This window comes from Salinicola lusitanus, from assembly GCF_003206045.1.
Taxonomy (GTDB): Bacteria; Pseudomonadota; Gammaproteobacteria; order Pseudomonadales; family Halomonadaceae; genus Salinicola; species Salinicola lusitanus.
In genome coordinates this window covers 1-164801 of sequence record NZ_PZJM01000015.1, presented here as the reverse complement: position 1 = coordinate 164801, position 164801 = coordinate 1, and the positions used below count along the sequence as shown (strand labels likewise).

Sequence of the window (164801 nt, the reverse complement as noted above, 5' to 3'; positions counted from 1 at the left end):
CGTCGCTCGTAGCCCATAGCTCGTCGCCCGTCGCCCGTAGCCCGTCGCCCGTAGCCCGTCGCTCGTAGCCCGTCGCTCGTCGCTCGTCGCCCGTAGCCCGTAGCTCGTAACCTATTCGACGAAATCCTCTACCGTGTGGCGGTATCCCAGCATCAGCGAGTCGGCGACATGCCGGAACGGGCTGACGTCGACATCGGAACGGCCCTCGGCAATCAGTTCGGCGAAACGCGCATAGAGTCCGGCGTACTCCGCATCGGGCCCTTCCTCCTGCAGTTCGCCGTCGATCAGCAGCCGCCTGCCGCCCGCTTCCAGCGTCAGCCGCCCGGCGTCGGTCTCGACATGAATCTCCCAGATCGGCGGGGTGCCCTGCTGGCGGAAGTCGAACTCGGCGTGGATCGGCACGTCGTCGCCGTCGATGAAATCCAGCGACGCCGCGATCGGCGTCTGGCAGTTGCCGGGCACCTGCAACTGGGCGTCGACCAGGTGGAACGGACGCGGCAGGATCTCGGTGGCGATCGACAGGGCGTTGATGCCTGGATCGAACACGCCCATGCCGCCCGGCTGCCAGATCCAGGCCTGCCCCGGATGCCAGACCCGCACGTCCTCCTTCCATTCGATCTCGACACCGCGAATCTGGCGCTCCACCAGCCAGCGCTTCGCTCCCGCCACCCCGTGGGCATGCCGGGAGTGCCAGGAAGCGAACAGCGTGACGCCGTGGCGCTCGGCCTCCTCACGCAGCGTCTCGATCTCGGCCAGCGTGGCGCCGGGCGGCTTCTCCAGCATCACGTGCTTGCCGTGGGCCATCGCCAGCCGCGCCTGCTGGGTACGAACCCCGGCCGGCGTGCACAGCGAGACCGCGTCGATCTCCGGCCCTTGGTCGAGCAGCGCCTCGAGGCTTTCGAAATTCGCCACCTCGGGCACGGAGGCGTTGCGGCTGGCAACGGCCGTCAGTCGATGGCGGGGGTCATTGGCGATGGCCGGATGGTGCTGGTCGCGGGCGATCTTGCCGTAGCCCACGATCGCGAGGCGAAGGATGTCCATGACAGGTCCTTGTGAATAGCAGCCTGGAAATCAAAAGCCGCTCGGCATTGGCATGCCGAGCGACCCTGGAAAGAGAAGCGGCCCCGGCGGCGCCCTCAGCGCAGCAGATAGACGATGATGGCGGTGAGCACCGAGACGATGGCGATGCCGATCATGACATCGCGAGGTACCCGCTCCAATCCCTCTTTGGCGATGACCGCGATATGCGCATCGTCGCGGCTTGGCCGATCGCTGGCACCGAGTCGTGTCATCCAGAACCAGGTGAACAGCGCCGTGGCCGCGAACAGAATGCCGCCGATGATGGTGAAGTGAATCGGCAGCACGCCGGTCTCCACCAGCACGAACAGCACCGCACTGAGCGCGTGACCACTGGCCAGCCCGCGCAGTGCCGCCGACGACCCCAGCGACTTGATCCACAACCCCATCAGGAAGGTCGCCACCAGCGGCGACGCGACGAAGGCGAACACCTGCTGCAGATACGCCCACAGCCCCGAAAAGTACTGGATCATCGGCCCCCAGAGGGCAGCGATGGCGGCCAGGATAAAGGTACAGATGCGCCCCCATCTGGCCAGTTGGGCATCGCTGAGGTTGGGCCTGGCCGGCTTGATGAAATCCAGTGTCAACAGGGTCGCCGAGGAGTTGAGCGTCGAGGAGAGCGTCGACATCAGCGCCGCGATCAGGCCGGCCAGGATCAGCCCGGTAAGGCCGGTCGGCGTGAACTCCTGGACCATCTTCGGATAGACCTGATCGGGGTGTTCGAGCCCCGGCAGCAGCGGGATCACCATGGCCCCAGGGATGGTCATGATGAAGATCGGCAGCAGTTTCAGCGCCGCGGCGAAGATCGAAGCCCGCCCCGCCGCCTGGATGTCCCGCGCCCCCAGCAAGCGCTGCACGACATACTGGTTCATGCTCCAGTAGTAGAAGCCGACGATCGGCACCCCGGTGATCAGGCCGAGCCATGGCACGCTGGGGTCGTCCAGCGGCCGAATCAGCGACAGTTTTTCCGGGCTCACCGCCTCCTTGACCGTCGACCAGCTGTAGTCGAAGTGGCCGAAGATGATCCAGGTCATCGCCGCCGACCCGCCGATCAGCACGCAGGCCTGCATCACGTCGGTATAGACCACCGCGCGCAGCCCGCCAAAGGCGGTGTAGATGCTGGTAAACAGCGCCAGCAGCGCACACACCTCCCACAGGTTGGTGCCGGGGATGAACGTGGTCACGATCAGGCCACCGGCATAGAGGGTGCCGGCGGTATCGAGGATGATCGACAGAAACAGCGTAATGACCGAGAGATACTTGCGCAGCCTGGAATCGAAGCGCCGCTCCATCAATTCCGGCATGGTGGTGACACGGGCCCGCATCAGTACCGGCAGCACGAAGATCGCGGTGAACATCAGCACCACGCCCGCCATCCATTCGTAATTGGCGGCGGAGATACCGTGCTGGTAGGCGGCCCCGGGCAGGCCGATCAGCGTGTCCGAGGAGATATTGGAGGCGAACAGCGAAAAGCCGATTGCCAGGGGGCCGAGGCTTCTCCCGGCCAGAAACAGCTCTTCCGGCGTCGTCTTGCCCCGGGCCGTCTTGTAGCCGATGAAGGTGACGATCACGAAGTAGGCGACGATGACCGCGAAATCCCAGAATTGAAGATCTTCCATGAGAGCGTTCGCTTTTTGTCACTGGCTATTGTCATAAGCGATAACGGCGGCGGCGAGCGTGGGCGCTCCGCGCCGTTGGCGGGCACGAGCGTCCCGCTAAGGCTTCAGAGTAGCCAGCGACTCGGCAGAATTCCATTTCGTGACAGCGAGTTGCACCCTGCAAAGACGCACAGGGCGCCCGCCGGAACCCGACGAGCGCCTTGATATCGCCGATGGCAGAGCCTGCCAGGCCAGGCGCGCCCGGCAGCCAAATACGACCAATGTCTAATCAGGCTAAGCCGGCAATGCCGCCGCCAGCACCCGGGCAACGTGCAGCGCCTCGCGCCGGGCGCCGTCGAGAATCTGGTGCCGGCAGCTGGTGCCGTCGGCCACGATCCAGGTGTCCTCTCCCGCCTCGCGCACCGCCGGCAGCAACGAGAGCTCCGCCATCTGACGTGAGGCATCGAGGTGTTCCGCCTCGTAGCCGAAACTGCCGGCCATGCCGCAGCACGAAGAGACGATCGCCTCGACCTCGAGTTCCGGGATCCAGCCCAGCACCGTCATCACCGGGGTGAAGGCGTCGAAGGCCTTCTGATGGCAGTGGCCGTGAACCTTGGCCCGGCCGACCGCCAGCGGCGCGAGCTCCAGCTTCAGCCGTCCCGCCTGCTTCTCCGCCACCAGAAACTCCTCGAACAGCATGGCGGCATCCGCCAGCCGTGTGGCCTCATCACCCAGGCCCTCCTCACCAAAACCAAAGTGCAGAAACTCGTCGCGTAGCGTGAGTAGGCAAGAGGGCTCGAGCCCGACGATCTTCACGCCCCGCTCGACGTAGGGCATCAACGCCTCCAGCGTGCGCCGCGCTTCCTGCCTGGCGCGATCCACGCGCCCCGCCGCCAGATAGGTCCTGCCGCAGCACAGCGGCCGTTCACCCTCGAGGACGTTGAAATGGACCCGATAGCCGGCGGCTTCCAGCACGCGGCGTGCCGCCGCCACGTTGTCACCCTCGAAATAGTTGTTGAAGGTATCGACGAACAGCACCACTTCTGCGACCGCAGACGACCCCGGGCGGGGCGCGTCATCCCTCGCCGCTCGCCGTGTCGTTCGGAGATAGTCGCCGGCAAAGATCGGCAGCGATCTCGCCTCGGCGAAACCGAGCCAGCGCTTGGCACGTCCCCCCAGCCAGGAGACGTTCTCGACACGCGCGGCGACACGACCGACATGACGCATCCAGGGCGCGTAGCGCGGCAGCTCGGAGATCAGCCTGTCGCGCCACCCCAGGCCTCGCTCCCTGATCCGTGCCGCGCGGGCCTCGATCTTGAACTTGGCCATGTCGACGCCGGTCGGGCAGTCGCGCTTGCACCCCTTGCAGGAGACGCATAGATCCAGGGTCTCGGCGACTTCGTCGCTGGCCAGGCCGCGATCGCCGATCTTGCCCGACAGTACCAGCCGCAGCGTATTGGCGCGGCCCCGGGTCAGGTGGCGTTCATCGCGACTGATCCGATAGCTGGGGCACATGGTGCCCGCATCGAACTTGCGGCAATGGCCATTGTTGTTGCACATCTCCACCGCCTTGGCGAGGCCGTGCGCCGGATCGCCGCCACTGCCGGGTTCTCCCAGCTCGCCGCTCAGCGGATCGCGGGTCACGTTCCAGGCCGACCAGTCGAGTTCGGTGGCCACCGCAAGGATCTGGTGATCGGCGGGGAAGCGGAACAGCCGGGCGTCGTCCATCCTCGGCGTGTCGACGATCTTGTTGGGGTTGAACCGGTTGTCCGGATCGAACAACCGCTTGATCTCGCCGAAGGCGGCATCGAGCTCCGCGCCGAACTGCCACGCCACCCATTCGCCGCGGCAGATGCCGTCGCCGTGTTCTCCCGAGTAGGCCCCCTTGTAGCGGCGAACCAGTTCGGAGGCTTCCTCCGCAATCGCACGCATCTTGGCGGCGCCACCGCGGCGCATGTCGAGAATCGGCCGCACGTGCAGCGTGCCGACGCTGGCGTGGGCGTACCAGGTGCCCTCGGTACCGTGGCGATGGAAGACGTCGGTCAACTGCTCGGTATATTCGGCCAGGTGCTCGAGCGGCACGGCGCAGTCCTCGATGAACGAGACCGGCTTGCCGTCGCCCTTCATGCTCATCATGATATTGAGCCCGGCCTTGCGCACATTCCACAGCGCCGCCTGCTCGGCTCCCGACTCCAGCCCGACGACGCTGCCCGGCAGACCCAGGTCGCCCATCAGCGTCTCCAGCGCTTTCAGCTGATGCAGCTGCGAATCGAGACTCTCGCCAGCGAACTCCACCAGCAGCAGCGCGTCCGGACGCCCGATCAGCGACTTCTCCACCGTCGGCCGAAACGCCGGATTCTCCAGCGCCAGTTCGATCATGGTGCGATCGACCAGCTCCACCGCCGCGGGACCCAGCTCGACGATGTGCTGGGTCATGTCCATCGCCTGGTAGAAGGTCGGGAAATTGACCACGCCGAGTACCTTGTGCACCGGCAGCGGCGACAGCTTCAGGGTCAGCCGGCGCGTGAACGCCAGCGTCCCCTCCGAACCGATCAGCAGGTGGGCGAAATTGGCCCTGCCTTCGGCGTCGTAGGGGATCGGATTGCGGCAGTCGAGCAGGTCCAGGTTGTAACCCCCCACCCGCCGCAACACCTGCGGATAGTGTTCGCGGATCGCCGCCGCCTCGCGCTGCATGATCGCCGCCACCGAGTCGGCCAGCCCCGCCAGGGCCGAGCCGGGTGCGATCTCGTCGAACCGGCCGAAAACCGCCTCGCGGCCATCCGCCAGCGTCGCTTCGAGCCCCAGCACGTTGTGAACCATGTTGCCGTAGCGGATCGAGCGTGAGCCGCAGGAGTTGTTGCCGGCCATGCCGCCCAGCGTGCACTGCGCCGAGGTGGAGACGTCCACTGGAAACCAGAGTCCGTGGGGCTTGAGCCAGGCGTTGAGATGATCGAGCACCACGCCCGGCTCCACCGAGACGGTGCGCGCCTCGACATCCAGCTCGCCGATACCGGTCAACCAGCGACTGGTATCGATCACCAGCGCCTCGTTGACGGTCTGCCCGCACTGGCTGGTGCCGCCGCCGCGCGGCAGCACCGGCGCCCCGAAGTCGCGCGCGACCTCCAGTGCCAGCGACAGGTCCTGGGGATCCCTCGGCACCACCACGCCCAGCGGCATGATCTGATAGATCGAGGCGTCGGTGGCGTAACGCCCCCGCGACCCGGCGTCGAACGCCACCTCGCCCTTCAGCTCGCGCCGCAGCCGCTGTTCGAATTCGCTCATGGCGGCACGTCTTGGCTGCCGCGCCACCGGGCTTTTCGGCATCACGCTCATGGCGATCTCCTGTCAGGCGCGGACGGCATCCGCCTGTGGCTGCCCCGTCGGCGCATCAGCCGCCAGCTTACGGGCCGCCGGCGTGCCGGGCGCCGGGTTGTCGGCGAAGAAGTCGAGCGCGGCCTGCATACCGCTGCCGAACAGTTCGACCCCGCAGAGCTTGAGCCCGGCTTCGCAACCGCCGAGGGTGGCGATCAGGGTCAGGTCGTTGCAGTCGCCGAGATGGCCGATACGGAACATACGCCCCTTGGCCTTGCCGAGTCCCGTCCCCAGCGACAGATCGAACCGGTCGTAGATGGTCCGGCGAACCTCGTCGGCATCGATACCCTCCGGCGTCACCACGCCCGTCAGCACCGGCGAATAGAGCGCTGGCTCCTGGCACTGGATCTCCAGTCCCCAGGCGTTGACCGCGCGCCGGACGCCCTCTCCCCAGCGCTCGTGACGGGCGAAGACCTGCTCCAGCCCCTCCCCCAGCAGCATGTCCAGCGCCTCGGCGAGGCCGTAGAGCAGATTGGTGTTCGGCGTGTAGGGCCAGTAGCCGTTGGCGTTGGCGGTGAGAATCTCGTCCCAGGCCCAGAATCCCCGGGGCAGGGTCGAGCGCTGACTGGCTTCGATCGCCTTGGGCGACAACGCGTTGAAACTGACTCCGGGTGGCAGCATCAACCCCTTCTGGGAACCGGAGACGCTGACGTCGACGCCCCACTCGTCGTGACGGTAGTCGGCGCTCGCCAGGCCCGAGATGGTATCGACCAGCAGCAGCGCCGGATGGTCGGCGGCATCGATGGCCCGGCGCACCGCGGCGATATCGCTGGTCACCCCGGTGGAGGTCTCGTTGTGCACCACGCACACAGCCTTGATTCGATGCTCGCGGTCTTCCTGCAGGCGCGCCTCGATCAGCTTCGGCTGTACGCCATGACGCCAGCTCTGCGATTCCGGCAGGGAGAGGAACTCCGGCTGGAGCCCGAGTCGCAGAGCCATCTGCTTCCACAGCGTGGCGAAATGCCCGGTCTCGAACATCAGCACCGAATCGCCGGGACTGAGGGTATTGGAGAGTGCCGCTTCCCACGCCCCCGTTCCCGATGCCGGGTAGATGATCACCGGGTGCTGGGTCTGAAATATCTTGCGAATGCCTCCCAGTACCTTCAGGCCCAGTTCGCCGAACTCCGGACCTCGATGATCGATGGTCGGCAGGCTCATCGCCCGCAGGATGCGATCCGGCACGGGCGACGGTCCCGGAATCTGCAAAAAATGGCGACCGGAGGGGTGTTGGTCCAGCTCGAGCATGACGGCATCTCCAGAGGTGAGGCCAGGGGTGGAGCCTGGGAAGTGAAGCAGAGGACCTGCTCCACATTGTTTTTTGCATTCATTACGCAATATGCCGAATAATCGTGCGCCGACAAACCACGACATAAGTCGCAGGCCACGATCAAGTACGAAAAAAGGCGTGTGGCAGCCGCTCACGGGCTCGAAGAAGGAGCCGATCATCCCGTCATGGGCAGTAGCCACGATCGAGCGCTTGCGATAGAAAGAAGGAAACCGACAGGGTTCAATGCATGCAGACATCCGACGATACCGCGCTCGATCTCACCGCCCGACCACTGCGCATCGAGCGCGCCGCGCTGCACGACAAGATCGTGGAGCGACTACACGACCTGATCACCGAAGGCGGCCTGGAACCCGGCGAGCGGATCAACGAGCGCGAACTGGCCGAGCGGCTGGCGGTGTCGCGCACCCCGCTACGCGAGGCGCTGCGCGTGCTGGCCGCCGAGAAGCTGGTGACGATCTCGCCCAACTACGGCACTTTCGTGACCCGCATGACCCGCCAGGAGATTCACGACACCTTCGAGCTGATGAGCGCGCTGGAGCGTTTCTCCGGCGAACTGGCATCGCTCAGGATCACCGCGGAAGAGCTGGCGGACGTGCGCGAGGCCCATGAGGCGATGCTGGGCCACTGGCAGCGCCATGACCTGCCCGCCTACTACCATGCCAACCAGCGCATTCACGACCTGATCAACCGGGCCGCCCGCAACGACGCCCTGCGCCAGACCTACCTGTCGCTCAACCGGCGCCTCCATCCGCTGCGGCTCTCTTCCAATCGCTCTGAAGCCAAGTGGCGCAAGGCGGTGGAGGAGCACCGCGACATGATGAGTGCGCTGGAAGCGCGTGACGGGCCCGCCTTGGGCGCCTTGATGGAGCGCCACCTGCTGGAGAAGCGCGACGCGGTGCTGGCCGACTGGGCCGACGGCTGAGCCAGCCGGAGCCGGCCGGAGCGTCAGTCGAGCCGCTGAAGGAAGGCGGTGCCGCCGAGATTGCGCATCTGGCGCTGGATCCAGGCCGCCCGCTGCTGGACGTACGCGGAGGGCCGAGACGCGCTCCAGCCGCGCGGGTTGGGCAGAATCGCGGCGAGCCGACTCGCCTGCGACACGCTGAGATTGGCGGCGGAGGTGCCGAAATAGTGCTGCGCCGCGGCTTCCAGTCCGAACACGCCGGTATCCCACTCGGCAATATTGAGGTAGACCTCGAGGATGCGCTGCTTGGGCCACAGCGCCTCCAGCAGCAGCGTGAACCAGGCTTCCAAGCCCTTGCGGACCCAACTGCGGCCCGTCCACAGGAACAGGTTGCGGGCGGTCTGCTGGCTCAGCGTGCTGGCGCCGCGCAGATCGCCGCCATCCGACCACGAGGTGAGCGCGCGGCGAATCTGGTCGGTATCGAAGCCCCAGTGATCGGGGAAGCGCTGATCCTCCCCCGCCATCACCGCCAGCTTGGCGTTGTCCGAGAGTCGCGACCACGGCTCCCACTGCTGTTCGATGGCCAGGTTGTCACCGTGGAACCATGAACTCACCTTGCGCTCCACCATCACCATCGAGCCGAATACCGGCACGAAGCGAAACACCAGCACGAACAGCACCGACAAACCCACGAAGGCCGCGATGGCGATCACCAGATAGCGAAGAAGCGTGCGCGGCCAACCTGACGGCATGAACGGGAGCTCGTGTTCGAGGAAGTGGACACCCAGTATAACAAGGGCTTGCTGGCAGGGGTTGGTCGCGATCGTCTCGACGCAACGCAGGCGCTGGCGTGACGCCAGTGGGCCGACTACCGTGTTGGCCGCAGCCACCGAGAGAGGATACCCGATGCGGATCGAGGATTTCATCCACCAGTTCAGCCTCGGCGAGGCCGATCCCGAGGCGCCGGTGACGACGAAACGTCGGGAGTATGAAGCCCTGCACGCCCGCAGGCGCCCCGCCGACCCGGCTGGGATGCGGGTTAGCGACGAGCGTCTCGCCGCCGTCAAGGTCCGCCGCTTTCAGCCGGCTCGCTGCCACTCCGGCGTTGTCGTCTACCTCCACGGCGGCGGCTGGTACCTGGGCTCGGTCGACAGTCATCACGGCATCACCGCCGATCTGGCCGAGCGCCTGCAGCGCGAGGTCGTCAGCGTCGACTACCGGTTGCTACCGGAAGCGAGCTACGCGGAGGCGCTGGCGGATTGCCGGGCCGTCGTCGAGATCTCCGCCCCTGTCGCCGTCATTGGCGACAGCGCGGGTGGCCGGCTGGCGATCGATGTCGCCCATGATGGTGAATGGCAAGGCTTGCTCGGCCTGATCTATCCGGTGGTGGGAACGCCCACCGCGGAAACGCTGGGCGAGGATGCCCCGCTGCTGTCGCGAGCCGACGTGCTGTCGCTGTGGCGGATGGCGGCGCCGGACGTGCCGGCGATCCCCGGCGGGCACCCGCCCACGCCAGCGATCGAGGCACTGGCAGTCCAGCGCGACCCGCTCACTCGCCCGCTGGAGGCGGCGGTCGAAGCGTGGCGCCACGCCGGCGCCTCGGTGGGCTATCGCTGCGCGCCCGGCATGGTCCACTCGGCGCTGCATGGCCACGCGGAGTTAGCGCCAATGCAGATCGCCTGGCAGGACTTCTGCCAGGCGATCGCGCGACGGCTCGAAGACGCGTAGCCATTCCATCTGGCTGTCTTCGACGCCTTCAGCGCACGGCCGGTCGTCGAACGATCGTCCGCATTCAGCTATCCAGCTGCGCCTTGACGGCGTCGATGGCGGGTTCGCCATCCTTGGCCGTCACGCCCTCCAGCCACTGGCTCACGGTATCGTAGTGGGCACGAATCCACTCGCTGGCCACCTCGTCGGCGGGGCGCTCTTCGTGGCTGTACTGGTAGACCCAGTCGTTCTGGTCGGCGATATCGACCCGGTACTGGGAGAAGAAGCGGTAGAGATTGGCATCCTGCTGCTCGAGGTCACCCGGCACCAGGGTCCATACCGTGCTGATGATATCGGCGACCCCGCTGTCGTCGGCATCCTTCAGGTAGTAGAGGTCGTAGTTGACGTTCATCCAGTGCGGCTCCCAGCCGACGAACGTCACCCACTCGTGATCGGCGATCTTCTGCCCGGCAAAGGCCAGCATCGCCGCGGTGGAGCTCTCCTGCAGTTGCCAGTCGCCGAGTCCGGCCTTGTCCTCGGCGATCGCCTTCAGGATGGCGTCGTTGATGCCGGTGCCCGCTTCGATGCCCTGGATCTTGCCGTCGAATCGATCCTTGAAGCGATCGAGATCGGCCACGCTGTCGACCCCCGCCTCGTGGACGTAGGACGGCACCACCAGCCCCGCGTTGGCGTTGCTGATGTTGGCCGCGGCGTGGGCCAGACGCCCCGAGTCGAGCAGCGGTTCGGTCATCTCCTGCTGCACCGGATACCAGTTGCCCAGATAGGCATCCAACTGGCCGTTGGCCAGTCCGTTGATGATGACCCCCACCGCCAGCTCCTTCCGTTCGGTACGGTAGCCCATGGCGTCGAGCAGTTGAGCGGCAATCTCGGTCTTGACCGTGACTCCGGGCCACGGCGAGACACCTAGACGCACCTGGTCGAGATCGGCCTGCGCCGATCCTGCTGTCAGCAGTGCCAACGGCAGCACCGCGGCCACCAGACGACGCTTCGCCCTCGAGCGTGTTGCTCTGGTCATGAGTCCTCTCCCTTGAGTTGTTATTGAATGACCCCTTCTACTGTGCCCCTCCCGCGGGCCAGAGTTTGACATCAAGCGACGCGCAATAGACACAAAGCGGCAATAGCGGCGGTGAATTGTCGATATGGATATGAGCAATATGTATTAAAGGGAATAAAAACCCTGATTTATATTCCACGATAACTGTCTTCACCGGTACCGCCATGAACTTCCAGCAGCTACGCATCGTCCGCGAAACCGTGCGCCAACGCTTCAACCTGACCGAGGCGTCGAACGCGCTCTTCACCTCACAATCCGGTGCCAGCAAACATATTCGCGACCTCGAGGACGAGCTCGGCGTCGAGCTGTTCGAGCGTCGCGGCAAGCGGCTGCTCGGGCTGACGACCGCCGGCGGCACGCTGCTGGAGACGATCGAGCGCATCCTGCTCGACGCCGAAAACCTCAAGCGCTCGGCGCATCAGTTGGCGAACCGGGACCAGGGCCGGCTGGCGATCGCCACGACGCACACCCAGGCGCGCTACTCCCTGCCGCCGGTCATCGCTCGATTCAAGGAGAGCTTTCCCAAGGTCCATCTGGAGCTCCACCAGTGCAGCCCCGGGGAGATCGTCTCCCTGTTGAGAGCAGGGGCGGTGGATATCGGCATCGCCACCGAAGCCGTCAACGAGGATGGCGCATCGTTCGTACGTTTCCCGTTCCATCACTGGCACCACAGCATCGTCGTGCCCGAGGACCATCCGCTCACCAGGATCGCCCCCCTGACCCTGGAGGCCGTAGCCGACTATCCCATCGTGACCTACCACGAAGGTTTCACCGGCCGCGCCAGCATCGATCAGGCGTTCGAGAAGGCCGCGCTGGCGGCCGATGTCGTCTTGACCGCGCTGGATGCCGACGTGATCAAGACCTACGTCGAGCTCGGCCTGGGGATCGGGATCATCGCCTCACTGGCCTATCACCCCGATCGCGACCGGGGATTGACGCTGCTGTCGGGCGAGTCGTTGTTCCCTCGCAATACCGCTTATCTCGCCCTCAGACGTGGCCACTTTCTCCACGCCTTCGCCTATGAATTTCTTCGGCTGTGCAGCGCCACGCTGGACGAGGAGACCGTGCAGCAGGCGCTCGCGGGGCACTGACCCACTAAGTAAAAAATGCGATAACCAATTCGTTTTTTATTACTTTTTCAACGAACAGTCCCTCACCTAGAGTCATCGCTCCACACCGCCTAACGATCGACTCCAGGGAACGAGACCAATGAGCCAACTGACTTCGTGGACCTTTGCCGGCGCGCTGGGACTTTCCGCGCTGGCCGCGACGACATTCGCCCAGGCGGAAGAGATCGAGCTGCTCAACGCCTCCTACGATCCGACGCGGGAGCTGTACCAGGCCTACAACCCGCTGTTCAGCCACTGGTACCGCGAGCAGACCGGCGACAACGTCACCATCGAGCAGAGCCATGGGGGATCCGGCAAGCAGGCGCGTTCCGTCATCGACGGCCTACCGGCGGATGTGGTGACGCTGGCGCTGGGTTACGACATCGATGCCATCGCCGATCGCACCGGCAAGATACCCGAGGCGTGGCAGAGCGCGCTGCCGCACAACAGCGCTCCCTACACGTCGACGATCGTGTTTCTGGTTCGCAAGGGTAACCCCAAGCACATTCGGGATTGGGATGACCTGACGAAGGATGGCACCGAGGTGATCACGCCCAACCCCAAGACCTCCGGCGGCGCGCGCTGGAACTTCCTGGCCGCCTGGATCTACGTCCTGAAGGAACAGCTGGGCGACCTGGGCAAGCTCGACGATCCCCGGTACACCAATGAGGTCAGCGCCGCACAAGCGGCAGCGCGGCAATTCGTCGGCGATCTTTACCGCCATGTGCCGGTACTCGACTCCGGCGCCCGTGGTGCCACCAACACCTTCGTCCAGCGGGATATCGGCGACGTGCTGCTGGCGTGGGAGAACGAAGCGTTCCTGACCACCGAAGAGCTGGGCGACGGTCAGTTCGATATCGTGGTGCCCTCGGTCAGCGTCGTTGCCGAGCCGCCGGTGGCGGTCGTCGAGGGCAACGTCGAGAACAAGGGCGAGGCCGCCGAGAGAGCCGCCCGCGCCTATCTCGAACACCTCTACTCTCCGGAAGCCCAGGCCCTGGTCGCCGCCAACTACTATCGTCCGGTCGATCCAGAGGCTGCCTCGAAAGAGGATCTCGCGCGCTTCCCCGAGCTGGAGCTGCACACGGTCGATGAAGTCTTCGGTAGCTGGCGCGAAGCGCAGGCGACCTACTTCGACGATGGCGGTGTTTTCGACAAGATCTATCAGCCCTGACCGCGTGGAAGCCGACCGCTCATGAGCCATCGAAAGACACGCTTACCGGGGTTCGGGCTGAGCCTGGGCATCACGGTATTCACGCTCTCGCTGCTGGTGCTGATCCCGCTATCGGCTCTCGTGACCCAATCCGCCGAGCTCAGTCTCGGCGGCATGTGGCACGCGCTGGCGGATCGCAGGGTGCTGGCGGCATTTCGCGTCAGCTTCTCGACCGCCTTTGCCGCGGCCTTCACCAATGTGCTGCTGGGATTGGTCGTCGCCTGGGTGCTGGTGCGCTATCCGCTGCCTTTCAAGCGCAGCCTCGATGCCCTGATCGATCTGCCGTTCGCACTCCCCACGGCTGTCGCCGGGATCGTGCTGACGACGCTGTACGCCCCCAACGGTTGGCTGGGGCAGTTCTTCACGGACTGGGGGATTCGCATCGCTTTCACGCCAATGGGCATCGTCGTGGCCTTGATCTTCATCGGGCTGCCGTTCGTCGTGCGCACGGTCGAACCCGTACTTCAGGAGCTGGACCGACAGCAGGAGGAAGCCTCGACCAGTCTGGGCGCATCACGCTGGCAGACCTTCTACCGCGTACTGCTACCGCCCTTGGTGCCGGCCATTCTGACCGGGTTCTCGCTCGCCTTCGCGCGAGGACTGGGGGAGTACGGGTCGGTCATCTTCATCGCCGGCAACATGCCGATGAAGTCCGAGATCGTGCCCCTGCTGATCGTCACCAAGCTGGAGCAGTACGACTACGCCGGCGCCACCGTCATTGCGCTGGCGTCACTGGTCGTGGCCTTCATCATGCTGCTGGTCGTCAACGGCCTGCAGCACTGGACACGCCAGCGCACCGGACAGGATTGAGGAGAGCCTCGTGAATAGCACCCCCCACCGCCACATCGTGGCTCGACCGCAGGCAGATGAAACGCCTCTCGTCCGCTACCTGCTGAGCTCGCTGGCAATGGCGATCATCGGATTGTTCCTGATCCTGCCCCTGGTCGCCGTGCTGGTCGAAGCCTTCCGGGATGGCTGGCAGACCTACATGACCGCCATCACCGATCGCTACACGCGCCACGCGATTGGGCTGACACTATTCGCGGCGCTCGTCTGCGTGCCGCTGAATACGCTTTTCGGCGTTGCCGCCGCCTGGTGTATCGCACGGTTCGAGTTCCCGGGCAGAAGCCTTTTGACCACGCTGATCGACCTGCCCTTTTCGGTATCGCCAGTCATCGCCGGCCTCGTCTTCATTCTGATCTTCGGCGCGCAGGGCTGGTTCGACGGTTGGTTCGCCGCCAACGGTTTTCCCATCCTCTTCGCCCTGCCGGGTATCGTCCTGGCCACGATGTTCGTCACCTTGCCGTTCGTCGCCCGCGAGCTGATACCGCTGATGCAGCAGCAGGGCGCGGAACAGGAAGAGGCGGCGATCATGCTCGGGGCCAGCCCGTGGCGGATGTTGTGGACGATCACGCTGCCACGCATCAAGTGGGGACTGCTGTATGGCGTGATTCTCTGCAACGCGCGCGCCATGGGCGAGTTCGGCGCGGTGTCGGTCGTTTCCGGTCATATCCGGGGGTCGACCAACACCCTGCCGCTGCACGTCGAGATTCTCTACAACGAGTATCAGTTCAGCGCGGCCTTCGCCGTCGCCACGCTGTTGGCCGGCCTCGCCATCGTGACCCTGATCGCCAAGTCGATCGTCGAGTGGCGCCAGCAGCGCCAATGGGAGAGTGCATCGTCATGAGCATCCACGTTAACCAGTTGACCAAACGCTACGGCAACTTCACGGCACTGGACGACATTTCGCTGTCCATCGACGATGGCGAGCTGGTGGCGCTGCTCGGCCCCTCCGGCTGCGGCAAGACCACCCTGCTGCGCAGCATCGCCGGCATGGAGTTCGCCGACAGCGGCAGCATCCTGCTCGAGGGACGGGACATGACATTCGAGCCCATCCGCCACCGCCAGGTCGGATTCGTCTTCCAGCACTACGCCCTGTTCAATCACATGAGCGTGTTCGAGAACGTCGCCTATGGGCTGCGGGTCAAGCCGCGCGCTCAACGCCCGCCGGAAGCCGAGATTCGTCGTCGGGTCCACGAACTGCTGGACCTGGTACAGCTCGACTGGCTGGCCAGGCGCTTTCCGCCCCAGCTCTCCGGCGGCCAGCGTCAGCGCATCGCGCTGGCCAGAGCGCTGGCGGTGGAACCTCGATACCTGCTCCTCGATGAGCCTTTCGGCGCGCTGGACGCCAACGTTCGCAAGGAGTTGCGAGGCTGGCTGCGTCGCCTGCACGAGGAGCTCCACGTGACCAGCCTGTTCGTCACCCACGACCAGGAGGAGGCCATGGAGGTCGCGAGTCGCATTGTGGTCATGAATCATGGCCGAATCGAACAGCTGGGCACGCCCGCGAAAATCTACGACACCCCCCGCACCCCGTTCGTCTCCACCTTCATTGGCAACGTCAATGTGTTCAGGGGCTGCGTTCGCAATGGCGCTTTCCACAGTGGTAGCTGGCGTCTGCCACTACCCCGGACGCTGGATACGCTCCATCTGGCCGAACAGAACGCCTACATTCGGCCCCACGATATCGAGATTCTCCGGGGTCCGGCGGCTGACTGGCAGGTGAGCATTCGTCACGTCCAACCCATGGGCAGCCGCTATCATCTCGAAGCCGTCCCCGTCGCCGATGCCAGTGGCGGACCTGGCCCCGAGACCGAGAGTGGCAGGATCACGATTGAACTGACGCGACAGGCTTTCAAGGCGCTGGCACTCGACGTAGGGCATCGAGTCGGCCTCAGGATTCATCACGTTCACTGGTTTCATGGAGCCGCCACCCCGCAGCAGCCGATCGACATACCGGCACCCGCTTGACGGGAGTCCACCGCGACGCCTCCAGTCGGGCCGCCGTCCCAGGCCGGCCAACGAAAAAGCGGCACGCCTGGGGCGTGCCGCGAAACGATCGACTCTCGGTCCCGACGAATCAACGGAACCGCGATCCCACTCAGCGCTTGGCGTAGAGCCTCTCGGCGTGATAGCGCAGGTGCTCGTCGATGAAGCTGGCGATGAAGAAGTAGCTGTGATCGTAACCGGGGTGGCGACGCAGCGTGAGCGGGTGGTCGTGCTCCTCGCACACCGCTTCCAGCCGCTCGGGCTTGAGCTGCTCTTCAAGGAAGTTGTCCGCTTCACCCTGGTCGATGAACAGCGGCTGGCGCGACGAGCCCTTGGCGACCAGTTCGCAGGCGTCGTACTGGGTGCGCAGACCGACATCGTCGCCCAGGTAGTTCTCGAACGCCTTCTGCCCCCACGGCACCTGGGTCGGGTTGACGATCGGCGCAAACGCCGACACTGCCGAATAGCGTCCAGGCTGGCGCAGGGCCAGTACCAGCGCGCCATGGCCACCCATGGAGTGGCCGCTGATCGACTCGCGCCCGTTGACCGGAAAGTGCAGCCGCACCACCGAGGGCAGCTCCTCGGTCACGTAGTCGTACATCCGGTAGTGCTTCGACCACGGCTCGCGCTTGGCGTTGAGGTAGAAGCCCGCGCCGGAGCCGAAATCGTAGCTCTCGTGCTCGCCGGGCAAGTCCAGCCCGCGGGGGCTGGTGTCCGGACAGACGATTGCAATGCCCAACTCGGCGGCGGTCTTCTGCGCCCCCGCCTTCTGCATGAAGTTCTCGTCGTTGCAGGTCAGGCCGGAGAGCCACCACATCAGCGGCACGCGCCCTTCCTCGGCCTGCGGCGGCAGATAGATCGCGAAGATCATGTCGCAATCCAGCGCCCGGGAGTAATGCTTGTAGCGCTTGACCCAGCCACCGAAACTCTTGGTGGCCGAGACCAGCTCCAACTGCTCGCTCATCGACATGGTTTTCTCCTTGCAGCACCGGCGGTATCACCGCCGGTGGATGGGACGCGTATCGGACGCGGTTCGCGCGGCCTCAAGCGCGTGTCGAATGCGCTTCGCGCGGCGTCTTGACTGTTTTTCGCGCGGCTTCGGGCGCGTGTTGACTGTTTTTCAGGCGGCTTCGGGCCCGTATCAAAAGTGCAGCACGGTGCGAATGCTCTTGCCCGCGTGCAGCAGTTCGAACGCCTCGTTGATCTGATCGAAAGGCATGTCGTGGGTGACGAACTCGTCGATCTTGATCTCGCCATCCATGTAGCGCTGGACGTAGCCCGGCAGCTCGCTGCGGCCCTTGACGCCACCGAAGGCGGAGCCCTTCCAGACCCGACCGGTGACCAGTTGGAACGGGCGGGTCGATATCTCCTCGCCGGCACCGGCGACACCGATGATGATCGATTCGCCCCAACCCTTGTGGCAGCACTCCAGCGCCGAACGCATCACGTTGACATTACCGATGCACTCGAAGGAGTAATCGACGCCGCCGTCGGTCAGATCGACGATCACCTGCTGGATCGGATCGCTGTAATCCTTCGGGTTGACGAATTCGGTAGCGCCGAACTGCCGCGCCAGCTCGAACTTGTCAGGATTGACATCGATCGCGATGATCCGCGACGCCTTGGCCATCTGCGCGCCCTGGATCACCGCCAGCCCGATCGCCCCCAGGCCGAACACGGCAACGGTGGAGCCCGGCTCGACCTTGGCGGTATTGAGCACCGCGCCAATCCCGGTGGTGACGCCGCAGCCGAGCAGGCAGATCTTGTCCAGCGGGGCCTCCTTGGAAACCTTGGCCAGCGACACCTCCGGCAGCACGGTGTATTCGGAGAAGGTCGAGCAGCCCATGTAGTGATGCAGCGAGGTGCCATCCTTCGAGAAGCGGGTCGTGCCATCCGGCATCAGCCCCTTGCCCTGGGTCGCACGCACCGCGCCACACAGGTTGGTCTTGCCCGAGAGGCAGAACTTGCACTTGCCGCACTCGGCGGTATAGAGCGGGATGACATGATCGCCCGGCTTCAGGCTGGTGACCCCCTCGCCCACCTCCTCGACGACGCCGGCGCCCTCATGGCCCAGCACCGACGGGAACAGGCCCTCGGGGTCCTTGCCGGAGAGCGTATAAGCGTCGGTATGGCAGACGCTGGTGGCGACCATGCGCACCATCACTTCGCCCGACTTGGGGCCCTGTACATCGATCTCTTCCAGCGAGAGCGGCTTGCCTGCTTCCCAGGCGACTGCGGCACGCGATTTCATATCAGGTCTCCACTATGAGCTTGAGGAACTTCGATGGGTCGCTCGACAGCCGGCCGGCGCCATGGCGACTCTCATGGTCTCAGTCTAGGCGCACGCCGCCAGGCAATAAACCAGGCATTTCGCAGATGATTGTTGCCATGCAACAATAATGGGTCTGCAGCGCGAAGGGAGGAGTCGGCATGTCACGCTGGGATGGTATCGAGGCATTCGTTGCCGTGGTCCGGCTGGGCACGTTCTCGCGCGCCGCCCAGTCGCTGAAGGTCTCCAACTCCCATGTGAGCCGACTGGTGAGCCAACTCGAGCAGGAGCTGGGAACGCCGCTGCTTTACCGGACCACGCGCCAGATTCGGCTGACCGATGGCGGCGCCGTGTATTACGAACACTGCCGCTCGCTGCTGGACGGCTTCAAGGAAGCCGAGGCCGCACTCAACGAACTTCAGTCCCAGCCCCAGGGGCGGCTCGCCATCAGTTGCGCCACCACGTTCGGGGAGCGCTTCATCGCGCCGCTGGTCAATGACTTCCACTGTCGCTATCCGCAGCTCGACGTGCGTCTTCACTTCACCAATCGTACGGTCGAGCTGATCGACGAGGGTTTCGACGTGGCGATTCGCATGGGCGTGCTCAGGGATTCGAGCCTGTTGTCGCGGCGGCTGTGCCAGCGTCGCGAATACGTCGTCGGCGCCCCCGCCTATTTCCAGCGCTATCCGACGCCGCACAGTCTTTCCGAGCTGCCGCACCACAACTGCCTGGTCGGATCGCGGGACAGCTGGCTGTTCAGCGTCGATGGTCGACAGCGGGAGGTTCGCGTGGAGGGGAACTGGCGGGGCAATTCGGGGCCGGCGCTGCTGGATGCCGCGTGCAAGGGCATCGGCCTGGCCCAGTTGCCGGACTACTATGTGGAAACGGCAATCCGTCAGGGCCTGCTGACGGCCGTGCTGGACCGCTACCAGTTCACCGACACCGCGGTGTGGGCGGTGTATCCCCGTCACCGCCAGCTCTCCTCGAAGATACGTCTGCTGGTCGATTTCCTGGCCGCACGGCTGCCGGAGGCGATTGCCGCCGGCTAGCCGTTCGCGCCGTGACTGCCAGCCGGGCCGGCAACGTCCCGACCCGGTACCTCGTGAACCGTCGACTCAGTGATGGAAGAAGTGATCGATACCGTCGTTGAGGTAGGCATCGCCGAATTCCGCTTCCCGCGCCAGCGCCTCGGGATCGGGCAGCTCCACACGCTGGCGCGAGCGCAGCAGCAGCCCCTCTTCCCGGAATGCGGTCAGCGTGCGGCTGACGTGCACCGACGACAATCCCAGGGCGTCGCCGAGGTGCTGCTGGGAGAGCGGCAGGCGAATGCTGTTGCCGTCCCGCGCCTTGGTGCGCTCCAGTCTCACATACATCTCGTAGATCAGATGGGCCAGGCGCTGGCGCGCGCTGCGCCGGGCCAGGTTGACCAGCCGCTCGGTCAGCAGCGCCTGCTGGTGCGAGGAGATGGCGAAGAAGATGGCTGACAGGGTCAGCGATTCCCGGAAGACATTGATCAACCGGCGATGCGGGAAATGACAGACGACACCATCCTCGAGCATGGCGACGCCGGTCAGCCGCTCCTTGAAGGCGAACTCCCTCAGCCCGATGATATCGCCGGGGAGGTAGATCTCGAGAATCTGACGGGAGCCATCTTCCATGTGACGGAAGGAGTAGGCCCAGCCTTTGCTCAGGGTACAGAACTCACGGGCAACATCACCTTCCTGCCACAGTATCTGGTCGCCCTTGATTTCCGTTGGGCTCTGCTCGAGTTCGGCCAGCAGGGCCTCGTCATTATCGGAAAGCTCACCGTAGTGCTTGAAATGACAGATAATGCAACTGTCTTGGCTCATGACCCTTGCCCTTGTTACGTGCTTCCTGGGCCACCGTGTCAGGCCCTGATTCAGGACGTCGATATTGGCACAGCCAGAGGCGATTGTCGTTATCACGCATTAGGGTGAACGGCCTGGTACAGGGCCGGGATATCGGTCCGTCTCACCCCGGCCGTTCAACACTCGATCGTATTGACAGCCAAACCGCCACGGGACGTTTCCTTGTACTTGTCCTGCATGTCACGCCCGGTATCCCGCATGGTGCGAATCACCTTGTCGAGGGAGACGAAATGCTCGCCGTCGCCACGCAGCGCCATCTGGGCGGCATTGATCGCCTTCACCGAGGCGATGGCGTTACGTTCGATACAGGGCACCTGGACCAGCCCCGCGATCGGATCGCAGGTCAGCCCCAGATTGTGCTCGAGGCCGATCTCGGCGGCGTTCTCGACCTGCGCCGGGCTACCCCCGAGCAGCTCGGCCAGCCCCGCCGCAGCCATCGCGCAGGCCGACCCCACCTCCCCCTGACAGCCGACCTCGGCGCCGGAGATCGAGGCGTTGGTCTTGCACAGAATGCCGATCGCGGCGGCCGCCAGCAGAAAGCGCACCACATCCTTCTCGCACGCTCCGGGCTGGAACTTCATGTAGTAGTGCAGCACCGCCGGCACGATCCCCGCGGCGCCGTTGGTGGGGGCGGTGACCATGCGTCGTCCGGCGGCGTTCTCCTCGTTGACCGCCAGCGCGAAGAGGTTGACCCAATCCATCGCCGAGAAGGTGCTGGCGATCAGCCCCTTGTCGTCGTCGAGCGCCATCAGTCGCCGGTGCAGATTCGGTGCCCGCCGACGCACGTTGAGACCGCCCGGCAGCACGCCCTGTTGATCCAGGCCGCTGTCGACGCAGGCCTTCATCGCCTCCCAGATGCGCCACAGGCCGGCACGGGTCTCGGCCTCGCCACGCCAGGCGCCCTCATTGGCGAGCATTACCTCGCTGATCGACAGCCCCTCGCGGCGACAGATCTCCAGCAGCTCCACCGCATTGCGGAACGGAAACGGCAGGCGCACGCCGCGGGTGGCGCTCTCGCCGTGCTCGGCCTGCTCCTCGTCGACCACGAAGCCGCCGCCGACCGAGTAGTAGGTGTTGGCGTAGACCGTCGCGCCGCGGCGATCACTGGCCACCAGCCGCAGCGCATTGGTGTGGTACTCGAGGATCTCGTCGCACCACTCGACGTCGCGGGCGGGATCGAAGTCGATAGTGTGCAAGCCGGCCAGCGACAACTGATGATCGCGGTCGACGGCGGCGAGCTTGAGCGCCAGCTCGTCGGGATCGACGCTCACCGGCTGCTCGCCCATCAACCCGCCGAGTACCGCGCTGTCGGTGTTGTGGCCCTTGCCGGTGGCACTGAGCGAGCCATAGAGGGTGACCGTGACCCGCTTGACCGGCTGCAGCAGCGCCTGCTCGCGCAGCGTGGTGACGAAGGTGTGGGCGGCCTGCATCGGCCCCACGGTGTGCGAGCTGGAGGGCCCGATGCCGATCTTGAACAGGTCAAACACGCTGAAGGTCATGGTCGTCCCCCCTGGAGGCGTCGCACTGGAGTCAGAAAGCGTCGTTACGAGAACCGATGCTTGGTGTAGTTTGACTTCAGTGTGCTCGCCAGTTACACCGGTCTCAATCGAATATATCTGCCCAGGGTTTTAGCCAGGCTAAATCATGACCCAGTCTCTCAACGCTCAGACCCACGCCTGGCTAAAGGTCTTCGCCGTCAGCGCCAGGCATCTCTCCTTCACCCGTGCGGCGGAGGAACTGCACGTGACCACCGGCGCGGTCAGCCAGCAGATCAAGCAGCTGGAGGAGCGCCTGGGGTTCCGGCTGTTTCGACGCCTGCCACGGCAGTTGGCGCTCACCGAGGAGGGTGAGCGGCTGGCCGGGGTCGTGTCGCAGGCCTACGAAGCCGTCGGCCTGGAGGTCGACCGCCTGCGCGGCGGTGTCATGAGCGGCGTGCTGCGGCTGCGCTGTCTGCCCTCGTTCCTGGCCAAGTGGCTGATGCCGAGGCTACCGCGCCTGCAGGCCCGCTTTCCCGATATCGATCTGCACATCACCGCCGAGGACAGCAACCTCTCGCTGCTCGACGGCGGCTACGATCTGGCCATCGATCTCAACGACGGCCACTACCCCGGCCTCCAGACAACCGCCTTGATCGACGAGAAGATCTTTGCCGTCTGCTCGCCGCAGCTGCTCAGGAGAAGGCCCCCGCTCACGCATCCCGAGGCGCTGGGCTACTACCCCCTGCTGCACGACGTGACGGCCTGGCGCGGCAGCCACGATTATGCCGAGTGGGAGCACTATCTGGGGGCGATCGGCGGCGAGCGGGTCAATGTCCGGCGGGGTTACACCTTCAACCGCAATCAGTTGACCGTGGAAGCGGCGATCGCCGGCATGGGGGTGGCGATCGCCCGGCGCACGCTGATCGGCGATGAACTGGCCAGCGGCCGCCTGATCGCGCCGTTCGCCGGCTCGGTCGCCACCGGCAAGCGCTACGGGCTGGTCTACCAGCAAGGCGCCCTGGACGACCGCCGGGTGCAGGCGGTTCACGATTGGCTGGAGGAGGAAGCGAGGCGATCCCAGGAGACCGCCTCACTCTCCGGCGCTGTCGACTGAACGTGGCGCGAGCCCGGCGTCAGCGGACGACGCCACGCTCGCGCAGGGCGGCGAGACGCTCCCCTCCCACGCCCAGCGTGGCCAGGACCTCTTCGGTATGCTGCGCGAACACCGGCGCCGGGCGTCGGATCTGGGGAGGCGTCGCCGACAGCTTGCTGGCGAAGCCGATGGTCTGCATGCGCCCGATCACGGGATGATCGAGCTCCTGGACCATTCCCCGCTCCCGGTAGTGCGGGTCGTCCATCGCCTGGGCGAAGTCGTTGATCGGCCCCGCCGGGACCCCGGCTTCGTCGCACCGGCTCAGCCAGTGCTGGGTGTCGGCCGTGCACATCAACTCCTCCAGCAACGACTCCAGGACGTCGACGTTGCGACCGCGATCGCTGTTGGTGAGGAAGCGAGGATCCTCGGTCAAGTCGGGACGTGCCAGCACGTCGTGACAGAACCGCTCCCAGGTACGCTGGTTGGCGCACCCCAGCATCATGTAGCCGTCCTGGACCTTGACCGCCTGATAAGGCGCGGAAACACGGTGTCGCCACCCGGTCGGCTGCGGGACCCGCCCCTCCGCGAAGTAAGCGGCCGCTTCCCAGGTGAACCACGGCAGGCCGCACTCGGCGATCGCGACATCGACCAGTTGCCCTTCGCCGGTCTTCTGCTTGTGGATGTAGGCCGCCAGTATCGAGTAGATCGCGGTGATCCCGGCCCCGATGTCATAGACCGCGACCCCGGTCTTCAACGGCCGTCGCCCCGGCTCGCCGGTCATCGACATCAGCCCCGTCATCCCCTGGGCGACCAGGTCGAAGCCGCCCTTGCGCCGATACGGCCCGGTCTGGCCGTAGCCGGATATCGAGCAGTAGACCAGGCCGGGATTGATCTCCTTGAGCGTGTCGTAGTCGATCTTCAGCGACTGGGTCACTCCGGGCCGATAGTTCTCGACCACGACGTCCACTTCCTTCGCCAACTGGTAGAACAGCGCCAGCCCGTCGGGCTCCTTGAGATTGAGCGAGATACTGCGCTTGTTGCGATTGATCTGCGCGAAACAGGTGGATTCGTCATTGACGTAAGGACCCATCTGACGGCTGTCGTCGCCGCCATTGGTCTTCTCCACCTTGATCACGTCCGCGCCCATGTCCCCCAGCACCATGGTGCAGTACGGGCCGGCCATGATCTGCGAGATGTCGAGTACTTTCATGCCTTCCAACGGTAACATGGCGATTCCCCCTAACGGCCTTCGAATGGCGAGCAGCACGGCTGCGAGTGGCGTGGCAGGTCGGGCGCGCACGTTCCCACCGCGGGCGGGTTCGGCGTCCGCGTTTTCCGGCGAGTGGGAACGGGGTGGCGTCGCTGTGGCGCCTAGCGGCCCTGCCAGGTGTACGGTGTCTTGTCGACGAAACGCCTGACGGCACCGCGAAAGTCGTCGCTGGTATAGCAGAGCGCGATCAGGTCATCGGCGGCATCATGCGCGGGTCGACGCGCCTCCAGGATTCGGTTGATGCAGGTCTTGGCGGCTCGCATCGTCAACGGCGCATGGCCGGAAAGCTTCTCGGCGAGTTTCTCCGCCGCCTCGTCCAGGGCTTCACTCCCGACGACGGCGTCGATCAGGCCGATGGACGATGCCTCCTCGGCCTCGATCGTCTGCGCCAGCATCAGCACCCGCTTGGTGCGCGGGATCCCGATCAGGTCGACCAGCCTCGACACGTTGGTGATCGACATGCAGTTGCCCAGGGTCCTGGCGATGGGAATCCCGAACTTGAGATTGTCGTTGGCGTAACGGAAATCGCAGGCCAGGGCGATGGCCGCGCCGCCGCCGATACAGTAACCATCGAGCAGCGCCACCGTCGGCGTGGCGAGCTGCTCGAGGCCGCCGATCATGCGGTCGATCCGGCGCTCGTAGTCGATGCCATCCTCGGGCCCCTTGAAGTCGGCGAACTGCTTGATATCGGTACCCGCCACGAAGGCTTCGCCACCCTCGCCGCGGAAGGCGATCAGCCTGACCTCTTCATCCTCGTCGAACTGCCGGCAGGCTTGATGCATGGTCTCGTACATGTGCCAGGTCATCGCGTTGCGAGCCTCGGGCCGGTTGAAGCGGATCCAGCCGATCGCGCCGCGCTTGTGACAGCGAATCGAATCCTCTCGGGTCATGGTGACGGGTCTCCAGCTTGGTCGGGTTCCGGTCTCAGCTGCCGTAGATCAGGTGCACCAGCAGCAGCGCGAAATCCGGGACATAGGTGTTGAATATCAGCACGATGAACAGCACGCCGAGGAACCAGAGATTGGTTCGCGTGGTGCGCCAGATGTCGGCCTTGGCGATGGAGCACGACGCGATCAGTACGCTTGCCACCGGCGGGGTCTGCTGCCCGATGGCCAGGTTGAGGGTAACGATCAGGCCGAAGTGGAGCGGATCGATACCCACCTGGATGATCAGCGGCAGCACGATCGGCACCACCAGGATGATCGCCGCTGCCGAGTGCAGGAAGATCCCCAGGATCAGGAAGATGATGTTGAGCAGCGCCAGGATCACGTACTTGTTGTCGGTCAGTCCGGCAATCGAGTGAGCCAGCTGTTGCGGCAGCTGGGACTCGGTGAGATAGAGTCCCACCAGCGCGGAGCTGGCGACCAGCAGCATCACCACGGCGGTCTGGACGCCCGCATCCAGGCAGGACTTCCACAGCGTCTTCAACGAGAACTCGCGATAGATCACCGCGCTGATGAAGATGGCGACCACCACCGCCAGCGCCGCACCCTCGGTGGCGGTGACGATGCCACCGAAGATCCCGCCGAGGATGATCACCGGGATCAGCAACGCCCAGATCGCCTCCTTGAACGACTTCCACACCCGGCTGGCCTGGAAGCGCCCTTCGGAAGGGAAGTTGTGCTTGCGTGCCAGGAAGTAGCAGACGACAGCCAGGCCCAGCGCTCCCAGCAGCCCCGGGAAGATGCCGGCGACGAACATCTTGACCACCGACTCTCCCGACATCACCGCGTAGAGGATCATCGGGATCGAAGGCGGCAGGATGATCGCCAGACTCGCGGCGGACGAGGAGATCGCCGCGGCGAACTCCTTGGAGTATCCCCGGTTCTTCATCGCCGGGATCAGCAGGCTGCCCAGGGCAGAAACGCCAGCGACCGCGGAGCCGGAGATCTCGGCGAAGAAGATCGAGGAGCCGATGGTGACCATGGCCAGGCCGCCCTTGACGAAGCCGACCAGCGAAGCGGCGAAATCGATCAGGCGACGCGAGATGCTCGACGCATTCATGATCGCCCCGGCCAGGATGAACAGGGGAATGGCAATCAGCGGGAAGTTGGTCGCCCCCTCGAACATGGTCAGCCCGATGTTGGGCAGCGCATAGACGCCGTAGCTGGAGTACACCGCAACGGCGCCCACCAGCCCGAGCGCGATGGCGATCGGCACGTTGAGCACGATCAACAGCAGCAGTCCTGCAAACATCAAGGCCAGAATCATCGTGTCGCACTCCCCGCATCGGACTGACTTGCCATGTTCGGGCTCAGGCCCACCTCCTCCAGCTCGTGATCGACGAAGCCTTCGCCACGCGCCTGACGGATGACTTCCGGCAGCCGCAGCAGCTCGGCGACGATGAACAGGACCGAGGCGATCGGCAGCGCCGACTGGGTGAACTGCAACGAGACGCTGGTCAGGCTGATCATGGTGGAGCCCGCCAGGATGTGGACGACCTGCCAGCCGGTCACCGCCAGCAGCACGAAGAAGGCGATGGTCACCGCTTCTCCCATCAGCGCGACCGGTAGCCGCACCTTCGGCGGAAAGGCATTGACGATGCTGGGGCAGGCGATGTGCGCGCCCTTGGCCGCAGCCAGCGCCGCCCCGTAGTAGGTCAACCAGGCCAGGCTGATCGAGGCGGCCTCGTCGTACCAGGTGAAGGGCGACCCCACCAGCCGCGAGAGGAAGCCGACGATGACGATGCCCGCCAGCATCAGCATGTTGATGACGACGATGACCTCTAGCAGGCGGCTGAAACCATCGCGCAGCGTATTCAGGGTTTTCACAGGCGGCTCCTTCGTCCGCCGCCCGGCCACGCCCGGTCTGGCGGGCGCGACCGGACGCGCGAGTTAACTGGCGGGTTGCAGTTCACGCACCTTGTCGAGCATCTCCTGACCGCCGTCGACGTCCTTGATGAACTTGTCGTAGACCGGCTTGGAGGCGTCGATGAAGGCCTGGCGATCGACCTCGTTGATCTGCAGGCCGGCATCACGCATCTTGGCGAGCGTCTCCTCGTCGAGCTTCGCCCCCTGCTCCAGCGCATAGGGTTCCATCTCCACGGCCGTCTCCTTGAGTACGTCACGGACGTGCTGGGGCAGCCGGTTCCAGCTCATGCCGGCGGTCACGAAGGCTGGGGTGTAGATGTGGTCGGACAGCGAGAGGTACTTCTGGACTTCCTGCAGGCGCGAGGCGTAGGTCTGGACCAGCGGGTTTTCCTGACCATCCATCGCCCCGGTCTGCAGGGCGACGAACACCTCGGAGAGCGCCATGGGTGACGGGTTGGCACCGTAGCTCTTGAACATCTCGACCCGCCACACGCCCTGCGGCACGCGCAGTTTGATGCCGGAAAGATCGGCCGGCGTGTTGATCGGACGGACGTTGTTGGTGATCTGGCGGAAGCCGTTCTCCCAGACGCCGATGATGTGGTAGCCACGGCTCTCGGCGACCGGGTAGAGCTGAGGCCTCACCACCTCGTCGCGGACCTTGGCCATATGGTCGCGATCGGCGATGAGATACGGCATCTCGAATAGCGCGAACTGCGGTGCCACGCTGCTCATCACGGTCGAGGGAAGCGCCAGATCGACGGTGCCCAGCTTGAGTTTCTTCAACAGTTCGGAGTCGCCGCCGAGCTGGCTCGAACCGTAGACGACCACCTTGGCTTCGCCCGCCAGCTTCTCGTTGGCGCGCTTGGCATATTCCTGAGCGACATCGGCGAAGAGCGAATCCGGCTCGCCGACATGGGCAAACTTGACCTGGATTTCCTGAGCGCTGGCGTGGCCGACCCCGGCCAACAGCGCGAGCGCTACCAGTCCAACCTTGAGACTTTTCATCACTGGCGTCCTTCTGTCTTTTTATATTGGCTCGCCTGAACGATGGACCGAGAAAGCGCCGTCCGACTCCTGGCAACGCTCGGCCGATACCCCGCAACGCGAGCACCTTGGGATCCCGCCATCGAATTATGAATTCATAATTCAATTGCAACCAATCCAACATTTGTCTATTGGCGTAAAGTCTCACCACCGCCATGGGCCTGGCCGCCGGGAGGCGCCGACCTGACGCGAGGTCAAAGAGGTAATGAATTCAATTCGAGTGCTCGTCATGAACGACGCCGACACTCGCGGCAATCCCGTTCGACTCACCGACCCTCGATCGGGGTCGGGATCGGGACCGGGATCAGGGTCGGGAGAGAGCCAACAGAGGAAGAAAAGAAGACCGGCAGCAGAATCGGATACGCCCCACCCAGGGCTCGGGTGAGACCTCGATGGGCGGCGGAAACAGCGCGACATGAAAGCCGACCGACGGTGGGAGCGGGCCGGCGTGGATGGCGGTGCGAACCACCGTAGGGAACGGATGAGGCCGGCTTTCAGTGCCGCCCGGCCGGGTACCGGCAGCCTTCGCGCGCCCCGGTGGAACTGCTACTCAGTAGGAATCGACGCGATCGTCGTCGATCACGCCGCTAGCCGCCGCCACCACGAGCTTGTGGCGCAAGTGTTCCCTGAGAATGCTGCCCAGGCGCTCGCCATCACGGGCCAGCAAGCAGTCGATCATGGCCTCGTGGTCGGCAACGGCCTGTTTCCAGTACTCATCGGTCATGTTGGTGGCATATCGCACACGCTGAATTCGATAGTTCAAGCTGGCGTGAGTCTCCCGCAGCACCTCGTTTCGAGATGCCAGCATGATCGCGTCGTGAATCCGCTGGTTGAATTCGAAATAGGGACGAATCTCCCTGCGCTTGTAGTGCGCCATCATCTGGTAATGCAGCGCCTGAATATCGGCGACCTCCGCTTCGGAGATGTAACGGCAGGCCAGCTCCCCGGACAATCCCTCCAGGGCTCCCATCACGCTGTAGGTCTCTTCCAGCATCTGCCGGGTCAACCGCACCACTCGCGCGCCGCGGTTGGGCAGGAGTTCGACCATGCCCTCGGACGCCAGGACCTTCAGCGCTTCCCGGAGTGGCGTTCGGGAAATGCCGAACTGCTCGCACAATTTTTTCTCGGGAATGCGGGTGCCGGGAAGCAGTTGACCTTCATTGATCATGTCCCGGATGCGGGCTGCCGCCTCGCCGTATAGCGTACTCTGCTGAATCTTGATCATGGGGCGCTCATGACGGGTTCGTTTTCCCTATTCTCCCAATGGCGCATGGATAGCGCCACCCAAAATGAATTATGAATACAAAACAGAAAAAGGAGAACGATGGAATGCGTAACGTCTACCCGACTCACCAGACCCTGTCGCTGACCCAGGCTCGTCGCATCATTGACGCCGCTCTGGCCTATGCCGCGTCAGAGGCGATGAACCCCATCACCGTAACGGTGATGGATACCAGCGGACACCCGCTGAGCTGCGACAGAGCCGACGGCTGCGCCACGCTGCGCCTGGCGGTAGCGCATGGCAAAGCCAGGGCGGCGCTGGGCTACGGTGTTTCCAGCGGAACCATCGGTCAGCGCAACGAGTCGCGCCCGGCGTTCCTCTCGGCCGTTGCGGCGGCATCCCAGGGGGAGTTCATTCCCGTTGCCGGGGGCGTGCTGATTCTCGACCCGCAGGAGCGCGTCATCGGCGCGGTCGGCGTCAGCGGGGACAGCTCCGAGAATGACGAGAAGGCCGCCATCACAGGCATCGAAGCGGCCGATCTGGGGGTGGGACTCGCCCCAAAAGATTAAGAAAAGCTTAAAAAAAGAAGGTCAGCCCGTTCCTTAAGAAACTTAAGCCTGATATTCTTAGCCGGCTATCAATTTCTGGCAGACATGGAATATGACCAGGTTCTCCTTTGGCGCCGTTTCTGCAAGAGCGGGCGCTTACATCATCCTTCTCGCGGGGCTCATGCAAGCGGTGCTGATGATCGATGCCAGGCATGCTGGAGCCCCCGACTTCAGCGAGACGTCACTGACCGAACTGACCCAGGCGCTGCTGCTGCTGATCTGCGCCATCGTGATGGGATTTCTACGTTATCGCTACCGGGTGCTGCGCTCGATCAGCCTGCTGATGGGGGCTTTCTTCACGGTGTCGCTGATTCGCGAAAACGACCTGTGGCTGGATACCTACGTTTTCGATGGGGCATGGGAGTGTCTGGTTGCACTGGTCGGGCTGCCGGCGATCTTCGCCACGATCCGGGCTCGCCGCGACTTTCTCGAGGAGTTCGCGCAAGTCAGCAACAGTCTGGGCTTTGGGCTGTTCGCGGGTGGTTTCCTGACCACCTACGTATTTTCGCGTCTCTACGGGCGTAGCGAACTGTGGCACGCCTTGATGGGCGAGCACTATCTACGGATCGTCAAGGATGCGGCGGAAGAGATAACGGAGCTGACCGGCTACAGTCTGCTGCTGTTCGCGAGCATCGAACTGCTGCTGATGGGACAGGCACTCCATCGGGCCAGGGCGGTCCCCGCCGAACGATCACGAGCCTCGATCGAAGATGGCGACACGGGACTCGCGGCGATAGCGACTTGCCATTCAATGCATCCCACGCCCGCTAGCCCAGGCACGGGGAATTCGCTCTGAAACTCTGAAACAATAAAGCCGCCGATCCCGGGGGATGCGACGGCCTCGAAAAACCCCAGAAGACAAGGGTCTCAGTTGTCGGTCACCTTGGGTGGTTCGATCTCCAACTTCTGGGCGGCGATGACGGCCTGAGTTCGAGAGTGCACCCCCAACTTGCGCAATATCGCGGTCACGTGTGCCTTGATGGTCGCCTCCGACACGTTGAGCTCGTAGGCGATCTGCTTGTTGAGCAGACCTTCCGTCAACATGTTGAGCACCCGAAACTGCTGCGGCGTCAGTGACGCGATCGCCTCGGCGAAGCGGGCATCTTCCTCGCTCCCCTCCCCCATGGCATCGGCCAGTTCCGGGGGCAACCAGACTTCCCCCTTGAGCACTTCGCCAATGGCTTCGGCAATGGTGTCCAGCGAAGCGGACTTGGGAATGAAACCCGAGGCACCGTAGTCGATGGCGCGACGAACGACATCCACCTCTTCACTGCCCGATACCACGGTCACCGGAATATCCGGCATCTGCCCGCGAAGCTGGATCAGCCCTGAAAACCCGTGAGCGCCGGGCATGTGCAGGTCAAGCAGGATCAGATCGGCATCGGGGTGGCGGGTGACGACCTCCGTCGTCGCTTCCATGGTATCCGCCTCGACGATTTCCGCTTGCGGCGACACCTGACGCAATGCCTGATTGAGCGCCGCCCGGAAGAGTGGGTGGTCATCGGCAACGATGAATTTCTGGGCAAAAGCCATTGATTCTCCTCCGGCGCTGTCGAGATATGTGGCGAGATAGCCGGTTCACTATCGCCATCTGGACAAAATAATCCAACTATCGATTAACGGCATGTTACCCCATGCGATCGTGGAATCCCAAGCCTCAAATCAACGCGGAAAAAATCCCGCGATAATCCGTAGGTGGGAACGTGCCGAGCGGCTAAAAAAAGTTCGGTCGTCTCGGAAAGCTGGCGCGCTTCCCTCCCTCAGGAGTGGCAGCAAAAGCACCGTGAGGAAAGCCTCTTTCAAGACGACCGAACGATAATCATCAGTCAAAATAAGCTATCATGGCTCATATCAACTAGTCATATAGTTGTTACCTTGCCGATCGAAAAAGCCACGCGCCTCTAATCCCGGGCAGATCGTTTCAGGTGCGAACATGACGATGTTCGATCAGATCTTCCACGACCCCCGGATCGGCCAGTGTCGAGGTGTCGCCCAGACCGTCGCACTCGTTCGCGGCGATCTTGCGCAGGATGCGACGCATGATCTTGCCGGAACGGGTCTTCGGTAGCCCCGGTGCCCACTGGATCACGTCAGGGGTGGCGATGGGGCCAATATCCTTGCGCACCCACTGCTTGAGCTCCTGCTTCAATTCGTCGCTGGGCTCGACGTCGTCATTGAGCGTGACGTAGACGTAGATGCCCTGGCCCTTGATGTCGTGCGGGTAACCGACCACGGCCGCCTCCGCCACATCCTGGTGCGCGACCAGGGAAGACTCGATCTCCGCCGTACCCATGCGGTGGCCGGACACATTCAGGACGTCGTCGATGCGCCCGGTGATCCAGTAGTCGCCATCCTCGTCGCGACGGCAGCCATCACCGGTGAAGTAGACGCCTTCGTAGGTAGAGAAGTAGGTCTGCACGAAGCGGTCGTGGTTGTTCCAGATCGAGCGGGCCTGTCCGGGCCAGGAGTCGAGAATCACCAGATTGCCATCGGTGGCGCCTTCCAGACGCTTGCCATCGTTGTCGACCAGTGCCGGCTGAACGCCGAAGAACGGCTTGGTCGCGCACCCCGGCTTGAGGTCGGTCGCGCCCGGCATCGGCGTGATCATGTGGCCGCCGGTCTCGGTCTGCCACCAGGTGTCCATGATCGGGCAACGAGAGTTGCCGACGACACGATAGAACCAGTCCCAGGCCTCCGGATTGATCGGCTCCCCGACCGAGCCGAGGATCCGCAGCGAGTCGCGCCGACTGTCGTCCATGATGTGCTCGCCATGCGCCATCAGCGAACGAATCGCCGTCGGCGACGTGTAGAGGATCGAGACATTGTGCTTGTCCACGATCTGGCCGATTCGCCCATGGGACGGATACGTCGGCACGCCCTCGAACATCAGCGTGGTGGCACCGTTGGCCAGCGGTCCATAGACGATATAGCTGTGCCCCGTGATCCAGCCGACATCGGCGGCGCACCAGTAGACCTCGCCCTCGTGGTAATCGAAGACCGTGCGATGGGTCAGTGCGGCATAGAGAAGATAACCGCCTGAGGTGTGCTTCAACCCTTTTGGCGTTCCCGTCGAGCCCGAGGTGTAGAGGATGAACAGCGGGTCCTCGGCGTTCATCGTCTCGGCGGGGCAATCGGTGGGTTGCTGATCGACGACATCGTCGAACCAACGGTCGCGGCCCTCGTGCCACTGGATGTCACCGCCGGTGCGCCGGACGACCAGCACCGACTCGACCACATCGGTGCCTTCCCGGGTCAACGCCGCGTCGACGTTGTCCTTGAGCGGCACCTGCTTGCCACCGCGTACCGACTCGTCGGCGGTGATCACGACGCGAGACTGGGAGTCGACGATACGTCCCGCCAAGGCATCCGGGGAGAACCCGCCGAACACCACCGAATGCACCGCACCGATCCGGGCACACGCCAGCATCGCCATGGCCGCTTCCGGTACCATCGGCATGTACAGCGTGACCGTGTCGCCCTTTTTGACGCCCAGGGACTTGAGGCCATTGGCGAGCTGCGACACGCGCTGATGCAGCTCACGATAGGAGATGGTCTTGTGATCTTCGGGGTCGTCGCCTTCCCAGATGATCGCCGGCTGATCGCCGCGGGAGTCCAGATGTCGATCGAGGCAGTTATGGGCGACATTGAGCTCGCCATCCTCGAACCAGCGGATATCGACGTTATCGGAGGCGAACGACGTATTCTTGATGGTGGCAGGCTTCTTGCTCCAGCTCAGGCTGTCGGCCTGTTCCCGCCAGAACCCCTCGGGGTCTTCCACCGACTGGCGATAGAGCTTCTGGTAACGATCGCGATCGATCCAGGCATCGGCTGCCAAGCGCTCATCGACAGGATATATGCGCTGCTGTTCGCTCATGCTCCAATCCCCCTTCGTTCGAACCCATTCGACGATGAAAGCCTAGTCGACTCAATGTGATAGACCCTCGCCTGCGCGGTCAGTCAGCATATAACGGCGGCACCGGCCACCCCCTATTAGACCTTCGTAGCACCGAGTTTCGATCAACTTGCACTATCGCGCCATCCCGTCGGCGCGGCGATGGAGGAGAGATTGGCGGAGGGGGTTCGCGTCAGCCCGGACAGCGGACGCGCTACTCGGGGGTTTCCCGGTGGGCAAAGCGCAGCGGCGCCCGGCAGTGACGGCAGCGATAGCGGCTGCCCTTCAGTACCTGAGAATGGCGACGACCGGTAAAACGGTGCACTGTCTCGCAACGGCAGCGATAGAGATAGGGCGCGGGACTGGCAAGCGCCACGTCGAAGCGATGGGTGACGACTGGCGCCAGACCGTACAGGTTTCGCATCACCGTCTTCCACTCGTGTCCGTGGGGGCGGGCCTGCCTCCCCTCCTCGAGATGGAACACCAGCCAGTGGGCCATCTCATGAGGCACGATCTCGTCGATGAAAGCCTGCCGATTCTCCTGCAGCAGTGTCCGGTTGAAGCGCAGCCCGCCACGCTGGTAGTGGGCCTGCCCAGCGCTGCGTCCGCGCAGATCGAACCAGATCCGCGGCCGGGGCAGCGCCGGGTGTACCTCCCGCGCCAGTTGCCAGGCCGCATCCGCTTGGCACAAGAGCCGTCTTTCGAGCGCGGCCGGGTCGAGCGCATCCAGCGCCTGGGCATCGCTTTCCCCGAGTGCCGGGGCGGGAGAGGAGGAACGCAGATTCGTCATGGGGTGATAGAATGCCGACGACAGTCACGGGCGTCCAGCCCGCCAACGCCATCACGTCCCGGAGAGTGACATGCCCGAAGCCCAGGATGACGCCATCGACAGCCAGTCGCCCTTGGACGATGACGCCCTGGCCAGGCTCGACGATTACCTGGCCTCCGAACACCTCGGCGAGGAAGCGCCCGATCTGATCGGCGCGCACGGCTATCTGGTCGCGCTGGCGGTCTCTCCCGGCCAGATCCCCCCGGACGTCTGGCTCGCCGAGCTGTTCGAGGGCGAACCGCCGTTCGCGGATGCCACCGAGCGCGACGAGATCCGGGGCCTGCTCGAAGCGCTCAAGACCAACGCCGGCAGCATCATGGAGCGTGGCCACCGGATCGAACTGCCTTTCGATACGGAACTGGACGAGGACGGAGAGATGGTCGCCGCCATCGAGGACTGGTGCGCGGGCTTCATGCAAGGCGTGTTCGTGGACGAGGCGGCATGGTTCTCCCAGGACGAAGCCCATGTCGCCGCCCTGCTGCTGCCGTTCATGGCGCTGTCCGGGCTGTTCGACGATGAGCCCGAAATGGCGGAGCTGGTGGCCGACGAAGCGCAGTTTTCCGCCCTTGCCGGGCAACTGGCCGAGCTGACGCTCGATCTCTACCTGCATTTCCGGGTCCCGCCGGAGCCGCCGAAAGGCAAGGGCAGTGCCACGAAGAAGCGTGCCGGAAGCGGCAAGCGCGGCGGCAAGCGCTGAATTCGTCGAGGCCTACTTGAGACGCGTCACCCAGGCGTTGAGCGTTCCGAACAGCCACTCTCTCGCCCGCTGCCACCATGGGCGCTGCGCCCAGCTCGCGGCATCGATGCGCCGGCTGGTAGCGAAGTTGCGCTCGAAGAGCCGAGCCACTTCGGTGGCAAACGCCGCGTCGTCGATCTCCTGATTGGCTTCGAGATTCCACTGGAGGCTCCAGTGGTCGAAATTGCACGAGCCCAGCGAAACCCAATCGTCGATCACGCTGAACTTGGCATGAATGAAATTGGGCTGAAACTCGTAAATCTTGACCCCCGCCTTGAGCAGCCGGCCGTAGAATCGCTGACCGGCGTAACGAACACCGGGATGGTCGTGATGGCCACCGGCCAGCAGCAGGCGCACATCGATACCGCGCCGCGCCGCGCGTGCCAGCGCGCGGCGAAGACTGAGCGTCGGCACGAAGTACGGGGTGCACAGCCATAGCCGGCGGCGGGAGGTGCCGATCCGGCTCTGCAGCGAGACACGAATGGCCTGATAGCGATGCCCTCGACCCCAGATGGCTCGGCCGCGCATGCCGTCGGCCGACGGCGCGGGCGGCGGCAGGGCCTGCAGAGACGATGCCAGGCGCGTTCTGGCCCCCTCCCCCCGGGTCAACGGCGAGTCCCAGACGTGGACGAACAGCCGCATCCAGTCTTCGACGACCGGCCCCTGGATGCGCACCGCGACCTCGTACCAGGCGTCGATGAACTCGTCGACGATCCCGAACCCGCCGGTGAAGGCGGTGCCGCCGTCGACGATCACCAGCTTGCGATGATCGCGCATCAGATTGCCGCCCAGCCGCGTCACCGACAGCGGGTTGAAGAACCGCAGCTCGACGCCGCCTTCGCGCAACCGCTGCCGATCGCTGCGCGACAACCCCATGCTTCCCACGCCGTCGAGCATCAGCTTGACCTCGACACCGCGGGCCACTGCCGCGACCAGCAGCTCGATGAAGCGGTCTGCCAGCGTTCCCGATTCCATCAAGTAGAGCTCGACCCACAAGCGGTGGCGGGCGCCCTCGATGGCTTCCCGCATGGCCGGCCAGAAGCGCTTGCCTTCCGGCAGCAGTTCGAATCGATTGCCATCCTTCCATGTCGCTTGCATGAACCGCGCCTCCCTGGTCGCTGCCGATTGACGCACGTTTGGCGTTTCAGGGAAAGCCTGCCGATCCTGTCGTCGCTGCGCCGCGGCGATATCGCTATACTCGTGGATTTGCGGGGGAAATGGCGTCGATGCAGGCATCCATGGGACTTCAACGGCTGTGGCACCGTCTGGCCAGCCGTCTGCTCGATCGCTGGCTCGCCTTTCGTCTGGTCGAGCCGGAGTCATTCCGGCTAGACGCCACGTGCCCCACGCTCTACGTGATTGCCCGCCCCGCCTTGACCGACGAGATCGCCATCGACCGGCTGTGCCGTGACCTCGATCTCCCCGATGCCAGCCAGAGGCATCAATTCGGCCACGTCTCGCTCCCCGGCTGCTTTGCGCTGCCCCGTCTGCGAAGCAGCCGAGGCGCGATCCAGGGCCAGCACTCGACTCACCTGCAGCATCTGCTGGATGCGCTCGAGGCCGACACCACACTGGACGCGCAACTGGTGCCGGTGAGCGTCTTCTGGAGTCGCGCACCGGGCAAGGATTTCGGCTTCTGGAAGATGCTGGTCGCCGACGACTGGGCCTGGAGCGGGCGACTCCGGCGCCTGCTGTCGGTGATCGTCAACGGCCGCCATCTGGAAGCGCACTTCGGCGAGCCGATCCGACTGCGACCGCTGATCGACGACCCTGAGGTCAGCTTGACCCAACGCAAGGTGGCCCGCGTGCTGCGGGTCCACTTCAGGCGCATTCGCGCACGTGTGCTGGGCCCGGATATCTCCCACCACCGGACGCTGATGCGCGGGGTGGTCGACAGTCGTCCGGTGCGGGAGGCCATTCAGGAATCCGTCACGGCCGACGGCAGCACCCCGGCCCGAGAGCGGCGGCGGGCCGAGCGCTACGCCCGCGAGATCGCTTCCAACATGTCCTATCCGGTCATGCGCTTCCTCTACGAGTTGCTCAAGCGACTGTGGAACCGGCTCTACGAGGGCGTCGACGTGTACGGACTGGACGCGGTCAAGGCGATAGCCGGCGAGCGGACACTGATCTACGTCCCCTGCCACCGCAGTCATATCGATTACCTGCTGCTCTCCTACGTGCTCTATCGGGAAGGGCTGATGCCGCCCCATATCGCCGCCGGTCGCAATCTGGACATGCCGGTGATCGGCGCGCTGCTGCGCCGTGGGGGCGCCTTCTTTCTGCGCCGGAGTTTCAAGGACAACCGGCTCTACGCCGCGGTCTTCAACGAATACCTGCACCGCCTGATCGCGCGCGGTCACCCGGTGGAGTATTTCATCGAAGGCGGCCGCTCGCGCACCGGGAGAATGCTGTCGCCCCGCCCCGGCATGCTGGCCATGACGCTGCGCTCGTTCGCTCGCGACGCCATCCGGGACGTCGCCTTCGTGCCGGTCCACGTCGGTTACGAGCGGGTCCTGGAGAGCAACAGCTATCTCCGCGAGCTGCGTGGCGGCCAGAAAAAGAAGGAGTCGCCCCTCGACCTGCTCCGCGTGCTGAAGCATCTGCGCGAGCCCCACGGCCGGGTCACCGTCAGCGTTGGCGAACCGCTGTCGCTGACGGACTTCCTGAACGAGACCGTTCCGGACTGGCAGGACGATTCGGTTTCGGCGCGTCCGGCTTGGTTGAATCGCGCGGTACCGCTACTGGGGAAAACGCTGGCCCGGCGAATCAACGACGCTGCCAGCCTGAATGCCGTCTCGCTGGTCGCCATGACCCTGCTGGCGACGCCCCATCACACCATCGAGTCCGATCTTCTGGCCCATCACATCGGCCTGCTGGTCAGGCTGCAGCGCAGCCTGCCGGGTAGCCGGCACTGCCAACTGCCGGCAGGCGAACCGGCCGACTGGATCGAGCACGTGGCGAGTCTGGGTTTCGTGACACGACAGCCACAGGCCCTGGGCGAACTGGTCACCGCCCGCCCGGAACAAGCGACGCTTTTGACCTGGTATCGCAACAACGTCTTGCACCTGTTCATGCACCTGGGGCTGGTGGCGTTCGCCTTTCGCAATAACGCGGCCTTCACGCTGGACGATCTCGATGCGCTACTGTCGCCGGCCTGGCCGCTGCTGGCCAATGAGCTCTATTTCGCTCCCCCCGTCGATCCCCGCGAGCGTCTGAAGGCCACGCTCGCCGTACTGACCGAGGAGGGCCTGCTGCAGGTCACCGACAACGGCTGGCGCCGACAGCCCGGTCACCTCGAATCCAGTGAGCACCTGAGGCTGCTGGGGCAGCCGGTGCAACCCACCCTGGAGCGCGCCTACCTGTTGCTGGCGTCGCTGTTGCGCTACCCCAGCGGCGAATTGACCCGCCAGGCGCTCGAGGAGCACAGCCGTCAGTTGGCCGAGCGCCTGACACTGCTGTCGGGGCTCAACGCACCGGAGTTCTTCGATAAGCGACTTTTCAGCGGCATGCTGGAGACGCTCGAACAGCAGGGTTGGCTGCGCGTCGAGAACGAAAGACTGTTCTACGACGAGTCGTTGCGACTAACGCAGATGCGCAGTCGGGCCCTGTTCGACCCGGAGCTGCGCCATCGACTGGTCAGATTGACCCGACAGTAAGCGGCTTGCACCGCGCGAGCCGCCTCAGGCAATTCGCCTGGCGGCCTCGCGACGTCGCTTGAGTTCGTAGATTACCGCCAGCCCCACCGTGAACAGGATCATCACCAGCGCCAGCGCATTGACCGCCGGGGTCAGGCCGGTACGCACCTTGGAGGCGATGTAGACGGTCAGCGTGGTGTCGTAGCCGGCCACGAAGAGCGTGGTGTTGTAGTTCTCCAGCGACTGGAGAAATGCCAGGACCGCCGCCGACAGGATGGCCGGCCTGAGGTACGGCAGCAGGATGCGGCGGAACACCTGCCACTGGCTGGCCCCGAGATCCATCGCCGCGCGCTCGAGCGTGCGATCGAAGCGCTGCAGCCTGGCCGCCACCATCAGCATGACATAAGCCGCGATGAAGGCGCTCTGGGCAATGATGGTCAATGCGATGCCCCCATTCACCCCCCAGTCACGCCAGAAGATCAGCGTCGAGATACCGATGATCACGCCCGGCGTCAGCAGTGGCGACAGGATAAGCGCATAGATGAAGGACTTGCCACGACCCTCCACCGTGGTCAGGAACAGTGCGCTGGCCACGCCGATGGGCAGGGCCAGACACAGCACCCCCACGGCGACCAGCAGGCTGTTGGCCAACGAATCCCACATGCCCCCGTCGGCCCACAGGGCCGAGAACCAGCGCAGGGTCGTTCCGGTCCAGGGTGTGACGGTGGGGAAGCGGCTCTCGTTGAACGTCGCAGCCGCCATGATCAACAGCGGCAGGAAGAGGTAGGCGAAGAAGATCGCCAGATAGGCCTTGAGCGCCCAGGAGAAGAATCGCGAAGAGCTCATTCAGTACCGTTCCTATTTGGCGATATCGCCGAGACCGACCTTGAAGATCCGCATGATGACGGTGACGAAGACGATGCACAGCACCAGCAGCAGGAACGCATAGGCCGCCCCCTGGTTCCAGTCGCCACCCTCGAAGAACCAGTTGTAGATGATCTGCGTGAACCAGCGGCTCCCCGGTGACCCCAGCAGCGCCGGTACCGCGTAACTGCCCGCGGCCAGCATGAACGTCATGATGCATCCGGTGGCGATCCCCGGCTTGGCGTGAGGGATCACGATACGCCGGTGAGTGCGCCCCCAGCCGGCACCGAGATCCCGTGCGGCTCGAATCTGGTTGGTATCGAGGCTCTCGATGGCGTTATAGAGCGGGAAGACCATGAACAGAATGTAGGCATAGACCATGCCGACCAGGACGCCAGTGTCGCCATTGAGAAAACGGATCGGCCGATCGATCAGCCCCACCGCCAGCAACAGTTCGTTGAGCGGCCCCCGAAACGCAAAGATGATGTACCAGGCAAAGGTGCGCAGAATCTCGTTGATCCAGAACGGAATGATCAACAGCAGCAGGCAGAGGGCCGCCTGACCCGGTGTCGCCACCTTGGCCAGATAGTAGGCCAGCGGGTAGCTGACGATCAGGGTCAGTGTGGTCACCAGGACGCTGGACCATATCGTCTTGAAGAAGATCGCGAGATGGATCTCGTTGCGGAAGAAGGTGGCGTAGTTGGTCAGCGACCAGACATCCTTAGCCCCGCCGCGTTCGGCCGGCAGCAGCGCCGGATGAAACGAGTAATCGATCATCTGCCACTGTGGCAGCAGCACCATCACGATCAGCCAGATCCCCATCAGCGAGACGATCGCCATGGTCAATGGCAGTCCGAAGCGGTTATGCAGTTGCCGCCACATCGGCGCCCTCCTCATCCGACTGCCCGCGCTCGACGCCCGGCAGGACCAGGGTCCCACGCGGCGAGTAATCCAGGCGGCAGGCGCTGCCCACCTTGAACGAAGATTCGACGCCGTCGCTCTCCAGCGCCTGCGGCACGTGCGCCCGTACCGTCCTCCCCTGCTCCAGCGCGATCTCGAGCGTCAACCAGGCGCCTTCGAAGTGCTCCGCCTGGATCACGCCGCCGAACGGTAGCGAAGAATCGCTGGCGCTACCGACCCGCCACTGCTCCGGCCGCACATAGAGCGTGGCCTCGTCGCCGGGCTCGAGCGGCGAGGCGGCGGCTCCGCGCAACGGTGCGGGCAGCCCCGCATCCAACGTCACCATCCCGCCATCCACGGCCGTGACACGCCCCGGAAAACGATTGTTCTCGCCCACGAAGCCGGCCACGAAATCGGTCCGGGGTTGTCGGTACAGTGTCATCGGATCGGCGACCTGCTGGATACGGCCATCACACATCACCGCAACCCGATCGGACATGGTCAGTGCCTCGCCCTGATCGTGGGTAATATAGATGAAGGTGATGCCCGTCTTGCGCTGAATCGCCTTGAGCTCGGTGCGCATGTGCTGGCGCAACTTGAGATCCAGGGCGGAGAGCGGTTCGTCCAGCAGCAGCACTCGGGGCTCCACGGCCAGCGCACGGGCGATCGCGATCCGCTGCTTCTGGCCTCCGGACAGCTCCGCGACCGGCTTGTCACCACTACCGCCCAGTGCCACCAGGTCCAGCAATTCGTCAGCTTTTTCCCGGCGCTTCTTGCGATCGACGCCACGGACTTCCAGCCCGAATTCGATGTTCCGATAGACGCTCATCAGCGGAAAAAGCGCCAGATTCTGAAAGATCATTGCGGTGGGCCGGCGGTTGACCGGCACTCGCGTCATGTCCACACCGCCAATGGCGACCAAACCTTCACTGGGCGTGAGGAATCCGCTGATCATGTTCAGAAGTGTGGTCTTGCCACAGCCGGAAGGGCCAAGAAAACTGAAGAATTCGCCCGACGCTATCTCCAGGGAGGTCGGCTGAATCGCCGTGAAATCGCCGAATCGCATCGCGACTTGGCTCAAGTTTACGCGACCGTCCATGACGTCCTCTTACCCATTGTCTGAAAAATGCCTGCGCTCAACCACACGGCGTTGAAAATCGGCTGGTGCGCAAGCCCGAGCTCGGCGATCCCGTCAAAATGCCCATTCATCCCGTGTAGACCGGGACGTCGGCGCGGTCCGTTTTTCGCCGATTTCTGCCGTGCGACCCACAGGGATGTGGGTAGTGCGTTGGCACGTCGGGAACGGGCCTAGGCACTGTCTGAAAACTGCCTGCGCTCGCCCATACGGCGTTAAAAATCGGCTCAAGATGCTCATTTACACCGCGTAAACTGCGCTCTTTCATCGATTTTTGCCTTGTCTGGCCTTTGCTCGTCGACTTTTCAGACAGCGCCTAGCCCTGGCTGTCGCTCGTCGACTTTTCAGACAGAGCTTGGCGTAATAACCGAGCCGGGAAACCGCCGAATTGCGGCAAGCCCCGTGCCCGCCAGCACGGGGCTTGCCAAAAACGACGCTCACGCCGACAGGTATCGATCCTGATACTCGTTACGCAACGCGACGTACCAGGGGTCCTGCACCGGCCACCACCACAGGTTGTCCAGATCCTGTTGCGTGTAGGAATCCTTGAAGAATTGACGCGTCGCTTCCGGCAACAGCTCCTCGGCGCCGACGGCGGTCGAGTTGTAGCCCGTGGACTTGACGAACATCGCCCCCGCTTCCGGAGTGTAATACCAGTTGATCAGTTCGTAGACTGCGTCGACATTTTGCGCGTTCTGGGGAATGACGAAACCTTCCATCCAGGCAAGCGCCCCTTCCTTGGGCGCCCCATAGGCGATGGGCTCGCCCTCGCCCTGGAGTCGAAACGCGGTGCTGTCCCAGGTCTGGCCAATCAGGGCGCCATTGGTGCGGAACGCGCCCTGGGCCTCGTTCTCGGTGGACCAGAACTGGATCACCATGTCCTTGTGCTTGACGGCTTCGGCCAGGATGACGTCGAAGTTGGCGCGCATCGCCTCTTCGGTCTTGAACGAATCCAGCAACGGGCGCGGCAGCTTGCCCTGGGATTCGAGCCACAGGCCGATGCCGATCAGCGCCGAGTGCGCACGGACCGTGACCCCCTCGCCGATGTCGGGATTCCAGAGATCTCCGTAGCTGAGCTTGGAACGGTCGATGTCGGTATAGCGGGTGTTATAGGCGATCGCCTCGGTGCCCCAGTCGGAAGGCGCGAAGTAGCGCTTGTCATCGATCACGCCACCGACTTCCGACCCCTTCATGGCGGTATCCAGGCAGCCGTCCCAGTGAATACGCGACGTATCCAGCGGCTGGATCAACTGATAATCCAGATAACCGGGCACCCGATCCACCGTCGGCATGATGACGTCGAAGCCAGAGCCGTCGGTGGCCCGCAGCGAGTTCATCAGTTCATCGTTAGTGCCATAAGGCGTGAAGGTCGCCTTGATACCGGTCTTGGCGGTGAAATCCGACAGCATCTCGTCGGTGAAGTAACCGGCCCAGGCGTAGATGCGCAGAACCTGATCCTGGGCCACGGCACGATTGATGTAGAACGGTACCGAAGCGGCGGCGCCGACAGCCGCGGCACCCTGCAAGAAACGACGACGGGAAAGGGTCATCGAAGGTCTCCTGTTGTTTGTCGATCCACTTCCCGGCTTCGTCATGAAGAGGCGTGGAAAACGTTGTTATACGACAGACCTGTTACGACGGCGTGACGCTCGATGGTTTTTGAACGTCCACTCAACAAGAGATTACCAGCCTGTCATCCTAATGACATCTAGACGAAGGAGAACCGGTAGCGGAAAGCGGTGAATGGCGCTCGCCGACCGGATAGGCGGCGCTCGCGGCCCGTCGCGATCGAGCATAAAAAAAGCCGGCCCCCAGGAGGGGCCGGCTTCGTTCGATAGCGCAGCGACGTCAGACGGTCACCGCACACATCGGGGTCAGCTTAGAAGCTGTAGACAGCACCGACGGCAACACCGTCGCCGACATCGTGGCTACGACCGTACATCGCGCCTTCGACGAAGGTGTACATCGCCGGAGAGATGTTGTAAGTCGCGCCGAGGATGAACTCGTTGAAGTGATCATCGCCAGCGTAGTCGCCGCTGGAGTTGATCGCACCGCGGTTGGTGGCCAGAGCAACTTCTTTGTCGGCATCGACGTACTGGTAAGAACCGTAGAGGTCACCAGCGAAGTTGTCGGACAGCGCGTAGCCGTAGCGAGCGCCGATAGCGTAACGCATGATGTCGCCGTCTTCGCCGTCGACCTTCATGTCGGTGTTTTCGACCTTGGCTGCCAGACGCAGGGTGTCGATGGTGTACTGAGCAGTCAAGCCGTACGCCTTGGCTTCGGAATACTCGCCAGTAGCGTCGTTCTGCAGCTTGTAGTTGTTCAGGTCATCGTAGACAGCCGCGACGGAGAACGCGCCAACGGCGTACTTCAGACCACCGAAGAAGGAGGCGTTCGAGCCGTTGTTGTTGGTGTAACCAGCAACGTCGAAGTCATCTTCAGCATCGCCTTTGTACTGCGTACCGATGGCGAACTGCAGGCCAGCCCAGACCGGAGACATGTACTGGAACTTGTCGCCTTCACGATCGACATTCTCTGCGGTGTTGTAACCGTAGAGGCCGCCCAGATCACGAGTGGAGTCGGTGTTGTCGAAGTATTCGTTGTTGGAGATCGGATCCTGGACCCAGTCGTCGATCAGCGGATCCCAGGAACCCAGGCGTGCGTCACCGAAGTTGCCTTTCAGACCCAGGTAGGCCTGGTCGCCGTTGCCAAGACCGTTGCCGATCTTCTCTTCGTCGGCATTGTGCTCGAACTCGGCCTTGAAGTAACCGGTCAGGCCCGGGTTGATGATATGCTGACCGGAGAAACCGACGGTCGAGCCGTTGTCGAACAGCTCGTCTTCGGAGTCGGCGCCAGTGATGCGACCACCTTCATAGCTACCAGTCTCGATGGACTTGTAGGCGATCTGGATGTTGCCGTAGATGTCGAGCTGCGTGCCGTCCTGGTTGTAGACAGTCGCTGCCTGGGCAGCGGCGGAGGCGCCCAGGGCACCAGCAATAGCAGTCGCTAAGAGCGTCTTTTTCATCGCGATAGGTTCCTTAACTAGCTTACTGTTCGATCGTGTCTGCAGATGCAGTCGGCTTCAGCACCTTCAACCAGCTTCGTCACGCGAACGAATGACGGCTGCGGAACTTAGAAGCCTTGTTATTGTCCAATGCTCGCCCGGAAACCTTATACCGGACGTTGGAGGAACGCAACAAGAAAAAAACACTGTTTTCGTTCCCTGCTTTTCTCACCGGTTGCGCTTCTCGTCGCAACCGGGATTCATGGCGTCGACGGCACAAACCGGCTGCCGGCAGCCTAGCCACGGGGCATGACACTCTCATGACACGCCCCTCCAGGCAAGGAATCGGACACGATTATTCTTCCCCCGGCCCCTCTTACCTGCCTTTCGATACCAAAGTTCAAGTCGACACGAATGGCCTCGCCACGACTCGTCAATCCTGCGGGGACTGGCCATGCTTGGCCAGCAAAGCCCCGATCTTGCGATCCAGCTTTGCCGATCGCTCCTGTGTCTCGCGAGCTTTCTGCTTCTTCTGTAACGCTTCCAACTGACGCTTGGCGTGCTTGGCCTCCTCGGCGGTCACCACCTCGCTATCCTCTCCCACCAGATCCACGCGTTTCGCGCCTTCACGAACCGATTTCAGGTAGCGCGGCAGATGCACGTAGCAGGCCAACGCCCGACGAATCAGCTTCTCGGGCCAGGGTTCGAGCTCGCACAGATCGAGATGAATGCCAGTCTTCAGCGGCCGCGTATGCCCCTTGAAGAAGGTCCTGGGGTAGCGCTTGTACCACTGGGCGAGCAGCGCCTGCGGCGACGGCACTTCATGCTCGGCGCCGAACGCCAGTGAACTCTGGGGAGGCGACTCGCCAGCGATGGACGGCGCTACGGGCGTGGAGGTGTCGGGAGGAACCTCGGGACGGGTTCGAGTGTATGAAGAGTCGGCCTCCCCCTCCGGGGGCGCGGAGCGCTCCGGCTCGGTGCGCTCGACTGCCAGCGGCCGAGCGATCTCGGAGCCCCCCTTGTCATGAGCGGGGGAAGAGGTCAGGCGCTGCAGCGGAGAGACCTGACCGTGACGGGCCGTTCCGGTGCCGGCATCGCCATCCGGTTTTGGCCGAGGCCGTCGAAATGCCAGATTGCCCAGGCCGCGTGCACGCGTGCCGCCATCGGGGTCCTCGCTGTGATCCTGGCCCTTGACCACCATCGGGTCCAGTTCGGCCAACGCGAGTAGACGCTCCTTGAGGGCTCGATTCTCGGCCTCCAAGGCCTTGCACCGCTCTTTCTCGGCTTCCAAAGCGGCCTGACCCGCTTCGACCTGGTGCTCGATGGCAGCCAGGAGCGCCTGTGTTCGATCCGTCAACACGGCACAACTCCTCTCAAGTCCTCTCAATCAACGTCGGGGCATGCCGTCGCTCATCCTGACGACTGGCACGCGGTCCCTCTTGGCTGCAACGCCCTGCCGAGACTCAGCCAGAACTGGCCATCCGGTGGTATTGGACGAAAGCATAATCCGGCTGACCTGGCTGCGGCGACATCACCGTACGCTCGACCTCCTGCCACTCGTCACTCCGGAAGTCGGGGAAGAATGCATCCCCATCGATCTCGACATCCACCTCGGTAAGCTGGAGGCTGTCGGCAAAGGGCAGCGCCTGCCGGTAGATCTCCCCGCCACCCATCACCACGATTTCGGCCGCGTCGTCGATCACCGCTTGATGATCGGCAAGTTGCAGCGCCTCGTCCAGAGAGTGACACACTCTTGTCCCCTCCCGACGATAATGGCGGTCGCGCGTGATCACGATATTCAGACGCCCGGGCAGCGGCCGACCAATCGACTCGAACGTCTTGCGCCCCATGACCAGGGGCTTGCCCAGCGTCAGCGCCTTGAATCGCTTGAGATCCTCCGGCAGGTACCAGGGCAGCCGATTATTCACGCCGATGACGCGATTGCGGGACAGTGCCGCAATCAGGGTGATCGGCGTTTCCGGCTTCACGGTCGATGTCACGTCACTCATACGGCAATGGGCGCCTTGATGGAAGCGTGGGACTCGTATCCCTCGATGGCGATATCCTCGAAGCGGAAAGCGAACAGGTCGTCGATCGCCGGGTTGAGCTTCAGGGTCGGCAACGCCAGCGGTTCACGCGAAAGCTGCAGCCGGGCCTGATCGAGATGATTGAGGTAGAGGTGGGCGTCGCCCAGGGTATGCACGAACTCGCCGGGCGCGAGCCCGCAGACCTGAGCAACCATATGAGTCAGCAGCGCATAGCTGGCGATGTTGAACGGCACACCCAGAAAGATATCGGCACTGCGCTGATAGAGCTGGCAGGACAACTTGCCATTGGCGACGTAGAACTGGAACAGCGCGTGGCAAGGCGGCAGCGCCATCTCGTCGACCAGGGCGGGGTTCCATGCCGAGACGATATGCCGGCGGGAGTCCGGGTTGCGGCGTATCTGCTCGACCAGTCTGGCGATCTGGTCGATATGACCGCCGTCGGGCGTCGGCCAGCTTCGCCACTGGTAGCCGTAGACGGGACCGAGATCGCCATTGGCATCCGCCCACTCGTCCCAGATCGAGACGTTGTGTTCGTGGAGATAGGCAACATTGGTATCGCCACGGAGAAACCACAGCAGCTCATGAATGATCGAACGCAGATGCAGCTTCTTGGTGGTGACCAGAGGAAAACCCTCGGCCAGGTCGAAGCGCATCTGATGACCGAAGACGCTAAGCGTACCGACGCCGGTCCGATCGGCTTTTTCGACGCCGCTATCCAGCACGCGCTGCATCAAGTCGAGATAAGGCCGCATGGGCACGCTCCTTTCCAGTGACGGGCTCATCGCGTGCGACGAACCCGTCGAAACACTTTCCATTTCGAGGCCGCCGGAGTCCGAGCGGCCATTCACTCGACGTCGCCCGTTCAGGCCGCGGGCTGCCCCTGACGAGCGTCATCCACCGCATTGTGACGCGACCAGGCGATCAACGCGATACCCGCAACGACCATCGGCAGCGACAGCAGTTGCCCCATGGTCAGCCAGTCGAAGGCGATGAATCCCAATTGCGGATCGGGCCGACGGAAGAACTCCGAGAGAAACCGAAACGCGCCATAGCAGACCAGAAATAGCCCCGAGATGAAGCCGCGCCGTCGCGGGGTCAGGGAGGCCATCCACAGCACGACGAACATGACGACACCCTCGAGGAAGAACTGGTAGAGCGACGAGGGATGGCGTCCCTGGCCGCCCATGCCGGGGAAGACCAGTGCCCAGGGGACATCCGTCACGCGCCCCGGCAATTCGTGATTGATGAAATTCCCGATACGACCGGCCCCGAGGCCAATCGGCACCAGCGGTGCGATGAAATCCGTGAGCTGGAAGAACGCCAGACCGTGCTTGCGCGCGAACAGCAATGCCGCCAGCAGCACCCCCAGCAGCCCGCCATGGAAACTCATGCCGCCGTCCCAGACCTGGAATATCCACAACGGGTTATCCACGAATCGGTCGAGACCATAGAACAGCGCGTAGCCGATACGGCCGCCGAGCACGACTCCCAGCGCCCCGTAGAACAGCATGTCACCGATGTCGTCGCGCTTGAGCCCCAGGCGATCGGCACGCAGACGCCCCAGCCACCAGGCCCCTACGAAGCCGACGACATACATCAGCCCGTACCAGTGTACCTTGAGCGGGCCCAACGAAACGGCGATCGGGTCGATCTCGGGATAAGCCAGCATGCATTCTCCTTGGCCAGGAAAGAGTTAGGGGAAACGCCGAATCCATTGACGAGCAGGATGAAGTGGGCGGCACTCCGTCGCAAGGCGCACGGAGCGCAGGATCGACATATCAGGGTCTCTGACCGGGCGCGCGCCAGCATCGCGTCAATGAGCCACTTCACCCGGGCAGACAGTCGTACCGTGTTTCCTTAGCCGATCATCAGCTTGATCCCTACCACGATCAGCAGGAGGGCAAAGATACGTCGCAGCGTCCTGGCAGGCAATGCATGGGCCACCTTGACGCCGACTCGAGCCATCGGAACGCTGGTCACCATCAAGCCAAGGAACGCTGGCCACATCACATAGCCGGTCGCCCCCGCCGGCAGGGTCATCTCGCCCCAGCCCACGACGACATTGGTCGCGGTACCGATCAGTGCGATTGGCAGGCCGATGGCCGAGGAGGTGCCCACCGCCTCCGTCATGCGGCTGGTGAAACGCGACAGCCACGGCACCGACATTACCCCGCCGCCAACGCCGAACAGCGTCGAGACGCCGCCGATCGTGGCCCCGGCCACGGCCATCGGCCAGCGCCGCGGTTCCCGCCCCAGGGTCGCGGGCGGGCGAGTCAACAGCATTTTCAGCGCCATCACGACCGCGAAGATCCCGAACAGGCGCGTCAGCGCATGACCGGGCAGTACCGAGGCCAGCAGTACGCCGAGAATCCCGCCAACCAGCAATCCCGGCATCATCAACCGCAGCCAGTCCTGACGCACGCCACCCCGGCGCCAGTGTCCCCAGGCCGAGGAGGCGCCGGTGACCACGATGGTCGCCAGCGAGGTTCCGACGGCGAGATGGGCGACCACCGCCGGATCGAAACCCTGGGCGAGAAAGGTGAATACCAGCGCAGGAACGATGACGATACCCCCGCCGATCCCGAACACGCCCGCCATCAAGCCCGCCGCGGCGCCAACCAGCAGATAGATCGCAATAGCCGTCAGCATCGGGTGCCTCCCCACCTGACGAATGGAGGAAAGGGAAGGAAAGCAGGCCCTGCCGCCGGTGTGGCGGTGGTGGAGAGTGGGACAATGAGCATGTGACGGTCCTGTAGAGCGCGAGGCAACGGCGGAAAGCTCGCCCGGGTCGCTAGCGCGCTTATGGTACGCTGCCGACGGGGCCGTGTCATGGCGGACCCCGACCGCTCACTCCTACGCCCACCCCCGCTGGAGGTCGCCGCATGTGCTTGATCGTGTTCGATTGGCAGCCGCAGGCCGCGACGAGATTGCGTCTCGCCGCCAATCGCGACGAATTTCACGCCCGCCCGGCCGACGCGCTGCATCGCTGGCCCGACAGCGACCTGACCGGCGGTCGTGACCTGGTGGGAGGGGGAACCTGGCTGGCGGCGACACCCACGAGGGTGGCCGCCCTGACCAACGTCAGGGAGGGGCGGAGTTCCCCGCCAGCCGCCGGCCCCAGTCGCGGCGAGCTCGTGCGTCGAGCTCTCGAGGTCGACGATCTGGCCACCTGGCTGGACACGCTGGCAGCGGGTGGCGCCAAGGCCTACGCGGGGTTCAACCTGCTGGTGATGTCGGAGATGCAGCTGTGGACGCTGCATCACAGTCGTCAGGACACTCGTCTCCAGCTCGTACCCCCCGGCCTGCACGGCTTGTCCAATGCCAGCCTCGATACGCCCTGGCCCAAGGTCGTTCAGGCACGAGACGCGCTGCGACGGGCGCTGACGACGCCGGATTGGCGGGTCGGCATGCGCTCGGCCATGGCCGACACGCATCAGGCACCGCCCGCCGAACTCCCCCACACCGGGGTTGGCCGGGACCTGGAGCGCGTGCTCTCGGCTGCTTTCATCGTGGGGCAGGATTACGGGACACGAGCCACGACCCTGGTCACGGTCTCGGCGACGGCAACGACGCTGGAGGAGCAGCGATTCGCGGCGAACGGCATCCCGGCCGGCGACGTGACACGGCTGACGACACCGCCGACGGGCTAGTCCTGGGGTGGCAGCAGATGGCCGATCTGCCAGTCCGTCAGCCGCTGACGCAGGTGTGCCCTCACCACTGCCGTGGTCGGCAACGACAGCGTTTCCGCCACCAGCGCGCGAGCGTCGCCGATGCCGACCCGCCGGATCGCGGCTCGCACCCGTGGCAGGCTGGGCGCATTCATCGACAACGCATCGAACCCCATGCCCATCAGCAGCAATGCACCGGCGGGATCACCGGCAAGCTCACCGCAGACGGAAGCGGGCACGGCGAGTTGCCGGCTCTCCTGGGCAAGGCGCGAGAGGGCGTTGAGCACCGCCGGATGGCAGGCATCGTAGAGCCCGGACACGCGGGCGTTGTTGCGATCCACCGCGAGCAGGTACTGGGTCAGGTCGTTGCTTCCCACCGAGAAGAAGTCGACCCGCTCCGCCAGGGCTGGCAGTTGGTAGAGTGTCGCGGGCACCTCGATCATGACGCCAACCTTGGGCGACGCGACCTCGATCCCCTCCTCGGCAAGCTCTTCACGCGCGCGCGCCAGCAGGCGTAGCGCGGTATCGACCTCGTCCACGCTGGTAATCATCGGCAGCAGGATGCGCAGATTGTCCAGCTCTCGCGACGCCATCAACATCGCTCGCATCTGCACCATCAGCACTTCCGGATGATCCAACGTGACGCGAATGCCGCGCCAGCCGAGAAACGGATTGGCCTCGTTGATCGGGAAATAGGGCAGATCCTTGTCGCCGCCGATGTCGAGCGTGCGCATGACCACCGGCAGAGGGGCGAAGCTGGCCAGTTGCTCGTGATAGAGCCGGGTCTGCTCCTGCTCGCTGGGGAAGCGCTCGTTCATCATGAACGGAACTTCCGTTCGATAGAGCCCCACCCCGCTGACACGTGGCTTGAGCTGGGCAACGGCATCTACCGCCAGCCCGGTATTGACCAGCAGCGGCATGGGGTGTCCGTCGGAGGTCTCGCTGGGCAGATGCTGCTCGTGCTCGAGCACCTCCGCCAAGGCTCGCTCTTCCTTGATCAGACGTTCGTAGCGCTTGGCCAGCTGAGGCTCGGGTCGCACGAAGAGCCGTCCCCGGTGGCCATCGAGGATCGCCTTGGCTCCGTTGATCCTGGGCAGCGGCAGGTCGACCATCCCCAGCACCGTGGGGATGCCCATGGCTCTGGCCAGGATGGCGACATGGGAATTGCTGGACCCCCGAATCGAGACCAGCGCCGCCAGACGTTTCCTGGGCAGTTCGCCCAGCGTTGCCGCGCTGATCTCGTCGCCGACCAGAATGGCGTTGTCGGGATAGGTCGAGGGAGTGCGCTCGTTGCCCTCCTGCAGGTGGGCCAGCACCCGACGGCCCAGATCCCGGATATCCGCTGCCCGTTCGCGCAGATAGCCGTCGTCGACCCGTTCCAGATACTGCGTGTGCCGACGCACCACATCGGCCAGCGCACCCGGCGCCCACTGGCCCTCCCGGATCCGCTTCTCCACCTCGTTGCCCAGCGCCGCGTCTCCCAGCATCTGCTGGTAGACGTCGAAGAGCGCGAGTTCCTGGGTGGAGATACGGCTGGCCAGGCGGGCACCCGCCTTGCGGATATCCTCGCGGACATGGGCCAGCGCGGCATGGAGACGGACCACCTCGGCATCCGGGTCGGTCGGGATCAGGTCCGGCACGCTATCCAGGTCGGCAGGCGGGGCGACCACCACGATCTCGCCGATCGCCATCCCCGGCGAAGCCGCCACGCCCGAGAACATCGCCTGTCCGTCCGGGCCCGTGGGACGACTGAGCGTGCCCGACACCAGCGCATGGGCCAGAACACCCGCCAATTGCGCCGCCATCGTGACCAGAAACGCCTCGTCACCCTCGTCGAAACGGCGCTTCTCCTGCTGCTGGACGACCAGAACCCCAAGCATTCGACGCTGGTGAATGATCGGCACGCCGAGAAAGCTCGAGAAGCGCTCCTCCCCCGTCTCCGCAAAATAGCGGAATTGCGGATGGGATGGCGCGTCTTCCAGATTCAGCGCCTCTTCACGCTGCCCGACGAGCCCGACCAGCCCCTCCCCCAGACGCAGGGTCACGACCCCCACGGCCTGCGTCCGCAGGCCGATCGTATCCATCAGCACCAGGCGATCGCGCTCGCGATCGAACAGATAGATGGAGCAGACGTCGGTGCGCATCGCCTTGCGGATTCGGCGCACCATGGTTGCCAGCGCGGCATCCAGGCTACGAGCGCCATTGACTTCCTGAACGATGCGGCGAAGGGTATCGAGCATGGGCCTTTTCTTGTGGGCGAGGAGATCCTCGTCTTGGCATCGGTGGGCCGGTATGACGCCATCCCCGGACGCGCTTGCAGCGAGCGTCGCCATCAGCGATGGAGTCATTCCGTCATGAATCGTGCTGCCTACCTTAGAGCCTGGCCATTTCCTCCAGGGACAACCGATGGAATTCGGGCGCCAACTCCCGCAGCGCGCGCCGGTAGACTTCGCGCTTGAAGGAGACGACCTGTCCCAGAGGATACCAGTAACTCACCCAGCGCCAGCCATCGAATTCAGGCTTGGGCGTGCTGTCGACGCAGACCTGACTGTCGTGACAGCGAATTTTCAGTAGAAACCACTTCTGCTTCTGGCCGATGCAGAGCGGTTTCGAATGCGTTCGGACCATGCGTCGGGGGAGACGGTAGCGCAGCCAGCCTCGCGTACAGGCGACCACATCGACATCGTTGGACGTCAGCCCGATTTCCTCCTCGAGTTCCCGGAAGAGCGCCTGATCTGGCGTCTCGCATGCCTTGATCCCTCCCTGCGGGAACTGCCACGCCTCCTGACCCGCCCGACGCGCCCAAAGCAGTTGGCCCTCACAGTTGGCGATGATGATGCCAACGTTCGGCCGAAAGCCATCGGCGTCTATCACAGCGTTCACCTTAGCTCAATCGTCGTTGGGATCATTCTTCCACAAAGCGAGAAAGGGCATCAATACGCCTTAGGCCAACCAGCGATAAAACCTCGACATCAGCGTGCCACGACACCAGCGCTTGCAGCCACGTCCTTGGCGACAGGAAATCATTGCCCGGCAACCGCCAAGGGCGTCATCGTGGGCAAAACGGCGGGAGTTTGCGATACTGCCGACCGCTCGCGCTCACGATCCGAACGGCAACGCTGTTGCCCCAACGACACCCGCAAAGACAGGAGCCAACCTTGAGTCTGGCCATCTTCGATCTCGACAACACCCTGCTGAGCTGTGACAGCGACCACGCCTGGGGCGAATTCCTGGTGGAACAGGGCGCGGTGGATGGCGAAGCCTACCGGCGTGCCAACGACCAGTATCTCCGCGACTATCGGGCGGGCGAGCTGGACATCATGGCCTACCTCTCGATGGCGCTTAAGCCGCTGGCCGAGCATAGCGAAGAGCAGCTCAATGCCTGGCACCAGCAGTTCATGGCCTGCAAGATCGAGCCTCACGTTCTGCCCCGGGGCGAGGAGCTGCTGGCGTGGCACCGCCAGCGCGGCGATTTCCTGCTGATCGTGACCGCCACCAACCGCTTCATCACCGGCCCCATCGCTTCACGGCTCGGTGTCGACGATCTCATCGCGATCGAGGCGGAGCGGGAGAACGGGCGCTACACCGGGCGCGTGGAGGGTGTCCCCAGCTATCGCGAGGGCAAGGTCACGCGAGTCAGGCAGTGGCTGGAGCAGAACCCCACCCTGACGCTGGACGATGCCTGGTTCTACAGCGATTCGATCAATGATCGCTACCTGCTCGAGGAGGTCGCCACGCCGGTGGCCGTCGACCCCGACGAAGAACTCGAGAAATTGGCTCGCGAGCGCGGCTGGCGCGTGCTCTCCTTGCGAACGCCATCGGCATAGCTGTCCGAGGGCAGAGCAGATGGCGACGCTCTGGCGAGAGCCAGGGCGTCAGGGAAACGAGACGAGCGGATGGCGGCGCGGGAAGAGGGCACTCACTCCGTTCGCAGCGATTGACCATCAGGGGGCGTTGCCACTTCCGACGAGGGGGCGTGCACCGCGTGCAGCCGGCCGATCAACTGATCCTCGAGATCGAAACGTTCGGCCATGGTTGCGCCCAGTTTTCCCAGCCAGCCGGGAAGCCGATCGATATAGTGCTGACAGCGCGATGGGGTCGCGTACTCGTTGTCGAAATCGAGCACCAGTTGGGTCGAGGCATCGACGCGGGCCAGGAGCTTGTCGGCCACCGTCAGGGCTTCCCGGTCATCGAAGGCCTTGGCTTCTTCCCGCAACTGCGGATAGATCTCGAAGTGGCCGGCACTGATGTAGTCCATCAGTGCTTCACTGAAAGTATCGATTCTCGCCTTGGGCACCGCCGAGAGATCGGCATCGCAGAACTCACGGAGATCGACCAGTGTCACGAGCATGTCGTAGCGCTGCTCCAGCCATCGATCGATCAGCGTGTGCACGCCGCCCCACCGCTCCCGAGCCGTCTTGCAGTCTTCCAGCATGATCACTCTCCTCCTGGGGCTGCTGACGTTTCAGCACGACCCGCGCTACTGCATCACCTGTTACCGGACAAGGCCCCGGATGCCGACGCCGGCGGCGCCGTCGTCAGATCCCGCAGCGTCGTCGGGCGGCATTGCCGTGCGAACCGGAAGGTGCGCTCTCAAGAGGTCTGCGCTGCCGGTTCGCGACCCGTCCTGCCACTGTAGCGCAATCGGGATATCAACATCATCACCGGAATCGTGCCCATGACGACGAAACCGAGCAGCGTCCACTGCGGCAGCGTGACGCCCCACAGCGCCCCCTCGACGGCCGCGCACTCGCCGGAGCCGTGGAGCACGCGAGCCATGACATCCCACAACGGCAGCATGTCCATCATGTAGTCCAGGCCCGGCCCACAGCTGGGCACGCTATCCGGTGGCAGGGTCTGCAGCCAGACATGCCGCCCCGCCACGCCGATGCCGGCCAGCACGGCAACCAGCGCGAGCAGGGCATAGACAAGGCCCCCGGATTTCGCGGGATTGTGAATCGCCCCGATCAGGAAGATGACACCCGCCGAGATCACCGCAACGCGCTGGAAGATGCACAAGGGGCAGGGTTCGAGGCCAACGCCGTACTGCAGGTAGAGCGCGACCGCCATCATGAAACAGGACATCAACAGCCCCAGCAGGCACCATTGACGCATACTGGTTGTGGCCACCCAACGCTTGATTTGCATATCTCATTTCCACTGAGGGCCAATTCGGTCCAGCACTGGCCTTGCTTCCATTTCACGACAGCCGACCGCAGGACTCTCGCCGAACGTTAACGATTCACTGACTCACGCCGCCGAACGAGGTTCCCTCGCCCGCTGGAAATAATCGGTGATGAACCGAGCGAACGATACCCGGTCCTCGGCCTCGATATCGTGCTGCTGCTGATGCGAGGTCTCGACCAGTTGGGAAAAGAGTTCGGCGCGCGACTCGTCCATCGGTGTCGACCGCCAGTGATGCCCCTGCTCCTTGGCCAGGTCGGCGATGAAGTCGGCCCACTCCCCACCATGCGCCTCCAGCGCCCGCAGCATCTGTGCCGAGGGGGTGAGTTCCGGGTCGTCCAGCCGCCGGGCGATCGTCTCGATGGCGGCCGCGTGAAGATTGTCACCTTCGATGGCGTCGAGCAGCCCGGCAACCTCGCGCAGCCCCTCGACGATTTCGTGCCCCCGAGTCCGCAACGGCACGTGACGATCGCCGATTCGCAGTTTCAGATCCGGATCGCGTCCCCGTTCGACCACCAGCCGGCGGTTGTCGTCCAGCCGATCGCACTCCTCGTCCGGAATCCAGGGGCTTTCCGAGAGCAGGCACCAGAGCAGGAACGTATCCATGAACCGCATCTGCGGCTCGTCGATTCCCAGCGGCAGGAACGGATTCAAATCCAGACAGCGCACCTCGATGTATTCGACACCGCGGGCCTCCAGCGCCTGCGTGGGCGTCTCGTCGTGTCGCGCCACCCGTTTCGGGCGGATGTCGCTGTAATACTCGTTCTCGATCTGCAGGATGTTGGCGCTGAGCTGTCGCCACTCGCCGTCGACCTCCACCCCGATCCGACGGTAATCCGGCCACTCGGCAGAGATCGCGTGGCGAAGCGTGCCGACATAGTTGGAAAGCGAATTGAAGCAGATCTTCAACTGCTCCTGGACCTTGTTCTGGTAGCCGAGATCGGACATCCGCAGGCTGGTCGCGTAGCGCGCGTAGCGCGTCTCACGGCCCATCGCCTCGAGCTTGTCGCAGCGATTATCGCCGTCCTCCTCGCCGAGGAAACTGCGGTCCAGCGCCGGTGACGCACCGAAGAGATAGAGCAGCAGCCAGCTGTTGCGGCGGAAATTACGGATCAGGTCGAAGTAGCGCGCCGAGCGATACCCCTGCAGCGATTCACCTTGCCGGCCTTCCTGTGCCTGCAGCAGCGGCCAGATGTCGTCCGGCAGAGAGACGTTGTAGTGGATGCCGGCGATCGACTGCATGATGCGGCCGTAACGCACATCCAGCCCCTTGCGATAGACATGCTTCATGGTGCCGACGTTGGACGTGCCGTAGTCGGCGATCGGCACGCTGTCGTTGCCGGAGAGCCGCGCCGGCATGCTGGCCGGCCACAGCCACTCGTCGTCGAGCTGGCGGTAGGTGAAGCGAACCAGGTCGCCCAGGAAGGAGAGCGCATCGGCGGGACGGCAGTAGACCGGAGTGATGTACTCGAGCAGCGCTTCCGAGTAGTCGGTCGTGATGTGGGGGTGGGTCAACTTCGAGCCGAGCGAGTGCGGATGGAGGGTCTGCGCAATGGCGGCCTTCGAGTCGACACGCAGCCCCTCCTTTTCGACGCCCCGCCGTAGACGACCAAGCAATCCCTTCTGGGCCGGCGCCATCAGTTGGCCGACGTTCGTGGCGAGTTGATCAGACACGCTCAACACCTTATTTCGTGGGAAGAGCTCTGCTCCCCCGTTTGTCCGTGCGTCGACGGCTCCGGACGCCATTGCTGTCGCCGGAGCCGCCGCGAGCCAAACCTCATTATGGAGCCGACGATAGCGCTTTCAAGGCTAACGACTTCGTGGCCCGAGATCCGGGCTCGTGCGTGAAACGTCAATAGCCCCTAGCGTCGTCGCTGTGCCTTGAGCAAGGCCTCGGCCATCGCGCCCCCCGGCTGCGCGGATTGGCGGTCACCGCTGCCCTGCCGCGGTTGACGGCCCCGTGCCGCGCCATCAGGCTTGCCGCCGCTCGACCGACGCTGGCCGGGAGCCGTTCTCTCGCCGGGTGCGTCACCGAGTCGCATCGTCAAACCGATCCGCTTTCGCGTCACGTCGACCTCCAGCACCTTGACCTTGACGATATCGCCGGCCTTGACCACTTGCCGCGGGTCGTCGACGAACTTGTCGGCCAGTGCGGAGATATGCACCAGCCCATCCTGATGCACGCCGATATCGATGAAGGCGCCGAAATGGGTCACGTTGGTGACCACGCCCTCCAGCAGCATGCCCGGCTCGAGGTCGCCGATCTTCTCCACGCCCTCACGAAAGGTCGCTGCCTTGAACTCGGGACGCGGGTCGCGGCCGGGCTTGTCGAGCTCAGCCAGGATATCGATGACCGTCGGCACCCCGAACGCCTCGTCGACGTAGTCAGAGGGCTTGAGCGTCTTGAGATAGCGGCTGTCTCCGATCAGCCCGGCCAGTTCACGCCCGTTGCGTTCGGCGATACGCGCCACCAGCGGATAGGCCTCCGGGTGCACCGCGCTGGCATCGAGCGGATTGGTACCGCCCATGATGCGCAGGAACCCCGCACACTGTTCGAACGTCTTGGGGCCGAGCCTGTCGACGCCGAGGAGTTCCTGGCGGGTACGGAACGGCCCCTCACGGTCACGCCGCGCGACGATGTTGTCGGCGAGCATGGTGCTGAGGCCGGATACCCGGGAGAGCAGCGCGCTGGAGGCGGTGTTGAGATCCACCCCCACCGCGTTGACGCAGTCCTCGATCACCGTCTCGAGGCTCCGGGACAGGTTCACCTGGGAGACGTCGTGCTGATACTGGCCGACGCCGATCGACTTGGGATCGATCTTGACCAGCTCGGCCTGCGGGTCCTGCAGGCGCCGGGCGATCGACACCGCCCCGCGAATCGAGACATCGAGATCGGGAAACTCCCTGGCCGCCAGTTCCGAAGCCGAGTAGACCGAGGCGCCGGCTTCACTCACCATCACCTTGGTCAGCTGGCGTGGCGCCACGCGCTTGACCAGTTCGGCAGCCAGCTTGTCGGTTTCACGGCTGGCGGTACCGTTGCCGATCGCCACCAGCGACACGTCATGGCGTTCGACCAGCCCGGCCAGCGTCGCCAGCGCCTCGTCCCAGCGCTTCTGCGGCGCGTGCGGATAGATGACGGCCTGCTCCAGGAAACGCCCGGTGGCATCGACGACGGCGACCTTGCAGCCGGTGCGCTGGCCGGGGTCGAGTCCCAGCGTGGTGCGGGGGCCGGCCGGCGCCGCCAGCAGCAGGTCCTTGAGGTTGGCGGCAAAGACATCGATCGCCTCCTGCTCGGCCCGCTCGCGCAGACGACCCATCAGCTCGGTTTCCAGATGGGTGTAGAGTTTCACCTTCCAGGTCCAGCGCACCACCTCCTTCAGCCATCGGGAAGCGGCCTGCTCGGCCCCCAGGTCGATACCGACGTGCCGGGCGATCGCCACTTCGGCAGGGTGAATGGGCGCATCGTCCTCGCCGGCCATGACCAGCGAAAGGGCCAGCACCCCTTCCTTGCGACCCCGGAACATCGCCAGCGCCCGATGCGAAGGCGTCTTGGCCAGCGCCTCGTCGTGCTCGAAATAATCCGAGAACTTGCTACCTTCCGCCTCCTTGCCCTTGACCAGACGGGCGCGAAGCTGGCCATCCTCCCATAGCCGCTCGCGTAACCGTCCGACCAGCTCGGCCTCTTCGCTGAAGCGCTCCATCAGGATCTGCTTGGCGCCGTCCAGCGCGCCCTTGGCGTCCTCGATACCATGGCTGGCGCCGGTCGCACTATCGACGAACGCCGCCGCCTCGCGCTCCGGATCCAGATGCGGCTCGGCCAGCAGCCGATCGGCCAAGGGCTCCAGCCCGGCTTCCCGGGCGATCTGGGCCTTGGTCCGGCGTTTCTTCCGATAAGGCAGATAGAGATCTTCCAGCCGCTGCTTGGTGGTCGCCGCCAGCAGCTCGGCCCGGAGCGCCTCGCTCATCTGCCCCTGCTCCTCGACCGCCTGCAGAATCGCTTCGCGGCGCTCTTCCATTTCACGCAGGTAGCGCAGGCGCTCTTCCAGCGTGCGGAGCTGGCCATCGTCGAGCCCGCCGGTGACTTCCTTGCGGTAGCGGGCGATGAACGGGACGGTGGCGCCGCCATCCAGCAGTTCGACGGCGGCATGGACCTGAGGGGGCCGAACACCGAGCTCGTCGGCGATCAGCGCAATGATTGCGGATTGGGTGTTGGACATGAAAATCATCACGATGGACAAGATCGCGCCACGTTAGCACAGCGACGCGCAGGGCTCACTCTCCGGGGCGTTGCGGCGCCGGACACGAAGAGGGGATGGCCGATGGCCATCCCCCTGATGCGATGCCGAGTGGGCCGGGACCACACTGGCGGCTGGAAACCGTCTTTCGACGGGCCGGTCAGAGCCGCTGCGGGCCAGCGGCCAGAATCGCCGAATCGATATCGTCGAACTTGGTGAAGTTGTCGGTGAACTTGGCGATCAGCGCGTTCATCTGCTCTCGATAGGCTTCCCGGTCCTCCCACGCATCGCGCGGGTCGAGCAGCTTGGCATCGACGCCCTCCACCGCCACCGGCACATCCAGATTCAGCCCTTCGATATGGCGCGTCTCGACATCCTTCAGGTCACCCTCCTGAATGGCGCGGATGATCGCCCGGGTGGTGGGAATGCTGAAGCGGCTGCCACCCTGACCGTAGGCGCCGCCGCTCCAACCCGTGTTGACCAGATAGACCCGGGATTCGAACGCTTCGATACGCTTGATCAGCAGCTCGGCATATTCGTGGGCCGGGCGTGGAAAGAAAGGCGCCCCGAAACAGGTCGAGAAAGTCGCCTCCAGGCCGCTGGTGGACCCCATCTCCGTCGACCCGACCTTGGCCGTGTAGCCGGAGAGGAAGTGATAGGCAGCCGCTTCCTTGGAGAGCAGAGAGACCGGTGGCAGTACCCCGCTCATGTCGCAGGTCAGGAAGATGATCGCGCTGGGTTCGCCGGCGCGATTCTCTTCCACCCGTTTGGCGACGAACTCGAGCGGATACCCCGCCCGGCCGTTCTGGGTCAGGCTGTCATCGGTGTAATCGGGAACACGGCCTTCCGTCAGAACCACGTTTTCCAGCACGGTGCCGAACCGGATGGCATCCCAGATGATCGGCTCGTTCTTGCGCGACAGGTCGATGGTCTTGGCGTAGCACCCCCCTTCGAAGTTGAAGACGGTGCCCTCCCCCCAACCATGCTCGTCATCGCCGATCAGATAGCGCTCGGGGTCCGCCGACAGGGTGGTCTTGCCGGTGCCTGACAGGCCGAAGAACAGCGTGGTTTCGCCATCCTCTCCGACGTTGGCACTGCAGTGCATCGGCAATACGTCCTTCTCCGGCAGCAGAAAGTTCTGAACCGAGAACATCGCTTTCTTCATTTCGCCCGCATAGCGCATGCCGGCCAGCAGTACCCGGCGACGGGCGAAGTTGATCATCACCGTGCTTTCGGAGCGAGTGCCATCGCGCTGTGGCTCGCAGACGAAGTCAGGTGCGCTCAGCACCGTCCACTCGCTCTTGTCCTTGGTGTTCCAGTTTTCGGGACGCACGAACAGATTGCGCGCATAAAGGTTGTGCCACGCCTTCTGGGTGATGACGCGAATCGGCAGATAGTATTCAGGATCGGCACCGACGTGGAGTTCGGAAACGAAGGTCTCGCCCCCCGCCAGATAATCCTCGACCCGCTCCCACAGCGCATCGAACACGTCCGGCCCGATCGCTCGGTTGACCTGGCCCCAGTCGATCAGATCCGAGGTCGAGGGCTCCTCGACGATGAAACGGTCCAGCGTGGACCGGCCGGTGCGCTCGCCCGTTTCCACCACCAGCGCGCCATTGTCGGCCAGCACGCCCTCGCCCCTCGCCAGGGCATATTCGACCAGCTCGGCCGCGGTCAAATGAGTGTGCGCTTTCGCGCCAGCAGCCTGGGAGATGGCTTGAGAGGTGGTCATTATCCAATCCTGGGCTCGAAGGCCTCTGTTTTCGTGTCGTTTCACAGCGTTGGGAACCCGCCGCCCCGACGACACCGTTCTCGATGGGACCGGCGACCTCGGCGCCATGGCAGGCGAAAAAGGATCGCCATTATGGCAAAAAGCGCCCAGCGCGCAAACGCTGGACGCTCGGTGTCAATGCGGCTTTGATCAAAGCTCTGCTTATCCCCCAGCAACCCGCTCCACTCGGCGCGTGGCGGCTTCCCTAGTGAAGCGTCGGCGATGGCGCCTCGGGGGAGTCGATGATCGCCTCGATGTCTGCCGCACTAAAATGGTACTGCGTATGACAAAAATGGCACTGCGTATCGACCGCTTTCTGCTCGTTCAGAATGCTTCGCAGCTCGTCGGCACCGAAGGTGTGCAGCGCGTTGGCAATGCGCTCCCGCGAGCAGGTGCAGCCGAACGCCAGCGCCTTGGGGTCGAAGACGCGCGTGGTCTCTTCGTGGAAGAGGCGATACAGCACGTCCTGCGCCGGTAGCGTCAGCATCTCGTCGGCAGTGATCGTCGCCGCCAGATGAACCACCCGGTCCCAGGCATCGGGATCCTGGTTGGACGCATCGTCCGGCAGTTGCTGAAGCAGTAGTCCAGCGCTGCGCTGCCCGTCGGCGCTCAGCCACAGTCGCGTCGCCAGCTGTTCCGACTGGGCGAAATAGGCTTCCAGGCAGCCGGCGAGCTGGTCATGCTCCAGCGCCACGATCCCCTGGTAGCGATTGCCTTCGGCGGGATCGAGGGTGATCACGATCTGCCCGTCGCCCACCAGCTGCCGCAGCGAGGCATCGTCGGCGAAGATCTGGTTCTCGTCGTACCGCGCGATGGCCCGCAGTTGACCGCCGGGGTTGGATTCCGCCATCAGCACGTCGACTCCCTGCTTGCCGCGCACCTCCAGGCTGACGGTGCCATCGAGCTTGACGGTTTCGGTCAGCAAGGCGACGGCGCTCAGCAGTTCGCCCAGTTGGTGGCGAATCGGCGCGGGATAGTCCTGGCGGGCGAGCACCTCCCTGTAGGCGGTTTCCAGTTGCACGATCTCGCCGCGCACATTGGTGTCGTCAAACAGGAAGCGTTGGATTTCATCGTTCATGGATCGGATCTCGTCGGGCACCGGGCGAGTCACAGGATCGCCCGGTGAGGGCAGGTAGTGGGCGACGTCACAAGCGTGGGGCGTCAGTCATCGGTGTGCTGGCGCTGGAATCGATGGATATCGCGACGCTGGCGCTTGTCGGGCCGCTTGATCGGCGGTTGCATCACTTGATTGGCGAGCTTGCGCTGATGCGCTTCCCGCTCCCGCCGATCGAGGCTCTCGGCTGTCTCGGCGTAGAGCCCTCGAGCCTCCGGGGCGCCGCGGCGTTGGGCCGAGAGCGCCACGACCTCGACGGTCACGTTGTCCCAGCCTTGCGGCAGCTCGATCAGCGCGCCGACCTCGACGTTCCTGCTGGTCTTGACGCGGCTGCCGTTGTAACGGACCTTGCCGCCCTCGATCGCTTTCTTGGCCAGTTGACGCGTCTTGAAGAAGCGCGCCGCCCATAGCCACTTGTCGATACGTACCGTTTCACTCATGGATCAATTACCTCGACCGAGCTAGATGGGGGTGGGCAGTGCCCGCTTCAACCCGGCCGCGCGGGCATCAGCGATGCAAATTGCTCGACGACGGTGAACGACGGATGGGCGCTACCGACCTTGCGACTGTCCGGTTGATGGATACCCAGCAGATGGCGAATGCCATATCGCCGGGCACTCTCGAGCACGTCGGCGTTGTCGTCGATGAACAGGCTGCGTGCCGGCTCGAAGGGGTGCAGCGTCTGCATGGCCGACCAGAACGCCAGCTGCTCCTTGGGAACCCCCACATCCGCTGATGACACGATCCGATCGACATAGCGATCCAGCCCGGTCAACGGCAACTTGAGACCGAGGCTCTCACGATCGGCATTGGTCGCCAGGACCACACCCAGCGGCGACGCCTTCAGCCACTCCATGAAGGCCAGGGCATCGGCCCGCCATCCGATCAGATGTGCGACCTCGCGCTTGAGCGCGACGATATCCAGCGACAGCTCGCGACTCCAGTAGGCCAGGCTGTACCAATCCAGCGTTCCTCTGGTATCGCGGATACGCGACTCCAGTGCCGTGCGATGAGTGTCGTCGAGCCGATGCAGCTCGACATAGCGGCGCGGCAGATGCTCGAGCCAGAAGTGGCTGTCGAAATGGAGATCGAGCAGCGTACCGTCCATGTCCAGAAAAACGGTGTCGATGGCGCTCCAGTCGATCATCGAAGAACCCCGGCTGTCGGTAAAGGAAATCGTCTCATGTCACGCCCCTCCCAGCGCAAGGAGGTATCGGGGCATTTCCCACGGAGACAAGCGTCGATTATTGTACCCAGTGCAACCCGCCCGATGCACGGAGGCCGCATGGCGCCGACTGATTCCCCCCCGCCCGTCTTGACCAGGCCGACGCTTCTCGCGCGGCGCAACGTTGCCCAGAGCGAACTGTTTGCCATCGAATCGCTCGACCTGCGCTTCGCCAACGGCGCCGAACGGACTTTCGAACGCTTGAAGGGCAAGGGTCGCGGCGCGGTGATGCTGGTCGCCATGCCCGACCCCGATCATGTGTTGCTGATTCGGGAATACGCGGCGGGCTTCGATGAGTACACGTTGACGCTACCCAAGGGGCTGGTCGATCCCGGCGAAGACATCATCACCGCGGCCAATCGAGAGCTCATGGAAGAGTGCGGCTATGGCGCCAATCGCATCGAGCCTCTGGTAGAGCTGTCGCTGGCACCCAACTACATGAACCACCGTATTCAGGTAATGCTGGCCAGCGATCTCTACGAAAAACGCCTGGAGGGCGATGAGCCCGAGCCGCTGATCGTGGAGACCTATGCCATCGACGATATCTCTGGACTGCTGGCGCGGGATGATTTTCACGAAGGGCGCGCCATTGCCGCGCTGTTCATCGCACGTGAAAAACTGCGCAGCGAGCAAACTTCCGGGAGCTGGTGGTGAGGACCACATCGGCGGGCACCTGAGAAACGCGAGTGGCAAACGACGATCGCCCCGCGAGGCGGGGCGATCGAACGGCGGGGCCGGTCTTGCGAAACGTCTATCGCGAGCTGCGACCCGATCAGTTGGGATTGACGTCCTGGGCGGAATCGACGCCGTGGTTGCCTTCCATGTCATCGGCCATCGGCCCCTGCGCTGCCGACGTGTCCTGAGCGGTGGCGCCTTCGACTTTCATGCTGCCAGGCTGGGTGTTGGCGGAACCGGTCTGCCCGTTGTTTTCATCGGGCAGGTTGTTCTCGGTCGGCAGTTTCTTATCGGCGCTGTCCGATGCGGTCGCCCCCTCGGCCATCGTCGGCGACGCACCGCCGGACTGGGTATTGGCGGAGCCGGTCTCGGGGCTCACGCTGGGTGCCCCGTCCTGGGCGAACGCGCCGGCAGTGGGAAGTGCGATGAGCGCGGCGAAAATGGCTGCATTCAATGTCTTCATGTGAATCCTCCTTAATTCATCTTTACGTGTGACGCCGATCCAACGGAATCTCTCTTTTCCGTTTGCGTCACCAGGCTTGCCTCAACAATCTATACAAAACCTAGACAAAAAATCGTCGGTTAGCAAATATCGGCATCACCCTCGACGCCACCGTCATAGCATTCGAGGAATCTCCTCGCGGCGGGAGACAACTCCCTGTCCCGGCGCCAGAGCAACTCGAACGCGGGATTTTGCGTTCTGAGCCGATAGCGGATCCGCGCCACCTGCCCCCGCCTCACCTGCTCCCGAGCAATGCGCTCCGGCAGCAGCGCCAGGACGCCCGCATCCTGCTCCAGCATGGCCAGGATCGCGTAGGTCGATGAAATCTCGATCGACTGCACCGGCTGCGAAAGCCCCGCGGCAACGAACTCCTGCTCCAGCATTCGCGGCATGCTGACGGGGTAGACGATCCAGGCCTGTCTGGCCAACGTGGTGAAATCGGGCGCCTCGACGTCGACCAACGGATGTCCGGGATTGGCAACGACCCAGAGCGGCTCGGGGAAATGTCCGTGACAGTGGTAGTCGGCGGGACGCCTGCCGAAGCTGGAGCGACACAAGGCGACGTCGATTCGCCCCTGGTCGAGCAGGCGCAGCAGCCCTTCGCTGGTATCCTCGATCACCTGCAATGACAACGAGGGCTGCTCGGCACGCACCTTGACGATCGCCTCGACGATCGCAGCGATGGCGCCCATGGTACCGCCGACGGCCAAGTGCCCCCCATGCCCCTGCTGAATGCCGATCATCTCCTCGCGCAGATGCGCCACGTCGGTCTGGATCAGCCTCGCGTAGCGCACCACGCAGCGCCCCAGATCATTGGCCTCGAGCCCTCTCGCGCTACGCAGGAACAGCGGCGCGCCCAGCGTCGACTCGATCTCGTTGAGCGCCCGCGTCGCCCCCGGTTGGGAGATCGACACCTGCTCGGCAGCCTTGTGAATCGAGCCGCACTCATCCAGCGCCATCAGCAACCGCAACTGGCGCAAGCGCAGCCTCGACATCAGTGTCTCCAACGTCGGTGGCATCGACGACTCCTTTCGCTTACGACGTGACCGGAATCGGGCCTGGTATGAAAACTGCCCACGCTCGCCATGACGGGGTTATCGATCGGCGCACTGAACGACATTCAGAACGTCCGCAGGAAGGCCCGGCGGGCGCCGCGAGTCACATGCTCATTGACACCCCGTAAAGAGCGCCGGCCTGGTCCGTTCTTCGCCAATTCTTGCCTCGTTCTGCCCGCGCTCGCGGGCGTTCCGTACGGACCCTAAGACTTTGGGCGAATGCGCGGTCGTTATCATTCGATCAGCAACTCTCAGTAGTGCGATACAGGCTGACCGGATAGGGTGTAATCCACACGGAAATCATAATAACCGACTGATTCAAAAAGACTTAAAGATAAAGTCTCATAGACCAAAGTGGCACGACCCGACCGAGGAGCCGATTGATGGCATTGATCGAACACACCACCGAGGCCCCCGCCTCGATCATCCGGCTGCACGAACGCGATGACGTGGTCATCGCCCGCGTCCCGTTGCCGAAGGGTAGCGAGATCCTGCCAGGCATCGTCCTGACCAGCGCCGTGCCGGCCGCGCACAAGGTCGCGATCCGAGCGCTCCAACCGGGCGACATGATCCGACGCTACGGGCAGATCATCGGCCGCGCCACCCGCATCATCGCACCCGGAGATCATGTTCATGTCCACAATCTCGGCATCGCCGATCTCGAGGGTGACGGCCACGAACAGGGCGACGCCAAGGGCTACGTCAAGGAGTATGCCATCGGCAGCGAGGTCACGCCTGTCGAGCGGGTCTCCCCTGCCGCCACGTTCATGGGTATCCAGCGTGCGGATGGCCGGGTCGCGACGCGCAACTACATCGGCATTCTCACCTCGGTCAACTGCTCGGCCACGGTCGCTCACGCCATTGCCGATCATTTCCGCCGGGATGTCCATCCCGAAGCGATGGCCCCCTACCCCAACGTGGATGGCGTGGTGGCACTGACCCACGGCGTGGGATGCGCGGTGGCCGCGGATGGCGAGGCCCTGGAGATGCTCCAGCGCACCCTCGCCGGCTACGCGCGTCACGTCAACTTTGCCGCCGTACTGGTCATCGGCCTGGGCTGCGAGACCAATCAGATCGACACCCTGATCGAATCCCAGGGCCTCAAGCCCGGACCCAGGCTTCATCCGTTCACGATTCAGCAGGTCGGCGGCACCACCAAGGCCATTGCCGAGGGAATACGCCATATCAAGCAGTTGCTGGTGGAAGCCAATCAGGTCGAACGCACACCGTGTTCCGCCGAGCATCTTCGGGTCGCCCTACAGTGTGGCGGCTCCGACGGCTATTCCGGGATCACCGCCAATCCGGCGCTGGGTGCCGCCGTCGACCGCCTCATTGCCCATGGCGGCAGTGCGGTGCTCGCCGAGACGCCGGAAGTCTACGGCGCCGAGCACTTGCTGACACGACGGGCGGTGAGCCCGGCGGTCGCCCACAAATTGATCGAGCGCATCCACTGGTGGGAAGCGTTCTGCCGGGTTCGCGGCGCATCGCTCGACAACAACCCCTCCGCCGGCAACAAGGCGGGCGGCCTGACCACGATCCTCGAGAAATCGCTGGGCGCGGTGGCCAAGGCCGGCACCACACCGCTGGTTGAAGTGCTCGAGTACGCCGAACCGATGCGCGAGCGCGGTCTGGCGTTCATGGACTCTCCCGGCTTCGACCCGGTCTCGGTCACCGGCCAGGTTGCCAGCGGCTGCAACCTGATCGCGTTCACCACCGGTCGCGGCAGTGCCTTCGGCTGCGCGCCGGTGCCGTCCATGAAGCTATCCACCAACAGCGCGCTGTGGCGCCACCAGTCGGACGACATGGATATCAACTGTGGCGCCCTGATCGATGGCGACATCGACATGGAGCAGCTCGGCGAGCAGATATTCCAGCGCTTCCTGACCCTGGCTTCCGGTGAGCGCAGCCGCAGCGAACGCCACGGCTACGGCCAGCAGGAGTTCGTGCCCTGGCAGATCGGCGTCATCACCTGAGTTCGCAAGGCCCTCGGGCTCTCAGATAGCCCCAAGCCGTAGGCCATGTCCACCGGCGCCGTCACCGACGGCACCCCCCCTTCGCTCTGGCATGGAGAAAATCACATGTCGATTCCGGTATCGCGCGTTCCCATCTACGACGCGCTCAACCGCATCCCCGGCGGTCTGATGATCATTCCGCTGATTCTCGGATCGATCGTCGGCACGCTCGCGCCCGCCGCGCTGGAGATCGGCAGTTTCACCACTGCGCTGTTCAAGGACGGCGCCATGGCGTTCATGGCACTGGTGATCTTCGCCACCGGCATGCAGATAACGCCGCGCAACGCCGGTCCTATCGTCGGCACCGCCAGTGTCATACTCCTGGCCAAGAGCCTGATCCCCGGTGTGCTGATCGCGATCCTGGGTCTGACTACCGGTATGCAGGGCCTGTTCGGGATCTCGATCCTGGCCATGCTGGCCGCGATGGACAACAGCAACGGCGGTATCTGGCTCGCCTTCACCGGCCGCTACGGCGACCAGCGCGATCGCGGCGCCTATATCGCCAGCGCCATCAACGACGGCCCCTTCTTCACCCTGATTCTGATCGGTGCGTCGGGCCTGGCCGATATCCCGCTGGAAGTGTTCATGGCGGCGATCATCCCGCTGCTGCTGGGGATTCTGGCCGGCAATCTCGACCCCAAATGGACAGAGGTCATGCGCCCGGTGCCGGAGATGGTGATTCCCTTCTTCTCGTTCGGCCTCGGCACCGGCATCAATCTGGCCGACGTGCTGCACGGCGGACTGACCGGGCTGGCGCTGGGCCTGCTCGTCGCTCCGTTCACCGGTGGACTGGTCTATCTCGGCTATCGATATCTGCTGAAACGCGGCAGACGCAGCGGAATCGGCTTTGCCGCCGGCACCACCGCGGGCAACTCCATCGCCACACCGGCAATCGCCGCCGCGGCCGACCCTTCGCTGCAAGCCTATGTCGGTGTCGCCACGACCCAGGTCGCGGCCTGCGTGCTGGTCTCGGCGCTGATGGCGCCGGCGATCGCCTCGTGGCTGCTCAAGCGCAATGGCGAACTGCGATCGCCGGAGGAAATGCCTGTCAGAGCGAGCGCCCATGACAAGTCTTCTGCCCATCTGGCGGGCGATCTTATCCCGAAATGAGCCACGCCGGAGGCCGCCCCCGGTATCACGACGCATCGAGCCAGCGAATTCGCTGGCTCGATGTCATTGCCCCCAGGTCGAGATGTCAGCACGATCTCACGACAGCGTGACGACCTGCCCCGACTCGGCGCTGCGAATTCCCGCTTCCAGCAAGCGCATCACGTCCAATGCGGCTTCGGCCGTCACGGGCAGCGGCGCGTCACCCCGAATGGCGTCGCGAACACCCGCGTAGTAGGCGAGATAGTCGCCGGGCAGGGTCGGTATCTCGTGCAGTTCCGGCTGAATGCCTTCGCGTACCTGGCCGATCGTCAGCATGCCGTGGCGCCAATCCTCTCCCCAGTGGGGCGACGGCTGCCGATCACCGCGCTTGAGCATGTCCTCCTGCGGATCGAGACCATGCTTGACATAGCTGGCGCGGGTACCGTGAACGGTGAAGCGGGCGCCGGGCGCGGCAACCAGGGTACCGCCGTGGAGGATCACGCGGCACTCCCGATAGTGCAGCACGGCGTGAAAATAGTCGTCGACCTTGGCACCCTCTCGCTGGCGGGCCAGATCGAGCGAGATCGACTCCGGCACACCGAACAGCACCAGGCTCTGGTCGAGCAGGTGTGAGCCGAGGTCGAACCAGGCACCGGCACCGGGAGCGGGATCCTCACGCCAGCGCTGGGCGACCTCGGGCCGGAAGCGATCGAAATGGGACTCGAAATGGACGATCCTGCCCAGCGACTGGCTGTCGATGAGATTGCGCACCGTCAGGAAATCCGAGTCCCAGCGTCGGTTGTGGAAGACCGACAGCAGGCGTCCGGCCCTGTCAGCCTGATCGCACAGCTTGCGGGCTTCGTCCGCCGTCACCGTGAAGGGCTTGTCGACAACGACATGCTTGCCTGCTGCCAGTGCCTCACTGACCAGGGAATAGTGCGTTGCGTTGGGCGTGGGTATGACGACCAGATCGATATCGGCGCGCTGGAACAGTGCCTGCGGTGTCGCCTCCACCGGCACGCTCGGCCAGTCGGCGTTCACCTTGCCGGCGTCCCGGCTTGCCACGGCAACCAGAGAGAGGCCGTCCTGAGCGTCGATCAGCGGCGCGTGGAACCGTTTGCTGGCCATGCCGTAGCCGACCAGCCCCACACGGATGGATCCCTTCATGCTGCGTCCCTTAGAGATGAATTCGCTTCGCTTCGCGGGCAAGCCGGCGAGGCACCCTCACTTATTAGGGTATCGCATCTCGAACGGCAAGGTTCCATGGCGAGGGAGAGTCGATAATATTAGCCCTGAACGACTGGGAGATACGGTTCGCCGAGGCGCACGTTTCGGCATGGTCCTCGTCGCAATGACCGACGGTCTCACCCCTGCCCTGCGAGACCGGGGCGTGGTCTCCGACCCCATGCTTCGCTGGCGAACTCACGCCCGGACCGCTCTCGATGCCGATCGCCGCTGCCAAGCCGACGGCAATCGCGCTTCCAGCCATCGACGAACCGGTGCGACCACAAAGCGCTGCATCAGGAGCGCCAGTACAACGATCATCGCGAGATGGAAAGCCATGGTCCACAGCGGGATCGCGAACTTGAGCGCCACGTTGCTGCTGTCCACGACCCAGCTCTCGTGCCATCGCTGCAGAAGCCAGCGGGTCGCTCTCGCGGTCGGCCCGATCAGCGGCGTGTGCAGCGCAAAAATGCACAGCGCGGACTCCCCCAGTCGCTGAGCCCAGGCCCGGATCGTTGCACTTTGCGGCGCCGAGAAGGCACACACGCTGAGTAGCACCAGCGCCTGGAATGGCAGCAGCAGGCCATTGTGAGTCAGGTAGTAAAGGTGCAGTCCATCCATTTTCAGTAGCAGGACCCCGACCGGCACGCCGCACAAGCCCAGCGCCAGCAGTGGATAGCGAAACCGGCGTACCAGATCGCCCACGCGTGGGGACTGCCAGGCGCGATAGAGCACGATACCGGTCAGGAACTCTGGCAGGCGAAACAACGGGTTGCGATGAAGCACGCCAACCGTTACGTAATCGAACGACCCCGCCAGCGTGGCGACGAGCGGTCCCAGCGCGTAGAGCCCCCAGAGACCCAGCAGTACCAGGCCCCAACGCTGGACCCGCATCAGTCGCGGCGCCAGCCACGGGAAGCAGGCGTAGAAGAAGAGCAGCGCGGAGATCGACCACGAGGCCCCGTTGAGCCACAGGAAGCGCGGCTCCCAGGCCTGAAGGAGCGTCAGTTGCAGCGCGATATGGCCAATGGCGCTGGGCCACGACAGCCGCTCGGCGAAGTCGGCTCTCACGGCATCGCTCAGCGGGTAATAGGGGTGCGTATTAAAGTAGACATGGACCCCTTCGGGGCGGATGGGGTACTGAATCAACAGCAATCCGACCGACAGTAGCATTGTCATTACATGAATCGGATAGAGATTGCACAAGCGTTTGGCGACGAACGCTGGGCCGTGCATCTTCATCTCTCCGGCATGATCCAGCGCCACGTGGGCGAGCAGGAATCCGGACAGCATGAAAAACGTGCTGGTCGCGAAGAAGCCCATGCCGATGAAGCTTCTCAGCATCGCCGGCATGTCGCTGTAGATGCCGCCGAAGTGATAGGCGACCATCCACAACGCCATCAGAAAGCGCAGCCATTCGAGGCCGTAATATCGCTGTCGTTTGCTAGTGGACATCCTGCCACCTCCTTTCTTACCGCCGGACAGTACCTGACGACGTGATCGACGAACGAGGCTTCGAGACGCATCTGACGCCTGTGAGCGCGATTCCCGAAACGGCGCCGTAAAAGACGGCCCATGCTCAGCGAAGCGATTGCGCGGGGTTGCTATAGGGTTATTATCGAAGGGTGGGGGCACGCCGCGACGGTAAGCGCGGATCGTGTCATGATCGTCGTCAAAGTGTAACAAGATCGCAACGAAAACCGTGCCACGGCCCCAGGAATCACTCGTTTTTACACAAACGCCCTGATGCTGTCGCCATGAAGCGACGCTTGGCCACCGTCTTGACGGGTCGTCGGCTCACCTACGCCATGCCTGACGCTTCGGCGTCTTGCCCCGGGGTTCTCTCTCCACGCCCCATACTCATTTCGATCAGGAGTCACCATGGATCAGCAATCCCCCGTCGCGTTCATCACCGGTGCCACCTCGGGGTTCGGGCGTGCCTGTGCCCATCGCTTTGCCAAAGCGGGTTGGGCACTGGTGCTCAGCGGTCGCCGCCAGGAGCGCCTGGAAGCGGTCAAGAAGGAGTTGGAGAGCCAGGTCCCGGTTCACGTCGCCACCTTGGATGTGCGCGACCGGGATGCGGTCGCTCGAGTCGTCGAGGAGCTGCCATCGGATTTCAAGGCGGTGAAGGTGCTGGTCAACAACGCCGGACTGGCCTTGGGTGCCGGCCCGGCCCAGGAGGCCAACCTGGACGACTGGCAGACGGTCATCGACACCAACATCACCGGTCTGGTCAACGTGACGCGCACGCTGCTGCCGACGCTGATCGATGTCGGCCGCGGCGCAGCCATCATCAATATCAGCTCCACCGCGGCGCTATGGCCCTACCCCGGCAGCCATGTCTACGGCGCCTCCAAGGCGTTCGTCAATCAGTTCTCCTACAACCTGCGCTGCGATCTCAAGGGCACCGGCGTTCGCGTCACCGATATCGCCCCCGGCATGTCGGAAACCGAATTCACGCTGGTCCGGATGAAGGGTGATCAGAGTGCTCACGACAAGCTCTATGGCGGCGTCGAGCCGATCCAGCCGGAAGATGTCGCCGAGCAGGTGTTCCTGGCCGCAACGCTGCCACCGCATCTCAACATCAATCGTCTCGAGCTGATGCCGGTGTGCCAATCCTGGGCCGGTCTATCGGTGGATCGAGACTGAGACACCCAGGCACGAAAATCCCGGCACGGCCTTCAGCCCTCTTCCGTGGAGGGCCGATAGTGCGGGCCTGCGGGCGACGCCACCAACACTTCCAAACGGGATCGACATGACTGAACGCTCCACGGCAGCGGCGCCCGCTCGCGGGCATCAGCCGCTCTGGCTCGCGACGGCGCCGGGGCTCTTCCTGCTGCTGTGGTCACTGGGATTCCCGGTCGCCAAGATCGGCACGCAGCATGTCGACCCGCTGCTGTTCCTGGGGCTTCGATTCACGCTGGTGCTACTGATCATGTTGCCGATCTGGCTATGGCTGCGCCCACCGATGCCTACCAGGCTCGCCGCCTGGGGTCATCAGGCGATGGTCGGCTTCCTGATCCAGACCATCTACTTCGGCTGCTGCTACAGCGCCTTTGCCCTCGGCAGCTCCGCCGGCGTGGTGGCGCTGATCGTGTCGTTGCAACCGATACTGGTCGCCCTCGCGGCCCCGGCCATGGTGGGCGAAACCATCGGCAGGCGGCGCTGGATCGGCTTCGTGCTGGGCTTCGTGGGCGCGGTGGTGGTCATCGTCGGTCGCTCCACCGTGGAAGGCACGACGGTCGGCGGCTTGTTGCTGGCCTTGGCCGCCCTGCTGGGCATGAGCGGTGCGACACTCTACGAGAAACGCTTTGGCGAGCCGCTCCATCCGATCAGCGCCAATCTCATCCAGTATCTGACCGGCTTGATCACGACCCTGCCGCTGATCGCGCTGTTCGGCCACTTCACGCTCGAGCTGAACGGTGCGCTGGTCGGATCGCTGGCCTACCTGGTCATCGGCAACTCATTGATCGCCATCTCGCTGCTGCTGGCGATGATCCGCCGCGGCGAGGCCTCCCGGGTCTCTGCCCTGTTCTACCTGGTGCCGCCCTGCGCGGCCCTGTTTTCATGGTGGCTGATCGACGAAGCCATGCCCCCCGTTGCCTGGCTGGGCATGGCCATCGCCGCCGCCGGGGTGGCCCTGGTCAGTGGCCGGCGCCAACGCCGCTGAAGGGACTCGACGTTGACGCCACCAGGCTCGCGACGCAACATGAGCGGGATTCAGCAATCGCTTCACGATCAGGCCAATTCCACCATGTCCACCGCCGACGAGCGCCAGGCGCTCCACCTGCCCCAAGGGCACGCCAAGCTGCTGCTTCACTCCTGCTGCGCCCCCTGCTCGGGGGAGGTCATGGAAGCGCTGCACGCCTCCGGTATCGACTACGCGATCTTCTTCTACAACCCGAATATCCATCCGGAGAAGGAGTACCTGCTGCGCAAGGAGGAGAACATCCGCTTCGCCGAGCAGCACGACATCGAGTTCATCGATGCCGACTACGATACCGACAACTGGTTCGCCCGCGCCAAGGGCATGGAGTACGAGCCGGAGCGCGGCATTCGTTGCACCATGTGCTTCGACATGCGTTTCGAACGCACGGCGCTCTACGCCAAGGAGCACGGCTATACGCTGATTTCCAGCTCGCTCGGCATCTCGCGCTGGAAGGACATGAACCAGATCAACGACTGCGGTCACCGCGCCGCGGCGCCTTACGAGGGGATGGAGTACTGGGATTACAACTGGCGCAAGAAAGGTGGCTCGAAACGCATGATCGAGATCAGCAAGCGCGAGCGTTTCTACCAGCAGGAGTATTGCGGCTGCGTCTATTCGCTGCGCGACTCCAACCTCCACCGCAAGGCTCAGGGCCGTGAGCTGATCAAGCTCGGCGTACAGTACTACGGCGACGACGAGTGACGAGGGCCAGGTGGCCCTCGCCGTCAACTTTTCGCTATCAGCAGCGCGCCAGCGCCGATCATCAGCGATCCGGCGCCCCGGTTCAATCGGCGCTGCGCGCGGGGCGAACGCAAGGCTCGCCGCGCTCTGGCCGCACTGGCAGCGATCAGGCAGAGCCCTGCCATCAAGCCAGCGACCGTCAGCACGACCAACAGCGCCAGGGCGGAGCCGCCGAGCCGCTCGAGGTCGACGAACGTGGGCAGGAAAGCGATATAGAACAGGATCACCTTGGGATTCGAGGCAGAGATAAGAAATCCCTGCGCGACCCCGGCCAGATTACCCCCCGACTGACCGGGCGACGCCACCTCGGCGCTTTGCACCGGCGCTTTCCACAACTTCCAACCGAGATAGAAAAGATATAGTGCTCCCAGGATCCGGATCACGCCGAAGACTTCCCCCCAGTGCTCGGCGATGGTGGCCAAGCCGAAGGTCGCGAGCAGCAGATAGAGCACGTCGCTGAGTATCATGCCCGCCGCCATCGGCAGGCATCGACGAAATCCTGCGTTCATGCCCGTGGCGATCAGCGCGAACACGCCCGGACCCGGCGTGATGGCGAACAGGAAAATGGCCAGCAGGTAGGTGACGGCACTTTCGAGAGACATGGCGTGGACCCACAATGGAGGCGATGAAGCGCGATTGTCGGCCTGACGCCCCTGCGGCGCAACCCGTCAACGCAAGCGGCGGCGCATGATGCGCCGCCGCTTGTGACCGGTCGAGACAGCGAATGTCTCAGCAGTTCCCTTTTTTCGCCTGCCCCGGCGGACAGAAGTCACCGTCGCCGTGACGATGATCACCGTCACCAATGATTACCGCGGGCTCGGACTCGATGCGTGCCGGATGGTAACTGCAGGCACTCAGCATCACCATCGCCAACACCGCCCAAGTCGCCATGATCAACCAGCGCGATCGTTGTATTGCCTTGTCGTTTACCACGTCATGCTCCTCGTTCCTTCGCCGATCGTCACGCCGGCGTCGCCTTCAGCGTACCATGACGCCCTTGTGCGGCATGCCAGCGGCCAATCTCAACGCCCGAACACGACCTTGGCGACATCCTGGTAGACCTTGGCGAAATGCACGGTCATTCCCGCCTTGAGATAGTCCGGCAACTCGTCGTAATCGCGCTTGTTGGCCTCCGGCAGGATCAGCTCGAAGATTTCGCTGCGCCGGGCGGCGATCACCTTCTCGCGGATGCCGCCGACCGGTAGCACCTGGCCGGTCAGCGTCAGCTCGCCGGTCATCGCCAGCGGCCGGTTGATGCTCTGGTTCCGGGCCAGCGACATCAGCGCCGTGGTCATGGTCACGCCCGCCGAAGGGCCATCCTTGGGGGTGGCGCCCTCAGGCACATGGAGGTGGACGAAGGCGTCGTTGAAGAAGTCGGCGTCGGCGCCGTACTCGCCCAGGTGACCCAGGGTATAGCTGTAGGCGATATTGGCCGACTCCTGCATCACTTCGCCCAGCTTGCCGGTGAGCTTGAAGCCACGCGTCAGCGCATGCACCTTGGTCGCCTCGATCGGCAACGTGGCGCCCCCCATGGCGGTCCAGGCCAGTCCGGTGACCACGCCGACGCCCTTGAGTACCTTCTCCTTGCGGAACAGCGGCGCGCCCAGGAACTCCTCCAGGTTGTTGACCGAGACCTTGACCGTCTCCTGGTTCTGCTCGAGCATCTTGACCGCCGCCTTGCGCACGATCCGGTGCAACTGCTTCTCGAGCTGGCGAACGCCGGCCTCGCGGGCGTAGCCCTCGATCACCTGCTTGAGCGCGGCATCGGTCAGGTTGATGCGCTTCTTGGGAATGCGGTCACGCTTCAACAGTTTCGGCCAAAGGTGATGCTTGGCGATCGCCACCTTCTCTTCGGCGATGTATCCCGACAGCCGGATCTGCTCCATGCGGTCGAGCAGCGGCCCCGGAATGGTGTCGAGCTGGTTGGCGGTACAGACGAACAGCACCTTGGAGAGATCCAGGCGCACGTCGAGGTAGTGATCGAGGAAGTCGACGTTCTGCTCGGGGTCGAGCACCTCCAGCAGCGCCGAGGCCGGATCGCCCTGGAACGACTGCCCCATCTTGTCGATCTCGTCGAGCATGATCACCGGGTTCTCGACCTCCACCTCCTTGAGCGCCTGCACCAGCTTGCCCGGCATGGCACCGATATAGGTCCGGCGATGGCCCTTGATCTCCGCCTCGTCGCGCATGCCGCCAACCGAGAAACGATAGAACTTGCGTCCCAGGGCATCGGCGATCGACCGGCCGACGGAGGTCTTGCCCACCCCGGGGGGGCCGACCAGCAGCACGATGGAGCCACCCACGTCACCCTTGAACGAGCCCTCGGCGAGGAACTCGATGATGCGTTCCTTGACGTCGTTCAAGCCGTCGTGATCGCGATCGAGCACGCCGCGGGCCCGCTTGAGATCGAGCTGGTCCTCCGACGTGATCCCCCAGGGAAGCGACGTCAGCCAGTCGAGATAGTTGCGGGTGGTGCCATATTCCGGCGAGCCGGTCTCCAGCACCGACAGTTTGTTCAGTTCGTCGTCGATGCGCTCCTGGACCCGCTCCGGCACCCGCAGCGCCTCGAGACGGCCGCGAAAGGTATCGACATCGCTCTCGCGATCGTCCTTGGAGATACCGAGCTCTTTCTGGATCACCTTGAGCTGCTCGCGCAGGAAGAACTCGCGCTGGCGCTCCTGCATCTGCGAGTTGACCTGCTCGCTGATCTGGTTCTGCAACTGGGCGACCTCGATCTCCTTGCGCAGCAGCGGCAGCACCTTCTGCATCCGATCCATGATCGGCAGGGTCTCGAGTACGTTCTGCAGCTCCTTGCCCTTGGCGGAGGTGATGGCTGCGGCGAAGTCGGTCAGCGGGCCCGGCTCGTGGGGACTGAAGCGGTTGAGATAGCTCTTCAGTTCCTCGCCATAGAGCGGATTGATAGGGAGCAGTTCCTTGATCCCGTTGATCAGCGACATCGCGTAGGCGCGCGCTTCCTCCGCTTCGGCATCGACCGGCTCGCGAGGATAGGAGACCTCCACCAGATAGGGCGGCGTCTTCGACAGCCAGCGGTGAATGCGAAAGCGCCGCATCCCCTGAGCGATGAACTGGATCTGCTGCTCCTCGGTCTGGTTGCGATGCACCTTCACCGCGGTACCGATCTCCGGGAAGCTGCCGGGGTTCAACTCCTCCATGCCCACGTCGCCCACGAACGCCACCCCCACCATGTGATGGGGAGTATTGGCGACGCGCTTCATGGTCTCCTCCCAGCGCTGGCGCTGGATGATCAGCGGTTGCACCTGGGCGGGGAAGAAAGGCCGGTTGTGGATGGGAAGGAGGTAGATTCGTTCCGGCAGATAATCACCGGAGGGGACGACGGCACCGGCGGCGTGCTGCGACTGGGGGTCGTCTTCAGGCGCGGTCTGGCTGGCTTCGAAGTAGTCCGTGGCGTCGCGGTTGTGTTCGCTCATCATTCACCCTGAGTTCGAGGCCAAAGCTGGCCGAATGACCAAGGGATGTGGGCACCGGGGCGGGAGTTCAAGTCAGCGATGGGAGATCGGCGTGGAAATCATCGGGCCGCGCCCGCAAGCGCGGCCCTCCAGGCGTCCGAAAAACGTCAGTTCGAATCGTTCGCCAGCGGCAACAGCGGTATCCGCTGACCATCGATATCGAGGACGCCATCCGCCAGCTCGACCTGCAGCGGATCGCTGCCCAGCGGCAGGCCAAGCGACATCAGCAGCACGGCCGGTGCGCCCTCGAGGGTCAGACTGCCCTGCAGGCGGCGAACGAACTCGCGCTCGAGCGCCGCATCGCTCATGGTCTCGGGATTCCACTCCTCGATCCCGGCGCCATCGATACTGAGCTCCCCTTCACCGCGCAGCTTCATGCCCAGCATCGGGCTGTCAGCGTTAAGGCTCTCCAGCGACAGGCGTGGCGATCCTGCGAGCAGCGCCTGAATCGATGGCTGCAGCGGCGCCAACGCGGACTCCAGGGCCCGGTCGTCGTCAGCGTCGGCCGCAGTCTGTATCTCGGTCAGATTCTCTTCCAGCGCCTTGGTCAGTGCCCGATAGGCGTCACCATCGACCCGATCCAGCGCCAGCGTGAAGCCGCCGCTGAAAACCGATTGATCCTGAATCCGGGTATCGCCCAGGTCGGCCTTCAACTGCATCGTCAATTGATCGGCGTCGAGCGCCGCCTTCACCGTGTAGCCGATATCCCGGGTGATCACGCTGGGGCTGCCGCTGGGCGTGACCGTCGTGGTCGGGAACGTCAGCGCCATCTGCTGACGGAAAGCCTGGTCATCGCCCTCGAACGTTCCGGAAACCGTCGCTCCCTCCATCAGGACATCGGCCTGGTCGTCGGTCAGTCGCAGCCGCGGCATCGCGCCTTTCAACGTGACATGATCGTCGACCTGCTCGATATCGAGCGTCGCCTCGGCAGACTCGAGCTGCATGTCGCGGGCCGGGGTCACCTCCCCCGCGACCTCTCGCGCCGGCACGGTGACCGTCTGCGAGAAACTCGGCAGGGTGAAGTGACCCTCCAGCTTCTGTTCGCGGGTCAGGAAGCGCCCACTCCAGGTCATCGGCCCCTGGCTCTCGAGCACGTCGCCGAACAGCGTCTGACCGCCGCCGTCCGTCACCTGCGCTTCGCCATCCAGCGTCGTCTCGAGCAGGCCATGATTCGCCCGATACGGGACCTCGATGGAGACGGCGTCCGCGTCCCGCGCTACCGCCACGTAGCGGGCCTCGATGCGACCCGAGGAGTGGAACCAGCCGCTGTCGACATCCTCGCGCGAGACGTGCCAGTCGGGGCGGGCGTCGAGCCGCGCGACCAGCTTGTCCATCTCGCTATCGAAGCGCTGGCTGGAATAGGCCTGAGCCCCCAGGTAACCGCCGCCAGCCAACACGATCACGACCGCTCCTGCGATCATCCATTTACGCATGCACTGCTCCAGACGTTGACGTGAGAAACGCTGTTAGGGAACCACTGCCTAAATGCCTACAGGCGCGAATGGCTGTGTTGCGCGGTACCGGTGCGCCGGTGCGATCGGAACTCGCCTAACCCCATGTCATGTCCCGTTCTCTGCGTGCCGTGCGCCTTGCGCTTCATCGCCTTCGGCAATTTATTCAGCGTTTCCTTAGATCCACACTGACTCGGCCTGCATGGGGCGTCGCCTTGTTTCGCTCGTGGCTCGTGGCTCGTGGCTCGTGGCTCGTGGCTCAATGCAGCCAGAACCAGAGATGCATCGTGCTCCAGGCATACACGCCGGCCAGGATATCGTCGAACATGATGCCGATCCCCCCGGCGACGCGGCGATCCACCCAGCGAATCGGCCAGGGCTTGAGAATATCGAAGACCCGGAACACCACGAATCCCCACAGCGCGGCCTCCCAGGAAAACGGTACCGCCGCCATCGTGAGCCAGTAGCCCACGAACTCGTCCCAGACGATACCCGAATGGTCGTGCACCCCGAGATCGCGGGAGGTCGTCTCGCAGAGCCAGATCCCGACCAGCGTGGCCACACCCATCAGCCCCATGTAGATCGCCAGCGGCAGGCCCGACATCAACCAGTAGAAGGGTATCGCCGCCAGCGTCCCGAAGGTCCCGGGCGCGAACGGCACGGCGCCACTGCCCAGCCCGAAAGCCAGGAAATGGGTCGGTCGACGCCAGACACTCGCGGGAGCCCGGTTCATGAGAGAACCTCCGGAAAGTGATTCCAGCCCTGACGCTCGAGATAGCAGGGATCGATGCCGTGAATGCCCTCGGCATCGACGATTCGCCCGATCGGCGTCAACGGCAGATGGAGCGGCGCCAGGCGGCGCTGCGCCTCGGCAAGATCAGCGGCAGCCACCGTCACCAGCAGCTCGTAGTCATCGCCACCATTGAGCACCCGCTGCCGCACGTCGTCCAGCTCCAGCGTCGCGCGTAGCGGCGTCGCCAGCGGCAACGCCTCGAGATCGAGCCGCGCGCCTACCCCGGAGGCCGAGAGCAGATGCTGGAGATCCGCCAGCAAGCCGTCGGAGATATCGATGGCGCTGGTGGCCAGCCCTCTCAGCGCCTCCCCCGCCGCCAGCCGAGGCTCGGGACGCAGATACGCCTCGAGCAGAGGATGCCCCGGGTCGCGCTCACCCTGCTGCCAGCGGGCAAGCCCTGCGGCCGCGCGCCCGGGATAGCCGGTCACCGCGACCAGATCGCCCTCGCGGGCTCCGCGACGCCTCAGCGCCTGTCCGGCCGGGACTTCGCCGTGGACCGTCACACCGATCGTCAGCGCACCACGAGTGACATCGCCGCCGACCAGTTCGCAGCCGCTGCGTTCGGCCAGTTCGCGGAAGCCGTCGGCGAAGGCCTCGAGCCACGCCGGATCGGCCGCGGGAAGCGTCAGCGCCAGGCAGCACCAGCGGGCTCTCGCGCCCATCGCGGCAAGATCGCTCAAGGCCACGGCCAGGGCGCGATGGCCAATGGCGGCGGGTGGGGCGTCATGGGGGAAATGGATATCGACCACCGAGGTATCGACGCTGACCGCCAGCTGCTGCCCCGGGGAGAGTGCCAGCACGGCGCAGTCGTCGCCGTTGCCGACGACGACATCGCTACGCCCGGCTGCCGCGGGCCGCGACAGGTAGCGAGCGATCAGGTCGAATTCGCTCAAGGAGGTGCGACTCATGTCAACGACGGCGTGCAGCGACCTCGGCGCCCCGCAGCCGCGAGGCGAGCTTGTCGAGTATGCCGTTGACGTATTTGTGGCCGTCGGTGGCGCCGAATATCTTGGCCAGCTCCACCCCTTCGTTGATCACGGCCCGGTAGGGAACCTCGGGACGGCGGGACAACTCGTACGTGCCGAGGCGCAGAATCGCCAGCTCGATGCGGTCCAGATCCTCCAGACGCCGATCGAGCAGCGGCGCGATCGCCGCGTCGAGCTCCGCGCGGTTGTTGGCCGTGTTGTGGAGCAGGTCATGGAACAGCGCCTTGTCGGCAATCTCCATGACCTTGTGCCAGTTCTCGTGATCCTCGAGATCCTCGTCGGCGATCTGGGAACGGAACTCGGCCTCTACGGCCGTGATCGACTTGCCGGTCATCTGCCACTGATAGAGCCCCTGGACGGCAAGCTCCCGGGCTGCGCGGCGGGACTCCTGGGCCGGCGTCGGCTGGCGTGACGGTGAACTCATGCCTCGCCTCCCAGTCGCTTGAACAGCGATACCATTTCCATCGCTGCCATGGCCGCCTCGGTGCCTTTGTTGCCGGCCTTGGTGCCAGCACGCTCGACGGCCTGGTCGATCGAGTTGACCGTCAGCACGCCATTGGCGATGGGCGTCGCGAACTCGAGCTGCAGGCTGCTCAACGATGAGTTGCAGTTGCCCGCGACATACTCGAAGTGCGGCGTGCCGCCACGGATCACCGCGCCCAGCGCGATGACGGCGTCGGGCCGGGAAACCTGGAGCACGCGCTTGACCGCCAACGGCAGCTCCCAGGCGCCGGGGACGTGGATCAGCTCGATGTTCTCTTCACTGATGCCGTGCCGCGTCAGGCTGTCGACGGCGCCCTCGACGAGGCTGTCGACGACATGGTGATTGAAGCGGCCCACGACGATGGCGTAACGGCCATCGACATCGGTGAACTGACCTTCCAGTTGCGCGATCGGTTGCATTGTCGGGTTCCGGATACACTGCGTCAGGTTCGTCATTCACTTGAACCTGAACGCGAAAAACAGACTGATTGGCCGGCGCCAGAACCTAGCGCTCGGCGCGCGAAGCCGGCCATCTTACCATGGCCGCGCGGCCATACCACGCTCACACGAACGGTGACTCGAATCTCGGTCAGGCGTCGCCGCTGACCAGCTCGACCACCTCCAGATCGAAGCCGGAGAGCGCCGAGAAGCGCCACGGCGAACTCAACAGTCGCATCTTACCGACACCGAGCTGACGCAGAATCTGCGCCCCGGTGCCGATGGAGAGGAAATTCCCCGCCCCGTCGGTAGCACTGTTGCGCGGCGATGCTCCCCGCCCCAGGACGTCGTCGAGCTGCTGCTTGAAGTCGCCTGGCGGGCGCGCATCATCCAGCAGCACGAACACGCCCGACTCCGCCCGGCCGATCTCGGCCAGTGCCGTGTGGGCTGTCCAGTGGCTGTCCGCCCGGCACAGCGCCAGCAGATCGCGAAGGGTATCGCCGCCATGCACCCGCACCGTCGTCGGCGTGTGCCGGGAGGGCTGCCCTTTGACCAGCGCCAGGTGATGTCTGTCCTGAACGTTGTCGTGGAAGACATGCATGGTCATGTCGCCGAAGGCCGTTCGCACCGGCATCTGCTCGATGGCATCGACGGTGCGCTCGTTGAGCATGCGATAGTGGATCAGATCGGCAATGGTACCGATCTTGATGTCGTGCTCCGCGGCGAACCGCTCCAGTTCCGGCCGCCGAGCCATGGTGCCGTCGTCGTTCATGATCTCGCAGATCACGCCCGTCGCTTCGAAGCCGGCCATGGCGGCCAGGTCGCAGGCCGCCTCGGTGTGGCCGGCACGGCGAAGCACGCCCCCCGGCTCCGCCATCAGCGGGAAGATATGCCCCGGCTGCACGATGTCTTCCGGCTTGGCGCCACGGGCCGCCGCAGCCCGGACCGTCAGGGCGCGGTCAGCCGCCGAGATGCCGGTGGAGACCCCCCTGGCGGCCTCGATGGAGACGGTGAACTTGGTGCCGTAGCCGGAGCCGTTGTCGCTGACCATCAGCGGCAGCTTCAACTGCTGGCAGCGCGATCTCGACATCGGCTGGCAGATCAGGCCGCGAGCATGGCGGGCCATGAAATTGATGTGGCTGGCCTCGACACACTCGGCCGCCATGATGATGTCGCCCTCGTTCTCGCGATCCTCGTCATCCATCAGGATGACCATCCTGCCCTGCCGGATCTCTTCCAACAGGACATCGATGCCGGCCAACTGATTCGATTTCGCTGTCGTCATTGATGATTCGTCCAATGAAACTGCCGTCTACTGAAACCACCAGGGGTCGATGCGGCACAGCCTACCTGTCGCGGGACGCGGACGCTACTGTCGGGTGCCGGTGACACAGCGCGCGACTGCCGACGCCCCCGTTCCGCCAGACTCAGCCCTCCCTGAGCGGGCGTGCCGAGATGCGCCAGTCGTCACCCAGCGCCCGGATATCGTCGATCTTCAGCCGCCGCTGCTGGCTCATCGTCGCCAGCCCCGGCAGCGCGAATAGCGGCCTCGCCTCGCTGCCCAGCAGCGTGGCCGCCATGAACAGTTCCAGCCGGTCGACACAATCGGCCTCGAGCAGCGCGCCGGCCAGAGTGGCACCGGTCTCGACCAGCACCTCGTTGCAGGCTTCCTGGGTGGCGAGATAACGCAGCAGCGCGGTGAACTCCACGCGCCCCTCGGCATTGGCGGGCATCACCACGACCTCTGCGCCAGCGGCTTCGAGCCTGCGGCGCCGCTCGCTCGCCTCCGTTTGAACCGTGAACACCAGCGTTCGCCCGGGCTCGCTCAGGCATGCCGCGGCCAGCGGCATGCGCAGATGACTATCCAAAACCACCCGCAACGGCTGGCGACGGGCGATGGATTCGGCGTCGTCCAGGCCGAGCTGCCCGGCCCGCACCGTCAGCCGGGAGTCGTCGAAGATGATCGATTCGACGCCGGTCAGAACCGCGCTGGACTCGGCCCGCAGTCGCTGAACCTGGCGCCGCGCGGCCGGACCGGTGATCCACTGGGACTCCCCGTCCGCCATCGCCGTACGGCCGTCCAGACTCATTGCCATCTTCAACGTGACCCTCGGCAACCCTTCGCGCATGCGGCGGATGAAACCGGGATTGAGCTGGCTGGCAGCCTCTTCCCGCAGCCCCACGGCGACTTCGACGCCCGCATCGCGCAGCATCGCGAAGCCCCGACCCGATACCTGCGGATTGGGATCTTCCATTGCCGCGACGACCCGAGTCACGCCCGCCTCGATCAAGGCCAGGCTGCAAGGTCCGGTACGGCCAGTATGCGAACAGGGCTCGAGGGTGACGTAGGCGATCGCTCCTCGAGCTGCCTCGCCGGCCGCCCGCAGCGCGTTGATCTCGGCGTGAGGCTCGCCGGCCCGGACGTGAAAGCCCTCCCCGACAATCCGGCCGTCCTTGACCAGCACGCAGCCGACCCGTGGGTTGGGATCACAGCTGTAGCGGCCCTGCCAGGCAAGCTGGATCGCCCGATCCATGCAGGATTCCTGGGAGAGGGGTTCGAGAATAGATGAGGACATGAGGGCTCGCTCGATGGAGGAGGGAAAGCGAGGGGACGGTAGCGACAAAACAGGCGCCGATTCAGCCCTGGCCGCCCTCGTCACCCGACGAGAGACTCGGCTCCTGGGACAACCGATCGATCTCGGCTCGAAATTCGTCGAGATCCTGGAAACGGCGATAGACGGAAGCGAAACGAATGTAGGCCACGTGATCGAGACGCTGCAGCGTCTCCATGACTTCTTCACCCACGTCTCGCGCTTCCACTTCCCGGTCGCCTCTGGCGCGCAACCGCTGGCGAATCCGTTCCACCGCTGCCTCGAACGACTCCACGCTGACGGGGCGTTTCTCCAGCGCACGCGCCATGCCCGCCCGCATCTTCTGCTCGTCGAAGCTCTCGCGGGAGCCATCGGACTTGACCACCCGCGGCATCACCAGCTCGGCGGTTTCATAGGTCGTGAAGCGCTCTCCACACTCCGCGCACTGACGACGACGCCGCACCTGATCCCCCTCGGCCACCAGCCGGGAGTCGGTCACCTTGGTATCGTGCGTACCACAGAAAGGGCAATGCATCGTCGGGGTCTACCTGTCAGCGTGGGCGATGAGCGTAATCGCCCCTCTTGTTGATGAATGCGGTAACGGTGCCGTATGAGAGAGCAGAGTGTACCGGTTTGGGCAACATAGCGGAAACACGCGGAAAAACCTTGGCGATTTTGATGTTGGCCCATCTTCTGCAAGGATGTTGTGACAATCCTTAACAACGAAGCCTTGAATCCCAGGCCGCGTACGTCAACCGCCGATACCAAGGAATCGCCCATGCCCAGTCGTGCCGCGAATTATCCCGCCCTTTCCGAGGAAGCCTTCATGGCCCGCGCCAGCGCGCGCCTGGAAGAGGTATATGGACCCCGCCGCGACGAGATCATGCGACGCCTGATGACGTTGCTGATGCACCAACGCAGTGCACTGGATACCTTGCCACGCCCCACCTGGAGTGAGCGCGATCAGATTCTGATCACTTATGGCGACACCATCATCGATGGAGAACGGCCGCCACTCGAGGTAATGGATGACTTTCTCGCCACTCGTCTGAACGGGACGTTCAGTGGCCTGCATATCCTGCCGTTCTTCCCCTGGAGCAGCGACGACGGCTTTTCGGTGATCCATTATCGCGAGGTGAACCCCAAGCTCGGAGACTGGCAGGATATCCGCCGGCTCGCCTCGCGAGTGGACTTGATGGTCGATCTCGTCATCAATCATGTCTCGCGCGATTCACTCTGGTTCATCGACTACCTCTCGGGCACGCAGCCGGGGCGCGACTACTTCATCGAGATGGACCCGGAGACGGATCTCTCCATGGTTACGCGGCCACGCAATTCGCCTCTCCTGGTGCCGGTATCGACACGTCGCGGAACACGCCACCTGTGGGCGACCTTCTCCGAAGACCAGATCGACCTCAATTTCGCCAATCCGGACGTACTGCTCGAATTCATCGGCATCCTGCTCTATTACGTCCAGCAGGGCGCGCGCATCATTCGCCTCGACGCCATCACCTACCTGTGGAAGGAGGTTGGTACCCCCTGTGTGCATCTGCCCCAGACGCACGCCATCGTCCGCCTGCTGCGGGCGATTCTCGACTTCATGGCACCGGGAACGCTGCTGATCACCGAGACCAACGTGCCACATCAAGAGAACATGAGCTACTTCGGCCTGGAACGCCTGGCTCCGGAGCCTCAGGCCGAGGGCCACGACGAAGAATCGCCGTCGATGCCCGACGAAGCGCACATGATCTACCAGTTCACGCTGCCGCCTCTGCTGGTACACACGCTGACCAGCGGAGACGCCACCACGCTGGCCGACTGGGCGCGCAGCCTGCCGACGCTGCCACCGGGCTGTACCTACTTCAACTTCACCGCCAGCCACGACGGTATCGGCGTCAGGGCCCTCGAGGGTCTGCTGCCATCTCACGAACTGGAGATCATGCTCGAACTGATGCACCGCTTCGGCGGCTACGTCAGCATGAAGACCAACGCCGACGGTAGCGACTCGCCCTACGAGATCAACATCACCTACTACGACGCAATGAAGGGGACGCGTCGCGGCGCCGATGCGTGGCAGGTCGAGCGTTTCCTCTGCAGCCAGAACCTGATGCTGGCGCTACAGGGGATACCCGGCGTCTATTTCCATAGCCTGACCGCGACCCTCAACGACCACGGCGGCGTGGAACGTAGTGGCAAACTGCGCTCGATCAACCGTCGGCGCTGGCCCAAGGAGGAGCTCGACGAACTCATCGACAGCCGCAGCACGCCGACCCGCGAGGCGTTCACCTCGCTGAAGCGACGACTCAACATTCGCGCCAACGAGCCCTGCTTTCATCCCGAAGCCGCTCAGCGAGTGCTCGACACGCCGCCCGGCATCTTCGCCATCGAACGCGGACCGCTCGCCAACGGGCGCCGCCTGCTGGCGATCTACAATATCAGTGACACGCGCCAGCCGCTGGAGATCGACGAGCTGAACGGTGGCGAGTGGTACGACGTGCTCAAGGATGGCAAGCGCTGGAGCCCGCATCCCGACGAGCGCGACATCCTGCGGCCCTACCGCAGCCTGTGGCTGGTCCAGCCCTGAGCGGTTCCCGCGATGGCCGGTGAGAGTCGCTTCGACTCTCACCGGCCGTGGCCCGACTCCCGGCAAGCGAACGCATCCCGCCTACACCTGGCCGGCGTTATCCAGCTCCACCGCTTCGAACAGCCGATCCTGGAGGTCGGGAATCGCCGCCTGGACCCGGTTCCAGCTGGGAATGAAAGGCTTGTCCCGCGGGGATTCGAAGAAGGCGGCGCCAGCCTGCATGATATTGTCGGCGAACAGCTCCACGGCGGCCTCTTCACTGTGGCGGTCCAGTTTGAGCCCGTTCATGGCGGCATCGTGGTCGTAGGCCTCGATCAGGTCCAGCGCCACGCGATAGTAGGTGGCCTTGACCGTACGGAAGCTCTCGACGCTCATCTCCACCCCCAGCGTCGCCAGTTTGCGATACATCGCCTTGGCGATGTCCATGCTCATCCGGTTGAGCCCGCCGCTGGGGTCCTCCTCGGAGACCGGCTGATGCTTGTGGTCGTAGGCGTCGGCGATATCCACCTGGCACAGGCGCTTGGTCGAGAAGTTCCGGTGAACCTCGGAGAGCACGCCGATCTCCAGGCCCCAGTCGCTGGGAATGCGAATGCCGTCCAGCACGTCGGCGCGCATGGAGAATTCGCCGGATAGCGGATAGCGGTAGCTGTCGAGATAGTCGAGGTAAGGCAGCGGCCCATAGATCATCTTGAAGGCCCGGATCAGCGGCGTGACCATCAATCGCGCCACCCGGCCGTTGAGCTTGCCGGAGGCGATTCGGGAGTAGTAGCCCTTGCAGAACTCGTAGTGGAAGCGCGGGTTGGCCACCGGGTAGATCAACCGCGCCAGGAGGCCGCGGTCGTAGGTGACGATATCGCAGTCGTGGAGCGCGACCGCCTCGGCCTTACCGGATGCGCGGACGTAACCGGAGCAGTACCAGACGTTGCAGCCCTTGCCCGGCTCCAGGGGCGCCAGGTTCTCCTGCGCCAGCTCCTGCTGGAGGGCCTGGAGTCGTGGGCCGTCGTTCCACAGGATGCGGTGGTGCTGAGGCAGGCGCGAGAAGAACTCCCGCGCCTTGAGAAACTGCTCGCGATCGGCGCGATCGAGACCGATGACGATTTCGCTGAGATAAGGCACCTTGCACAGTTCGTCGACGATGTGCGAGAGCGCCGGCCCCTCCAGCTCGGAGTAGAGCGATGGCAGAATCAGCCCCATCGGCCGAGTGCGGGAGAACCGTTTGAGATCGTTCTCCAGGGCTTCCACCGAGCGCCGCGTCAGGTTGTGGAAATTGGTAATGATACCGTTCTGATAAAAATCACTCATGAAGTACCCTCTTCGTATTGTCGTTTTGGCGTCGATCCGTGACGCCTGTCATCAGGTCGATATCTTCGACTACTGCGGCTCGCCACTCTCCCATCCCGGCTCCTGGGCCAGCCAATGCGCGACACCCTCCGACCAACCGGCCGGCCCTCGCGCTTGCGTTCGATAGACCCGGGCACTCGCCAGGGTCATCGGCTGGCCATGATGGGCGGCAATGATGACGGCCATGTCCGTCGTCGACAGCAGCGCCAGATCGTTGGGCCCATCACCGAGACCCAGCGTCCTCGGCCGATAGCCACGTAACGACTCGAACCGGGCCAGCAGCCATTCGGCGGCCTGCCCCTTGTCGACCGCGCCCATGACATGCCAGAACCGGCCGCCTCGGGTCAGGCGCAGGCCATCGACGCGCAGGGTCTCATGCAAAGCTTGCAGTTTGGTGTCGTCGTCCTCCCACACCAGCGGTTCGCTCCCTTCCCGACTCATCGCCTGCTCGGCAGCGACAGCACTGAGCCCCGTGAGCTCCCGAACCTCGGCCAGCTCCATCTCCCCCATTCGGCGGAAGCGCAGGCCATGGCGCTCGCGCACCACATCCAGACGGCGTCGGATGAAGTCGACATCCATGCTCGGGGTCTTGACCACCAGGCCGTCCGGCGAGGCCGGGTCACGATCCAGTCGCGCATGCTGCCAGGCTGGCGGCAGGCCGATTACGGCGCCGTTCTCGGCGATGAAGGGTGTCTGCTCCAGCCCCAGCTCCTGGCGGAGTGCCAGCAGTTCGGCACGGGTCTTGCTGGTGGTGGGGATGACCGGGATCGCCCGCTGCTCGAGACGCTGCAGCCACGAAGCGGCAGGCTGCCAGTCGTAGGTATCGTGGTCCAGCAACGACCCGTCGAGATCGGTGAACACCAGCAACGGTGGCTTGTTCAAGGTCGGCTGTGTCATGGCTTCACCCGCATCGCATCACCTCGTCATGTCGTACGCGATCGGCTGCTTGTCGGCAGTCGTATAGGTGAAGGTAGCACGTATCATGCCAAACACGACGGCTCGCGCCATGGGAGCCGGATACGGCTCCTCGGCGGTGCTGCCGGCCCATGGGCGCGGGGGCCAGCGCACCATTTTGGCGCGCTGGCGGCTCGCGACACGGGGGTATCAGTCGCGGGCGTGTCTTGCCGCGATCGCGATGACGCCGGCCAGGGTCGCACGGTCGCTATCGATCGCCTCGACCGCGATCCCGGCGGCCTCCAGCGCCAGGGTATAACTCTGCCGCAGCGAGTCGGCGCCGACGAGATACACCTTGTCGAGTTCGCGACGAGCCGCTTGCATGGCCCTTACCTCCTCGCCGATCAAGACGCCGGAGAGAAAGCTGCCGATCTGCGGCGATTCGAGCCCGGCGTAGAGATGGCGGCTGCGGGCTTCGAACAGAGCATGCATCACGCCCCCGGGGCAGCCGGCGCGGGAAACGCCGAGGCGAAACGCGCCCTCGTCGAACGGCGCGTCTTCACGGGCCGGCTCTCCCGGCAGGGTGTGGAAACGCACCGCGTGGTAGAGCTCGCCGGTCATCATGGTGGTAAACGCCGTCATGCGGCCGGCATCGAGGCGCGCCCACTTGCTGTGGGTACCCGGCAGGCAGCAGTCGCCACCGTCCACGCCAGCAAGCGCCAGGGCGCCAAAGGCCTGAACCTCCTCCCCGCGCATCACGTCGACGTGGGCCGGGGTCACCTGCTTGACCCCCGGCACGATCCAGACGTTGTCGAGGCCCGGCGCGGCGACCACGTTCTGGGCCAGATCGGCGGCGGAGACCGGGAGTTCCAGCTGCGGCGCCTCGTGCCAGCCCCGCGCGGAACCGACCATGCCGGCCAGGTAGACCGGGATTTTTTTAGCGCCCGAAGCCGCGCCTCCAGCACCCGAAGCCGCGCCCTTAGCGCCTGAAGCCGCGCCCTTAGCGCCCGAAGCCGCGCCGCCGCCCTCCCGCCAGTCGTCGGTCTGCGACGCGCAGTAGTGGGGGAATTCGCGCTGAGTCAGCGCGCGCAGACCGGAGGCCGAACGCCGGCTGTCCAGCACCTCGCCGCTGGCGGTGTCGACCAGAAAGGCGCGGAAGTTGCTGGTTCCCCAGTCGATGACGATCAGGCGCGCCGGTGCCTCGCCACTCATGCATCCGCCTCGCGTTCCATCTGCTCCGCGTGGTGCGCGACTTCGAGCAGCCGACGCCACTCCGCGACCAGCTCGGCCGCGATCTCGCCGACTTCCGCCGCCTTGCGTCCCGGCTTGTAGAGGTTGCTGCCGAAGCCGAAGCCGGCCACCCCGAAGGCGTGCCACTCGCTCATGTTGCTCTTGTCGATGCCGCCGACCGCCAGCACCGGCAGGCCCTTGGGCAGGATCGCACTGATATCCTTGAAGTAGCCCGTGCCCAGGCGTGCCGCCGGGAACAGCTTGAGCGCCGTCGCCCCGGCCTTGGCCGCGGCCAGCGCCTCGCTCGGCGTCATGCAGCCGATCATCGGTGCCAGGCCGTGCTCGACACCGGCCCGAATCACCTCCGGGTCGGTATTGGGTGTGATCAGCAGCGGCGCATCGAGATCGGCCAGCCGCTCGGCGTGCATCGGGTCCAGCACCGTGCCCGCCCCGATCACGACATCGTCCGGACAGCGCCTGGCGATCGCGGCGATGCTGTCCCACGCCCGCGGGGAGTTGAGCGGGATCTCGATCAGCTTGAACCCCGCCGCCACCAGCGCGTCGAACACGGCGTCGATCTCTTCCGGCGTGATCCCGCGCAGGATCGCCACCAACGGCCGTTCGCGCAGCGCCGCCTCCAGGGCGAATTTGCGTGTCTCGTTCATTTCTCTCTCCTCGTTTCGGCCAGTCTAGGGCCGCGCGTTGGAGCGCAGCCAGCAGAGCATCAGCATGTAGCGCTCGAGAGCCAGCCGGACCACATTTTCCTGGAGGCTCTGCGTCGGCGAGCAAAGACGGCTGAGCGCCCAGTACGGTGCGCTCGAGAGCCAGCCGAGCGAGCTGAAGCGCAAGGCGCCCGGCGCACAGAACCCGGAGCATATGGGGTATATGTGAGGAGTTCGCGCACCGGGCAACACGGCGATTCACTCGCGCAGGCGGCTATCGAGTGTGCCGTTACCATTCCGCGACGGAACCATCTTCATGGGTCCAGACGGGGTTACGCCAGCGGTGACCGACCTTGGAACGCTCCTCGACGAACGCTTCGTCGATCTCGACCCCCAACCCGGGGCCCTGAGGGATCGCACAGTAGCCGTCCTCGATGGCCAGGGCGTTCTTGTCCACCAGGTAATCGAGCACGTCGTTGTCCCGATTGTAGTGGATGCCCATGCTCTGCTCCTGGATGAAGGCGTTGTGGCTGACGGCATCGACGTGTAGAGAAGCCGCCAACGTCAACGGTCCCAGCGGGCAGTGAGGGGCCAGCGCCACATCGAAGCAGGAGGCCAGCGTGGCGATCTTCATGCCCTCGCTGATACCGCCGCAGTGGGACAGATCGGGCTGGACGATGTCGACCATGCCCTCGACCAGCAGATCGCGAAACTGGTAGCGGGTGTGCAACCGCTCCCCGGTGGCAATGGGGTAGCCGAGGCCGCCGGCGATATGCTTTAGGCTGGGCAGGTGTTCCGGCAGCACCGGCTCCTCGACGAACATCGGATGATACGGTTCCAGCTCCCGCAGCAGCGCCTTGGCCATGGGGCGATGGACGCGACCGTGGAAGTCGATGCCGATACCGACATCCGGCCCCACGGCGTCGCGGGCCTCGGCGACCCGGGCGACCGCCTCGTCCACCTTGGCATGAGAGTCGACGATCGCCATCTCGGCGGTGCCGTTCATCTTGAACGCGGTAAAGCCTTTATCGACCAGCGCCTTGGCGCCCGCGCCCACATCGCTGGGCCTGTCGCCGCCGGTCCAGGCGTACATCCGCATCCTGTCGCGACAGGCTCCGCCCAGCAGTTGATGCACCGGCACGCCGAGATCGCGGCCCTTGAGATCCCATAGCGCCTGGTCGATACCGGCGATGGCACTCATCAGGATCGGCCCGCCACGATAGAACCCCGCGCGATAGAGGATGTTCCACAAGTGCTCGATACGGCGCGGGTCCTGGCCGATCAGATAGTCGGAGAGCTCGTGTACGGCGGCCTCCACCGTGGCGGCGCGCCCCTCCACCACCGGTTCGCCCCAGCCGTAGCAGCCTTCGTCGGTCTCGATCTTGAGAAACAACCAGCGCGGCGGCACCTGCCAAGTCTTCAAGCGGGTAATCTTCATGGTTCACCTTTTTCTGCAATGCGATTCGTTCAATTCAGCCCCCGCCGACGCCAGCCGGGGCGACGCAGCCAGGGCGGTCGGTAGCTCGAGCACCGCCGTCACCGCTCTCCGGTCGATGACGGCATCACGATCGCCGGCGGATTCTCGACCAGATCCTCCATGCCGAGGTCACGGCCGGTACGCTTGAGCACCGACAGCGCCGCTTCGGCTGCCTGCTGGGGCTGACGCAGGCGGATCGCCTCCATCACCCGCCGGTGGCGCGTCATGCTGTCAGCGAGATCCTTGGCACTGTGCAGCGTGGCGCTCTGGTTGGAGCGCTCGACGATCAGCGCGATGGCCGGTTTGAGCACATGACTGATCTGCGCCCAGATCAGGTTGTGGGAAGCGGCGAAGATCGCCTCGTGGAATGCCACGTCGTAAGCGTTGTAGCTCTCTCCCTGCCAGTGCAGGTCCTCGCGCTCGAGCGTGCGGGCCATGCCTTCGTAGGCGGTTTCGATGGCCAGCAGATCCGAGGCGGTGGCATGGGTGGCAGCCAGGCCGGCAACGAACGGCTCCACCGCAACGCGAAAGGCGAAGACTTCCCGCTGGAGATGTGGGTTGGGCCGGGCGTAGCGTGCCATCCAGGCGCTGACCTGGGGATCGAGAAGATGCCAGGAGGCCAGCTCGCAGACCCGCGTCCCCTGTCCGGAAATACGCACCAGCAAGCCGGCGTTGACCAGTTTCTGCAGCGCACTGCGAACGGTGCTGCGGCTGACACCGAAGCGCTCGCAGAGATCGACTTCCCGCGGGATCATGGCGCCGATCGCGTAGCGCCCGCCGAACACGGCCTCGGCCAGCGCTTCGGCGATATCGGGCTTCGGCCCGCTGGAAGGGCAGGTTGCTGGAGGGTCTGCTGCCATTGCGATGTTCAACTCACAGCCGCTTATGTCCGACATAGCTTCAAGCAAGTGGATGTGCGTGGCTGTTAGACCATGGTCACAGACAAGACTAAAGTTGTAAGAACTCCCCTCTCACTCCCACGTTTTGCGGCAGCGCATCCACCCCTCCTTTTCTCATCTTTCGCCCGGGCCCGCCACCGCTGCGGTCAAGATCTGGGGGCTTCGCGCGCCGTCGGGGGGCCATAACGAAAATGCCCCTCCGAGGAGGGGCATCGTAAACCGCAAGCCGGGGCCGATCAGCGATAGACCGGGAGCCGGGAGCAGACGGCCTCGACCCTGGTCTTGACCTCGCCTTCGACCTGGCTGGAGTCGCCCTGCTGCATGGCGTCGAGAATATCGCAGATCCAGCCGGCCAGATCGCGACACTCGGCCTCGCCGAAACCGCGAGTGGTCACCGCGGGGGTGCCGATACGCAGGCCGGACGTCACGAACGGGCTCTGCGGGTCGTCCGGCACCGCATTCTTGTTGACGGTGATATGAGCACGACCCAGCGCCGCATCGGCATCCTTCCCGGTTAGCCCCTGCTTGACCAGCGACAGCAGGAAGAGATGATCCTCGGTACCACCGGACACCACTTCGTAGCCACGCTCGATGAAGACGCCGGCCATCGCCTGGGCGTTCTTGACCACCTGCTGCTGGTAGGTCTTGAACTCGGGGTCCATCGCCTCCTTGAAGCAGATCGCCTTGGCCGCGATCACGTGCATCAGCGGCCCGCCCTGCCCGCCGGGGAAGACGGCGGACTGCAGCTTCTTCTCGATCTCGGCATCGTTCTCGGCCGACAGGATCAGGCCCCCGCGCGGGCCCCGCAGCGTCTTGTGCGTGGTGGTGGTGACCACGTGAGCATGAGGCAGCGGGCTCGGATAGACGCCTGCCGCGACCAGGCCGGCGACATGGGCCATGTCGACCAGCAGGAAGGCACCCACGCTGTCGGCGATCTCGCGGAACTTGGCCCAGTCGATGATCTGGGAGTAGGCCGAGAAGCCAGCGATGATCATCTTGGGCTGATGTTCCTTGGCCAGCTTGGCGACTTCCTCGTAATCGATCCGGCCGCTGGCGTCGATGCCGTACTGGACCGCGTTGTAGTGCTTGCCCGAAAAGCTCGGCTTGGCACCGTGGGTCAGGTGGCCACCGGCATCCAGACTCATGCCCAGCACGGTGTCGCCCGGCTTGACCAGCGCCTGGAAAACCGCGCCGTTAGCTTGCGAGCCGGAGTGCGGCTGGACGTTGGCGTAGCTCGCGCCGAACAGCTCCTTGGCGTAGTCGATGGCCATCTGCTCGACCACGTCGACATGCTCGCAACCGCCGTAGTAGCGCTTACCGGGATAACCTTCCGCGTACTTGTTGGTCAGTTGCGTGCCCTGGGCCTGCATCACGCGCGGGCTGGCATAGTTTTCGGAAGCGATCAGCTCGATATGGGCTTCCTGGCGCGCGACTTCCTGCTGCATCGCGTCCCAAAGGGCATCATCGAATCCGGCAATCTGCATCTCTCGGGTGAACATCGACGGGAATCCTCGGCTCGGGGATGGTTCAACTACCAGCGGCGCCAGTCCGGCATCCGGCGGCTCGATCTCAAAATCGTAAGCGCACGGTTTGAAAAGGCGGCGAGCGAAACCCAGACAAGTCAGGAGTCGGCGAGGAAGCGGAATTTACACGAGCGTAAACGCGCCTTTCGAACCGATCTTCAACGCTGTATGGGCGAGCGCAGGCTCTTTTCAGGTGCAGCGTGGGGCGCAATGATACCCCAGCGCTGACGGCCTTTCCTATGAAAGTCCGTCATGCGCTGAACCATAATTTCTCACCTTGGCTTTAGCTTGGGTAAAACGTGCCCGGGAGCGTCGTCCGCCGTCTCGCCCCCGTCATATTCGCTGTCCTGCGGTGGCTTCATGCCCCCCATCAGGTCTCTCCCAACAATCGCAGGCTGGCCATCGGCGCCTGACGACGAGCCCCCCGGGAGAGCAGAAAACCGACGCCGCCCACCAGCGCCGCCCCCAATAGCGGCATGATCCCCCACATCAGCCAGTGCATTCTCGGCACCAACCCCAGCCAGCCATAGATGCCCAGCGCCGCCGCTTCCGCCAGTGCGGCGCCCAGCAAGCCGCTGACCAGACCGAGCAAGGCGAATTCGGCCAACTGCATGCGAGACAGCGTCCGGTTACCGGCACCGAACACCCTCAGCAGCGCGCCTTCGTGGGCGCGTGCCGGGCGACTGGCGGTCAACGCCGCGTAGAGGACGCTGACCCCGGCCAGCAGCACGAAGCCCAGCACGAACTCGATGGCTCGGGTCACCTGGCCGAGGATGCCACGGACCTGTTCCAGCAACGCCTCGACATTGAGCACCGACACGCCGGGATATCGCTGCACCATCTCACCCAGCATTTGGTTGCCGCCGTCGGGAAGGTGGAAGGAGGTGATATAGCTGTGACCGAAACCCTCCAGCGCCCCGGGAGGAAAGATGATGAAGAAATTGGGCTGAAAGCTCTCCCAGTCCAGATGGCGCAGACTGGTGATTCGGCCCGTGATGCTGTCACTGCCGATGGTGAAGGTCATCTCGTCACCCAGGGACAGGCCCAGCCGCCCGGCCAGCTCCTCCTCGACCGAGATCGGCACGGTACCATCGCCCGACGCCACGTCGGTGTCGAACCACCGGCCCTCGGTGATCCGGTTACCCTCGGGCAGTGCGGCGCGCCAGGTCAGGTTGAGGTCGCGGCGAAGTGCGCCGTCGTTGCGGGACTCTTCGGGCACCCGCTGCGCCGGCGGCTCACCGTCGATGGCGGTCAGGCGCCCGCGCACCATCGGGTACAGGCCGCTGGCGCTGTCGGCAGCGTCCTCGATCAGCGTTTCGACCCCGGCCCGCTCCTGCGGCTGGATATTGATCGCGAAGTAGTTGGGGGTATCGACCGGCAGTTGGGCCTGCCAGGTAGTGAGCAGGTCACCTCTGACCAGCGCGATGATCGCCATCGCCGCGAAGGTGACGGAAAAAGCCAGCAGTTGCCCCAGGCTGGCCGTGCGCCGGCGCGCCAACTGACGTCCGCCCAGTTGCCAGGCCCGCCCCTTTTGCCCCCCTTGTGGCAAGCGAGCCAGCACGGCGAGCAGCAGTTGCAACATCGCCTGCCCCACCCCCCACAGTACGACCAGCGCTACCAGGCCGCCCAGCAGAATGCCCAGCGCCAGCACCGGGTCGCCGGAGTAGAGCCACAGCAGGGCACCGAACACGAGACTCGCGAACGCCACGACCAGCCACCCGGCGGCCGGAATCGGGTCGAGCTCGCGCCGCAGCACCTTGAGCGCACTGACACGCTTGAGCCTCAGCAGGGTCGGTCCGGCGAAGCCCACCAGCACCGCGAGAGCGGTCAGAACGCCCATCAGCCAAGGCATTCCGCCCGGCGGCGGCAGTTCCAGCGGCAGAAAGCGGGTCAACAGTGCCAGCAGCACCGCCTGCCCTGCCAGCCCCAGCAAGGCCCCCACCGCCGCCGCGACGACGCCCAGCCACGCCAATTGCCAGGCGAAGAGCTGGCCCAGCTGTCGTTGCGAGGCACCGAAGCAGCGCAGCAGCGCCGCGGTATCGAGATGGCGATCGACATAGCGCCGCGTGGCCATGGCCACGGCCACACCGGCAAGCAGAACCGCCGCCAGCCCTGCCAGGCTCAGATACTTCTGCGCCCGGTCCAGGGAGCGTCCCAGACTGGGCCGGTCCACCCGCACGTCTCGAATCTCGACCCCGGCATCGCGCAGCGCTTCGAGTCGCGCGGCGAGTCCGTCGATGGCGGCTGGCGGCCCGGCGGCCAGCAGCTCGTACTCGATTCGCGAACCGGGCCTGACCAGCTCCGTCGCCTCGAGGTCCTGGATGTTTAGCATGATGCGCGGTGTCAGCCCGGCGAACCCGGCCTGCTGGTCAGGTTCACGATCGATCAGGCCGGTGATGGTCAACGACAGTGCCCCGACCTGGACACGATCGCCGATGCCCGCATCCAGCAGTTGCGCCAGCCTGGGTGCGATCCACGCGCTGCCCGGCGCCGGGCCGTGATCAACGCCTTCGACGCCACTGCCCCGATCGACCCGAACCTTGCCGTAGAGCGGATAGTGGTCATCCACCACCTTGAGACCCGCCGGCTGGAAGGCATCCCCCTGGCTCACCATCGACACCAGGTCGACCTGGTCGCTCAGCTCGAGCCCGGCACGACGAAGCTCTTGGCGAAGCTCATCGTCGAATGCCCGCCCCTGTTCCAGCACCAGATCGCCGCCCAGCAGTTGCCCCGCCTGTCGCGTCAGGCCCCGGTCGAGACGATCGAGAAAGAAACCGATCATGGTGGTGGCCGCCACGGCCAGGGCCAACGCGACGAACAGCGCCCGGACATCGGCAGCGCGCAGGTCGCGCCTGAGCCCCTTGAGCGAGAGCGCGATCAGCTTCATGCCTCGACTCCTCGCCGCCGCTCGATCGCCGTCAGCGCACCGCCCTCGAGCCGGAGGCAGCGGTCGCACCGCGTCGCCAGCGCCATGTCGTGGGTGACGAGGATCAGGGTTGTCCCGGATTCGCGATTGAGGTCGAAGAGCAGATCGATGATGCGACTGCCCGTCGCCTCGTCGAGATTGCCGGTGGGCTCGTCGGCGAAGACCAGATCGGGATCGGCCACGAACGCGCGCGCCACCGCAACCCGTTGTTGCTCGCCGCCGGAGAGCTGCTTGGGCAGGTGGTCGAGACGCTCGCCCAGCCCGACCCGCTCGAGCCACTGACGACTTTTGGCCGCCACGTCTTGCCGAGGCGACAGTTCCAGCGGCAACATAACGTTTTCCAAGGCAGTAAGCGTGGGTAATAACTGGAAGTTCTGAAAGACGAAACCGACACGGCCGGCGCGGAGAGCTGCGCGTCCATCCTCGTCCAGGTCGCTCAGCGACTGGCCGAACATCTGGAGCTCTCCCGAGCTGGGTGCGTCGAGCCCCGCCAGCAGACCCAGCAGAGTGGATTTACCGGCGCCGGAACTTCCCACGATGGCTACACTCTCACCGCAGTCGACATCCAGCGTCAGCGATTCGAGAATAACCAGCTCTCGTTCTCCACTTGTTACCCGTTTGGCGAGCTGGCTGGCGTGTAGAATTCGCTTTCGTTCATGGTCGGAGGAGTGAGACATGGTGCCTGGTTTCCCTGTGTTTGGTAGCAAGATGCCTATCGCCAAGCTGGCGAGGCGCTGTGCGGGTGGCGCACTGTTATTGTGTGTTGCCGTGCTATCGCTGACGCCGGGCGCAGCCCGCGCCGACACCATCCTGGTGATGGGCGACAGCTTGAGCGCAGCCTATGGCATCGATCCACAGGCCGGATGGGTCACTCTGCTGGAAAAGCGGTTGGGTAGTGAGCATGAAGTCGTCAATGCCAGCATCAGTGGCGAGACGACATCGGGTGGCTCGGCGCGGCTTCCCGAAGTTCTCGGACAATATCATCCCGATATCGTTCTGCTGGAGCTCGGCGGCAATGATGGGCTGCGCGGACTTTCCCCCCAGCAGATGCAGGTCAACCTGGCGAAGATGATCGAGCGTAGCCAGAAGGAGAACGCCAAAGTTCTGCTGCTCGGCATCGAGGTACCCCCCAATTACGGTCCCGCCTATACAGACGCTTTCCGTGACGTGTTCACCCAACTGGCTCACGACTACCAGGTCCCCCTGTTGCCATTCCTGCTCGAGGGCGTCGATCTCGACACTATGCTGCAGGATGACGGCATCCACCCCACCGCCGAGGCCCAACCCATCATTCTCGACAACGTCTGGTCGAAACTGGAACCGATGCTGACGCCATCGACCAACACGGCCGGCTGATGGCGCATCGACCTCGGGTGTCGCGCGCGGGTCAAGCCCGACCGAACCGCTGGCGATGACGTCTCGGCCTGCTATCGTTAACACATTGAAAACGCTCGCGACATGGTACATCGCGAGCAGGACCGGCAAGGAGGCTGAGTAATGGAAACGGAGACGGCTTTGGTCGCCGCCTACCAGCTCGACGGCAAGGGCGGCGGTACGCTGCTCAGTGTCCGTCAGCTTCGAGAGGCCTGGGTCGACCCCGAGCGGCCGCTCTGGATGCATCTCGATTTCCGCCACGAGGATGTCCATACCTACCTGGAGGAGATCGCCGGACTCGACGAGGCACCGATCGAGGCCCTGCTGGAGGAAGATACCCGGCCGCGCGTCGCCAAGTTCCGTAATGGCGCCGTCAGCACCCTGCGCGGGATCAATCTCAACCCCGGTGCCGCGCCCGAGGATCTCATATCGCTGCGTATCTGGAGTGCCCCGAACCGTCTGATAACCCTACGCCGTCGCCCGCTGAAATCCGTCGGCGACGTGCGCGAGCGGATCGACGACGGCAGCGGCGCGCTGTCGATCTCGGACTTGCTGGCCTGGTTGACGGAAGCCTTGGTGGACAAGGTCGGTGATGTCGCGCACCAGCTCGACGACCGCTTGGGGGAACTCGAGGAAGACCAGCTCAGCGACCGGGAGATCGATCCCGACGACCTCTCCCGCCTACGCCGGTCGCTGATCACGCTGCGGCGCTTCATGGGGCCGCAGCGTGACTGCCTGGACCAGATTGCCCACGGCCCCAGCTGGTACGACGAGGACACCAAGGTATCGATCCGCGAAAGCGCCAACCAGTTGTCCCGCTATGTGGAAGATTTTCACGCCATGCAGGAGCGCGCCTTGATCCTGCAGGAACAGCTCTTCAGCGAACACAACGAACGCCTCAACCAGCGCATGTACATGCTGGCGATCGTCACCACCGTGTTCTTGCCACTCAGCTTCCTGACCGGGCTTCTCGGGATCAACGTGGGTGGCATACCCGGCGCCAACAGTCCCTACGGCTTCGTGGTCTTTCTGGCGATTACCGCTCTCGTGGGCGGCTGGGTGATGTGGCTGCTCAAGCGCAAGCACTGGTGGTAGCTGGAAGCTGGAAGCTGGAAGAGAGGATGCAATCGACGATACTGCCACAAGCTCAGGGGGTTGGCCTTGCTTGCTCTTCCCACTTCCAGGTGCGCAGCGCCGCTCTTCCAGCTTCAGGCTTTATCTCTATCGGTATGCCCCAGGTCGCGTCCGGGATCCAGGCGGTCACGGACCCGGCGCTTCAGCTCCTTGATATCGGGGAAACCGCCGTCGCGCTTGCGCTCCCATAGCGTCTCGTCGTCGTAGAGCACCTCGAAGTGCCCGCCATGACTGGGTGCCAACGCCACCTGATCGAGATCTTCGCCAAAGGTCTGCAGCAGCTCCTGGGCATACCAGCCGGCGCGCAGCAGCCACTGGCATTGCGTACAATAATGAATTCGAATGCGAGCCATGAATCTTTGTCTCCTTCCAGCGGACGGTATCGAGGCCCACCATCATGCGTCCGAACCCCGCTCGCACTCAATCCAAGGGATCGGCATCGTCTTCTGTCGTAGCTCGTAGCTCGTAGCTCGCCATAAAAAAACAGGGAACGTTTTCATGTCAGTCAAAGAAACCAGCCTCACCCGCCTCTTCGAGCGCGTCACCGGCGACGAAGACAGCCGAATGTGTCGCGACATCTCCGACGAAGCCTGCCAGGAGCAGCCCGGCAACTTCTTCCGCCACCTCGTCGCCGCCCTCGGCAACAAGCTGGCGGACGAACTCTCCAACGCCCGCCTGATACTGCCCTGGCTGATGGGCGCCATCGGAGCACCGGTCTGGATGGTGGGATTGCTGGTCCCGATCCGCGAGGCGGGCGCGCTGCTGCCGCAATTGCTGATCGCCGGCTACATCCGGCTGCGCCCCATTCGCAAGTGGGTGTGGGTCGCCGGCGGTGTCGTCCAGGCCATTGGCGCCCTCTGCCTGACGCTGCTGGCACTGTTCGGCCAGGGCGGCTGGGGCGGCGCGCTGGTGCTGATCGCCCTGACCGGGCTGTCGCTGGGGCGCGGGCTCTCCTCGGTCGCCACCAAGGACGTTCTCGGCAAGACCATCGCCAAGCAGCGCCGGGGGACGTTGATGGGGTGGAGCGCCAGCGTCGCCGGCGCCCTGACACTGCTCGTCGGTGCCGTCCTGATTCTCCTCGGCAATCAGCCGGGCACCCTGGCACTGGCCATTCTGCTGTTCGCCGCCGCCTTGGGGTGGGGCTTGAACGCACTGTGTGCCGCCCTGATTCACGAAGCCCCGGGCGCCACCGAGGGCGGTGCCAACGCCTGGGACAGCGTCAAGCAAGGTATTGCCCTGATGCGGCGCGATCGCCGCTTCCTGCATTTCAATCTCGCGCGCGCACTGTTGCTGTCCAGCGCCCTCGCGCTCCCCTATCTTGCCCTGCTCGGACAGCAGAACAGCGGCACCGACCTGGCCAGCCTCGGCATCCTGATTCTGACCTCCGGGGGCGCAAGCATGATCGCCGGCCCGATCTGGGGCCGTCTGGCGGACCGTTCCAGTCGCCGGGTGATGCGCGACAGCGCCATCGGAGCGGCCGCGTGTTGTCTGGCCGGCGCCGCTTGCGTGTGGCTGCCCGAGTCCGTCCGTACCAGCGTGTGGCCATATGCCGTGGTCTATGGCTTGCTGATGATTGCCCACGCCGGCATTCGCCTGGGGCGCAAGACCTATGTCGTCGATCTCGCGGACAGCGACACCCGCGCGCTCTATGTCGCTTTCTCGAATACCTTCACCGGTGTTCTGATGCTCGTCGTCGGCCTGCTTCTGGGCGCATTCGCCCAATGGCTGGGCAGCGCGGGCCTGTTGCTGGTCCTCGCGGCGCTGGCCATCGCGGCCGCCTTGAGCTCCCACGCCCTTGCCGAGGTCGAGTCGGAGCCCCGCTCGTAAAGCGTTGTAATCCCACGGCACCGTGGCATCATTATCGATCGTATCGTCCCTACAATCCGTCGAATGCCCAGTCTGGAGGCAAGGATGGCCAGTACCAACAAACGCCCCCCCATGATCAGCCCGGCTCTATTGGAGCGCATCGTCAACGCCTCGGATGACGGCATCGTAGTGGCCGAACAGGAAGGCGACGAGAACATTCTGATCTACGCCAATGAAGGCTTCGAGCGCCTGACGGGCTACAGCATCGACGAGATCCTCTATCGCGACTGTCGCTTCCTCCAGAATGGCGATCGTGACCAGCCGGCCATCGACCGGGTTCGCACGGCCCTGCGTGAGGGCAAGTCCTGTCGGGAAGTGCTGCGCAATTATCGAAAGGACGGCAGTCCGTTCTGGAACGAGCTGTCGATCACGCCGGTCTACGACGACGAAGATCAGCTCACCTACTTCATCGGCGTGCAGAAGGATGTCACCAATCTCGCAGAGGCGCTGCAGGAGCTCGAGACGCTGAAGGCCGAGCCAGATACGGCGTGACCGCACCACTCGACGCAACACTTATCGCCGCCTCTCGCGGCGATAGTTTTTTTTAACCAGGAAAGTCTTGTACCGATTGGCTTTCGACGATATATAGCCCGAAGCGTCACTGAGATGCGATTTCACGGGAGGGCCAAAATATGAGCCGTGAGGAATATATCGACGATCAGGATTTTTCCGAAGCCATCAACGACGAGCAGTTCGAACGTCCCCGCAGCAGCAAGGCCGACACATTGCGCGCGCGACGACAGGTCGAGGCGCTGCTGGAAGAGCGCCGCCTGAAACGTGCCATCGAAGACGACTGGTACGACGAATACGGCGACGAGGAGGAGTAGACGGTCTCCGACCCGGTGTCATCCGACGGGCGCTTCGGCGCCCGTTCGCATTGTCGGCATGACTGGTTTACCCTTCTTCATCCAGGCCGCGCCCGGCCGACGGGCGCTCCAGCGCTGACTCGCTGTTTCTATCCACCGCGACACATAACCGGATTTCCATGGCGCAATACGTTTACACCATGAACCGGGTGGGCAAGGTCGTCCCCCCGAAGCGCGAGATCCTCAAAGACATCTCGCTATCCTTCTTCCCCGGCGCCAAGATCGGCGTGCTCGGCCTCAACGGCTCGGGGAAATCGACGCTGCTGCGCATCATGGCCGGCGTCGACACCGAACACAACGGCGAAGCGCGCCCGATGCCAGGGCTCAACATCGGTTACCTGCCACAGGAGCCGGCGCTGGACGACGACAAGAACGTCCGCGAGATCGTCGAAGAGGCGCTTGGCGAAGTCAAGAAAGCCCAGGAGCAGCTCGAAGCGGTCTATGCCGCCTATGCCGAGCCGGATGCCGACTTCGACGCCCTGGCCGCCGAGCAGGCCCGGCTGGAGAATATCATCGAGGCGGCCGACGCCCACAATATCGAGCGCAAGCTGGAAGTGGCCGCCGAAGCGCTGCGCCTTCCGCCGTGGGAGGCGAGCGTCGCCAACCTCTCCGGAGGCGAGCGCCGCCGCGTGGCACTGTGCCGCCTGCTGTTGTCCAGCCCCGACATGCTGCTGCTCGACGAACCGACCAACCACCTCGACGCCGAATCGGTGGCCTGGCTCGAGCGCTTCCTCCACGACTACCCCGGCACGGTCGTCGCGATCACTCACGATCGTTACTTTCTCGACAACGTCGCCGGCTGGATCCTGGAGCTCGACCGCGGCCACGGCATCCCCTTCGAAGGCAACTACTCCCAGTGGCTCGAGTCCAAGGAAAAACGGCTCGAGCAGGAAGCCAAGCAGGAGGCCGGGCGCCAGCGCGCGATCAAGCAGGAGCTGGAGTGGGTCCGCCAGAATGCCAAGGGCCGCCAGGCCAAGAGCAAGGCGCGTCTCAACCGCTTCGAGGAGCTGCAGTCCGGGGACTACCAGAAGCGTAACGAGACCAACGAGATCTACATTCCGCCGGGGCCGCGGCTCGGCGACAAGGTCATCGAGTTCCACGACGTCAGCAAGCGCTTCGACGAGAAGATGCTGTTCGACAACCTCTCCTTCCAGGTACCGACCGGCGCCATCGTCGGCATCGTCGGCGGTAACGGGGCGGGCAAGTCGACGCTGTTCAAGCTGATCGCCGGCACGGAGCAACCCGATAGCGGCGAAGTCGTGCTCGGCGATACCGTCGACGTCGCCTATGTCGAACAGCTACGCGATCACTTCGACAATACCCAGACGGTGTGGGAAGCGGTTTCCGATGGCCAGGACATCCTCAATATCAATGGCTACGAGGTCTCTTCCCGCGCCTATGTTGGCCGCTTCAACTTCAAGGGCACCGACCAGCAGAAGCGCTTGAGCGATCTCTCGGGCGGCGAACGAGGCCGCCTTCAGTTGGCGCAGACGCTCAAGCAGGCGGCCAACGTCCTGCTGCTGGATGAGCCGTCCAACGATCTCGACATCGAGACGCTGCGGGCACTGGAAGAAGCCTTGCTGGCCTTCCCTGGCTGCGCGCTGGTCATCTCACACGACCGCTGGTTCCTCGACCGCATCGCGACGCATATCCTGGCGTACGAGGGCGATTCAAAGGTGGTCTTCTTCGAGGGGAACTACACCGACTATGAAGCGGATTACCACAAGCGAGTGGGCAATGACACGCCGAAGCGAATGAAATACAAGCGCATCGACGCCTGAAAGACAAACCGCTTCACGCTGCCGACCCAATACGCAAATACCCCGCCATCCAGGCGGGGTATTTGTTGGTGACGATGACGCTCGCCCGTGGCGCGTCTCAGCGCCCTCTTCCCCGGATCAGCGAAACGACGAAGAGAATCAGGAAAATCACGAACAACACTTTGGCGATCGTCGCGGCGGCACCGGCAATACCCCCGAACCCCAAGACTCCGGCAATGATGGCGACGATAAGAAAAATCACGGCGTAGCTAAGCATGGCAACTCTTCCTGTGCTGGCCTGTTGGACTTGCCGATCCGGCTTTCTCGCCTTTTCGGCAAACCGCCCTCTCGTTCCATGAGGACAGTCTAAGCCTTGTCGCTCGCCGCACTTTCGTCAAGTTCCGCGTGCAATAACCCGTTCAATAGAATGAACTATCGCCCGGCGGGCGCGTCTTGAATCGTCGATGCAGCCAGAGATACTGCTCTGGATGACGACGAATCGCCTGCTCGATGAAGGCGTTGACCTGTGCCGCATCGGCCACATCGTCTCCACTGGGGAAGTCTTTCAGGGGCGGCAGGTATTCCAGGGTGTAGGTACGGTTGTCCGGATTGCGATGAAACATCAGCGGCATTACCGGCGCGCCGGTCATTCGGGCGATCTTGGCGGTCAGCTTGATCGAGGCGGCGGGGACGCCGAAGAAAGGCGCGAACACGCTCGCCTCGCGGCCAAAGTCCTGATCCGGCGAATACCAGACCGCGTGACCCGACTTGATCCTGCGGACCACGCCACGAAGATCGTGGCGATCGATGGCCGCACCGAAGATTCCGCGCCGCGCACGCGTCATGAAGTCCTCGAAAACCGGGTTGTCATGGGGCCGATAAACCACGTCGGCGGGGAAGAACAGTGAGTGCAGCGCGCCACCCAAATCGAGCGTGGAGAAGTGAATCCCGATGATCAGCGCGCCCTTTCCCTGCGCCATGGCGCGCTCCATGTGCTCGGTACCGCGAAAGGTCACGCGGTGGCGCAGGTGCTCGGGGTCGCGGCACCAGCCGGTCGCCGTCTCGAGAATGCCGATCCCGTTGGCGACGAAGGTCTTCCTGACCAGCTCCGCGCGTTGTCGATCGTCGAGCTCAGGGAAACAGAGCGCCAGATTGGTGTCGGTGATATGGCGACGCCGCTTGGCGAGCTTCCAGCTCAGCAACCCGATGCCTCGACCCAGCGCCAGCTTGAGGCGCCAGGGCAGCAGCGCGCCCGCCCGCATCAACCCGATGCCGAGCCAGGCACCCCAGTAACGAGGATGGGCGTGGTTGGCAGGATAGACTTTCTTTGGCATGTCCCTTCCGATTCTTTGTAGATGCCGGCCAGTGTAGCGAAAAGGTGTGGCGTCAGGGCGCCAGATACCGCCGCGGCACGCGCGGCAGCACGCCGGTGAGCAGGGTGTAGCCGATGGTGTCGCAATGCCTGGCAACCTCGTCGACACCGAGACCCCGGCCCCACAACACCACTTCGCTGCCCACTCCGGCGTCGGGCAGATGGCTGATGTCCACTGTCAGCATATCCATGGAAACACGCCCGACCAGCGGACAGCGCTGTCCATCGACCAGCACGGGCGTGCCATCGGCGGCATGCCGGTCATAGCCGTCGCCATAACCGGCGGCGACGACGCCGATCCGCGCCGGCCGAGAGGTGCACCACCGACCGCCATACCCCACCGGCTCTCCCTTCGGCAACGTCTGGACGGCGATCAGGCGCGACCGCAGTGTCATCACCGGCCTAAGCGTCAGGCCGCCCGGCAACGGGCCCTCGAGCGGATTGCTGCCGTAGAGCATGATACCGGGCCGATTCCATTGGCCATGCGTACTGGGCTTGGCCAGCGTCGCGGGTGAGTTGGCAATGCACAACGGTGCAGCCAACTGCTGGCGCACGGATTCGATGGTCTGCCGCTGACGCTCGAACTGGGACGGATCGTCCTGGTCGGCACTGGCGAAATGGCTGATCAGATGGAGGTTCTGGATACGATCGCGGGCGGCCCGCAGTTTGGCCCAGCGATCGAGAAATGCGACAGGGTCGAAACCGAGCCGGTGCATCCCCGAATCGAGCTTCAGCCACACGGTCAGGGGCCGGGCGGGAGAGTAGTTCAACACGGCATTCAGTTGCCAGTCGCTGTGCACCACCTGCCAGAGTCCCAGCGCCTCGACACGTGCGAGTTCGTCGGCGTCGAAGATACCTTCCAGCAGCAGTATCGGCTGCACGATGCCGCTGTCACGCAGACTCTCGGCTTCTTCCAGCGAGGCCACGGCAAACGCCGGCGCCACTGCCGCCAGCGCCTTGGCGCAGGCCACGGCTCCATGGCCATAGGCATTGGCCTTGATCACCGCCATGGCCTGGCTGTGAGGCGCGAGCTCGCGGGCGACGGCGTAATTGTGGCACAACGCACCGAGATCGATGTCGGCGATGAGGGGCCGGGCCATGACGATTCCTTCGGGACAAGCAGACGAAAACCGGCACCTACCACCGGCTGAGTCTCGCCATTTTACCGCGTTCGGGAACGCGCGCGGCAGCAAACTGCTTCGGATAGCGACCTCCGGAACGGCGACGCCGCTGCCGTGGCAGCGGCGTCGAACCCGGATTTCCTGACGGCGGGAGTATCAGGGCATGGATGGCGGCGTGGGGCGCTTGCCGATATCGTCGACCGCCGACATGTCGCCATCGTCGACCGATGTCAGCGACACGGGTTTGCTGTCACTCAGCCAGCGATTGGTGCCGCGAATCACCTCGAGACTGAGCACGCCGGCCTGCTGCCTCAGTTGGAGCAGATCCGTGACGTAGGTATAGCGGGCATCGGCATAGTCGGAGATCGATTCGTAAAGCGACTGCTCCGCATCCAGCACGTCGACGATGTTGCGCGTCCCGACCTCGTAGCCGGCGCGGGTCGCTTCCAGCGCGCTGCGACTGGAGACGATGGCCTCGCGTTGCGCATCGACCGACTCGACGTCGTTACTCACCTGAGTGAACAGCGAGCGAACCTGCTGCGTCGTGAAGCGACGCTGATCCTCGAAATCGTACTGCGTCGCTTCCAGGGAGTAGGTGTTTTGCCGCACCGAGGCACTGGTGGAACCGCCGGTATAGATCGGGAGATTGGCCTGCACGCCGACCTGGACATCCTCGTTGTGGCCCCGCAGCTCATCGCGATCGTTATCCGAGTAGGAGTAGTCCGCGAAGGCATCCAGTGTCGGCAGATGGCCGGACCGGGCGATATCGACGCCGGACTTGGCCAAATCGACCGCGGCCTGGGCGTACTGGATGGAGGGGCTGCTCAACAGGGCCATGTCGACCCAATCGTCGCGATTGGCCGGCGCAGGCGGTTGAATGGGCAATTCGTCGTCCAGGCTGGCGATACTGGCGTACTGCTGCCCGGTCAGGCGCTCCAGCGTCTCGAAACTCACCTGCAGGTCGTTCTTGGCGGCGATGCGCTGGGCTCGGGCCGAATCGAAGGCGGCCTTGGCTTCGTTGACATCGGTAATCGCCACCAGGCCAACGTTGAACTGCTCATTGGCTTGTTCGAGCTGACGACCGATCGCCTTCTCCTGGGCTTGACGCGCGTCCAGGACTTCCTTGGCGCGCAGAATCTCGAAATACGCCTCGGAGACGTCATACAGCAACTGCTGTTGATCGATCTCCAACTGCAGCGCCTGCTGGCCAACCTGCTTCTTGCTCTGCTGGTATTCGTACCAGTTGGTGGCGTCGAACAGCGCCTGCGTCACGTTCACGCCCAGGCTGGTGCCGTTGTAGTCTTCGGAGGAGCTCGTGCCACTCCCCACCGCGCCGCCCTGGCTACCACTGGCGCCGGCATAGCTCTGGCTTTCCAGCGAATTGTAGCGATAGACGCTACCGGTGGCGCTGATCTGGGGCAGCAGATCGCCCCGCTCCACGTCCTGCCCGGCTTCGGTGCTCTTGAACGTCGAGCGTGACGAGTTCAATGTCGCCGAATGCTCCAGCGCGTCCTGCGTGATGGTCAACAGATCCGCCGCGTGAGCCGCGGGAGCGAACGCTGCCACGACCAGCAGCGAAATGGCATGTCGCAGGGGGGAGCGCGACGGCAACGAAATGAGAGGCGACATCGGGACATTTCCTATCGTTGGGCACTGAAGACGACACCAAGCCGACCACGCGAGTCCATGCCGGCGTGCACCAGCCGGAACCACTCTCGGCATCGCCCAGCTACCCAAATCATGGCTGTTTTCTGGCGGACTCGAGACGCCGAGAGGTGTCGACGTCATCCGGAACCATACAACAAACGACCGAGGCGCCAGCACTCTGCTGACGCCTCGGCTCGAGGTTTACATACAATGCCGCATGTATGCGACCGGATCAATAGCCCGATCGGCGTTCACGACCATTTCCGCTCGGAATGCACCGCAGCGGTCGCCTCACTCGAAAATCGAGTCCATCGACAACCCCTGCTTTTCCAGCATCCGGCGCAGCTTCTTGAGCGCCTCGACCTGAATCTGGCGCACACGCTCTCGCGTCAGTCCGATCTCCTCGCCGACCTCCTCGAGCGTGGCGGCTTCGTGCCCCCGCAGGCCGAAGCGTCTCAGCACGACTTCCCGCTGCTTGTCGCTCAACTCGACCAGCCACTCGTCGACGTGCTGCTTGACGTCGTCATCGACCAGATTGGACTCCGGGCCGACCTCGTTCTCGTCGGCCAGCGTATCGATCAGTGGCTTGTCGCTCTCGGCGCCCATGGGGTAGTCGACCGAGGAGACGCGCTCGTTGAGCCCCAGCATGCGCTTGACGGTGCTGACCGGCTTGTCGAGAAACTCGGCGATCTCCTCGGCCGTGGCCTCGTGATCGAGCTTCTGGGTCAATTCGCGGGCGGCTCGCAGATAGATATTGAGCTCCTTGACCACATGAATCGGCAGACGAATCGTGCGCGTCTGGTTCATCAAGGCCCGCTCGATGGTCTGGCGAATCCACCAGGTGGCGTAGGTCGAGAAGCGAAAACCGCGCTCAGGATCGAACTTCTCCACGGCGCGAATCAGTCCCAGGTTGCCCTCCTCGATCAGATCGAGAAGCGACAACCCACGGTTCAGGTAACGTCGGGCAATCTTGACCACCAGCCGCAGGTTGGATTCGATCATGCGCTGGCGCCCGGCCGGATCCCCTTTCTGGGCGAGACGGCCGTAATGCACTTCTTCCTGCGGGGTCAGCAGCGGCGAAAAGCCGATCTCGTTGAGATAGATCTGTGTCGCATCGAGGCTGTGGTGGTAGGAGTTCTCTTCACGGTTCAACGCCTTTTCGAAGGCATCTTCATCATCCTTGCGACCCGTGTTATCGCTATCGACCTCCGCGGTATCGACATCGTCGAGCTCAACATCCTGAATTTCCCGTTCAAGCATGCTCATGTCCACTACCCCCAATCTTGGCTTCCTGAGTACCTCGCCACGACGACAGCGCGCCATGGCGACCGCGTATTCCTTGCAGTCTTGTTAACTTCCCTGACGAAGAGGCCATGGTCCCGCTATCTGGGACTCTCTCCGGAGCCAGCGGCGCCCCGACATCCACTCTACCGAGCTAGGTCGAGCGTGGCTGTTCGGATGCGTCATGAATAACGGTTTCGGGTTGGTCTCTCCACAGCAACCCAGGCTAGGCGCGGAAACGAACGACGTGTCGGGTTTCCGCACCGCAGTCTGGAGGCGCCAATGCAGGATCAGCGCGCGGGCAGGTATTTGAGTGGGTCTTGAGGTTGTCCGTTCACGCGAACCTCGAAATGTAGCTGGACCTGGTCAGCATCCGTCTGCCCCATGGTAGCTATCGTCTCTCCGGCCTCAACGACATCGTTCTCTTTTACCTTCAACGAGTCGTTGTGTGCGTAAGCGCTCAAGAAGCGATCATTGTGCTTGAGGATGATGAGATTGCCATATCCCCGCACGCCGTCGCCGGCATACACCACAATCCCTGGTCCGGCTGCTTTGACAGGTTGCCCCTTTTGTCCGGCAATATCAATGCCGGGAGTGATGTTCGAATCGTCATCGAACTTGCCCACCAGTCGCCCGTTTGCCGGCCACTGCCAAGGCACGTTCTCGACCGGCTTGTAAGTCCTGTCGGAACGATCCGGGGCACCGCTCGGCTCGCCGGCAACTTCCGTACCGGCGTCCGCGCCAGTGGCCGTTTTCGTGCTACCACCACCAAGTGAAGCAGAAGAAGATGACGATCCGGTGTCACGCTTCCCGGCGGTGGAGGCAACGCTCCCTGCCGTGCCCGCCGCCTGACCGCCGGTGCTGGTTCCGCGATCTCCCGCGCTGGCAGCTGAGCCGCCCTGAGCCGCGTTCGCGGATGCAGTGTCGTTGCGAGCGCCATCGGCAGCGCCACTCTGGGCGTAGACAGGTCCGGGAGACGAGCCGCCGCTCGCCGCCTGTCCGCTGCCCTGCCCTGCGACCTGCCCGCCAGCGGCACTGCCGCTACCACCGTCGGACGGCAGCAGCCAGGAGGGGTTATCATCACCAGAGGCGCTCTGGGCCCCGTTGCCGTTTGCGGCACCTAACCCGGTCGCCGTTACTCCGCCCCGGCTGGAACCGCTGCTGGCAATGGCTTGCCCACCGGCGACACTCGCCCCGGACTGCAACCTCAGTTGCTGACCCGGCTCCAGGCGGTAGGGAGGGGAGATGCCGTTGAGCTGAGCCAGGTCGCGGAAGTCGACACGATTCTGCCAGGCGATCCCGTAGATGGTGTCGCCGCTCTTCACCGTATAGGTCGAGGGTGTCTCGCTGTTACGACTGATGGAGAGATCCTGGACCTGTGGCCGTCCGCTCGAGGTGGTGCAGGCACTCAAGCCGACGGCGACGAGCGGTACGAGCCCCAGTAACAGTGCAGTGCGACGCTTACTCATGAGATGAAGTCCTTTTTCGGAACGAGAAATCCGGAGGTGATGACGACACGCGTCAGGTCGTGACCTCTCTACGCTCTCCCAGGCAGATTACCACCACGATACCGAGGAGGATCAATGCCGCTGCCAGCAACCACTGGGAGGGCTGCCCGGTGACGGCGGCGTAGTCCGCCGGAGCCAGGTAATGGTAGGCAAGGGCCACCTGCTGTCCGTCGGCGGCCATGCGATAGCTGGCGATCTGCCGCCAGGGCCACAACTGCGGCAACGAACCCAGGATGAAACCGACGATCGTCATCAGCGTCATGGCATGGTGGTGGCGCAACAACCAGGACAGTAGACGGGAGAAGGTGAACAAGCCGAGCAGACAACCGGCACCGAAGATCGCGATGAGCCCGAGGTCGAAGCTCTTGATGCCGTTCATCACGGTGCCGTAGAGCCCCATCACCAGCAGCAGGAAGCTGCCCGACACGCCGGGCAGCAGCATGGCGCTGATGGCGATCGCGCCGGCCACGAACAGCGTCGCATCGCCAGCCTGGCTCATGTCGGGCAGCAGACGCGGCAGGAACGCGGCCAGCACGAGACCCAGCATCACCGGGAGCAGATAGCGCCAGCGCCAATGGCCGACCTGACGCATCACCACCCAGGCCGACGCCAGCACCAATCCGAAGAAGAAAGCGTTGAGCAACAGTTGATGATGGGCCATCAGCCAGGTCACCAGGTGCGCGATCGTCACCAGACTGATACCGATCCCCAGCACCAGCGGGATCAGAAAACGCAGGTTGAGATAGGAGACCAGGCCGGCAAGCCCCCGCTCGCGCCAGACACCGAAGGCGCCCGGACCGAAACGCCTGATGGTCTCGATCAGCTCCTCGTAGATCCCCACGATCAGCGCGATGGTCCCGCCGGAAACGCCCGGAACGGCATCCGCGGCGCCCATCCCCATCCCCTTCAATACGATTTTCGCGATGCGTTTCAACGAATGACTCCCTCAAGCAATGGTACGAAACGCACCTCTTCGAGACGCTGATGATCGAACGCCAGGCCACGCCGACGCACCCGGGTCAGCCACTGCCGCCCCTCCGCGTCCGCCAGCGGCGCGATCAGGATGCCGCCGTCGCGCAACTGGGACAGCAACGCCTGCGGCAGCTCGCTGGCGCAGGCCGTCAACAGGATGACGTCGAACGGCGCCGCCTGCGGCCACCCCATGCCGCCGTCGGCATGGCGCAGATTGACGTTATGCGCGCCGAGCCGCGTCAGCCGCTGGCGGGCGCGGGCCTGTAACGCGGCGATACGCTCGACGCTCCAGACGCTCTTGACCAGGCGCGACAGAATCAGGGTCTGGTAACCGGACCCCGTGCCGATCTCCAGCACGCGCTGCGGCTCGGCCAGCGCCACCAGTTCGCTCATCCGGGCGACGACCCAGGGCTGGGACAGGGTCTGCCCCAGCCCCAGCGGCAGCGACGTATCCTCATAGGCACGATGCGCCAGCGCCTCGTCGAGAAACAGGTGGCGTGGTTCCGCCGCCATCACCTCCAGTACCCCCGAGTGACGGATCCCGCCGATCGACAACCGTTCGACCATTCGATTGCGAGTTCGTTGCGATGTCATGCCGACACCGCTGAGTTCCTCAGGCGTGTGACAATCCATCAAGCCAGCCCTGTACATCGTTCAGCGTCTCGTGACGGGTTAGATCGGTTTGCAGTGGCGTGATCGAGACGAAACCCGCCTCGATGGCCGCGAAGTCGGTATCCGGGCCATCGTCGGCGTTTTCGGAGACCGCGGCGATCCAGTAGCGATCGCGCCCACGTGGATCCTTGATGTGAATCGGCTGGGAGGCCGGCCCCCGGTATCCCAGCCGAGTCACGCGGAATCCCCGGACTTCGCTCCACGGCAGGTCCGGCACGTTGACGTTGAGCAGGCTGCGCGGCGGCAGCGAGAGATTCTCCGCCGCGCCGACGAGGCTGGCCGCCACCCGGCCGGCGGTCTCGAAATGGCGCTGCCCGCAGAGCGAGATCGCGATGGCGGCCATCCCCAGGTTGCGCCCCTCCATGGCGGCGGCAACGGTTCCGGAGTAGAGCACGTCGTCGCCCAGGTTGCCGCCATGATTGATCCCGGAGATCACCAGGTCGGGCTTCTCGTCCCACACCCCGTTGACGCCGAGATAGACGCAGTCCGCGGGCGTGCCGTCGACGCTATAGAACCCGGAGTCCATTGCGGTCAACGCCAGCGGCCGTGTCAGCGTCAGCGAATTGCTGGCACCGCTCATGTCACGATCGGGCGCCACGACCCGCAGTCGCGAGTGCCCCTCGAGCGCCAGCGCCAGCGCTTTCAGCCCCGGTGCATGCACCCCATCGTCGTTGGATAGCAATAGTCTGCGCATCTCTTCTCCTTCCTCCTCGAGCGTCGGGCCGGTGGGTCAGACCAGGGTCGGATGCCGGAACAGCTCCCTGAGCACCGACGTGGCGAAGGCACCTCGTGGCAGCGAGAACGAGAGCCAGGCGGCGTCGCCATCCGTCTGCCACTCGGGCTCCTTGAGCCGCAGCCGTAGCGGTCGCCGCTCATGGTTCACCCCCGCCTGCACCAGCCCCTCGGCCAGGTCGGGGCAGCCGGCGGCGATGCGGATTTCCCGCTCGGCCACCTCGCCCAGGCTCTCCAGCCGACCCCGTCCCCAGAGTGGGCCCGTCGGGTGCAGATCGCCAGCTTCCGCCCTCGCGAGCAGCGCGTCGTCGATCTCCGTCGCAGCGAAGCGACTCGCGGTGCCTTCCAGGTTGAGGACGTCGCCGGGCTGAGGCACGCACCAGGTACCATCGGCGACCCGCGCCGACAGTACACTGTTGAAAAGATAGCTCCGGGCCGTGGAAAGCAGTAGCCCGTGCGGGTCCTGCCGCTTGCGCCAGCCTCGGGCCAGCAGTTGCCGGGCGCGAAAAAGATTACGCCCCTCCGGGCCGAAGCGCTGGGGGCCGAAATAGTTGGGTACGCCTAGCTGTACCAGCCGGTCCCAGCGCTCGTGGGTAGCCGACGACACACTGGCCTCTCCGCCGATCCTCAACCGGAAGCGGTTGGCCCGGTGCACGCCGCGCTTCAGCTTGCGCGGGTGCCGGACTGCCTGGAGGCAGGTGACACCTCGCTCGACGAGCCCTGCCTCCCAGTCCGGCGGCGGTTCGCGTCCCGGTAGCGCTAACGAGAACCACTGCCGCGTCACCGCGTCGCGATCCTTGAGACCGCTGAACCCGACGTCCCGCACCGGAATGTCGACGGCCCGGGCAAGCAGTCGGGCCAGGTCAGGCGTCGTCATGCCGCGCTTTTCCACCCACAACCACCAGTGCTCGCCCTGCCCCTCCGGAATGAAATCGAACACCTCCTCGACCTGGAACTCTTCCGGGCTCTGGCGGTAGTCGCCAGCCGTCGCGGGCGCTCCCGCCAGGTAGTGCCAGGCTGGCGGCCAAGCGATCGATGACGACACCGGGTCACTCATTTGGCGTCCGCGACCAGCAGCACCACCGCTTCCGCCGCAATCCCCTCACCGCGCCCGGTGAAGCCGAGACGTTCGGTGGTCGTCGCCTTGACGTTGACCGCCCCCAGCTCGATTCCCACATCGGCAGCGATCGCTTCGCGCATACGCGGAATCCATTCGGCCATCCGCGGTGCCTGGGCCATCAGCGTGGCGTCGAGATTGCCGACTCGGTAGCCGGCCTCACGAACCAGCCCGACGACGTGCCGCAGCAGCGCCCGGCTGTCGGCACCCTTCCAGGCCGGATCGGTATCCGGGAAGTGACGTCCGATGTCGCCCAACGCGCAGGCACCCAACAGCGCATCGCTGATCGCGTGCAGCAGCACGTCGCCATCCGAGTGGGCGACGAAACCGTGATCGAAGGGCACGCGAACGCCGCCGATCATCAGATGATCGCCGTCGCCGAAACGGTGCACATCGAAGCCGTGGCCGATTCTGAAACTCATGCTTCGACTCCCTGGTCGAGTGCGTCCGCCGAGGTCTCGGCCTGCAGCGCCAGAATTCGCGCGGCCATGGCCAGATCCTCGGGATGCGTGATCTTGAGATTGTCGCGGCTGCCGGTAACGAGCCGCGGCGCCAGGCCCAGCGCCTCGATCGCGGAGGCTTCGTCGGTTACCTTGACCCCGGTCGCCCGGGCGGCGTCCAGCGCCTGGCGCAGCAGATCGAAGCGAAAGACCTGCGGCGTCAACGCATGCCACAAGCCATCACGGGGCTCGGTGTGACTGATACGGCCCCACGCATCGGCGCGCTTCATGGTATCGGCCGCCGGCGTGGCCAGCAGCGCCCCGATCGCCTCGTCCTCGAGCGCCCCCTGCAGGGCACGTAGATCCTCGATCCGCACGCAGGGTCGCGCCGCATCGTGCACCATGACCCAGTCGTCGTCGGCGGCTTCCTCGGCCAGGGTGGTCAGCGCGCGCGCCACCGTATCGGCGCGTTCGTCGCCGCCACCGACACGCAGCCAGCGGTCGAACGGCACGTCTTCGGCGTCGAAGTACTCGTCGTCGGGATCCAAACAGAGGCGCAGCACGGCCTCGGGAAAGGCCTGATGCAGGCGTTCCAGCGTTCGCGCCAGCACACTTCTCCCCTGCAGGGTAAGGTACTGCTTGGGACGGTCGGCCTGCATGCGCTGGCCGCGGCCGGCGGCGGGCACGATCAACCATAGCGTCATGGCTGCACTACCCCCGTGCTGGCGGCGGGGCCGTTGCCGGGGCTGTCGACACCGGGCACCCAGAAGAACTGCTCGTCCTGCCGAACCATGCCGATGTCGCTGCGGGCGCGCTCCTCGATGGCATCGAGGCCGTTCTTGAGATCGACGACTTCGGCGGCAAGGCGGTCATTGCGCGCCTTGAGCGTATCGGTGGTCCCTTCCAGCGTATCGGCGCGAGCCTGAATATCATTGAACTCCCGAATGCCGCCCTCGCCGAACCACAGCCGGTACTGCATCAGCCCCAGCATGACAACCAATACCACAATGACCCATTTCCACATCGCCAAGGTTTCCGATCGGCACGATTCATTTCGGACGGTGCGTTCCCAAGCTCTGTCTGAAAAATCGGCGAGCGATGGCCAGACAAGGCAAAAATTGACGAAAAAGCGGAGTTTACGAGGTGTAAATGAGCATTTTGCGTCAATTTTTAACGCCGTATGGGCGAGCGCAGGCATTTTTCAGACAGAGCGCAACAGGCCACCCCCCGGAGATCAGGGGCGCGCCTGACCACTGTCGGAGCGCAGGGCATTATGCCATCATCGCCGCACGCGGCCCACCGTCACGGCACAAACCGGATTAGACGACCCTCATGTACAAGCTGGCGTTCTTCGTTCCCGAGTCCCACCTGGAAAGCGTCAAGTCGGCGGTGTTCGCCAGCGGCGCCGGAAGAATCGGCGATTACGAGGCGTGCTGTTTCCAGGTCCGGGGAGAGGGCCAGTTTCGTCCGCTGGAAGGCGCCACTCCCCACATCGGGAAGACGGGCGCGCTGGAAACGGTCGAGGAGTATCGGGTCGAACTGGTCTGCGAGGATCATCGCATCCGCGCGGCGGTCGCCGCGCTGGTCGAGTCACACCCCTACGAGGAGCCCGCCTACGACGTGTGGCCGCTGAGTTCGTTGGCCTCGCTGCCCGAGGCCTGAGCGCGGGCGCTAGGCGGAACCGAAGTAACGCTCCCGCTCTTCCCGGCCGATCTGGCTAAGATGCAGTTCGAAGGTACCTCGTCGCCGATCGTCGAAGAAGTGGCGCAGCGTGCGCTCGATGGTCGGGAAAGCGAGTTCGTCCCAGGGGATCTGCGTCTCCTCGAACAGTTCGACTTCAAGGCTCTCCGGCCCGGCCGCGAAATCGCCATCGAGATCGCCCAGAAAAATCATGTAGACCTGATTGATGTGCGGCAGGCTGATCAGCGTATACAGTGTCGGCTCGGCGACGATGGCGCAGGCCTCCTCGCGGGTCTCACGCAGCGCCGCCTGCTCCACGGTTTCGGCGTTTTCCATGAAACCCGCCGGCAGCGTCCAGAACCCCTTGCGCGGCGAAATGGCCCGGCGACACAGCAGGATGCGCTCACCGGCCACCGGCAGCGTGCCGGCCACGATGCGCGGATTCTGGTAATGGACGGTGCCGCAGGCATCGCACAGGAATCGCGGGCGATCGTCGCCTTCGGGAATCGCAAAACGCACGGTGTGACCGCAGTGGCTACAGTAGTTCATAGCGCCTCGAATTCGGAGGGCCTCGAGCGGGGGGAGCCCCGAACGACGGCGCCTCGCGGGAACGCCAGACAGCGCCGGCCGGCGCGCCTGCCAACAGGGAGTCGAAAGCGCATGTTAGAGAAACTCCGCGAGCGCCTGCAAGCACATCGCCCAAGTCGCTTAAGCGGTGTTCATCCCCAGGCAGCGGTCCTGCTGCCGATCGTCGCCCGAGCCGAGCCCACGTTGCTGTTCACGCAGCGCACCGCCCACCTCGCCCAGCATGCCGGCCAGGTCGCCTTTCCGGGGGGCAAGCGGGAGCCCGAGGACAGCGACCTGCTCACCACCGCTCTGCGGGAAACCCGGGAGGAGATTGCACTCGCGCCGGAGCGGGTCGAGATCATCGGTCGGCTCAGCGACGTCTTCTCGCTCTACGGCCTGCGCGTGACCCCCTTCGTCGGCGTGATCGCGCCGGACCTGCCGCTGGTGGCGGAACCGGGCGAGATCGAGGCGATCTTCGAGGTGCCGCTACGCCACTTCCTCGATGACTGTCGCAGCCACACCGATGTGATCCCGGTCGACGATCAATCCTGGTACGTTCCCAGCTACCCGTTCGAGGGCCGCACGATCTGGGGGCTGTCCGCCATGATGCTGGTCGAGCTGCTGGCCGTCGGCTTCGAATGCGACATCGCCCTGGATCGCAAGCCCACCCAGGGCGAATTGCGCTATCACCCCCAGCGCCGGCGCTCCGTTGCCGCGCGCCCCGATCGTTCGAGCTAGGGCCTGTACACGCTATCCACGCGCCGCGACGGAGCCGGTTTTCTCGCGAGGCTGGACGCGAGCCAGGGGTTGTGGCGGGTGCGAGCGCTTGGCTCGTAACAACGCCTCACGGCGTATACTGTGAACAGGCCCTAGCTTGCCGAGTGAGTCTTCCATGACACCCAACGACGCCCACGACGCCTTCTGGGACAACGCCCAGTTGGTCACCTTGATCGACGGCCTGGTGGAGTGCGGCTGGTATGTCGGTGAAGGGTTTCTCGACCCGGGCCTGTGCCAGGGCCTGCGGGATGACATGGAGCGACTGCACCAGCGCCAGGCACTCCAGGAGGCGGCCATCGGCCGCGGCGACGAGCGCACGCTGCGACGCGACATCCGTGGCGACGCGATCCACTGGCTGGATCGGGAGAGCCTGGCCCAGCGTCGCTACCTGACGCTGATGAGCGAACTCCAGCAACAGATCAACGTCGCCCTTTACGCCGGACTGTTCGAGTTCGAGGCCCACTTCGCCCTCTATCCACCGGGAGCGTTCTACCGCAAGCATTACGACAGCTTTCGGGGCCGGGCCAACCGCGTCATCTCCACGGTGTTGTACCTCAATCCGGAGTGGCCGGCGGACGGCGGCGGCGAGATGGTGCTCTACGATGCGCAGGAGACCGATCGCGAAGTGGCACGCGTTCAGCCGCAAGCGGGCACTTTCGCCTGTTTTCTATCCGACCGGGTTCCCCACGAAGTGCTCCCGACCCGGCAGCCCCGGCTCAGTATCGCCGGCTGGTTTCGCCGCAACGCGTCGCTGGGCGGCGTGATCGACCCGGCGCGCTAGGCGCCCGGCAACCCGGTATCCAGGCCCGACGCCGAGTGGCCTACCGCTCGCTCGCCGAGGCGGTGGTAGCCTGATCGTTGTGGCCATCGGCTGCCATGACATCGTCCGGTAGCGCGGTCTCCACATCAGGTACCACCTGCGACAGATCCTCCTGGTGCTCGTGCTCGATCGCTCCCTGCACCAGTTCGTCGGTCACGCTGAGTTCGGCCCCCACCACCGACTGTTGGGGATTCGAGGTGAACGGTGCCACCGGGACCGGCGCCGGGCGCCGGCTCCGTCGCCAGACGAAGAAGACCACCAGCGCCACGCCCAGCCCGGCCAGCGCCACGAACAGCCCGACATCGCCGACATGAATCATCAGTGGCGTGATCAGCGGCGGGCTGAGGGTGGCGCCCAGGGCGTTGATCAGCAGCAGCCCCTGACTCATCCGCACCAGCGCGCCGGCCGGGGCGCGGTCGGCGGCGTGGCTCACCGCCACCGGATAGATCGCGAACACCCCGCCACCCACCAGGAACAGCATCGCCGCGAGCAATCCCGGCAGGTTGGGCAGCAGGATCACGCCGCCACACAGCACCGCCAGCACCACGCCGATCATGATCAGCACGATCTGACGGTCGTGTCGGTCCGACCAGCGCCCGATGGGATACTGCAGCAGCATCCCGCCAAGAATCACGATCGCCATCATCTCGCCGATCTGCTGCACCTCGAAACCACTGCGCTGAAGATAGAGCGGCAGCAGACTATAGATGGCCGACACTGCCAGACCGGAACCGAAGCAGCCCATTACCCCGGTCGGCGTCACCGTGATCAACCGCCACGGCGACAGCGGCTCGGCGTGCTCAATGAGCGGAGAGACCCGCGGGATCATGCCCAGCGGCAGCACCGACAGCGACGCCAGCATGGCGATGACCATGAATGGCTGGCTGGCACCGGCGCGGTCCGCCACGCCCAGCAGCAACTGCCCGATGACCCCGGCGCCGTAGAGCGCGATCATGTAGAGCGCCAGCAGACGGCCGCGTACGCGGGTATCCGCCGCGGTCAGCAACCAGCTTTCGATGACCAGATAGACACCCAGTGTCGCCCACCCGCCGATCAGGCGCAGCGTGAACCACAGCGGCGCGTTGAGCCACAGCCCCTGCAGCAGCACGGTGACCGCTACCAGCGACGCAAAGCAGGCGTAGGCACGAATGTGGCCGATCCGCAGCAATAGCCGATCGTTGAACAGCGCGCCGATCGCCAGCCCGATGTAGTAGGCGGCCGAGACCCAGCCGATGGTAGTGACCGACTCTCCCGCCGCGTCCAGACGCAGGGTGATCAGCGACGCCAGAAAGCCGTTGCCGATGCCCAGGATAAAAAGGCCGAGCAGGGGTGCCAGCGCCATGGAGAGTAACTGCCGAGACATAAAACCTTGGACCTCGAGCCTGAAATTCAGATCGGCCGGCAGCGGGAGGAAGCGATCGCGACAGCCGGAAGCGAGCGCACTATACGCCCGGCCCTGCGCCAAAAGAAGTCGAAAAAGCGGCTGAAAAAGGGCTATCGCGCCGCTTTGGGGCAACGACTGCCTTCGTCATTACCTGGCGTTATCCAAAATGGCCGTCTGACGATACGAACCGGTATCGAAGTCACGCCTGTCGCGACCGGGCAATGGAGTGTCAGCGGCTTTTTGGCAGGAAACGGCGTATGCTGAGCCATTAGCACGCTAACCCGCCTCCCCTGCCTCACGCCCAGGACACCATGCCCGCAGACATCGCCGACAATCCCGTTTATCGTCAGCCCGGTTTCGTCCCCTTTCTTGCCTCGCGCCTCTGCGCGGTCTTTGCCATGCAGATCCAGGCGATCGTGGTGGCATGGCAGGTCTACGACATTACCCACGATCCGCTGACACTGGGCTATGTGGGCCTGGCCCAGTTCCTGCCGATGATCGTTCTGCTGCTGCCTGCCGGCGACGTGGTCGACCGCTTCGATCGCAAGCGGATCCTGCAACTCAGCTGGGCCGCCCAGGCGCTCTGCAGCGTGTTGCTGATCCTGCTCTCGCTCCACCAACCCGATTCGGCAGCGCCTTTCTACGCGGTGCTGGTGCTGTTCGGTGCCGCCCGAGCCTTCACCGGGCCGACGCTGCAGAGCCTGCTGCCGCAGATCGTGCCGCGTGACCAGCTGGGCAAGGCGATTGCCGTCAACTCATCGATCATGAAGATAGGCGTCATCGGCGGGCCCATGCTCGGCGGTCTGCTCTACGCCTTCGGCCCGACGCTCACCTATAGCGTCAACCTCGGCTGCTTCGTCATTGCCCAACTGGCGTTGGCCGGCGTGCCGGTGCGTTACGCGTTCGAACGGGTCCAGACCGACGATACCGCTTGGCAGCGCTTCACCGCCGGGATCCACTACATCCGCAACAAGCCGGTCATCCTGGGTGTCATCTCGCTGGACCTGTTCGCCGTGCTGTTCGGGGGGATCGTTGCGCTGCTGCCGGTCTACGCCCACGAAATCCTTCACGTCGGCCCGGAGGGCCTCGGCGCGCTGCGCAGCTCGATTGCCATCGGCGCCTTCCTGATGGGGCTCTATCTCGGCGTCAGGGCGATCAAGCGACACGCCGGGCTGATCATGTTTGCCGCGGTGGCGGTGTTCGGCATCGCCAATCTCGTGTTCGCGCTCTCGCACTGGTTCTGGCTCTCGTTCGGCGCCCTGCTGATCGCCGGTGCCGCCGACATGATCAGCGTCTACGTGCGTCTGACGCTGCTGCAGCTCGCCACGCCAGACGAGATGCGCGGCCGGGTCAACGCCGTCAACATGCTGTTCATCGGTGCCTCCAACGAACTCGGCGAGTTCGAGTCCGGTGTCACCGCCTCCTGGTTCGGCACCGTGCCGGCAGCGGTCATCGGCTCGGTAGGAACGCTGGCGATCGTCGGGCTGTGGATGTGGCGCTTTCCGGTATTGCGGCGCACCGACCGCCTCGAAGACGTTGAGGAGGAGCCGATGGCGCCGTCGCCCGTGGTGGCCGCGGGCAAGTCGGCATAATCCGAGGGAGAAGCCGGCGAGCGTCACTCCGCCCCCCGGCTCTCGTACTCGAACAGCTTGGCCAGTCGCGCTGCCACCGGTGTCAGCGGCACCCCGCGGCGCTTGATCATGTGGAAGGTCGCCAGCGGCAGCGAGTCGTCCAGGGTCAGCTCCATCAGTTCGCCCATGCCGTGCTGGGCGGTCATCTGCGCGGCAAAGGCCCCGACCATCTCGCTGTGCTGGATCAGGTTGAGCGAGGTGGTGAAGGAGTCGCACACCACGCTGACCTGGTCACGCGAGAAGCCGTGACGTTCCAGGGTGTCGGCAAGATCGGCGTAATAGCCGCTGCGCGCCGTCGGCAGCACCCAGTCGCAGTCGATCAACTCCTTCAACCGGCGGGCGCCGGCCTTGGGGTGATCCCGTCTCAGAACCACGACGAAAGGCGTCGAAAACAGCGGTAGCGCCTCGAGATCGCTATCGAGCACGCCGCTGGAGAGCGTATTGATCGAGAAATCCAGCTCGCCATCGCGCAGTCCCGCCACCATCGACGACAGCTGCCCCTCGATCACCCGCAACCTGACATTGGGCAGCTCCCGCCGGAAGCGCCCGACCACTTGAGGTAGCAGCGTGCGTGCCACCGTGGCCGACGCCCCCATCACGATCTGCCCGCGCAGCACCCCGTTCAACTGCTCCACGTTTTCCCGCGCCCGGCGCAGCTCTTCGATGATCAGATGGGCGTGTTGATCGAAGGCCCGCCCGGAGTCGGTCAGCGTCACGCCCCGGGAAGTGCGCACCAGCAGCGCCGCGCCCAGCCCCTCCTCCAGTTCCCGAATGGCCTTGGTCAGGCCCGGCTGGGACAGCCCCAGCTCACGCGCCGCCGCCCGGATGCTGCCGCGACGGGAGACTTCGACGAAGGCCCGAATCTGATGAAGTTTGATCGGATAATGCACAGGACGCCCCCCACTCGCGCGATTACCTCAGGTTATCACCAAAAAGTAATCGACATCTTTTGCCGATCCCGAGCCGGCACTACTGTGTTTCGAGGTCGATGACAACGACTCGCCCTGACGCCGGACGCCTCAGGTCCTGCTCACCCTGTCCACGCGACTCGCGGCGTCTAGGATGAACAGGCCCAAACACAATCGACCGTCGGCTCGGGCAAGGCAGAGACAACAGCGCGATACAACATACGATCGGTCCAGCCGGTCGACAACAACCGACTCAGGAGTCCCTCATGACAGCGACCGCGTCTCGCGACGCCGCTCGTCCGCGGCTGTCCATCCGACTGTTGAACGCCATCGAGCGTTTCGGCAACCGGCTTCCCGATCCCTTCATGATCTTCGTCTTGCTGGCTGCCGCCGTGCTGGTGGCATCGGTACTGTTCGCCGTCGCCGGTGCCACCGTCGAGCATCCCGGCAGTGGCGAGGTGGAGGCGATTCGCAGCCTGGTCTCGGCGCCGGGCATCCAGTTCATTCTCGACTCGATGCTCGATAACTTCACCGGTTTCGCACCGCTCGGCCTGGTGCTGTCGATGATGCTGGGGATCGGTCTGGCCGAGAAGCTGGGGCTGCTGGAGACCCTGGTACGCCACACCATTCTGTCGGCACCCAAGCGACTGGTGACCTATACCGTCGCCTTCACCGGAATCATGATGAATGTCGCTTCCGACGCCTCGCTGATCCTGCTGCCGCCGTTGGCAGCGATGGTCTACCACTCGCTGGGACGCCACCCGATCGCCGGCCTGGCGCTCGGTTTCGCCAGCGCCGGCGCGGGGTTCACCGCCAACCTGTTGATCGTCGGTACCGACGCGTTGCTGTCGGGCATCTCCACCGAGGCGGCCCGCATCGTCAGCCCCGACATGACGGTGACCCCGGTGGACAACTGGTACTTCAACTGTGTCTCCGTCTTCGTGCTCACCGTCGTGGCCGCCGTCGTCACCGAGCGGGTCATCGAGCCGCGCCTCGGCAGCTACCGGGGCGACGTCGAGCAGGTCGAGAGCAGCGAACCGCCGAACGCCCGCCGCGGCCTTCGCAACGCCGGCATTGCCGCGCTGGTTTACGTCGCCGCCATCGCCACGCTGCTGTTCTGGCCGAACTCGCCGCTGCGCGGCCCGGACGGCAGCCTGATTCCGTCACCGTTTCTCAGCGGCATCATCCCGATCATCCTGTTCTTCTTCATCACCGTCAGCGTGACCTGGGGCATCACCGTGGGTCGCATCAAGCGCTCGCGGGACGTATCCGAGAACATGGCCGAGGCGATGCGCGACCTGGGCAGCTATATCGTGCTGATCTTCGCCGCCTCGCAGTTCATCGCCTGGTTCAACTGGACGCATATCGGTACCTGGATCGCGGTCAACGGCGCCGACCTGCTGACCGCGATGGACTTCACCGGGTTCCCGGTCATCCTCTGCTACATCGTCTTCACCGCCTGCATGAACCTGCTGATCTTCAGCGGCTCGGCGAAGTGGGCACTGGAAGCCCCGGTGTTCGTGCCGATGTTCATGCAGCTCGGCTACCACCCGGCCTTCGTCCAGGTCGCCTATCGCATCGCCGACTCCTCGACCAACATCATCTCGCCGCTCAACCCCTACATGATCGTGGTGCTCACCTTCATCCGGAAATACGACAAGAACGCCGGCCTCGGCACGCTGATGTCGCTGATGCTGCCTTACACCCTGGCATTTCTGGGGATCTGGATCCTGTTGCTGACGGCGTTCTACCTGCTGGGAATTCCCTACGGTCCGGGTATCACCACCTACTTGCCGTCCTGACGCCGAGGGACGGGGCGGGAGACACGACATGAAGACATCCAACAGGCGGAGAACGACACCATGAGTACCGTTACCGAACTCGAGCTGGCCCCGACGATCGAAGCGCTGAGACCGCAGTTGAAGGCGTGGCGACGGGATTTCCACCATCACGCCGAGTCCGGCTGGGTCGAGTTCCGGACCGCCTCGATCGTTGCCGAGGAGCTCGAGCGGCTGGGCTACGACGTCAGTGTCGGCCGCGAGGTGATCGACGCCGACAGCCGCATGGGCGTGCCCGAGCCCGAAGTACTGGCCCAGGCGCTGGAGCGCGCCCGCGACCAGGGCGCCGTGGCGCGCTGGTTGCCCGCGCTTGCCGGCGGCTATACCGGCGTGGTCGCCAATCTGGAGACCGGTCGACCGGGGCCGGTACTCGCCTATCGCGTCGATCTCGATGCGCTCGATCTCGAGGAGTCCCGGGCCGACGACCATCGTCCCGCCCGCGAGGGGTTCGCCTCCCGCAACGCCGGCATGATGCACGCCTGCGGCCACGATGGTCATACCACCATCGGGCTGGGGCTGGCGCGGCTGTTCATCGAACTCAAGGCGCAGTTGAGCGGCCGGATCAAGCTGATTTTCCAGCCGGCGGAAGAAGGCGTACGTGGCGCGAGATCGATGGTCGAAGCCGGCGTGCTCGATGACGTGGATATCTTCATCGCCACCCATATCGGCACCGGGGTGCCCAAGGGAACGGTCGTCTGCGGCCACAACGGCTATCTCGCCACCACCAAGCTCGATGTCACCTTCACCGGCGTGCCGGCCCACGCCGGGGCCAATCCGGAAGCCGGCAACAACGCCCTGCTGGCCGCCGCCCAGGCCGCCCTCGGACTGCACGCGATCCCCCGTCACAGCGCCGGCGCCTCGCGCATCAACGTCGGCGTGCTCAGCGCCGGCAGCGGTCGCAATGTGGTGCCGAGCACCGCCACGCTCAAGCTCGAGACCCGGGGCGAGACCAGCGAGATCGACGAGGAAATGCAACGCCGAGCGCTGGCCGTGCTGCGCGGCGCGGCGGCGATGCAGGACGTCGAGATGGCGTACCGCCTTGCCGGCGAAGCACGCAACTGCGAACCGAGCCCGGCGCTGGTCGATTTCATCCACTCGCACATCGCCGCTCTTCCCGGGATCGATAGCGTGATCGCGACCGAAAACCGCCCTTCCGGCTCCGAGGATGCCACCACCATGATGCAGCGCGTGCGGGAACGCGGCGGGCTGGCGACCTACATGGTGTTCGGCACCGAACTGGCCGCCGGCCACCATCATCAATGCTTCGATTTCGACGAGGACGTGCTGGCGGTGGCCATCCACACCCTGGCCCATCTGGCCCTGCAGGCAGACGCCCCGGCGCTTCGCCGACACTCCGAGAAGAGCTGAAGAGAGGTAATTTCATGGACGCAACCGCGACCGACGCCACCACCCGGCAGCTCGACACCCTGATCGAGAACAAGCGCGATCGCTTCATCGACCACGCCAACCAAGTATGGGAACTGGCCGAGACCCGGTTCGAGGAAACCCGCTCTGCGGCAACGCTGAGTGCGGCGCTGGAAGCCGAGGGCTTTCGCGTCGAACGCGGCATCGCCGGCATCGAGACCGCCTTCGTCGCCAGCTACGGCGCCGGCAAACCGGTCATCGCCCTGCTCGGCGAATACGACGCCCTGGCCGGGCTCAGCCAGCGCGGCGAAGCCAGCCAGGCCGAACCCCTGATCGACAACGGTAACGGTCATGGCTGCGGCCACAACCTGCTCGGTGTCGCCGCACTGGCCGGCGCGGTCGGCGTTCGTGACTATATGGCCGACAACGCGCTCTCCGGCACCGTGCGCTTCTACGGCTGCCCCGGCGAAGAGGGGGGCTCCGGCAAGACCTTCATGGTGCGCGAGGGCGTGTTCGACGATGTCGACGCCGCGCTCACCTGGCATCCACAGGCGTTCAATGCCATCTTCTCGACGCCGACGCTGGCCAATATCCAGGCCTACTTCCGATTCAAGGGCACCTCCGCCCACGCCGCCAACTCGCCGCATCTCGGGCGTAGCGCGCTGGACGCCGTGGAGCTGATGAACGTGGGCGCCAACTATCTGCGCGAGCACATCGTGCCGGATGCACGCCTGCACTACTCGATCACTCGCACCGGCGGCGCCTCCCCCAACGTCGTCCAGGCGGACGCCGAGGTGCTCTACCTGATGCGCGCCCGACGCATGAGCGATGTCCAGGCGATCTTCGAACGCATCCAGAAAATCGCCGAGGGCGCGGCGCTGATGACCGGCACCCAGGTCGAGATGACGTTCGACAAGGCCTGCTCGGGCTACCGCCCCAATCGCATCCTGGAGCGGCTGATGCAGTCACGGTTCGAGGCGTTCGGCCCGCCGCGTCACGATCCCGAAGAGATCGCCTACGGGGAGCGCATCAAGGCAACGGTCAGCGACGACGACCTGCGCACCACCTACGCCAACATCATCGCAACCGGGGGTGAGGCTGGCGAGGCTTACGTCGAGGGGCTCGCCGACAGGGCGCTGGTCGACGACCTCGCCCCCTACAGTGCCAGCGAAGCGCTCATGTACGGCTCCACCGATGTCGGCGACGTCAGTTGGGTCGTGCCGACCGCCCAGTGCTACGTCAACTGCTTTGCCCTGGGCACACCGCTGCACACCTGGCAGGTGGTCGCCCAAGGGCGCAGCTCGCTGGGCCACAAGGGCATGCTCCAGGCGGCCAAGGTGATGGCCGGCACCGCCGTCGCGCTCATGCAGGATCCGGCCACCCTGGCCGAGGCCCGGGCGGAGCTGGACAGGGCGACCCGACGCGAGCCCTACCGCTGCCCCATCCCGGACGACGTCGCTCCCTCGCCCCTGAAGGGGTAGCGGAGAACGGCTCGAAAGCGCGATCCGCCACCAGGATCCGCTCGCACGATTCACGCGATCATGGTGGCGCCGTTTCTTTCATGAGGCTAGGCGCAAGCCTCGGGGCATGGTGGCGCCAAGCGCTTGATTCTTCATAACGTCTCGCGCGGAAACCGGCCGGTTCCCTCGGGCTGCGCCCCAAATACCCCCGGCTTCTATGCATGATTGAACAAGGGAACACCCATACCGGGATCCCGCGCCTTGCCTGAACCCACCCCACGTCGCGACGCGGTTCGCGGCGTATTTTGTGAACCGGCCCTAAACCTTCGTAGCAGAAGAACCATTCTTGTCGCCCGCCCCGTCCAAGCCCGAAGCTAATCCGGTGCAACCCGAACCAGAGGCCAAGCGCGACCGCTCATGATGAAGTGGTCCGCTTTTTCATTTTTGGACCCTTACGCAGGCGATAACCCATGAACCGGCCCGCATTATCGTTTTCGATCGATGGCGACTTCGCCCTCGACTCGCTGCCCCGCACGCCGCACTGGCCGCCCGTGCAACCTCTCGAGGCCAACCGGCACGCAGCATCGTCGGACATTCACTGGCAACGCTTTGCCGTCGCCTACGACTATCCCGTGGCCTTCACCCGGGAGATCTTCTCCCTCGACAACGCCCTGCTGGCCGATGTCATCTCGCGCCGCGAGCCCTGCAAGACCCATCGCTGCCTGGTCTATGTCGATAGCGGTGTGGCGGCGACCTGGCCGGATCTGAACCGTCGTATCGAGGCCTACTTCACTGCCCATGCGAACCGGCTGACACTGCTGGCGGCGCCGATCACCGTGCCGGGCGGCGAGTCCGTGAAGGCCAATCTGGACACCATCGACGACGTGCTGGAGGGCATCCGGCGCTACGGTGTCGATCGCCACGCCTACCTGATCGTCATCGGTGGCGGCGCGGTCCTGGACGCCCTCGGGCTTGCCGCGGCCATGGGTCACCGCGGCGTCCGCCTGATCAGGCTGCCCACCACCGTGCTGTCGCAGAACGACAGCGGTGTCGGGGTCAAGAATGCGGTCAACTTCAAGGGCTACAAGAACTTCATCGGCACCTTCGCCCCGCCCTGGGCGGTGCTCAACGACTTCGACTTCCTGAGCACGCTCTCGCGGCGCGACCGGCTCGCCGGCATCTCCGAAGCGATCAAGGTGGCGCTGATCCGTGACGGTGAGTTCTTCAACTGGCTGGAAGCCAACGCCGACTCGCTGGCCGAGTTCGATCCGCGTACCGAGGAGGTGATGGTCCGACGCAGCGCCGAACTGCACATGCAGCAGATCGGCCGCGGCGGCGATCCGTTCGAACAGGGTTCGTCGCGGCCGCTGGATTACGGCCACTGGGCGGCACACAAGCTCGAGGCACTGACCCATCACGGCATCGGTCACGGCGAGGCCGTCGCCATCGGCATCGCCCTGGACGCACGATACTCCGTGCTCACGGGGCTGCTCCCCGCCGGCGCCGAGTGGCGCATCGTGTGGCTGCTGAAGCGGCTGGGGCTGCCGGTCTTCCATAGCCAGTTGATGGAGCTCGGCGATGACGGCGATCTGGCCGTCATGGCAGGACTCAAGGAGTTTCAGCAACATCTCGGCGGTGAGCTGACGATCACGCTGCTGGCTGCGCTGGGCCGTGGACACGATGTCCACGAGATCGATGAAACCACCATGACAGCCGCGATCGACTGGCTGCGCGAAGAGGCAAACCGTGATGCAGCTGCATGATGATCTGGGCCAACTGACCTACTGTCTCAATATTCACCCGACTCAGTCCTGGGAGGCGGTGCGTGAGGCGCTGCTCGGGCCGGTCAAGCGCGTACGCCAGAACGTCTGCCCCGAGACGCCCTTCGGCGTGGGTCTGCGCCTGTCTGCCCAGGCGCTGGAGGAACTCCGCGCCCCCGAGGCGCGGGCCGAGCTCAAGGAGATCCTCGCGCGGGAAAACTATCGCGTGGTGACCATGAACGGGTTTCCGTTCGGCCCTTTCCACGGCATCCCGGTCAAGCAGGCCGTCTACCAGCCCGACTGGAAGCAGCGCGCCCGCCTCGACTACACCTGCTGGCTTGCCGACCTGATGGTGGAGCTTGGCGTCGCCGGCGACACCCTGAGCCTGAGCACCGTCCCCGGCACCTACAAGCCCTTGGCCGAGGGGGCCGCGCCGGCGATGGCGGAAAACCTGCTCAAGGCGGCGGCCCACTGCGTCAAGCTCGCCCGGCAGACCCAGGTCACCATCGCCATCGCGCTGGAGCCCGAGCCGCACTGTTTCCTTGAGACCATCGACGAAACCATCGCGTTCTTCCGCGATTATCTCTACTCCGATGCCGCCGTGGCACGCTTGAGCGAGCTGACCGGACTCTCCCCCGAAGCATCGAGAGAGGCGCTGCCGCGCCATCTCGGCGTCTGCTACGACGTCTGCCATGCTGCCGTCGAGTTCGAGGATCCGGCCGCCAGCATCGAGGCACTGCGCGCCGCCGGCGTCCCGATCCACAAGTTGCAGTTGAGTGCCGCACTACGCGTTCCACGGATCGACGCGGCGAAGCGCGATTCCCTGGCGCCGTTCTGCGAGCGCACCTACCTGCATCAGGTCGTGGTCGCCACCGCAGAGGGACTGGTGCGATACGCGGACCTGCCCGAGGCGCTGGCCGACGACGCCAGAGCCGATGGTGAAGAGTGGCGCGTGCACTTTCATGTGCCGATCTTCGTGGACGCCATTGCGCCCTTCGAGACCACCCAGTCGTTCCTGGTCGACATTCTCGCCCTGCATCGCCAGCGACCGATCTCTCAGCACCTGGAAGTGGAGACCTACACATGGCAGGTATTACCGGAGAACCTGCGCACGGAGAGCGTAGAAGCGGCCATATCCCGCGAGCTGACCTGGGTCGAACGACAGCTGGCGTGACCACGGCGGGGCCAGCCAGGAAGCGGAGCGCCAGGATCTGGCTGGAGCTGGGGCGCGTTTCCAACCTGCCCACGGTCTGGAGCAACGTGCTGGCCGGCAGCGCCCTGGCGGGCGCCAGTGGCGCCGCGCTGTGGCATACCGCCGGGCTCTGGACGTCGCTGCTGGCACTGACGCTTTTCTATCTCGGCGGCATGTACCTCAACGACGCCTGCGATGCCGAGATCGATGCCCGCGAACGTGCCGATCGGCCCATTCCCCGGGGAGACGTCGGCCGCCTGACCGTCACGCTGCTGGGCGCAGCGATGCTGACACTGGGAAGCGGGCTGCTGCTTCTGAGCCATCCGCCAGCCGGCATGACCGGCCTGGCGCTGGTTGCCGCGATCCTGGGCTATGACTGGTGGCACAAGCGGATCGGCTGGAGCCCGCTGCTGATGGGGGCGTGCCGGCTGTTGACCTACCTCACCGCCGCGCTGATGGTTGCCGACACCCTCGATACGGCGGTGATCTGGGCTGCCGTCGGCCTGGCCTGTCACGTCATTGGCCTGACCTACGCCGCCCGCCAGGAAGCGACCAACCGGCTGGGCGCCGCCTGGCCGTTAGCGGTACTGTCGGTACCGGTGGCGCTGATGCTGGCCGCCATGCTGACCGGCCCCGAACCGTCGCTGCTGGCGTTGATTCTGTGGCTCGGCTATCTGATCTGGGGCGCGCGCTGCCTGCTGTGGCTATCCCGTCGCGCGGCGGGAGACGTACCACGCGCCGTCGTGGGCCTGATCGCCGCCATTTCGCTCTACGACGCCACGCTGATGGCGGCCATGGGCGCCAGCGGAATGGCCTTGCTGGGCGTTCTGGCCTTCGCCGCGACGCTGGTACTGCAACGGGTGACGTCCGGGACCTGAAGCACCGGCCACCCGGTGGCGAACGCCGACGTTATCGCTTTCCGCCTCGCTTGACGCGCAAGGCCGGGCCCGGCCTTTTTACCCTGCCTCAGACGCTGGCATCGTCGACGGCGGTCTCGCGGCTGGCCATATCGCCCTCCTCGCCTTCGAACACGTGGGCCAACACCAGTGCCTTGAACGCCTGCGCCTCGACCGGCCCTGCGGATAGCAGGTCCGGTTCGGACGAGATCACCAGTGGGCCCTGGTCGGGATCGTCGGTCAGCCGTCCGTGGGCGCCCTTGACCAGCGCGGTGTCCTTGAGCGAGATGACATCCAGCAGTTGGCGCATGCCCAGCCGCCGCTTGGCGAGTCGCCACCCCGCCGAGAGCCTGGGTGACTTCAGGGCCGGGTCGAAGAACAGTTCCACCGGGTCGTATCCCGGCTTGCGATGAATGTCGACGGTGCGGGCGTAGTCCGGCGCCCGGGTATCATCCAGCCAGTAGTAGTAGCTGAACCAGCGATCCGGCTGGGCGATCGCCACCAGCGCGCCGGAGTTGGGATGGTCCAGACCGTTCTCCCGCTTCTCGGCCTCGCCCCAGACCGCCTCCACGCCATCCAGACCTTCGAGCAGCGCCTTGACCGTCGGCACCTCTGCCGGATCGCTGACGTAGATGTGCGCCACCTGATGATCGGCCACCGCGAAGGCGCGCGACGCGCCGGGATCGAGCTGCTCCTGATCCCGTTCTCGGCGGACCGAGACCAGACCGGCCTCGCGCAACGCGCGATTGATATGAACGGCTTCGCGCACTGGCGTGATCCCGTACTCGGACACCACGATGACCCTTCGGCCTTCCCGATCGGCGGCGTCGATCAACTCGCCGCACAGGGCGTCGACGTCCCGGAGATCACGTTGCAACTCGGGATGCGACAGGTCCGGTCCCAGGCGCTGGAGGTTGTAGTCCAGGTGCGGCAGATAGGTCAGGGTCAGCGTGGGATTGCGGGTCTCCATGACATGGCGCGTCGCGTCGCTGATCCAGCGACTCGACGAGATGTCCGCCATTGGGCCCCAGAAGGTGAACAGCGGGAACGTTCCCAGCTTGGCATCGAGCTCGTCGTGCAGCTCCGGCGGGTAGGTATAGTGGTCCGGCAGCTTGCGACCGTCGGCGGGATACATCGGCCGAGGCGTGGCACTCCAGTCCGCCGTCGAATACATGTTGTACCACCAGAACATCTTGGCGCAGGTAAAGTCGGGATTCTGTCGTTTCCCGGCTTCCCAGATCTTCTCGCCCGCCACCAGGCGATTGGACTGACGCCAGAACCAGACCTCGGAAAGATCCCGGAAATACCAGCCGTTGGCCACGGCACCGTGCCGACCTGGCGGCAAGCCTGTCATCAATGTGGCCTGAACGCTGCAGGTCACCGCCGGGGTCACGGTATTCAATGGTCGCAAACCACCGCGCTCCGCGAGCCGTTTCAGAGCCGGTGTATGCTCACCGACCAGTTGGGGCGTCAGCCCGACCACGAGAATTACCAAGGTGTTGTGCATGGCGCCGACCTGCCGATTCGAGCGTGAGATTCCATCGTCACGACCTCATCGCAACGATCTGTAAAGACTGCATATCAGTTGGGAAAAGGACAGACAATCGGCGCGACGACCAACGCCCGATTTTGAGAAATTATCACTAGAAAAGTGAAGGTACCGGCCCGCTATCGGGGCAAAAAAGTCATTCGATAAGTCCGTTTCAGCATTGGATCCTGCCCCCTCGACTGGCCAGTTAATTGAGCTTGGGGATTCTTTTGGCGACCCGATAAAGTGGCTTCTGAAATCACTGGCCCGGAAATTTACATGTCCGTTACACCTTTGACGCTGCTGCGCGACTGGACCTGCCGTCAGGCCCCGGATCAAGCCCGTTGGCTCGTCGGGCAGTACGCCTCGCTGGGCCAGAGCGGCAACGAGAAGGATCTCCATCTGTTTCTCGGCCTGGTGCCGCGACGACTCGGCAAGCAGGACCTGAGGCTCACTCCACAGGACCTGGCGATGGCGAACCAGGCTTATCCGGGCTGGAATCCCGAGGGCTGGAGCCTCGATGGAGCGGCCCGCATCGCTGCCCTGCTCGCCTTCGAGGGCAACCGCCCGTTTTCGGACACGTTCCGGGATCTGGTCCGGACCGCCGATGCCCGCGAGTTGATCACGCTCTATCGAGGACTGGCTCTCTATCCCCGACCCGAGTCGTTGACGGACGCCGTAGGCGAGGGGCTGCGCTCCAACATGCGTGCGGTGTTCGAATCCATCGTGCACGGCAACCCCTATCCGCGCGACCACTTCGACCAGCATCGCTGGAACCACATGGTGCTCAAGGCGCTGTTCGTCGGTAGCCGACTCTCCCCCATCGTCGGCCTGGACTCGCGGGTCAACGCGGAGCTGGCCGCGATCCTGCTCGACTACGCCCGGGAACGATGGGCGGCCGGGCGCGAGGTGAGCCCTGAACTGTGGCGCTGTGTCGGGCCCTTCGCCGAACGCGTTGCGGCCTACGATGCCCTGCAACGGGCCCTGGCGGGGACGCCGGAGGAGCGTGGTGCAGCGGTACTGGCACTGCTCGCGGCCGATACCCCCTACGCCCGGGACCTGCTTCAGACGGTGCCGGAGATCACCGCACTGGTCGCGGACGGACGTCTCGACTGGAACCACCTCACCCTGAAAAAAGAGGCCGCCTGAGATGTTCATCGATCCCCATGCCCACATGGTGTCTCGCACCACCGACGACTACGAGGCCATGGCCGCCGCCGGCATCGTGGCCCTGGTCGAACCGGCGTTCTGGGTCGGCCAGCCCCGGACCTTCGTCGGTACCTACGTCGACTACCTCTCCTCCCTGGTGGGTTGGGAGCGCTTCCGTGCCGGCCAGTTCGGTATCCGTCACTACTGCACCATCGGTCTCAACTCGAAGGAGGCCAACAACGAGGCGCTGGCGGAGGGTGTGATGGAGTGGCTGCCACGGTTCGCCCTCAAGGAGGGCGTCGTCGCCATCGGCGAGATCGGCTATGACGAGCAGACCCCACTCGAGGACAAGTACTTTCGTGCCCAACTGGCACTGGCCAAGCAGCTCGAACTGCCAGTGATGGTGCACACGCCGCACCGCGACAAGAAACGCGGCACCTCGCGCTCGATGGACGTCTGCGAGGAGATGGGGCTCGATCCGTCGTGGGTGGTCATCGATCACAACAACGAGGAGACCGTGCGCGAGACGCTCGATCGCGGTTACTGGGCCGGTTTCTCGATCTACCCGTCGACCAAGATGGGCAACGCGCGGATGGTCGAGCTGCTCAAACAGTACGGCGGCGACCGGATCATCGTCGACAGCGCCTGCGACTGGGGGATCTCGGACTGTCTCGGCGTCCCCAAGACGGCGCGGCTGGCGCTCGAATCCGGCATTGCCGAGACCGTGGTACGCCAGGTCACCTACGACAACGCCCTCGCCGTCTACGGCAAGAGCGGCCAGATGCACGCCGCCGATTGGCTCGATCCCGCGCCCATCGACCAGCGCACGCTATTCGAGGGCAACTCGATCCTGCGAGGCGGCCGCGATCCGCGGGTGGAGGCAGCGGCTGATCGCCGCCGCGACCGGCTGCTGATCGAATAGCGCGAACGTCCCTCTGCTGCGGCGCCTCCGTTCAGGCTGGCACCCGGAGCCTCTCGACGGCAAAATGCGGTCAACCACCGACGCGCCGCCGAGAGGAACTTCATGGTTTCACCGATCGACAATCCTGTCACCGAATCGGACACCGATGCCAGGCGTCCCGACACCACCCTCGCCATGATCGTCTACGCCCTGCTGCTGGGCGTCTTCGTGACCGGCATCACCCCGGTGATCGGCGTGATCATCGCCTATGTCTACCGCGGCAATGGCCCGCGCTGGCTGGACGAGCACTACCGCTACCATATTCGTACTTTCTGGATCGGGCTGCTCTACGCCTGTATCAGTTGGGTACTCGCCTTCGTGCTGATCGGTTTCGTGTTGATGGCGCTGCAGGCGGTGTGGCTGATCGTTCGCTGCGTCATCGGCTTCAAGGCGTTGCAGGAACGCCGCGCGCCGGACAAGGTCGATAGCTGGCTGTGGTGATGCCGAAAGTCAGCTCCCGTTCATGCCGCCGCCCACCGTGCCGGGACGCCGAACCGAGAGATCCGGCAATGACGTGCACCGAGAGAAAGAGAGACGAATGATCGAAGGTCTTCAAGCTCGCGCCATCCACCTGCTCTGGCGTCTGCTGTCACACTGCCGGCTAAGGACGATGTGGTCGCTCGCGGGTGTCGCCAGCCGCGTGCTGTATGCCGTTTCCCGGCGGGAACGCCACGTCAGCCGACGCAATCTGGAAGTCGCCTATCCTGACGACAGTGGCGAACAGCGTCGCAGCCGGATCCAGGCCAGCCTGCGTCACTCCGCGGCGACCATGCTGGAGCTCGGGTTCGCCTGGATCGCCGATCCCAGACGCGTCGACGCCTCGATCGTCGAGGTCCACGGTCGCGAGCTGCTGGACGAGGCTCGCGCCGAAGGTCGCGGCGTGATCGTGCTGGCGCCCCACTTCGGCAATTGGGAGGTGCTCAATTTCTGGCTGTCGAGCCACTTCCCGTTCACCGCGATGTACGAGCCGCCCAAGATGGCCGACCTCGATCCGGTCATCCGTCACGGCCGCGAGCGAATGGGGGCCGAGCTGGTACCGACCAACCCGCGCGGCGTCGCCGCCCTGCTCAAGGCACTGAAGCGCGCCGAAGCCGTCGGGATCCTGCCCGATCAGGAGCCCGACTGGGGCAGTGGCGTATTCGCCGATTTCTTTGGCCGCCCCGCCTACACCGCCACACTGCTGCCGAAGCTGGTGGCGCGGACCCAGGCTCGCGTCGTCACCGGCGTCGCCAGGCGCCTGCCCGAGGGCCGCGGCTTCGCGATCCACTTTCTGGCCGCCGATGACCGCGTCTATGACACGGATGAAAAGGTATCGGCGCTCGGCGTCAACGCCTGCGTCGAGTCAGCGATCGCGCTCGATCCGGTGCAGTACCAGTGGGAGTACAAACGCTGGAAGAAAACCGAGCAGGAGCAACAGCTCGTGCCCGGCTATCGGAAACACAGGCTCTACAGCAAACGCTGAGCGTCGGCGCGAACCACTGCGCTACTGGGCCAGTCCGCCGAAGCGCCCGGCCTGGTAATCATCGATGGCCGCGACGATCTCCTCCCGGGTGTTCATCACGAACGGGCCATGGGAGACCACCGGCTCATCGATCACTGGCGCATGGCCGAAGATCAGCCGCGCCCCGGTGGTTGCGGTCAACTCGACGCTATCGCCCTGCATCTCCAGTTCGATCAGGTGCTGCGCTTTGACGTCGTCGCCGCCGACGCTGACCTCGCCATCGATCAGGTAGAGAAAGACCTGTCGCCCTGCCGGGGCCGGCAGCGTATGAGAAGCGCCTGCCGTTAGCGTCAGCGTCGACATGAACACATCGGTCAGGCTCTCGACAGGCCCGCGTTGGCCCTCGAACTCACCCGCTATCAGGTTCAGCTCACCGCCACCGGCCAGGGCAATCGTCGGAATCGACGCCTGCTGCAGCCCGGTATAACGCGGCTCGCTCATCTTCAGCCGAGCCGGCAGGTTGATCCACAGCTGCAGAATCTCCAGCGGCCCACCGTCACGCAGGAACTCGGGCGGGGAGATCTCGGCGTGGACGATGCCGCTGCCGGCGGTCATCCACTGAACGCCGCCGGCGTGGATCACGCTCTGATGGTCCGCGCTGTCGGCGTGGGCCAGCGAGCCTTCGAGGATGAAGGTCACCGTCTCGAAGCCACGGTGCGGATGTGGACCGAACGGCAAGCCATGGTTATTGGGCGGATAGACCTGCGGGCCGTGATGATTGAGAAACAGGAAGGGATCGAGCTGCGACAGGCGCGGCCCCGGCAGTGGGCGCCGAGTCGTCAGATCGCCGATATCGTCGCGGATGGCCGGGTGCTGGGCGACGATACGGCGGGGTCTGGCGGTGGAGGCAGGGTCAAGCACGGACATGGACGACTCCTCGGTATCAGTACCCACAGCTTAGGGGGTCCGGCGCCCGATGATCAGCGAATTCTTTCCCCGCGTTCGTTTCACACAGTCGTCGGGAGCGGGCTCAGGACACGCCCGCTCCCCGGGTGAGACGTTGCCAGTTGCCATGGGCGAAGGCCGCCTTGGCACGCCCCGCCAGGCCGCACCGCTCGAGGAAAGCCCGCGCATCGCCGCCCGCGCGATATTGATAGGGAAAGTCCGTGGAGAACAGCAGTCGTTCATGACCGACCACCGCCGCCGCCCGGGCCAGATAGTGCGGCAGGAACATGCCGCTGGCGGTGACGTAGAGATTGGCGCGACAGTAGTCGGCAATGGGTCGGGAGAGCGACGCCACACGCTCCATGGCGGCGAATCGCTCGATATAGAACAGCACCATCTCGCCCCAGTGGCCCAGAATCACCTGCAGTCGCGGCAAACGGTCGAACGTGCCCGCCAGCACCAGCCGCAGAAACTGGAGACCGGCGTCATAATGCCAACCGAGGCCGTAGGTCGCCAAAGCCGTATCGAGCGCCGGCGATATCCCACCATAGTAGGCTTGTCTCACCGCCGGCGGCGGCACACGCGGGTGCAGCAGCACCGGTACGCCCAGGCTTTCCGCCTGGGCGAGGATAGGCGTCAGGGCGGGATCGTCCAGGTGCCGCGAACCGACCCGTCCACACAGCATCGTGCCCTTGAAGCCGAGCTCGTCGATGCAGCGCTCGAGCTCCAGCGCCGCCGCCTCGGGCTGCGAGACGGGCAGCGTCGCCAGCGCCTGAAAGCGCTGTGGATACCGGGCGACCGCCGCCGCCAGGGTGTCATTGGTGCGTCTGGCGATATCGACACTCTCCACACCCAGGTCGTGCAGTGCCGGCGTGGTCAGCGAGAGGACCTGCACGTCCAGCCCCGTTTCATCCATCAGCGCCAGACGCTCGTCGGCCAGATTCATCAGCCGTCCGTGCCAGGTCCCGGCATGCAGCGCCACGCTCGGGTCCGTCTGTTCCAGACCCAGCGAGCGCCAGGCGCGATCGATCTCCGGCGTCAGGAAATGCTCTTCGATCCCGATCAGATGCATGGCGACAGCCTCACCACGGCACGATCTTGCCGAAGCGGTCGAGATACTCGATGCCCGACCGGCCTCTCTTCTCCAGCAGGACATCGACGATCGCCGGCACCGCCTCTGCCATCGTATAGGGCGCGTCATCTCCCCCCAGGTCGGTACGAATCCAGCCCGGCGCCATCACCAGCACTGCCCGTCCGGTAGCGGCGTGACGCGCCGCGAAGCTGCGCATGAACATGTTGAGCGCGGCCTTGCTGCCCCGGTAGAGCTCGCGCATGCCGTTCTCGTTGTTGGCGATGCTGCCCTGCCCGGAAGACATCACGCCGATCAGTCCCGACGTCGGCACCAGAGGCTCGAACTTCTCGATCACGCGCATCGGACTGAGCGCGTTGGTGATCATGATCCGGGTGAACGCTTCGGTGGAGATAGTGCCGATGGCCTGATCGGGGTCCCGGTTGGTGGTCCCGGCATTGACGAACAGCAGATCGATCGACCGCCCCGCCAGGCGTTGGTGCAGCGCGTCGATCTGATCCGGAGCCGTGACGTCGAGGGTCTCGATCTCGACCCGGCCGGGATTGTCGTCCGCCAGGGTGTGCAACGGCGTCTGCTCGGCACCGGCGCGAACCGTGCCGATGACGTCCCACTCGGTTTCCGGTGTCGCGCCTCGCGTCAGCAGCTCCGCGGCGATGGCGTGGCCCAGACCCCGCGAGGCGCCCACGATCAGGGCGGTCAGGCGATTGGCAATTGTCGTCATGGGAAGTGACCTCATGGATGTTGGGTTCATCTCAAGGATGGCGGTCGGCGTGACAATGCACCAGACGCATGACATGCACATGATCATTGCATCAAACGCTAGTCCAGAAGCAGGGTCTCGGTTACCGTGAGTCGATGAACGACATCGATCTGAACCTTCTCATCGCGCTGGATGTGCTGCTGGAAGAGGGCAGCGTGACGGCGGCCGCGAAGCGCTTGAACCTCAGCGCATCGGCGATGAGCCGCACGCTCAAGCGTCTGCGCGAGGCGACGGGAGATCCCCTGCTGGTGCGGGCGGGACGCGGGCTGGTACCTACCCCCCACGCCTCCTCGCTACGCGATCGCGTTCATGAACTGGCGCGGGAGTCGCGCTCGATCCTGCGTCCACGCCCACACGACCTCGATCTCTCGACGCTGGAGCGGACGTTCACCCTGCGCACCAACGCGTCGTTCGTCGAACGCTTTTCGGTGCCGCTGGTGAATGCCATTGCGGAAGCCGCGCCGCGGGTGTGCCTGCGCTTCGTGCCCAAGCCGACCAAAGCGATAGAGCCCCTGCGTGACGGGCAGCTCGACCTCGAGGTCGGGGTCATCGAGACCACCGCGCCGGAGCTGCTGACGCGGGGGCTATTTCAAGACCGCTTCGTCGGCGTCGCGAGCCAGGGCCATGCGTTGCTCGATAGCGCCATCACGCGGGAACGCATTGCCGCGTGTCGGCACGTGATGGCGTCTCCCAGCGGCGAATTCACCGGACCGATGGAACAGGCGTTGAGCGCACTCAGCCTCGACCGGGAATTCGGCGTCATCGTGCCGGGCTTCTCGGATGCCCTGCGGATCGCTCGCCACACTGATCGGATCACGCTGGTACCCCACTCCTGCCTGATGCCGGTGCGACGGCATGAAGATCCCAAGCCCCTGGTGATGTTCGAGCTCCCCACACCGATCGATCCATTCACGATCTCGGCGCTATGGCATCCGCGGCTGGGTGCCGACCCGGCTCATCGCTGGTTCCGGGAACTGGTGATATCGACCTGCCGCGCGGCCTATCGGGAGACTTGAGCTTCCGGCGTCGATCACCCGATCTCCTCGAGGCCGGCTGTCGTCAATGCTGCCTCGATGACCGCCACCAGCGGCGACTGCGTCGGTGAAAGGCGCGAGACCATCACCAGCTCGCGGTAGAACGTCTGTTCCCCCAACGCCACGATCCTCACCGGCGGCGGTTGCCGATGTCGCCACAGCCCGGTCAGCGGAATCAGCGCCACGCCCAGACCGAATTCGACCATTCTGGCGATCGCGTCGATCTCGTCGAGTTCCAGCCGAATCGCCGGACGCAGTCGCCGCCGCTCGAGAAAGCGGACCACTTGACGTCCACCGAAGGAGCCCCGGTCGTAGAGCACCAGCGGATGGGTCTCGAGCAGTGCTTCGACGCTCTCACCATCGCTATCGGCCGGCGCTATCATCACGAAGGGTTCGCGGGCGATCACGCGAGTGTGGAGATCGCCGGGTAGCGCAAAGGGGGGCTGGACGATCATCGCCATGTCCAGGTCGCCCTTGTCGACCTGGTCGAGCAGCGTCAGCGACACCCCTGGCACGATCCGGGTCATGACCCCGGGTGCCGAGACCCCCAACGTTCGCAGCACGTCGGGCAGCAGCCCGCTCTGGACGCTGGCGATGGCGCCGAGGTGCCACTCGCCGGCCAGGTCGTCGCTATCGGCATTGCGAATGCGATCGGCCAGGGCCAGCATCTCCTCGGCCCGGGGCAGCAGTCGGCGTCCGGCAGCGTTGAGCCTGACGGCGCGCCCGGTACGCTCGAACAGCGGCTCGCCGAGGTCGGCCTCGAGATTTCGAATCTGGGTGCTGACGGCGGACTGGGTCAGCCCCACCGCCCCACCGGCGGCGGAGAAGGTCCCGTGGCGCACCACGGCGAGAAAGGTCTTGAGCTCTCTAAGCATGGGATCGATGGCCGCCAGAATACAAATAATTTGATATCAGACAGCAATATTATGCGCTTTCCATCAAATTTAATCGCGTTCAGAATGACTCGACATCAATGCCCCCCAGGCCAACAACCTTCAGGAGAACGCCCATGGCACTGTCCCCCTTCCACCTCGCCATTCCGGTTCACGACCTGCCCGCCGCACGCCAGTTCTACGGCGAGACCTTCGGTCTGAGCGAAGGCCGCTCCAGCGAGCAGTGGGTCGATTTCGACTTCTATGGCCATCAGCTGGTGATTCACGAGCATCCGCCGACGCCGTCCCAGGAGTCCGCGCACACCAACCCGGTCGACGGCCATGACGTGCCGGTGCCCCACTTCGGCATCATCTTGGGCTGGAGCGAGTGGGAAGCCCTGGCAGAGCGCCTGAAGGGCTTCGGCACCCAGTTCGTGATCGAGCCCTACGTGCGCTTCAAGGGTCAGCCCGGCGAACAGGCCACCATGTTCCTGCTCGATCCGTGCGGTAATGCGCTGGAGTTCAAGGCGTTCAAGGATATGGGTCAGCTGTTCGCCAAGTAGTACCGTTTCTCTCGCGTCCCTCGACGTCTTGTGATTGCCGCCGATTTCGATTGGCGGCTTTTTTGTGTCGATGGCGATAACGATCCGCTAAGCGAGCCGCCGGAGATGCAGCGCCCCAATGGCCAGCGCGACCAGTAGCAATACCGCGATGAACAGCGACACCCCGTTCCAGCCGCCCCAGAACCAGAATGCGCCGCCCAGCGTTCCGGCGACGCTGGAGCCGAGGTAGTAGCTGAACAGATAGAGCGACGACGCCTGCCCCTTGGCCTGGCTGGCGCGCTGACCGACCCAGCCGCTGGCCAGCGAGTGGGCGGCGAAGAAACCGAAGGTGAAGATCAGGATGCCGATCAGGATCAGGCTGATCGGTTCGAGCAGCGTGATCGCCAGCCCCACCAGCATCATCACGATGAATAGCCAGAAGATCCGCTGACGCCCCAGGCGGTCGGCCAGTGATCCCGCCCAGGCCGAGCTGTAGGTACCCGAGAGATAGGCGATGGAGAGTAGCCCCACCAGCGTCTGACTGACCTGATAGGGTTCCGCCAGCAGCCGGTAGGCGATGTAGTTGTAGAGGGTGACGAAACCGCCCATCAGCAGGAAAGCTTCGGCAAAGAGCCAGGGCAGCCCCCGATCCCGGAAGTGGACGCTGAAGCCGGAGAAGACGCTGCGCCAGTTGAGCGGACGCGGCGTGAAGTGCCGCGACGGCGGCAGCCAGCGCATGAACAGGATCGCTGCGATCAGCGCCACGATACCGATGATGCCGAGCGTCCAGCGCCACGGCACCCAATCCACCATCACCCCGCTGATCAGGCGTCCGCTCATGCCGCCGATCGAGTTACCACTGATGTAGAGCCCCATCGACAGGCCGACGTAGCGCGGATGGATCTCCTCGTTGAGATAGGTCATCGCCACCGCGCAGAGCCCCGACAAGGACAGCCCCGCCAGCGCGCGCATGATCAGGATCCCCGTCCAGTTCGGCATCACCGCCGCCAGCAGCGTGCAGGCGGATGCCGACAACAGTGCGATCGTCATGATCGGCTTGCGCCCCACCGCATCGGAGATCGGCCCAGTGACCAATAGCCCGATCGCCAGCATGCCGGTAGCCACCGAGAGCGATAGACTGCTGGTGGCGGCGTCGATACCGAAGGCGTCGGAGAGGATCGGCATGATCGGCTGCACGCAGTAGAGCAGCACGAAGGTGGAAAAGGCACCGAGGAAAAGCGCCAGCATGGTGGGCCGATAACCGGCCCGGCCGCGCTCGATGAAAGCATTCTCGACGGCATCCATCTCGCGCTCCAACTGGCGATTCGCCGCCCGTGTCGCGTCATGAATCTCGGATGGTGTGTGGCGGGACAACCCGATTCTCCCGTTCTCGGTCTCGGTCTCGCTCTCGCTCTCGATATCAGAGCCAGAGCCAGAGCCGGGGCTGGGCGATGGCCCTGCCCGGATGGCATGAAGGTAACGCTTGGTAGGTTACGCCGCCTCGATTAAGCTTTCTAATATATTATTCGATACTTTTGAGAGGTTTTACGACTCAATGGAACTGCGCTATCTGCGCTACTTCGTGGCCGTGGCGGAAGAGCTGCATTTCAGCCGCGCCGCGGCCCGGCTGGGCATCTCCCAGCCGCCGCTGAGCCAGCAGATCCGGGCGCTGGAAGCCGAACTCGACACCCGTCTGCTGACGCGCACCAATCGGCGTGTCGAACTGACCGCGGCGGGTCTTCTGTTCCTGGAGGAAGCGCGGGAGATACTGGCTCGCACCGAGCGCGCCTCACGACTGGTCTCCCGCCTCGGGCGCGGCGAAACCGGCCAGCTCAGGATCGGCTTCACCACCTCGGTGCCGCTGACCTCGCTGCTGCCGCGCACGCTGATGCACTATCGCCAACGTTACCCGGATGTCGACCTGCGCATGCATGAGCTCAACAGCCGCCGCCAGATCAAGCCGCTGCTGGAGGGCGACCTGGACATCGGCATCATGCGTCCGGCCACGCTGCCGGAGGGTCTCGACGCCTTTACCTTGATCCGCGAACCCTTGATAGCGGTGGTCAACGACCAGGGCCCGCTCGGCGGCAGCGACGTGCCGCTGACACTCGACGAACTGGCGCTGCATCCGTTCATCTACTTCTCGCCGGCCGCCGGCACCGGCCTGCTGGACCAGTTCAACGCCCTGTTCGCCAAGCGGGGCCTGACGCCACGCCTGGTCCAGGAGGTCGGCGGCCCCAATACCATCATCAGCCTGGTCGCCGGCGGACTCGGCGTCTCGATCCTGCCGGCCTCCTTTCGACACATCCTAATCGACAACGTGCGCTACCGCCCCATCAGTGACGACGATGCCGTCTCGGAAGTCTGGCTGACCCACCTCCGCCACCAGCAGACGCCCCAGACGCAGCACTTCATTCAGCTCGTGCGCGATGCCGTTGCCGACTGAGCCAAGGCGCTCGCCTCCCCCGGCGCTTTGCGCCACCGGCCACAGCCGGTAGAGTCGGCGCCAGAGCCGCCGGCGCCGCGCCGCCCAAGAATCACGTGACCACCAGGCCGCCGCCACACCCTGGTCAGACCCTCTTCATACAGATAGGAGACGCCGACATGCAATCCGGCTGGAGCCTCGGTCTCATGACCGGCACCGTGCTCGATGGCAACATCGATATCGCCATGCTGCGCAGCGATGGCGAGACCATCGACGAGTTCGGCCCCTACGAGCTGGTGCCCTATCCCACCGACATCCGCACCCTGCTCTCGGACACCCTGGCCGCCGCCCGGCAGTGGAACTTCGAGGGTCCCGAACCCGCCATCTTCCGCCACGCCGAGACCGCCCTGACCGAAGCGCAGTCCATCGCCGTCTCGGGATTTCTCGATCGCCATGGCTTCCGCCCCGATCAGCTCGACGCCATCGGCTTTCATGGCCAGACCGTACTGCACCGCGCCCCAGAGGCAGGTCGGCGCGGCGCCACCCGCCAACTGGGCGACGGCGAATTGATGGCACGGATGGTGGGCAGCGACGTGGTCTACGATTTCCGCAGCGCGGACGTGGAGCGCGGCGGCCAGGGAGCGCCGCTGTCGGCGATCTACCATCGGGCACTGCTTAGACGCCTTGGCGCCGGCGCCGAAAGTCTGGTGCTCAACCTCGGCGGGGTCGCCAATCTCTCCTGGTGGGAGGGTCAGCCGTCCGCACAGGGGCGCCTGATCGCCTTCGATGCCGGCCCCGCCAACGCACCGATCGATGACTGGGTGCGCCAGCATACCGGGGCGGCGATGGATCGCGACGGCCTCATCGCCGCCCGCGGGCAGGTGGATGAGCCGCGGCTTCAGGCGCTGCTCGAGCACCCCTATCTCGCCGCGCCCTACCCCAAATCGCTGGATCGCTTCGACTTCCAGGCGGCGATGGCCGCGGGGCTGGATCTGGAAGATGGCGCCGCCACCCTGACCGCGTTCACGGCCTCCGCCGTGGCCAAAGCGATGTCGCTGCTGCCGCAACGGCCGTCGCGCATCGTCGTCTGCGGCGGTGGGCGCAGAAACCCCACGCTGATGCGCGAACTCGCCCATCGCACCGATGCCGAGGTGCAACTCGCCGATGCCGTCGGCTGGCGCGGCGATGCCATCGAAGCGGAGTGTTTCGCCTATCTGGCCCTGCGCTCGCTGCGCGGTCTACCGCTGAGCTTTCCGCTCACCACCGGCGTGGCCGCGCCACAGACTGGCGGCAGGCTGGCGCGGGCCAACGCGCCAGCTTGACCCACCCGCCGTGCTACCCCAGACTGGCCGGGATGTCTGCGTCCGGCCACTCGCTGGGCGCCGTCATCGACGCTTGACGGGGTGCCGGTGGAACCGGCTGAGATCGTCCTGCGCCGCGACTCGCTGGAGCCGCCGCGCCACGACGGATCCCGACGAACCTGATCCGGCTAGTACCGGCGTAGGGATCAAGCGGAGGTCCGCGTCGAACGGTCCCCGATACCGCCCCACCGTGCCTCCCCCCGCCTACGCTGTGCGCCGGCCTGACCTCAACGTCATGCCCGAGGCACAAAGCACCATGAAATCACCTCAGTTTCTCTCCGATACCGCTCGCGTCGACAGCGCCGCCATCGCCCCGCTGCCTGCGTCGACCAAGATCCATGTCGAAGGTTCGCGCCCGGACATCCGCGTCCCGATGCGAGAGATCGCGCTGTCGCCGACAAAGACCAGCCAAGGCTTGGAGCCCAACGAGCCGATAACCGTCTACGATACTTCCGGCCCCTACACCGATCCCGCCGCCGAGATCGATCTGCGCCGTGGCTTGCCCGAACTCAGACGCAGCTGGATCGACGAGCGCGGCGATACCGAACCGCTTACCGGCCCGACCTCCCACTACGGAAAGATCCGCGCGGCCGACCTGCGCCTTGCCAATCTGCGCTTTCAGCTCCAGCGCACGCCGCGGCGTGCCAGACCCGGTGCCAACGTGACCCAGCTCCACTACGCCAGGCAAGGTATCGTCACCCCGGAGATGGAGTTCATCGCCATTCGCGAGAACCAGCGACGACGCCAGGGCGGTGCCGCATCAGGCGATCCGATGCTGGATCACCAGCACCCGGGCGACTCTTTTGGCGCCAATCTGCCGGCGGAGATCACCCCCGAATTCGTGCGCGACGAAGTCGCTCGCGGCCGGGCGATCATCCCCGCCAATATCAATCATCCCGAGAGCGAGCCGATGATCATCGGTCGCAACTTCCTGGTGAAGATCAACGGCAACCTGGGCAACTCGGCGGTCACCTCCTCGATCGAGGAAGAGGTCGACAAGATGACCTGGGGCATCCGCTGGGGGGCCGATACCATCATGGATCTCTCCACCGGGCAGAACATCCACGAAACCCGCGAATGGATCATCCGCAACTCGCCGGTACCGATCGGCACGGTGCCGATCTATCAGGCGCTGGAGAAGGTCGATGGGGTGGCGGAGGATCTGACCTGGGAGATCTTCCGGGATACCTTGATCGAGCAGGCCGAACAGGGGGTGGACTACTTCACCATCCACGCCGGGGTGCGCCTGCACCATGTGCCGATGACCGCCAGGCGCGTCACCGGCATCGTCTCCCGCGGCGGATCGATCATGGCCAAGTGGTGCCTAGCCCACCACCGGGAGAGTTTCCTCTACACCCACTTCGAGGAGATCTGCGAGATCATGAAGGCGTACGACGTCTCGTTCTCGCTGGGTGATGGCCTGCGCCCCGGCTCGATCGCCGACGCCAACGACGAAGCCCAGTTCGCCGAGCTGGAGACCCTGGGCGAGCTGACCCGGATCGCCTGGCGGCACGACGTGCAGGTGATGATCGAAGGCCCCGGCCATGTGCCGATGCAACTGATCAAGGAGAACATGGACAAGCAGCTCGCCTGCTGCGACGAGGCGCCGTTCTACACGCTGGGCCCGCTGACCACCGATATCGCCCCGGGCTACGACCACATCACCTCCGGCATCGGCGCGGCCCAGATCGGCTGGTACGGCTGCGCCATGCTCTGCTACGTCACCCCCAAGGAGCATCTGGGCCTGCCCAACAAGGACGACGTCAAGACCGGCATCATCACCTACAAGATCGCCGCCCACGCCGCCGACCTGGCCAAGGGGCATCCGGGCGCGCAGCGACGCGACAATGCCCTCTCCAAGGCGCGCTTCGAGTTCCGCTGGGAGGATCAGTTCAATCTCGGCCTCGACCCGGACACGGCACGCGCCTTCCACGACGAGACCCTGCCCAAGGACTCGGCCAAGGTGGCACACTTCTGCTCCATGTGCGGGCCGAAGTTCTGCTCGATGAAGATCACCCAGGAGGTGCGCGAGCGATTTGGTGGTGATACCGCCGCTACCGCCCGAGACGAGCGAGAGGCCGGCCTGCGGCAGCAGGCGGCGCGGTTCAAGCAAGAAGGCGGCGAGCTCTACCGCGAAGTGTGACGACGACGCTGCCGTCATGCGCCGCCCGGCGCGTGGCGGTAGCGGACGCCATGGGCGACTTTGGTCGTAACCCGGTTATATGTCATCCCATTTTCGAATGGGCGGATCGCAAAGGGTTCCGGGATGGGTAGAATGCGCGCTTTTGCCCCCGGCAATCTGGCCTGCGCAAGGAGCCCGCGAATGACAGCAGCATCCTCCCGTCCCAATCTGTGGCGACGTATTCCCCTGTGGCAGAAGATCATCGCCGGCCTGGTGCTGGGTGTTCTTGCCGGTGCGGTGATGGGCGAACAGGCCAGCCTGTTCAAGCCCCTCGGCGATATCTTCATCAACGGCATCAAGATGCTGATCGTGCCGCTGGTCTTCTCGACACTGGTGGTCGGCATCACCGGCATGAGGGATCCCCAGAAGATGGGGCGTGTCGGCGCTCGCACGATAGCGCTCTATCTGGTCACCACCGCCTTTGCCATCGTCATCGGCCTGGTTGCGGCAACGATCTTTCAGCCGGGTGCCGGCGCCGATGCCTCGATGAGCGCGCCGCAGCAGGCGGGCGAAGCGCCCTCGCTGGTCGACATCGTGGTCGGCCTGGTGCCGTCGAATCCGCTGCAGGCAATGATCGAGGGCAACATCCTGCAGATCATCGTCTTCGCCATCGGCCTGGGCATCTCGCTGATGCTGATCGGCGAAAAGGGCGAGCCCGTCGTGCGGGTCTTCGAGAGCTTCGCCGAGGCGATGTACAAGCTCACCGCCATCGTCATGGCGTTCGCCCCCTTCGGCGTCTTCGGCCTGATGGCCAACGTCTCCGGACAGTACGGGCTGGATGTGCTGCTGCCACTGGCCAAGGTGATCGGCGTGGTCTATCTCGCCTGCCTCGTTCACGTACTGGTCGTCTACACCGGTCTACTGAGTCTGATCGGTCGCCTCAATCCGGTGCGCTATCTGCAGGGGATCATCGACGCCCTGGTAGTGTCTTTCTCGTCCGCCTCCTCGTCCGGCACCCTGCCGGTCTCGATTCGCTGCGCACAGAAGAACCTGGGCGTTTCGGAAGGCGTCTCCAGCTTCGTGCTGCCGGTAGGCGCGACCATCAACATGGATGGCACCGCGATCTACCAGGGGGTCGCGGCGCTATTCGTGGCGCAGCTGGTCGGGGCCGACCTCTCGATGATGGACTACGGCATGATCGTGCTCACCGGCACGCTGGCCTCCATCGGGACGGCTGGCGTGCCCGGGGCCGGATTGATCATGCTCTCGATCGTGCTGGCGCAGATCGGCCTGCCGCTGGAGGCGATCGGGGTCGTCGCGGGTGTGGACAGAATCCTCGACATGGCACGGACCAGTGTCAACGTGGCCGGCGACCTGATGGTCACGACCCTGGTCGGCAAAAGCGAAAAAGAGCTGGACCTGGAAGTGTACAACCGGCGGGGCAAGGCCTGAGCGACAGCCTCTGCCATCCTCTCCAAACGACAGCGGCCCCGTTTTCCAACGGGGCCGCTGCGTGAAGAGTCCTAGCGGGGCACTCAACGCCCGATAGACTCGGTGTACCGAGATTCAGTGTTGACTAGTGGCGTGGTTTGGTGGCGTCCTTCAGATTGCCTTTGGCGGACTTGGCGTCCCCTTTGGCCTGCTGGGCTTTGCCCTTACCTTCGAGTTCGCGATCCTTGGTCATCTTGCCAGCAGCTTCCTTCACCTTGCCGGCTGCCTTGTCGACCTTGCCTTCCGTCTTGTCCGACTTCGAATGCGTCGTCATGGGAGCTACCTCGTTATCCGTGGATATCCTTATCCGCCCGCCGTCGTTTTCGATGCGAAGAGATCGGGAACGGCGAACGTGACTTCAGAGTAGTTCGTCGCAGGGAAGTGGAAACGGGAGATTGGTAAAGATTTGTTCTTACCGAGAGGACTTGCGGCGAAAGGCGATCATGCCGGGAGGATCGGTGCGGGAGCGCGGAAATGGAGACGAAAGAGCGCCATGGAGCGGCGAGAGCCGCCCGGCAACAGGCGGCTCGCTGGAAAACCGGGCGAAAGCGATCAGGTGCGCGAGGTCACTTCCAGCAGGTGATAGCCAAACTGGGTCTTGACCGGTCCGTGGACTTCGTTGACCGCGCCATTGAAGACGACCTCATCGAACTCCTTGACCATCTGGCCACGCCCGAAGGTGCCGAGTTCACCACCCTGACGACCGGAGGGGCAGGTGGAGTGCTGGCGGGCCACTTCGGCAAAGTCGCTGCCGGCTTCGATCTGCTGCTTGAGTTCGAGACACTGCTGTTCGCTGTCGACGAGAATATGGCGGGCGCTGGCCTGTGCCATGACATCACTCCTGAATCTTGATCAATGGGAACCGGCATTCTACGAAAACACGCCACCCGGCGTCACCGCCGTTTTCCGTCTGGATCAACGCGTCTCGAACCGATCCGCAAGGTAGCGATTGATATCGACGGACTCATACATCCACTCGACTTCGCCATTTTCCTGCTCGATGCGCAGGCACGGCACCATGGTGCGGCCTCCGCCCGCCATAAGCTCCTGGCGGCGCTCCGGATCCCGCTGGATGTCGCGCAGTTCGATGGGCAGCGCCAGACGCTGGATCTGATGGCGCACGCGCTGGCAGAACGGGCAGCTCATGAAGTGATAGAGCGCCAAGTCCCGGCAGGCGCGGTCGACGGCAGCCTGAGCTTCGGCGGAGCGCTCGATGGGGGTCGTTGAGAACATGGTCTTGAACCACCTCCTGATTCGGTCATACATGAGATTTGACGCCACCTTCCCGTCTGTCGTTCAGTTGACCGGTGCCGCTGCGTCCTCGCTGTCAGACGTGGTCGCTTCGCTGGCGGCGTGGTCGATCGCGGCGGCTTCCTGATCGTCGATCAGTACCGGAATCACCAGCGGCGCATCGGTCGGTACCGTCATGCTCGCGGGTGGCGCCGTCTCGATCGGCGCGGGTACGTAGCGCTGGGCCGGTGGCTCGGGAGGCAGCAGGAAGTCGCTGGAGACCAGCGGCTGCATCGGTTCGGCGTCACCAGGAAGCCGCAGGGTCGCCTGGATCAGCGGCGACGCGAACTGATCCCGGAACTCCTGGCGTGAAATTGCGCCATTCCCATCCGCATCCAGGGTGTGCCAGTCGCCACCCAGCCCCAGTCGTTCGACATCCAGTGGCAGCAACGAACCATCTCCATCGCTATCGACGGTATCGAAGACATTGTCGGCACTGATCTGACTGAGCCCCTGGGCCGTCGGCCGGTCGACGACGACGTCGTGATTCGTCGTGTTCGAGGCGCAAGCCGCCAGCCATAGCATCATGGGTATCGACACGAGCCATGCCTGCGGTCGCACTGCGGTTCTCGCATTCACCCACGGGTTGAGATTCGTCGCCTTTGCCTTCATCCGTTCGTCTCCCTCGAAATTCACACCCGATACCGACGATGGCATCATCGCCGCGGGTTCCGCAGCGTGCCGTCATCCAGCCGCTGCTGCCAGTTCTGCCACAGACTCAGCCGGCTGGATTCACCGACTTCACGCCCGCCTCCACCCAGTTTGCTGATCCAGAGATGGCTGCCGTTGAAGCTGTAGATCGGCAGCAGGTCGTTTCGATGGGAAGCCGGCTCGATCCGCTTGTCGATGTTGTCCAGCACCACCGGTGGCGTCGTCGCATCCGGTGCCCAGGTCACGACCATATGGAACTGGTCGTAGGGAATGTACTTGACGTAGTGCAGGCGCAATTGATTGTCCGGCACGCCGAGCTCGCGCAGCGTCAGGTACTTGGCCATGGCGAAATCTTCGCAATCCCCCGCGCCGACCCCGAGAAACTCGAAGGGCGTGGCCCAGTAATCCTCCACGTGCCAGACCTCGATATCGTCGACGAAGCGCAACTGGTTGAAGAAGTCGTTGACCCCGGCCAGTTGCATGTTTACCGAGCGGCCCTGAAGCCGATCGATAAGCACCTGCCACTGCTGGATGCGCTGCCATCCCGCCTGGCCATAGATCGAGACCACCTCCTGTCGCGGCGGCAGCTTCGGCAGGGCCTGGGCCACGGGCCCGAACTGGAACATGCCCAGCAGGCAAAGCAGACCCAGCAGCGGCATCACCCAGTGGCCGATGCCCCCTCGAACGACGCTCGTCACCATCGGCTCAGGTCCGGCCGGCCAATCGATGCCCCCGGTGTCACTTCAATGCCAACGGGGAGATCGGGGCCAGATAGCCCTGATAACCATCGGCGCCGACCGCCTCCACCCGTTGCCGCTGCTCGTCCGACTCGACCCGCGTCACGATCACTTGCGACTCGACCTGATGAGCCGCCATGCAGAGGCTTCTCAGGAACTCGGTATCCACCTCTTCGCGGACGAAGAAGCCCTGGTCGATCTTGACGTAGTCGGGACGCAGCCTGGCCAGATAGGCCATCGCCTGAAGGTTTCTCGCGAAGCGGTCGACACCGCAGCGGGCGCCGAGGCGATGCGCGCTGCGAAACAACTGCTGCACGACATCGAGATGATCGAGCGCGATCTCCTCGCTGACCTCCAGATCGAGCCGCTCGGTGACGCGCGGATGAGACTCGAGCCAGCCGATCAACTCGCGGTAACGCGCCGGTTCCGCCAGCGAGTCCGCCGTCAGATTGATGGCCAGCCTGCCCTCGAAGCGCGCCACGTTCTCTCCCAGGCTCTCCAGGACCGCGCGATCGAGCTTCGCCCCCAACTGAAAATGGTTGATGACAGGGAGGAAGGTATAAGCCGGATGCTGCGTGCCCTCTTCGTCGAGACGCACGAACACCTCACGGTGCAACTCGCTGCCGTCGATCCGCAATACCGGCTGTGCGACGAAGCTGAGACTGCGCGTCTCCAGCGCCCGATCGATGACCTGGCGCCACTCCTGCCGTCCCCGCGCCGCCAAGGTATTTTCAGGACGCACCACGACCCAGCGCTGGCGCAGTTCGATCGCCTCGCGCAGTGCGCTATCCGCCCTGGCCAGCACGCCTTCGCGAGTCATGCCTGGCTCTTTCAACACCAGGCCGGCCCGCGTATGTTCGAAACGGGTCTCGACCAGTGGATTGGCATCGACGACATCGTCGAGACGGTCCAGGGTATCCTTGAGCCATCGCTCCCGCGTCTCGTCGTCGCAATCCGGGAGAATCAACGCGAACTCCTCGGCGGAGAGCCGGGCAGCCAGAACGGCACGGCCCTCCAGTTGCGCCCCCTTGAGATGACTGCCCAGGCTGCGGATCGCCTGGTCCCGAGCCTCGAAACCGTCACGCCGGTAGAGCTCCTGCAGATGATCGATGCGCAGAATCGCCAGAGCGCCTCCCACCGGCGCCGCCAGCCACTCGTCGAGCGCCCGCGCCAGATAGGCCCGGTTGCCCAATTGCGATACCGCGTCCTGCTCGGTCAGGCGCTGCAGACGGACGACCTGCTCCGCCTGCTGTTCGAACTGCTGGTTGAGTCTGGCGCCCAGCCGATTCACCGACTCGGTAATCCCCTGAAGTTCGCGGATACGGCTGGGTTCCAGCGCTTCGTCGAAACCGTCGATCTGCATGTCGGAGATGCGCCGCGAGAGGCGATTGAGCGGGCCCAGCAGCCGTTTGATACCGATCACGCAGAGCACCACCACTACCAGCATGCCGATCGCCAGCCAGGTCAGTAGCTGCAGCGCCAGGTACCAGAGCTGATCGTAGGCGCCAGCTCGTTCCGACTCGACCCGGATGCTGCCGAGCGCCGACCAGCCGCCACTGATCTCGCGCTCGCTGACCGCATCGGGCAGCACCACCAGACGCTGGAACCATTGGGGCGTGTCGCTATCGCGCCGCGAGTCGATCACCAAAGGCTCTTCCCTTCCCACGGCTTCGAGACGGAGCCGGCGCACCGATCCCCCATCGGCCGCCGCTCGCATGAGTGTTTCGGCACTGGTCCAGTCGCCGATCTCGACGAATGGCACCAGGGACAGGCTCAACGCCTGGGCGAGATTGTCGACGTCGGCTTGCTGGCGCTCGGCCAGCGACGCTCGGGTCTGGTGCACTTCGATCGCGAAGATACCGGCCGAGAACAGGAACAGCAGGCCGACCATGATGGCGATCGAACGTCGAAACAGGCTCATGGAGCTCTCCTCGTCAGCCCCTTGGGCGGTCGTTGTCAGGGTTCACCCCGGGGTAACGATCACCGGCGTCCCCGATCATGGCAGTGTCCACCTGGAGCGTGTCCAGCAGTTGCCCGGTCGCGGAAAGCAATCGGTAATTGGCCTGACGTAGCGCGAACGTCGCCTGGACCTGGGCCTGCTGGGCATCATAGAGCTCGGTCTCGCTGTCGAGCATGTCGAGCAGCGTGCGGCGACCGATGTCGAACTGCTTGCGATAGTTGACGCGGGTCTGTTCGCTGGCCTCGACATGACGTTGCAGGAACGGCAACTGGCTGGTGACGTAGTCGCGCGCATTCCAGGCCAGCCGCAGCTCGTCGCGGATCTCGCGCAGGGAGCGATCGCTGTCATAGCGCACCGCACGCAGCGACTCCTCCCGGGAGCGCATCTCGGCGACGTCGATACCGCCGCGATAGAGATTCCAAGACATCACCAGGTCGGCACTCCAGTCATCCGCGTCACTGCCTTCGTAATCGTAATCGCGGCTGGCCTGTCGGCTCGCCTCGGCGCGGAAGGTGGGCAGGAAATTGCCACGTTCGGCGGCGACCTCGTGCTGGGCAGCGGCGATCGAATGGGAAGCGGAAATGACCAGCGGATTGTTGGCCGTGGCCATGGCCATGGCGGCGTCGAAATCGCCGGGCACGCCGTGCATGTCGACATCCTCCGGCAAGGTCAGGTTCTTGGGCGATTCGCCGACATAGCGGATGAAGGCGGAAACGGCGTCGTCCAGGTTGTTGCGCGCGGCGATCAGACTTGCCTGGGCCTGGGCAAGGCGGCCCTCGACCTGACTGGTATCGGTAGCCGTGCCGGCCCCCAACTCCTCACGGCGCCGGATATCGGCCGCGATGCGCTGGTGAGTGTCGACGTTGCGTTGCGCCAGCTCCAGCAGGCGCTGCGACCGCAACACGTCGAGATAGCTCTGAACCGTGACCAGGCCTACCTGATTGGCCGCCGCCGCGACCTGCCAGCGCTGGTAGTCGCTCTCGGCATCCGCCTGGCGGATGCGCTCGATCGTGGTGTTACCGTCCCAGATCAGCTGCGACAGGGTGAGATAGGCGCGCCGGTAGCTGTGGGGGTCGCTGGACTGCGAGATGCCGTCGGTCTCGCTCTCGTTCTCGCCATAGCCGACGCGCGCTTCCAGATCGACGGAGGGAAGGTAGGCGCCACGCTGCGCCCTGGCATCCTCCAGGTTCTGCTGATAGCGCGCCATCTCGGTGCGCGTACTGGGATATTCCATGACAGCCTGGGTCACGGCCTCGGTCAAGGTTTGCGCCTGAGCGCTGCCGGCTAATGTCGCGATACCGGCGGACAGAACCCATCTCTTCATCATCACGCTTGTCTCACCCCGTTTCTTGTCTCGCAGCGCACTCATCGTTCACGCATCGCGCCCTGCTGCGCCCGAAGTATCGGTTTCAGCAGGTACTGCAAAATGGTCTGCTCGCCGGTAATGATGTCTACCGTAGCCTGCATGCCTGGAATGATCGCCAGGTCGTCGACGTTCTTGCCCAGATGATTGCTATCGGTGCGCACCGTCACCTCATAGAACGTATTGCCCTTTTCATCCTCTTCGGTGTCGGGGCTGATTCGCATGACCTGCCCCTTCATGCCGCCGTAGATGGTGAAGTCATAGGCCGAGAACTTGACCGTGGCTGGCTGGCCGGCACGAATGAAGCCCACATCCCGCGGCGAGATCTTCGCCTGGACCAGCAGTTGGTCCTCGATCGGCACGATCTCCATCAGGCTGGCACCGGGATCGACCACGCCGCCGATGGTATTGACGTTGATCGACTGCACGCTGCCTCGAACCGGCGACGTGATCAGAGTGCGATCGACCCGATCCTGAAGACTGACGCGGCCCTGCTGGAGACTGTCGAGCTTGTTTCGCGCTTCGGTCAGGGCGTCGGCGCTTCGCGAACGGAACTGCGCGGCAACGTCCCGCCGCTTGCTGATCGCTTCCTGCAACTCCGACTGCTTGGCCGGGATCGACAGTTGCGCGGACTCCAGCTCACCGCGCTGGTCGTTGACCTGACGCTGCAGATTGAGCAGATCGACCTGGGAGACGATGCCCTCCTTCACCAGCGGCGCGGTAATACCCAACTGCTGGCGTGACAGTTGATAGCTGCGCGACAGCGAATCCGCCTTGGCCCGCAACTCCTGAAGTTCCTGCTGACGCTGCTGAATCTGCGCGGCTGCCTGATCGAGCTGGGAACGCAGGCCGTTGATCCGCTCGCTGTAGGCGCTGGAGGCGGCGCTGTAGATATCCTGATTGGTGACCTCGAACTCATCGCTCAGCGGAATCTTCTGGGCCGACACGCTGACCTGATCCCGCCACTCCGGGGCGTCGGGCGATACCGTGACCGAGGCAAGTTCCGCCTGGTACTGCGCCACGGAGGCCTGCAAGCCGGCCAGGGTCGAGTTGCGTTCCGCCAGGTCGGAGGTCGCTCGCGTCGGATCGATCCGCGCCAGCGGCTGGCCGGCGTCGACCACGTCGCCTTCGTCGACGTAGATCTCGCGGACGATGCCGCCTTCCAGGTTCTGGATCGTCTGTAGCCGGGAAGAGGGAACCACCTGCCCGGCGCCACGCGTCACCACCTCGATGCTCGACAGCCCTGCCCACACCAGGAACGCGATGAGCGCGGCCAACAGCACCCAGATGATGATGCGCGATCGCCACGGCGTCGCCAGCAGTGTGGCGGCGCTGGCATCGTCGGCCAGCTCGAGCTCGCGCGCGCTTGGCCGAGGCCACTTGACGACATTATCCGCGCTGGCCATGGCGCACCTCCTGCTGGCCGTCGGCCTGGGGCATTGCGGAGTTCGTTTCCGCGGGGGCCTGGACGCGACCCTCGTTGAGCGCCTTGAGAACGGTAGGCTTGGGCCCATCGGCGATCACCCGACCGGAATCCAGCACGATGATCCGATCGGCCACTTCCAGCATCGAACTCTTGTGCGTCACCAGCACCAGGGTCTGGCTTCGCGGCAGGTCACGCAACGTGCGGCGCAGCATTGCCTCCGCGCGGTTATCCATGTGCGAGCCGGGCTCGTCCAGCAGCAGCAGGGAGGGATTGGTCAGAATCGCTCGCGCCAGCAGCACCGTCTGGCGCTGTCCGCTGGAAAGCAGTCGTCCTCCCTCGCCGATCTGGCGATCCAGGCCATCGGGATCGCGTCGGGTGAACTCGCCCACCCCAGCGATATCCGCCGCGCGCTGGACCGCCTCGTCACTGGCGTAGGGGTGGCCGAGGATGATGTTGTCGCGAACCGAGCCGAAGAACAGCGAGCTGTCCTGGCCGGCGAACCCGATATGCCGGCGCACGTCTGCGGGATGGATCTGGTTGATATCGAGCCCGTCGATTCGCACGCTGCCCGCGGTCGAACGATAGAGACCGCTCATCAGCCGCTCGACGGTGCTCTTGCCGGCGCCCATGCGGCCGATGATCGCCACCCGCTCTCCCGGTTCGATGGTGAACGAGACGTCGGTCAGCACTTCCGGGGACTGCTCGCCGTAACGAAAACCGACGTGATCGAACTCGATGCGCATGTTGAGCTTGTCGCGATGGACGTAGTTCTTGGCCTCGTCGACCTCGTCGGGCAGGTGCATGATCTGGTCGATCGCCGCCATCGCACTGCGGGTCTGACCGAACCGCGTGATCAGCAGCGCCATCTGCGCCAACGGCTGCAGGGCACGGCCGGTCAGCATCACGGCCGCGATCAGCCCACCCATCGACAGTTCGGCGTTGCCGATCAGGTAGACCCCGAGCACCACCAGACACACCGTGGAGAGCTGATTGACCGACATGGTCAGCGACGAGACCGAGGTCGAGAGATTACGGCTCTTGACGCCCCACTTGGCAATCTCCCCGACGGCCCGCTCGTAGCGGCGTTGGGTCTCGCCCTGGGCATTGGCGAGCTTGATGCTCTCCAGTCCGGCCACGCTCTCCACCAGCCGTGCGTGCTTTTCCGTCGCCAGGCGCGAACCCAGCTCGATCGAGCGCTTCAGCGGCCACTGGATGATGATGCTGTAGCCGATCAGGATCAGTAGCGCGACGATGGGCACCCACACCAGCGCACCGCCAACGATCCATACCACCAGCAGAAACAGAATCGCGAACGGCAGATCGACCAGGGTGGTCATGGTCATCGAGGTAAAGAAATCGCGGACGGAATCGAACTCCTGCAGATGCTTGACGAAGGCGCCCACCGATACCGGGCGCGCCTCCATCCTCAGATTCATCACCTTGGCGAAGATCTTGGCCGACAGCAGTACCTCCGACTTCTTGCCCGCCGTATCGAGAAACCACGACCGGACTTGGCGCATCAGCAGGTCGAAACCGACCACGATCGCCATGCCCGTCGCCAGCACCCAGAGCGTATCGAACGCCAGGTTCGGCACCACCTTGTCGTAGACGTTCATGGTGAACAGCGGTGCCGCCAGGGCGAACAGGTTGATCAGTAGCGAGGCGATCAGAACGTCGCGATAGATCGGTGTCGAGAGCTTGAGCGTCGACCAGAACCAGTGCCCTTCGGCGAGCTTCACCGTCTCCGGCGCGCGCGCATCGAAACGATGTTCCCGACGAGCGTAGATCACCTGGCCGGTGGCCTGTTCGATCAGCGACGCCATGTCGACGGTCTGGGTGCCGTCCGCTTCCGGCAGGTAGACCGTCGCCTGCTGGCGCTGGGCATCGCGCGCCAGCATCACCACGGCACGCCGCCCCTGCAGGATCACGATGCACGGCAACAGGATATCGGCCACGCGATCGGCGCGCTGACTCACCAGCTTGGCCGAGAGCCCCGCTTTCTGAGCCGCTCGCGGGACCAGCGACAGCGTCAGCCTGCCGTCGTCCAGCGGCAAGCCGTCACTGATCACATCGGCCGATTTCGGCGTGCCGTGATGGCGGGAGAGAAAGACCAGCGCACCCAGTAGCGGGTCGATCTCCTTCTCCCCGGCCGGATCCGGGCGAAGCGGTGTCGGTTCATCAACCAAACCAGTGGTCTCCTGTCATTCGGCGGCCATCCTCAGCCGTCGAGATTCGTCTTGAGGTTGCCGTGATCCAGCAGCGACTTGATGATTTCGGTATCCGAGCCGCCGAGCGTTGTCATGTCGACGTTACTGAAGACGATCTTCTGCGTCACGGCACCCTCCGGACCACCTGTCTTGATCTCCAGCGTCGAGCCGCCGCTGGTGGCGGTGCCCGGCGCACCGCTGGCCTCGCCCTTGACGAAGTGCAGCTGCTGAGCCGCCAATGAGGCCAGGTCGGCGTTGGAAAGACTCGAGTTACCGATGTCGAGCATATCGGAGAGGTCGAGCCGATCACCGCCGTCACCGCCCTTGAAGTCGGTGATGCGATCGACCGCCGGGGCGCTCGGGGCGCCCTGATCGCCGCGCATCCAGGCAAAGGTATCGCTGCCGTCACCGCCCGTCAGAATATCGTTACCCTTGCCACCTTCGAGACGGTCGGCGCCAGCGCCGCCATCGAGCGTGTCGTTGCCGGCGCCGCCGGTCAAGATGTCGCGACCGGCACCGCCGCTGAGGATATCGTTGCCCTCGCCCCCGCGCAGGATGTCGTCACCGTCGCCTCCGGTGAGGATGTCATTGCCCTTGCCGCCGATCAGCACGTCGTCGCCCTTGCCCCCAATGAGCGTCGTGCCGCTGTCGTTGGCCATCAGGGTGTCGTCGCCGTCGCTGCCGGTCAATGTCTGCCCGCGCTGGTAGTCGACGGTTACCGACGCCGTGTCGGTGCTCCCCTGACTATCGGTGAGGGTGTAGTCGGTTCTCAGCGTAGAGGTCGTGTCGGCGGCGTTGGCGTAGCCGATCTTCATCGACAGGTCGTAGGTCTCCGGGCCATAGCCGTCGAAGAGCCCGGTGCCGCTGTCCTTCACGTTCATGACCGCAACGGTGTAGCTCTTGTCCCCGCTGCTCGAGTTGGTGAAGGTGCCACCGTTGGGCAGCGCGGTGAAGCCATTATCCCCAGCGCCCTTGTAGGCCAGCGCCACACTGCCCGCGACGCCGGTCGCCAGGGTCAGGGATTCGCCGGCACGCAGGGTCAGCGTCATGAGATCGTTGGCACTGCTCCCGAATCCGAACAACAAACTCCCACCCGCCAGAGTTCCACGCACCACGGTCGCCGCGGTGTTGGCCGCCTGGGCGGCGGTAGAGAAGCTGCTGCGATCGAGAGTGAAGCTGTCGACGCTGCGCTTGTCCTGGGTCTGTACGCTGGCTGCGGTGAAATCGGATGCACGATCCTTCCAGCCAGTGGTCAGCGTCAGCCCGTTGGTGGTCACCGTGCTACCCGCCGCAATGGCGTCATTGGCGAGCAGCACGTCGGCGCCAACGCTCAGACTCGGACTCAGGACATTGGTGATGATGTGGTCGTCATGCGCCGAGGTGACGCCATTCTTGACGTTGATGTTCATCACCCCGCTGGCGGTGTCACCGTCGGCGTCGCTCAAGGTGTAGCGAATGGCGTCGGTGCCAAAGCTGCCCAGCTTGGCCGTGTAGCGGTAGCTGCCGTCGTCCATGTCCATGACTAGCTTGCCGCCCAGCTCCGTGGTGATGCCAAGCTGGTGCGAGTTGCCGTCATAGGTGTAGGTGGCTCCGCTCGACGAGGCAGAGACAGTGCCGCTGCTCTTGTCGAAGGTGTAGGTCACGCCGTCGACCACCAGGCTCTTGATGTAGCCGCCATCCCCGCCGAGTGACGACAACCCATGCGCGCTACCGCTCAACAGGCCATCCTGCAGCAGCGGCATCTGCACCGTGCCGCTCACGACACTGGAGAGCGTATCGAGATTGGTGATGACCACCGCATCGGTGTTATCGCCGGTGCGGCCATCGTAGGCTACCGGGTTGAGATAGGTCTGACTCACGTCACCACCGATCCCCAGTGCCAGCGAGTCGATCGCATTCTTGCCGAGAAACGCCTTCCAGGCCGCCTCTTCGCTGGCATCGATACCGTCGCCCCGGTTGACGTCCACGGTATTGCCCGGGTTGGCCTGCGATGCCGTCGGGTAGGCGCTCGACAAGGTGGGCTCACCATCGGAGAAGAAGTACGAGACGTTCTGCACGTCACCGGTCAGCTTGCCGCTGCCGTTCCAGGCAGTCTGGGCATTGCTCAGCGCGTAGTCATAGTTGGTGCCGCCATTGGCCTGCAGGGCATCCACCGCCTTGAGTGCATCGGAGACCGTCATCCACTGCTTGGGTGAGCTATCGAGCTGATCCGAGAACGGCGCCAGCGCCACCTTGACGTTCCCGATGTCGTCGTACTTCGTCAACATCTCCTTGATCGACTGCTGCAGCACCTGGAGACGCGTCTGCTCGACGCCACCAACGGTCACCTTGTCGTTCATGCTGGCAGAGGTATCAACGATCAGGAGTACATTGGTGTTGATTGCCCCCTGCACGAAGCTGATCGACTGGGACTGGGTAACCGGCGAGTCGTCTTCGACGGTGATGGCGATGCTGGTATTGGCACTCAGGCTGCCATCGCTGACCTTGACCCCGAGGTTGAAACCGAGGGTGTCCTCGCCCTTGCCGGGGTGGTCCACGCCAGCCTTCAGGATAACCTGATACTGGCCATTGGCATCGATGGTGGCGCGAATCACCTCCTTGCCACCGGCCGATCCGATCAGCGTGCCGCCGTCGCTGCCGCTCCAGGTGATTGCCGCACCACCCGAGCTCAGCACCGTGGTCGGCGCCGTCAGCGTATAAGTCAACTTGTCGCCATCGACATCGGTGGCAATCACGCGGCCGCTGGCGGTCGCGGAATCCGTGGTATCGGACGTCCCCAGCGTATCCGGCGCGCCGCCCGGCAGCCCCTCCTCCGAGACGGTGGCGCTGTAGCCCTGGGCTGCGACCAGCGGCGCATCGTTGACCGCATGCACGGTGACCGGAATCGCCACGCTGGTCGTCGCGCTGTCGCCGTTGCTGCCCTCGGTCGAGGTGACCGCGGCGGTCAGGTTGATCGTACCGTTGTAGTTGGCGGCCGGCTTGAGCGTCAGCGTGTTGAGATTCCAACCGCTTAGATCGACGCTGGTTTGCCCGCTGCTGCCGACGACGGTGTGACTGCCATCGCTCAGGGTGGCACCTGCCGGAATACCGCTCAACCTGACGCTGCCGAGCGTCTCCGAACCGTCGGTATCGGTCAGTGCCGCGGCGATCTTGGACAGATGGATTACCGAGTCCTCATCGCCTTCGTTCATGGCGTAGAGCTGATAGTAGCCGTTGCCATTACCGTCGCCGCCAAGCAGCCCGGAGTGGTTGACGTTGGCGGCGTCGAGCGCGCTGACATCCTGCATCAGCACGTAGTTGCCAGTGTTGAGCGGGACTGCGGTGCCACCGTTGACGCCGACATTGAGGCTGTAGTTGCCCGCGCCCGCCTGGTTGTGATGATAGAGGTCCAGCGTGTAGTAGCCGCTCACGCTCGGCTTGAACGAGCCTGAGTAGGCACCGGCGGAGCCACCCCAGGTGGCCTGAGCAACCACATTGCCGCCGACCAGCAGACGGATGCTGTCATCGCCGACCCCGCTGAAGGCGTAGGTCTTGCCCGCCTCCAGATACATCAGGCCAGAGAGGTGCGTCCCGGTGCCAGCGGCCACGTTGCTATTGACGGCATTGGTGGTATTGCCGCTGCTCGCCGGCGTGCCGGCAGCGTCGATCGTCGACTGAAGTGTTGCAGGATTGACGCCATTGCCGTCGGTACCCAGCGACAGATTGGCAAAGGTCTCCTTGAGCAACCCGCTGCCGTTGGCGCTATTGCCGCTCAGCGTCAGCGAGGGCGCATCCGCCACCGCCGTGACATTGATCGAGGCTGTCGCCGGCGTCGCATCCTTGCCCCCCTGATTGTCGGTCGCCGTGTACTTGAGCGAAGTGGTACCCGACCAGTTGCCATCAGGCTTGAAGTAGACCGTCGCCCCATTGTTGCTAGCCGCGACGTTGGCGCCGGCATTCAGAAGCTGGGTGCCTGCCGCATCGCTGTAGAACTTGCCGTTGGCCCCCAGGGCGGTGATCTGGAAGCTTGCGATCGAACCATCCACATCCGTACCCGACAGGTTGACCGCGATGAGTGGTGACGGGTCTTCGGTGCCGGTGACACTGACATCCCGCGCCTCTGGCAGCTCGTTGGTACCCACGATGGTCACCGAGATCGTCTTCGCCGTGCCATCGAGAGTGGTCACGGTGAAGTTCTCGACCTTGCTCTCACCCGCTTTCAGATACTGCACGGCGCTATTGGCAACGCTGTAGCTCCAGTTGCCCCCGGCGGTAATGGCGAGACTACCCAGCGTGCCGGCGGCAGCGCTGGCATTGCCTGGCACGAAGGCACTCTGGGCATAGTCAGCGTCGGTGACGGTCAAGGCACCGTTGGTCGTCAGGTTACCCGAGACATTGACGTTGCTGTCCTCGATCACCGAGCCGGTGTCGGCACCCGTGATGACCGGTACGTCGTTGGTGCCGG

145 protein-coding genes and 1 riboswitch are annotated in these 164801 nt (G+C 64.5%); of the genes, 49 read left to right on the top strand and 96 right to left on the bottom strand.

Going from position 1 to position 164801, the window contains the following annotated elements; translation table 11 throughout:
* Positions 1–111: 111 nt before the first annotated feature.
* The 4 genes from DOM45_RS18935 to DOM45_RS18920 form a co-directional block, all read right to left on the bottom strand.
* Positions 112–1041 (bottom strand): Gfo/Idh/MocA family protein, encoded by a 930-nt coding sequence (locus DOM45_RS18935; protein WP_110603092.1) that lies wholly within the window; start codon positions 1039–1041, stop codon positions 112–114.
* Positions 1042–1136: 95 nt separating this feature from the next.
* Positions 1137–2696, bottom strand: a complete 1560-nt coding sequence (locus DOM45_RS18930; RefSeq protein ID WP_110603091.1) for a sodium:solute symporter family transporter — start codon at positions 2694–2696, stop codon at positions 1137–1139.
* 273 nt (positions 2697–2969) lie between these two features.
* Entirely contained in the window at positions 2970–6008 is a 3039-nt protein-coding gene (locus DOM45_RS18925) for an FAD-binding and (Fe-S)-binding domain-containing protein (protein ID WP_110603090.1), read from the bottom strand.
* Between the two features lie 12 nt (positions 6009–6020).
* Positions 6021–7292 (bottom strand): pyridoxal-phosphate-dependent aminotransferase family protein, encoded by a 1272-nt coding sequence (locus DOM45_RS18920; protein ID WP_110603088.1) that lies wholly within the window; start codon positions 7290–7292, stop codon positions 6021–6023.
* Between the two features lie 269 nt (positions 7293–7561).
* Between DOM45_RS18920 and DOM45_RS18915 the strand changes: the two genes are divergently transcribed.
* On the top strand, positions 7562–8257 hold the full coding sequence (locus DOM45_RS18915) for a GntR family transcriptional regulator (RefSeq protein ID WP_110603087.1): 696 nt from the start codon (positions 7562–7564) through the stop codon (positions 8255–8257).
* Positions 8258–8280: 23 nt separating this feature from the next.
* Here DOM45_RS18915 and mtgA read toward each other — a convergent pair whose 3' ends face one another.
* Entirely contained in the window at positions 8281–8988 is a 708-nt protein-coding gene (mtgA, locus tag DOM45_RS18910; protein ID WP_110603085.1) for a monofunctional biosynthetic peptidoglycan transglycosylase, read from the bottom strand.
* Between the two features lie 154 nt (positions 8989–9142).
* Here mtgA and DOM45_RS18905 point away from each other — a divergent pair, with 154 nt between their 5' ends.
* The gene (locus DOM45_RS18905) at positions 9143–9964 is read left to right on the top strand and encodes an alpha/beta hydrolase fold domain-containing protein (RefSeq protein ID WP_110603084.1); all 822 of its coding nucleotides are present in this window, start codon (positions 9143–9145) and stop codon (positions 9962–9964) included.
* 64 nt (positions 9965–10028) lie between these two features.
* On the opposite strand, the gene DOM45_RS18900 is transcribed toward DOM45_RS18905, so the two are convergent.
* Positions 10029–10979 carry an ABC transporter substrate-binding protein gene (locus tag DOM45_RS18900; protein WP_110603083.1) on the bottom strand — a complete coding sequence of 317 codons (951 nt, stop codon included), beginning with the start codon at positions 10977–10979 and terminating at the stop codon, positions 10029–10031.
* Positions 10980–11182: 203 nt separating this feature from the next.
* Here DOM45_RS18900 and DOM45_RS18895 point away from each other — a divergent pair, with 203 nt between their 5' ends.
* The 5 genes from DOM45_RS18895 to DOM45_RS18875 all read left to right on the top strand — a co-directional run bounded on the left by DOM45_RS18895 (position 11183) and on the right by DOM45_RS18875 (position 16148).
* Positions 11183–12109 carry a CysB family HTH-type transcriptional regulator gene (locus DOM45_RS18895; RefSeq protein ID WP_110603081.1) on the top strand — a complete coding sequence of 309 codons (927 nt, stop codon included), beginning with the start codon at positions 11183–11185 and terminating at the stop codon, positions 12107–12109.
* Between the two features lie 118 nt (positions 12110–12227).
* A complete protein-coding gene (locus tag DOM45_RS18890; RefSeq protein ID WP_110603079.1) occupies positions 12228–13298 on the top strand; it encodes a sulfate ABC transporter substrate-binding protein in 1071 nt (356 codons plus the stop codon).
* Between the two features lie 21 nt (positions 13299–13319).
* Entirely contained in the window at positions 13320–14147 is an 828-nt protein-coding gene (cysT, locus tag DOM45_RS18885; RefSeq protein ID WP_110603078.1) for a sulfate ABC transporter permease subunit CysT, read from the top strand.
* Between the two features lie 10 nt (positions 14148–14157).
* Entirely contained in the window at positions 14158–15024 is an 867-nt protein-coding gene (gene cysW / locus DOM45_RS18880) for a sulfate ABC transporter permease subunit CysW (protein ID WP_245392791.1), read from the top strand.
* A complete protein-coding gene (locus DOM45_RS18875) occupies positions 15021–16148 on the top strand; it encodes a sulfate/molybdate ABC transporter ATP-binding protein (RefSeq protein WP_110603076.1) in 1128 nt (375 codons plus the stop codon). The genes cysW and DOM45_RS18875 overlap by 4 nt, the downstream gene beginning before the upstream one ends.
* Before the next feature lie 130 nt (positions 16149–16278).
* Here DOM45_RS18875 and fghA read toward each other — a convergent pair whose 3' ends face one another.
* Positions 16279–17136 carry an S-formylglutathione hydrolase gene (gene fghA, locus DOM45_RS18870; RefSeq protein ID WP_110603074.1) on the bottom strand — a complete coding sequence of 286 codons (858 nt, stop codon included), beginning with the start codon at positions 17134–17136 and terminating at the stop codon, positions 16279–16281.
* A gap of 171 nt (positions 17137–17307) precedes the next feature.
* Positions 17308–18417, bottom strand: a complete 1110-nt coding sequence (locus tag DOM45_RS18865) for an S-(hydroxymethyl)glutathione dehydrogenase/class III alcohol dehydrogenase (protein ID WP_110603073.1) — start codon at positions 18415–18417, stop codon at positions 17308–17310.
* Positions 18418–18596: 179 nt separating this feature from the next.
* Here DOM45_RS18865 and DOM45_RS18860 point away from each other — a divergent pair, with 179 nt between their 5' ends.
* Positions 18597–19484, top strand: a complete 888-nt coding sequence (locus DOM45_RS18860; RefSeq protein WP_110603071.1) for a LysR family transcriptional regulator — start codon at positions 18597–18599, stop codon at positions 19482–19484.
* A gap of 66 nt (positions 19485–19550) precedes the next feature.
* Here the strand turns inward: DOM45_RS18860 and DOM45_RS18855 are convergent, their stop codons facing one another.
* Together DOM45_RS18855 and DOM45_RS18850 are read right to left on the bottom strand one after the other, a co-directional pair.
* Complete coding sequence (locus DOM45_RS18855; protein WP_110603070.1) at positions 19551–20285, bottom strand: Crp/Fnr family transcriptional regulator; 735 nt, start codon at positions 20283–20285, stop codon at positions 19551–19553.
* 155 nt (positions 20286–20440) lie between these two features.
* On the bottom strand, positions 20441–21823 hold the full coding sequence (locus DOM45_RS18850) for an L-serine ammonia-lyase (RefSeq protein ID WP_110603069.1): 1383 nt from the start codon (positions 21821–21823) through the stop codon (positions 20441–20443).
* 145 nt (positions 21824–21968) lie between these two features.
* Here DOM45_RS18850 and DOM45_RS18845 point away from each other — a divergent pair, with 145 nt between their 5' ends.
* Complete coding sequence (locus tag DOM45_RS18845) at positions 21969–22916, top strand: LysR substrate-binding domain-containing protein (protein ID WP_110603067.1); 948 nt, start codon at positions 21969–21971, stop codon at positions 22914–22916.
* Between the two features lie 19 nt (positions 22917–22935).
* Here the strand turns inward: DOM45_RS18845 and DOM45_RS18840 are convergent, their stop codons facing one another.
* From DOM45_RS18840 to DOM45_RS18815, 6 genes are all read right to left on the bottom strand, one after another.
* Positions 22936–24105 (bottom strand): CaiB/BaiF CoA transferase family protein, encoded by a 1170-nt coding sequence (locus DOM45_RS18840; protein WP_240612471.1) that lies wholly within the window; start codon positions 24103–24105, stop codon positions 22936–22938.
* Positions 24106–24266: 161 nt separating this feature from the next.
* Positions 24267–25055, bottom strand: coding sequence for an enoyl-CoA hydratase/isomerase family protein (locus DOM45_RS18835; RefSeq protein ID WP_110603065.1), 789 nt, complete (start codon positions 25053–25055; stop codon positions 24267–24269).
* Between the two features lie 34 nt (positions 25056–25089).
* Positions 25090–26376, bottom strand: a complete 1287-nt coding sequence (locus DOM45_RS18830) for a TRAP transporter large permease (RefSeq protein WP_205909511.1) — start codon at positions 26374–26376, stop codon at positions 25090–25092.
* The gene (locus DOM45_RS18825; RefSeq protein ID WP_232822295.1) at positions 26373–26936 is read right to left on the bottom strand and encodes a TRAP transporter small permease; all 564 of its coding nucleotides are present in this window, start codon (positions 26934–26936) and stop codon (positions 26373–26375) included. The genes DOM45_RS18830 and DOM45_RS18825 overlap by 4 nt, the downstream gene beginning before the upstream one ends.
* A gap of 63 nt (positions 26937–26999) precedes the next feature.
* Positions 27000–27980 carry a TRAP transporter substrate-binding protein gene (locus tag DOM45_RS18820; protein WP_110603063.1) on the bottom strand — a complete coding sequence of 327 codons (981 nt, stop codon included), beginning with the start codon at positions 27978–27980 and terminating at the stop codon, positions 27000–27002.
* A 589-nt stretch (positions 27981–28569) separates the two neighbouring features.
* Positions 28570–29244, bottom strand: coding sequence for a GntR family transcriptional regulator (locus DOM45_RS18815; protein WP_110603061.1), 675 nt, complete (start codon positions 29242–29244; stop codon positions 28570–28572).
* 104 nt (positions 29245–29348) lie between these two features.
* Here DOM45_RS18815 and DOM45_RS18810 point away from each other — a divergent pair, with 104 nt between their 5' ends.
* Together DOM45_RS18810 and DOM45_RS18805 are read left to right on the top strand one after the other, a co-directional pair.
* Positions 29349–29810, top strand: a complete 462-nt coding sequence (locus DOM45_RS18810) for a GlcG/HbpS family heme-binding protein (protein ID WP_110603060.1) — start codon at positions 29349–29351, stop codon at positions 29808–29810.
* Positions 29811–29970: 160 nt separating this feature from the next.
* Positions 29971–30645 (top strand): hypothetical protein, encoded by a 675-nt coding sequence (locus DOM45_RS18805; protein WP_205909510.1) that lies wholly within the window; start codon positions 29971–29973, stop codon positions 30643–30645.
* Positions 30646–30716: 71 nt separating this feature from the next.
* Here DOM45_RS18805 and DOM45_RS18800 read toward each other — a convergent pair whose 3' ends face one another.
* The 3 genes from DOM45_RS18800 to DOM45_RS18790 form a co-directional block, all read right to left on the bottom strand.
* Positions 30717–31382 (bottom strand): response regulator, encoded by a 666-nt coding sequence (locus DOM45_RS18800; protein ID WP_110603058.1) that lies wholly within the window; start codon positions 31380–31382, stop codon positions 30717–30719.
* Between the two features lie 388 nt (positions 31383–31770).
* Positions 31771–33723, bottom strand: coding sequence for an acetate--CoA ligase (gene acs, locus DOM45_RS18795; protein ID WP_110603057.1), 1953 nt, complete (start codon positions 33721–33723; stop codon positions 31771–31773).
* A gap of 232 nt (positions 33724–33955) precedes the next feature.
* Entirely contained in the window at positions 33956–34531 is a 576-nt protein-coding gene (locus DOM45_RS18790) for a SprT family zinc-dependent metalloprotease (RefSeq protein ID WP_110603055.1), read from the bottom strand.
* 70 nt (positions 34532–34601) lie between these two features.
* Between DOM45_RS18790 and DOM45_RS18785 the strand changes: the two genes are divergently transcribed.
* Positions 34602–35267: a YecA/YgfB family protein gene (locus DOM45_RS18785; protein WP_110603054.1), complete on the top strand. Its 666-nt coding sequence runs from the start codon at positions 34602–34604 to the stop codon at positions 35265–35267.
* A gap of 12 nt (positions 35268–35279) precedes the next feature.
* On the opposite strand, the gene DOM45_RS18780 is transcribed toward DOM45_RS18785, so the two are convergent.
* Positions 35280–36404 carry a phospholipase D-like domain-containing protein gene (locus tag DOM45_RS18780; protein ID WP_110603052.1) on the bottom strand — a complete coding sequence of 375 codons (1125 nt, stop codon included), beginning with the start codon at positions 36402–36404 and terminating at the stop codon, positions 35280–35282.
* 128 nt (positions 36405–36532) lie between these two features.
* Here DOM45_RS18780 and plsB point away from each other — a divergent pair, with 128 nt between their 5' ends.
* Positions 36533–38962 (top strand): glycerol-3-phosphate 1-O-acyltransferase PlsB, encoded by a 2430-nt coding sequence (plsB, locus tag DOM45_RS18775; RefSeq protein ID WP_240612470.1) that lies wholly within the window; start codon positions 36533–36535, stop codon positions 38960–38962.
* Between the two features lie 24 nt (positions 38963–38986).
* On the opposite strand, the gene DOM45_RS18770 is transcribed toward plsB, so the two are convergent.
* From DOM45_RS18770 to DOM45_RS18725, 10 genes are all read right to left on the bottom strand, one after another.
* Complete coding sequence (locus tag DOM45_RS18770) at positions 38987–39787, bottom strand: ABC transporter permease (RefSeq protein ID WP_110603050.1); 801 nt, start codon at positions 39785–39787, stop codon at positions 38987–38989.
* A gap of 12 nt (positions 39788–39799) precedes the next feature.
* On the bottom strand, positions 39800–40687 hold the full coding sequence (locus DOM45_RS18765) for an ABC transporter permease (RefSeq protein ID WP_110603049.1): 888 nt from the start codon (positions 40685–40687) through the stop codon (positions 39800–39802).
* Positions 40668–41804 (bottom strand): ABC transporter ATP-binding protein, encoded by a 1137-nt coding sequence (locus DOM45_RS18760; protein ID WP_110603047.1) that lies wholly within the window; start codon positions 41802–41804, stop codon positions 40668–40670. Before DOM45_RS18760 ends, DOM45_RS18765 begins: the two co-directional genes overlap by 20 nt.
* Before the next feature lie 473 nt (positions 41805–42277).
* Complete coding sequence (locus DOM45_RS18755; protein WP_110603045.1) at positions 42278–43390, bottom strand: extracellular solute-binding protein; 1113 nt, start codon at positions 43388–43390, stop codon at positions 42278–42280.
* Between the two features lie 329 nt (positions 43391–43719).
* Entirely contained in the window at positions 43720–44865 is a 1146-nt protein-coding gene (locus tag DOM45_RS18750; protein WP_110603043.1) for a porin, read from the bottom strand.
* Between the two features lie 412 nt (positions 44866–45277).
* Complete coding sequence (locus DOM45_RS18745; protein ID WP_240612469.1) at positions 45278–46204, bottom strand: ProQ/FINO family protein; 927 nt, start codon at positions 46202–46204, stop codon at positions 45278–45280.
* Between the two features lie 103 nt (positions 46205–46307).
* Positions 46308–46853: a dihydrofolate reductase gene (locus DOM45_RS18740; protein ID WP_110603041.1), complete on the bottom strand. Its 546-nt coding sequence runs from the start codon at positions 46851–46853 to the stop codon at positions 46308–46310.
* Positions 46850–47644: a thymidylate synthase gene (locus DOM45_RS18735; protein WP_110603039.1), complete on the bottom strand. Its 795-nt coding sequence runs from the start codon at positions 47642–47644 to the stop codon at positions 46850–46852. Before DOM45_RS18735 ends, DOM45_RS18740 begins: the two co-directional genes overlap by 4 nt.
* 110 nt (positions 47645–47754) lie before the next feature.
* Positions 47755–48561 carry a prolipoprotein diacylglyceryl transferase gene (gene lgt, locus DOM45_RS18730; RefSeq protein ID WP_110603038.1) on the bottom strand — a complete coding sequence of 269 codons (807 nt, stop codon included), beginning with the start codon at positions 48559–48561 and terminating at the stop codon, positions 47755–47757.
* Between the two features lie 188 nt (positions 48562–48749).
* A complete protein-coding gene (locus DOM45_RS18725; protein WP_342588733.1) occupies positions 48750–49541 on the bottom strand; it encodes a sulfite exporter TauE/SafE family protein in 792 nt (263 codons plus the stop codon).
* A gap of 233 nt (positions 49542–49774) precedes the next feature.
* Between DOM45_RS18725 and DOM45_RS18720 the strand changes: the two genes are divergently transcribed.
* A complete protein-coding gene (locus tag DOM45_RS18720) occupies positions 49775–50542 on the top strand; it encodes an NRDE family protein (protein WP_110603036.1) in 768 nt (255 codons plus the stop codon).
* Here DOM45_RS18720 and ptsP read toward each other — a convergent pair.
* Together ptsP and DOM45_RS18710 are read right to left on the bottom strand one after the other, a co-directional pair.
* Positions 50539–52800: a phosphoenolpyruvate--protein phosphotransferase gene (gene ptsP / locus DOM45_RS18715; protein WP_110603034.1), complete on the bottom strand. Its 2262-nt coding sequence runs from the start codon at positions 52798–52800 to the stop codon at positions 50539–50541. The genes DOM45_RS18720 and ptsP overlap by 4 nt on opposite strands.
* A gap of 133 nt (positions 52801–52933) precedes the next feature.
* The gene (locus DOM45_RS18710; protein ID WP_110603111.1) at positions 52934–53434 is read right to left on the bottom strand and encodes an RNA pyrophosphohydrolase; all 501 of its coding nucleotides are present in this window, start codon (positions 53432–53434) and stop codon (positions 52934–52936) included.
* A gap of 284 nt (positions 53435–53718) precedes the next feature.
* Here DOM45_RS18710 and DOM45_RS18705 point away from each other — a divergent pair, with 284 nt between their 5' ends.
* On the top strand, positions 53719–54387 hold the full coding sequence (locus tag DOM45_RS18705) for a histidinol-phosphatase (protein ID WP_110603033.1): 669 nt from the start codon (positions 53719–53721) through the stop codon (positions 54385–54387).
* 92 nt (positions 54388–54479) lie between these two features.
* Here the strand turns inward: DOM45_RS18705 and rsd are convergent, their stop codons facing one another.
* The 8 genes from rsd to DOM45_RS18665 all read right to left on the bottom strand — a co-directional run bounded on the left by rsd (position 54480) and on the right by DOM45_RS18665 (position 64011).
* Positions 54480–54995 carry a sigma D regulator gene (rsd, locus tag DOM45_RS18700; RefSeq protein WP_110603031.1) on the bottom strand — a complete coding sequence of 172 codons (516 nt, stop codon included), beginning with the start codon at positions 54993–54995 and terminating at the stop codon, positions 54480–54482.
* 158 nt (positions 54996–55153) lie between these two features.
* Positions 55154–55708 (bottom strand): disulfide bond formation protein B, encoded by a 555-nt coding sequence (locus tag DOM45_RS18695; RefSeq protein ID WP_110603029.1) that lies wholly within the window; start codon positions 55706–55708, stop codon positions 55154–55156.
* 102 nt (positions 55709–55810) lie between these two features.
* Positions 55811–57382 carry a glutamate--cysteine ligase gene (gene gshA, locus DOM45_RS18690; RefSeq protein WP_240612472.1) on the bottom strand — a complete coding sequence of 524 codons (1572 nt, stop codon included), beginning with the start codon at positions 57380–57382 and terminating at the stop codon, positions 55811–55813.
* A 224-nt stretch (positions 57383–57606) separates the two neighbouring features.
* Positions 57607–59961 carry a Tex family protein gene (locus DOM45_RS18685; RefSeq protein ID WP_110603109.1) on the bottom strand — a complete coding sequence of 785 codons (2355 nt, stop codon included), beginning with the start codon at positions 59959–59961 and terminating at the stop codon, positions 57607–57609.
* A 178-nt stretch (positions 59962–60139) separates the two neighbouring features.
* A complete protein-coding gene (locus DOM45_RS18680; protein ID WP_110603027.1) occupies positions 60140–61711 on the bottom strand; it encodes a phosphoenolpyruvate carboxykinase in 1572 nt (523 codons plus the stop codon).
* A gap of 244 nt (positions 61712–61955) precedes the next feature.
* Positions 61956–62828: an Hsp33 family molecular chaperone HslO gene (gene hslO, locus DOM45_RS18675; protein ID WP_110603025.1), complete on the bottom strand. Its 873-nt coding sequence runs from the start codon at positions 62826–62828 to the stop codon at positions 61956–61958.
* An 83-nt stretch (positions 62829–62911) separates the two neighbouring features.
* Positions 62912–63304, bottom strand: a complete 393-nt coding sequence (locus tag DOM45_RS18670; RefSeq protein ID WP_110603024.1) for an RNA-binding S4 domain-containing protein — start codon at positions 63302–63304, stop codon at positions 62912–62914.
* Between the two features lie 47 nt (positions 63305–63351).
* A complete protein-coding gene (locus tag DOM45_RS18665) occupies positions 63352–64011 on the bottom strand; it encodes an HAD-IA family hydrolase (protein WP_110603023.1) in 660 nt (219 codons plus the stop codon).
* 138 nt (positions 64012–64149) lie between these two features.
* Between DOM45_RS18665 and nudE the strand changes: the two genes are divergently transcribed.
* Positions 64150–64743, top strand: coding sequence for an ADP compounds hydrolase NudE (nudE, locus tag DOM45_RS18660; protein WP_110603021.1), 594 nt, complete (start codon positions 64150–64152; stop codon positions 64741–64743).
* Positions 64744–64861: 118 nt separating this feature from the next.
* Here nudE and DOM45_RS18655 read toward each other — a convergent pair whose 3' ends face one another.
* Together DOM45_RS18655 and DOM45_RS18650 are read right to left on the bottom strand one after the other, a co-directional pair.
* Positions 64862–65227: a hypothetical protein gene (locus DOM45_RS18655; protein WP_110603020.1), complete on the bottom strand. Its 366-nt coding sequence runs from the start codon at positions 65225–65227 to the stop codon at positions 64862–64864.
* 119 nt (positions 65228–65346) lie between these two features.
* Entirely contained in the window at positions 65347–66285 is a 939-nt protein-coding gene (locus DOM45_RS18650; RefSeq protein WP_110603019.1) for a LysR family transcriptional regulator, read from the bottom strand.
* A 419-nt stretch (positions 66286–66704) separates the two neighbouring features.
* Between DOM45_RS18650 and DOM45_RS18645 the strand changes: the two genes are divergently transcribed.
* Together DOM45_RS18645 and DOM45_RS18640 are read left to right on the top strand one after the other, a co-directional pair.
* Positions 66705–68294: a UxaA family hydrolase gene (locus DOM45_RS18645; RefSeq protein ID WP_110603018.1), complete on the top strand. Its 1590-nt coding sequence runs from the start codon at positions 66705–66707 to the stop codon at positions 68292–68294.
* A 105-nt stretch (positions 68295–68399) separates the two neighbouring features.
* A complete protein-coding gene (locus DOM45_RS18640; protein ID WP_110603016.1) occupies positions 68400–69443 on the top strand; it encodes a 2-keto-3-deoxygluconate permease in 1044 nt (347 codons plus the stop codon).
* Positions 69444–69539: 96 nt separating this feature from the next.
* Here the strand turns inward: DOM45_RS18640 and DOM45_RS18635 are convergent, their stop codons facing one another.
* Together DOM45_RS18635 and DOM45_RS18630 are read right to left on the bottom strand one after the other, a co-directional pair.
* Entirely contained in the window at positions 69540–70589 is a 1050-nt protein-coding gene (locus DOM45_RS18635) for an oxidoreductase (protein WP_110603015.1), read from the bottom strand.
* A 255-nt stretch (positions 70590–70844) separates the two neighbouring features.
* Positions 70845–72101, bottom strand: coding sequence for an acyltransferase family protein (locus tag DOM45_RS18630; protein WP_110603013.1), 1257 nt, complete (start codon positions 72099–72101; stop codon positions 70845–70847).
* Positions 72102–72527: 426 nt separating this feature from the next.
* On the opposite strand from DOM45_RS18630, the gene DOM45_RS18625 reads away from it, so the two are divergent.
* The 3 genes from DOM45_RS18625 (at position 72528) to DOM45_RS18615 (ending at position 75057) form a co-directional block, all read left to right on the top strand.
* Positions 72528–73295, top strand: coding sequence for an SDR family NAD(P)-dependent oxidoreductase (locus tag DOM45_RS18625; RefSeq protein ID WP_110603012.1), 768 nt, complete (start codon positions 72528–72530; stop codon positions 73293–73295).
* Between the two features lie 106 nt (positions 73296–73401).
* Positions 73402–74316, top strand: coding sequence for a DMT family transporter (locus DOM45_RS18620; protein ID WP_110603011.1), 915 nt, complete (start codon positions 73402–73404; stop codon positions 74314–74316).
* Between the two features lie 39 nt (positions 74317–74355).
* Positions 74356–75057 carry an epoxyqueuosine reductase QueH gene (locus DOM45_RS18615; protein WP_240612468.1) on the top strand — a complete coding sequence of 234 codons (702 nt, stop codon included), beginning with the start codon at positions 74356–74358 and terminating at the stop codon, positions 75055–75057.
* A gap of 23 nt (positions 75058–75080) precedes the next feature.
* Here the strand turns inward: DOM45_RS18615 and DOM45_RS18610 are convergent, their stop codons facing one another.
* The 10 genes from DOM45_RS18610 to nrdR all read right to left on the bottom strand — a co-directional run bounded on the left by DOM45_RS18610 (position 75081) and on the right by nrdR (position 85861).
* On the bottom strand, positions 75081–75698 hold the full coding sequence (locus DOM45_RS18610) for a LysE family translocator (RefSeq protein ID WP_110603009.1): 618 nt from the start codon (positions 75696–75698) through the stop codon (positions 75081–75083).
* Positions 75699–76118: 420 nt separating this feature from the next.
* Positions 76119–78545 (bottom strand): endopeptidase La, encoded by a 2427-nt coding sequence (lon, locus tag DOM45_RS18600; RefSeq protein WP_110603106.1) that lies wholly within the window; start codon positions 78543–78545, stop codon positions 76119–76121.
* Positions 78546–78691: 146 nt separating this feature from the next.
* On the bottom strand, positions 78692–80017 hold the full coding sequence (locus DOM45_RS18595) for a DUF945 family protein (protein ID WP_110603006.1): 1326 nt from the start codon (positions 80015–80017) through the stop codon (positions 78692–78694).
* Between the two features lie 277 nt (positions 80018–80294).
* On the bottom strand, positions 80295–80768 hold the full coding sequence (locus DOM45_RS18590) for a phosphatidylglycerophosphatase A family protein (protein ID WP_110603005.1): 474 nt from the start codon (positions 80766–80768) through the stop codon (positions 80295–80297).
* A complete protein-coding gene (thiL, locus tag DOM45_RS18585; RefSeq protein WP_110603003.1) occupies positions 80765–81736 on the bottom strand; it encodes a thiamine-phosphate kinase in 972 nt (323 codons plus the stop codon). The genes DOM45_RS18590 and thiL overlap by 4 nt, the downstream gene beginning before the upstream one ends.
* 1 nt (position 81737) lies before the next feature.
* On the bottom strand, positions 81738–82238 hold the full coding sequence (nusB, locus tag DOM45_RS18580) for a transcription antitermination factor NusB (RefSeq protein WP_110603001.1): 501 nt from the start codon (positions 82236–82238) through the stop codon (positions 81738–81740).
* On the bottom strand, positions 82235–82717 hold the full coding sequence (gene ribH, locus DOM45_RS18575; RefSeq protein WP_110602999.1) for a 6,7-dimethyl-8-ribityllumazine synthase: 483 nt from the start codon (positions 82715–82717) through the stop codon (positions 82235–82237). The genes nusB and ribH overlap by 4 nt, the downstream gene beginning before the upstream one ends.
* A gap of 169 nt (positions 82718–82886) precedes the next feature.
* Positions 82887–84020: a bifunctional 3,4-dihydroxy-2-butanone-4-phosphate synthase/GTP cyclohydrolase II gene (gene ribBA / locus DOM45_RS18570; protein WP_110602997.1), complete on the bottom strand. Its 1134-nt coding sequence runs from the start codon at positions 84018–84020 to the stop codon at positions 82887–82889.
* Between the two features lie 142 nt (positions 84021–84162).
* Positions 84163–85311, bottom strand: coding sequence for a bifunctional diaminohydroxyphosphoribosylaminopyrimidine deaminase/5-amino-6-(5-phosphoribosylamino)uracil reductase RibD (gene ribD, locus DOM45_RS18565; protein WP_110602995.1), 1149 nt, complete (start codon positions 85309–85311; stop codon positions 84163–84165).
* Between the two features lie 61 nt (positions 85312–85372).
* Positions 85373–85861 carry a transcriptional regulator NrdR gene (gene nrdR, locus DOM45_RS18560; RefSeq protein ID WP_110602993.1) on the bottom strand — a complete coding sequence of 163 codons (489 nt, stop codon included), beginning with the start codon at positions 85859–85861 and terminating at the stop codon, positions 85373–85375.
* A gap of 243 nt (positions 85862–86104) precedes the next feature.
* Between nrdR and DOM45_RS18555 the strand changes: the two genes are divergently transcribed.
* The gene (locus DOM45_RS18555) at positions 86105–87910 is read left to right on the top strand and encodes a sugar phosphorylase (RefSeq protein ID WP_110602992.1); all 1806 of its coding nucleotides are present in this window, start codon (positions 86105–86107) and stop codon (positions 87908–87910) included.
* Between the two features lie 81 nt (positions 87911–87991).
* Here the strand turns inward: DOM45_RS18555 and DOM45_RS18550 are convergent, their stop codons facing one another.
* The 9 genes from DOM45_RS18550 to DOM45_RS18510 all read right to left on the bottom strand — a co-directional run bounded on the left by DOM45_RS18550 (position 87992) and on the right by DOM45_RS18510 (position 99539).
* Positions 87992–89212 carry a glycosyltransferase family protein gene (locus DOM45_RS18550; RefSeq protein ID WP_110602990.1) on the bottom strand — a complete coding sequence of 407 codons (1221 nt, stop codon included), beginning with the start codon at positions 89210–89212 and terminating at the stop codon, positions 87992–87994.
* A 69-nt stretch (positions 89213–89281) separates the two neighbouring features.
* Complete coding sequence (locus DOM45_RS18545; protein WP_110602988.1) at positions 89282–90148, bottom strand: HAD-IIB family hydrolase; 867 nt, start codon at positions 90146–90148, stop codon at positions 89282–89284.
* Between the two features lie 207 nt (positions 90149–90355).
* A complete protein-coding gene (locus DOM45_RS18540; RefSeq protein WP_110602987.1) occupies positions 90356–91357 on the bottom strand; it encodes a 2-dehydro-3-deoxygalactonokinase in 1002 nt (333 codons plus the stop codon).
* Positions 91354–92040 (bottom strand): 2-dehydro-3-deoxy-6-phosphogalactonate aldolase, encoded by a 687-nt coding sequence (locus DOM45_RS18535; RefSeq protein ID WP_110602985.1) that lies wholly within the window; start codon positions 92038–92040, stop codon positions 91354–91356. Before DOM45_RS18535 ends, DOM45_RS18540 begins: the two co-directional genes overlap by 4 nt.
* Before the next feature lie 286 nt (positions 92041–92326).
* Positions 92327–93475 carry a galactonate dehydratase gene (gene dgoD / locus DOM45_RS18530; RefSeq protein WP_110602984.1) on the bottom strand — a complete coding sequence of 383 codons (1149 nt, stop codon included), beginning with the start codon at positions 93473–93475 and terminating at the stop codon, positions 92327–92329.
* A gap of 98 nt (positions 93476–93573) precedes the next feature.
* Complete coding sequence (locus DOM45_RS18525; RefSeq protein ID WP_110602982.1) at positions 93574–94374, bottom strand: FadR/GntR family transcriptional regulator; 801 nt, start codon at positions 94372–94374, stop codon at positions 93574–93576.
* Between the two features lie 275 nt (positions 94375–94649).
* Positions 94650–95912: a serine hydroxymethyltransferase gene (gene glyA / locus DOM45_RS18520; RefSeq protein WP_110602980.1), complete on the bottom strand. Its 1263-nt coding sequence runs from the start codon at positions 95910–95912 to the stop codon at positions 94650–94652.
* Positions 95913–96306: 394 nt separating this feature from the next.
* The gene (locus tag DOM45_RS18515) at positions 96307–98823 is read right to left on the bottom strand and encodes an ABC transporter permease (RefSeq protein ID WP_110602978.1); all 2517 of its coding nucleotides are present in this window, start codon (positions 98821–98823) and stop codon (positions 96307–96309) included.
* Positions 98820–99539 (bottom strand): ABC transporter ATP-binding protein, encoded by a 720-nt coding sequence (locus tag DOM45_RS18510; RefSeq protein WP_110602977.1) that lies wholly within the window; start codon positions 99537–99539, stop codon positions 98820–98822. The genes DOM45_RS18515 and DOM45_RS18510 overlap by 4 nt, the downstream gene beginning before the upstream one ends.
* 31 nt (positions 99540–99570) lie before the next feature.
* Between DOM45_RS18510 and DOM45_RS18505 the strand changes: the two genes are divergently transcribed.
* Positions 99571–100218, top strand: a complete 648-nt coding sequence (locus tag DOM45_RS18505; RefSeq protein ID WP_110603104.1) for an arylesterase — start codon at positions 99571–99573, stop codon at positions 100216–100218.
* Positions 100219–100359: 141 nt separating this feature from the next.
* On the top strand, positions 100360–101331 hold the full coding sequence (locus DOM45_RS18500) for a zinc transporter ZntB (protein ID WP_110602975.1): 972 nt from the start codon (positions 100360–100362) through the stop codon (positions 101329–101331).
* A 113-nt stretch (positions 101332–101444) separates the two neighbouring features.
* Here the strand turns inward: DOM45_RS18500 and DOM45_RS18495 are convergent, their stop codons facing one another.
* On the bottom strand, positions 101445–101723 hold the full coding sequence (locus tag DOM45_RS18495) for an Rdx family protein (protein WP_110602974.1): 279 nt from the start codon (positions 101721–101723) through the stop codon (positions 101445–101447).
* 145 nt (positions 101724–101868) lie between these two features.
* Between DOM45_RS18495 and DOM45_RS18490 the strand changes: the two genes are divergently transcribed.
* The 4 genes from DOM45_RS18490 to ettA all read left to right on the top strand — a co-directional run bounded on the left by DOM45_RS18490 (position 101869) and on the right by ettA (position 105883).
* Positions 101869–103197 carry an MFS transporter gene (locus DOM45_RS18490; protein ID WP_110602972.1) on the top strand — a complete coding sequence of 443 codons (1329 nt, stop codon included), beginning with the start codon at positions 101869–101871 and terminating at the stop codon, positions 103195–103197.
* 84 nt (positions 103198–103281) lie between these two features.
* On the top strand, positions 103282–103728 hold the full coding sequence (locus DOM45_RS18485; protein WP_240612466.1) for a PAS domain-containing protein: 447 nt from the start codon (positions 103282–103284) through the stop codon (positions 103726–103728).
* A 140-nt stretch (positions 103729–103868) separates the two neighbouring features.
* Positions 103869–104063 carry a PA3496 family putative envelope integrity protein gene (locus tag DOM45_RS18480; RefSeq protein WP_110602970.1) on the top strand — a complete coding sequence of 65 codons (195 nt, stop codon included), beginning with the start codon at positions 103869–103871 and terminating at the stop codon, positions 104061–104063.
* 158 nt (positions 104064–104221) lie between these two features.
* Positions 104222–105883: an energy-dependent translational throttle protein EttA gene (ettA, locus tag DOM45_RS18475; RefSeq protein ID WP_110602969.1), complete on the top strand. Its 1662-nt coding sequence runs from the start codon at positions 104222–104224 to the stop codon at positions 105881–105883.
* 97 nt (positions 105884–105980) lie between these two features.
* Here ettA and DOM45_RS18470 read toward each other — a convergent pair whose 3' ends face one another.
* The 13 genes from DOM45_RS18470 to ftsB all read right to left on the bottom strand — a co-directional run bounded on the left by DOM45_RS18470 (position 105981) and on the right by ftsB (position 117748).
* Positions 105981–106139 (bottom strand): DUF1328 domain-containing protein, encoded by a 159-nt coding sequence (locus DOM45_RS18470; protein WP_071231586.1) that lies wholly within the window; start codon positions 106137–106139, stop codon positions 105981–105983.
* Positions 106140–106281: 142 nt separating this feature from the next.
* Complete coding sequence (gene lpxL / locus DOM45_RS18465) at positions 106282–107196, bottom strand: LpxL/LpxP family Kdo(2)-lipid IV(A) lauroyl/palmitoleoyl acyltransferase (RefSeq protein WP_110602968.1); 915 nt, start codon at positions 107194–107196, stop codon at positions 106282–106284.
* A gap of 52 nt (positions 107197–107248) precedes the next feature.
* Complete coding sequence (alr, locus tag DOM45_RS18460) at positions 107249–108334, bottom strand: alanine racemase (protein ID WP_110602966.1); 1086 nt, start codon at positions 108332–108334, stop codon at positions 107249–107251.
* A gap of 177 nt (positions 108335–108511) precedes the next feature.
* On the bottom strand, positions 108512–109984 hold the full coding sequence (locus tag DOM45_RS18455) for a TolC family outer membrane protein (protein WP_110602965.1): 1473 nt from the start codon (positions 109982–109984) through the stop codon (positions 108512–108514).
* A gap of 309 nt (positions 109985–110293) precedes the next feature.
* Positions 110294–111268 (bottom strand): RNA polymerase sigma factor RpoS, encoded by a 975-nt coding sequence (gene rpoS, locus DOM45_RS18450; RefSeq protein WP_110602963.1) that lies wholly within the window; start codon positions 111266–111268, stop codon positions 110294–110296.
* Positions 111269–111573: 305 nt separating this feature from the next.
* Entirely contained in the window at positions 111574–112752 is a 1179-nt protein-coding gene (locus DOM45_RS18445; protein ID WP_110602962.1) for a peptidoglycan DD-metalloendopeptidase family protein, read from the bottom strand.
* A gap of 52 nt (positions 112753–112804) precedes the next feature.
* A complete protein-coding gene (locus DOM45_RS18440) occupies positions 112805–113725 on the bottom strand; it encodes a DUF368 domain-containing protein (RefSeq protein WP_240612465.1) in 921 nt (306 codons plus the stop codon).
* Positions 113722–114357, bottom strand: coding sequence for a protein-L-isoaspartate(D-aspartate) O-methyltransferase (locus DOM45_RS18435; RefSeq protein ID WP_232822287.1), 636 nt, complete (start codon positions 114355–114357; stop codon positions 113722–113724). The genes DOM45_RS18440 and DOM45_RS18435 overlap by 4 nt, the downstream gene beginning before the upstream one ends.
* Positions 114358–114376: 19 nt before the next feature.
* Positions 114377–115129: a 5'/3'-nucleotidase SurE gene (gene surE, locus DOM45_RS18430; protein ID WP_110602959.1), complete on the bottom strand. Its 753-nt coding sequence runs from the start codon at positions 115127–115129 to the stop codon at positions 114377–114379.
* A 36-nt stretch (positions 115130–115165) separates the two neighbouring features.
* Positions 115166–116224, bottom strand: a complete 1059-nt coding sequence (gene truD / locus DOM45_RS18425; RefSeq protein WP_110602957.1) for a tRNA pseudouridine(13) synthase TruD — start codon at positions 116222–116224, stop codon at positions 115166–115168.
* The gene (gene ispF, locus DOM45_RS18420; protein ID WP_110602955.1) at positions 116221–116706 is read right to left on the bottom strand and encodes a 2-C-methyl-D-erythritol 2,4-cyclodiphosphate synthase; all 486 of its coding nucleotides are present in this window, start codon (positions 116704–116706) and stop codon (positions 116221–116223) included. Before ispF ends, truD begins: the two co-directional genes overlap by 4 nt.
* Positions 116703–117428 (bottom strand): 2-C-methyl-D-erythritol 4-phosphate cytidylyltransferase, encoded by a 726-nt coding sequence (ispD, locus tag DOM45_RS18415; protein ID WP_110602953.1) that lies wholly within the window; start codon positions 117426–117428, stop codon positions 116703–116705. Before ispD ends, ispF begins: the two co-directional genes overlap by 4 nt.
* Positions 117425–117748, bottom strand: coding sequence for a cell division protein FtsB (gene ftsB / locus DOM45_RS18410; protein WP_110602951.1), 324 nt, complete (start codon positions 117746–117748; stop codon positions 117425–117427). The genes ispD and ftsB overlap by 4 nt, the downstream gene beginning before the upstream one ends.
* A gap of 308 nt (positions 117749–118056) precedes the next feature.
* Here ftsB and DOM45_RS18405 point away from each other — a divergent pair, with 308 nt between their 5' ends.
* Positions 118057–118386, top strand: coding sequence for a YqfO family protein (locus DOM45_RS18405; protein ID WP_110602949.1), 330 nt, complete (start codon positions 118057–118059; stop codon positions 118384–118386).
* 9 nt (positions 118387–118395) lie between these two features.
* Here DOM45_RS18405 and DOM45_RS18400 read toward each other — a convergent pair whose 3' ends face one another.
* A complete protein-coding gene (locus DOM45_RS18400) occupies positions 118396–118953 on the bottom strand; it encodes an NUDIX hydrolase (RefSeq protein WP_110602947.1) in 558 nt (185 codons plus the stop codon).
* A 111-nt stretch (positions 118954–119064) separates the two neighbouring features.
* Between DOM45_RS18400 and DOM45_RS18395 the strand changes: the two genes are divergently transcribed.
* Positions 119065–119709 carry a CoA pyrophosphatase gene (locus DOM45_RS18395; RefSeq protein WP_110602946.1) on the top strand — a complete coding sequence of 215 codons (645 nt, stop codon included), beginning with the start codon at positions 119065–119067 and terminating at the stop codon, positions 119707–119709.
* A gap of 154 nt (positions 119710–119863) precedes the next feature.
* Positions 119864–120529 (top strand): 2OG-Fe(II) oxygenase, encoded by a 666-nt coding sequence (locus tag DOM45_RS18390; protein ID WP_110602944.1) that lies wholly within the window; start codon positions 119864–119866, stop codon positions 120527–120529.
* Between the two features lie 40 nt (positions 120530–120569).
* Here DOM45_RS18390 and DOM45_RS18385 read toward each other — a convergent pair whose 3' ends face one another.
* Positions 120570–121931, bottom strand: a complete 1362-nt coding sequence (locus DOM45_RS18385; RefSeq protein WP_110603099.1) for an MFS transporter — start codon at positions 121929–121931, stop codon at positions 120570–120572.
* A 6-nt stretch (positions 121932–121937) separates the two neighbouring features.
* On the opposite strand from DOM45_RS18385, the gene DOM45_RS20120 reads away from it, so the two are divergent.
* Positions 121938–122216, top strand: a complete 279-nt coding sequence (locus tag DOM45_RS20120) for a hypothetical protein (protein ID WP_157958474.1) — start codon at positions 121938–121940, stop codon at positions 122214–122216.
* A 47-nt stretch (positions 122217–122263) separates the two neighbouring features.
* Entirely contained in the window at positions 122264–123544 is a 1281-nt protein-coding gene (locus DOM45_RS18380) for an MFS transporter (protein ID WP_110602942.1), read from the top strand.
* A gap of 23 nt (positions 123545–123567) precedes the next feature.
* Here the strand turns inward: DOM45_RS18380 and DOM45_RS18375 are convergent, their stop codons facing one another.
* Positions 123568–124473, bottom strand: a complete 906-nt coding sequence (locus DOM45_RS18375; protein WP_110602940.1) for a LysR substrate-binding domain-containing protein — start codon at positions 124471–124473, stop codon at positions 123568–123570.
* Between the two features lie 284 nt (positions 124474–124757).
* Here DOM45_RS18375 and DOM45_RS18370 point away from each other — a divergent pair, with 284 nt between their 5' ends.
* From DOM45_RS18370 to DOM45_RS18345, 6 genes are all read left to right on the top strand, one after another.
* Complete coding sequence (locus tag DOM45_RS18370) at positions 124758–126293, top strand: AbgT family transporter (RefSeq protein ID WP_110602939.1); 1536 nt, start codon at positions 124758–124760, stop codon at positions 126291–126293.
* A gap of 60 nt (positions 126294–126353) precedes the next feature.
* Positions 126354–127697 (top strand): amidohydrolase, encoded by a 1344-nt coding sequence (locus DOM45_RS18365; protein WP_110602937.1) that lies wholly within the window; start codon positions 126354–126356, stop codon positions 127695–127697.
* A 14-nt stretch (positions 127698–127711) separates the two neighbouring features.
* On the top strand, positions 127712–129175 hold the full coding sequence (locus DOM45_RS18360; RefSeq protein WP_110602935.1) for a M20 family metallopeptidase: 1464 nt from the start codon (positions 127712–127714) through the stop codon (positions 129173–129175).
* A 449-nt stretch (positions 129176–129624) separates the two neighbouring features.
* Positions 129625–130917: a 3-dehydroquinate synthase gene (locus tag DOM45_RS18355; RefSeq protein WP_110602933.1), complete on the top strand. Its 1293-nt coding sequence runs from the start codon at positions 129625–129627 to the stop codon at positions 130915–130917.
* Entirely contained in the window at positions 130904–132088 is a 1185-nt protein-coding gene (gene eboE / locus DOM45_RS18350) for a metabolite traffic protein EboE (protein WP_110602931.1), read from the top strand. Before DOM45_RS18355 ends, eboE begins: the two co-directional genes overlap by 14 nt.
* Positions 132085–132984, top strand: coding sequence for a UbiA family prenyltransferase (locus DOM45_RS18345; protein WP_205909508.1), 900 nt, complete (start codon positions 132085–132087; stop codon positions 132982–132984). The genes eboE and DOM45_RS18345 overlap by 4 nt, the downstream gene beginning before the upstream one ends.
* Positions 132985–133072: 88 nt before the next feature.
* On the opposite strand, the gene DOM45_RS18340 is transcribed toward DOM45_RS18345, so the two are convergent.
* Entirely contained in the window at positions 133073–134509 is a 1437-nt protein-coding gene (locus DOM45_RS18340; protein ID WP_110602927.1) for an alkaline phosphatase family protein, read from the bottom strand.
* Positions 134510–134809: 300 nt separating this feature from the next.
* Here DOM45_RS18340 and DOM45_RS18335 point away from each other — a divergent pair, with 300 nt between their 5' ends.
* From DOM45_RS18335 to DOM45_RS18320, 4 genes are all read left to right on the top strand, one after another.
* Positions 134810–135679 carry an EboA domain-containing protein gene (locus DOM45_RS18335; RefSeq protein ID WP_110602925.1) on the top strand — a complete coding sequence of 290 codons (870 nt, stop codon included), beginning with the start codon at positions 134810–134812 and terminating at the stop codon, positions 135677–135679.
* Between the two features lies 1 nt (position 135680).
* Complete coding sequence (locus DOM45_RS18330) at positions 135681–136601, top strand: TatD family hydrolase (protein WP_110602923.1); 921 nt, start codon at positions 135681–135683, stop codon at positions 136599–136601.
* Between the two features lie 102 nt (positions 136602–136703).
* The gene (locus DOM45_RS18325) at positions 136704–137081 is read left to right on the top strand and encodes a DUF4870 family protein (protein WP_110602921.1); all 378 of its coding nucleotides are present in this window, start codon (positions 136704–136706) and stop codon (positions 137079–137081) included.
* Positions 137082–137178: 97 nt separating this feature from the next.
* Complete coding sequence (locus DOM45_RS18320; protein WP_110602919.1) at positions 137179–138102, top strand: lysophospholipid acyltransferase family protein; 924 nt, start codon at positions 137179–137181, stop codon at positions 138100–138102.
* A 21-nt stretch (positions 138103–138123) separates the two neighbouring features.
* Here the strand turns inward: DOM45_RS18320 and DOM45_RS18315 are convergent, their stop codons facing one another.
* From DOM45_RS18315 to DOM45_RS18305, 3 genes are all read right to left on the bottom strand, one after another.
* Entirely contained in the window at positions 138124–139008 is an 885-nt protein-coding gene (locus tag DOM45_RS18315) for a pirin family protein (protein WP_110602917.1), read from the bottom strand.
* A gap of 103 nt (positions 139009–139111) precedes the next feature.
* Positions 139112–140098 carry an amidohydrolase family protein gene (locus DOM45_RS18310; protein WP_110602916.1) on the bottom strand — a complete coding sequence of 329 codons (987 nt, stop codon included), beginning with the start codon at positions 140096–140098 and terminating at the stop codon, positions 139112–139114.
* 10 nt (positions 140099–140108) lie between these two features.
* The gene (locus tag DOM45_RS18305; RefSeq protein WP_205909507.1) at positions 140109–140837 is read right to left on the bottom strand and encodes an SDR family NAD(P)-dependent oxidoreductase; all 729 of its coding nucleotides are present in this window, start codon (positions 140835–140837) and stop codon (positions 140109–140111) included.
* 134 nt (positions 140838–140971) lie between these two features.
* Between DOM45_RS18305 and DOM45_RS18300 the strand changes: the two genes are divergently transcribed.
* A complete protein-coding gene (locus DOM45_RS18300) occupies positions 140972–141892 on the top strand; it encodes a LysR family transcriptional regulator (RefSeq protein WP_110602914.1) in 921 nt (306 codons plus the stop codon).
* 14 nt (positions 141893–141906) lie between these two features.
* Here DOM45_RS18300 and DOM45_RS18295 read toward each other — a convergent pair whose 3' ends face one another.
* Positions 141907–142785 carry a LysR family transcriptional regulator gene (locus tag DOM45_RS18295; RefSeq protein ID WP_110602912.1) on the bottom strand — a complete coding sequence of 293 codons (879 nt, stop codon included), beginning with the start codon at positions 142783–142785 and terminating at the stop codon, positions 141907–141909.
* Positions 142786–142919: 134 nt separating this feature from the next.
* On the opposite strand from DOM45_RS18295, the gene DOM45_RS18290 reads away from it, so the two are divergent.
* A complete protein-coding gene (locus DOM45_RS18290; protein WP_110602910.1) occupies positions 142920–143345 on the top strand; it encodes a VOC family protein in 426 nt (141 codons plus the stop codon).
* Positions 143346–143432: 87 nt separating this feature from the next.
* Here DOM45_RS18290 and DOM45_RS18285 read toward each other — a convergent pair whose 3' ends face one another.
* On the bottom strand, positions 143433–144698 hold the full coding sequence (locus DOM45_RS18285; protein ID WP_240612464.1) for an MFS transporter: 1266 nt from the start codon (positions 144696–144698) through the stop codon (positions 143433–143435).
* Between the two features lie 181 nt (positions 144699–144879).
* Here DOM45_RS18285 and DOM45_RS18280 point away from each other — a divergent pair, with 181 nt between their 5' ends.
* The 4 genes from DOM45_RS18280 to DOM45_RS18265 all read left to right on the top strand — a co-directional run bounded on the left by DOM45_RS18280 (position 144880) and on the right by DOM45_RS18265 (position 150684).
* Positions 144880–145770, top strand: coding sequence for a LysR family transcriptional regulator (locus tag DOM45_RS18280; RefSeq protein WP_110602906.1), 891 nt, complete (start codon positions 144880–144882; stop codon positions 145768–145770).
* Positions 145771–145928: 158 nt separating this feature from the next.
* A complete protein-coding gene (locus DOM45_RS18275) occupies positions 145929–147071 on the top strand; it encodes an anhydro-N-acetylmuramic acid kinase (RefSeq protein WP_110602905.1) in 1143 nt (380 codons plus the stop codon).
* Between the two features lie 67 nt (positions 147072–147138).
* Positions 147139–147273: riboswitch (TPP riboswitch) on the top strand.
* 93 nt (positions 147274–147366) lie between these two features.
* Complete coding sequence (gene thiC, locus DOM45_RS18270) at positions 147367–149253, top strand: phosphomethylpyrimidine synthase ThiC (RefSeq protein ID WP_205909506.1); 1887 nt, start codon at positions 147367–147369, stop codon at positions 149251–149253.
* Positions 149254–149433: 180 nt separating this feature from the next.
* Positions 149434–150684, top strand: a complete 1251-nt coding sequence (locus tag DOM45_RS18265) for a dicarboxylate/amino acid:cation symporter (RefSeq protein WP_110602902.1) — start codon at positions 149434–149436, stop codon at positions 150682–150684.
* A 124-nt stretch (positions 150685–150808) separates the two neighbouring features.
* On the opposite strand, the gene DOM45_RS18260 is transcribed toward DOM45_RS18265, so the two are convergent.
* The 10 genes from DOM45_RS18260 to DOM45_RS18215 form a co-directional block, all read right to left on the bottom strand.
* A complete protein-coding gene (locus tag DOM45_RS18260; protein ID WP_110602900.1) occupies positions 150809–150997 on the bottom strand; it encodes a CsbD family protein in 189 nt (62 codons plus the stop codon).
* A gap of 278 nt (positions 150998–151275) precedes the next feature.
* Complete coding sequence (locus tag DOM45_RS18255) at positions 151276–151554, bottom strand: peptidylprolyl isomerase (RefSeq protein ID WP_110602898.1); 279 nt, start codon at positions 151552–151554, stop codon at positions 151276–151278.
* 84 nt (positions 151555–151638) lie between these two features.
* Positions 151639–151956 carry a glutaredoxin family protein gene (locus DOM45_RS18250; RefSeq protein WP_205909505.1) on the bottom strand — a complete coding sequence of 106 codons (318 nt, stop codon included), beginning with the start codon at positions 151954–151956 and terminating at the stop codon, positions 151639–151641.
* A gap of 63 nt (positions 151957–152019) precedes the next feature.
* Positions 152020–152553, bottom strand: coding sequence for an EF-hand domain-containing protein (locus tag DOM45_RS18245; RefSeq protein WP_157958473.1), 534 nt, complete (start codon positions 152551–152553; stop codon positions 152020–152022).
* A gap of 116 nt (positions 152554–152669) precedes the next feature.
* Positions 152670–153365, bottom strand: coding sequence for a transglutaminase-like cysteine peptidase (locus DOM45_RS18240; protein ID WP_240612463.1), 696 nt, complete (start codon positions 153363–153365; stop codon positions 152670–152672).
* 37 nt (positions 153366–153402) lie between these two features.
* Positions 153403–155322, bottom strand: coding sequence for an EAL domain-containing protein (locus DOM45_RS18235; protein WP_110602892.1), 1920 nt, complete (start codon positions 155320–155322; stop codon positions 153403–153405).
* Positions 155323–155335: 13 nt separating this feature from the next.
* Positions 155336–156688, bottom strand: a complete 1353-nt coding sequence (locus DOM45_RS18230) for a TolC family outer membrane protein (protein WP_157958472.1) — start codon at positions 156686–156688, stop codon at positions 155336–155338.
* A 38-nt stretch (positions 156689–156726) separates the two neighbouring features.
* On the bottom strand, positions 156727–158130 hold the full coding sequence (locus DOM45_RS18225; RefSeq protein ID WP_110602888.1) for an HlyD family type I secretion periplasmic adaptor subunit: 1404 nt from the start codon (positions 158128–158130) through the stop codon (positions 156727–156729).
* Positions 158114–160336, bottom strand: coding sequence for a type I secretion system permease/ATPase (locus DOM45_RS18220; RefSeq protein WP_205909504.1), 2223 nt, complete (start codon positions 160334–160336; stop codon positions 158114–158116). Before DOM45_RS18220 ends, DOM45_RS18225 begins: the two co-directional genes overlap by 17 nt.
* A 32-nt stretch (positions 160337–160368) precedes the next feature.
* On the bottom strand, positions 160369–164801 hold a 4433-nt coding region (locus DOM45_RS18215), incomplete at its 5' end, for a VCBS domain-containing protein (RefSeq protein WP_157958471.1).

Bases quoted from the DNA above. Each gene is read 5' to 3' on its own strand.
- DOM45_RS18935 (WP_110603092.1), bottom strand. From the start codon at position 1,041: ATGGACATCCTTCGCCTCGCGATCGTGGGCTACGGCAAGATCGCCCGC.
- DOM45_RS18930 (WP_110603091.1), bottom strand. From the start codon at position 2,696: ATGGAAGATCTTCAATTCTGGGATTTCGCGGTCATCGTCGCCTACTTC.
- DOM45_RS18925 (WP_110603090.1), bottom strand. From the start codon at position 6,008: ATGAGCGTGATGCCGAAAAGCCCGGTGGCGCGGCAGCCAAGACGTGCC.
- DOM45_RS18920 (WP_110603088.1), bottom strand. From the start codon at position 7,292: ATGCTCGAGCTGGACCAACACCCCTCCGGTCGCCATTTTTTGCAGATT.
- DOM45_RS18915 (WP_110603087.1), top strand. From the start codon at position 7,562: ATGCAGACATCCGACGATACCGCGCTCGATCTCACCGCCCGACCACTG.
- mtgA (WP_110603085.1), bottom strand. From the start codon at position 8,988: ATGCCGTCAGGTTGGCCGCGCACGCTTCTTCGCTATCTGGTGATCGCC.
- DOM45_RS18905 (WP_110603084.1), top strand. From the start codon at position 9,143: ATGCGGATCGAGGATTTCATCCACCAGTTCAGCCTCGGCGAGGCCGAT.
- DOM45_RS18900 (WP_110603083.1), bottom strand. From the start codon at position 10,979: ATGACCAGAGCAACACGCTCGAGGGCGAAGCGTCGTCTGGTGGCCGCG.
- DOM45_RS18895 (WP_110603081.1), top strand. From the start codon at position 11,183: ATGAACTTCCAGCAGCTACGCATCGTCCGCGAAACCGTGCGCCAACGC.
- DOM45_RS18890 (WP_110603079.1), top strand. From the start codon at position 12,228: ATGAGCCAACTGACTTCGTGGACCTTTGCCGGCGCGCTGGGACTTTCC.
- cysT (WP_110603078.1), top strand. From the start codon at position 13,320: ATGAGCCATCGAAAGACACGCTTACCGGGGTTCGGGCTGAGCCTGGGC.
- DOM45_RS18875 (WP_110603076.1), top strand. From the start codon at position 15,021: ATGAGCATCCACGTTAACCAGTTGACCAAACGCTACGGCAACTTCACG.
- fghA (WP_110603074.1), bottom strand. From the start codon at position 17,136: ATGTCGATGAGCGAGCAGTTGGAGCTGGTCTCGGCCACCAAGAGTTTC.
- DOM45_RS18865 (WP_110603073.1), bottom strand. From the start codon at position 18,417: ATGAAATCGCGTGCCGCAGTCGCCTGGGAAGCAGGCAAGCCGCTCTCG.
- DOM45_RS18860 (WP_110603071.1), top strand. From the start codon at position 18,597: ATGTCACGCTGGGATGGTATCGAGGCATTCGTTGCCGTGGTCCGGCTG.
- DOM45_RS18855 (WP_110603070.1), bottom strand. From the start codon at position 20,285: ATGAGCCAAGACAGTTGCATTATCTGTCATTTCAAGCACTACGGTGAG.
- DOM45_RS18850 (WP_110603069.1), bottom strand. From the start codon at position 21,823: ATGACCTTCAGCGTGTTTGACCTGTTCAAGATCGGCATCGGGCCCTCC.
- DOM45_RS18845 (WP_110603067.1), top strand. From the start codon at position 21,969: ATGACCCAGTCTCTCAACGCTCAGACCCACGCCTGGCTAAAGGTCTTC.
- DOM45_RS18840 (WP_240612471.1), bottom strand. From the start codon at position 24,105: ATGAAAGTACTCGACATCTCGCAGATCATGGCCGGCCCGTACTGCACC.
- DOM45_RS18835 (WP_110603065.1), bottom strand. From the start codon at position 25,055: ATGACCCGAGAGGATTCGATTCGCTGTCACAAGCGCGGCGCGATCGGC.
- DOM45_RS18830 (WP_205909511.1), bottom strand. From the start codon at position 26,376: ATGATTCTGGCCTTGATGTTTGCAGGACTGCTGCTGTTGATCGTGCTC.
- DOM45_RS18820 (WP_110603063.1), bottom strand. From the start codon at position 27,980: ATGAAAAGTCTCAAGGTTGGACTGGTAGCGCTCGCGCTGTTGGCCGGG.
- DOM45_RS18815 (WP_110603061.1), bottom strand. From the start codon at position 29,244: ATGATCAAGATTCAGCAGAGTACGCTATACGGCGAGGCGGCAGCCCGC.
- DOM45_RS18810 (WP_110603060.1), top strand. From the start codon at position 29,349: ATGCGTAACGTCTACCCGACTCACCAGACCCTGTCGCTGACCCAGGCT.
- DOM45_RS18805 (WP_205909510.1), top strand. From the start codon at position 29,971: ATGCAAGCGGTGCTGATGATCGATGCCAGGCATGCTGGAGCCCCCGAC.
- DOM45_RS18800 (WP_110603058.1), bottom strand. From the start codon at position 31,382: ATGGCTTTTGCCCAGAAATTCATCGTTGCCGATGACCACCCACTCTTC.
- acs (WP_110603057.1), bottom strand. From the start codon at position 33,723: ATGAGCGAACAGCAGCGCATATATCCTGTCGATGAGCGCTTGGCAGCC.
- DOM45_RS18790 (WP_110603055.1), bottom strand. From the start codon at position 34,531: ATGACGAATCTGCGTTCCTCCTCTCCCGCCCCGGCACTCGGGGAAAGC.
- DOM45_RS18785 (WP_110603054.1), top strand. From the start codon at position 34,602: ATGCCCGAAGCCCAGGATGACGCCATCGACAGCCAGTCGCCCTTGGAC.
- DOM45_RS18780 (WP_110603052.1), bottom strand. From the start codon at position 36,404: ATGCAAGCGACATGGAAGGATGGCAATCGATTCGAACTGCTGCCGGAA.
- plsB (WP_240612470.1), top strand. From the start codon at position 36,533: ATGCAGGCATCCATGGGACTTCAACGGCTGTGGCACCGTCTGGCCAGC.
- DOM45_RS18770 (WP_110603050.1), bottom strand. From the start codon at position 39,787: ATGAGCTCTTCGCGATTCTTCTCCTGGGCGCTCAAGGCCTATCTGGCG.
- DOM45_RS18765 (WP_110603049.1), bottom strand. From the start codon at position 40,687: ATGTGGCGGCAACTGCATAACCGCTTCGGACTGCCATTGACCATGGCG.
- DOM45_RS18760 (WP_110603047.1), bottom strand. From the start codon at position 41,804: ATGGACGGTCGCGTAAACTTGAGCCAAGTCGCGATGCGATTCGGCGAT.
- DOM45_RS18755 (WP_110603045.1), bottom strand. From the start codon at position 43,390: ATGACCCTTTCCCGTCGTCGTTTCTTGCAGGGTGCCGCGGCTGTCGGC.
- DOM45_RS18750 (WP_110603043.1), bottom strand. From the start codon at position 44,865: ATGAAAAAGACGCTCTTAGCGACTGCTATTGCTGGTGCCCTGGGCGCC.
- DOM45_RS18740 (WP_110603041.1), bottom strand. From the start codon at position 46,853: ATGAGTGACGTGACATCGACCGTGAAGCCGGAAACGCCGATCACCCTG.
- DOM45_RS18735 (WP_110603039.1), bottom strand. From the start codon at position 47,644: ATGCGGCCTTATCTCGACTTGATGCAGCGCGTGCTGGATAGCGGCGTC.
- lgt (WP_110603038.1), bottom strand. From the start codon at position 48,561: ATGCTGGCTTATCCCGAGATCGACCCGATCGCCGTTTCGTTGGGCCCG.
- DOM45_RS18725 (WP_342588733.1), bottom strand. From the start codon at position 49,541: ATGCTGACGGCTATTGCGATCTATCTGCTGGTTGGCGCCGCGGCGGGC.
- DOM45_RS18720 (WP_110603036.1), top strand. From the start codon at position 49,775: ATGTGCTTGATCGTGTTCGATTGGCAGCCGCAGGCCGCGACGAGATTG.
- ptsP (WP_110603034.1), bottom strand. From the start codon at position 52,800: ATGCTCGATACCCTTCGCCGCATCGTTCAGGAAGTCAATGGCGCTCGT.
- rsd (WP_110603031.1), bottom strand. From the start codon at position 54,995: ATGCTGGAAGACTGCAAGACGGCTCGGGAGCGGTGGGGCGGCGTGCAC.
- DOM45_RS18695 (WP_110603029.1), bottom strand. From the start codon at position 55,708: ATGCAAATCAAGCGTTGGGTGGCCACAACCAGTATGCGTCAATGGTGC.
- gshA (WP_240612472.1), bottom strand. From the start codon at position 57,382: ATGGCGCCGGCCCAGAAGGGATTGCTTGGTCGTCTACGGCGGGGCGTC.
- DOM45_RS18685 (WP_110603109.1), bottom strand. From the start codon at position 59,961: ATGTCCAACACCCAATCCGCAATCATTGCGCTGATCGCCGACGAGCTC.
- DOM45_RS18680 (WP_110603027.1), bottom strand. From the start codon at position 61,711: ATGACCACCTCTCAAGCCATCTCCCAGGCTGCTGGCGCGAAAGCGCAC.
- hslO (WP_110603025.1), bottom strand. From the start codon at position 62,828: ATGAACGATGAAATCCAACGCTTCCTGTTTGACGACACCAATGTGCGC.
- DOM45_RS18670 (WP_110603024.1), bottom strand. From the start codon at position 63,304: ATGAGTGAAACGGTACGTATCGACAAGTGGCTATGGGCGGCGCGCTTC.
- DOM45_RS18665 (WP_110603023.1), bottom strand. From the start codon at position 64,011: ATGATCGACTGGAGCGCCATCGACACCGTTTTTCTGGACATGGACGGT.
- nudE (WP_110603021.1), top strand. From the start codon at position 64,150: ATGGCGCCGACTGATTCCCCCCCGCCCGTCTTGACCAGGCCGACGCTT.
- DOM45_RS18655 (WP_110603020.1), bottom strand. From the start codon at position 65,227: ATGAAGACATTGAATGCAGCCATTTTCGCCGCGCTCATCGCACTTCCC.
- DOM45_RS18650 (WP_110603019.1), bottom strand. From the start codon at position 66,285: ATGCCACCGACGTTGGAGACACTGATGTCGAGGCTGCGCTTGCGCCAG.
- DOM45_RS18645 (WP_110603018.1), top strand. From the start codon at position 66,705: ATGGCATTGATCGAACACACCACCGAGGCCCCCGCCTCGATCATCCGG.
- DOM45_RS18640 (WP_110603016.1), top strand. From the start codon at position 68,400: ATGTCGATTCCGGTATCGCGCGTTCCCATCTACGACGCGCTCAACCGC.
- DOM45_RS18635 (WP_110603015.1), bottom strand. From the start codon at position 70,589: ATGAAGGGATCCATCCGTGTGGGGCTGGTCGGCTACGGCATGGCCAGC.
- DOM45_RS18630 (WP_110603013.1), bottom strand. From the start codon at position 72,101: ATGTCCACTAGCAAACGACAGCGATATTACGGCCTCGAATGGCTGCGC.
- DOM45_RS18625 (WP_110603012.1), top strand. From the start codon at position 72,528: ATGGATCAGCAATCCCCCGTCGCGTTCATCACCGGTGCCACCTCGGGG.
- DOM45_RS18620 (WP_110603011.1), top strand. From the start codon at position 73,402: ATGACTGAACGCTCCACGGCAGCGGCGCCCGCTCGCGGGCATCAGCCG.
- DOM45_RS18615 (WP_240612468.1), top strand. From the start codon at position 74,356: ATGAGCGGGATTCAGCAATCGCTTCACGATCAGGCCAATTCCACCATG.
- DOM45_RS18610 (WP_110603009.1), bottom strand. From the start codon at position 75,698: ATGTCTCTCGAAAGTGCCGTCACCTACCTGCTGGCCATTTTCCTGTTC.
- lon (WP_110603106.1), bottom strand. From the start codon at position 78,545: ATGAGCGAACACAACCGCGACGCCACGGACTACTTCGAAGCCAGCCAG.
- DOM45_RS18595 (WP_110603006.1), bottom strand. From the start codon at position 80,017: ATGCGTAAATGGATGATCGCAGGAGCGGTCGTGATCGTGTTGGCTGGC.
- DOM45_RS18590 (WP_110603005.1), bottom strand. From the start codon at position 80,768: ATGAACCGGGCTCCCGCGAGTGTCTGGCGTCGACCGACCCATTTCCTG.
- thiL (WP_110603003.1), bottom strand. From the start codon at position 81,736: ATGAGTCGCACCTCCTTGAGCGAATTCGACCTGATCGCTCGCTACCTG.
- nusB (WP_110603001.1), bottom strand. From the start codon at position 82,238: ATGAGTTCACCGTCACGCCAGCCGACGCCGGCCCAGGAGTCCCGCCGC.
- ribH (WP_110602999.1), bottom strand. From the start codon at position 82,717: ATGCAACCGATCGCGCAACTGGAAGGTCAGTTCACCGATGTCGATGGC.
- ribBA (WP_110602997.1), bottom strand. From the start codon at position 84,020: ATGACGACAGCGAAATCGAATCAGTTGGCCGGCATCGATGTCCTGTTG.
- ribD (WP_110602995.1), bottom strand. From the start codon at position 85,311: ATGTCCTCATCTATTCTCGAACCCCTCTCCCAGGAATCCTGCATGGAT.
- nrdR (WP_110602993.1), bottom strand. From the start codon at position 85,861: ATGCATTGCCCTTTCTGTGGTACGCACGATACCAAGGTGACCGACTCC.
- DOM45_RS18555 (WP_110602992.1), top strand. From the start codon at position 86,105: ATGCCCAGTCGTGCCGCGAATTATCCCGCCCTTTCCGAGGAAGCCTTC.
- DOM45_RS18550 (WP_110602990.1), bottom strand. From the start codon at position 89,212: ATGAGTGATTTTTATCAGAACGGTATCATTACCAATTTCCACAACCTG.
- DOM45_RS18545 (WP_110602988.1), bottom strand. From the start codon at position 90,148: ATGACACAGCCGACCTTGAACAAGCCACCGTTGCTGGTGTTCACCGAT.
- DOM45_RS18540 (WP_110602987.1), bottom strand. From the start codon at position 91,357: ATGAGTGGCGAGGCACCGGCGCGCCTGATCGTCATCGACTGGGGAACC.
- DOM45_RS18535 (WP_110602985.1), bottom strand. From the start codon at position 92,040: ATGAACGAGACACGCAAATTCGCCCTGGAGGCGGCGCTGCGCGAACGG.
- dgoD (WP_110602984.1), bottom strand. From the start codon at position 93,475: ATGAAGATTACCCGCTTGAAGACTTGGCAGGTGCCGCCGCGCTGGTTG.
- DOM45_RS18525 (WP_110602982.1), bottom strand. From the start codon at position 94,374: ATGGCAGCAGACCCTCCAGCAACCTGCCCTTCCAGCGGGCCGAAGCCC.
- glyA (WP_110602980.1), bottom strand. From the start codon at position 95,912: ATGTTCACCCGAGAGATGCAGATTGCCGGATTCGATGATGCCCTTTGG.
- DOM45_RS18515 (WP_110602978.1), bottom strand. From the start codon at position 98,823: ATGAAGCTGATCGCGCTCTCGCTCAAGGGGCTCAGGCGCGACCTGCGC.
- DOM45_RS18510 (WP_110602977.1), bottom strand. From the start codon at position 99,539: ATGTCTCACTCCTCCGACCATGAACGAAAGCGAATTCTACACGCCAGC.
- DOM45_RS18505 (WP_110603104.1), top strand. From the start codon at position 99,571: ATGCCTATCGCCAAGCTGGCGAGGCGCTGTGCGGGTGGCGCACTGTTA.
- DOM45_RS18500 (WP_110602975.1), top strand. From the start codon at position 100,360: ATGGAAACGGAGACGGCTTTGGTCGCCGCCTACCAGCTCGACGGCAAG.
- DOM45_RS18495 (WP_110602974.1), bottom strand. From the start codon at position 101,723: ATGGCTCGCATTCGAATTCATTATTGTACGCAATGCCAGTGGCTGCTG.
- DOM45_RS18490 (WP_110602972.1), top strand. From the start codon at position 101,869: ATGTCAGTCAAAGAAACCAGCCTCACCCGCCTCTTCGAGCGCGTCACC.
- DOM45_RS18485 (WP_240612466.1), top strand. From the start codon at position 103,282: ATGGCCAGTACCAACAAACGCCCCCCCATGATCAGCCCGGCTCTATTG.
- DOM45_RS18480 (WP_110602970.1), top strand. From the start codon at position 103,869: ATGAGCCGTGAGGAATATATCGACGATCAGGATTTTTCCGAAGCCATC.
- ettA (WP_110602969.1), top strand. From the start codon at position 104,222: ATGGCGCAATACGTTTACACCATGAACCGGGTGGGCAAGGTCGTCCCC.
- DOM45_RS18470 (WP_071231586.1), bottom strand. From the start codon at position 106,139: ATGCTTAGCTACGCCGTGATTTTTCTTATCGTCGCCATCATTGCCGGA.
- lpxL (WP_110602968.1), bottom strand. From the start codon at position 107,196: ATGCCAAAGAAAGTCTATCCTGCCAACCACGCCCATCCTCGTTACTGG.
- alr (WP_110602966.1), bottom strand. From the start codon at position 108,334: ATGGCCCGGCCCCTCATCGCCGACATCGATCTCGGTGCGTTGTGCCAC.
- DOM45_RS18455 (WP_110602965.1), bottom strand. From the start codon at position 109,984: ATGTCGCCTCTCATTTCGTTGCCGTCGCGCTCCCCCCTGCGACATGCC.
- rpoS (WP_110602963.1), bottom strand. From the start codon at position 111,268: ATGAGCATGCTTGAACGGGAAATTCAGGATGTTGAGCTCGACGATGTC.
- DOM45_RS18445 (WP_110602962.1), bottom strand. From the start codon at position 112,752: ATGAGTAAGCGTCGCACTGCACTGTTACTGGGGCTCGTACCGCTCGTC.
- DOM45_RS18435 (WP_232822287.1), bottom strand. From the start codon at position 114,357: ATGACATCGCAACGAACTCGCAATCGAATGGTCGAACGGTTGTCGATC.
- surE (WP_110602959.1), bottom strand. From the start codon at position 115,129: ATGCGCAGACTATTGCTATCCAACGACGATGGGGTGCATGCACCGGGG.
- truD (WP_110602957.1), bottom strand. From the start codon at position 116,224: ATGAGTGACCCGGTGTCGTCATCGATCGCTTGGCCGCCAGCCTGGCAC.
- ispF (WP_110602955.1), bottom strand. From the start codon at position 116,706: ATGAGTTTCAGAATCGGCCACGGCTTCGATGTGCACCGTTTCGGCGAC.
- ispD (WP_110602953.1), bottom strand. From the start codon at position 117,428: ATGACGCTATGGTTGATCGTGCCCGCCGCCGGCCGCGGCCAGCGCATG.
- ftsB (WP_110602951.1), bottom strand. From the start codon at position 117,748: ATGTGGAAATGGGTCATTGTGGTATTGGTTGTCATGCTGGGGCTGATG.
- DOM45_RS18405 (WP_110602949.1), top strand. From the start codon at position 118,057: ATGTACAAGCTGGCGTTCTTCGTTCCCGAGTCCCACCTGGAAAGCGTC.
- DOM45_RS18400 (WP_110602947.1), bottom strand. From the start codon at position 118,953: ATGAACTACTGTAGCCACTGCGGTCACACCGTGCGTTTTGCGATTCCC.
- DOM45_RS18395 (WP_110602946.1), top strand. From the start codon at position 119,065: ATGTTAGAGAAACTCCGCGAGCGCCTGCAAGCACATCGCCCAAGTCGC.
- DOM45_RS18390 (WP_110602944.1), top strand. From the start codon at position 119,864: ATGACACCCAACGACGCCCACGACGCCTTCTGGGACAACGCCCAGTTG.
- DOM45_RS18385 (WP_110603099.1), bottom strand. From the start codon at position 121,931: ATGTCTCGGCAGTTACTCTCCATGGCGCTGGCACCCCTGCTCGGCCTT.
- DOM45_RS18380 (WP_110602942.1), top strand. From the start codon at position 122,264: ATGCCCGCAGACATCGCCGACAATCCCGTTTATCGTCAGCCCGGTTTC.
- DOM45_RS18370 (WP_110602939.1), top strand. From the start codon at position 124,758: ATGACAGCGACCGCGTCTCGCGACGCCGCTCGTCCGCGGCTGTCCATC.
- DOM45_RS18365 (WP_110602937.1), top strand. From the start codon at position 126,354: ATGAGTACCGTTACCGAACTCGAGCTGGCCCCGACGATCGAAGCGCTG.
- DOM45_RS18360 (WP_110602935.1), top strand. From the start codon at position 127,712: ATGGACGCAACCGCGACCGACGCCACCACCCGGCAGCTCGACACCCTG.
- DOM45_RS18355 (WP_110602933.1), top strand. From the start codon at position 129,625: ATGAACCGGCCCGCATTATCGTTTTCGATCGATGGCGACTTCGCCCTC.
- eboE (WP_110602931.1), top strand. From the start codon at position 130,904: ATGCAGCTGCATGATGATCTGGGCCAACTGACCTACTGTCTCAATATT.
- DOM45_RS18340 (WP_110602927.1), bottom strand. From the start codon at position 134,509: ATGCACAACACCTTGGTAATTCTCGTGGTCGGGCTGACGCCCCAACTG.
- DOM45_RS18335 (WP_110602925.1), top strand. From the start codon at position 134,810: ATGTCCGTTACACCTTTGACGCTGCTGCGCGACTGGACCTGCCGTCAG.
- DOM45_RS18330 (WP_110602923.1), top strand. From the start codon at position 135,681: ATGTTCATCGATCCCCATGCCCACATGGTGTCTCGCACCACCGACGAC.
- DOM45_RS18325 (WP_110602921.1), top strand. From the start codon at position 136,704: ATGGTTTCACCGATCGACAATCCTGTCACCGAATCGGACACCGATGCC.
- DOM45_RS18320 (WP_110602919.1), top strand. From the start codon at position 137,179: ATGATCGAAGGTCTTCAAGCTCGCGCCATCCACCTGCTCTGGCGTCTG.
- DOM45_RS18315 (WP_110602917.1), bottom strand. From the start codon at position 139,008: ATGTCCGTGCTTGACCCTGCCTCCACCGCCAGACCCCGCCGTATCGTC.
- DOM45_RS18310 (WP_110602916.1), bottom strand. From the start codon at position 140,098: ATGCATCTGATCGGGATCGAAGAGCATTTCCTGACGCCGGAGATCGAT.
- DOM45_RS18305 (WP_205909507.1), bottom strand. From the start codon at position 140,837: ATGACGACAATTGCCAATCGCCTGACCGCCCTGATCGTGGGCGCCTCG.
- DOM45_RS18300 (WP_110602914.1), top strand. From the start codon at position 140,972: ATGAACGACATCGATCTGAACCTTCTCATCGCGCTGGATGTGCTGCTG.
- DOM45_RS18295 (WP_110602912.1), bottom strand. From the start codon at position 142,785: ATGCTTAGAGAGCTCAAGACCTTTCTCGCCGTGGTGCGCCACGGGACC.
- DOM45_RS18290 (WP_110602910.1), top strand. From the start codon at position 142,920: ATGGCACTGTCCCCCTTCCACCTCGCCATTCCGGTTCACGACCTGCCC.
- DOM45_RS18280 (WP_110602906.1), top strand. From the start codon at position 144,880: ATGGAACTGCGCTATCTGCGCTACTTCGTGGCCGTGGCGGAAGAGCTG.
- DOM45_RS18275 (WP_110602905.1), top strand. From the start codon at position 145,929: ATGCAATCCGGCTGGAGCCTCGGTCTCATGACCGGCACCGTGCTCGAT.
- thiC (WP_205909506.1), top strand. From the start codon at position 147,367: ATGAAATCACCTCAGTTTCTCTCCGATACCGCTCGCGTCGACAGCGCC.
- DOM45_RS18265 (WP_110602902.1), top strand. From the start codon at position 149,434: ATGACAGCAGCATCCTCCCGTCCCAATCTGTGGCGACGTATTCCCCTG.
- DOM45_RS18260 (WP_110602900.1), bottom strand. From the start codon at position 150,997: ATGACGACGCATTCGAAGTCGGACAAGACGGAAGGCAAGGTCGACAAG.
- DOM45_RS18255 (WP_110602898.1), bottom strand. From the start codon at position 151,554: ATGGCACAGGCCAGCGCCCGCCATATTCTCGTCGACAGCGAACAGCAG.
- DOM45_RS18250 (WP_205909505.1), bottom strand. From the start codon at position 151,956: ATGTTCTCAACGACCCCCATCGAGCGCTCCGCCGAAGCTCAGGCTGCC.
- DOM45_RS18240 (WP_240612463.1), bottom strand. From the start codon at position 153,365: ATGGTGACGAGCGTCGTTCGAGGGGGCATCGGCCACTGGGTGATGCCG.
- DOM45_RS18235 (WP_110602892.1), bottom strand. From the start codon at position 155,322: ATGAGCCTGTTTCGACGTTCGATCGCCATCATGGTCGGCCTGCTGTTC.
- DOM45_RS18230 (WP_157958472.1), bottom strand. From the start codon at position 156,688: ATGATGAAGAGATGGGTTCTGTCCGCCGGTATCGCGACATTAGCCGGC.
- DOM45_RS18225 (WP_110602888.1), bottom strand. From the start codon at position 158,130: ATGGCCAGCGCGGATAATGTCGTCAAGTGGCCTCGGCCAAGCGCGCGC.